At 70.8% G+C, this 230,686-nt stretch carries 202 protein-coding genes, 2 tRNA genes, 1 pseudogene and 2 riboswitches (1 of these 207 cut by a window edge); of the genes and pseudogenes, 127 read left to right on the top strand and 78 right to left on the bottom strand.

All coding sequences use genetic code 11. The features are described 5' to 3' along the window. From HNR73_RS18145 to gcvP, 17 genes are all read left to right on the top strand, one after another. Positions 1-666, top strand: the 3' portion of a protein-coding gene (locus HNR73_RS18145; protein WP_239122436.1) for an NAD(P)/FAD-dependent oxidoreductase. 492 nt of this gene lie to the left of the window's left edge; 666 of the gene's 1,158 nt are visible here — the last part of the coding sequence; the start codon falls outside the window, past its left edge; the stop codon is at positions 664-666. After that, entirely contained in the window at positions 663-908 is a 246-nt protein-coding gene (locus tag HNR73_RS18140) for a (2Fe-2S)-binding protein (RefSeq protein WP_184788794.1), read from the top strand. The genes HNR73_RS18145 and HNR73_RS18140 overlap by 4 nt, the downstream gene beginning before the upstream one ends. Further along, positions 905-2,260, top strand: coding sequence for an FAD/NAD(P)-dependent oxidoreductase (locus tag HNR73_RS40760; RefSeq protein WP_203687048.1), 1,356 nt, complete (start codon positions 905-907; stop codon positions 2,258-2,260). The genes HNR73_RS18140 and HNR73_RS40760 overlap by 4 nt, the downstream gene beginning before the upstream one ends. Beyond that, positions 2,257-3,147 (top strand): dihydrodipicolinate synthase family protein, encoded by an 891-nt coding sequence (locus tag HNR73_RS18130; protein WP_184788675.1) that lies wholly within the window; start codon positions 2,257-2,259, stop codon positions 3,145-3,147. Before HNR73_RS40760 ends, HNR73_RS18130 begins: the two co-directional genes overlap by 4 nt. Continuing rightward, complete coding sequence (locus tag HNR73_RS18125) at positions 3,147-4,148, top strand: proline racemase family protein (RefSeq protein ID WP_184788674.1); 1,002 nt, start codon at positions 3,147-3,149, stop codon at positions 4,146-4,148. The genes HNR73_RS18130 and HNR73_RS18125 overlap by 1 nt, the downstream gene beginning before the upstream one ends. 71 nt (positions 4,149-4,219) lie before the next feature. Next, a complete protein-coding gene (locus HNR73_RS18120) occupies positions 4,220-4,891 on the top strand; it encodes a GntR family transcriptional regulator (protein ID WP_184788673.1) in 672 nt (223 codons plus the stop codon). Positions 4,892-5,012: 121 nt separating this feature from the next. Beyond that, complete coding sequence (gene clsA, locus HNR73_RS18115; protein WP_184788672.1) at positions 5,013-5,645, top strand: cardiolipin synthase ClsA; 633 nt, start codon at positions 5,013-5,015, stop codon at positions 5,643-5,645. After that, positions 5,642-6,511: a DUF881 domain-containing protein gene (locus tag HNR73_RS18110; RefSeq protein ID WP_184788671.1), complete on the top strand. Its 870-nt coding sequence runs from the start codon at positions 5,642-5,644 to the stop codon at positions 6,509-6,511. Before clsA ends, HNR73_RS18110 begins: the two co-directional genes overlap by 4 nt. Beyond that, the gene (locus tag HNR73_RS18105; protein WP_184788670.1) at positions 6,508-6,840 is read left to right on the top strand and encodes a small basic family protein; all 333 of its coding nucleotides are present in this window, start codon (positions 6,508-6,510) and stop codon (positions 6,838-6,840) included. Before HNR73_RS18110 ends, HNR73_RS18105 begins: the two co-directional genes overlap by 4 nt. Before the next feature lie 58 nt (positions 6,841-6,898). After that, positions 6,899-7,678 carry a DUF881 domain-containing protein gene (locus HNR73_RS18100; protein ID WP_184788669.1) on the top strand — a complete coding sequence of 260 codons (780 nt, stop codon included), beginning with the start codon at positions 6,899-6,901 and terminating at the stop codon, positions 7,676-7,678. Between the two features lie 32 nt (positions 7,679-7,710). Next, a complete protein-coding gene (gene gcvH / locus HNR73_RS18095) occupies positions 7,711-8,091 on the top strand; it encodes a glycine cleavage system protein GcvH (RefSeq protein WP_184788668.1) in 381 nt (126 codons plus the stop codon). A 1,822-nt stretch (positions 8,092-9,913) separates the two neighbouring features. Then, on the top strand, positions 9,914-10,354 hold the full coding sequence (gene odhI, locus HNR73_RS18090; RefSeq protein ID WP_184788667.1) for an oxoglutarate dehydrogenase inhibitor Odhl: 441 nt from the start codon (positions 9,914-9,916) through the stop codon (positions 10,352-10,354). 54 nt (positions 10,355-10,408) lie between these two features. Further along, on the top strand, positions 10,409-11,041 hold the full coding sequence (ftsR, locus tag HNR73_RS18085; RefSeq protein ID WP_184788666.1) for a transcriptional regulator FtsR: 633 nt from the start codon (positions 10,409-10,411) through the stop codon (positions 11,039-11,041). 64 nt (positions 11,042-11,105) lie between these two features. After that, entirely contained in the window at positions 11,106-11,570 is a 465-nt protein-coding gene (locus tag HNR73_RS18080) for a bifunctional nuclease family protein (protein WP_184788665.1), read from the top strand. Between the two features lie 177 nt (positions 11,571-11,747). Continuing rightward, positions 11,748-12,302: a MerR family transcriptional regulator gene (locus HNR73_RS18075; RefSeq protein WP_184788664.1), complete on the top strand. Its 555-nt coding sequence runs from the start codon at positions 11,748-11,750 to the stop codon at positions 12,300-12,302. A 2-nt stretch (positions 12,303-12,304) separates the two neighbouring features. Continuing rightward, the gene (locus HNR73_RS18070; RefSeq protein WP_184788663.1) at positions 12,305-12,886 is read left to right on the top strand and encodes an HhH-GPD-type base excision DNA repair protein; all 582 of its coding nucleotides are present in this window, start codon (positions 12,305-12,307) and stop codon (positions 12,884-12,886) included. Positions 12,887-13,022: 136 nt separating this feature from the next. Continuing rightward, positions 13,023-13,120, top strand: a riboswitch (glycine riboswitch). Continuing rightward, a riboswitch (glycine riboswitch) is annotated at positions 13,121-13,210 on the top strand. 49 nt (positions 13,211-13,259) lie between these two features. After that, complete coding sequence (gene gcvP, locus HNR73_RS18065; protein WP_184788662.1) at positions 13,260-16,121, top strand: aminomethyl-transferring glycine dehydrogenase; 2,862 nt, start codon at positions 13,260-13,262, stop codon at positions 16,119-16,121. A gap of 93 nt (positions 16,122-16,214) precedes the next feature. Here the strand turns inward: gcvP and HNR73_RS18060 are convergent, their stop codons facing one another. After that, positions 16,215-17,399 carry a chorismate-binding protein gene (locus HNR73_RS18060; protein WP_184788661.1) on the bottom strand — a complete coding sequence of 395 codons (1,185 nt, stop codon included), beginning with the start codon at positions 17,397-17,399 and terminating at the stop codon, positions 16,215-16,217. A gap of 122 nt (positions 17,400-17,521) precedes the next feature. Between HNR73_RS18060 and HNR73_RS39080 the strand changes: the two genes are divergently transcribed. Further along, the gene (locus HNR73_RS39080) at positions 17,522-17,725 is read left to right on the top strand and encodes a DUF5999 family protein (protein WP_203687042.1); all 204 of its coding nucleotides are present in this window, start codon (positions 17,522-17,524) and stop codon (positions 17,723-17,725) included. 89 nt (positions 17,726-17,814) lie between these two features. On the opposite strand, the gene HNR73_RS18055 is transcribed toward HNR73_RS39080, so the two are convergent. The 10 genes from HNR73_RS18055 to HNR73_RS18010 form a co-directional block, all read right to left on the bottom strand. Then, positions 17,815-19,617, bottom strand: a complete 1,803-nt coding sequence (locus tag HNR73_RS18055; RefSeq protein WP_184788660.1) for a substrate-binding and VWA domain-containing protein — start codon at positions 19,615-19,617, stop codon at positions 17,815-17,817. Between the two features lie 140 nt (positions 19,618-19,757). Further along, positions 19,758-20,963, bottom strand: a complete 1,206-nt coding sequence (locus HNR73_RS18050) for an alanine racemase (RefSeq protein WP_184788659.1) — start codon at positions 20,961-20,963, stop codon at positions 19,758-19,760. Positions 20,964-21,053: 90 nt separating this feature from the next. Continuing rightward, positions 21,054-22,826: an IucA/IucC family protein gene (locus HNR73_RS18045; RefSeq protein ID WP_184788658.1), complete on the bottom strand. Its 1,773-nt coding sequence runs from the start codon at positions 22,824-22,826 to the stop codon at positions 21,054-21,056. Next, positions 22,823-24,271: an IucA/IucC family protein gene (locus tag HNR73_RS18040; protein WP_184788657.1), complete on the bottom strand. Its 1,449-nt coding sequence runs from the start codon at positions 24,269-24,271 to the stop codon at positions 22,823-22,825. Before HNR73_RS18040 ends, HNR73_RS18045 begins: the two co-directional genes overlap by 4 nt. Positions 24,272-24,325: 54 nt before the next feature. Next, positions 24,326-25,615, bottom strand: coding sequence for a J domain-containing protein (locus tag HNR73_RS18035; RefSeq protein ID WP_184788656.1), 1,290 nt, complete (start codon positions 25,613-25,615; stop codon positions 24,326-24,328). Positions 25,616-25,753: 138 nt separating this feature from the next. After that, a complete protein-coding gene (locus HNR73_RS18030; protein WP_184788655.1) occupies positions 25,754-26,167 on the bottom strand; it encodes an NTP pyrophosphohydrolase in 414 nt (137 codons plus the stop codon). Between the two features lie 21 nt (positions 26,168-26,188). Continuing rightward, positions 26,189-26,863 (bottom strand): hypothetical protein, encoded by a 675-nt coding sequence (locus tag HNR73_RS18025; RefSeq protein WP_184788654.1) that lies wholly within the window; start codon positions 26,861-26,863, stop codon positions 26,189-26,191. Positions 26,864-26,866: 3 nt separating this feature from the next. Beyond that, positions 26,867-28,774, bottom strand: coding sequence for a dynamin family protein (locus tag HNR73_RS18020; RefSeq protein ID WP_184788653.1), 1,908 nt, complete (start codon positions 28,772-28,774; stop codon positions 26,867-26,869). Between the two features lie 4 nt (positions 28,775-28,778). After that, positions 28,779-29,360, bottom strand: coding sequence for a nucleotide exchange factor GrpE (gene grpE, locus HNR73_RS18015; protein WP_184788652.1), 582 nt, complete (start codon positions 29,358-29,360; stop codon positions 28,779-28,781). 30 nt (positions 29,361-29,390) lie between these two features. Then, the gene (locus HNR73_RS18010) at positions 29,391-30,839 is read right to left on the bottom strand and encodes a dynamin family protein (protein WP_239122429.1); all 1,449 of its coding nucleotides are present in this window, start codon (positions 30,837-30,839) and stop codon (positions 29,391-29,393) included. Between the two features lie 436 nt (positions 30,840-31,275). Here HNR73_RS18010 and HNR73_RS18005 point away from each other — a divergent pair, with 436 nt between their 5' ends. Together HNR73_RS18005 and HNR73_RS18000 are read left to right on the top strand one after the other, a co-directional pair. Beyond that, complete coding sequence (locus HNR73_RS18005) at positions 31,276-33,726, top strand: LuxR C-terminal-related transcriptional regulator (protein WP_184788650.1); 2,451 nt, start codon at positions 31,276-31,278, stop codon at positions 33,724-33,726. After that, positions 33,723-34,253, top strand: coding sequence for a LuxR family transcriptional regulator (locus tag HNR73_RS18000; RefSeq protein ID WP_184788649.1), 531 nt, complete (start codon positions 33,723-33,725; stop codon positions 34,251-34,253). Before HNR73_RS18005 ends, HNR73_RS18000 begins: the two co-directional genes overlap by 4 nt. A 31-nt stretch (positions 34,254-34,284) precedes the next feature. On the opposite strand, the gene HNR73_RS17995 is transcribed toward HNR73_RS18000, so the two are convergent. Both HNR73_RS17995 and HNR73_RS17990 read right to left on the bottom strand, forming a co-directional pair. After that, positions 34,285-34,917: a hypothetical protein gene (locus tag HNR73_RS17995; protein ID WP_184788648.1), complete on the bottom strand. Its 633-nt coding sequence runs from the start codon at positions 34,915-34,917 to the stop codon at positions 34,285-34,287. A gap of 95 nt (positions 34,918-35,012) precedes the next feature. Continuing rightward, on the bottom strand, positions 35,013-35,855 hold the full coding sequence (locus tag HNR73_RS17990; RefSeq protein WP_184788647.1) for a lysophospholipid acyltransferase family protein: 843 nt from the start codon (positions 35,853-35,855) through the stop codon (positions 35,013-35,015). Here HNR73_RS17990 and HNR73_RS17985 point away from each other — a divergent pair. Beyond that, complete coding sequence (locus HNR73_RS17985; protein WP_184788646.1) at positions 35,854-37,278, top strand: cytochrome ubiquinol oxidase subunit I; 1,425 nt, start codon at positions 35,854-35,856, stop codon at positions 37,276-37,278. The genes HNR73_RS17990 and HNR73_RS17985 overlap by 2 nt on opposite strands. Before the next feature lie 9 nt (positions 37,279-37,287). Then, positions 37,288-38,286: a cytochrome d ubiquinol oxidase subunit II gene (gene cydB / locus HNR73_RS17980; RefSeq protein WP_184788645.1), complete on the top strand. Its 999-nt coding sequence runs from the start codon at positions 37,288-37,290 to the stop codon at positions 38,284-38,286. Between the two features lie 123 nt (positions 38,287-38,409). On the opposite strand, the gene HNR73_RS17975 is transcribed toward cydB, so the two are convergent. Then, positions 38,410-39,129 carry a hypothetical protein gene (locus tag HNR73_RS17975; protein ID WP_184788644.1) on the bottom strand — a complete coding sequence of 240 codons (720 nt, stop codon included), beginning with the start codon at positions 39,127-39,129 and terminating at the stop codon, positions 38,410-38,412. A gap of 121 nt (positions 39,130-39,250) precedes the next feature. On the opposite strand from HNR73_RS17975, the gene HNR73_RS17970 reads away from it, so the two are divergent. After that, positions 39,251-39,763, top strand: coding sequence for a GNAT family N-acetyltransferase (locus HNR73_RS17970; protein ID WP_184788643.1), 513 nt, complete (start codon positions 39,251-39,253; stop codon positions 39,761-39,763). Between the two features lie 9 nt (positions 39,764-39,772). Here HNR73_RS17970 and proC read toward each other — a convergent pair whose 3' ends face one another. The 3 genes from proC to HNR73_RS17955 form a co-directional block, all read right to left on the bottom strand. Further along, positions 39,773-40,579, bottom strand: coding sequence for a pyrroline-5-carboxylate reductase (proC, locus tag HNR73_RS17965; RefSeq protein ID WP_184788792.1), 807 nt, complete (start codon positions 40,577-40,579; stop codon positions 39,773-39,775). 1,450 nt (positions 40,580-42,029) lie between these two features. Beyond that, entirely contained in the window at positions 42,030-42,560 is a 531-nt protein-coding gene (def, locus tag HNR73_RS17960; RefSeq protein WP_184788642.1) for a peptide deformylase, read from the bottom strand. Between the two features lie 77 nt (positions 42,561-42,637). After that, the gene (locus HNR73_RS17955) at positions 42,638-43,267 is read right to left on the bottom strand and encodes a hypothetical protein (RefSeq protein WP_184788641.1); all 630 of its coding nucleotides are present in this window, start codon (positions 43,265-43,267) and stop codon (positions 42,638-42,640) included. Positions 43,268-43,416: 149 nt separating this feature from the next. On the opposite strand from HNR73_RS17955, the gene HNR73_RS17950 reads away from it, so the two are divergent. Further along, positions 43,417-44,355, top strand: coding sequence for an EamA family transporter (locus HNR73_RS17950; protein WP_184788640.1), 939 nt, complete (start codon positions 43,417-43,419; stop codon positions 44,353-44,355). Here HNR73_RS17950 and HNR73_RS17945 read toward each other — a convergent pair. Beyond that, a complete protein-coding gene (locus HNR73_RS17945; RefSeq protein ID WP_184788639.1) occupies positions 44,352-45,542 on the bottom strand; it encodes an MFS transporter in 1,191 nt (396 codons plus the stop codon). The two genes, HNR73_RS17950 and HNR73_RS17945, sit on opposite strands and share 4 nt — an antisense overlap. A gap of 119 nt (positions 45,543-45,661) precedes the next feature. On the opposite strand from HNR73_RS17945, the gene HNR73_RS17940 reads away from it, so the two are divergent. Together HNR73_RS17940 and HNR73_RS17935 are read left to right on the top strand one after the other, a co-directional pair. Next, positions 45,662-46,963, top strand: a complete 1,302-nt coding sequence (locus HNR73_RS17940; RefSeq protein ID WP_184788638.1) for an amidase — start codon at positions 45,662-45,664, stop codon at positions 46,961-46,963. A 72-nt stretch (positions 46,964-47,035) separates the two neighbouring features. Next, complete coding sequence (locus HNR73_RS17935; RefSeq protein ID WP_184788637.1) at positions 47,036-47,716, top strand: hypothetical protein; 681 nt, start codon at positions 47,036-47,038, stop codon at positions 47,714-47,716. Between the two features lie 36 nt (positions 47,717-47,752). Here the strand turns inward: HNR73_RS17935 and HNR73_RS17930 are convergent, their stop codons facing one another. Beyond that, a complete protein-coding gene (locus tag HNR73_RS17930; protein WP_221330971.1) occupies positions 47,753-48,757 on the bottom strand; it encodes an ROK family transcriptional regulator in 1,005 nt (334 codons plus the stop codon). A gap of 133 nt (positions 48,758-48,890) precedes the next feature. On the opposite strand from HNR73_RS17930, the gene HNR73_RS17925 reads away from it, so the two are divergent. The 3 genes from HNR73_RS17925 to HNR73_RS17915 all read left to right on the top strand — a co-directional run bounded on the left by HNR73_RS17925 (position 48,891) and on the right by HNR73_RS17915 (position 53,035). Then, positions 48,891-50,177, top strand: coding sequence for a Gfo/Idh/MocA family protein (locus HNR73_RS17925; protein WP_184788635.1), 1,287 nt, complete (start codon positions 48,891-48,893; stop codon positions 50,175-50,177). A gap of 194 nt (positions 50,178-50,371) precedes the next feature. Then, entirely contained in the window at positions 50,372-51,844 is a 1,473-nt protein-coding gene (locus HNR73_RS17920; RefSeq protein WP_203686736.1) for an MFS transporter, read from the top strand. 45 nt (positions 51,845-51,889) lie between these two features. Next, entirely contained in the window at positions 51,890-53,035 is a 1,146-nt protein-coding gene (locus tag HNR73_RS17915) for a winged helix DNA-binding domain-containing protein (protein ID WP_184788634.1), read from the top strand. 6 nt (positions 53,036-53,041) lie between these two features. On the opposite strand, the gene HNR73_RS17910 is transcribed toward HNR73_RS17915, so the two are convergent. Beyond that, positions 53,042-53,665, bottom strand: a complete 624-nt coding sequence (locus HNR73_RS17910; protein WP_184788633.1) for an FMN-binding negative transcriptional regulator — start codon at positions 53,663-53,665, stop codon at positions 53,042-53,044. 145 nt (positions 53,666-53,810) lie between these two features. Between HNR73_RS17910 and HNR73_RS17905 the strand changes: the two genes are divergently transcribed. The 6 genes from HNR73_RS17905 to HNR73_RS17880 all read left to right on the top strand — a co-directional run bounded on the left by HNR73_RS17905 (position 53,811) and on the right by HNR73_RS17880 (position 58,989). Next, positions 53,811-55,211, top strand: coding sequence for a DNA-3-methyladenine glycosylase 2 family protein (locus HNR73_RS17905; protein ID WP_184788632.1), 1,401 nt, complete (start codon positions 53,811-53,813; stop codon positions 55,209-55,211). 64 nt (positions 55,212-55,275) lie between these two features. Next, on the top strand, positions 55,276-55,788 hold the full coding sequence (locus HNR73_RS17900) for a methylated-DNA--[protein]-cysteine S-methyltransferase (protein ID WP_184788631.1): 513 nt from the start codon (positions 55,276-55,278) through the stop codon (positions 55,786-55,788). 12 nt (positions 55,789-55,800) lie between these two features. Continuing rightward, on the top strand, positions 55,801-56,532 hold the full coding sequence (locus HNR73_RS17895) for a 2OG-Fe(II) oxygenase (protein WP_184788630.1): 732 nt from the start codon (positions 55,801-55,803) through the stop codon (positions 56,530-56,532). Continuing rightward, complete coding sequence (locus HNR73_RS17890) at positions 56,522-56,794, top strand: Ada metal-binding domain-containing protein (RefSeq protein ID WP_184788629.1); 273 nt, start codon at positions 56,522-56,524, stop codon at positions 56,792-56,794. Before HNR73_RS17895 ends, HNR73_RS17890 begins: the two co-directional genes overlap by 11 nt. A 105-nt stretch (positions 56,795-56,899) precedes the next feature. After that, positions 56,900-58,039 (top strand): alkaline phosphatase PhoX, encoded by a 1,140-nt coding sequence (locus tag HNR73_RS17885; protein WP_184788628.1) that lies wholly within the window; start codon positions 56,900-56,902, stop codon positions 58,037-58,039. A gap of 89 nt (positions 58,040-58,128) precedes the next feature. Further along, on the top strand, positions 58,129-58,989 hold the full coding sequence (locus HNR73_RS17880) for an SGNH/GDSL hydrolase family protein (protein ID WP_184788627.1): 861 nt from the start codon (positions 58,129-58,131) through the stop codon (positions 58,987-58,989). Between the two features lie 13 nt (positions 58,990-59,002). On the opposite strand, the gene HNR73_RS17875 is transcribed toward HNR73_RS17880, so the two are convergent. Continuing rightward, positions 59,003-60,238 carry a PucR family transcriptional regulator gene (locus HNR73_RS17875; protein WP_184788626.1) on the bottom strand — a complete coding sequence of 412 codons (1,236 nt, stop codon included), beginning with the start codon at positions 60,236-60,238 and terminating at the stop codon, positions 59,003-59,005. 138 nt (positions 60,239-60,376) lie between these two features. Between HNR73_RS17875 and HNR73_RS17870 the strand changes: the two genes are divergently transcribed. Continuing rightward, positions 60,377-61,339 carry an acetylxylan esterase gene (locus HNR73_RS17870; protein ID WP_184788625.1) on the top strand — a complete coding sequence of 321 codons (963 nt, stop codon included), beginning with the start codon at positions 60,377-60,379 and terminating at the stop codon, positions 61,337-61,339. A 227-nt stretch (positions 61,340-61,566) separates the two neighbouring features. Continuing rightward, entirely contained in the window at positions 61,567-61,845 is a 279-nt protein-coding gene (locus HNR73_RS17865; protein WP_184788624.1) for a DUF2277 domain-containing protein, read from the top strand. Between the two features lie 21 nt (positions 61,846-61,866). Here the strand turns inward: HNR73_RS17865 and HNR73_RS17860 are convergent, their stop codons facing one another. Both HNR73_RS17860 and HNR73_RS17855 read right to left on the bottom strand, forming a co-directional pair. Further along, on the bottom strand, positions 61,867-62,583 hold the full coding sequence (locus HNR73_RS17860; protein ID WP_184788623.1) for a GNAT family N-acetyltransferase: 717 nt from the start codon (positions 62,581-62,583) through the stop codon (positions 61,867-61,869). A 115-nt stretch (positions 62,584-62,698) separates the two neighbouring features. Continuing rightward, positions 62,699-65,485: an AfsR/SARP family transcriptional regulator gene (locus tag HNR73_RS17855; protein WP_184788622.1), complete on the bottom strand. Its 2,787-nt coding sequence runs from the start codon at positions 65,483-65,485 to the stop codon at positions 62,699-62,701. A gap of 275 nt (positions 65,486-65,760) precedes the next feature. Here HNR73_RS17855 and HNR73_RS39865 point away from each other — a divergent pair, with 275 nt between their 5' ends. The 6 genes from HNR73_RS39865 (at position 65,761) to HNR73_RS17835 (ending at position 72,711) form a co-directional block, all read left to right on the top strand. Continuing rightward, positions 65,761-65,892: a hypothetical protein gene (locus HNR73_RS39865; protein ID WP_260337234.1), complete on the top strand. Its 132-nt coding sequence runs from the start codon at positions 65,761-65,763 to the stop codon at positions 65,890-65,892. Between the two features lie 573 nt (positions 65,893-66,465). After that, entirely contained in the window at positions 66,466-66,588 is a 123-nt protein-coding gene (locus HNR73_RS39860; protein WP_260337233.1) for a hypothetical protein, read from the top strand. 1,092 nt (positions 66,589-67,680) lie between these two features. Continuing rightward, on the top strand, positions 67,681-68,853 hold the full coding sequence (locus tag HNR73_RS17850) for a hypothetical protein (RefSeq protein ID WP_184788621.1): 1,173 nt from the start codon (positions 67,681-67,683) through the stop codon (positions 68,851-68,853). Then, positions 68,850-70,919 (top strand): tetratricopeptide repeat protein, encoded by a 2,070-nt coding sequence (locus HNR73_RS17845; protein ID WP_184788620.1) that lies wholly within the window; start codon positions 68,850-68,852, stop codon positions 70,917-70,919. The genes HNR73_RS17850 and HNR73_RS17845 overlap by 4 nt, the downstream gene beginning before the upstream one ends. Then, positions 70,916-71,419 carry a flavin reductase family protein gene (locus HNR73_RS17840; protein ID WP_203686738.1) on the top strand — a complete coding sequence of 168 codons (504 nt, stop codon included), beginning with the start codon at positions 70,916-70,918 and terminating at the stop codon, positions 71,417-71,419. The genes HNR73_RS17845 and HNR73_RS17840 overlap by 4 nt, the downstream gene beginning before the upstream one ends. A 44-nt stretch (positions 71,420-71,463) precedes the next feature. Next, positions 71,464-72,711: a HEAT repeat domain-containing protein gene (locus tag HNR73_RS17835; protein WP_184788619.1), complete on the top strand. Its 1,248-nt coding sequence runs from the start codon at positions 71,464-71,466 to the stop codon at positions 72,709-72,711. A 36-nt stretch (positions 72,712-72,747) separates the two neighbouring features. On the opposite strand, the gene HNR73_RS17830 is transcribed toward HNR73_RS17835, so the two are convergent. From HNR73_RS17830 to HNR73_RS17815, 4 genes are all read right to left on the bottom strand, one after another. Continuing rightward, complete coding sequence (locus HNR73_RS17830; RefSeq protein ID WP_184788618.1) at positions 72,748-73,149, bottom strand: VOC family protein; 402 nt, start codon at positions 73,147-73,149, stop codon at positions 72,748-72,750. 94 nt (positions 73,150-73,243) lie between these two features. Further along, positions 73,244-73,705 (bottom strand): NUDIX hydrolase, encoded by a 462-nt coding sequence (locus tag HNR73_RS17825; RefSeq protein WP_184788617.1) that lies wholly within the window; start codon positions 73,703-73,705, stop codon positions 73,244-73,246. Continuing rightward, positions 73,702-74,763: an ATP-dependent DNA ligase gene (locus HNR73_RS17820; RefSeq protein WP_184788616.1), complete on the bottom strand. Its 1,062-nt coding sequence runs from the start codon at positions 74,761-74,763 to the stop codon at positions 73,702-73,704. The genes HNR73_RS17825 and HNR73_RS17820 overlap by 4 nt, the downstream gene beginning before the upstream one ends. 39 nt (positions 74,764-74,802) lie before the next feature. Continuing rightward, positions 74,803-75,849 carry an AI-2E family transporter gene (locus HNR73_RS17815; protein WP_184788615.1) on the bottom strand — a complete coding sequence of 349 codons (1,047 nt, stop codon included), beginning with the start codon at positions 75,847-75,849 and terminating at the stop codon, positions 74,803-74,805. 128 nt (positions 75,850-75,977) lie between these two features. Here HNR73_RS17815 and HNR73_RS17810 point away from each other — a divergent pair, with 128 nt between their 5' ends. The 4 genes from HNR73_RS17810 to HNR73_RS17795 all read left to right on the top strand — a co-directional run bounded on the left by HNR73_RS17810 (position 75,978) and on the right by HNR73_RS17795 (position 82,732). Then, entirely contained in the window at positions 75,978-77,093 is a 1,116-nt protein-coding gene (locus HNR73_RS17810; RefSeq protein ID WP_184788614.1) for a calcium:cation antiporter, read from the top strand. Between the two features lie 95 nt (positions 77,094-77,188). Next, positions 77,189-79,567, top strand: coding sequence for a polysaccharide lyase 8 family protein (locus HNR73_RS17805; RefSeq protein ID WP_184788613.1), 2,379 nt, complete (start codon positions 77,189-77,191; stop codon positions 79,565-79,567). Between the two features lie 115 nt (positions 79,568-79,682). Then, positions 79,683-80,846 (top strand): ROK family transcriptional regulator, encoded by a 1,164-nt coding sequence (locus HNR73_RS17800; protein WP_184788612.1) that lies wholly within the window; start codon positions 79,683-79,685, stop codon positions 80,844-80,846. Positions 80,847-80,938: 92 nt separating this feature from the next. Next, positions 80,939-82,732, top strand: coding sequence for a bifunctional metallophosphatase/5'-nucleotidase (locus HNR73_RS17795; protein WP_184788611.1), 1,794 nt, complete (start codon positions 80,939-80,941; stop codon positions 82,730-82,732). Positions 82,733-82,754: 22 nt separating this feature from the next. Here the strand turns inward: HNR73_RS17795 and HNR73_RS17790 are convergent, their stop codons facing one another. Beyond that, positions 82,755-83,978 (bottom strand): erythromycin esterase family protein, encoded by a 1,224-nt coding sequence (locus HNR73_RS17790; protein WP_203686740.1) that lies wholly within the window; start codon positions 83,976-83,978, stop codon positions 82,755-82,757. A gap of 23 nt (positions 83,979-84,001) precedes the next feature. Next, positions 84,002-84,910 (bottom strand): NAD-dependent epimerase/dehydratase family protein, encoded by a 909-nt coding sequence (locus HNR73_RS17785; protein WP_184788610.1) that lies wholly within the window; start codon positions 84,908-84,910, stop codon positions 84,002-84,004. Positions 84,911-84,986: 76 nt separating this feature from the next. Between HNR73_RS17785 and HNR73_RS17780 the strand changes: the two genes are divergently transcribed. Next, the gene (locus tag HNR73_RS17780; RefSeq protein ID WP_184788609.1) at positions 84,987-85,592 is read left to right on the top strand and encodes a hypothetical protein; all 606 of its coding nucleotides are present in this window, start codon (positions 84,987-84,989) and stop codon (positions 85,590-85,592) included. Between the two features lie 55 nt (positions 85,593-85,647). On the opposite strand, the gene HNR73_RS17775 is transcribed toward HNR73_RS17780, so the two are convergent. The 4 genes from HNR73_RS17775 to aspT (HNR73_RS17760) all read right to left on the bottom strand — a co-directional run bounded on the left by HNR73_RS17775 (position 85,648) and on the right by aspT (HNR73_RS17760) (position 90,992). Then, a tRNA-Leu gene (locus HNR73_RS17775) sits at positions 85,648-85,732 on the bottom strand. A gap of 200 nt (positions 85,733-85,932) precedes the next feature. Continuing rightward, a complete protein-coding gene (aspT, locus tag HNR73_RS17770) occupies positions 85,933-87,627 on the bottom strand; it encodes an aspartate-alanine antiporter (protein ID WP_184788608.1) in 1,695 nt (564 codons plus the stop codon). A 1-nt stretch (position 87,628) separates the two neighbouring features. After that, the gene (locus tag HNR73_RS17765; RefSeq protein ID WP_184788607.1) at positions 87,629-89,278 is read right to left on the bottom strand and encodes a bifunctional aspartate transaminase/aspartate 4-decarboxylase; all 1,650 of its coding nucleotides are present in this window, start codon (positions 89,276-89,278) and stop codon (positions 87,629-87,631) included. Between the two features lie 19 nt (positions 89,279-89,297). Beyond that, a complete protein-coding gene (gene aspT / locus HNR73_RS17760) occupies positions 89,298-90,992 on the bottom strand; it encodes an aspartate-alanine antiporter (protein WP_184788606.1) in 1,695 nt (564 codons plus the stop codon). Positions 90,993-91,305: 313 nt separating this feature from the next. Between aspT (HNR73_RS17760) and HNR73_RS17755 the strand changes: the two genes are divergently transcribed. The 3 genes from HNR73_RS17755 to HNR73_RS17745 are packed head-to-tail and all read left to right on the top strand — an operon-like array spanning position 91,306 to position 94,608. Further along, positions 91,306-92,889: a serine/threonine protein kinase gene (locus HNR73_RS17755; RefSeq protein WP_184788605.1), complete on the top strand. Its 1,584-nt coding sequence runs from the start codon at positions 91,306-91,308 to the stop codon at positions 92,887-92,889. Then, positions 92,886-93,611, top strand: a complete 726-nt coding sequence (locus HNR73_RS17750) for a hypothetical protein (RefSeq protein WP_184788604.1) — start codon at positions 92,886-92,888, stop codon at positions 93,609-93,611. Before HNR73_RS17755 ends, HNR73_RS17750 begins: the two co-directional genes overlap by 4 nt. 25 nt (positions 93,612-93,636) lie before the next feature. Further along, positions 93,637-94,608, top strand: a complete 972-nt coding sequence (locus HNR73_RS17745) for a lactonase family protein (RefSeq protein ID WP_184788603.1) — start codon at positions 93,637-93,639, stop codon at positions 94,606-94,608. Between the two features lie 8 nt (positions 94,609-94,616). On the opposite strand, the gene HNR73_RS17740 is transcribed toward HNR73_RS17745, so the two are convergent. Genes HNR73_RS17740 through HNR73_RS17730 form a run of 3 tightly spaced genes read right to left on the bottom strand, consistent with a single transcriptional unit; the run spans position 94,617 to position 98,631 of the window. Continuing rightward, complete coding sequence (locus HNR73_RS17740; protein WP_203686742.1) at positions 94,617-96,104, bottom strand: FAD-dependent monooxygenase; 1,488 nt, start codon at positions 96,102-96,104, stop codon at positions 94,617-94,619. A gap of 2 nt (positions 96,105-96,106) precedes the next feature. Continuing rightward, positions 96,107-97,075 (bottom strand): MBL fold metallo-hydrolase, encoded by a 969-nt coding sequence (locus HNR73_RS17735; protein WP_184788602.1) that lies wholly within the window; start codon positions 97,073-97,075, stop codon positions 96,107-96,109. Positions 97,076-97,110: 35 nt separating this feature from the next. Then, the gene (locus HNR73_RS17730) at positions 97,111-98,631 is read right to left on the bottom strand and encodes a molybdopterin-dependent oxidoreductase (protein ID WP_184788601.1); all 1,521 of its coding nucleotides are present in this window, start codon (positions 98,629-98,631) and stop codon (positions 97,111-97,113) included. A 96-nt stretch (positions 98,632-98,727) separates the two neighbouring features. Between HNR73_RS17730 and HNR73_RS17725 the strand changes: the two genes are divergently transcribed. The 4 genes from HNR73_RS17725 to HNR73_RS17710 all read left to right on the top strand — a co-directional run bounded on the left by HNR73_RS17725 (position 98,728) and on the right by HNR73_RS17710 (position 102,962). Beyond that, positions 98,728-99,834 carry a Gfo/Idh/MocA family protein gene (locus HNR73_RS17725; protein ID WP_184788600.1) on the top strand — a complete coding sequence of 369 codons (1,107 nt, stop codon included), beginning with the start codon at positions 98,728-98,730 and terminating at the stop codon, positions 99,832-99,834. A gap of 138 nt (positions 99,835-99,972) precedes the next feature. Continuing rightward, positions 99,973-100,812 carry a GDSL-type esterase/lipase family protein gene (locus HNR73_RS17720; protein WP_184788599.1) on the top strand — a complete coding sequence of 280 codons (840 nt, stop codon included), beginning with the start codon at positions 99,973-99,975 and terminating at the stop codon, positions 100,810-100,812. A 60-nt stretch (positions 100,813-100,872) separates the two neighbouring features. Continuing rightward, positions 100,873-102,204: a M20/M25/M40 family metallo-hydrolase gene (locus tag HNR73_RS17715; RefSeq protein WP_184788598.1), complete on the top strand. Its 1,332-nt coding sequence runs from the start codon at positions 100,873-100,875 to the stop codon at positions 102,202-102,204. 80 nt (positions 102,205-102,284) lie between these two features. Continuing rightward, complete coding sequence (locus HNR73_RS17710; RefSeq protein ID WP_184788597.1) at positions 102,285-102,962, top strand: hypothetical protein; 678 nt, start codon at positions 102,285-102,287, stop codon at positions 102,960-102,962. A 9-nt stretch (positions 102,963-102,971) separates the two neighbouring features. On the opposite strand, the gene HNR73_RS17705 is transcribed toward HNR73_RS17710, so the two are convergent. Beyond that, a complete protein-coding gene (locus tag HNR73_RS17705; protein ID WP_184788596.1) occupies positions 102,972-103,211 on the bottom strand; it encodes a DUF5703 family protein in 240 nt (79 codons plus the stop codon). Between the two features lie 38 nt (positions 103,212-103,249). Further along, positions 103,250-104,221, bottom strand: coding sequence for an aldo/keto reductase (locus HNR73_RS17700; RefSeq protein WP_184788595.1), 972 nt, complete (start codon positions 104,219-104,221; stop codon positions 103,250-103,252). A gap of 132 nt (positions 104,222-104,353) precedes the next feature. On the opposite strand from HNR73_RS17700, the gene HNR73_RS17695 reads away from it, so the two are divergent. The 7 genes from HNR73_RS17695 (at position 104,354) to HNR73_RS17665 (ending at position 110,240) form a co-directional block, all read left to right on the top strand. Beyond that, entirely contained in the window at positions 104,354-105,406 is a 1,053-nt protein-coding gene (locus HNR73_RS17695) for an LLM class F420-dependent oxidoreductase (RefSeq protein WP_184788594.1), read from the top strand. A 3-nt stretch (positions 105,407-105,409) separates the two neighbouring features. Continuing rightward, positions 105,410-106,243, top strand: a complete 834-nt coding sequence (locus HNR73_RS17690; protein ID WP_308441957.1) for an undecaprenyl-diphosphate phosphatase — start codon at positions 105,410-105,412, stop codon at positions 106,241-106,243. Between the two features lie 10 nt (positions 106,244-106,253). Next, on the top strand, positions 106,254-106,958 hold the full coding sequence (locus HNR73_RS17685) for an Rv2135c family putative phosphatase (RefSeq protein ID WP_184788593.1): 705 nt from the start codon (positions 106,254-106,256) through the stop codon (positions 106,956-106,958). 79 nt (positions 106,959-107,037) lie between these two features. Next, a complete protein-coding gene (locus tag HNR73_RS17680) occupies positions 107,038-107,595 on the top strand; it encodes an Rv2134c family protein (RefSeq protein ID WP_184788592.1) in 558 nt (185 codons plus the stop codon). Continuing rightward, positions 107,579-108,355, top strand: coding sequence for an Rv2133c family protein (locus HNR73_RS17675; protein WP_184788591.1), 777 nt, complete (start codon positions 107,579-107,581; stop codon positions 108,353-108,355). The genes HNR73_RS17680 and HNR73_RS17675 overlap by 17 nt, the downstream gene beginning before the upstream one ends. Positions 108,356-108,591: 236 nt before the next feature. Continuing rightward, positions 108,592-109,821 (top strand): cysteine--1-D-myo-inosityl 2-amino-2-deoxy-alpha-D-glucopyranoside ligase, encoded by a 1,230-nt coding sequence (gene mshC / locus HNR73_RS17670; protein WP_184788590.1) that lies wholly within the window; start codon positions 108,592-108,594, stop codon positions 109,819-109,821. Further along, the gene (locus HNR73_RS17665; RefSeq protein WP_184788589.1) at positions 109,818-110,240 is read left to right on the top strand and encodes a hypothetical protein; all 423 of its coding nucleotides are present in this window, start codon (positions 109,818-109,820) and stop codon (positions 110,238-110,240) included. Before mshC ends, HNR73_RS17665 begins: the two co-directional genes overlap by 4 nt. A gap of 3 nt (positions 110,241-110,243) precedes the next feature. On the opposite strand, the gene HNR73_RS17660 is transcribed toward HNR73_RS17665, so the two are convergent. Next, positions 110,244-110,873 (bottom strand): maleylpyruvate isomerase family mycothiol-dependent enzyme, encoded by a 630-nt coding sequence (locus HNR73_RS17660; protein ID WP_184788588.1) that lies wholly within the window; start codon positions 110,871-110,873, stop codon positions 110,244-110,246. A 142-nt stretch (positions 110,874-111,015) separates the two neighbouring features. On the opposite strand from HNR73_RS17660, the gene HNR73_RS17655 reads away from it, so the two are divergent. Then, positions 111,016-111,927: a helix-turn-helix domain-containing protein gene (locus tag HNR73_RS17655; RefSeq protein WP_184788587.1), complete on the top strand. Its 912-nt coding sequence runs from the start codon at positions 111,016-111,018 to the stop codon at positions 111,925-111,927. Between the two features lie 55 nt (positions 111,928-111,982). Here the strand turns inward: HNR73_RS17655 and HNR73_RS17650 are convergent, their stop codons facing one another. After that, positions 111,983-113,647: an enoyl-CoA hydratase-related protein gene (locus HNR73_RS17650; RefSeq protein ID WP_184788586.1), complete on the bottom strand. Its 1,665-nt coding sequence runs from the start codon at positions 113,645-113,647 to the stop codon at positions 111,983-111,985. A 178-nt stretch (positions 113,648-113,825) separates the two neighbouring features. Next, complete coding sequence (locus tag HNR73_RS17645) at positions 113,826-114,692, bottom strand: PAC2 family protein (protein ID WP_184788585.1); 867 nt, start codon at positions 114,690-114,692, stop codon at positions 113,826-113,828. A gap of 102 nt (positions 114,693-114,794) precedes the next feature. Here HNR73_RS17645 and metH point away from each other — a divergent pair, with 102 nt between their 5' ends. The 3 genes from metH to HNR73_RS17630 all read left to right on the top strand — a co-directional run bounded on the left by metH (position 114,795) and on the right by HNR73_RS17630 (position 119,608). After that, complete coding sequence (gene metH, locus HNR73_RS17640) at positions 114,795-118,268, top strand: methionine synthase (protein WP_239122291.1); 3,474 nt, start codon at positions 114,795-114,797, stop codon at positions 118,266-118,268. 61 nt (positions 118,269-118,329) lie between these two features. Continuing rightward, positions 118,330-118,851 (top strand): GNAT family N-acetyltransferase, encoded by a 522-nt coding sequence (locus HNR73_RS17635; protein WP_184788584.1) that lies wholly within the window; start codon positions 118,330-118,332, stop codon positions 118,849-118,851. A gap of 100 nt (positions 118,852-118,951) precedes the next feature. Beyond that, positions 118,952-119,608 (top strand): HAD family hydrolase, encoded by a 657-nt coding sequence (locus tag HNR73_RS17630; RefSeq protein WP_275414580.1) that lies wholly within the window; start codon positions 118,952-118,954, stop codon positions 119,606-119,608. A gap of 198 nt (positions 119,609-119,806) precedes the next feature. On the opposite strand, the gene HNR73_RS17625 is transcribed toward HNR73_RS17630, so the two are convergent. From HNR73_RS17625 to HNR73_RS17605, 5 genes are all read right to left on the bottom strand, one after another. Further along, the gene (locus HNR73_RS17625) at positions 119,807-122,359 is read right to left on the bottom strand and encodes an ABC transporter permease (RefSeq protein ID WP_184788583.1); all 2,553 of its coding nucleotides are present in this window, start codon (positions 122,357-122,359) and stop codon (positions 119,807-119,809) included. A 3-nt stretch (positions 122,360-122,362) separates the two neighbouring features. Beyond that, complete coding sequence (locus HNR73_RS17620) at positions 122,363-123,133, bottom strand: ABC transporter ATP-binding protein (protein ID WP_184788784.1); 771 nt, start codon at positions 123,131-123,133, stop codon at positions 122,363-122,365. Positions 123,134-123,412: 279 nt separating this feature from the next. Continuing rightward, positions 123,413-124,108: a response regulator gene (locus HNR73_RS17615; RefSeq protein WP_275414581.1), complete on the bottom strand. Its 696-nt coding sequence runs from the start codon at positions 124,106-124,108 to the stop codon at positions 123,413-123,415. Then, a complete protein-coding gene (locus HNR73_RS17610) occupies positions 124,105-125,364 on the bottom strand; it encodes a sensor histidine kinase (protein ID WP_184788582.1) in 1,260 nt (419 codons plus the stop codon). The genes HNR73_RS17615 and HNR73_RS17610 overlap by 4 nt, the downstream gene beginning before the upstream one ends. A gap of 66 nt (positions 125,365-125,430) precedes the next feature. Continuing rightward, complete coding sequence (locus tag HNR73_RS17605) at positions 125,431-126,309, bottom strand: RecB family exonuclease (RefSeq protein WP_239122290.1); 879 nt, start codon at positions 126,307-126,309, stop codon at positions 125,431-125,433. Between the two features lie 78 nt (positions 126,310-126,387). Between HNR73_RS17605 and HNR73_RS17600 the strand changes: the two genes are divergently transcribed. Together HNR73_RS17600 and HNR73_RS17595 are read left to right on the top strand one after the other, a co-directional pair. Continuing rightward, positions 126,388-127,581 (top strand): site-2 protease family protein, encoded by a 1,194-nt coding sequence (locus HNR73_RS17600; protein ID WP_221330969.1) that lies wholly within the window; start codon positions 126,388-126,390, stop codon positions 127,579-127,581. After that, entirely contained in the window at positions 127,581-128,474 is an 894-nt protein-coding gene (locus HNR73_RS17595; RefSeq protein ID WP_184788580.1) for a tRNA (adenine-N1)-methyltransferase, read from the top strand. Before HNR73_RS17600 ends, HNR73_RS17595 begins: the two co-directional genes overlap by 1 nt. A gap of 199 nt (positions 128,475-128,673) precedes the next feature. Here HNR73_RS17595 and HNR73_RS17590 read toward each other — a convergent pair whose 3' ends face one another. Further along, entirely contained in the window at positions 128,674-128,961 is a 288-nt protein-coding gene (locus HNR73_RS17590; RefSeq protein ID WP_184788579.1) for a ferredoxin, read from the bottom strand. 161 nt (positions 128,962-129,122) lie between these two features. Here HNR73_RS17590 and arc point away from each other — a divergent pair, with 161 nt between their 5' ends. Both arc and HNR73_RS17580 read left to right on the top strand, forming a co-directional pair. Further along, the gene (gene arc, locus HNR73_RS17585; RefSeq protein WP_184788578.1) at positions 129,123-130,901 is read left to right on the top strand and encodes a proteasome ATPase; all 1,779 of its coding nucleotides are present in this window, start codon (positions 129,123-129,125) and stop codon (positions 130,899-130,901) included. Positions 130,902-130,976: 75 nt separating this feature from the next. Further along, positions 130,977-131,885, top strand: a complete 909-nt coding sequence (locus HNR73_RS17580) for an alpha/beta fold hydrolase (protein WP_184788577.1) — start codon at positions 130,977-130,979, stop codon at positions 131,883-131,885. Here HNR73_RS17580 and lhgD read toward each other — a convergent pair. Next, positions 131,875-133,056 (bottom strand): L-2-hydroxyglutarate dehydrogenase, encoded by a 1,182-nt coding sequence (gene lhgD / locus HNR73_RS17575; RefSeq protein ID WP_311677671.1) that lies wholly within the window; start codon positions 133,054-133,056, stop codon positions 131,875-131,877. The two genes, HNR73_RS17580 and lhgD, sit on opposite strands and share 11 nt — an antisense overlap. Positions 133,057-133,205: 149 nt before the next feature. Between lhgD and HNR73_RS17570 the strand changes: the two genes are divergently transcribed. From HNR73_RS17570 to HNR73_RS17555, 4 genes are read left to right on the top strand one after another with little or no spacing between them, the layout of a single operon-like run. After that, on the top strand, positions 133,206-134,345 hold the full coding sequence (locus tag HNR73_RS17570; RefSeq protein ID WP_184788575.1) for a DegT/DnrJ/EryC1/StrS family aminotransferase: 1,140 nt from the start codon (positions 133,206-133,208) through the stop codon (positions 134,343-134,345). A 15-nt stretch (positions 134,346-134,360) separates the two neighbouring features. Next, positions 134,361-135,317, top strand: a complete 957-nt coding sequence (locus tag HNR73_RS17565) for an NAD-dependent epimerase/dehydratase family protein (protein WP_184788574.1) — start codon at positions 134,361-134,363, stop codon at positions 135,315-135,317. Beyond that, positions 135,314-135,781 carry an acyltransferase gene (locus HNR73_RS41200; protein ID WP_203686744.1) on the top strand — a complete coding sequence of 156 codons (468 nt, stop codon included), beginning with the start codon at positions 135,314-135,316 and terminating at the stop codon, positions 135,779-135,781. The genes HNR73_RS17565 and HNR73_RS41200 overlap by 4 nt, the downstream gene beginning before the upstream one ends. A gap of 25 nt (positions 135,782-135,806) precedes the next feature. Then, positions 135,807-136,994: a glycosyltransferase family 4 protein gene (locus tag HNR73_RS17555; RefSeq protein ID WP_184788573.1), complete on the top strand. Its 1,188-nt coding sequence runs from the start codon at positions 135,807-135,809 to the stop codon at positions 136,992-136,994. 208 nt (positions 136,995-137,202) lie between these two features. On the opposite strand, the gene HNR73_RS17550 is transcribed toward HNR73_RS17555, so the two are convergent. Then, positions 137,203-138,168 (bottom strand): Gfo/Idh/MocA family protein, encoded by a 966-nt coding sequence (locus HNR73_RS17550; RefSeq protein WP_184788572.1) that lies wholly within the window; start codon positions 138,166-138,168, stop codon positions 137,203-137,205. Positions 138,169-138,173: 5 nt separating this feature from the next. Next, entirely contained in the window at positions 138,174-139,256 is a 1,083-nt protein-coding gene (locus HNR73_RS17545; RefSeq protein ID WP_239122293.1) for a DegT/DnrJ/EryC1/StrS family aminotransferase, read from the bottom strand. A gap of 243 nt (positions 139,257-139,499) precedes the next feature. Between HNR73_RS17545 and HNR73_RS17540 the strand changes: the two genes are divergently transcribed. The 9 genes from HNR73_RS17540 to HNR73_RS17500 all read left to right on the top strand — a co-directional run bounded on the left by HNR73_RS17540 (position 139,500) and on the right by HNR73_RS17500 (position 148,754). After that, the gene (locus HNR73_RS17540) at positions 139,500-140,513 is read left to right on the top strand and encodes a lysylphosphatidylglycerol synthase domain-containing protein (RefSeq protein ID WP_184788570.1); all 1,014 of its coding nucleotides are present in this window, start codon (positions 139,500-139,502) and stop codon (positions 140,511-140,513) included. Positions 140,514-140,515: 2 nt separating this feature from the next. Then, complete coding sequence (locus tag HNR73_RS17535; protein WP_184788569.1) at positions 140,516-142,567, top strand: hypothetical protein; 2,052 nt, start codon at positions 140,516-140,518, stop codon at positions 142,565-142,567. 34 nt (positions 142,568-142,601) lie between these two features. Beyond that, positions 142,602-144,122, top strand: coding sequence for a depupylase/deamidase Dop (gene dop, locus HNR73_RS17530; protein ID WP_373316637.1), 1,521 nt, complete (start codon positions 142,602-142,604; stop codon positions 144,120-144,122). 100 nt (positions 144,123-144,222) lie between these two features. Beyond that, positions 144,223-144,441: a ubiquitin-like protein Pup gene (locus tag HNR73_RS17525; protein WP_184788568.1), complete on the top strand. Its 219-nt coding sequence runs from the start codon at positions 144,223-144,225 to the stop codon at positions 144,439-144,441. Between the two features lie 302 nt (positions 144,442-144,743). After that, on the top strand, positions 144,744-145,124 hold the full coding sequence (locus HNR73_RS17520; RefSeq protein WP_184788567.1) for a hypothetical protein: 381 nt from the start codon (positions 144,744-144,746) through the stop codon (positions 145,122-145,124). Beyond that, positions 145,121-145,960, top strand: a complete 840-nt coding sequence (gene prcB, locus HNR73_RS17515) for a proteasome subunit beta (RefSeq protein WP_373316638.1) — start codon at positions 145,121-145,123, stop codon at positions 145,958-145,960. The genes HNR73_RS17520 and prcB overlap by 4 nt, the downstream gene beginning before the upstream one ends. A gap of 44 nt (positions 145,961-146,004) precedes the next feature. Next, positions 146,005-146,847 carry a proteasome subunit alpha gene (gene prcA, locus HNR73_RS17510; protein WP_184788566.1) on the top strand — a complete coding sequence of 281 codons (843 nt, stop codon included), beginning with the start codon at positions 146,005-146,007 and terminating at the stop codon, positions 146,845-146,847. 160 nt (positions 146,848-147,007) lie between these two features. Beyond that, positions 147,008-148,369: a Pup--protein ligase gene (gene pafA / locus HNR73_RS17505; RefSeq protein WP_184788565.1), complete on the top strand. Its 1,362-nt coding sequence runs from the start codon at positions 147,008-147,010 to the stop codon at positions 148,367-148,369. Positions 148,370-148,478: 109 nt separating this feature from the next. Then, the gene (locus tag HNR73_RS17500) at positions 148,479-148,754 is read left to right on the top strand and encodes a hypothetical protein (protein ID WP_221331013.1); all 276 of its coding nucleotides are present in this window, start codon (positions 148,479-148,481) and stop codon (positions 148,752-148,754) included. A 42-nt stretch (positions 148,755-148,796) separates the two neighbouring features. Here the strand turns inward: HNR73_RS17500 and HNR73_RS17495 are convergent, their stop codons facing one another. Then, a complete protein-coding gene (locus HNR73_RS17495; protein WP_184788564.1) occupies positions 148,797-149,882 on the bottom strand; it encodes a DUF3866 family protein in 1,086 nt (361 codons plus the stop codon). Between the two features lie 79 nt (positions 149,883-149,961). Here HNR73_RS17495 and HNR73_RS17490 point away from each other — a divergent pair, with 79 nt between their 5' ends. The 8 genes from HNR73_RS17490 (at position 149,962) to HNR73_RS17455 (ending at position 155,894) form a co-directional block, all read left to right on the top strand. Beyond that, entirely contained in the window at positions 149,962-150,957 is a 996-nt protein-coding gene (locus tag HNR73_RS17490; protein ID WP_184788563.1) for a helix-turn-helix transcriptional regulator, read from the top strand. Then, on the top strand, positions 150,954-151,916 hold the full coding sequence (locus HNR73_RS17485) for a helix-turn-helix transcriptional regulator (protein ID WP_203686751.1): 963 nt from the start codon (positions 150,954-150,956) through the stop codon (positions 151,914-151,916). The genes HNR73_RS17490 and HNR73_RS17485 overlap by 4 nt, the downstream gene beginning before the upstream one ends. A 10-nt stretch (positions 151,917-151,926) precedes the next feature. Next, complete coding sequence (locus HNR73_RS17480) at positions 151,927-152,151, top strand: hypothetical protein (protein ID WP_184788562.1); 225 nt, start codon at positions 151,927-151,929, stop codon at positions 152,149-152,151. A 177-nt stretch (positions 152,152-152,328) separates the two neighbouring features. After that, positions 152,329-152,601 (top strand): Sec-independent protein translocase subunit TatA, encoded by a 273-nt coding sequence (gene tatA / locus HNR73_RS17475; RefSeq protein ID WP_184788561.1) that lies wholly within the window; start codon positions 152,329-152,331, stop codon positions 152,599-152,601. Positions 152,602-152,624: 23 nt separating this feature from the next. Continuing rightward, positions 152,625-153,584: a twin-arginine translocase subunit TatC gene (gene tatC, locus HNR73_RS17470; protein ID WP_239122294.1), complete on the top strand. Its 960-nt coding sequence runs from the start codon at positions 152,625-152,627 to the stop codon at positions 153,582-153,584. 76 nt (positions 153,585-153,660) lie between these two features. Further along, positions 153,661-154,059 carry a hypothetical protein gene (locus tag HNR73_RS17465; protein WP_184788560.1) on the top strand — a complete coding sequence of 133 codons (399 nt, stop codon included), beginning with the start codon at positions 153,661-153,663 and terminating at the stop codon, positions 154,057-154,059. A gap of 42 nt (positions 154,060-154,101) precedes the next feature. Next, complete coding sequence (locus tag HNR73_RS17460) at positions 154,102-155,325, top strand: GNAT family N-acetyltransferase (protein ID WP_184788559.1); 1,224 nt, start codon at positions 154,102-154,104, stop codon at positions 155,323-155,325. Further along, positions 155,325-155,894: a GNAT family N-acetyltransferase gene (locus HNR73_RS17455; protein WP_184788558.1), complete on the top strand. Its 570-nt coding sequence runs from the start codon at positions 155,325-155,327 to the stop codon at positions 155,892-155,894. The genes HNR73_RS17460 and HNR73_RS17455 overlap by 1 nt, the downstream gene beginning before the upstream one ends. A gap of 56 nt (positions 155,895-155,950) precedes the next feature. On the opposite strand, the gene HNR73_RS17450 is transcribed toward HNR73_RS17455, so the two are convergent. Both HNR73_RS17450 and HNR73_RS17445 read right to left on the bottom strand, forming a co-directional pair. Next, positions 155,951-156,424 carry an Hsp20/alpha crystallin family protein gene (locus HNR73_RS17450; RefSeq protein ID WP_184788557.1) on the bottom strand — a complete coding sequence of 158 codons (474 nt, stop codon included), beginning with the start codon at positions 156,422-156,424 and terminating at the stop codon, positions 155,951-155,953. Positions 156,425-156,511: 87 nt separating this feature from the next. Continuing rightward, the gene (locus tag HNR73_RS17445; RefSeq protein ID WP_184788556.1) at positions 156,512-157,228 is read right to left on the bottom strand and encodes an HAD family hydrolase; all 717 of its coding nucleotides are present in this window, start codon (positions 157,226-157,228) and stop codon (positions 156,512-156,514) included. Positions 157,229-157,392: 164 nt separating this feature from the next. Here HNR73_RS17445 and HNR73_RS17440 point away from each other — a divergent pair, with 164 nt between their 5' ends. Beyond that, positions 157,393-160,095: a DEAD/DEAH box helicase gene (locus tag HNR73_RS17440; RefSeq protein WP_184788555.1), complete on the top strand. Its 2,703-nt coding sequence runs from the start codon at positions 157,393-157,395 to the stop codon at positions 160,093-160,095. 34 nt (positions 160,096-160,129) lie between these two features. On the opposite strand, the gene HNR73_RS17435 is transcribed toward HNR73_RS17440, so the two are convergent. Beyond that, a complete protein-coding gene (locus tag HNR73_RS17435; RefSeq protein WP_239122296.1) occupies positions 160,130-161,035 on the bottom strand; it encodes a 5'-3' exonuclease in 906 nt (301 codons plus the stop codon). 50 nt (positions 161,036-161,085) lie between these two features. Here HNR73_RS17435 and HNR73_RS17430 point away from each other — a divergent pair, with 50 nt between their 5' ends. The 6 genes from HNR73_RS17430 (at position 161,086) to HNR73_RS17405 (ending at position 167,070) form a co-directional block, all read left to right on the top strand. Next, complete coding sequence (locus HNR73_RS17430; RefSeq protein ID WP_275414582.1) at positions 161,086-162,213, top strand: M24 family metallopeptidase; 1,128 nt, start codon at positions 161,086-161,088, stop codon at positions 162,211-162,213. After that, on the top strand, positions 162,210-163,352 hold the full coding sequence (locus tag HNR73_RS17425; protein ID WP_184788554.1) for an acyl-CoA dehydrogenase family protein: 1,143 nt from the start codon (positions 162,210-162,212) through the stop codon (positions 163,350-163,352). Before HNR73_RS17430 ends, HNR73_RS17425 begins: the two co-directional genes overlap by 4 nt. Positions 163,353-163,671: 319 nt before the next feature. Then, positions 163,672-164,148: a lamin tail domain-containing protein gene (locus tag HNR73_RS17420; RefSeq protein ID WP_184788553.1), complete on the top strand. Its 477-nt coding sequence runs from the start codon at positions 163,672-163,674 to the stop codon at positions 164,146-164,148. Between the two features lie 93 nt (positions 164,149-164,241). Then, positions 164,242-165,669 (top strand): pyruvate kinase, encoded by a 1,428-nt coding sequence (pyk, locus tag HNR73_RS17415; protein ID WP_184788773.1) that lies wholly within the window; start codon positions 164,242-164,244, stop codon positions 165,667-165,669. 61 nt (positions 165,670-165,730) lie between these two features. Next, positions 165,731-166,621 (top strand): acyl-CoA thioesterase, encoded by an 891-nt coding sequence (locus HNR73_RS17410; RefSeq protein WP_184788552.1) that lies wholly within the window; start codon positions 165,731-165,733, stop codon positions 166,619-166,621. Next, on the top strand, positions 166,621-167,070 hold the full coding sequence (locus HNR73_RS17405) for an RrF2 family transcriptional regulator (protein WP_184788551.1): 450 nt from the start codon (positions 166,621-166,623) through the stop codon (positions 167,068-167,070). The genes HNR73_RS17410 and HNR73_RS17405 overlap by 1 nt, the downstream gene beginning before the upstream one ends. 46 nt (positions 167,071-167,116) lie before the next feature. Here the strand turns inward: HNR73_RS17405 and HNR73_RS17400 are convergent, their stop codons facing one another. The 6 genes from HNR73_RS17400 to HNR73_RS17375 form a co-directional block, all read right to left on the bottom strand. After that, a complete protein-coding gene (locus tag HNR73_RS17400) occupies positions 167,117-167,827 on the bottom strand; it encodes an ABC transporter ATP-binding protein (RefSeq protein ID WP_184788550.1) in 711 nt (236 codons plus the stop codon). Continuing rightward, a complete protein-coding gene (locus HNR73_RS17395) occupies positions 167,817-168,629 on the bottom strand; it encodes an ABC transporter ATP-binding protein (RefSeq protein WP_221330966.1) in 813 nt (270 codons plus the stop codon). Before HNR73_RS17395 ends, HNR73_RS17400 begins: the two co-directional genes overlap by 11 nt. Continuing rightward, positions 168,622-169,779, bottom strand: coding sequence for a branched-chain amino acid ABC transporter permease (locus HNR73_RS17390; RefSeq protein ID WP_184788549.1), 1,158 nt, complete (start codon positions 169,777-169,779; stop codon positions 168,622-168,624). The genes HNR73_RS17395 and HNR73_RS17390 overlap by 8 nt, the downstream gene beginning before the upstream one ends. Beyond that, positions 169,776-170,762: a branched-chain amino acid ABC transporter permease gene (locus tag HNR73_RS17385; protein ID WP_184788548.1), complete on the bottom strand. Its 987-nt coding sequence runs from the start codon at positions 170,760-170,762 to the stop codon at positions 169,776-169,778. Before HNR73_RS17385 ends, HNR73_RS17390 begins: the two co-directional genes overlap by 4 nt. 111 nt (positions 170,763-170,873) lie before the next feature. After that, entirely contained in the window at positions 170,874-172,019 is a 1,146-nt protein-coding gene (locus HNR73_RS17380; RefSeq protein ID WP_184788547.1) for a branched-chain amino acid ABC transporter substrate-binding protein, read from the bottom strand. A gap of 255 nt (positions 172,020-172,274) precedes the next feature. After that, positions 172,275-172,892, bottom strand: a complete 618-nt coding sequence (locus HNR73_RS17375; RefSeq protein WP_184788546.1) for an ANTAR domain-containing response regulator — start codon at positions 172,890-172,892, stop codon at positions 172,275-172,277. Positions 172,893-173,146: 254 nt separating this feature from the next. Here HNR73_RS17375 and HNR73_RS17370 point away from each other — a divergent pair. Continuing rightward, a tRNA-Leu gene (locus HNR73_RS17370) sits at positions 173,147-173,223 on the top strand. Between the two features lie 819 nt (positions 173,224-174,042). On the opposite strand, the gene HNR73_RS17365 is transcribed toward HNR73_RS17370, so the two are convergent. Further along, on the bottom strand, positions 174,043-175,470 hold the full coding sequence (locus tag HNR73_RS17365) for a polysialyltransferase family glycosyltransferase (protein ID WP_184788545.1): 1,428 nt from the start codon (positions 175,468-175,470) through the stop codon (positions 174,043-174,045). Positions 175,471-175,736: 266 nt separating this feature from the next. Between HNR73_RS17365 and HNR73_RS17360 the strand changes: the two genes are divergently transcribed. From HNR73_RS17360 to HNR73_RS17340, 5 genes are read left to right on the top strand one after another with little or no spacing between them, the layout of a single operon-like run. Beyond that, positions 175,737-177,050 carry a DUF6716 putative glycosyltransferase gene (locus HNR73_RS17360; RefSeq protein ID WP_203686753.1) on the top strand — a complete coding sequence of 438 codons (1,314 nt, stop codon included), beginning with the start codon at positions 175,737-175,739 and terminating at the stop codon, positions 177,048-177,050. A 23-nt stretch (positions 177,051-177,073) separates the two neighbouring features. Beyond that, on the top strand, positions 177,074-178,255 hold the full coding sequence (locus tag HNR73_RS17355) for an acylneuraminate cytidylyltransferase (RefSeq protein ID WP_203686755.1): 1,182 nt from the start codon (positions 177,074-177,076) through the stop codon (positions 178,253-178,255). A 7-nt stretch (positions 178,256-178,262) separates the two neighbouring features. Further along, positions 178,263-179,180 (top strand): N-acetylneuraminate synthase family protein, encoded by a 918-nt coding sequence (locus HNR73_RS17350; protein ID WP_184788544.1) that lies wholly within the window; start codon positions 178,263-178,265, stop codon positions 179,178-179,180. Beyond that, complete coding sequence (locus HNR73_RS17345; RefSeq protein ID WP_184788543.1) at positions 179,177-180,208, top strand: hypothetical protein; 1,032 nt, start codon at positions 179,177-179,179, stop codon at positions 180,206-180,208. The genes HNR73_RS17350 and HNR73_RS17345 overlap by 4 nt, the downstream gene beginning before the upstream one ends. Continuing rightward, on the top strand, positions 180,205-181,185 hold the full coding sequence (locus HNR73_RS17340) for a glycosyltransferase family 2 protein (RefSeq protein WP_184788542.1): 981 nt from the start codon (positions 180,205-180,207) through the stop codon (positions 181,183-181,185). Before HNR73_RS17345 ends, HNR73_RS17340 begins: the two co-directional genes overlap by 4 nt. Before the next feature lie 2 nt (positions 181,186-181,187). Here the strand turns inward: HNR73_RS17340 and HNR73_RS17335 are convergent, their stop codons facing one another. Continuing rightward, a complete protein-coding gene (locus HNR73_RS17335) occupies positions 181,188-182,294 on the bottom strand; it encodes an acyltransferase (RefSeq protein ID WP_203686757.1) in 1,107 nt (368 codons plus the stop codon). Positions 182,295-182,425: 131 nt separating this feature from the next. Between HNR73_RS17335 and HNR73_RS17330 the strand changes: the two genes are divergently transcribed. Continuing rightward, positions 182,426-183,241 carry a nucleotidyltransferase domain-containing protein gene (locus HNR73_RS17330; RefSeq protein ID WP_184788541.1) on the top strand — a complete coding sequence of 272 codons (816 nt, stop codon included), beginning with the start codon at positions 182,426-182,428 and terminating at the stop codon, positions 183,239-183,241. Between the two features lies 1 nt (position 183,242). On the opposite strand, the gene HNR73_RS17325 is transcribed toward HNR73_RS17330, so the two are convergent. From HNR73_RS17325 to HNR73_RS17310, 4 genes are read right to left on the bottom strand one after another with little or no spacing between them, the layout of a single operon-like run. After that, complete coding sequence (locus HNR73_RS17325; protein ID WP_184788540.1) at positions 183,243-183,848, bottom strand: response regulator transcription factor; 606 nt, start codon at positions 183,846-183,848, stop codon at positions 183,243-183,245. Beyond that, on the bottom strand, positions 183,845-184,975 hold the full coding sequence (locus HNR73_RS40755; protein ID WP_203686759.1) for a sensor histidine kinase: 1,131 nt from the start codon (positions 184,973-184,975) through the stop codon (positions 183,845-183,847). Before HNR73_RS40755 ends, HNR73_RS17325 begins: the two co-directional genes overlap by 4 nt. Positions 184,976-184,984: 9 nt before the next feature. After that, the gene (locus HNR73_RS17315; RefSeq protein ID WP_184788539.1) at positions 184,985-185,725 is read right to left on the bottom strand and encodes an ABC transporter permease; all 741 of its coding nucleotides are present in this window, start codon (positions 185,723-185,725) and stop codon (positions 184,985-184,987) included. Then, positions 185,722-186,630, bottom strand: a complete 909-nt coding sequence (locus HNR73_RS17310) for an ABC transporter ATP-binding protein (RefSeq protein WP_184788538.1) — start codon at positions 186,628-186,630, stop codon at positions 185,722-185,724. Before HNR73_RS17310 ends, HNR73_RS17315 begins: the two co-directional genes overlap by 4 nt. Before the next feature lie 174 nt (positions 186,631-186,804). On the opposite strand from HNR73_RS17310, the gene HNR73_RS17305 reads away from it, so the two are divergent. The 6 genes from HNR73_RS17305 (at position 186,805) to coaE (ending at position 194,833) form a co-directional block, all read left to right on the top strand. Continuing rightward, on the top strand, positions 186,805-187,281 hold the full coding sequence (locus HNR73_RS17305; RefSeq protein ID WP_184788537.1) for a Dps family protein: 477 nt from the start codon (positions 186,805-186,807) through the stop codon (positions 187,279-187,281). A gap of 821 nt (positions 187,282-188,102) precedes the next feature. Then, on the top strand, positions 188,103-188,969 hold the full coding sequence (locus tag HNR73_RS17300; protein WP_184788536.1) for a sulfite exporter TauE/SafE family protein: 867 nt from the start codon (positions 188,103-188,105) through the stop codon (positions 188,967-188,969). A gap of 99 nt (positions 188,970-189,068) precedes the next feature. After that, entirely contained in the window at positions 189,069-191,777 is a 2,709-nt protein-coding gene (gene polA, locus HNR73_RS17295) for a DNA polymerase I (protein WP_184788535.1), read from the top strand. Between the two features lie 33 nt (positions 191,778-191,810). Further along, on the top strand, positions 191,811-192,035 hold the full coding sequence (locus HNR73_RS17290; RefSeq protein WP_184788534.1) for a hypothetical protein: 225 nt from the start codon (positions 191,811-191,813) through the stop codon (positions 192,033-192,035). Then, positions 192,035-193,537 carry a 30S ribosomal protein S1 gene (rpsA, locus tag HNR73_RS17285; protein ID WP_184788533.1) on the top strand — a complete coding sequence of 501 codons (1,503 nt, stop codon included), beginning with the start codon at positions 192,035-192,037 and terminating at the stop codon, positions 193,535-193,537. The genes HNR73_RS17290 and rpsA overlap by 1 nt, the downstream gene beginning before the upstream one ends. A gap of 102 nt (positions 193,538-193,639) precedes the next feature. After that, entirely contained in the window at positions 193,640-194,833 is a 1,194-nt protein-coding gene (gene coaE / locus HNR73_RS17280) for a dephospho-CoA kinase (RefSeq protein WP_184788532.1), read from the top strand. Here coaE and HNR73_RS17275 read toward each other — a convergent pair. Both HNR73_RS17275 and HNR73_RS17270 read right to left on the bottom strand, forming a co-directional pair. After that, the gene (locus HNR73_RS17275; protein ID WP_184788531.1) at positions 194,766-195,158 is read right to left on the bottom strand and encodes an MFS transporter; all 393 of its coding nucleotides are present in this window, start codon (positions 195,156-195,158) and stop codon (positions 194,766-194,768) included. The two genes, coaE and HNR73_RS17275, sit on opposite strands and share 68 nt — an antisense overlap. Then, positions 195,119-196,150, bottom strand: a complete 1,032-nt coding sequence (locus tag HNR73_RS17270; RefSeq protein WP_184788530.1) for an MFS transporter — start codon at positions 196,148-196,150, stop codon at positions 195,119-195,121. The genes HNR73_RS17275 and HNR73_RS17270 overlap by 40 nt, the downstream gene beginning before the upstream one ends. 71 nt (positions 196,151-196,221) lie before the next feature. Here HNR73_RS17270 and HNR73_RS17265 point away from each other — a divergent pair, with 71 nt between their 5' ends. Further along, positions 196,222-196,824, top strand: a complete 603-nt coding sequence (locus tag HNR73_RS17265) for a TetR/AcrR family transcriptional regulator (RefSeq protein ID WP_184788529.1) — start codon at positions 196,222-196,224, stop codon at positions 196,822-196,824. On the opposite strand, the gene HNR73_RS17260 is transcribed toward HNR73_RS17265, so the two are convergent. Further along, entirely contained in the window at positions 196,817-198,355 is a 1,539-nt protein-coding gene (locus HNR73_RS17260; protein ID WP_184788528.1) for a hypothetical protein, read from the bottom strand. The genes HNR73_RS17265 and HNR73_RS17260 overlap by 8 nt on opposite strands. Positions 198,356-198,523: 168 nt before the next feature. On the opposite strand from HNR73_RS17260, the gene uvrB reads away from it, so the two are divergent. Beyond that, a complete protein-coding gene (gene uvrB / locus HNR73_RS17255; RefSeq protein ID WP_184788527.1) occupies positions 198,524-200,623 on the top strand; it encodes an excinuclease ABC subunit UvrB in 2,100 nt (699 codons plus the stop codon). Positions 200,624-200,671: 48 nt separating this feature from the next. Here the strand turns inward: uvrB and HNR73_RS17250 are convergent, their stop codons facing one another. Further along, positions 200,672-201,928 (bottom strand): MFS transporter, encoded by a 1,257-nt coding sequence (locus HNR73_RS17250; RefSeq protein WP_184788526.1) that lies wholly within the window; start codon positions 201,926-201,928, stop codon positions 200,672-200,674. Between the two features lie 97 nt (positions 201,929-202,025). Here HNR73_RS17250 and HNR73_RS17245 point away from each other — a divergent pair, with 97 nt between their 5' ends. Next, a complete protein-coding gene (locus HNR73_RS17245) occupies positions 202,026-202,373 on the top strand; it encodes an ArsR/SmtB family transcription factor (protein WP_184788525.1) in 348 nt (115 codons plus the stop codon). A 43-nt stretch (positions 202,374-202,416) separates the two neighbouring features. On the opposite strand, the gene HNR73_RS17240 is transcribed toward HNR73_RS17245, so the two are convergent. After that, on the bottom strand, positions 202,417-202,704 hold the full coding sequence (locus HNR73_RS17240) for an antibiotic biosynthesis monooxygenase family protein (RefSeq protein ID WP_184788524.1): 288 nt from the start codon (positions 202,702-202,704) through the stop codon (positions 202,417-202,419). A gap of 278 nt (positions 202,705-202,982) precedes the next feature. Between HNR73_RS17240 and HNR73_RS17235 the strand changes: the two are divergent. Next, positions 202,983-203,936, top strand: a pseudogene (locus HNR73_RS17235) (TerC family protein); the annotation flags it as partial. A 330-nt stretch (positions 203,937-204,266) separates the two neighbouring features. Here HNR73_RS17235 and HNR73_RS17230 read toward each other — a convergent pair. Both HNR73_RS17230 and HNR73_RS17225 read right to left on the bottom strand, forming a co-directional pair. Beyond that, positions 204,267-205,220, bottom strand: a complete 954-nt coding sequence (locus HNR73_RS17230; RefSeq protein ID WP_184788522.1) for a C40 family peptidase — start codon at positions 205,218-205,220, stop codon at positions 204,267-204,269. A gap of 116 nt (positions 205,221-205,336) precedes the next feature. Continuing rightward, entirely contained in the window at positions 205,337-206,413 is a 1,077-nt protein-coding gene (locus HNR73_RS17225; protein WP_184788521.1) for a mandelate racemase/muconate lactonizing enzyme family protein, read from the bottom strand. A gap of 118 nt (positions 206,414-206,531) precedes the next feature. Between HNR73_RS17225 and bioB the strand changes: the two genes are divergently transcribed. After that, complete coding sequence (gene bioB / locus HNR73_RS17220; RefSeq protein ID WP_184788520.1) at positions 206,532-207,608, top strand: biotin synthase BioB; 1,077 nt, start codon at positions 206,532-206,534, stop codon at positions 207,606-207,608. A 1,442-nt stretch (positions 207,609-209,050) separates the two neighbouring features. Here the strand turns inward: bioB and HNR73_RS17215 are convergent. Both HNR73_RS17215 and HNR73_RS17210 read right to left on the bottom strand, forming a co-directional pair. Then, positions 209,051-209,923: a serine hydrolase gene (locus HNR73_RS17215; RefSeq protein ID WP_184788519.1), complete on the bottom strand. Its 873-nt coding sequence runs from the start codon at positions 209,921-209,923 to the stop codon at positions 209,051-209,053. Positions 209,924-209,957: 34 nt separating this feature from the next. Next, positions 209,958-210,518 carry a TetR/AcrR family transcriptional regulator gene (locus tag HNR73_RS17210; protein WP_184788518.1) on the bottom strand — a complete coding sequence of 187 codons (561 nt, stop codon included), beginning with the start codon at positions 210,516-210,518 and terminating at the stop codon, positions 209,958-209,960. A gap of 178 nt (positions 210,519-210,696) precedes the next feature. On the opposite strand from HNR73_RS17210, the gene HNR73_RS17205 reads away from it, so the two are divergent. Beyond that, the gene (locus HNR73_RS17205; protein WP_184788517.1) at positions 210,697-212,886 is read left to right on the top strand and encodes an MMPL family transporter; all 2,190 of its coding nucleotides are present in this window, start codon (positions 210,697-210,699) and stop codon (positions 212,884-212,886) included. Between the two features lie 17 nt (positions 212,887-212,903). Beyond that, positions 212,904-213,824, top strand: a complete 921-nt coding sequence (locus HNR73_RS17200; RefSeq protein WP_184788516.1) for an aminoglycoside phosphotransferase family protein — start codon at positions 212,904-212,906, stop codon at positions 213,822-213,824. 54 nt (positions 213,825-213,878) lie between these two features. Here HNR73_RS17200 and typA read toward each other — a convergent pair whose 3' ends face one another. Then, a complete protein-coding gene (gene typA / locus HNR73_RS17195) occupies positions 213,879-215,738 on the bottom strand; it encodes a translational GTPase TypA (protein ID WP_184788515.1) in 1,860 nt (619 codons plus the stop codon). Between the two features lie 198 nt (positions 215,739-215,936). Beyond that, entirely contained in the window at positions 215,937-216,587 is a 651-nt protein-coding gene (locus HNR73_RS17190) for an MBL fold metallo-hydrolase (protein WP_184788514.1), read from the bottom strand. A 222-nt stretch (positions 216,588-216,809) separates the two neighbouring features. Between HNR73_RS17190 and rsgA the strand changes: the two genes are divergently transcribed. The 3 genes from rsgA to HNR73_RS17175 all read left to right on the top strand — a co-directional run bounded on the left by rsgA (position 216,810) and on the right by HNR73_RS17175 (position 221,855). After that, positions 216,810-217,895: a ribosome small subunit-dependent GTPase A gene (gene rsgA / locus HNR73_RS17185; RefSeq protein WP_184788513.1), complete on the top strand. Its 1,086-nt coding sequence runs from the start codon at positions 216,810-216,812 to the stop codon at positions 217,893-217,895. 449 nt (positions 217,896-218,344) lie between these two features. Next, positions 218,345-221,290 (top strand): excinuclease ABC subunit UvrA, encoded by a 2,946-nt coding sequence (gene uvrA / locus HNR73_RS17180; RefSeq protein ID WP_184788767.1) that lies wholly within the window; start codon positions 218,345-218,347, stop codon positions 221,288-221,290. Positions 221,291-221,357: 67 nt separating this feature from the next. Further along, positions 221,358-221,855: a Rieske (2Fe-2S) protein gene (locus HNR73_RS17175; RefSeq protein ID WP_184788512.1), complete on the top strand. Its 498-nt coding sequence runs from the start codon at positions 221,358-221,360 to the stop codon at positions 221,853-221,855. A 36-nt stretch (positions 221,856-221,891) separates the two neighbouring features. Here the strand turns inward: HNR73_RS17175 and HNR73_RS17170 are convergent, their stop codons facing one another. Then, positions 221,892-222,554 carry a trimeric intracellular cation channel family protein gene (locus HNR73_RS17170; protein WP_184788511.1) on the bottom strand — a complete coding sequence of 221 codons (663 nt, stop codon included), beginning with the start codon at positions 222,552-222,554 and terminating at the stop codon, positions 221,892-221,894. A gap of 174 nt (positions 222,555-222,728) precedes the next feature. On the opposite strand from HNR73_RS17170, the gene uvrC reads away from it, so the two are divergent. The 6 genes from uvrC (at position 222,729) to HNR73_RS17140 (ending at position 230,607) form a co-directional block, all read left to right on the top strand. Beyond that, complete coding sequence (gene uvrC, locus HNR73_RS17165; RefSeq protein WP_239122317.1) at positions 222,729-224,717, top strand: excinuclease ABC subunit UvrC; 1,989 nt, start codon at positions 222,729-222,731, stop codon at positions 224,715-224,717. 260 nt (positions 224,718-224,977) lie between these two features. Beyond that, positions 224,978-225,901 carry an RNase adapter RapZ gene (gene rapZ, locus HNR73_RS17160; RefSeq protein ID WP_184788509.1) on the top strand — a complete coding sequence of 308 codons (924 nt, stop codon included), beginning with the start codon at positions 224,978-224,980 and terminating at the stop codon, positions 225,899-225,901. Then, on the top strand, positions 225,898-226,878 hold the full coding sequence (locus HNR73_RS17155; protein WP_184788508.1) for a gluconeogenesis factor YvcK family protein: 981 nt from the start codon (positions 225,898-225,900) through the stop codon (positions 226,876-226,878). The genes rapZ and HNR73_RS17155 overlap by 4 nt, the downstream gene beginning before the upstream one ends. Continuing rightward, complete coding sequence (whiA, locus tag HNR73_RS17150) at positions 226,878-227,858, top strand: DNA-binding protein WhiA (RefSeq protein WP_184788507.1); 981 nt, start codon at positions 226,878-226,880, stop codon at positions 227,856-227,858. Before HNR73_RS17155 ends, whiA begins: the two co-directional genes overlap by 1 nt. Before the next feature lie 511 nt (positions 227,859-228,369). Then, positions 228,370-229,392: a type I glyceraldehyde-3-phosphate dehydrogenase gene (gene gap / locus HNR73_RS17145; protein ID WP_184788506.1), complete on the top strand. Its 1,023-nt coding sequence runs from the start codon at positions 228,370-228,372 to the stop codon at positions 229,390-229,392. A 12-nt stretch (positions 229,393-229,404) separates the two neighbouring features. Then, positions 229,405-230,607, top strand: a complete 1,203-nt coding sequence (locus HNR73_RS17140) for a phosphoglycerate kinase (protein WP_184788505.1) — start codon at positions 229,405-229,407, stop codon at positions 230,605-230,607. The last annotated feature ends 79 nt before the right edge of the window (positions 230,608-230,686 follow it).

The following is a 230,686-nucleotide window of genomic DNA, read 5'->3' as shown; positions in this document are numbered from 1 at the left end:
GTCCACACCGGACTCACCCTCACCGGCCTGACTCTGACCGGCGGGAAGATCACCGCGGCCGTCACCGACGCCGGAACCATCCCCACCGGCGCCGTCGTCAACGCGGCGGGCACCTGGGCCGCCGAGGTCGCCGCCCGCTGCGGAAGCGAACTGCCCGTGGCGCCCCGCCGCGGTTTCGTGCTGGTCACCGAACCGCTCCCGCGCATGATCCGGCACAAGGTCTACTCCGCCGACTACGTCGCCAACGTCGCCGCCGGGACCGCGGGCCTGGAGACCTCGCCCGTCGTCGAGGGCACCGCCGCCGGTCCCGTCCTCATCGGCGCCAGCCGCGAACGCGTCGGCTTCGACAAGACCGTCTCCGTGCCCGTGCTGCGACGGCTCGCCGCCCAGGCCGTCGAGCTGTTCCCCTTCCTCACCGACGTCCAGGTCATGCGCGCCTACCGCGGTTTCCGCCCCTACACACCCGACCATCTGCCGATAATCGGTGCCGACGAGACGGTCGGCGGCCTCTGGCACGCCTGCGGCCACGAAGGCGCCGGCGTCGGGCTCGCCGCCGCCACCGGACTCCTCGTCGCGCAAGGGCTCACCGGCGGGAAACCCGCCCTCGACACCGCGGCCTTCCGGCCCGGGCGTTTCGGCCGTCCCGTTGAGGAGGCGCACGCGTGAACATCACCGTCGACGGCCGGACCGTCCCCGCCGAAGAGGGTCAGACGATCGCCGCCGCCCTCCACGCCGACGGCCTGCGCGCCTGGCGCACGACCCGCGTCGGCGCGCGCCCACGCGGCCTGTTCTGCGGCATCGGTGTCTGCTTCGACTGCCTCGTGACCATCAACGGCCGCGCCTCGATCCGCGCCTGCCTCGCACCCGCCCGCGACGGCGACGTGGTCACCACCGGAGGGGAGCGGTGACCGTGTACGACATCGCCGTCATCGGCGCCGGGCCCGCCGGGCTTGCCGCCGCCGAGACCGCAGCCGCGCGAGGCGCGCGCGTCGCCGTCGTCGACGCCGCCGAACACCCCGGCGGGCAGTTCTACCGGCACCGGCCCGGCGACGACGGCTCCCGGCACCACCACTGGCGCGCCTTCACCCGCCTCCGCGACGCCCTCAAGAACGTCGACCACCTCGCCGGGCACCGCGTCTGGCACGCCGAACCCGGCGAGCCCCACACGCTGCACTGCCTCGTCGGGCACGCCGACGAACGCCCCACGACGGTCCGCGCCCAGCACCTCATCCTCGCCACCGGCGCCCACGACCGCTCCCTGCCCTTCCCCGGCTGGGACCTGCCCGGCGTCCTCACCGCGGGCGGCGCCCAAGCCCTGTGGAAGGGCCACGGACTCACCGCCGGCGCCCGGGCCGTCGTGGCCGGCACCGGCCCGTTCCTGCTCCCCGTCGCCACCGGACTCGCCGCCTCCGGCGCCACCGTCCACGGCGTGTTCGACGCCAACCGGCCCGACCGGCGCGTCCTCCCGCTCGCCACCGACCCCGCACGCGCGATCGAGGCCGCCGGATACGCCGCCGCCCTCCTCCGCCACCGCATCCCCTACCGCACCGGCCACGCCGTCATCGCCGCCCACGGCGACGGCCGACTCGAAGAAGTCACCGTCGCCCGCCTCGACCGCGACTGGCGGCCACTGCCCGGAACCGGCCGCACCATCACCTGCGACACCCTCGCCACCGGCTACGGCTTCACGCCCCAGCTCGAACTCGCCGTGCACCTCGGCTGCGCCCTCACCGAAGGCTTCGACGGCACCCCCGTCGCCGCCGTCGACGCCGCCCAGGCCACCACCGCCCCACGCGTATGGGCCGCGGGGGAGACCTGCGGAGTCGGCGGCGCCACCCTCGCCATCGTCACCGGCGCGCTCGCCGGGTACGCCGCCACCGGCGCCCGGCCGCCCGCGTCCCTCCTGCGCCGCCGTGCCCGGCAGCGACGCCTCGCCGCCGCGCTGGCCGCCGCCTGGCCGGTCCGCGACGGCTGGAAAAGCTGGCTCACCGACGACACCCTCATCTGCCGCTGCGAAGAGGTCCCGCACTCGCGGGTCGAACAGGCGATCGCGGCCGGCGCCCGCGACACCCGGGGCCTCAAACTCCTCAGCCGCACCGGCATGGGCCGCTGCCAGGGACGCGTCTGCGGTTACGCCGCCGCGTGCCTCGTCGGCGCCCCCGAACGCCCCGACCGGCCCATCGCCCAGCCCGTCCGCCTCGGCGACCTCGCCGCGGGCGACACCGCACCCATCCATCCACGAGCAGGAGCCGACACATGACCGCCACCAAGCCCTGGCACGGCGTCCAGGTCGCCACAGCGCTGCCGTTCCACGACGACCTTCACGTCGACTACGACTCCTATGCCACGCACGTCGCCTGGCTCAAGGAGAAGGGCTGCGACGGGGTGGTGCCCAACGGCTCCCTCGGCGAGTACCAGACCCTCACCGAGAAGGAACGCCACAAGGTGATGACCACCGCCGTCGAGGCCATCGGCGGCGAGCACGTCATCCCCGGCGTCGCCGCCTACGGCTCCGGCGAGGCCCGCTACTGGGCCGAAGAGGCCGCCGAGGCCGGCTGCGCGGCCGTGATGCTCCTGCCGCCCAACGCCTATCGCGCCGACACACGCGCCGTCGTCGCCCACTACGCCGAGGTCGCCAAGGCCGGACTGCCGATCATCGCCTACAACAACCCGATCGACACCAAGTTCGACCTGACCCCGGGCCTCCTCGCCAAGCTCCACGACGAGGGCCTGATCGTCGCCGTCAAGGAGTTCTCCGGCGACGTCCGCCGCGCCTACGAGATCGCCGAACTCGCGCCCGGACTCGACCTGCTCATCGGGTCCGACGACGTGCTCCTCGAACTCGCCGTCGCCGGTGCCGTCGGCTGGGTGGCCGGGTACCCCAACGCGCTGCCCGAGTCGAGCGTCGCGCTCTACAAGGCCGCGATCGCCAAGGACCTCGACACCGCGCTGCCGCTCTACCGCGCCCTGCACCCCCTGCTGCGCTGGGACTCCAAGACCGAGTTCGTGCAGGCCATCAAGCTGTCCATGGACATCGCCGGGCGCAAGGGCGGCGAGTGCCGTCCGCCGCGCGGTGAACTGACCGTCAAGCAGGAGCGGGTGATCCGCTCGGCGACGGAGAAGGCCATCGCCGAGGGCCTGCGCTGATGCGCAGCCGCCACGTCTACCACGCCGTCGACTCCCACACCGAGGGCATGCCGACGCGCGTCATCACCGGCGGCGTCGGCGTCCTGCCGGGTGCGACCATGGCCGAACGCCGCACGATCCTCATGGCCGAACGCGACGACCTGCGCACCTTCTTCGTGCACGAGCCGCGCGGCCACTCCGCCATGAGCGGCGCGATCCTGCAGCCGCCGACGCGTCCCGACGCCGACGTCGGGGTCCTCTTCATCGAGGTCTCCGGCTGGCTGCCGATGTGCGGTCACGGCACGATCGGCGTGGCCACGGTCCTCGTCGAGACCGGCATGGTCGAGGTGACCGAACCCGTCACCACCATCCGCCTCGACGCGCCCGCCGGGCTGGTCACCGCCAAGGTCGCCGTCCGCGACGGGCACGCCGAGTCGGTGACCCTGGAGAACGTCCCGTCCTTCGCCGTGGACCTCGACGCCTCCGTCGAGGTCCCGGGGTACGGAACGGTCGCCTACGACCTCGCCTTCGGCGGCAACTTCTACGCCTTCGTGCGAGCCGAGGACCTCGGCGTCACCTTCGACCGCGCGCACAAGGACGACGTCATGCGCGCGGGACTCGCCGTCATGGCCGCGATCGACGAGCACGCGCGGCCGAGCCATCCCACCGACCCGGCCATCGCGGGCCTCAAGCACGTCGCCGTGCTCGCCCCGGGCAGCACGGCCGTGCACACCCGCCACGCCATGGTCATCCACCCGGGCTGGTTCGACCGCTCACCGTGCGGGACGGGGACGTCGGCGCGCCTGGCGCAGCTGCACGCGCGCGGTGAGCTGGCCGTCGGTGAGGAGATGACCAACGAGTCCTTCATCGGCAGCCGCTTCACCGGACGCGTGTCCGCCGTGACCGAGGTGGCCGGGCGGCCCGCCGTCGTCCCGTCCATCACCGGCCGCGCCTGGATCACCGGCACGGCCCAGTACCTGCTCGATCCCGGCGACCCGTTCCCGCGCGGTTTCGAGCTGTGACACCGACCCGCGTGGCGCCGGTCACTCCATGGGAGTATCAGCGCCAACCCGTTTGACGAACCGGAGCAATCGTGGACGCCGCATTCGACCTCCCCGCCCTCCCGCCGCGCCAGAATCTGCGCGAGAAGGTCGGCACCGAACTGCGCGCCGCGCTGATCACCGGACGCCTCCGCCCCGGGGTGATCTACTCCGCGCCGAAGCTCGCCCAGACCTTCGGCGTGTCGCCCACCCCGGTGCGCGAGGCGATGCTCGACCTGGCCAAGGAGGGCCTCGTCGAAGCCGTCCGGAACAAGGGTTTCCGGGTCGTCGACATCGACGAGCGCGAACTCGACGAGTGCACGGCCCTACGCCGCCTCATCGAGCCGCCGACCGTCGCGGCCATCACCGGCACCGCCGCCGGGGCCGAACTGGAGGCGCTGCGGCCCCTCGCCGAGCTCATCGTCACCGCGGCCGTCGAACGCGACCTCACCGGCTACATCGACGCCGACCACCGTTTCCACTCCGCCCTGCTGGCGCTGTCGGGCAACCGCCGACTGGTCAGCGTCGTCGCCGACCTGCGCTATCGGTCCCGGTTGTACGGCGTGCCGGCGCTGGCCGCGGCCGACCGGCTGCTCCCGTCGGCCCACGAGCACGTCGAGCTGCTGGACCTCATGCTCGCCGGCGACGCCGAGGGCGCCGAGGCGCTCATGCACCGCCACCTCGACCACGTACGCACCATCTGGGCCGCCGCGCCCGCGGACTAGGGTCGGTCCCGGCCGAAAGCGATTTCCCGCGCGACTCCAGCACGGCCGCGCGGAACGGTCCGGACACGCTGGGTAGAATCACCGCCGCGATGCACGCGCATATAACCGAGGGAGGGGCGACGTGACGAGCACGGAGCAGCACGTCCAGGCCGACCCCGCACCCTGGCGAGTCTGGACGATCCCGAACCTCATCAGCTTCATCCGCTTCCTGGGCATCGGCGTCTTCCTCTACCTCCTGCTCGGCAGCCACGACGACGTCGCCGGTCTCGTCGTCCTCGCCGTCGGCGGCGGCACCGACTGGGTCGACGGGTTCCTCGCCCGCCGCCTCGGCCAGGTCAGCCGTTTCGGGCAGCTCTTCGACCCCCTCGTCGACCGCCTCTACATCCTCGCGGCCGTCGTGGCCCTCACCGTCCGCGAGTTCGTGCCCTGGCAGTTCACCGCCGCGCTCCTGGCTCGCGAACTGGTACTCCTCGCCGGTCTGGTCATGCTGCGCCGTCACGGTTACGGCCCCCTCGAAGTCCACTACCTCGGCAAGGCCGCCACCTTCATCGTGTTCGCGGCCTTCCCCGTCCTCGTCCTGGCCGGACAGGGTGGCGGCGTCGAGGCGTGGGCACGGCCCACCGGATGGGCGCTGGCGTGGTGGGGCATCGTGCTGTACTGGATCTCGGCGCTGCTGTACGTCGTCCAGGTCGCCGGGCTCATCCGCGCCAGCCGCGCCGACACCCCGGATGTGGTGAGGCAACAGTCCACATGAGGCGTCGTTACGAGGACGAACCCGACAAGCAACGCGGTTTCGGGCCGGTCGCGGTAGACCTGCTCGCCAGTTTCTGGCACGACCCCCTCGACTACGACACCGACGCGGCCAAACGTCCCATCCGCCGCACCCGCTTCACGCGCGCCCTGACGGCCGTCACCGCCGCCGTGATCGGTTTCCTGCTCGTCGTCGCCTATCAGCACACCATCGCGGCCGCGCCCGCCAACGCCGAGATCCGCGACCAGCTGATCGCCGACATCAACTCCCGGCAGGCCGAGACCGACCGCATGCAGGACGACGCCGAACAGCTCGGTGAGGACGTCGAGAGCCTCCGCGACGAGCTTCTCGGCAATGACGCCGAAGCCGAGGCCCTCGACAACCAGGCCGCCCTGGCCGGCCTCGCCGCCGTCGAGGGAGACGGCGTCACGGTCACCGTCAGCGACGGCCCCAAGCCCGAAGACCCTTCCGCCCAAGACCTCGGCCGCGTCATCGACCGCGACATCCAGACCATCGTGAACACCCTGTGGTCCCTGGGAGCCGAGGCCATCGCCATCGACGAGCAGCGCCTGACCGCGACATCGGCCATCCGTGCCGCCGGCGCCGCCATCCTCGTCGACTTCCGGCCCGTCACCGACCCCTACACCATCACCGCGATCGGCCCGCCCGACCTGGCCCGCGAGTTCAACGCCACCCCCACCGCGCACACCTTCGACAACTACAGCAACGACTACGGAATGGGATTCACGGTGAAAGCCACCGACGACCTGACCCTTCCGGCGGCACCGGCGCCGCCGCTGGACAACGCGGCACCGCTGCTCCCACCGGGCACCGTGCCCGACCCCAGCGGCTCGGCGAGCGGCCGATGATCGCCGCCCTCGCGCTGGCCGTCGGCATCGCCCTGGGTGTGTTCCTCGACCCGGACGTTCCGTTGTGGCTTCAGCCGTATCTGCCGATCGCGGTGATCGCCGCGCTCGACTCGGTGTTCGGGGGCGTGCGCGCCCGGCTGGACAAGAAGTTCGACGACAAGCAGTTCGTCGTCTCCTTCATCTCCAACGTGCTCATCGCCGCGCTGATCGTCTATCTCGGCGACCAGCTCGGCGTCGGAAGCCAGCTGTCCACGGGCGTGGTCGTGGTCCTCGGCATCCGGATCTTCTCCAACGCCGCGGCGATCCGGCGACATCTCTTCTCGGCCTAGGCAGGAAGGGGCGACCATGATCAATCCCACACCCGAACCAGGGCAAGACGGCGATTCCGTGAACGACGACAGTGACGCCGGTCTCAGCGACGAGACGCCGGAGAAGGACCCCGCGCCCGAAGTCGAGGACAAGCCGGGCGAGGTTCGGCGGAAGCGCCGGACGGGTGTCGCGATCGGCGTGCTCGTGGCACTGCTCGGTTTCGCCGCCGCCGTTCAGCTGCGCAGTCATCACGAGGATCCGGAACTGGCCGGTGCGCGCCAGGAGGACCTGGTCCGCATCCTCGCCGACCTCGACGCGCGGCAGACGCGCCTGGCCGACGAGATCGCCGGGCTGGAGGAGAGCAAGCGGCAGTTGACGTCGGGTGCCGAGGGTGGCGCCGCCGCCCTTGAGGAGGCCCGCGGTCTGGCCGATGAGCTGGGGATTCTCGCCGGTACCCTCGCGGCGAAGGGGACGGGCCTGATCCTGGAGTTCCAGTCGGGCGCGACGCCGATCCGGGCCGCGACGATCCTCGACGCGGTGGAGGAGCTGCGGGGTGCGGGGATGGAGGCGGCGCAGATCGACGGCGCGAACGGGGCGTCGGTGCGGATCGTCGCCTCGACCTTCTTCCTGGACGGTCCGGACGGCTTGATCGTCGATGATGTGGCGATCACGGGTACGTACCGGATCACGGTGATCGGGGACCCGGCGACGATGGACACGGCGCTGCGGATCCCCGGTGGGGTGGTCGACAACGTCGGTAAAGACGGCGGTACCGTCGTCGTCAATGAGCCCGGGGAGGTGCAGGTGACCACGATCGTGGAGCCTTCCGAACCGAAGTACGCCAAGCCAGTCGAGTGACCTTCCGGTCCCCGTCCAGAAAGGCTGCGAGGGTGATCCCAGCAGAGCTGCGTTACACCGTCGAACACGAGTGGATCGCGTCCACCGAGTCCGCGGCGGTCCGGATCGGCATCACACACTTCGCGCAGGAGTCTCTCGGCGACATCGTCTACGTGCAGCTGCCCGAGGCGGGCGCGAAGGTCACGGCCGGCGACGCGGTCGGCGAGGTCGAGTCGACGAAGAGCGTGTCGGACATCTACGCGCCCCTGTCGGGGACGGTCACGGCCCGCAACGACGCGCTCGGCGACACGCCGGAGCAGATCAACGACGACCCGTACGGCGCGGGCTGGCTGTTCGAGCTGGAGCCCGACGACGTCGCCGACGTCGCGGCCCTCCTCGACGCCGACGCGTACACGAAGCTGACGCAGGGTTAGACACGCACGTAGCCCGACGACACCGGGGCGGGGGACCGCCCTGGTGGCGGGGGTGGTCGCTGCGCGGCTTCCACAGGTGGGGGACAGGGCGCGCCGGTGACGGTTGGGGCCGAGCGGATGCTCGGCGGGCGGCTCCGCGCTTTCGCGCGAGGGGGCGGCTGGCCAGAGCGGCCCGCCCAGCGTGGGTCTCGCTTCGCGGCTCGCTCCCGCCGTGAACCGCCGCCGCCGGCTCGCCAAGGGCGAGTCCGCTTCGCGGCTCTCCGCACGCGGGGGACCCCGCCGTAGCGTGCCCGCTGAGGGCGAGTCCCGCTTCGCTCGCCCGCCACGCCGGGTACCCGGATGCGTTCCTGCACCCACGCCGGGGACCTGGCACCGGCGGCGGGCCGCAGCCCGATCCCATGCCTTTCAGGCGGTTTCGTTCGCGCCGCCCAAACAAGCACAGGCCCTTAAAAGCCCACCCACCCAACACCGGGAACCTAAGACGCCGGTCCCGCGAGCGTGAGCCTCCCTTCGCTCGCCCACGCGGGCCAGGGAACCCCGCCGCGGCGTCCGCCCGGGGAGAGTCTGCGCTTCGCGGCCCGCTCTGGTGGAGACCCGGCCGCAGCGCGCTCGCCAAGGGCAAGCTTCGCTTCGCGGTTTTCCGCAGGCCGGGAACCGAACCGCAGCGGTCTCGCTTGGGGCGAGTCCCGCTTCGCGGCTTACCCACGCCGGGACCCCGGCCGCAGCAGTGTCACCAAGGCCGAGTCGCGCTTCGCGGCTCACCACGCCGGGGACCCGGCACCGGCGGCGGGCCGCAGCCCGATCCCATACCCGCAAGGCGGTCTCGTTCGCGCCGCCCAAACAAGCACAGGCCCTTAAAACCTCACCCACCAACACCGGGAACCCAAGACGCCGGCCCCCCGAGCGTGAGTCTCGCTTCGCGGCCCACTCGGGCCCGGGAACCTAAGACGCGGCCCGGCGAGCGTGAGTCTCGCTTCGCTCGCCCACGCGGGCCGGGAACCCGGCCACGTTTCCGCACCCGGCCGGGGACCCGGCACCGGCGGCGGGCCGCAGCCCGATCCCATACCCCTCAGGCGGTTTCGTTCGCGCCGCCCAAACAAGCACAGGCCCTTAAAACCTCACCCACCAACACCGGGAACCCAAGACGCCGATCCCGCGAGCGTGAGCCTCGCTTCGCTCACCCACGCAGGCCAGGGAACCCGCCCGCAGCAGTGTCACCAAGGCCGAGCCCTGCTTCGCTCACCCACCCACGCCGGGGACCTGGCACCGGCGGCGGGCCGAGCCCGATCCCATGCCTTTCAGGCGGTTTCGTTCGCGCCGCCCAAACAAGCACAGGCCCTTAAAAGCACACCCGCAAACGCCGGGAACCCAAGACGCCGATCCCGCGAGCGTGAGCCTCCCTTCGCTCGCCCACGCAGGCCGGTCTCCCGCCCGCAGCGCCCCCCGCCAAAGGCCGGGGCGCTGCGGCGCCCCTCTCACGCTGGGGTTCGGCCCCGCAGCCTCAAGCACTGCTGCTCTCGGGCCGGGGACCCGGGACCGGGCCTACCCGCCGTTCGTGCGTGAGTCTGTGCGCGGCGGTTCGGTGCGGGGGCGCGGCGTCCGTGTCTCCGCCTTCGCGCACGCACCACCCGCCTCGCCCCCTGCTCACGTCCAGGTGGCGAACAACCCCTCCTCGCTTCTGCGCGTTGCTGTTGACCGGCTGCTGAGCGGGTGGCTAGGCTCGCTCAGTTACCGACGTGGTTAAGTTGTGTCAGTCAAGTCCCGTGAGTAAACCGTCGATCGTGTCGCTGTCGGACCGGTCGACCAGACGTGAGGTGGTCTGATGACGCGCCCCCGCCCTGACGACGAGTACCCTCCGCTCGACGTCACATCGACGATGAATCTCGGCGCTCTCGATGAGGTGCTTGAGGGTTCTGACACCGATGTCAATGCCGGTCGGCTGGCCGAGTCCTTGCCGCCGGGGACCGCTTTGCTCGTGGTGCGCCGGGGGCCGAACGCCGGGGCTCGTTTCCTGCTGGATCTGGAGGTGACGACGAGTGGTCGGCACCCGGACAGCGACATCTTCCTCGACGATGTGACGGTGTCGCGTCGTCATGCGGAGTTCCACCGTGACGGGGTGACTTTCACGGTTCGTGACGTGGGGAGCCTGAACGGCACTTACGTGAACCGTGAGCGGGTGGAGAACGCGACGCTCGGGAACGGTGACGAGGTGCAGATCGGGAAGTTCCGCCTGGTGTTCATCGCCGGGCCGCGCCCGCAGTAGTCTCTCGGTTTTCGGCCGGTGTCCTCGCCTGTGCCAGGGTCCGACCCTCCGTCGATGTCGATCGGGGAGGTGGTGGCGCATCTGCGGGTGGAGTTCACCGGCCTGTCGGTGTCGAAGGTCCGTTTCCTGGAGGCCGAGGGCCTGGTGTGCCCGTCGCGGCGTCCTTCGGGTTACCGGCGTTTCTCGTGGGGTGATGTGGCGAGGCTGCGTGCGGTCTTGTCGCTGCAGCGTGACGAGTTCTTGCCGTTGAGCGTGATCCGTGAGCGGCTGGACGGGCCTGTCGAGACGGTTCCCGACCTGCCGGCGGTCGCGGAGCCGCCTTCGGCGCGTTATTCGCGTGGTGAGGTCTTGGCGCGGAGCGGTCTCGACGAGCGGTGGCTGGAGGAGTTGCGGTTGCTGGGGCTCGTCGGCGAGGGCGGGCGTGAAGGCGAGTTCGATCACCATGATCTGGTGGTGGCGACCGTCGCGGCGGGTCTGGCGCGCTTCGGGATCGAGCCGCGGCACTTGCGCGGCCATCGTCAGGCCGCCGATCGCGACCTGGCGCTCATCGGGCAGATCACGGCGCCGCTGCGGCATCGCCGGGACGGCGAGGCCGACGTGGTGGCCGCTGATCTGGCGGCTTTGTCGGCGAGCTTGCACGCCGCGCTGGTCGCGAAGGGACTCAGCCGCGACGCTGCCCGTCGCTGAACGGTGCGTGTACCGTGCAAAGAGCAGAGCAAGGGCCGTACCTTAGGGCGCGACGGAGGATCTGGTGCGCGAACTGACCGTGGTGGGTGTCCGGGTCGAACTGCCGAGCAACAACCCGATCGTGTTGCTCAAGGAGACCGACGGCGAGCGCTACCTGCCCATCTGGATCGGCGCCGTCGAGGCCACCGCCATCGCATACCAGCAGCAGGGGATGACCCCTCCGCGTCCGTTGACCCACGACCTGATGCGCGATGTGCTGGCCGCGCTGGAGGTGAATCTGGAGGCGGTGGAGATCGTGGAGATAAAGGACAACATCTTCTACGCCGAGCTCGTCTTCGAGAACGGTGTGCGCGTCTCGGCGCGTTCGTCGGACGGGATCGCGCTGGCCTTGCGGACGGGTTCGCCGGTGCGGTGCGCCGATGAGGTCATCGAGGAGTCCGGCATCGTCATTCCCGACGAGCAGGAGGACGAGGTCGAGAAGTTCCGGGAGTTCCTGGACACGGTGAGCCCGGAGGACTTCGCGGGTTAGCGCTGCTGTCTACCCCACCCCCCGTCGCGGCGTGTCGTACCCCGCGAATTCGGGCCGGACGGTGCCCGGGGGTATAGGGTCTTGGCGTGGGGTGCGGCCGGGCGCCGACCGCTCCACGACAGCGGACAGGTCGCGCGGCCGTGGCCGGCGAAATCCTGCGGACATGGGGAGGACGTTGTGACCGAGAGGAGCAACCAGACCGGTACCGCATCCGCGGCCGTGCACGGCGACGCTGAGGAACTGACCGGTTACCGCGGGCCGACCGCCTGTGCCGCCGCCGGTATCAGCTACCGCCAGCTCGACTACTGGGCCCGCACCGACCTGGTCGTTCCCAGTGTCCGCAGTGCGACCGGTTCCGGTAGCCAGCGGCTCTACTCCTTCCGCGACATCGTGGTCCTCAAGGTCGTCAAGCGCCTCCTCGACGCAGGTGTCTCGCTGCAGAACATCCGCAAGGCCATCGACGCGCTGCGCGCCCGCGGTGTCGAGGACCTCGCCGAGATCACGCTCATCTCCGACGGCACGACCGTCTACGAGTGTCGTTCGCCCGAGGAGGTCGTCGACCTGCTCCAGGGTGGTCAGGGCGTCTTCGGTATCGCGATCTCCGGGGCCTTCAAGGAGATCCAGGGCTCGCTCGCCTCGCTGCCCGCCGTGCGCGCCAGCCTCGGTGAGGACGCCACGGCCTCGATGATGGACGAGTTGTCGCTGCGCCGCGCGCGCCGTCAGGCGGGGTGACCGTGCCGGAGTTGTGGCTGGCCCAGGAGAAGGCCGCCGACGAGCTGCTCGCCGCCGACCCTTTCGCGCTGCTGACGGGCATGCTCCTCGACCAGCAGATCCCCTTGGAGAAGGCCTTCGTCGGCCCGTACCGGCTCGCCGAGCGTCTCGGTGTCGACCGTCTCGACCCGGTCGCGATCGCCGATCACGATCCCGAGGACTTCGCGAAGATCTTCGCGACGGTCCCGGCCATCCACCGTTTCCCCGGTTCGATGGCCGAGCGCACGCAGAAGCTCGCCCGGGCCGTCGCCGACGAGTACGACGGTGACGCCTCGCTCGTCTGGACGGGGGCGAAGAACGCCGCCGACCTCGCCGGGCGCCTCGGCGCACTGCCGGGGTTCGGGAAACAGAAGGCGCAGATCTTCATCGCGCTCCTCGGTAAACAGTTCGAGGTCCGCCCGGCGGGCTGGCGCAAGGCCGCCGGCGACTACGGCGCCCAGCGCTCGTTCCGGTCGGTCGCCGACATCACCGACGCCGGGAGCCTCGCGAAGGTCCGGGCGTTCAAGAAGGAGATGAAGGCGGCGGCGAAGGCCGCGAAGGCCTAGCGGCGACGCGATCTTCGTCACCCGGTGGCGTTCGCGCCGGTCACGGGGGTGGCCACGGCCGTTCACGGACCGGATTCCGCGCGCCTTGGCGGTTCGGCCATGATCTCGCGCTGGTAGCGTGTGAACCGAATGCCGGTAAACCCGAGCGGGAGAGTCCACCAGGGCACGATGCGGTGGCGCCGAAGGAGCAAATCCTCCCCGGAACCTCTCAGGCAGAAGGACCGCTCGGACTGGCACCTCTGGAGAGCAGACGGCCGATCCGTCTCACCGAAGGGGCAAGCCCGCGAGGGTGAAGCTCTCAGGTTCCACGACAGAGGGGGAGGACCGTCGCGGGTGACGTGCCCGCGCCGTACCTCCCAGCGGAGTACCTGGCATGACCCACCGGTCCAGCGACGACCGAGCGCCCGAGGCCACGCCGTTCGTACGGCGCCATGTCGGGCCTTCCCCCGACGACCAGCGGCGGATGCTCGACGCCGTCGGCTACACCTCCACCGATGAGCTGCTGCGCGCGGCGATCCCCGAGACCATCGGCGCCCACGATGGCCTGAACCTGCGCCCGGCCGCGACCGAGACCGAGGTCATCGCCGAGCTGCGTTCGCTGGCGGCCCAGAACCGCCGCATGCGCCAGATGATCGGCCTCGGCTACCACGGCACCGACACGCCCGCCGTGATCCGCCGCAACGTCCTCGAAAGCCCCGCCTGGTACACCGCTTACACCCCGTACCAGCCCGAGATCAGCCAGGGCCGTCTCGAAGCGCTGCTCAACTTCCAGACCGTCGTCGCCGACCTCACCGGTCTCGACGTGGCCGGCGCGTCCCTCCTCGACGAGGCCACCGCGGCCGCCGAGGCGATGACCCTGGCCCGCCGCGCCACGAAGATCACCTCACCGGTCTTCGCCGTCGACGCCGACGTCCTCCCGCAGACCCTCGCGGTCCTGCGCACGCGCGCCGTCCCGCTCGGCATCGAACTCCACGTCGCCGACCTCGCCGACCCCGCGAACCTTCCCGCCGAGTACTACGGGGTCCTGCTCCAGTACCCGGGCACCTCCGGCCGCGTCACCGACCACACCGCCGTCATCGAGGCCGCCCACGCCCACGGCGCCCAGGTCGCCGTCGCCGCCGACCTCCTCGCCCTGGCCGTCCTGCGCTCGCCCGGCGAGATGGGCGCCGACATCGCCGTCGGCTCGGCCCAGCGCTTCGGCGTGCCGATGGGCTTCGGCGGCCCGCACGCCGGTTACATGTCGGTCCGCAAGGGCCTGGAGCGCATGCTCCCCGGCCGTCTCGTCGGCGTCTCCAAGGACGTCGACGGCAACCCGGCCTACCGTCTCGCCCTGCAGACCCGCGAGCAGCACATCCGGCGGGAGAAGGCGACCAGCAACATCTGCACCGCGCAGGTCCTGCTCGCCGTCATCGCCGCCTGCTACGCCGTCTACCACGGTCCCGACGGCCTGCGCGCCATCGCCCACCGGGTCCACCGCCGGGCGGTGCTGCTCGCCGAAGGGCTTCGCCAGCGCGGCATCGAGGTGGACGGTGAGGCGTTCTTCGACACGGTCCTCGCCCGCGTCCCGGGCCAGGCCGCCGATGTCGTGGCCGCCGCCGCCGAGCTCGGGGTGAACCTTCGCCTCGTCGACGCCGACCACGTCGGCGTGACCTGCGACGAGACCACGACCGTCGGCGACGTGCTGTCGGTGTGGCGCGCGTTCGGTGCCGAGCAGAGCGGTTTCAGCGAGCTGGAGGACGCGCCCGACGCACTCCCGGCCGCGCTCGTCCGCACCAGCGAGTACCTGACCCACCCGGTCTTCCACGAGCACCGCTCCGAGACGGCGATGCTGCGTTACCTGCGCCGCCTGTCCGACATGGACTACGCGCTCGACCGGGGCATGATCCCGCTCGGGTCCTGCACGATGAAGCTCAACGCCACCACCGAGATGGAACCCATCTCCTGGCCGGACTTCGCCGACATCCACCCCTACGCGCCCGAGGACCAGACCCGCGGTTACCGCCAGCTCGTCGGCGACCTGGAGACCTGGCTCAGCGAGGTCACCGGCTACGACGCGGTCAGTCTCCAGCCGAACGCCGGTTCGCAGGGCGAGTTCGCCGGGCTCCTGGCGATCCACGCCTACCACGCCGACCGCGGCGAGTCGCACCGTGACGTGTGCCTGATCCCGTCGAGCGCGCACGGGACGAACGCCGCCAGCGCGGTCATGGCAGGGATGCGCGTGGTCGTCGTCGGCTGCGACGACGACGGCAACATCGACCTGGCCGACCTCGACCGCAAGATCGAGGCCAACGCCGACCGGCTCGCCGCGATCATGGTGACCTACCCGTCGACGCACGGCGTCTACGAGACGGGAATCTCCGAGGTCTGTGCGAAGGTCCACGACGCCGGCGGGCAGGTCTACGTCGACGGCGCCAACCTCAACGCGCTGCTCGGTTTCGCCAAGCCCGGCAAGTTCGGCGCCGACGTGTCGCACCTGAACCTGCACAAGACCTTCTGCATCCCGCACGGCGGCGGCGGTCCGGGCATCGGCCCGGTGGCCGTTCGCGCGCACCTCGCCGACTACCTGCCCGGTCACCCCCTCGCGGCCGACGCGAAGGTCGGGCCGGTCGCGGCGGCGCCCTACGGGTCGGCCGGGATCCTGCCGATCCCGTGGGTCTACCTGCGGCTTATGGGCGGCCCCGGGCTGACCGAGGCGACCGCCGTGGCGGTCCTGGCCGCGAACTATGTCGCCGCGCGCCTGTCGCCGCACTTCCCGGTGCTGTACACGGGGAACAAGGGCCTCGTCGCGCACGAGTGCATTCTCGACCTGCGCGGGATCACCAAGGACACCGGCGTGACCGTCGACGATGTGGCCAAGCGCCTCATCGACTACGGGTTCCACGCGCCGACGATGTCCTTCCCGGTCGCCGGGACGCTCATGGTCGAGCCGACCGAGTCGGAGGATCTGGGCGAGCTGGACCGCTTCTGCGACGCCATGATCAGCATCCGCGCCGAGATCACGCGCGTCGGCGAGGGCGAGTGGCCGGTTGCCGACAGCCCGCTGAGCAACGCGCCGCACACCGCGGCGATGGTGACCGGCGACGAGTGGACGCACCCCTACCCGCGAAGCCTGGCGGCCTACCCGGCGGGTCGGCACGCCGGGAAGTACTGGGCTCCGGTGCGGCGGATCGACGGCGCCTTCGGTGACCGCAACCTGACCTGCTCGTGCCCGCCGCCGGAGGCGTTCGGGTCGTAGCGCCGACGGGCCGGACGGCCCGCGTGGGGGATCCCAGACCTTGTTCGACGGTCAGAAGCGGCCCCGCCACCTCACAAAGGTGGCGGGGCCGCTTCATGTCCGGGGAGCGTCTCCGGCCAGCAGCGCCCGCAGCGGCGCCGCCTTCGCGGCTGCCTCGGCCACCTCGGCGTCGGGATCCGAACGCCAGGTGATGCCGCCACCGGCCCAGATGTGCAGGTGCTCGGCGTCGGCGGCGACGGTCCGGATGGTCAGCCCGAGGTCGATGCGCTCGCGCGTCACGTACCCGAAGGCGCCCATCGCCGGTCCGCGGCCGACGGGTTCCAGGCCCGCGATCGTGTCCAGGGCGGCGAGTTTCGGGGTCCCCGTCACCGACCCGCCCGGGCAGACGGCCCGCAGCAGGCCGGCGAGGGTGACCCCGTCGTCGAGCCTCGCGCGGATCGTCGACTCGGCGTGCCAGGTGTTCCGCCATCGCTTGACGGCGAACAGTTCGCTCACCTCGATGCTCCCGGGACGGGCGATGTGGGCGAGGTCGTTGCGTTCCAGGTCGACGATCATGACGTGCTCGGCCCGCTCCTTCACCGAGGCCAGCAGTTCGGCGCGGCCCTCCGGTGTCGAGGGGCGTGTGCCCTTGATCGGCCCGGTCTCCAGTACGTCGCCCTCGACGGTGATGAGTTGCTCGGGCGACGCGCACGCCAGTGCCCAGCCGTCACCGGCGATCGCGCCGGCGTAGCGGGCCTCGGGCACCGAGGCGACGCGCGCGAGTGCGGGTCCCGAATTTCCGGTGTACGCGGCGCGGGCATGGCCGACGAGGTTCACCTGGTACACGTCCCCGGCCCCTATGGCCTCCCGTACGGCCCGTACGGCCTCGGCGTGCTCCCACGGTTCCCAGGACTCCCGCCACGGCCCCAGCGCGAACTCAGCCCCCTTTACGAGGGCCTCCGGGACCGGCTCGACGTGCTCGTACACCACCACCGCGATGTCGGGGACGGCCGGTGCCGGCGAGGGCTTCCCGCTCGCTCCACCCACCATCGCCGCGCCCGCTGTGGCGGAAATCACCACGGCCGCACCGCACAGAGTCCCCGCGCGTGGATCGTGCACAGAGCGTCCCGTAGGCAAGGGCAGGGCACCGAGACCGTGTTCGTCCAGTAGCTGTGCGACCAGCTCGGCCGGGTCGCCGCCCTCGGCGAGCCGCCAGGTGCGGGTGGCGCGGACGCGCAACCGCCCCCGGCAGCCCGAAGGGACCGCCGGGGCGTGGACGGAGGTGGGCAATGTGATCATCTGTTCGGCTGATACTCCCGGAAACGTGCCGCTATTGATGCGGAGAACTGTCGAGGTTGCGGCTAGTGTGGCTCACTGTTGATAGTGATCCACCCCACACGGTCAAGGAACCGGAGCCGACGATGTGTCAACACGAACCACCCTGTCCCACGGCGGAGGCGATCGACCGGGAGGCCGCGCGCGTCCTGGTCAGCCACCCCGAACAGGGCTGGAGCCTGCTTTGCAACGGAGTGATCCTCTTTGAGGACACCGGGGAGCTGTTGCCGGATGGATCCTTGGTGAGTCCGCACCGAGGCCCGGTCCCGCACGCGAACGCCGCGGCCTAGCCGCGAGATCCTGCCGGCCGTGGAACGCCACGGCCGGTTCGCATGCCCGGCGCGGGTGGGAGCGCCGGGGTGCGCCGGGCGGTCCGCCCTCACTGCGCGTTGAACAGCGCGTTCAGCAGCGTCTTGCTGATCTCTCCCGGCCACGTCGAGGGGAAGTACTGGCCCTTCGTCGCCGCCGAGATCTGCTGCATCGCCGTCTCGTCGGCGCCTTCGCCGTAACCGATCGTCATCAGCGACACCGGCTTGTTCGGGTCGCGCTTGGACGTCAGCTGGTTGGTCAGGTCCTCCAGGGACAGACCACCGTAGGGGTTGTCGTTGGCGCCCGCGGTCAAGACGACCACCATGTTCGTCGCCTCGGCGAGGTAGTTCTCCGTGACGTGGGTGTAGGCGGCCAGGGCGGTGTCGTAGAGCCCGCTCGCCCCGCCGGCCTGCATGAACCCGATCTGTTCGGAGATGGCGCCACGGTTGCCCTTGTCGAGCGGATCGAGGTTCACCAGCGTCTGATAGGGGATCCCCGAGCCGGAGCCCTGATCGTCGGAGAACTGCCACAATCCGACCTGCGACTGGTCGCCGATCATGTTCAGCGCGATCCCGACGGCCTCCTTGGCGACCTCCATCAGCGTGGTGTTCTCACCGTCGACGGTGGTGGCCGCGTTCATCGACTCCGAGGTGTCCATCACGAACAGCAGGTTCGTGGTCCGGTTCAGCGCCGTCCACGTCGCCAGGGTGTTGGTCACGGCGGCGGGCTGGACCGCCTCGCGCGGCAGGACCGTCTGCGGTGACAGGCCGTTGGCCTCGCTGAGATCGGGACCGCCGACGCGGTTGCCGTCGCGGAAACCGCTGCCGATGATCTGCTCGCGGCCCTCTTCACCGCGCACGTACTCCAGGAACTGGCTCGCCGCGTCCTGCTTGAAGGCCGACGCCCACGGCGCGTTCTGGATGATCAGATACGGGTTGTCGGCCTCGGGAGCGCCGTCCGACGGGTAGACCGCGGCCAAGGGCACCTGCGGGTTGTACGAGTTGTACATCAGCACGTCGCGTTCGAGAGCGGGGAACGCCGACAGGTGGGCGAGGGCGCCGCCGGCGCCGTCGGCCTCGCGCATCTTGTTCATCAGCGCGTTCGGGTCGGCGTCCTCGTACTCGGCCATCATGTTCTTCAGCGACACGACCGCTTCGAGCTCCCGCTCGGTGATGTCGGTGTCCCCGTCGGTGTCGACCATCGCCAGCAGCGCCAGCAGGCTCGCCGTCGAGGTCAGCGGGTTGCTCATGCCGATGCGGACCTTGCCCCACTCCGGGTGCTCGTCGCCCCAGCCCTTGGGGTCCTTGGCCTTCTCGACCAGGGTCTGCCAGTTCAGCTTCGCGTCGGGCCAGCCGAGGGCCTCGGCCATGACCTTCGGCATGGCGATGACCGCGCTCGACGTGGCGATGCTCGGCTGCAGGTCCGGGATGAGCCGCGCGGTCGCCTCACGGTCGGCGGCCATCCGCGCCCACGCCGTCGACTCCGGGATCCACACGTCCGGCGCGGCGCCGTTGCGCTTGACGTCCCAGTCGGGGGAGAGTGCCTGCTGCACCTCGGCAGACTCCTTCTCCTGCACCTCGATGGCCACACACTTGCCGTCCACGGACGGTTCGGTGTCGGCCCAGGAGCGGGCGAGGGTCTTCAACGGCCCGGCCATGCTCGTCGAGGCCGCGATGTTGACCTGCTCGGGCGACCCGGAGCAGGAGCCGGTGATCAGGTAGACGAACCCGGCGGTCAGCAGGGACAGGACGAGCACCGAGACGGCCGTGACGATGATCCAGGGCGCGAGGATCTTGCGGCGCCGCGTTCTACGGGTCCCCTTGCCGCCACGTCGATGCGTGCGAACACCTGGGCCGCTGGCGCTGAAGGTCATCTGTGCTGTCTCCTGCCACGGGGACGGGATCGGCCCGCACCGCTAAGCGTGTGAATCCTCAAGACCGCGCGGCCTCCGGTGATGTGCCGTTCACCTGCGGTGACTTCTCCGGCGCGCACGGACCGGCCTAGTGTAGGGCCTCATCCGGATGAGGTCCCATCCCCCGACTGGTCAACGACGACCCGCATTTCGGGATGTGGGTGGCTCAGGAAGTCATGGTGCGAAATGGACCAGCCATAGGCTCCGACCCGCCCGAACACCAGTACGTCGCCGACCCGCAACCGCCCCACGGGGAGGCCTCTGGCGAGCACATCACGTGGTGTGCAGAGCTCGCCCGTGACGTCCACTACCGTGTCGGTCACCTCAGGTCTCGGCCACGGGTAGTCCCACTCCTCGACGGGCAGCACCTCGGCGGGATGGCTGTAACCCCAGGCCGCCGGGAGTCGCAAATGGTGGGTCCCGCCGCGCAGCACGGCGAAGGTGCGGCCGTGGTTCCGCTTGAGGTCGAGGACCTCGGCGGCGTACCACCCGGCCTCCCCGATCAGGTAGCGCCCGGGTTCGGCGACCAGTTCGGGTCCGCCGCGGCCGAGCCGCCGGGCGCGGGCGGCGAAGCGGGCGAGGTCGAAGTCGCGGCCCCCGGCCGGATCGACGCCGATCCCGCCGCCGATGTTGAGGACGCGGGCCGAGACGCCAAGGCGCCGCTCGGCCGAGCGCGCGAAACGCAGCGAACCGGCGATGAAGTCGGCGTGGGCGTCGGCGTCGAGGTTGTTCGACATCGCGTGCAGGTGCCAGCCCCGGAAGTCGAGTCCGGGCTGGCCCCGGACCAGCTCGACGGCGGCGGGCAGTTCGGCGACGTCGATGCCGAAAGGCGTCGGCGTTCCCGTCATCTGGTGACTGCCCTCGGGGACGGCCGCGCGCCGGTTGACGCGCAGCGCGACCGGGACGACCCGGCCCGTCGCGCTCGCCAGCCGGTCGAGACGGCGGGCCTCGTGGACGCTCTCGACGTTGACGGTGAGGTCCACGCGCACGGAGGCGTCGATGGCGGCGGCGAGTTCCTCGTCGGTTTTGGCCGGCCCGCCGAAGACGATCGAGCGGGCACCCATCGTGAGCGCGAGGGTCAGTTCGCCGCCGGAGGCTACCTCGATCCCGTCGCACTCGTGGGCGGCCCGGGCGACGACGGCGGGGAAGGGGTTGGCCTTCATCGCGTACATCAGCCGCGTGCCCGGCGGCAGGGCCGCGCGGGTGGCGGCGATGCGTTCGGTGAAGGCGTCGAGGTCGTAGACGTAGACGCACACCGGGCGGGCGGACTCGCCGATGGCGGCGAGCACGCCGGCGGGGATCGTCATGCCCGCTCCCTTCGGTCTGGGATCGAGCACACTACCGTTTCCCGCCCGGCGCGCGGGGGCGAACCGGTCATCGGTGTCCACACGGGATGTTCAGTCCCGTCCGTGCAACGGGCTCGCGACGGGGATGTAGCGGTCGCCGTCGCCGCCGGCCCGCATGGTCAGCAGGGCCTTGTGGGGCTGTGTCGGCGCGGTGAAGAACTCGCGGTCGGCCGCCGGGGCGGGGGAGCCGGCGACGATCCGGCGCACGAGCCGCCAGGCCGCGTCCTCCGGCAGGCCGCATTCGGCGGCGAGCAGGCGGATGAGTTCGGCGAGGTGGTTCTGGAAGGTCGTGTAGGCGACCTTGGCGCGCATGGTGCCGAGATCCTCGGTGGCCACGACGGAGCCGGGGAACAGGTCGAGTTCGTGCCCGGCGGCGCGCATGCGGGGGAGATGCAGCCGTGCGCCTCCCCAGTCGCGGAACAGCATCCGGACGGGCGTTCCGCCGACGAAGACGGGGATGGTGTTCTGGAGATGAGCCTCCAGCCCGACGCCGAGCGCCGCCAGCCGCAGCACGGGCGGCACGAGGAGCCGGGCGTAGCGCTCCAGGAAGTCGGCGGCGGCCTCACCGGAGGCGAGTCCGTGCCCGGAGGCGTGTTCGGCGACGAGTTCGGCGAGGACGCTTCCCCCGCTGACCGGCGAGCGCGCCGGGAGCGCGCATCCCGGCACCGGGAGCTCGCCGGGCCCGGTGACCTCACCGATCCCGGCGCGCAGGACGGAGGTGAAGTCGCGGCCGATCCTTCCTTCGCCGATCATGCTGACCCCGGCCAGTTCGGGGAGCACGCCGACCTTGCCGGCCAGCAGGGGGTCGGCGTCGACGATGCGGCTGAGCTCGGCCGACACCGAGGGTCCGTTGTGGGCGGTGGCCGCCGAGATGGTGCGGCGGGTGGAGGTGATCTGCACGTCGAGGGCGCATTTGACCTGCCAGCGGCGTCCGGCGGCGCCCGGCCCAGTCACGAGCGTGCGCAGTGAGATGGTCGGCGCGGCTTGCAGGGATACCCCGGGCAGCTCGCGGAGGCTTCCGGCGGTGAACATCCAGGCGTAGCGGCGGCGGACGACCGATTCGTACTGCCACGGGTGGACGGGGATGACGATCTCGCCGGGGCGCGGTCCGGCCGCCGACAGCGCCTTGTCGAGGCCCGGGTGGGTTTCCCGCAGGCGGGAAACGGGGTCGGCGCCGCCGCTGACGCGGATTCGTTCGGCCGGTACGGCGAGGAAGCGCAGGGGTGCTCCGGGGCCTTCCAGGTCGTGGGCGAGGAGGTCGGCGGTGTCCATGCCCAGGCGGGTGCGGGCACACGGGTGGAGGTGGTGCCCGAAGGTCGCCAGGCGCTCGAAGAAGAGGCAGGGTTCGAAGTCCGCCGACGACGCGCGCAAGGCGGCCGCCAGCTCCACCGAGGACGAGACGCCGAGCCGTTCGGCGGTCCGCCGCAGGTCCACATCGGCCTGTTCGCGGCGGGCGAGGGCCAGCGCGAGGTTCCCGGTGGCGTCGGCGACCTCGGCGTCGACCGGTTCGGTCAGCCCGAGCAGCGCGAGGAGCGCGGCGGGGTCGGTGATCTCGGCGGTCTCACCGGCCTTGGTGAGCCTCAGCGGCCCGTGCGGGGTGATCTGGTCGAAGGCGTGGGCGTCGGCGAGGAACTCCAGCCGACCGGCCGGAAGCGCGGCCGTGACGCGTTCGCCGTCGACGTCGGCGGTGGTGCGGATGCCGCCGATGTCCTCCCGCCAGGCGGCGGCGAGGACGCTGCCGCGAACGTGCGCGGCCGACGCGGGCAGGTGCGCGTGGAAGGCCGCCCGCAGCTCGGGGGCCAACGCCTGGGGGTCGACGGTCATGTGCCTGCCGCCAGCGGGTTGGGGACGGGTGCCCAGATGGGATCGAGCTGGTCGTCGGCGAGGCGCATCGCGGTGAGCGCCTTGACGGGGAGGGTCTCGGCGCGGAGTGCGGTCAGCAATGGCGCGGGGAGGTCGAGGCGATCGATGACGGCGGCGACCGCGCCCCAGAGTTTCCCGCCCGGGATCTCGTAGCTCGCGGTGAAGGACTCGGCCAGGTCGGTGAGGACGACCGAGAACAGCGAACCCAGGAGGGTCCGGTGGACTTCGGCGGGGTCGCCGGTCGGGATGTCCCCGGCGAGTTGGTGACCGATCGCTCCATGGAGGACGCGGACGCCGCCGAAGTCGCGATAGAGCAGCCCGACCGGGACGCCCCATTCCAGGACCAGCAGAAGGTTCTGGCCGTGGGCCTCCAGTCCGACGCCTCGGCCGGCGAGCTTGAGTGGCTCGGGAACGAGGGTCTCGGCGAGTCGCGTCCACCACTCGCCCGGGCGCAGCCCGGACATGGCGACGGCCTCGGCCAGGAACAGCCGGGAATGCGGTGTCCGCGCGGTCAGGGCCGCGACGGGCAGGGCCATCTGACCGGCGGGCAGCCCGGGCATCTGCCGTATGACGGCGGCGAGGCTGGGCGACGGGGAGCCGTCAGGCCCGAGGGCCGCGAGTGACGCGCGTTCCCGAAGCACCGCGAAACCCCGGCCGCCGTAGCGGTTCGGCAGGACCCGGGACAGGACCGGCCCGTTGTGCCTGGCCGCGTGGGAAACCCGGCGGACGGCGCTGGTCATCTGCACGTCGATGGAGGTCTTGAGGTGGACACCCGGCCGTCCGGGGAGCGCGAAGGTCCGCAGCGACATCAGCGGCAGGGCCGTCTCGCGTTCGGGCGGCGCGGGCGGCAGATCGAAGGCGGCGGCGAGGTGCTCGTGCTGCCACGGATGCATCGGGAGCCCCCTGTACGGCCAGGAGAAGCCGTCGTGGCCGTGGGGGAGGGGCTGCCAGACGATCCCGACCTTCGGCCGGTGCTCGGGGGCGTAGGCCAGTTGCTCCTCGACGCTCATGCCGCGCCTGGTCCGCTTGAGCGGGTGCTTCGGGTGCCCGTCCACGATGGACTGTTCGAAGAAGACGAGTGGATCGGGCAGCCCGGCGGCCCACGCGAAGACGTTCCCGGTCACCTCCGGCCACGCCGCCGCCGCGCCGGCGCGGGACAGCGCGAGGTTGCGGACCGACTCGGCGACGTCGGCGGTGAACTCCCCGGCGTGCGGCGAACCCTTCGCGAGGGCGGCGGCGAGGTCGCCGGGATCGGTGACGGTCGCTCCGACGAAGGGGAGCGGCTCGAAGGCCGACGCCCTGCGCAGGGCCTCGGCGACGGCCGTCGCGGCGCCGGGGAGGGCGGACTCGTACGCGCCGCGCAGGTGCGCGGGCACGGCTGCCGGAGGTGTCAGTGGAACCCCCACTATGGAGATCGAAGTTAGGGAAGGCTCACCTTAACAATCGCTCCGGTGACGGATTCAGTGGACGCCCACGGCGTCCTTGGCGCCATCGTGGACGTTCGGGTCGGACGGCGGTTCGGCGGGCGGACCCGAGGCGAGCCGGTCGCGCAGCCGCCGGATCGTCGGCAGATGCAGCGTGTAGGGCTCGGCGGCCAGCCAGCGGCCGATCTCGGCGGTCGCGTCGGGCGCGGTGATGTGCCGGACGGCCTCGTCACCCCCGGGATGGTCGGGAGGCAGGTGCGACCAGACCACGAAACCACGCACGGTCGCCCCGCCCAGCAGCTCCGCGACGTCGCCGACGACATCCGACAGGGTCTCGGCGCCGGTGTCGCGCGGGCTGCGCGGCTGCGGATGGCTGATGAGGGCCACCCGGTTCCCACAGGTGACGGTGTACTCGACCCGCAGCGAGCCCACCGGGACCCGCACGAACAGGCGAGCGGCGGGCAGCTGCGCGAGCAGTTCGCGCAGAACCGCGCCGGTGTGCCGGTCGGCCCGCGGTTTCGCGCCCGCCGGGCCGAAGGCGTTGAACTCCTTGATCGCGGCGAGGGTCACCGCGCGCAGGCGCAGCGCCGCCCGCAGCCTGCCCACCGACCACGGCACCAGCGCCAGCCCCAGCAACTGCAGGGCGAGCAGGACACCGCCGGTGCTGAAACTCGACGCCCACGCGATCACGACCGCGCCCACCGCGCAGCAGGCGAAGGCCATGTGGACCGTCCGCGAGGAGCCGGGCGTCTGCCGCACGCTCCACACCGTCGCCACGACCATGCTCAGCAACACCCACGGGATGACTCCCGTGTAGACGATCATGTCGCCGAAGCCCGGGTCGGAACGCAGCGCGGACAACGCCCGCAGCCCCGCCAGGATCCCTACCAGGACCCACCCCGTCACCAGCAGGCCGGTGACGATCGCGTGCCGCCCCGCCGAAGGACTCGTCCGCACCCGCCGTGTCGCCTTGATGTCGGCGTGCCACGGACGCGGCAGGACGTCACCGGAGGACTCCTGCGCGGGAGTCGCGGGCGTCCGGCGGTCCACCCGCCAGCCGCGGACCCGGCGCCCCTTGGCGTGCCGTCCCGAACGCGTCGACTGGAGCCACGCCGGACGCCGCCCGGTCCGCGCCGTGTCGTACTCCAGGCGCAGCTGCGGGTCGGTCAAGGTCGCCAGGGCCTGTTGCAGCAGATGGAACTCGCCCGGGTCGCCGCCGGCGTCGGGATGGGCATCGCGCACACGGCGTCGCCAGGCGCGCCGGATCTCACTGGTCCCGGCCGCCGGGGCAACACCCATGATCTGGTAGTAGTCGGGTTCGGACACCCGAACCTCCACTGAGGAGACGGTGAGAGACGTGCGCCCCACTCTTTCTGCTGATCGTCCATGTTGATCGACGGTCTGTCAGATCGACGTCAGATACCACAATGCCGTGCGGTCGGCACGATAGGCAAGCCGAACCGCCTAGTTATTACCGATACGGTTGATGCTCCGCGGTCCGGTTATCACCGCACCCAAGGCCATGACACGATCACGCAGCGCGCGGTCGGCGGTCACCACGAGCGTCGGCCGAGGCGCCGCCCCGGCGACCAGATCGACGATCGCGTCGTCCCCACTGCCCGGAGCCGAGACCACCGAGACAGTCTCGGTCGCCGTGACACCGCGGGCCTTGCCCTCGACGACCATGACCACCTCGACGGGCCCCTGAGCGGCCCACTCCGGCACCGACGCGTCGCGTACGCCGTCACCGGCGAGACCGGCGATGCGGTCCCGCAGGCGCGTCGTGGCGCCCACCCGGTCCTTCCACCATCCGTCCGGCACGGAACCGACCACATTGGCCGCGTCCACGATGACGAGCGGATTCGACGAATCTCCCACACAGCCCCCCTGGGTGGATTTCTAGTGGCTCGGCGCCCACCAGCGCGCGAGCCCGGACGTGGCCGGGTCGGAACTCCCGAGCAGCTCGGCCCAGACGTCCCCGCCGCCCGCGGGTGCCTCGGCACCCGAGTAGTCAAGCAGATCCCCGACATCCGGCGTGACGTACTCGGTCTGATCGGTGTCGATCACGCCGTCGTTGATGTCGCCCAGCATCGCCGGGTCACTCCACGGTAGACCATCGACCGGCTCGGGCGGGTCGGCGAAGTCCAGTTCGGGCGGGAACGCGTCGGCGCCCCACCCGTCGGAGTCGACGAGGTCGTCGTGGTCGGGGTCGGCGCCCAGACCCGGCTCATCGGCCAGATCCGGGGCGAACCACGTGGTCTCCTCGGCGGAGGGACCGTCGTCGAGCGACGGGTCCTCGCCCACGGGGTCGTCGGCCGGGTCGTCGGGGGCGAGGTCGGCGTCGATCGGGTCGAGGCCTTCGTCGAGACCGGCGTCGAGATCCTCACCGCCCCCGTCGCCTTCCGCGGCGCCACCCGGCTCGTCGTCCTCGCCGAGCTGCAGGTCGACGGTGTCGATCTCGGACGGCTCCGACGAGAACTCGGGTTCCTCGCCGGAGTCGAGCCACGCCGCACCGTCGTCGCCGCCCTCGGCGTCGAACGACGGCTCCCCGTCGGGCCAGGTGTCGTCGCTCATGATCTATCCCTTCGCCGCCGGAGCCGCGGGCAGCACGGCCCGGGCCTTGAGCAGGACTTCTTCGAGCTGCTTCACCTTAAGGCCGAGGGCCTCGCTCTTCTTGGTGAGCGCGGCCTTCTTCTTGCCCCGGGTCTCCTTGTCCTGGAGCAGAGCCTTCTCGGTGTCGGCGATCTGCTTGTCGAGCTGGTTGCCGCGCTTCTCAAGGGCCTCGTCGAGGGCGATGTTGAAGACGTAGTCCAGTTCGGCGAAACGGTGCTGGAGCTCGTCCATCAGCGACGCCCGGGTCTCCCCGAGCACCTCTTTGACCCACACGCGCGCGGCCTGCCGGTCGCCCTGCACCTTGCGCTTGTAGAGCATGAACGCACCGGCCGCCAGGCCGAGGCCGATGCCGATGACCGGGATCGCGATCGCCGCGGCGCCGCCGATGCCGATCGCGGCCGCGCCGGCGCTCGCGCCGCCGATGACCGCGCGGCCGGCCATCATGCCCGTACCGGCCACACCGGTGACGAGCATGAGGTTGTCGGCGTTGCCCTCCCGGCGCGGCTTGGCGCCGACGCCCATGCGCAGCTGCGCGTTGATCCGGCCGACGACCTGCTGGAGCTCGGTCGGCTCGAAGATCTGGGAGAGGACCCGCTCGGCGAGGACCTTGAAGCGGTACTCCAGCTCCTGGCTCAGCCGCACCGACAGCGCGTGCAGCGCCCGGTCGACCTCCTCGGGCATCTTCTTGATGTCGCCGCGGTCGGCCTTGTCGACCTTGTTCAGCAGCTCCTCCTGGAGCTTCTGGACGTAGGAGCGCAGGCGGCTGTTCGCCTCGACACGGGCCCGCTGGATCTCGGTGCGCAGCGCGAGGTTGGTGTGCTTGGTCTCGCTGCGCTTCATGCCCATGACGCGCTTGCGGTCTTCCTTGAGCTTCTCGGTGAGCTTCGGGTCGGGGTCGGCCGACTTCATCTCCTCCATCACGTTGATGCGGAGGCGGATGTACTCACTGCGCAGGGCCCGCAGCACGTTCGTCTGCTGGAGGACCGTGCCCTTGCTCGCGAGCTTGATCAGCGCGTGCTGGAGCTCGCTGATGCGCGACTCGGTGACCAGCGCCTGCCGGGCGTCGGGCGGCATCGAGATGGCCATCTCGGCCAGCCGCGCCGACACCGGGTACCAGGGTGCCTTCGCGAACCGGGGCGCGTGCGTGGCCAGCAGCGACATGTCGTCTTCGAGGATCGTCTTCCAGCCCGGGTAGGCGTCGATCTTCGTCATCGCGAAGAGCACGAAGTTGACGCGCTTGCTGGCCTCGATGAGGAACTCCAGCTCGGGCTTCGAGAACGGCGCCGAGGCGTCCACGACGTACAGCAGCGCGGTGGCGCGCTCGACGGCGTCGAGGGCGACCTCGGCGTGCGCCGGGTCGAGACCGCCGACGCCGGGCGTGTCGACCAGCGACAGGTACTGGAGCAGCGGGGCCGGGTGGGAGATCTCCAGCCGCCGCGGCGGGCGTGTTCCGGGCGGAAGCTGCCCGAGCACGGTGCCCCAGTTGCGGATGTCGTGGAACTGGATCGGCGTGGGGATCTCCTGGCCGGGGATGAAGGCCCGCACGCCGGGCTGCGCGGCGTGGATGAACTCCATGTACGCGCTCGTCGCGACCGCGGCGTCCACGGGGGACAGACCGGGCACGCCGACCAGGGCGTTGGTCAGGGAGCTCTTGCCGCGTTTGGTCTCGCCGACCACGACGATGGCCGGGTGGCCCGCGTCCTTGCGGCGCAGCACGTCGATGTCGGTGGCGGCGTCCGCGTCGAGCTTGCGGAGCGTGGCCAGCGCGTTGGTGACCGCCGTGCGGCACATCTTGTCGACGGCCGCGGTGGGATCCGCCTTCGGGGCCGCCGCGGCCGCTGGCGCGGCCTGTTTGGCTGCCGGGGCTGTCATCGGGCTACGCCTCCTTCTGGCGGTACACGGTCACGACGGGCGCGCGCAGGAGCGTTCCCCGGTCGACATAGCCGGGCACCTCGACCGCGGCGATGACGCCGACGTGGGCCGGGTCCGGGGTGGGGGCGTTACCGCCGGCCTCGTGGTGCGCGGGATCGAAGGGGATGCCGGTCGGGGCGAGGGTGACCACGCCGACGTCGTGCAGGGCGGCGCCGATGCGGTCGGCGATGGCCTTGCTGGTGGCCCGGTCGCGGACGTACACGCTCGTGTTGACCAGGGCCGCGCGCTCGGCGGCGAGCTGGTCGACGTGGACGGTGAGGTTCGCGATGGCGGCCTGCGCCTCGGCGTCGTCGGCGGCGACGAGCGTGGGCTCGGCGGCACCGGCGGCGGCCTTCTTCGTCGCGGCGATGAGCAGGATCAGCAGCAGGACACCGGTGACGGCGGCGCCGCCGAATCCGGCGAGGGCGGCGTTGACCCCGAAGCTCCCATCCTCATTGGGGGCCACGAGGCCGGTGGCGACACCGGTGATTGCGGCGGCGATCGCGGTCACGGCTATCGCGATGAGCCGCAGATGCGCAGTCGACATGAAATTGCTCCTGTACAGGTCGGGGGGACGTCAGTAGGCGGTCTGGCCGCTGAGGCGCTGGGCGAGCAGGTGGAATCCCTTGTGGACGACGTGGGCCACGCGGGACTGCGCGGGGCTCGCGCCGCCCACCGCGTAGGCACGCCACCGGGTGGCGGCCTCGATGGCGGCCTTGCGCTGCATCTCGGGCGCGGCGTCGGCCATCCCGAGGATCCAGGCGGAGTTCTCCGACAGGGCCAGCCTCGTCATCTCGGCCTCCATCTGCTCGGGGAGCTCGACCGCGCCGGTGGTGACCTGCTGGGCGACTTCGAGGAGACGCAGGCGGTGGTAGGCGGGCTGCTGGACGACGCGCTCGATGGCGTCGCGGAGCATCTCGCGGTCCTGCATGCGCTCGGCCGCTCCGGCGATCTGCTCGATCCGGGCGAGCGCGCCACCGGCCTTGATGGCGTCGGTGCGCAGTGCGAACGCCTGGTCGAGGGTCTGGCGCAGGCGCGGGAAGCCCGAGGCGGCGAAGAGCATCCGGACCAGGTCGCCGGTGGCCATCGTCGGGTTGGACGCCAGGTGCGCCACGGCGAAGTTGATGCCGTAGAGGTCAAGCAGGCGCAGGAGCCGCTCACGCTGCTCCTTGGAGACCTGGCAGTCGCGGCTCACGAACAGGCCCGCGGCGGCCAGCAGGACCTGGCGCTCGGTGAGCGGGAGGCTGGCGAGCTGACGCAGCGCCTCGCAGTCCTGGGCGGTGAGGCGGCCGGCCTCGGTGGTCTCGGCGAGCAGGCCCACGACGGGAACGACGTCGGAGACGACACGGCGCATGACCTTGGCCTGGCTGCGCGACAGCGGCTCGGCGACCGGCCAGGGATCGCCGTTGGGGGTCGGCGCCAGTTTGTCGATCTTGTTGAACAGTCCGAGGGAGTTGATCGGGTTGCTCGACAGGCGCGAGGACATCGTCCGGAAGGACTCCAGGACCTTCACGTCGTCCTCGCGGACCGACTGGGTGAAGACGTAGACGATGGCGTCGGCGCCCGACAGCGCGCCCTGCGAGTCGTCGTCGATGTCGTCGGCGACGGGCGCCTCGAAGAGGAACTTGCGGGTCTCGTCGGAGATGGACTCGTTCGTCGACGACAGACCCGGTGTGTCGACGACCGTCAGATCGCGCAGTCGATCCGATGTCAGAGTGACGTCAACATAGGAGATCTGGTCGCGCGGAACCTGGAGCCGCTGCGGGATCATGCCCGCCTCGTCGAGCGGCAGGCTGTGCCGCGAGCCGTCGCGTCTTACCACGTCAACACGATCGGAGGTACCGTACCGGAATTGGGTGACGAGTCGCGTGCACTCACCGACCTCGGTGGGCGCGACCCGGCGGCCGATGAGGGAGTTGACCAGCGTCGACTTGCCGGCCTTGAGCCGGCCCGCGATCGCCACCCGCAGGGGCTGGCTGATTCGCGAGCTGATGTCGGCGAGCTGGGCCTGTGCGGACCCCGCCACCCGGGGACCGACTTCGGCGCACAACTCGGCGACGCGACTTGAGAGAGGACCAGAATTCATCGAATGCCAACTCACCGGGTAGGACGCGACAGGGGGCGTGCGCACACCACTGCTGCCGACGACCAGGCAGCCACCGGTGTCGCACATCTGATCGTAACGGCGGTCCACAAGTTGCCGTCACACCCGCCGTCGACAATCATGTTTTCCAGCCCTTCCGCCGTTTTCAACCCTGTAACCGACCAGACTTCGACCGCACACCCCATGGCCCAGGGCCTCACAGTACGAATATCCTGCCCGCGCAGGATCCCTGAATCGTGCCACCTTGCGGGGGAGGAGCCACGTGCCGCACGTACCAGGAGCCGAGCAGCCGGTCTTGGACCAGCCGATGGACCGGCCGCCAGCGACAACACCGGCCATCGAGGACGGCTCCGCGCGTATGTCCACAACTGAGGACGCGAGTCTGCTCGCGTCCGTCGCCGCCACGCTCGCCAAGCCCGGCCTGGTGATCCTCACCGGCGCCCCGGGCGCCGGGCGCACGACCATGCTCCGGCGTGTCGCGGCCGGATTCAGAGGGCCGGTGCACCTCGGGGGAGGGCTCGCGATCCTGCACACCAGCCCGGGGCTCGCGCTCGCCCGCGCGGTCCGGGCGAAACTGCCGGTCGACGACGTCGCCCTGTGCACCGAGGCGGTCCGCTCGCGCATCCGCGGCGGTCTGCTCGTGATCGACGACCTCCAGTGGGCCGACCCGGTCACCCTCGCCGTCCTGCCCCTGCTGGCCCAGCACTGCCGCGTCGTCGCCGCCCTGCGGACCCCGCACCGGCTGCCCGAGGAGGCCGTCGCGCGCCTGGCCGGCGCCTCGTTCCTGGCCGTACCCGCGCTGCCCGCCGAACAGGCCGAGGCCCTCGCCACGACCACCGCCCCCGGCATCAACCGCGTCACCGTCCGAGCCATCGTCGAACGGGCGGGCGGCAACCCCCTCGCCGTCATCGCGCTCGCGCGCCACGCCCAGACCAGCCCCGGGGCCGAGGCGACCGCCGAGACCGGACCCGACGCGCAGACCGTCGCCCACCACATCGCCACCGCGCTCGCCGACCTGCCCCGCCCGGCCCGGACCGCCATGGCGGCCCTGGGGCTGCTCGGCCGCCCGGCGCCCACGAGACTGCTCGGACCCGGCGCACCCACGCTCGTCGAGGCCGGCCTGGTCACCGAGACCGACGACCTCCTCACGCCCGTGTCGCCCTACGTCGCCGAGGTCGCCGCCGGGATGCTGTCCGGCGAGGAACGCGCCGGGCTCCACCGGCGCCTCGCCGAACTCTCCAGCGACGACGCCGCCGCGGCCCGCCACCTCGCCGCCGCCGGCGACGACGTGTCGGCCCACCAGCGCGCGCTCGTCGCCGCCAAGGCCGCCACCACCGCCGGTGAGCGCGCCGACCTGCTGCTCCTCGCCTGCGGCCTGCCCGGCGTCCAACCGGCCCCACAGGTCCGCCAGGCCGCCGCCCGCATCGCGCTCACCGTCGGCCGCCCCCGCGCGGCCCTGCGCGCCCTCGGCGACTGGCGCGACGGCGACGAGGCCCTCCTCCTGCGCGCCGAAGCCCACGTCCACCTCGGCGACGTCACCGCCGCCGAGGCCGAGATCGCCGGCCTCGCCGAGCCGCACAGCGCCGGAGCCGACCGCATCTCCCTCCTCGCCGCCCTCGCGCCCCGGGGAGCCGACGCCGAGGCCGTCGCCACCCTCGTCGCCGACATCACCGCGCGGCACGGCGCCGACCCCGAACACCCCGGCCTGCGCGCGGCCGTCGCCGCCGCCCACGCGGGTGCCCGCCGCCAAGGCTGGGAGAGCGCCCTGGCCACCGCGGCGGCCACCGCCGGACGTGCCGGAGACGACCTCTCCGCCCGCTGGAGCGGCTGGCTGCTCGTCGAGACCCTCGTCGCCGACGGCCGCCTCGCCGAGGCCGCCGTCGTCGCCGAACGCGCCGCCGCGGCCTGCGCCGGCGACCTCGCCTACAGCTGGCAGACCCGCTTCCTCGCCGCCGAACTGTGGTGCCGCGCCCTGCACGGCAGCGGCCTCGACGAGGTCACCCACCTCGCCGGCGACCTCATCGACCGCACCCTCCCCGCAGCCGCGCACGGCTACGCGGCCGCCGCCGCGGCACTCGCCGACGCCGACACCGGCGCCCTGCGCTCCGCCCGAGCACGCCTCGCGGGAGTCCCGGCCGTCCCGCCCTCGGCCGCCGCCGTCGTCGAATGGGTTGCCCGCGAAACCGCCTGGCTCGACAACCAGCCCGAACGCGCCGGATCGAACGGCCTGTCGGTCGACCCCGTCGCGGTCCCCATCGTCGACGGCCTCGCGCGCATCACCGCGCAATGGGCCGTCTTCGACGGCGCCACCGCACTCGAAGCCGACGGCGATCCGCCGTTCCCGCCCGCCGTGCGCGCCACCCTCTCGGCCTGGCGCAGCGCGTCGGCCGAGGACTTCACCGCCGCCGCGGGCGCCTGGCAGGACCTGTCGCTGCGCGAACGCGTCCGCTGCCTCCTCGCGGCCGGGCTGCACGCCGCGACCGCGGAGGACGCCACACCGCCGTTGCTGGCCGCCGAGGAGCTCGCCGACGCCTCCGGCCTCGTCGTCCTCGCGGGACGGGCGCGCCGGGCGCTGCGGCGACACCACGTACGCCGCGACCGCCGTGGAGCGCGCGCAGGGGACGAACTCACCGACCGGGAGAGCGAAGTCCTGCGCCTCGTCGCCGAGGGGGAACCGACGCGGCGGATCGCCGGACAGCTGGGCATTTCCGCCGAGACGGTGGAGACCCATATCCGCGCCGGTATGCGCAAACTGGGGGCCCGTACCCGCACCGAAGCGGCCGCACGGGCGTTGAGGGTGATCGAATGACGACGGTACTGCCGCTGCACGTGGTGGCGAACTCCACCGACGCCACCGGGGTGCTCCGCAAGCTGGCCAGGGGCGGCTGGCGTACGAGGGAGGGCTTCGCCCTCCCGGAACCGGCGTGGGACGTCAGTTCCAGACAGCTCGTGCTGTTCGGGCGGGTCGCCGACCTGGAGACGGCGAAGCTCGCGGTCTACGCGGCCGCGCGCGGCGCCGGAGTCGTGGCGATCTGCGACCCGAGGGGCGACGTGGGCAGGGCCCTGCGCGACGACCTCGCCCGCATCGGCCCCCTGGGCGCCGAGGACGGGGAGACGGCCGAGGAGAAGTCCGACTCGCCGATCACGACCGAGCAGGCGGCGCTGCTGGCGCGGCTCGCCGACGGCGAGACGATCGCGGCCGCGGCCTCGGCGGAGTACCTGTCGCTGCGGACGGCGAACCGCAGGATCGCCTCGGCGCGGAAGGCGCTGGGGGTGGCGACGACGCGTGAGGCGGTGCTCGCGTACATCCGGCTGCGGAAGGACGGGGAGGCTTGAGGGCACCGGCCGCTGCGGAGGCCCGAAGCCCTCAGCGCCCCGGGCAGTCCAGCGTCCGGCTGCCGCTGCGGCCGCTGCCGCTCGCGGTCGCCACGGCGTTCTCGGCGTCCCCGCCGCACGCCCAGCTCGTCGAGTAGCTCCCCTGCCCGCCGGGCACCGTCACCGTGTAGCTCTTGCTGCCGCTCAGCGAGTACGTGTACGTCCTGCTCCCGTCCCCGTTGTCGCCGGCGATGGTGACGCTCACCGTGACCTTCCGCTTGTCGTACGCGGTGACCTTCACCGTCGCGGTGAGGACGCACGGGCTGCAGCTCTGGCCGAGTCCGGTCACCGCGACACTCGTGACGTGCGCGGGCGGAGGCGGTGGTGGTGGCGGCGGGTCGTCATCGTCGTCCCCGCCGTTGCCGGGTTCGGAGCCGTCTCCGCCGTTGCCGTCGCGGTCTTCGGGGTCGTCTCCGTCCTTGTCCTTCGTCGGGTCGGTCGACTCCGGGTCGGCCGACGTCCCCGGCTGTTCGGCGCCCACGCCGTCGGTTCCGGGCAGGACCGACTCGTCGGCGGAGGTCCCCACGGGCGGCGACGCCATCCCCTGTGGACTGTCCGGGGGAGCCGTGACGAGGGCGGCGATGACCACGGTGAGGGCCGCGGCCGCCGCGGCGGTGGCCAGCACACGCCGGCGCCATGGCCACGGGTCGAACGGGGTGTTCAGAGAAACCACGCGGTCACCGTTGCAGTCATTGGCGAGAAGGGTGTGACCGAGGTCTCCTACCGGCCACTGTGGGCATCATACGTCGTTTCGCGTTCCGCCGCCCGGAAGGAGCGTGCCGTCGACAGTGGACGGACCGGGTCCAGGTAGCGGGGGAGTCCGGGCTCGTCGGCGCGCAGCGCGCGCAGTTCGGCGAAGGTGGCCGCGGTGATCCGGTCGGCGGCCTCCCGTACGTGACCGGGACCTTCCATGGTGAGTCCAGACAGGTCCACGGTCGCTCCGAAGTGGACGCGCGCGATGGGCCGCCGCCACAGCGCCGAGATCAGCCGCGCGACCATCGTTCCGGGCTGGTCCCATGTCGTCACCTCGTGCGCGCCCCACTGCGCGACGATCACGACCGGCGCGCCGGTCAGCAGCGCGAGCCGCGCCACGCCCGTCTTCCCCCGCTCGGGCCACATCAGCGGATCCATCGTGATCCGCCCCTCGGGGTAGGCGGCGATCGTCGAACCCTCTTCGAGGGCCTCGGTGGCGAAATGAAGGGCCTCGGTGACGGTGTGGGCGCCCCGGTCGACCCTGATGTGCCCGCTGCGGCGCATGAGGGTCCCGAAGACCGGTGTCGTGAACAGTCCGCGCGACGCCATGATCCTCGGCGCGAGTCCCGTGCGCGCGCAGGCGGCGATGAGGACGAAGGGGTCGAAGGTGCCGATGTGGTTTCCGGCCAGCAACAGCGGACCTTGGCGTAGTTTGTCCGGTATGTCGCCGCTGATGCGAACGCGGCAGAAACCGGCCACGAGGACACGTGACAGGCGCAACAGGGCCCGCCAGAGCCGTGGCGGCCGCCAAGTTCTACGATTCGTAGAGGCTTCTACATCAGGTAGAAGGTTCTGAGGAGGCCCATCCATGGAAGTACTCGACGCCTCGCGATGGCAGTTCGCAGTCACCACCGTCTACCACTTCCTGTTCGTGCCGTTGACCATCGGCCTGTCCTTCCTCGTGGCCGGGTTCCAGACCGCGTGGGTGCGCACCGGTAACGAGCGCTGGCTCAAGCTGACGAAGTTCTACGGCAAGCTGTTCCTGATCAACTTCGCCATGGGCGTGGTCACCGGCATCGTGCAGGAGTTCCAGTTCGGCATGAACTGGTCGGCCTATTCGCGCTATGTCGGCGACATCTTCGGGGCGCCACTGGCGATCGAGGGGCTGCTGGCGTTCTTCCTGGAGTCCACCTTCCTGGGCCTGTGGATCTTCGGCTGGGACAAACTGCCCAAGAAGATCCACCTGGCCTGCATCTGGATCGCCGCGGCGGGCACCGCGCTGTCGGCCTACTTCATCCTGGCCGCCAACTCCTTCATGCAATGGCCGGTAGGCTACCGCGTCAACGCCACCACCGGCCGCGCCGAACTCACCGACTTCTGGGCGACGATGACCAACAAGGTCGCCCTGATCACCTTCCCGCACACGCTCTTCGGCTGCTTCCTCACCGCCGGCGCCCTGGTCATGGCCGTCGCGCTGTGGCACCTGTACCGGTCGAAGACCCCGAGCGAGGACCGGCCCGCCTTCCGCTCCGCGGTGAAGATGGGCGCCATCACCACGCTCGTCGCGATGGCCGGGATGTTCGTCACCGGCGACATCCAGGGCAAGATCATGACCGAGACGCAGCCGATGAAGATGGCCGCCGCCGAGGCCCTGTACGAGACCGAACAGCCCGCGGCCTTCTCCCTGTTCACCATCGGCACGCTCGACGGGACCGAAGAGGTCTACGCGCTCAAACTGCCCAACCTGCTGTCGTTCCTGTCGACGGGCACCTTCGACGGCGAAGTCCTCGGCATCAACGACGTCCAGGCACAGTACGAGGAGCTCTACGGGCCCGGCGACTACCGGCCCAACATCCCGCTCGCCTACTGGAGCTTCCGCGGCATGATCGGCTTCGGCGCGCTCGCGGCCCTGATCGCGCTGTGGGCGCTGTGGACGATCCGCAAGGGCCGCGAACCCACCAACCGGTGGCTGAAGTGGCTCGTCCCCTTCGTCCCGCTGTTCCCGCTCATCGGCAACAGCCTCGGCTGGATCTTCACCGAGACCGGGCGTCAGCCCTGGATCGTGTTCAGCCTGCTCAAGACCGCCGACGGCGTCTCGCCGAGCGTGAGCCTCGCCGAGGTGCTGACCTCCTTCGCGGCCTTCACGATCCTCTACGGGATCCTCGCCGTCGTCGAGGTCGGGCTTCTGCTCAAGTACGCCCGCGCGGGCCTGCCCGACCTGACCCCCGCCGACACCGACTCCGACTCCGACTCCGACGCAGGCGGCGAGAAGCCGCTCGCCTTCGCGTACTGAGGGACAGCCATGGAACTCGTCAACATCTGGTTCATCCTGATCGCGATCCTGTGGACCGGGTACTTCATCCTGGAGGGCTTCGACTTCGGCGTCGGGGTGCTCCTGCCCGTCCTCGGGCGCGACGACACCCGCCGCCGCGTCATGATCAACACCATCGGCCCCGTGTGGGACGGCAACGAGGTCTGGGTGATCGTCGCGGGCGGCGCCACCTTCGCCGCCTTCCCCGAGTGGTACGCCACGCTCTTCTCGGGCTTCTACCTCCCGCTCCTGCTGATCCTGCTCGCGCTGATCGTGCGCGGGGTCGCCTTCGAATACCGCGGCAAGCGGCCCGAGGCCTCCTGGAAGCGCCGCTGGGACGCCTGCATCATCGTCGGCTCGCTCGTCCCGGCGTTCCTGTGGGGCGTGGCCTTCGCCAACATCACCAAGGGCGTCCCCATCGACGCCGCCGGCGAGTACACCGGCGGGCTGTTCAACCTGCTCAACCCCTACGCCATCCTCGGCGGACTCACCACGCTGGCGCTGTTCACCCTGCACGGCGCGGTCTTCATCGGCCTCAAGACCGCCGGTGACATCCGCGACGCGGCACGCGGTTTCGCGCTGAAATTCGGCGTGATCGCGACCGTCCTGGCCGCCGGATTCCTCGTGTGGACCGGGCTGCTGCACAAGAGCGGATGGTCGATCGCCATCTCGGCGATCGCGGCCGTCGCACTGATCGGCGGACTGCTCGCCACGCGGATCGGCCGCGACGGATGGGCCTTCACCGGGACCGCCGCCGCCATCGGCCTGGCCGTCATCGCGCTGTTCGTCGCGCTGTTCCCCGACGTCATGCCCTCCAGCACCAACCCGGCCTACAGCCTCACGGTGCACAACGCCGCCTCGACGCCGTACACCCTGAAGATCATGACCATCGTCGCGGCCGTGTTCACCCCACTCGTCCTGCTCTACCAGGGCTGGACCTACTGGGTCTTCCGCAAGCGCATCACCACCGCGCAGATCCCCAAGGGCTAGACGCACAGGGACCCGGCCGCCGAAGCGACCGGGTCCCAACGCGCGGTGGTCGTCACTGTCGCGGGTCCGGCCCGCGAGCCGGCCCGGATCCGCACCCGCGAACGCGAGCCCGGATCCGCACGCCTAACTCAGCTCGGCGAGCCGGGCCTCGACGTCGGCGAGCTGCTGCCGGAGCCGGTCGGCCTCCTCGGAGGCGGCGACCCTGGACTGCTCCACGATCTCCTCCACCACGGCCGCGACGGCGGGCGACTCCAGGGAGTTCACCAGCTCCACGGCCTTCGACGCCTTCACCGGGACGGGACGGGCGATCATCTTGGTGCCCTTGCTCGCCGACACCGACCACTCGTCGTCCTTGAACGTCAGCGACACCGTCAGTTCGGGCCCGGCCTTCGGCTTGGCCGCCGCCTTGCGTCGCGGCGCCGGCCTGTTCGCGTCGACCGGGTCGGCCTGACGCGGTACCGCCGCACCGGACTCCTGATCGCTCATCGCACCCCTTTTCGTCGTTCCATTCGAACCGTTATCGACGTCATTGTGACGCTCGGCCAGGAGGGGAGCACCCTGAGGTGGGGTGATCGCCGGTTCCTCCGGCTCGGCCGCCGGCTTGCGCGTCGCCCGGCTCAGTTCACCGCGCGCGGGGATGCGCACGTCGGCCGCGGAGAACGGCAGTTCGTCATTGCCGAACCGCACCGTCACGAACTCGCCCTCGGCGGGCTCCTCCAGCCGCATCACCTTCCCGACCCGACCGGCGATCTGGCCAGCCGAGTCGGTGAACACCACCTTCGGATGTTTCCCGGACGCGAGGGTCTCCTCGATGACCTGAACATCCGCAGTGGACAAACCCATCTCCGGACACCACCTTTCACTGCGCTTCGCACAGTTGTACCAAGAACCTCTGACAACCCGACCCCGCGCCCCACCGGCAAAAGCGCTACCGCGAACCCGGGGGCCCGGCGAGAATGGACGGATGATCATCCGTCGCGAGACGCCCGAGGACCACCGCACGGTACACGCCGTCCACGTCGAGGCTTTCGGCCGTGACCTCGAAGCGGATCTGCTGGATCGCCTGCGTGGCGACGAGAGCTGGATTCCGGAACTGTCCCTAGTGGCCGCTGACGGCGACCACGTGGTCGGTCACGTCGTGTGCACGAAGGCCACCGTCGGAGGCGCGCACACCGTACTCGGCCTCGGCCCGATCGCGGTGGACCCCTCCCGTCAGGGCGCGCGCGTCGGGTCGCTGCTGGTGCACACGGCCGTCGCGACGGCCGACGTGCTCGGCTACCCGCTGATCGTGCTGCTCGGCGACCCGGCGTTCTACCGCCGTTTCGGGTTCGTCCTCGCCCACACGCTCGACGTGCACCCGGCGTTCGACGAATGGCGCCACGCCTTCCAGGCGCGCACCCTGAGCGCCTACACGCCCGAGGTGCGCGGTCCCTTCGCCTACGCCACGCCCTTCAACGACCTGCCCACCGAAGGCTGAACCGAAACCTCAGTCCTGCTCCGCCGCGATCTCCCGCGCCCGATCCCGGGCCGCCTCGACCGCGTCGGCGACCGCCGCGCGCACCCGGTGCCGTTCCAACTCGCGGACCGCGTTGATGGTCGTGCCCGCCGGCGACGTCACCGCCTCGCGCAGCTTCACCGGGTGCTCGCCCGTGTCACGCAGCATCGCCGCCGCGCCCACCGCGGTCTGCACGATCAGGTCATGCGCGACCGCGCGCGGCAACCCCAGCAGGATCGCCGCGTCCGTCATCGCCTCGACCAGGTAGTACATGTACGCGGGACCCGAACCCGACAAGGCCGTCACCGCGTCCTGATGCGCCTCCGGCATCCGCAACGTACGCCCCAGCGGCCGGAACAACTCCTCGGCGACCGCGAGATGCTCATCCGTCGCGTGCTCCCCCGCCGACACGACCGTCATCGCCTCATCGACCAGCGCCGGCGTGTTCGTCATCGCCCGCACCACCGGAGTCCCATCCGGAAGACGCTTCCCGAAAAAAGACGTCGGCAGACCGGCGCACAACGACACCACCACATGGTCCGACGTGAAACACCCCGCCAACTCGGCGAGCAGCGCCGCCGCATCCTGCGGCTTCACCGCGACCACGACGACCCCCGCACGCGCCACCGCCTCGGCATTCCCGACGACCTCGACCCCGAGCGCCGCCGACAACTCCACCGCCCGCTCCGGACGCCGAACCGTCGCCAGCAAAGTCCCCGCAGGCCGCCCCGCCCTACGCAAACCCGACAGGACCGTATGCCCGATCTTCCCCGCCCCGAGAACCGCCACCGTCACCATGGAAAACTCCTCACCCGCCGCGTCACCGACCGTCGACACTGACGGCAAGGCCATGACGGGAGCTTATTTGGTGAGGTGGGGGAGGAACGGGAGGGTGGGGGAAGCGACACTCGCCCAGCGGGAGGCAGGTGCGGCCTGGGTGCCGGTGTGCGGGGAGCTGCGAAGCGGGGGTTCGCGGGGCCGTGTCTTCGGTTCCCGGTGTGGGCGGGCGAGTGAAGCGGGGGCTCGCGCTCGCTGGCCGTGTCACCGGCGGGGCGGGGGCGGGGCGGCAGGCGAAGCGCCGCTCGCGCTTAGCGGGGGCGTGTCTTGGGTTCCCGGTGTTGGTGGGTGAGGTTTTAAGGGCCTGTGCTTGTTTGGGCGGCGCGAACGAGACCGCCTTGCGGGTATGGGATCGGGCTGCGGCCCGCCGCCGGTGCCGGGTTCCCGGCGTGGCGGGCGAGCGAAGCGAGACTCGCCGTGGGCGGGACAGCACTGCGGCCGGGTCCCCGGCGTGAGTGAGCCGCGAAGCGAGGCTCACGCTCGCGGGATCGGCGTCTTGGGTTCCCGGTGTTGGTGGGTGAGGTTGTAAGGGCCTGTGTTTGTTTGGGCGGCGCGAACGAAACCGCCTGGCAGGCATGGGATCGGGCTGCGGCCCGCCGCCGGTGCCGGGTCCCCGGCCTGGCTGGGGAAACGCGGCCGGGTACCCGGCGTGGGCGGGCGAGCGGGCGAGACTCGCCCATCGAGGGAGAGCTGCGGCCCGGTCCCCGGCGTGCGGGGAGCCGTGAAGCGATACCCGCCGTTGGCGGGACAGCACTGCGGCCGGAGTTCCCGGCCTGAGATGAGCCGCGAAGCGGGACTCGCGTGCGCTGGCCGCGCCTCTGGCTCCAGGCCCGGGCGAGCTGTGAAGCGGGGGCTCACGCTCGCGAAGCCGCGTCACCGGCGGAGGCGGGGGCGGGGCGGCAGGCGAAGCGCCGCTCACGCTCGCGGGACCGGCGTCTTGGGTTCCCGGTGTTGGGTGGGTGAGGTTGTAAGGGCCTGTGTTTGTTTGGGCGGCGCGAACGAAGCCGCCTGAGGGGTATGGGATCGGGCTGCGGCCCGCCGCCGGTGCCAGGTCCCCGGCCTGGGTGCGGAAGCGCGGCCGGGTTCCCGGCGTGGGCGGGCGAGCGGAGCGAGACTCGCCCATGGAGCAGCAACTGCGGCCGGGTCCCCAGCCCGAGTGAGCGGCGAAGCGGCGCTCACCCCTGGCTGGATGGCTGCGGCCCGGGGCCCGGGGCCCGGGGCCCGGGCCCAGGCGCGCGCGAGCCGCGAAGCGGAACTCGCCCGAACGCGCGGGTTCACCCGCGGCCCGTCACCGCCGAGTCCCCGCCCACGCGCGAACCGCGACTCCCGGTCACCGCTCGGATCGGACCCCGCTCAGTCCAACCCCGCTCAGTCCAACCCCGAACCCCGTCCAACCCCGAACCCCGCCCCGTCACCCACGCTCCGAGAGTCCCGCCTCCGTGAGCAGGGCGACACGAACCTTCCGCGGCAGCCGATCCACGTACAGCGTCCCGTCCAAGTGATCCGTCTCGTGCTGGAAGCAACGGGCCAGAGTCCCATCACCCGTGTAGACGACCGGCTCACCACGCACGTCGAAACCCCGGACCGTCGCCGTCTCCGTGCGCGCCAGTTCGTGATACTGCCCCGGCACCGACAGGCAGCCCTCCAGGTCCGTCACCAGCTCGCGTGGGACGGGCGCGGGGTCGAGCACCGGGTTGACCACATGCGCGACGAGATGCTCGCCGGAGGCGTCGGGGCAGTCGACCACGAAGACGCGCGCGTCGACACCGATCTGGTTCGCCGCCAGCCCCACGCCGTCGGCGGCGTACATGCTCGCGAACATGTCGGCGACCAGCGCCTCCAGATCGGCGTCGAACCTCTCCACGGGCGCACACGCCTGGTGCAGCGGCGCCGTCCCGTAATAGACGATCGGCCGCGCGGTGCCGGACGGTACGTCGCTCATCGGAGGCTTCCCCGTTCCCCCCGGAACCCCGGGGACTTGTTGCAAACTATTGGCAACAAGCATACGGAGTCTCCCGGCTACGCCACCGCGACCGCCTGCCGCACCGGCGCCTCCTCGCGCGCGACGGGAAGTGCCCAGGCGAGCAGCCCGAAACCGGCCGCCAGACCCAGCTGCGAGATCACCCCGAGCGGCCAGTAGATGTGCTTCTGCGAGAACAGGGCGCTCGCGGCGACGAGCACGACACCGCCCGGGATCGCGCGCGCGCCGACCCCGCGGTACAGCACGACGGCCGTGAGCACGCCCGCCGCCACGAAGCAGTAGGCGCCGAAGTAACCCAGGTCGTTGCCGACCACGAACAGCGACGTGATCGCGGGATCCCGCCCGTCCGGCGCGTGATGCCCTCCACCGGCCGACAGACCGTCCTGCACGAGCGTTCCCGTCCCGACCCCGGCGAGCGCGTCGAGGGCGCCGTAGTACCCGATGTACAGGAAGGCCGCGATCCGCGAGGCCCACGCCAGGGGCCCACCGATCCCGCGCAGCAGCACCCAATGGCCGACCGCGAGCAGCGGGAAGACCGCCGCCAGGATGATGTGCATGTTCGTCCACCAGGGCGCCGACGCCGCGCTCAGCTCGTGCGGGTGCGAGACGCCGATGCCGGCGAGGACGAGGGGCGGCGCGACGACCGCCGCGAGTGTGAGCCAGCGCATAGTCGCCGATCCTACGGCCGTGAGACCGTTCCGCAGGCCACCGAAACGCCCGGCCGGCCGGTCCGTCCGGCGCCGGTCACGGCCTGGACGCTCGCCGGACTCCGGTGTGGCGTCCGCCCCTCATCGACGATCTTCCCGGGAGCTGCCACGTGTCCGTCCACTCGCGCGCCTCCACGACCGGTCTGCTGCTCATCCTGTGGGCCTCGTTGTGCTTCGGGTTCTCCGGTCCGCTGGCCAAGACGATCATCAACGCCGGCGTCGGCCCGGTACCGGTGACCTGGCTGCGCGTGGTCGGCTCCGGGATCGCGCTCGCGCTGGTCGCGCTGCCGGTGCTGCTGCGCCGGCCGAAACTGCCCTGGGCCGGGCTGGTGGCCTTCGGGCTGGCCGCCGTCGCGGGCGTGCAGGTCTTCTACTTCCTCGCCGTGTCACGGCTTCCGGTCGGCATCGCGCTCCTGCTGGAGTTCACCGGGCCGATCCTGGTGGTCGCCTGGATCCGTTTCGTGCGACGGACGAGGCTCCCGCGTTCGGCCGTCATCGGGACGCTGGTGAGTCTCGCCGGCCTCGCCGTCGTCGTCGAGGTCTGGTCGGGTCTGCGTCTCGACGCCCTCGGCCTGCTCGCCGGTGCCGCCGCCGCCCTGTGCCAGGCGGTGTACTTCCTCGGCGGCGAGAAACTTACCGAGAGCGTCGACACCCGTGTGCTCCTGGCCAGCGGCTTCCTCATCGGCGGTGCCGGGCTGACGCCGTTCGCGCGGCCCTGGGACGTCGACTGGTCGCTGCTCGGCACGCAGGTCTCGCTCGGCGGGGTGCACGTCTCGGCGGCCCTGGTCGCGGTCGCGCTGGTCGGCAGCACGGTCCTGGCCTACCTCGCCGGGATCGCCGGGCTGAAGTTGCTCTCGGCCGCCGTCGCCGGTGGCATGGCCTACCTGGAGGTCGTCGTGGCGACCCTGGCCGCGTGGCTGCTGCTGGGGGAGAGCCTCACGACCGCGCAGATCATCGGTGGTCTCGTCGTGCTCGGCGGCGTGTTCATCGCGCAGCGCGCGGTCGGCGCGCGCCAGGAGGTCGACCTCGCCGTGCTGGAGAAGGCCTAGGAACGACGCGGGATCCACTTCGCCAGCGCGCCCGCGCCGGCCATGCCCACCACGCCCATCGCCAGGATCGCCGGGCCGAGCGTCGCCACGGCCGCGATGCCGCTGACCAGCAGCGGCCCGCCCGCGTTGCCGAGGTCGGAGCACAGGCGCCAGCCGCCGAGGAAGTTCGCGCGGCCGACATCGGGGGAGGCGTCGGCGCCCAGGGTCATGATGATCCCGCTGCCGATGCCGTTCCCGAAGCCCATCAGCATCGCGACGGCCAGCAGCGTCCCCGCGTTGTGGGTCAACGGGAGCAGGAACAGCGACACCGCCATCACGAGCATGCAGGGAACGGCCACCCACACCCGCCCGTAGCGGTCCATGATCTTGCCCGCCGGATAGAACATCGCCATGTCGATCGCGCTCGCGAGCCCGAAGACGATGCTCGTGGCGGCCGGATCGAGACCGAGGTACTCCGCCCACAGCGGGATGACGACCGGCCGGACCGAACGCAGCGCGCCGACGAGCATGGCCCCGACACCGAGCGTCCGGAAGGTCGGGAAGTGCTCGCGCAGGACCTTAAGCGTCCCGCCGTGCTCGGCCTTCGACTTCGGCCGGTCGGCCTCGTCGGCGCCCGGCGGACTCGGCACGGCCAGCAGTACCCCGACGGCCGCCACGGCCGTCACGAGGTGAACCCAGTAGGCGCCCTCGGTCCCGGCCCAGGTCATCGCCGCCGCTCCGACGAACGGACCGATGAACATGCCGATGCGCTGGGTGCCGCCGAGTGTCGACAGCGCCCGCGCGCGCAGCTCGTAGGGCACGGCCTCGGTGACGTAGGTGTGGCGCGCCAGCCCCCAGGCGGCCCGCGCGAAACCGGTCAGCGTGATGCCGACACCCAGCAGCCACAGCGATGGTGCCAGCGCGCACATGACCAGGGCCCCGGCCAGCGCGACCGTCGCCGCGATCATCGTCCGCCGCTCCCCGAGACGCGCGGCGAGGGCGCCGGCCGGGACGTCGGCGATGATGTTGCCGAAACCCGCGAGGGCCGCGATCAGGCCCGCCACGGCGATCGAGGCGCCGAGGTCGCGCGCGGACACCACGACCACGGGCGCGATGGCGCCCTGCCCGATGCCGAACAACAACGAGGGAAGGAAGACCGGCGCGGCGAGGGCGCGCAGGGTCACGGGGGCTGGGGCGGTGTCCGTCATCAGCCGACATCCTGTCGCAACGCGATCTTCGGCACGAGCCAATGTGGCGCTGTTCACGAGTCTGCCTCGCTATTTTCCCGCCTGGCGGGACACGATCTCCGGTACGTACCCTGACGCGCATGGAGAATCTCGTGCGGCCACGCCCGCTGGCCGTGGAAACGTCCGCCGACGACACCGGCGTGCGCGACCGCATCGCGCGCACCTGCGACCGCATCGAAGCCGTCGACGGTGCCGTCGCCGCCTTCGTGGGCGAACCGAACCGCCGCGGGCGCATGCTCGCCGACGCCGCGGCGATCTCCGCGCGCTGGCCGGACCCCGCCGCGCGGCCCCCGCTGTACGGGATCCCGGTCGGGATCAAGGACATCGTCCACGTCGACGGCCTCCCGACGAAGGCCGGTTCCGACGTTCCGCCCGAGGTGCTCGCCGGTCCACAGGCGACGGTCGTCGACCGCCTCCGCGACGCCGGCGCCCTCATCGCGGGCAAGACCGTCACCGCCGAGTTCGCCGTCCTCGCGCCCGGCCCGACCCGCAACCCGCACGACCTCGGGCACACCCCCGGCGGCTCCAGCAGCGGATCGGCGGCGGCCGTCGCCGCGGGCATGGTCCCGCTGGCGATCGGCACCCAGACCGTCGGCTCGATGATCCGGCCCGGCGCCTTCTGCGGCGTCACCGCCTTCAAACCCACCTACGGGCGCATCCCCACCGACGGGGTCATCCCCAACGCCACCAGCTTCGACACCCTCGGCGTCTACGCCGCCGACCTCGCCGGGATCGCCGTGGCCGCGCCGATCCTGTGCGACGGCTGGCGCGAGGTCGCCGACGGCCTCGGCGCCGTCTTCGGCGTCCCCGAAGGCCCCTACCTCGACCAAGCCGACGACATCGCCACCCGGGCCTTCGCCACGCACGTCGCGCTCCTGGAGAAGGCGGGCCTCGACGTCCGCCGCGTCGCGATGTTCGACGACTTCGAGCACATCCGGGCCACCCAGTTCACCATCAACCGCCACGAGCTCGCCCTCGCGCACGCCGCCTGGTACGCCGCCCATCCCGAGGGCTACCGCGAGCAGACCGTGAAGGCCGTCGGCGAAGGCCGCGCGATCAGCCCGGCCCAGTACGCCCGGGCCCGCGCCGAGCGGGAGGCGATCCGCGCGCGCTTCACCGAGCGCTTCACCGCGTCCGGTGTCGACGTGTGGATCGCCCCGGCCGCCCCCGGCACCGCGCCGGAAGGCATCGCCACCACGGGAAGCGCGATCATGTGCCTGCCCTGGAGCTTCCTCGGCCTTCCGTCGCTGACCCTGCCGACGCCGAGACCGGCGGGCGCGCTGCCGATCGGGCTGCAGCTCGTCGGCGCGTTCGGGGCCGACGAGGAACTCCTGTCGCGGGCCGCCGCGGTCGAGTCCACATTGGAGCCCGCCCGGCACTGACCGTCACCCTGCCTGGTCCGGCCTTGCTACCTTGAGGCGGCCCGTGCCACGCCCCTCGCCGAATGAGGTCACATGGTCAACCAGCCGCCCCCGTACGACCCGAACTACGGACAGCAGCCGCCCCAGCAACCCGCTCCCGACTACGGCCAAGCCCAGCAGGTCCCGGACTACGGCCAGCAGCAGCCCCCACCGCAGGCGCCCGCGTACGGCCCTCCGCCGGGCGGGCAGCTCCCGCCCCCGGCCTACCCCGCGCCCCAGGCGGGCTTCACATCGCCGCCGAACCTCGGCGGGCCAAGGCGGCCCGGTGGTGTCGCCGGGGTGATGGCGCTGTTCTTCATCATGGCCGGCGTCACGGTCGCCACCCTGATCCTCGCGATCGTCGAATACCTCGACTTCCAGCAGTACACCTACCCCGATGACTCGCTGTGGAGCCTGACCTGGTTCTTCGCCATGGCCCTCGACGCGGCCAAGATCCTCGGTCTGATCCTGGCCGGTGTCATGGTCGCCGGCGGCAAGGACGGCGCGCGGATCCTCGGTGCCTTCGTCGCGGGCGCGGTGTTCCAGAACGCGATCTCGACCGTGTTCAACGGGGGGATCATGTTCTTCGACTACGGGCACGTGAACGCCACGAGTGTCCTCTCCTTCATCTTCCACCTGATCCTCAGCGCGGCCGCGATCGTCACGGTCGTGCTCTGCGTCGGCAGGCCGCTGTCACGCTGGTTCGCCACGAAGGTCCTCGGCCGCACGGTCTGAGCCGTTCCCCGGCTGACGGCCCCCGCGCGGGGGCCGTCAGCCGAGGTCGAACAACTCCCGCTCCACCTCGTCCAGCGCGAGCCGGATCGCGCCGAGGGCGACCGAGCGGTCGGCGAGCGTCGAGGCCTCGACCTTCACCGGGTAGAGGCACAGGTCGGCGAGCTTGATCCGCAACGGCTCGATGAGGGCGTCGCCCGCCTGGGAGAGCCCGCCGCCGATGATCACCACCTCGGGGTCGATGGTCAGCACGGTCGCCGCGACGCCGGCCGCGAGCCGGTTGACCAGCTCCTCGCTGGAGGCGTGACCGTCGCGCAGGAGACGGGCGGTGTCGTACCAGCCCATGCTCCGCATGATGCCGATCTCCCCGGCGGCGCCGTGCCGTCCGGTGTGGACGCGCCCGCCGAGCAGGATCCCCGCCGAGATCCGCCGTCCGGCGAGGACGTAGACGACGTCGTCGACACCGCGCGCCACACCCCGCCAGTGCTCGCCGAGGGCGGCGAGGTTGGAGTCGTTGGCGACGACGACCCGCCCGGGAACGATCCCGGACAGCTCGGTCGGCAGATGCGTGCCGGTCCACCCGGGCAGGTGGCCGGAGAGGGTGACCTTGCCGGTCGGGTCGACGATTCCGCTCGTGCCGACGCCGAGCGCGCGCACGTCGGACAGGTTCACGCCCGCCTCGGCGGCCACCGCCCGCAGGGCCGCGCGCATCGCGGCGAGCCGGTCGGGCGCGGCCAGTTCCGGATCGACGTCGGTGCGGAAGGTCGCGCGGACGTCGCCGCCGAGGTCGGACACGACGGCGAGGATCTTGTGCGCGCCGACGTCGATGCCGAGGGCGTAACCGGCGTCGGCGTTGAACTCGTAACGCCTCGCCGGGCGGCCGACGACCCGCGGACCCTCGTAGGGCGCGCTCTCGCGCACGAGACCGCGGTTGAGCAGGTCGGCGACGGCGTCCTCGGCGGTGGGTCGCGAGACGGTCGCCCGAGCGGCGACCTCGGTGAGGGTGAGTGGCCCGGCGACGTGCAGGACACGCAGTACCGCCACGGTGTTGAGTCGACGGAGCAGGCTCGCGTCGCCCCCGCTGTTTCTTCTCATTCGGTCCCTTGACAGTCAGGCCCACCCGGTGGAGAGTCTGGCACAGCAATTATGAAAACAGGTTAAGTAATGGATGGTGCCGATGAACACCCACCACAACCTCAGGCCCGGTCTCGCCCTCGACCGGCCGCTCCGGATCGCCCTGGTCGGCGCGGGCGCGAGAGGCGCGGCCTATGCCGGCCTCGTCGCCCAGGCCCCCTCGGGCGCGGTCATCGTCGCCGTCGCCGAACCCCGTGAACGGCAGCGCGAGCAGATCGCCGCCGAACACGGCCTGCCGCCCGAAGCCCTCTTCGAGGACTGGCACGAACTCGCCACGGCGGGCCGCGTCGCCGACGCCGTCATCATCGCCACCCAGGACGCCGACCACGTCGAACCCGCCCTCGTCTTCGCCGGGCTCGGCTACGACATCCTGCTGGAAAAGCCCCTGGCGCTCTCCGCCGCCGACTGCGTGCGGATCGGCGAGGCCGTCCGCGCCGCCGAGGTGACCCTCGCCGTCTGCCACGTCATGCGCTACACCCGCTACACCAAGAAGCTCGTGGAGCTCATCGACCAGGGCGCCGTCGGCGACGTGATCGGCGTGCAGCACCTCGAACCGATCGGCTGGTGGCACTTCGCGCACTCCTACGTGCGCGGGAACTGGAACTCCATCCGGCAGGGCTCCCCGATGCTGCTGGCGAAGTCCTCCCACGACATCGACTGGCTGGCCCACGTCATCGGCCGCAGGGCCCTGCGGGTGTCGTCGTTCGGGGCGCTGACCCACTTCCGCCACGACCGCCGCCCCGAGGGCGCCGCCGCGCGCTGTGTGGACTGCAAGCTCTCCGACTCCTGCGCCTACGCCGCCCAGAAGCTCTACGTCGAAGGCCGCTACGGCGAACCGGCCCGCGACTACTTCACGCTCGTCGCCGCCGACGGGCTCGACGAGGAGTCGGTCGCGCGGGCCTTGCGCGAAGGCCCCTACGGCCGCTGCGTCTACGACCACGACAACGACGTGTGCGACAACCAGGTCGTCAACATCGAGTACGAGGGCGGCGTGACCGCGTCCTTCACCGTCACCGCCTTTACCCCCCAGGAGAACCGCCACACAAGGGTCTTCGGCAGCGGCGGGCAGCTGACCGGCGACGGGCGGCACATCGAGGTCCTCGACTTCGCCACCAACGAGACCACCCGTCACGACACCGACGCCGAGGGCGCCTCGGCGGCCGACGGTCACGGCGGCGGGGACCGCGGCCTCATCGAGGACTTCTGCCGCGGCCTGAGCGAAGGCCGTCCCGAACTGATCACCTCCGACGCCGAGGCCAGCGTCGCCAGCCACCGCGTCGTGTTCGCCGCGGAGGAGGCCAGACTCGGCGGGAAGATCGTCAAGCTGTGAGCCCCGGGCCGCCCCGGCGGCCCGGACTACGCCGATTACGGCCCTGACGTGCCCGAACGTCCCCTCGCCCGTCGGCCGTTTCGGTCATCCGCGCCCCCTCGCGGCCTTATTGTCGACCTGTCCGCAAGATCCGGTCCATGCCGCGTCCCGAGCGCCTCCGCCGACCGGCAAGGCCGATGTGGGGGGTCACGGTCATGGCGACAGCGCAGCACGCGAAACAGGCCGGCGAGCGGCATCCGCACCGGTGGCTGATCCTGTCGGTGATCGGTCTCGCGCAGCTCATGATCGTGCTCGACGCGACCGTCATGAACATCGCGCTGCCCTCCGCGCAGACCGAACTGGGCTTCTCCAACGACTCCCGGCAGTGGATCGTCACCGCCTACTCGCTCGCCTTCGGCAGCCTCCTGCTGCTCGGCGGGCGCCTTTCGGACCTCTTCGGCCGCAAACTCACCTTCATCGTCGGGCTCGTCGGCTTCGCGCTCGCCTCGGCGCTGGGCGGCGCGGCCAACGGCTTCGAACTGCTCGTCCTCGCCCGCGCCCTCCAGGGCCTGTTCGGCGCGCTTCTCGCGCCCGCCGCGCTGTCACTGCTGACGACGACCTTCAACGACCCCAAGGAACGCGGCAAGGCCTTCGGCATCTTCGGTGCCATCGCCGGTGCCGGTGGTGCCATCGGTCTCCTGCTCGGCGGAGTGCTCACCGAGTACCTCGACTGGCGCTGGTGCCTGTACGTCAACCTCGTCTTCGCCGTGATCGCGCTGATCGGCGCCATGATGTTCCTCGTCCCCGGGCTGCACGCGGCGAAGCCGAGCCTGGACATCCCCGGCACCATCGTGGTGACGGCCGGTCTGTTCTGCGTCGTGTTCGGTCTCTCGCGAGCCGAGACGCGCTCGTGGGGCTCGCCCGCGGTGTGGGGCTTCCTCACCGCCGGTGCGGTGCTGCTGATCCTGTTCGTGTTCATCGAACGCAAGGTCGCCCATCCGCTGCTGCCCATGCGCGTCGTGCGCGACCGCGACCGCGGCGGCGCCTACATCGCCGTCTTCATCTCCGGTGCCGGGATGTTCGGCATCTTCCTGTTCCTGACCTACTACATGCAGACCACGCTCGACTTCTCACCGGTCATGACCGGCGTCGCCTTCCTGCCGATGGTCGCCGGAATCATGATCACCGCGCAGGTCTCGACGATCGTGCTGCTCCCGCGCATCGGCGCCAAGATCCCGGTCACGCTGGGCATGGTGCTGGCGGCGGCCGGTCTCTTCTGGCTCACCACGATCCACGTCGACAGCGACTACGTCAGCCAGGTCATGCCGCAGCTGATCCTGTGCGGTCTGGGCATGGGGCTGATCATCGCCCCGGCGATGAACGTCGCCACGGCCGGCGTCGCCGAACTCGACGCGGGTGTCGCCTCGGCGATGGTGAACACCTCGCAGCAGGTCGGCGGCTCCATCGGCACGGCGCTGCTCAGCACCCTGGCCAACAACGCCGCCACCGACTTCGTCGCGGGCAAGCAGCCCACGCCGCAGCTGCTGGCCGATGCCGCGCTGAAGAGTTACACGACGGCGTTCATGTGGTCGGCGGTGATCTTCGTGATCGGCGCCGTCGTCTGCTTCCTCATGCTCCGCTCGGGCAAGCACGAGCCGGGCATCGACAGTCCCGCCATGGTCCACTGACCATCTAGGACTGAAACAGACCTAGATGGTCCGTACGGTGGGTGCATGAGCCTCTCCTGGACCGCTGTCAGCGCCCGCCGACTCGACCGCAACCACCTCGCCGCGACACCCGGCACCGACCCGGCGTCCATCGCCACGGCCATGTCCGGTGTGCACGCCCAGATCCTCACGGCGGGCGAGTTGTCGATCGGCCTGCGGCTGCCCGGCAGCACGAACGCGTCGGTCCGCTCGGCGATCTGGGACGACCGCACCCTCGTCAAGAGCCACGGCCCGCGCGGCACGGTCCACCTCCTGCCGACCGCCGACATCCCACTGTGGACGGGCGCGCTGTCGGCGGTTCCCACCGGGCGTCAACTCCAGGGCCCCGACTCCCGGCTGACGCCCGGACAGACCGACGAGGTGGTCGCCGCCGTCGGACGCGTCCTCGCCGACGACGCGCTCACCATCGACGAACTCGACACGGCCGTCGTCGCCGAGACCGGTCCCTGGGCCGGCGACCTGGTCATGCCCGCCTTCCAGACCATGTGGCCGCGCTGGCGGCAGGCCCTGTCGACGGCCGGTCACCGGGGCGCGCTCTGCTTCGGTCCCAACCGCGGCCGCAAGGTCACCTACACCAACCCGCACCGCTGGCTGCCCGGCTTCACGCCGATGAACGGCGACGACGCCCTCGCCGAACTGGTGTTCCGGTACCTCCACGCTTACGGGCCCGCCACGCCCCAGCACTTCGCGCGCTGGATGGCGGGACCCGTGGGATGGGCGAACACGCTGTTCGCGAGGCTCACCGAGCGCCTCGAAGCCGTCGAACTCGACGGCGAGAAGATGTGGGTCAACGCCGGGGACACCGACTTCCCCGACACCGCGCCCGAGGGCGTGCGCCTGCTGCCCTACTTCGACGGCTACGGCATCGCCTGTCAGCCGCGCGAACGGCTCTTCGCGGGCAAGGCCTTCGAGCGCGCCCTGGCTCGCGGCCAGGCCGGGAACTACCCCCTCCTCCTCGTCGACGGGACCGTCACCGGCGTGTGGCACCAGCGCCGCTCGGGACGCAAGACGGCCATCACCGTCGAGACCCTGACGCCCTTGAGTAACCGGCAGCGCGGGGAGCTCGAAGCGCGGGCGGAACGGATCGGCGAGTTCCACGGCGGACCGGCGACCCTCGAACTCGGCCCCGTCACCGTCGGCGCGCACGCCTGACCCGCGTCAGCGGCCGTTCGCCGCCCGCATCGCCGCGGCACCGGCCTCGTCGCCGTCGCCGGCCACCCCGGCGATCACCCCGTCCACATCGGCGGCCGAACGGTTCTGGTTCATCTTGAACTTCGCCTCGACCCGGTCGATGACCACCTCGACGCCCACGATCGCCCGCAGCTGACCCGCGACGAACCTCGCGGGCGCGTCGTCGACCGTCCAGGGCTCGGCCCGGCCGCGCTCGTGCTTCTCGGTCAGCCGCCGCACCAGCGCCTCCAGCCAGGCGGTGTCGTCATGGACCACGAGGCGGCCGTAGACGTGCGCGGTCAGGTAGTTCCACGTCGGCACCGCGCGACCGTGCTCGCGCTTCGAGGCGTACCACGTCGGCGACACGTAGAAGTCGGGTCCGCGCACGATCACCAGCGCGTCCCCGAGCGCCGGTTCGCTCCACTGCTCGTTGTTGCGCGCGACGTGACCGAGCAGTGAACCGCGCTCGCCGGCCTCGGGGTCGTAGACGAAGGGCAGCAGTGTGGCGAGCATCCCGCGCGCCGTCGAGGTCACCAGATCGGCGGCGCCGTGGGCCGTCAGCAGCTCGCCGACGGCGTCCTCGTGCGGCGCGAAATGGGCTGGGACGTACATCGCGGCTCCTACTCGTCGGCTGCCGCGGAAGTCTGCACCATCGCCACGCCACCGGCAACGCGCTGTGGCCCGCGCCACGTCCACGATCGCGACGTCCGATTTCCGCTGGCGGCCGGGCCCCGGACACGTCACAGTTGAGCGTGTGATGACCGGTGACAGCAGGTACGAGGCCGTCCGCAGCCGTGACGCGCGCTTCGACGGCGAGTTCTTCTTCGCCGTCTCGACCACCGGCATCTACTGCCGCCCCAGCTGCCCCGCGACCACCCCGAAACGCCAGAACGTGCGCTTCTTCCCCAGCGCCGCCGCGGCCCAGTCCGACGGCTTCCGCGCCTGCCGCCGCTGCCGGCCCGACGCCGCGCCCGGCTCGGCGGCGTGGAACAACCGTGCCGACGTCGTCGGCCGCGCCGTCCGGCTCATCGGCGACGGCGTCGTCGACCGCGAAGGCGTCGCGGGGCTCGCCTCCCGGCTCGGCTACAGCGCCCGCCAGGTCCAGCGGCAGCTCAACGCCGAACTCGGCGCCGGGCCGGTCGCGCTGGCCCGCGCGCAACGCGCCCACACCGCTCGCGTGCTCCTCCAGACCACGGGCCTCCAGACCGGCCGGGTCGCCTTCGCCGCCGGATTCAGCAGCATCCGCCAGTTCAACGACACCATCCGCGAGATCTACGCCTCGACCCCGAGCGAGCTGCGCGCGTCGCACTCCGCTGCCGGACAGCCCTCATCGGGCGTCCCCGGCGGGGGAGTGCCGCTGCGCCTGGCCTTCCGCGGCGAATACGCGACCGCCGAGATGTTCGACTTCCTCGCCGCGCACGCCGTGCCCGGAGTCGAGGAGGTCACCGGCCCCCGCGGCCGCCGCGTCTACCGCCGGACCCTGCGGCTGCCGCTCGGCGCCGGCGTCGTCGAGGTCGCCGAGAAGGCCGGGCGCTCCTGGCTCGACTCCCGCTTCCACCTCGACGAACTCCGCGACCTCACCACCGCCGCCCACCGTCTGCGCCGCCTCCTCGACCTCGACGCCGACCCCTACGCCATCGCCGAACGACTCGCCGCCGACCCCGTCCTCGCGCCCGTCGCGGTGGCACGCCCGGGCCTGCGGGCCCCCGGCGCCGCCGACCCCGCCGAGCTCGCCGTCAGGGCCGTCCTCGGCGAAGCCGACGGGGCCGCACGCGACACCGCCGCGGCTCTCGCCGCCGTCTACGGCGACGCCCTGGCCGTGCCCAAGGGCGGTCTCACCCACCTCTTTCCCGAACCGGCGGTGCTCGCCACCGCGCCGCTGACCGAGGTGGACGCCGAGCACCGCCCGGTCGTCGTGGCCCTCGCCGCCGCCTTGGCCTCGGGCGAGGTCCGGCTCGACGCCGGGGCCGACCGCGACCAGGCCGAAGCCGAACTGCTGGCGATCCCCGGGATCGACGCACGCACGGCCGCCTACATCCGGATGCGCGCTCTCGGCGACCCCGACATCTGGCCGGAGGGGCCCGCCGAACTGAGCCCGTGGCGCACCTACGCGGCCCTTCACACCGGCCTCATCGCGAGGTCCGAATCCCGCCGGTAATAGGGGTCGCAGCGCAGCAGAATTGCACTCGTCCACCTGTTGGCAATGGGAAGGAACGAATGCGATGAACGTCCACACCACAATTACCGCTCCACTCGGCGAACTGCTGCTGACCGGCACGGTTTCGCCCGAGGCGAAATACGGGATCAGGCTCACCTCACTGTCGATGCCCGGACAACGCGGCGCCGTTGTTCCCGGCCCGGACAGCGTCGCCGATCCGGCCGCCTTCGCGCCCGTCATCGAGAAGATCGAGGCCTACTTCGCCGGTGAGCCGGTCGGGTTCGACGTCGACCACACCGTGAGCGGGACCGTCTTCCAGGAGCGGGTCTGGGCGGCCCTCGACGACATCCCCTACGGCACCACGACCACCTACGGGGCCCTCGCCGAGACCCTCGGCGTTCCGCGCGCCGAGGTCCGGGCGCTCGGTGCCGCGATCGGCGCGAACCCGCTGTTGCTGGTCCGTCCGTGCCACCGGGTGATCGGTGCCGACGGCGCGATGCGCGGCTACGCCGCCGGAGTCGACCGCAAGGTCGCGCTGCTGACCCTCGAAGGCGCCCTCGCGCCGACCCTCATCTGAACGGGAGGACCCATGACCACCGCCATCGAGATTCCGCCCGCCCACGCCGACCGCGTCGCGGCCACCGACTGGACCGCCGTCAAGGCCGAGATCGACGCCCACGGCTGCGCCCCGACGGGCCCCCTCCTCACGTTGGAGGAGTGCCGGGAGATCGCGGCCATGTACGAAGACGACGGGCGTTTCCGCTCCACCGTGGACATGGCCCGGCACCGGTTCGGGTCGGGGGAGTACCGGTACTTCCGCTACCCCTTCCCCGACCCGCTGCGGGAACTGCGGGAGTCGCTGTACGAGCGCCTGCTGCCCATCGCCCGCGACTGGTGGGCCCGCCTCGGGCGGCCCGCACCCTGGCCCGACACGCTCGCCGAGTGGCTCGACCTGTGCCACGAGGCCGGTCAGACGCGCCCGACGGCGATCCTGTTGCGCTACCGCCAGGACGACTGGAACGCCCTCCACCGCGACCTCTACGGCGATCTCGTGTTCCCGCTCCAGGTCGTCATCGGCATCGACGAGCCCGGCGCCGACTACGAGGGCGGCGAGTTCCTGCTCGTCGAGCAGCGCCCGCGCGCCCAGTCCCGTGGCACTTCGCGGACCCTCGCACAGGGGCGCGGACTGGTCTTCACCACTCGCGACCGGCCGGTGCGGTCGGCGCGCGGCTGGTCGGCGGCACCCGTCCGGCACGGCGTGAGCGCGGTCCGGTCGGGCCTGCGCCACACGCTCGGCCTGGTGTTCCACGATGCGGCCTGAGGGGTCGCGGACCTACACCCTGCTCGGCGTCGACGGCAGGCCGTTCGAGAGTCCCCGCCCGGGGACTCTCGGCGGCCACCGCCGGGGCCGTCTCTACGGCCGCCTCGACTGCCCTTCGGCGGCCCGGGCCATCGCGCGCGGAGGATACGTGCGCCACCGCGTGTTCTTCGCCGACGAGGCGACGGCCGTCGCCGCCGGATTCCGGCCGTGCGCGGTGTGCCTTCCCGAAAAGTACGCGCGCTGGCGCGCGGCGAATTTGTGACCGGTCACCAAAACGTCGCCATGATTTGCGAATCCGTCCCATTTACTTCCCGGTAGCGAGCCCACCATCATTGTCCTGCCACCGTCGCATCGGCAGGAGAGATCAATGCATCGTCGCGTGTTCCTTCGTACGGTCACCGCCGGAGTCGGCGCCGTCGCCTTCGCCGGTTCCCTCTGGCAGGACGCGGCCGGGGCGTCCCCCGGAACCTTCGCCGCGAGCCCTTATGGACCCCTCGGGGCACCCGACGCCAACGGGATCGCGCTCCCGTCCGGCTTCTCCAGCCGGGTCATCGCCCGCTCGACGCACGCGGTGGGCGGAACCATCTGGCATCCCGCGCCCGACGGCGGCGCCTGCTTCGCCGACGGGGCCGGGTGGATCTACGTGTCCAACTCCGAGGTTCCCCTCGTCGGCGGGGCATCGGCGGTGAGGTTCCGCGCCGACGGCTCCATCGAGCGGGCCTACCGGATCCTCAGCGGCACCAACCTGAACTGCGCCGGCGGGGCCACGCCGTGGAACACCTGGCTGTCCTGCGAGGAGATCTTCCGCGGCAAGGTCTACGAGACCGACCCCTACGGCAACCGTGGTGCCGTCGAGCGCAAGAAGATGGGCCGTTTCAAGCACGAGGCCGCCGCCTGCGACCCCGACCGTCGCGTGGTCTACCTGACCGAGGACGAGGAGGACGGCTGCTTCTACCGCTTCGTCCCCGTCGTCTGGGGCGACCTGTCCAACGGCCGCCTCGAAGTACTCTGCGCCGCCGGGGCCAACGTGGAGTGGAAGGCGGTGCCCGACCCCGAGCCCGCCGTCTTCGAGGAGCAGACGCGCCATCAGGTCGACGAGGCCCTCCACTTCGACGGCGGCGAAGGCTGCCACTACGCCAACGGCACCTGTTACTTCACCGCCAAGGGCGACGGCAGTGTGTGGGCCTACGACCCGGGCACTCGAACGGTCCGCGCGATCTACTCGGGCGGAGGCACGCTCGACGGGATCGACAACATCACCGGTACCGCCGGCGGCGACCTCTACGTCGCCGAGGACGGCGGCAACATGGAGATCAACATCATCACCCCCGACGGCGTCGTCGCGCCCGTCATCCGCATCGACGGGCAGGCGAAGTCGGAGATCACCGGACCGGCCTTCTCACCCGACAAGACCCGCTTCTACTTCTCATCCCAGCGCGGCACCAGCGGCGAGAAGGCCGGTACGGGCGGGATCACCTACGAGGTCACCGGACCGTTCCGGCATTAGTCCGGCGACCCTCTCGCGGCGGCCCCCGCCGTGCCCTCCCGACCCCGGCGGGGCCCGCCGCACACCCACCTCCAACGAAGGAGCCGACCATGCAGTCCCGCCTCGCCTTACTCGCCCGCGCCGCCGCCGTCGTCCTGCTCGCCGCCGCGGGCGTGACCCTCACGGCCTCCGGCGCGACCGCCGCCTCCGCCGAGCGCTACGTCGCCCTCGGCGACTCCGCCGCCTCCGGCCCCCTCGTCCTGCCCCAGACACACCTCGGCTGTGCCCGCTCGGGGAACAACTACGCCGGTTACGTCGCCCGATCCCTCGGCGTCGCGTCCTTCACCGACGTGACCTGCTCCGGCGCCGACACCGCCGACTTCTACGGCTCGCAGGGCACCGACTTCGGCGACGTACCTCCGCAGCTCGACGCGCTCCGCGCCGACACCACGCTGGTGACCGTCCACATCGGAGCCAACGACATCGACCTGCTCGACCTCGCCACCGACTGCTTCAACTGGCTCCCCGCGCCCTTCGGCGACCCCTGCGCCGACGATTACGACGAGGGCGGGCAGGACTCCTGGAAGACCGCGACCGATGGACTGAAGGCGACCATCCGCCAGACCGTCGCCGACGTGCGCGCACGGTCCCCCCAGGCGCGGATCTTCGTCGTCGGATACGCCACCTACATGCCGAGGAACGGCTGCTACCCCACCGTTCCCGTGCAGGGCGGCGACGCCAACTACATCCGCGCGACCCTGACCTACTTCAACAACATGCTGCGCTCGGCGGCCGGCGAGTCCGGCGCCGGATACGTCGACCTCCAGACGCCCAGCGAAGGCCACGACGCGTGCAAGGCCCCGGGCACCCGCTGGGTCGAGCCGTACATCCCCGGCTCGATCGCGGCGCCGTTCCACCCCAACCGCGTCGGCATGGAGAACTACGCCCGCGCGGTCCTGGCGACGATCTAGCGCCCCCCGCCTCTCACCGCCCGCCGGCCAAGGCCCGGCGGGCGGCGAGCGCCGCCCCGATCCGTTGCACGTGACCGGGATCGGCCGCGTCGAGACCCGTCAGGCAGGCCACCCGGCGCAGCCGGTAGTCGACCGTGTTGGGGTGCACGTGCAGCACCGCCGCCGTGCGCCGCCGGTCGAGGCCGTTCCCGAGGTGCACCTCGACGGTCCGCAGCAGCCCGGGACTGCCGGAGAGCGGATCGAGCAGCCCGGCGAGCTCGCCCGTCGCCACGCTCGGGCGCGTGAGCTGGTACTCCAGGAGCACGTCGGACAGGCGATGGAGACCGGGCGGCCGCGCGAAAGACCGCGCCACGTCGAGGATCTCCTGCGTCAGCGTCACCGCGGCCGGGATCTCCTCGGGTGCCGCGGTGTCGGCGGCGGCGCGGACGTCGACACCGGCCGCCCGCGACATGTCGCCGACCAGTTCACCGGCCGCCGCCCAGTCCACCGTGGACTCGCCGACCGGGAGCAGCGCCAGCCCGCCGCCCGCGTCGAGGGCGGTCAGCGGCTCCTCGGCGGTGAAGGCGTCGAGGACCGCCGTCGCGCGATGCACCTTGCGCCGCCCCGCGATCGCCGAGGCGGTGCCGGGCCGGTCCTCGTCGGGATGGCGCGCGATGTCGAGGGCCAGCACCAGGTACCGCGACGAGATGCCCACCCCGGCGGGCGATCCGGCGGGCGGCTCGCCGTTGAGGAGCGCGCTGAGCACGGCGTGCCGGGCGTGCTGTTCCTGGCTGAGCATGCGTTCGCGTTCTTCGAGGTAGGCGTCGCAGACGGCGGAGGTGACCGCCTGGGTGTAGACGAGGATGAGGCTGCTGGCGGCGGTCACGTCGTCGAGGTCGCCGGGGGCGGCGTCGCCGAAGATGTGGTCCCAGACGCGACGGGCGCCGACGTGGTAGGCGGTCAGTAAGGCGTTGAGGGGGACGCCCTCCTGCGCTCGCCTGGCCGCCGAGCTGCGCAGCGGCGCGAGTTCGGCCTCGGTCGGGGCGCGCCGGTCGCGGAAGACCCCGGCGATCATGGACAGGTTGTGCGCGGTGATGCGGGTGATGTCGCCGGTGATCTCCTCGTGCGGGAGCTGCCGGTACATCGGGATCTCCTCGACGAAACCGGCGACGAGGCTGCGTGCCAGGGGCAGCCGTTGCCGTTCGACGAGGACGTGGAGGGGGCGGTTTCCGAGCGTGAGCGGACGCGCGGACGTGGCGCTTGCGGCCATGAGGTGCTCCGTTCCCGGGCACGAGCTACCCTCGTCGATCATCCCTGACCCGCCCGGCGTCGACCTGCCCGTATTCTGCCCGCAGCCGTTCCCCGGCCGCAAGGACGCGGCCGTCCGTCACCGCGTCAAGGAGCCGAGATGGTCTTCGCGCACGACTACCCCTTCGACCCGGCCTACGGGTACGACCTCGACGAGCTGCTCAAGGTCGGCGCGCCGGAAGGGCCGGCCGACTTCGACGACTTCTGGCGCGGCCTCTTCGCCGCCGCGAGCGCCGTCGACGTGACGCCCGAGCTGGGACCGGTCGAGGAGGAACGCGACGGCGTGCGCGTCCACCCGGTGAGCTTCGCGAGCGTCGGGGGAGTGCGGATCGGCGGCTGGCTCACGCTCCCGGCCGACGGGAAGGTCGAGCGCGGCGCCGTCGCCGGGCACGGTTACGGCGGCAGGGGCGACGCCGACACGCTGCTGCCGCTGCCCCGGACGGCGGCGATTTTTCCGTGCCTGCGGGGGATGGGCGAGCGCGGGCGGGTCCCGGGGATTCCCGACGTCGCCGCGGGACACGTGCTGCACGGGATCGAGTCGCGGGAGTCCTATGTGCACGGTGGATGCGCGGCGGACGTGTGGTGTGCGGCGACGGCGCTGAACTCGCTGATCCCGGAGACGGCGGGGCCGCTGGCGTACCTGGGGTCCAGCTTCGGTGGGGGGATCGGGGCGCTCGCGCTGCCGTGGGACGAGCGCTTCGCGGCGGCGCACCTGGAGGTGCCGAGTTTCGGGAACCACCCGCTGCGGGTGACGCTGCCGTGCGTGGGGAGCGGGGACGCGATTTCGGGACGGTACCGGGAGCGGCCGGAGGTGCTGGACGTGCTCGCGTACTTCGACGCGGCGACGGCCGCGCGCCGGATCGAGATCCCGGTGCAGGTCGGGGCCGCGCTGTTCGACCCGGCCGTGCCGCCGCCGGGACAGTTCGCGGTGTACAACGCCCTGGGCGGGGACAAGCGGTTGCACGTGCTGCGGGCCGGGCACTTCGCGTACCGCGGTGACGCGGCGGCGGGGCGGGAGCTGGTGGAGGCGCAGCGGGGGTTCTTCGGGGAGGTGTGGGGATAATCGAGGGGGCGGCCATGCCCTCGCCCAGGGAGTCGCCGTGCCCGCGGAAGATCCCGCCGACCCGCGTCCGCTCGAAGTCCGAGCCGCCGAGGCCCACGGCGTGCGCGTCGTGTCATCTGGTTCGGCCGCGGAACCGCCTTCCTGACCGTTTCCGGCCGGTGGCTCGCCGGTCGACGGCGTTTCCGCGTGCGGCCCACCCTGTCGTACCCCCGTCGTACGGTGGGGGCATGTGCCGCAACATCCACCGCCTGTACAACATCGAGCCGCCCGTCACCGACGAGGAGGTCCGCGACGCCGCGCTCCAATACGTGCGCAAGGTGAGCGGGTCGACGAAACCCTCGGCGGCCAACCAGGACGCCTTCGAGGCCGCCGTCACCGCCGTCGCCGAGGCGACGGCGGAGCTGCTCGCCGCCCTCGTCACTCCGGCGCCGCCGATGTCCCGCGAGGACATGGCCGCCAAGGCGAAGGCGAGAGCCGAGAAGCGTTACGGGACCTCCGCGGCTTAGCGGTCTCCCGCGTTCGGCCGCCTAGCCCGGCCGCGAGATCGGGAACCGTTCCGGTTCCGACAGCGGTAGCGCGGCGACGCCCCCCGGCCGGTCGATCGCGGCGAACAGCGCCGTCGTCGCCGGGTCGGGCCCGCGATGGGCGCCCTCGGTCTCGGCGATGTACTCCAGCATGAACGTGCGCAGCGGGTGCGACGCCAGCGTTCCCTGACGCTCCCCGGCGAGTTCGGGGTCGAGGTGCAGGATCAGCAGCACCATCCCGTACATGCGCGGCGACTCCGGCGACAGTGCGGGCTGGAAGTACGGCAGCGCGAGCGCCATCGCGCCGAAACGTTCGTAGAAGCGCAGCCGCGCGGTGGGGTCGCCGTGTTCGGGGCTGCCCGCGTGCACCGCCGGGTGTTCGACCTCGGCGAGGATCGCGCACGGCCGGTGCCGCATGCGCCACTCCTCCAGGACGTGGCGCAGCAGCTGCCGCCCGACGCCCGTCCCACGCTGCGAGGGCAGCACCGCCAGGTGGGTCAGCAACTGCACGCGCGCTCGCGCCGACCAGCGTCCGACCGCCGCCGCGACCGGCCGCTTGTCCGCGTCGAGTACGGCCGAGACGACCGTGGCGCCGTCGGTCACCTCCGCGCGCAACTCGGCGAGCGACCCCAGCTCGGCCGGCGGGAAGCTCGGGACCAGCACGTCGCGGTGGACGGCGTCGAGCAGCGGTCCGGGACCGTCGAGGTCGACCATTCTCATGAAACGGACACTAGACGCGAACGGGTCGCCTCGAAGTCCGCTCCCGTGATCACGGCCCGCCGGTGGGTGTTTTGCGGTTCTTCGCGAAGTTCCGGCGGGCCGTCGGCCGAAGCCGTCACCCCGCCCCGAGCGACTCCAGCAGGCGCTGGGCCTCGGCGGTCTGCGTGTCGTCGAGCAGGCGGGACTTCTCCGCCGCGATGAGCAGGTGCTCGCGCGCCTCCTCGGTGGGCCCGTGGGCCGCGAGGAAGGCGCCCATCCGGAGCCTGGCCGTGGCGATGAGGCGGTTGTCGTTGCGCGTGTGCACCAGGCGCAGGGCCTGCAGGTAGTGCCTGCGGGCCAGATCGAGTTCCTGCCGGGCCTCGTGGACCTGACCGAGGGCGATCTCCACGTAGGACCGGCAGAGGTCGGCGCCGATGCCGGTCAGGAGCGTGCGCGCCTCGTGGAGGGGCGCGACGGCGGCGTCGAGGCGGCCGGTGTGCAGGAACAGGTTGCCCTGGTGCCGCAGGAGGGTCGCCTCCAGCTGGGGGAGCCTGCCGTTCGGGGGGAGGTTGCGCAGGGCGTCGGCGACGGTCTCGGCGGCGTCGTCGTAGCGGCCGTGCTCCAGTTCGAGGCCGGTGAGGATCGCGTACGACCACAGGGCGTCCTGTGTCTGGCCGGTGGCGCTCGCGATCGAGATGGCGATGCGGAAGCAGGTCCGGGCCTTCGCGAACTGGTCGAGCGAGGAGTAGGCGACGGCGAGGCCGTGCTGGATGAGCCGCTGCCCGCGCAGGTCGCCGGCGCGTCTGGCGGCGTCGAGCGCGACCCGGTACAACGCGATCCAGTCGCGGCGGTTCCCGCGCACGGCCAGCCAGCCGTGCATGCCCGCGGCCAGCTGCCAGCAGCGCCGGGGGCGCAGTTCTGCGGCGTGCCGGGAACATCGGGTGATGTTGACCGCTTCGGCGTCGATCCACTCCAGCGCGGTGCGGGCGTCGGCGAAACGCTCGAACCTCGTCAGGTCGGGGTCGATGACCGGGTGCTCGGGACGCAGTTTCCGGTGGGCGCCGTCGACCTTGGCGGTCAGCCAGTCGAGGAGCCGGTCGACGGTCAGTTGCTCGACCTCGGCACCGTCCTCCTCGGCGTGCCGTTCGGCCGCGTAGATCCGCAGCAGTTCGTGGAAGCGGTAGCGGCCGCTTTCGAGGGACTCCAGCAGGTGTGAGGCGGCCAGCTGCTCCAGTCCGGACCTGGCTTCGGCGGCTTCGACGTCGGCGAGCGCCGCCGCGCTGTTGACGGTGAAGGTGTCGAGCGGTGAGATCGCGAGGCTGCGCCACAGCCCGCGCAGCCACACCGGCTGGGCGCGGTAGGAGGCGTCGAAGGTGGCGCGCACACCCGGGTCGCCGGGCAGGCGCATGTGGTCGAGCCGGTCGGGTCCGGTGAGTTCGTCGATGGCGAGGTCGAGCGACAGTTTCGGCCGCCGGCGGAGGCGTTCCCCGGTGAGCCGCAGCGCCACGGGCAGTCCGCCGCAGAGTTCCGAGAGGCGCCGGAGCCGGTCCTCGTCGGCGCCTCGCTCGTCGGGCACGAGGAGTTTGAGCAGCGACACCGACTCGTCGCCGTCGAAGGGGCCGAGGGTGATGGGCGTGCTGTCGGTGCGGGCGGTCAGGCCGGGCAGTTCACCGCGGCTGGTGATGATCACCGCGCAGCCGGGGGAGTTGGGCAGCAGTGGGAGCACCTGGGCGTCGTCGGCGGCGTCGTCGAGAAGGATGAGCAACCGCTTCGAGGCGGTGACGGTGCGGAAGCGCCCGGCGAGTTCGTCGGGGTGCCCGGGCAGGGCCGAGGGCGGGACGCCGAGGCTGCGCAGGATCTGCGCGAGGGCCGCGGTCGGGTCGAGGGCGGGCCCGGGGTCGTGGCCGCGCAGGTTGACGTAGAGGAGCCCGTCGGGGAAGCGCCCGGCGATCTGGTGGGCCCAGTGCACGGCGAGGGTGGTCTTGCCCGAACCGGCGATGCCGTTGATGTTCACGACCGGCCCGTGCGGGCTGTTGAGCAGCCGGTCGAGGGCGGCGAGGGGTTCGGCGCGGCCGGTGAAGGTCGCGATTCCGGCGGGCAGCTCGGCCGGTGCCTGGGGCTGGCCGGGCGCGGTCGCCGGGACCGTGCCGATCACCGCCGGTGGGCGGGCCGGTTCGGCGCGGCCGAGGCGGTCGTCGCCGCGCAGGAGCGCCTGGTGCAGCGCCTGGAGGCGGGCGCCCGGGTCGATGCCCATCTCGTCGACGAGGTGGGAGCGGAAGCCCTGGTAGAAGGCGAGCGCCTCGGCCCGCCGCCCGCAGCGGCCGAGCGCGGTCATGGCCAGTTCGGCCGGGCGCTCACGCATGGGGTGGGCGGCCGACAGGGCGATGACCTCGCTGACGACCGTCTCGTGCCGTCCCAGGTTGAGTTCGAGCGCGAGGCATTCCTCCCACACGACCAGCCGCTGCTCGTCGAAGTAGGTCGCGCGGTGAGCCAGGCGCGAGCTCGACACGTCGGCCAGCGCGGGCCCTCGCCACAGCTCCAAGGCCCGCCGCATCAGCTCGACCGCACCGGCGGGATCCCCCTCGGTGAGACCACGGGCCTGCGCGGCCAGCCGCACGAACTCGCGAGAGTCCAGAGTGGACCCTTCGAGGCTGAGTCGGTAACCGGTGCCCTCGGTGACGATCTTCGGCTGGTCGCGGCGGCCCTGGAACGCCTGCCGCAGCAGGGAGATGCAGTGCTGCACCTGCCGCGTGCTGGTCGGTGGCGGGCTGTCGTCCCAGAGGGCGTCGACGAGCTGGCTGATCGGCACGACCCGGTCGGCGTCGAGCAGGAAGGCGGCGAGCGCGGTCCTGGTCCGCCTCCCGCGCAAGGGAATTCGTTCGTCGGCGAGTGCCTCGACGGAACCGAGTATGCGAAATTCCATTATCTCCCCAGGTGCATCGCGAAATTCTTCGCGGCGGCTCGGCCCCGTCTTTCGAACTCCGCGTTGTGTTGACTCCTGTGTACGCGGAGTGGTCTCGGCACCGCTTCGGGTCTTCGGTCGATTTCCTTCCGTGCGGTGGTCGGCGTCCTCGCCGCCGGAGGACGAAAGGACGTGGCGAGGACAGGGTGAGGACGCGGCGGTTCTGAATGAATGCCGGCGTCGCCGACAGTGATTTCGGTCGGCGACGCCGGACTGCCAACCCAGGAAGGTGAGCGATGAAGAGGATCACGGTCCGCAGGTTGCGTCCGGTGCGACTGCCCGCTACCGCAGGGGCGATCTACGACGGCGACTCGCTCGGCTGGCCGGGATGTGACCCGGTCTTCCACGAGCCGCCGGCGGCGAGTTAGCGCAAACGGTAGGGGGTCCGACCGGAGACGGAGGTGACATTCGATGAAGAAGATCTCCATCCGCAAGACCGACCCCGTTCGTCTGACCAGCGTCGCACAGCCGATCTACTCGTCCGGCTGCGACGTGTAGTCCACGTCCGATCGCACGAGTGAGCCGGAAAGAAAGTTCCGATCCGCTGGACCGGGACCGTTCGTTTCACGAGTGCCGCGCGGCCGCTGCACGGCCCGCCCGCCGCATGGCGGGGGGCCGGCAGCGGTAAGCGCGGCACCGAACCTCACCGAAAGGGAGACCGATGAAGAAGATCGCGATCCGCAAGACCGACACGGTGCGCCTGACGAGCGCCGCTCAGCCCCTGTACTCGGGCGGCTGCGGCGGCGGCGTCCTCGCCTAGTTCACAGCCTTCTCGACCAAGCCCACCGAGTCGGCGGTGATTCCGCCCGACTTCATCGAAAGGACAGCCCCATGAAGAAGATCGCCATCCGCAAGACCGAGACGGTCCGTCTGACGAGCGCCGCTCAGCCGCTGTACAGCGGCTGCTGCGACGTCGCCGCCTGATCTCCGAGGGATCCGACGTGAAGAAGATCGCCATCCGCAAGACGGAGACGGTCCGTCTGACGAGCGCCGCTCAGCCGCTGTACGCCGGCGGTTGCGGCGGTGGGGGACCGGTCGTTCCGACCGAGCCCGTCCTCGCCTGATAGAGGAGCGACATGAAGAAGATCGCCATCCGCAAGACGGAGACGGTCCGTCTGACCAGCGCCGCCCAGCCGCTCTACGCGAGTGGTTGCGTGGTCGTCCGCCCCGCCTAGAGAGGACATCCCCATGAAGAAGATCGCCATCCGCAGGACCGAGACGGTCCGTCTGACCAGCGCGGCCCAGCCGCTCTACGGCGGCGGCTGCTCCGGTGGCCCGGCCCAGCCCGTGCTGGCCTAGGCGGCGGACATGAAGAAGATCGCCATCCGCTCGACCGAGCCCGTCCGCTTGACGAGCGCCGCTCAGCCGCTGTACGCCGGCGACTGCGGCGGAGGCGTCCTGCCGAATACTCCCGTGCTCGCCTGAGGCACGGGGACGGCCTGAGAAGGCCGTGATTCGCCGCACGGAGTCGGTCCGACCGGACCGTACTGCGCGATCGCCGACGGCGATCACGGGGGCGTGCGGTATCCGTGAAAGGGACGAAAGTGAAGAAGATCGCCATCCGCGCGACCGAGACGGTGCGTCTGACGAGCGCCGCTCAGCCGCTGTACGCCTTCGATTGCGGTGGGCTCTCGCCAAGGACTCCCGTGCTCCCATGAGGCACGGGGCGGCCCTAACGGGCTGAAGTTCGCCGCACGCGGAACCGGTCCGCGAGGACCGGGGCTGCGCGATCGCCCGACCGGGCGATCACGGGGGCGTGCGGCTTTCCGTGAAAGAGGACAGAAATGAAGAAGATCGCCATCCGTTCGACCGAGGCCGTCCGTCTGACGAGCGCCGCGCTGACGCTCTACGCGGAGGGCTGCGTGATCATCACGCCGCTCTAGGGAGGACAGGGCAATGAAGAAGATCTCCATGCGCAAGACGGAGACGGTGCGCCTCACCAGCGCAGCGCAGACGCTGTACAGCGGCGACTGCGGCCCCGTCATCGCCTAGAGACGGACACGCGGAACCACGCGATCCGTAAAGACGTGAGCCCTCGCGGCTCACGAGGCCACCGCGCCCCTCATCGGGCGCCGGGGGCTGTTCGACCCCGTTGGTGAAACACCGTGGGCGGGCCTCACCGCCCGCCCACGGTCACGAGAGACCTGTGAGTCGCCATGGCCGCCACCGGCACCCTCCACCGTCCACTTCGGATGCACCGCCTGACCTTCCTCGACGAGGGGGAAGAGGTCACCGTCGGGCGGCCAGACGCCGACACCTACGTCCACCTGCCCGCCGACGGCGCGGCGCTGCTCCGCCGCCTGTCCGAAGGGGACACCCCGGCCGCCGCCGCGGAGTGGTACGCCGCCGAGTACGGCGAGACCGTCGACATGACCGACTTCATCGAGGCCATCACCGAGCTCGGCTTCGTCGCCGGCGAGGAGGAGACGGTCGCCGAGGCCGAACCGGTCCGGCTGCGCACCCTGGCGCGCGTGCTGTTCTCCCCGCCCGCCCTCGTCCTCTACGGCCTGCTCATCGTCGCCGCGGCGGTCGCGGTCGTGCTCCGCCCGGAACTGACGCCCGACTACCGGCACAGCTTCTTCACCGAGTCGCTGCTGGTCGTGTCGCTGTCACTGTTCATCGGGCAGTTCCCGTTCCTGCTGCTGCACGAGGGCGCCCACGCGCTCGCCGGCCGGCGGCTCGGCCTCAACTCCCGGCTGCGGATCAGCCGCCGCCTCTACTTCATCGTGCTGGAGACCGCGATGGACGGCCTGGTGACCGTTCCACGCCGCAAGCGGATCCTGCCGATCCTGGCCGGCGCGATGACCGACCTCGTCGTCACCGCCGTGCTCGTCCTGACCGCGGCGTTCACCTCCGGCCTGATCGCCCGCGTCTGCCTGGCCTTCGCGCTGACCACCCTGCTGCGCCTGCTCTGGCAGTGCTACTTCTTCCTCCGCACCGACCTGTACTACCTCGTGGTGACCGTGCTCGGCTGCACGAACCTCCACGCGGTGGCCAGGAACCTGCTGCGTCAGCGGTTCGCGCGCCTCCTGCGCCTGCGCGTCCCGCCGACCGCGCCCGGCTCGGCGGCCGACCATCGCGCCGCCCGCTGGTACTCCTGGCTGCTCCTGGTCGGTTACGCGGCCATGATCTTCAGCGTCGTGACGGTCGTGATCCCCAGCGTCGTCTACGTCATCGTCGAGGTCTTCGACCGGATCGCCGCCGAGGCCCCGGCCGGAATGATCGCCGACAGCGTCGTCGTCGCGGTGTTGATCCTTTCCCAGTTCGTCGTCGCGGGATTCCTCTCCCTGCGGGAACGTCGTCTATCTAAATTGGAGAGTGCGTCATGAGCGGACACCTTTGGCTGCGCACGGCCGACCGCGAGCACGTCCCGGACACGACCGGCGCACCGCCGTTGACACCGCGTCCGCTGAGTGCCCACCGGCGGCTGCGCGGCCCCTACACCTTCGGCGGCGGCCTGGCCCGCGCGATCGTCCCCTCGGCCCTGGAGGCCGTGCCGGACCTGGTGCGCCTGCACGAGGTCGCCGTGCTGTCGATGGCCCCGGAGCTGCGCGAGCACGTCGGCGCCACGAAGGAGACCCTGACCTCGCTTGCCGTGCCCAAGGAGCGCACGCGCTTCTACTCGCGCCTGCGGACCCTGCGGCTGGCGCACGCGATGACCGAACTGGTCCGCGACACCGTCGCCGCCGGCGGCGAGCGCCGGACCCTCGTGGTGCGCGACGTCGAGTCGGCCGACCCGACCGACGCCGAACTGCTGTCGGTCCTGCTGCGCCGCGTCGACCCCGAGCTGGTCACCATCCTGGTCTGCTCCAGCGGGCCGATGCCCGCCGACGGCCCGCTCGCCGAGGCGATCGGCGAGTTCGCCGCCCCGGTGGACGTCCCGGCCGCCGAGCCCGGCCCGATGCCCCACGACACCGCCGAGGCGCGGGCGCGCGCCTACGTCGAGGCCGAGTGCCTGCACGGCGACGCACGCCTGCGCGAGGCCTACGACGCACTGTCGGCCGCCGAACGCGCCGAACTGCACGCCGCCCGCCTCGCCGCGCTGGAGGCCGCCGGGGAGTCGACCCTGCGGTTGGGGGCCATCCCCTTCCACGCCGAACGCGTCGGCCACGACGAGGGCGTCAAGGCCCTCCGCATCGCCCTCGACCACTGCATCGACATGGGCTTCTACGACGCCACCGTCGACTACGGCGAGCGCGGGCGCGTCTTCGTCAACGCCGACAACGACCCCGAGAACTGGTGGGCGTTCACCACCAAGATGACGACCTCGCTGGCCGCCCTGGCCCGCCCGAAGGAGGCCGAGGCGCTCTACGACGACGCCCGCGCCACCTCCCACCGCGTCGCCGTCCACCAGCAGGCCGCCTACGCCACCGCCATGCTCTTCACCCGCCACCACGAACCCGAGGACCGCGACCACCGGCGCGCCAAGGGCTGGATCAACCAGGCCATCGCCTTCGCGTCGCTGCTCCCGAACGACGCCGACCGGGCCTTCAACTCGGCCTTCTACCGCAACGGCCTCGCCCTCATCGAACTGCACCTGGGCGAACCCGCCAAGGCGCTCGAACTCGTCGACGAGGGCCTGCGGCTCCTCGACGCGACCCTGTCGGAGGACGAGCACAAGCTCCACCGCTCGGTGCTCCGCTACAACCGCGCCCAGGTCCTCGCCGGCCTCGGCCAGGTCGCCGAGGCCCTCGCCGACTACGACGCCGTCATCGACGTCGACCCGAACTACCCCGAGTACCACTTCGACCGGGCCGCGCTCCTGCGCCGCCTCGGCCGCGACGAGGAGGCGCTCGCCGACTACGACGACGCGATCCGCCTCAGCCCGCCCTTCCCCGAGGCCTACTTCAACCGCTCGGTCGTCCGCGCGGCCCTCGGCGACGTCGACGGTTCGCTGGCCGACCTCACCGAGACCCTCGCCCTCGAACCCCACAACGTCGACGCCTGCGTCAACCGCGCCGAACTGCTCATGGAGGCCGGCCGCTTCGTTGAGGCCGCCGTCGACGTCGACACCGGACTCGAAGCCGACGAGACCCGCGCCGAACTGCACGTCCTGCGCGGCCACCTCAACGCCGAAGAGGACACCGCGACCGCCCGCGCCGCCTACGACCGGGCCCTCGAACTCGCCCCCGACCTCCTCGGCGCACTCACCGCGCGCGCCGAACTCGCCTACGGCGAAGGCGACCTCACCGCCGCCCTCGCCGACCTCGACAAGGCCGCCGAAGCCCACCCCGACGACCCCGCCGTCCTGTTCAACCGGGCCGTGGTCCTGCTCGACCTCGGCTTCGGTGAACGAGCGCTCGCCGACCTGGAGACCGCGGCCCGTGAGGCGCCCGACGACCCGGACGTGCGGGAGAAGCTCGACGAACTCCTCGGGGCGGGGGTGACCAGGTGACCCTCGTGGAGGCCGCGCCTACCGCGGAGGCCTTGCTGCGGCGGACGTTCGGCCACTTCGCCACCGGCGTCGCGGTCGTGACCACCACCGGCCCGGAGGGACCGGTCGGCCTGACGGTCAACTCGGTCGCGTCGGTGTCCCTGCGTCCGCCGCTGATGCTGTGGTGCCTGCGCAAGGAGTCGGCCTCCCTCGACGTCTTCGCCTCCTGCTCGCATTTCGCGGTGAACGTCCTGTCGGCCGGCCAGTCCGAGGTCGCCCGGACCTTCGCCTCGCGGCACCCCGACCGCTTCGGCACCGTCGGCTGGAGTCCGGGCCGCGGCGGCGTGCCGGTCCTCGACGGGGTGTCGGCCTGGCTGCTGTGCCGCCGGACCGGGGCGCCCCAGTCGGCCGGAGACCACGTCGTCGTCCTCGGCGAGGTCGTCGGGCATCACGGTGAGGGGACCGAGCCGCTCATCTTCGCGCAGAGCCGGTTCCGGAGGCTGTGCGGCGAGGACGCCTGAAGAGCCGAGGGACTTGTCGGGGCGTTCGGGTAGCCTGCGCGGGTATGGAGCCCGAACCGCTCGCCGACGAGATCGCCTCCACGGACCCGGGGGTTCGTGAGGCGGCCTGGGAGCGACTGTCCTCGGCGGGTGCCGGGGCGGTCGCTCCTCTCATCGCCGTCCTCTGCGACGAGGACTCGCCGGTGGAGTGGAGCCGTCCCGCGGTGCTGCTCCGCAAGATCGGCGACGCCGCCTTCGACCCGCTCGTGGAGGCCATCGCCACCGCGCCCACCCCCGAGGTCGCCCGCCGTGCGGGCTGGGCCTTCTCCGGCCTGGAGGTGTCCCATGTGGAGCGATTCGCGGCCGCCCTGCGTCACCCGTCGCCGAAGGTCCGAGGCAACGCCGCCTACGTCCTCCAGTTCAAGGGCGCTAAGGCCCGGCCCTACGTCCCCGAGCTGCTCCCGCTGCTCGCCGACCGCGACCCGGATGTCCGCCGTCGCGCCTTGTGGGCGCTGACCGAGATCGGTCCCGGGGGAGTGGTGCCCCGCCTGCGGAAACTCCGGCGCGAGGGAGCGACGCCCGCGCTGCGGCGGCACGCGCTGACCGCCCTCGCCGAGGTCGGCGGGCCGGCGAGGCTCGATCCGGCCGACCTCGCCCTGGTGCGCCGGCTGATCGCGGTGAAACGCGCGGCCGAGCGCCCGGAGCCGATGCACCTGTGCGGGCACTGGTGGGCGCTGCCGACCACCGACCAGGCCGCCGTACTCGACGCCTTCGGCCTGTCGGCGCCCGAACCGGTGACGATGCGGCTGGGCGGTTCGATCTGGAACCTGGACCACCACGCGGGCGGCGCCGGAGTTCACGGTGCCTGCGCCCGCGTCTACGTCAGCCCGGCATTCGACGGGTGGACCCTGGTCTTCGGCGACTCCTCGGCAGACGGGCATCGCCAGGCGCCCGTCGCCGAACGCTGCGCCGAGCTGAGCCGGCGCTTCGGCGGCGCGCACTGGTACGGCCAGAGCTGCGGCGACGACTGGAACGCCTGGTGCATCGCCGAACGCGGGAAGGTCGTGCGCTTCTTCGACAACGAGGAGCCCGAAGCCGCCGTCGGCGGGCCGCACCCGGCCGAGGAGGGCTGGGCGCTGACCTTCGAGGAGGACGACGAGCGCGACCTCTGCTTCGCCGCCGACATCGCGGCCACCGCCTCGGTCGATCCGGGCGTCCTCGGCGCGGACACCGCCGTCACCGGTCACGGAGTCGTGGCGCTCACGGAGTGCGGTCTCAAGCGCGGGCACCCGAAAGGTTCGCTCGAAATCTGAGCGCGGCGGCCCGATGGAGGGCCGCCGCCGTTCGTTTCAGTTCCCCGCGTCGCCGGCTTCGGGCGTGATCCACTGGACGAACTCGTAGTGGACGCCGTTGGGGTCGGCGACGACGAACAGCCGCTCGCCCCACTCCTCGGTCCTGAGCGGGACGACGACGGGCACTCCCTCGGCGCTGAGCCGGTCGTACTCGGTCGCGATGTCGTCGACGACGAGGGCCACGATCAGCCCGGCGGTGTGCTGCTCGCGCAGCCCTTCGGGCAGGACCTCGATGCCGCGGCGCAGGAAGATCAGGTCCACCGCGGCGTCCCCGCGCTTCAGCGAGACGAACCCGTCGGCGGCCATGGCCCGCTCGTACCCGAGGTGGTCCCGCGCGAAGTCGGCGGAGGCGGTGACGTCGTCGACGTTGAGGGAGATGGCGGTGGAGGTGACCTTCACGTGTGCTCCTGAGGGGTCGGGTTCGCGCTGACCTCAGGATCGTACACCGTACGGCGTACGATGTACCAGGTTCTGTGGCGAGCGACACCCGCGCTCAGTCGAGGTAGGGCTCCCGACGGTGCAGACCATGGTCTATACGGCGCCGCATCGCCGGGTCGACGTCGAGGGCCGCGACGCGCAGCGCCGGACACCAGCGGGCCTCGACCGCGTCGTCGCCCGCCCGCAGGACACCACCGGTCACCCGCGCCCGGACCACCACCGAGAACTCCTGCCGGCATTCGCCGTCGGGGTACTCGATCACGCGGTGGGGATCGGAGTAGACCCCGACGATCCCGGTGATCTCGACGCTCAGCCCGGTCTCCTCGGCGACCTCCCGGCGCACCGCCGCCGTCACCGACTCGCCGACCTCCTGGGCACCGCCGGGCAGCGCCCACCTCCCACCGTCACGTCTCTTCACCAGCAGCAGCGCGCCCGCCTCGTCGAGCACGAACGCGCCGACCGCCGGTACCAGCGAATTCGCCTTCGGCCCGGCGTGGTGGCCGCGTTGCCCGTTCATCCCGACAGCACATCCCCGAGGTCGTACTTCACCGGAACCTCCAGCTGCTCGTAGGTGCACGAGGCCGGTTCCCGGTCGGGCCGCCAGCGCTTGAACTGGGCGGTGTGCCGGAAACGCTGCCCTTCCAGGTGGTCGTACTTGACCTCGACGACGCGCTCGGGCCGCAACGGCACGAAGGAGTAGTCCTTCTTCCCGCTCCAGCGGCTGCCTTCGGCGTTGCGCGGCGTCCGGGTCCCCGACTCCTGCTTCTCGGGCGCCCACGGATGCCCTTCGATGTCGGTCACCAGCGACTCCAGCTCGGTGACCAGCTCCGCCCGGCGGGCCATCGTGAACGCGCTGGCCGCCCCCACGTTGAGCAACTCGCCGGACTCGTCGTAGAGACCCAGCAGAAGCGAACCCACGAGGTGCGCGCCCTCCTTGTGCACGCGGTACCCGGCGAGGACGCAGTCGGCGGTGCGCTCGTGCTTGATCTTCAGCATCGTCCGAGCGTTCGGCGTGTACGGCCCATCGAGGGGTTTGGCGACCACACCGTCGAGCCCGGCGCCCTCGAACTGGTCGAACCAGGCCCCGGCGAGGGCGGGATCGGTCGAGATCGAGGTCAGATGGACGGGCGCCGCGGCGGAGGCCAGTGCCCGCTCCAGCGCCTCCCTGCGTTCGCCGAAGGGCCGGCCGGTCAGGTCCTCGTCGCCGAGCGCGAGCAGGTCGAAGGCCACGAAGGCCGCCGGGGTCTCCTCGGCGAGCAGCCGGATGCGGCTCTCGGCGGGGTGGATGCGCTGCTGGAGCGCCTCGAAGTCGAGCCGGTCGCCGGTGATGATCACCAGCTCACCGTCGACGACGCAGCGCTCGGGGAGCTGCGCCTTGATCGCCGTGACCATCTCGGGGAAGTAGCGGGTCATCGGCCGCTCGTTGCGGCTGCCGATCTCGACCTCGTCGCCGTCGCGGAACACGATGGCCCGGAACCCGTCCCACTTGGGCTCGAAGGCGTGACCCTCTGCGGGGATGCGCGCGGCCGCCTTCGCCAGCATCGGTTTGACGGGCGGCATGACCGGTAGCTGCATGCGCCCATTGTCCCGCCGCACAGTGCGAAAGTCAGTACTTCACTTCTTCTCGAAGCGCGACGCGAACACGTACCGCACGACGACCTGACCCGCGGCGGCGACCGGCAGCGCGGCGATCGCTCCGACGAGCCCGGCGGCGGCCCCGCCGACGAGCGCCGCCGCGAAGGCCGACAGCGGTGTCAGCGAGGTCGCCTTGGCGAACACGCGCGGCGCCAGCAGGTAGTTCTCGAAGAGCTGGTAGGCCGCGAAGAAGGCGATCGTCGCCAGCGCCGTCGACAGCCCCACCGTCAGCGCCATTCCGACACCGAGGATCGCGCCGAGGGTGGCGCCGACCTGAGGTACCAGGTCCAGGGCCGCCACGCCGAGCGCGAGGAGTGCCGGATAGGGCACCCCGGCGATGAGGAAGAAGACGTAGGCGAAGCCGCCGGCGGCCGCGCACACCACGATCTGGCCCGAGACGTAGCCGCCGATCTTGCCCAGCGCCTCGCGCATGACGCTCGCCCGCTCCCGGTCGCCCAGCAGCGCGGCCGCGCCGTCGACGATGCGGGGGAGGGCGAGCATGAAGTAGACGGTCAGGGCGGCCACGGTCAGCACGCTGAACAGACCCGTGCCGATCTTGCCGAGCACACCGAAGAGGACCCCGAAAGAGGTGCCGAGCACCGACGGCAGGTTCGACAGGCCCTTCTTCAGGCCCTCCTGCACCTGGTCCTCGCGCAGGTACCTCCCCACCGGCGAGTTCTCGTCGGACAGCTCGTCACCGAGCCTGGCCAGCACCTCCGGCACGGCGTCGATGAGCTCGCCGAACTGCCGGACGGCCGGGAGCAGGCCGACGACGGTCAGTCCCGCGACGGCCACGACGAGGCTCACGCACACGATCGCCACGGCGAGGCCGCGCCTGACACGCCGCCGGGTCAGCCACGCGACGAGCGGTTCGAGCCCGGCGGCGAGCAGGAAACTCAGGAAGATCAGGACGAGCACCCCGATCGCCTGCACCGCGAGGTAGGCGACGCCGGCGGTGAGCAGCACGACGCCGGTGATGAGCGCGAACCTCCACAGTGGCGTCTGGGTGGGCTTCGTCGTGGTCATGCGGGCTCCTGGCTCCATACGTCGTGATCGCCGCCCACATTAGACCGATTCGAGCGCATTCTCGATGGTGGCGGGGCACATACCGTCAAGATGGGCGCACGCACCGTCCAGCCTGTAGCCTGTCGATCATGACGGGATCCTTCCGCCGCACCGCCTTCCACTGGACCACCGTGCTGCCCGTCTTGGCCTTCCTGGCCTTTCTGGTGACCTTCGGGCGAGAACTTCCCGGCTTCGGCGTGACGATCGTGGCGCTGCTGCTCGGTGGCGCGGTCCTGGCCTCCGTGCACCACGCCGAGGTCATCGCCCATCGCGTCGGCGAGCCTTTCGGTTCGCTCGTGCTGGCGGTCGCGGTGACGATCATCGAGGTCGCGCTGATCGTGTCGGTGATGGCCGGCGGCGACGAGAAGTCGGCGACCCTGGCCCGTGACACGGTCTTCGCCGCCGTCATGATCACCTGCAACGGCATCGTAGGGCTGTGCCTGCTCTCGGCGGCGCTGCGGCGCCGCGTGGCGATCTTCAACCCCGAGGGGACCGGTGCGGCGCTGGCCACCGTGGCGACACTGGCCACGCTCAGCCTGGTGCTGCCGACCTTCACCACCAGCGAGCCCGGGCCGCAGTTCTCCACGGCTCAGCTGACATTCGCCGCGCTGGCCTCACTGGCCCTGTACGGCCTGTTCGTGGCGGTGCAGACGGTCCGGCACCGCGACTACTTCCTGCCGATCACGACCGCCGACGAAGGCGCCGGCAAGGTCGTCGAGTCCGAGGAGCACCACGCCGACCCGCCCAGCAACAAGCAGGTCGTGCTCAGCCTGGCGCTGCTGCTGGTGGCGCTGATCGCCGTCGTCGGTGATGCCAAGGCGGTCTCGCCGACCATCGAGCGGGCCGTGCAGGACGCGGGTCTGCCACACTCGGTCGTCGGTGTCGTCATCGCCCTGCTCGTGCTGCTGCCGGAGACCCTCGCCGCGGTCCGCGCGGCCCGGCGCGACCGCACTCAGACGAGCCTCAACCTCGCCTACGGTTCGGCCATGGCCAGCATCGGCCTGACCATCCCGGCCATCGCGATCGCGTCGATCTGGCTCACCGGCCCGCTGGTCCTCGGGCTCGGCGCCACCCAGATGGTGCTGCTCGGGCTCACGGTCGTCACGGGCATCATCACGATCGTCCCGGGACGCGCGACCCTGCTGCACGCGGGCGTGCACCTGTCGATCTTCGCGTCGTTCATCTTCCTCGCGATGAGTCCCTAGAACCCACATATTCCAAAGGAAACCTTGACCTCCCGCACGGGTTCCGCCACACTCCAGGGTCACTGGAAAGCGCTTACCAAGACCTTGGAGAGCCCATGCGCCGACGCACCCTCCTCGCCGCCGGCGGAGCAGCGCTGCTGCCCGTGTCGGCCGCCGCCTTCCCCACCCCGGCCCACGCCGCCGACCTTCCCGCCGCCGATTTCACCGCCCTCCGCGCCCGTGCCGCCGAACTCCTCACCGGCGGCGCCTTCGACCCCGCCGACCCCGCCTACACCGCACCCCTCGCCGTCCTGGAGACCGGCGCCGCGACCGTCTCGGCGAGCCTCGTCCGCGACCCAGCCCGCGAACTCCTCTTCGCCGACCTCCCGAACCTCACCACCACCATCGCCAACGTCTCACTGAGCTACCGGCGCCTGCGCACCCTCGCCGTCGCCTGGGCCACCCCCGGCACCCGCTTCACCGGCGACACCGCCACCCTCGACGACGTCCTCGGCGGCCTCGACCTCCTCTACACCAAGGGCTACAACGAGACCAAGCCCGAGACCGGCAACTGGTGGTTCTGGGAGATCGGCAACCCCCGCGCCCTCATGGACATCTGCGTCCTCGTGCACGACCACCTCGGCGCCGAACGCCTCGCCGCCGCCACCCGCGTCGTCGACCGCTTCGTCCCCGACGCCGACCGCCGCACCAACGCGCCCACCCTCTCCGAGACCGGCGCCAACCGCGCCGACAAGGCCGTGATCGTCGCCCTCCGCGGCATCGTCGGCGCCGGCGCCGAGAAGCTCGCGCTCGCCCGCGACGGCGTGTCCGACGTCCGCGACGGCGGCCGCAACACCCTCCTCGACTACGAGACCGCCGGGGACGGCTTCTACTCGGACGGCTCCTTCATCCAGCACACCTCGATCGCCTACACCGGGACCTACGGCAACGTCCTCCTGTCCAGCCTGTCCTTCATCCTGCGGCTGCTGACGGCGTCGTCGTGGGAGGTCACCGACCCCAAGCGGACGGTCATCTTCGACGCGATCGAGCGCAGCTTCGCGCCGCTCATGCACGACGGCCTCATGCTCGACTGCGTCGCCGGCCGCGCCGTCTCCCGCCAGACCGCCGGGAACCACGCCTGGGGCAACGACACCATCACCGGCTCCCTCCTCCTCGCCGAGAGCGCGCCGGAGCCCTACGCGTCCCGCTTCCGGGCCCTCGCCAAGAGCTGGATCGAGCAGCGGACCGCCGTCCCCTACCTCGGCGCGGCGTCGCTGGCCGTGCTCCCGCGCGCCCTGGCGGTCGTCGGCGACGACACGATCAGGCCCGCCGAACGACTGCTCGGGCACACCGTCTTCGCCGACATGGACCGCGTCCTGCACCGCCGTCCACGGTGGACCTTCGCACTGAGCCTGTCCTCGAAGCGGATCGCGACCTACGAGTCGGGCAACGGCGAACACCCGCGCGGATGGTTCACCGGTGACGGGATGACCTACGTCTACGACCGCGACCAGACCCACTACAGCGACGCCTACTGGCCAACGGTCGACGCGCAGCGCCTGCCGGGGACCACCGTCGACACGCTGCCACGCGCACACTTCTCCGGCTCCGTCAGCCGCCCGGCGACCTCCTGGGCGGGCGGCGTCGAACTCGGCGGCGCCGGCGCGGCGGGCATGGACCTCGCCGCGTGGGGCTGCACCCTGCGCGCGAAGAAGTCCTGGTTCGGCCTCGGCGACGCCGTCGTGGCCCTCGGCGCGGGCATCACCAGCACCGACGGCCGCGCGATCGAGACGATCGTGGACAACCGCAACCTGCACGCGGCCGGAACCAACCGCCTCACCATCGACGGCCGCCGGCAGCCCGGCGACCAAGGCTGGACGGAGACCTTCGACGAGGTCTCCCACGCCCACCTCGCGGGCGTCGGCGGCTACGTGTTCCCCGGCGGCGCCTCCCTGCACGCCCTGCGCGAGGAGCGCACCGGCAGCTGGCGGGACATCAACGACGGCGCCGACACCGGCGGCAGCCCCGACCCGGTCACCCGCCGCTACGTCACCCTCTGGTTCGATCACGGCGCCGACCCGGCCGGAGCGGACTACGCCTACATCCTCCTGCCCGGCGCCGACTCCGACGAGACCCGCCGCCACGCGCTGACCCGCCCGATCCGCGTCCTGGCCAACACCGCCGCGGTCCAGGCGGTGTCCACTCGCGACGGACTGCTCGCCGCGAACTTCTGGCAGGGCGCCACCGTCGGCGACCTGGCCAGTGACGGTCCCGCGTCGCTGATGATCCGGCGCTCGCGAGGCCGCATCGAGATCGCCGTGTCGGACCCGAGCCGCACGGCCACAACGGTGACCATCGACCTTCCCCACGCCGTGGCCTCCGTGCTCAGCGCCGACGAGACGGTGACCGTGACCCCCGGGACGCGGGGCCGGATCGCCGTGGCGGTCGGAGGCTCGCGCGGACACGCGCACCGGGCGGTGCTGCGGGCCGGGTGACCCCGGAGCCGGACCGAAGGCGGGAGGGGCTCGAACCCTCCCGCCTTCGGCCCCGTGCCCGCCTGTCCGAGCGGCTCCTCCCTCACCGCGCGCCACCGTGCTCTACCGTGGAGCGATGCCTGGACCCGGCGGGGGAGATCTGGCACGGCTGCGCCAGCTCAACGAGCGCACCGTGCTGCGCGTGGTGCGCGAGGCGGGACGCCCGCGCGTCGCCGAGATCGTCGCCGCGAGCGGCCTCGGCCGGACCGTCGTCGAAGAGGTGCTCCAGAGCCTCGCGGGACGGGGATGGCTCGTCGAGGAGCCCGCCGCCGTCACCGGGCGCGGCAGGCCGGCACGGGCCTGGCGCTTCCGGGCCGAGGCCGGGCACGTCGCCGGACTCGACATAGGCGCCCACGGGGTCCGGGCCGTCGTCGCCGACCTGTCCGGACATGTCCTCGCGACAGTCCACGAGCGCACGACACCCGCGCTCACACGGCAGAAACGGCTGCGGACGGCCGGTGCCGCGCTCGACACGTGCCTTTCCGAGGCCGGTGCCCCCGCGCCCTGGGCGCTCGGCGTCGGAACCACCGGCCAGGTCGACGCCACCGGCCGCGTCACCCACTGCAACGCCATCCCCGGCTGGACCGGCCTCGACCTCGCCGCGCACTTCCGCGCGGCCACCGCGCCCGCGCTCGTCGTCGTCGACAACGACAGCCAGCTCGCCGCACTCGCCGAGCACCGCCGGGGCGCCGCCGTCGGCGTCGGCGACCTCGTCCTCATGCAGGCGGGCCTGCGCACCGGGATGGCCATGATCCTCGATGGCCGTCTCCGTCGCGGCAGTCACGGCGCCGCCGGGGATCTGTCGCTCCTGCGGGGCGTCGCGTGGGAGGCCGCCATCGAGCACCTCCACCGCTGCCCCGACGTGCCCGCGGACGTGCCCGGCGTCGACCGCGCCGAACGCGCCTTCGCCGAGGCCCGCGCGGGCCGCCCGCGCGCACGCACGGCCGTGCGGCGCTACGTCCGCGCGATGGCGGTCGCCGCCGCCACGGCGGTCTCGGTGGTCGATCCGGCGCTGCTCGTCGTCGGCGGCGCCTTCTCCCGCTCGGCCGACCTGATCTGCGAGCCGCTGGCCGAGGAGCTGTCGCGGCTGTGCTCCTCGGTGCCCGAGATCCGCGCGTCCACCTTGGGCGCGGAGTGCGCGGCTCTGGGCGGGGTCGCACTCGCGCTCGACGGCATCGACCGCCGTCTGCTGGCGGATTCGCGCGGTCGGCTACCTGATCTTGGCGTGAACAGCCTCTGAACCCTGGCGCGAGGCATTGACGGGTGATCATCGCTCCAATAACGTCGGAGTCCGACGAAAATCGCCCCGCCCCTCCCGGAGGTACGCCCACCATGGACACCCGGTTCCGCCGCCGCACATTCCTCACCGCGGCCGGCGCGGTCGCCACCGCCACCGCCGTCGGCGACCTCGCCGTCGCCACACCCGCCGCGGCGGAGAGCGCGCCGGAGTACGTCGACGTGCAGCTGCTCAACATCACCGACTTCCACGGCTACATGCAGCCGACGACGCCCGGCCAGGGCGGCGTCATCACCGGCGCCGACGGAGCCAAACTCACCGTCGGGGGCGCGGGTTACATCGCCACGCACCTGGCGCGACTGCGGGAAGGCAAGAAGAACTCGATCTTCTTCTCCTCCGGCGACAACTTCGCCGGCTGGCCCTTCGAGGTCGACGCCCACGACAACGAGCCGACCATCGAGATGCTCAACCACCTGGGCCTCGACTTCACCACCGTGGGAAACCACGAGCTCGACAAGTCGCGCGGCTTCCTCATCGACCACATCGACAAGGGCAAGCCCTACGGCGTGGTCGGCCGCGACACCAGCTTCATCGATTCGAGCGGACAGCGCTTCCGGGGCGCGAACTTCCGCTTCTACAACGGCAACATCGTCTGGGCCGAGGACGAGCGCCCGATCGTGCCGCCGTACAACATCGAGTGGGTCGACGCGGGCCGCGGCCGCCGCCTTCCGATCGGCTTCATCAACCTCGCCGTCGAGGACACGCCGGTCGGCTCGACCTCGTACCAGCCGGCCATGAAGAGCCTCGGGATCGTCGCGACCGCCAACCGTTACGCCGCCGAACTCAAGCGCAAGGGCGTCCACGCGATCATCGTCAACATCCACGAGGGCGGTTACGCCGGTGACGACTACAACGCGGGAAACAACCCCACCGGCCCGATCTTCGACCTCGCCGCCAACGCCTCGGCAGACATCGCCGCCATCGTCGCCGGGCACTGGCACTGCCGCTTCAACATGATGCTTCCCGACCCCAACGGCGTGCTCCGCCCGGTCGTCGAGGCGGGAAACCACGGCCAGGTCATCAGCGAGATCAACCTCAAACTGGACCGCTCCGGGCGCGTCGTGCGCGAGCTGACCCGGTCGACGAACCACGCCATGACCCGTGACGTGCCGGTCGACGCCGAGGCCCAGTACATCGCCGACTACTGGAGCGCCCAGGGCAAGCGCCGCTACGCCACGCCGCTGGCACGCGTGACCGCCGACTTCACCCGTGTCCAGGACGCCGCGGGGGAGAGCACCATGGGCAACCTCGCCGCCGACTACCTGCTGTGGAGCGCCAACCGCAAGCGCGACGGCCGCGCCGACCTCGCGCTGATCGCCACCAAGCCCACCAAGGGCTCGGTCGCCATCGCCGCCGACCTGCTGTTCGCCAAGGGCACCAACCCGTCGGACACCGATGGGCAGATCCTCTTCGGCGAGGCCTGGAACGCCGTCGGTTACGGCAACCCCGTCCTCACCGTCACCTTGAGCGGCGAGGCGCTGCGCCAGGCCCTCGAACAGCAGTGGCAGACCCAGGCCGACGGCACGGTGAAGTTCGCGCCCTTCGCGGTGTCGGCGAACGTCCGCTACGGCTTCGACACGTCCAAGCCGGTCGGCTCGCGCGTCGACCCGGCGGGCGTGACGATCTCCGGCGAGACGCTGGACCTGTCGGCCGACTACCGGCTGGCGGCTCTGGCGTACACGCTCATCGGTGCCGACGGGTACAGCGCCCTCACCGGCTTCACCGAGCCCTTCCGGGGCGAGCGCGACCGCGAGGGCTTCATCGCCTACCTGCGCGAGCACCCCGTCCTGACGCCCGCGCCGCTCGGGCGGGCGACGCCGGTCGCCTGACGTGTCACCGTCGCCCGCGCGTTCATTCGCGCGCGGGCAACGGGACCGAAGGCGTCGAGACGGGGACGTAGGCGAGCCCGTCGAACTCCTCGGCCGGCTTGACCGGGGCCATGCTCAGCCGGTAGAGCCGGCGCCGGACGACGGCTCCGTGCGTCCGCGTCATGTGCGGCGCGGCCAGCCAGTCGCGCACGGCGGGGACTGCGGCCGCCGCGCGCAGGTCGACGAGGTGCGGGCCCGGCACGGCCTTGCCGAGGGTGGCCTCGACGGTGCCGCCGGGCGCCGGGCCGAGACCGTTCGTCGCGACCGCTCCGGGCCAGGAAGGCCACGGCCACATCCGCCGCGCCCGGAACCTCCCGGAACCGAAAAGGAGCCCGAGGGCGTAGTAGTCGTCGCCGTGGCGTTCGGCCAGATGCGAGCCCAGGGCGGCGATGCCGCCGCCGTAGCGGGTCCGGGCCAGGTGGCCGTTGTGCGCCCAGAGCGCGATCGTGGCGGCCGGGTCGGCGTCGAGGATCTCGGCGACGGCGTCGGCCATGTACCGGTCGCGCGCGGCGAAGACCGTGTCGGCCGGGTCGGGGGCGACGCGTGGGCGCGTCACCAGATCCGCGGCCCGGACGAGGATACGCGCGTGCCGGAGGGCCTCCGGGCCGCCGTCGGCGCGGGTCACCCGGTCCAGCAGTTCCCCGGCCTGGTGGAACAGGCGGCGCTCGGGGTCCGGCCGTGAGCCGGGATCGGCCGTGCCGAGGACGCGCAACGGGTCGCCGGGTCCGCTCAGGAAGCCTTCCAGCGCCGCGATCGAGCGGTCGCAGCGCTGCGGGTCGATGCCGGCGAAGCGGACCCGCCGATGTTCCGGCAGGTCCCGGTTGTGCGCGCGCAGCCACTCGAACAGGGCCAAGACCTCCGCCGTCCGCCACGTCCAGAACCCCAGTCCCGCCAGTACCTCGGCGGCATCGCCGGTCCCGTAACGGATGTAGGCGTCGACGTCGGCCGCCGCCGACGCGCTGGCCTCCATCGCGAAGACCGTGCAGCCGTGCTCGGTGACGAGGTATTCGACGAGCCGGTGCTTGAGCCGGAAGAACTCGGCCGTGCCGTGCGTCGACTCGCCGAGCCCCACGATCCGGGCGCCGCCGAGCACGTCGGTGAGGCCCTTCAGGTCGGTGAGGTCCGTTCCCGGTTCGAGACCGGTGAGGCGGACGGCGTTGCGGCTGAGCCAGCCGGTCACTTCGGTGGAGGGGGAAGTGGTCGGCACGGCCCGACGCTACCGGGGTGCGATCACTCCGAAGCGTTGAGGCCGTCGCGGATCCACTCGGTGACCGAGGCGTGCCGGGGACGCCAGCCGAGGGCGTCGCGGGCCGTACCGCGCACGCGGCTGTTGGAGCCGAGCGCGAACACGGCCGGTTCGTAGCCCCACTCGGCGATGGCGGAGTCGATGTCCCACGCCTCGGGCGGACCGAGTTCGAGCGCGTCGGCGATGGCCGTGGTGACGTCGAGGAACGAGGCCTCGCCGTTCTCGACGAAGAGAAAGGAACCGGCCGCGACGGTGTCGAGGGCCTTGAGATAGGCGTCGGCGACATCATCGACGTGCGCGTTCGACCAGATGTTGTGGCCGGGTCCGACGTGCCGGACGACGCCGCTCTCGCGGGCCTGGTCGACGAGGCGGGGGATCTGGACGCTGTCGCGGGAGAGGCCGCGGCCGTGCCCGTAGATGAGGGTGTTGCAGAGCACCGCCGAGCGGACACCGCGGTCGGCGGCGGCCAGTACGGCCCGGTCGAGGGCGACCCGCGCGGCCTTGTCGGGCTCGGGTTGCCAGCCGTCGAGGACGTCGGCCTCGGTGTAGACGCGGTCGGAGGCCTCGCCCCGGGAGTCGTCGCCGACGATGCTGGAGCCGCTGGTGTGGATGAGGACCTTGCCGGTGCCGGCGAGGGCGTCGATGAGCGTGTCGGCGGCCGCGCGGTGGTCGCTGCTCGCCGCGTTGATCACCGCGTCGGCCGCGCGGGCCGCCGCGGTGAGCGTCTCCACGTCGTCGAGGGTGCCGACGACGGGCTCGACGCCGAGCCCGGCGAGGGCGTCGGCCTTGCCTGTCGTCCGCGCCAGGCCGGTGACCCGGTGACCGGCCGCGATGAGGCGGACGGCGATGGAGCCGCCGATGTAGCCGGTCGCGCCGGTGATGAAGACCCGCATGAGACCTCCCGGTAGTTGCATACGCAGTCTATCGGCGAGCGCGCCCTTCCGTGGGCGAGCCCGGTACCTTGGCCCCGTGGTGACTCTGCTGACTTATGCGGGTGACGTGCCCGCCGACGCCCCCGTGCTCCGCACCGGCGGTCTGCCCCTCGTCCCGGGCGGCTTCGCGTGGCCGGACTGCTCGGAGTGCGACGGGCCGATGATGTTCCACGCGCACCTGCCCGTCGACGAGGGCGTCGTGTCGGTCTTCATGTGCCAGAACGAGCCGGGCCTGTGCGAGGAGTGGGACCCGGCGGCCGGCGGCAACCGCGCCTACCTGTTCCCGCGCGACGCGCCCCTCCGGGCCGCGAACCCGCCGGAGGAGGGCGAGACCCTCTTGACGGTCGTCAACGGCCTCCGTCCCACGGAGGTCCCGCAGCCGGAGTACCCCGACGCCCTCGAAGCCTGGACGGAAGGCGGAAACGACCGGCGCGACGCCCTCGGTCAACTCGCCGGAACCCCGTTCTGGCTCCAAGGCGACGAACACCCCGACTGCCCCGGCTGCGCCCGCCCGATGGACTTCGCCGCCATGCTCGAACCCGGCCGCGACTACCAATCGGGCATGAACTTCGGCGGCGACGGCTGGGGGTACGTGTTCACCTGCGCGGCCTGCGTGCGCGCGTCATTCCTGTGGCAGTGCTGACGCCCCCGGCAACGGTAAAGGCCCCCACCGGGGTGGGGGCCTTGGTCTTGCTCGGTGTCGAAGGGGGGACTTGAACCCCCACGTCCGATAAAGGACACTAGCACCTCAAGCTAGCGCGTCTGCCATTCCGCCACTTCGACCTGTGCGACCCACTTTACCTGGTGACCCGGGCGCTTTCGCGACCCGTTTTCCGGGTGACTCGCACGAGGCATGACAGTACACGATGGCCCTTCGGTGTTCATTCGGGAGGGGTCGGTGTCGCGTGCCCGGAAGCTCGCGTGGGGGTCATGCCCCGGGGTGGCCGGCCCCGCCCGAGCCGGCCACCCCTTGTCCCGTCGCTTCAGCCGCCCAGAGCCCGCGCCATCGCCACGACGACGGGTCCCATGAGGGGGAGCGCGACGTTCGACAGCGCGTAGACGATCGTGTAGGTCATCAGCGGCGTCGCGTTGCCCGCCGCCTGCTGGACGGCGGTGACACCCGGCGTACTGCACTGCTGGCCCGTCACGGCGCCCAGGGCGAGCGGCGCGGGCAGCTTCATGAGCTTCCACGCCACGAACAGCGACAGCGAGGCCGGCAGCAGCGTCATCAGGATCCCGGCGATCGGCAGACCGAAGCCGAACTGCTTGACCAGCTCGACCGCCTGCGGTCCCGACGTCAGCCCGACCGCGCAGATGAACGTCGCCAGCCCCAGCGTCTTGATGACCTCGGCCGCGGCCGGGTGGTACTGCCCGATCTGCGGTCTGCGGGCCCGGAACCACCCGAACGCCAGTCCCGACAGCAGGCAGCCGCCACCGGTCCCGAGCGACAGCGGCACATCGCCGAGCTGCAGCACGAGCTTGCCGATCATGAAGCCGAGGACCACGCCGATGGCGATGAACACGAAGTCGAACTTCACCGCCGGGTCGATGCGGAACCCGACCTTCGGCGTGAACGCCGCCAGGTCGGACTTCGTCCCCGTGAAGCGGACGGTGTCGCCCTTGTGGATCTCCGTCCCGTTCTTCACCGGCAGTTCGTGGTCCATGCGCGTGATCGTCGACATGAACACGCCGTGCCGTGCCTGCGGTGGGATCTGCTCGCGCAGCTCGCCGAGGGTGGCGGTGCTGAAGCCCTTGGCGTTGACGACGACGTCGGCGACGTCCAGTTCGAGGTCGGTGCCCCTTCTCGGCGCGACCTCCGGCCCGATGAGCTTGTCGCCGGCGAGGACGGCCTCGCGGGGACCGACGAGCATCACGATGTCGCCGAGCACCAGCCGGGTGTTCCCGTCGGCGGTCAGGGTGTCGCCGCCGCGCAGGACGCGTTCGACGGCGGCGCCCTTGCCGAGCGCGGTCTCCAGCTGGTCGACGGTCCGGCCGTCGGCGGCGACGACCTGGTGGGCGCGGCCGACCAGCCCGGGCAGCGCCGGGCTGGCGTTCTCGTCGGTGCTGCCGCCGCCGAGCTTGCGCCACAGCTTCTCGGCCTCGGCGCGCAGGTCGATCCGCATGATCAGCGGGAAGACCTGGCTCGACATGATCACGATCGTGATCAGCCCGCAGATGTAGGAGATCGAGTACGCGGTGCCGACGTTGGCCTGGAGCGTGGCGATCTCCGCGGCGGGCAGCGGGAGTTTCGCGATCGAGTCGGTGGCCGTACCGACCACGGCCGACTCGGTCGCGCCGCCCGCCATCAGCCCGGCGGCGGTGCCGACGTCGAGGCCCATGATGAGCACGGCTATCGCGGTGATGCCGAGGACCGTGACGACCTCGATGCACGTGAACACGCCGTACTTGAGGCTGGTCCGGTTGAGGCTGGCGAAGAACGACGGCCCCGACAGGTATCCCAGGGTGAAGATGAACATCGCGAAGGCGATGTTCTTCACCTCGTCGTTGAGCTTGACGTCGGCGATCATCCCGACCACGATCGCCACGATCAGTGTCCCGGCGACACCGCCCAGGGACAGCTTCCACACCTTGACCGCGCCGAGCGCGAAACCCAGCGCCAGGCAGAGGAACAGCGCGATCTCGGGTGTGGACTGGATGATGTTCTTGACCCAGTCCATCTCAGCCGCCGTTGGCCTTGTCGAACTCGGCCTTGTACTCCTGGCCGATCTCCCACAGCCAGGTGCCGATCTTCTCGTAGGCGTCCATCGGGAGGTTCGCCAGCGAGATGCGCACCGACCAGTCGGGCCCGTCGAATCCGCCGCCGTTGAGCAGCACGATGGAGCCCTTCTCGGCGAGCCGGAAGATCGGGTCGACGGGTTCGAAGCTCGCCCGCATCCAGTCGGCGAAGGGTTTGCCCCAGTTGCGTTCGGCCCACGACAGCAGGTCCAGTTCGGCGTAGTAGTGCGCCGACAGCGGATCCTTGGGCAGTTTGATGCCCATGCCCTTGGTGAGCGCGTTGAGGCGGCGGGCGATGATCGACTGGCAGATGTGCTTGTACTGGTCGCCGTCGTCAAGCAGGGCGGCGAGGCTGAACAGCGCCATCTGCGCCTGCTGCGGCAGGGACAGGCCGGCGGTGTGGTTGAGCGCGACCTGGCGCGAGTCGGCGACGAGCCGGTCGATGAACTTGAGCTTCTCGGGTTCCAGCGTGATCGTCGAGTAGCGCTTGTTCAGCAGCTCCTTGGTCTCGGCGTTCTGCGCGGCGAGGGCCTCGTCGAAGACGTTGTCCTCGTTGACGGCGATGACGCCTAGGCGCCAGCCGGTGCACCCGAAGTACTTTGAGAAGGAGTACACGCCGATGGTGTTGCGCGGGACGGCCGACATCAGCGAGCGGAAGCCGTTGACGAAGGTGCCGTAGACGTCGTCGGTGATGACGGTGAGCTTCTTGTTCTTCTCCTTGACGATCGTCGCGATCCGGTCGAGGGTCTCCGGCGCGAGCATCACCGAGGGCGGGTTGCTGGGGTTGACGCAGAAGAGCGCCTTGACCTTCGGGTCGGCCAGCTTGTCGATCTCGGCGTCGGGGTACTGCCAGGTGTGGAAGCCGTCCTGGTTCACCTTCGAGGCCTTGAGTTCGACCACGTTGAACTGGTAGCGCTCCAGGTTCGGGATCTCCAGGTAGGGCGTGAAGATCGGCGTCATGATCGCGATCGTGTCGCCGGGCATGAGCAGGCGGTTGATGATCGCCGAGTCGAAGATGTAGCACATCGCGGCCGTGCCGCCCTCGGTGGCGAAGAGGTCGTACTTGCCCTCGGAGGGCTCGACGCCTGCGCACATCTCCTTGATCAGGTACTTGTGCACGACCTGCTCGATGTGGGTGAGCATGCGGTCGGGGACGGGGTAGTTGTCGCCGATGACGGCGTCGGTCAGTTCGTGCACCCAGGTGTCGGCGTCGAAGCCCATCTCGCCGGTGCCGAACGCGACGCTCGACGTCAGCAGGTCGGCGCCCATCTCCTGCCGGTTCTTGGTCAGGAAGGCCGTGAAGCGCTCGGCGATGCCCTGCTTGGCGGGCATTCCGCCGAGGACGTCCCACTCGCTCCAGGCGCGGTTCGACTCCTCCAGCCCGAAGCGCAGCAGCAGCGCGAAGGCCGCGCGGGGGACCGTGGCGATCCAGTTCGGGTTGCCGCGCCCGGCGTTGAGCATCTGCTCGGCGCCCGCCTGGGTGTTCTCGTCGGCGAGGTCGATCAGCTTGTTCTTGATCTCGAACGGGCTGAGCTGGAGGAGGCGATGCTCCTCGTCGCGGGACGTGTGCGGCCGCGGTTCGGTCGTGGTCATGATCAGTTCCCCCGTGAGGTCACGCGAGCAGCGCGACGATGATCGTTCCCCAGATGGTGAGCAAGGTATTGCCGATCGCGTACGGCACCGTGTAGCCGATCACGGGGACCTGGCTCTTGGCCTGGTCGGTGATCGCGCCGATGGAAGCCGTGGTGGTGTTCGCGCCCGCGACGACGCCCAGCAGGATGGGCGTGCGGAACTTGAACCAGTACTTGCCGAGGTAGAGGCACAGGATCATGGGCAGCAGGGTGACGATGAGTCCCGCGCCGATGAGGCCGAGGCCCTCCTGTTTGACGCCGCTGATGAACTGGGGGCCGGCGGTGATCCCGACGATGCCGACGAACAGGCACAGCCCGCCCTGGCTCATCAGCCAGTTCGCGGCGGGCGGGAAGCGGCCGAAGGTCGGCGACTTCGAGCGCAGCCACCCGAAGACCAGGCCCATGATGAGCGCGCCGCCCGAGGTGGTCAGGCCGATCTCGGCGCCGGCGATGGCGAGGGTGGGGACGCCGATGAGGCCGCCGACGACGATGCCGAGCCCGATGTAGGAGAAGTCGGTCTCGTCGGAGCCGCGGTTGGGGTAGCCGATGGTGCGGGTGGCCGCCTCGACGAACTCCTTGCCGCCCTGGACGGTCAGCTCGTCGCCGCGATGGATCACCGTGGAGTCGCTCCACGGGACGGTGATCCCGCCGCGGACGAGGTTGTTGACGAACAGGCGGGGGGCGTGCGCGGCGAAGGCGTCGCCGATGGTGCTGCCGACGAGTTCCTTGTTGGTGACGACCAGCGGGAGCTTCTCGACCTCGTAGTCGAGGAGTTCCTGGTCGTCGACCTCGTCGCCCCACTTGTCGTCGACGTCGAGCGCGACGAGGTCGTGGCGGCGGGCGGTGACGGTGACGACGTCGTCGGCCCGCAGGACCGTGTCGGCGTCGAGGGCGTGGATCCCGCCGTCGCGGCGGAGTTTGTGGAGGATGACCCGGTTGCCCCAGGCGAGCGCCTCGGCCTCGACGTCGCCGACCCGGCGGCCGACGAGGGTCGGGCGGGTCAGTTTGTAGGTCCGGCGCACGACGGAGTAGTAGGCCGGGGCGGAGTCGCGTTCGGTGGCGGTGCCGAGTTCGCGCTCCATGGCGTGGGCGTCGGCGGCGAGGTCCTTGGTGCCCATCATGCGCGGGGCGATGGAGGACAGGAAGTAGGCCGCGGCGGCGGTGCCGAACAGGTAGCAGACGGAGTAGCCCACGGCGATCTGTCCTTCGAGGACCTGCGCCTGTTCGGAGGTCATGCCCGGCAGTGCCTCGATGGCCTGCCCGGCGACGCCGATCACCGACGACTGCGTCAGGCCTCCCGCGAGGAGGCCGGCGCCCCAGCCGGGCCCGTAGCCGAGGAGCTTGGCCAGGACGTAGACGACGGCCAGCCCGAACACGCAGTTGATGACGGCGAGGATGACCTGCTTGATGCCGTCCCCGCGCAGGCCGGCGAAGAACTGCGGGCCGACGTTGTAGCCCAGCGCGAACAGGAACGCGATGAACGCGACCGTCTTGACCAGGTCGGGGACCTGCGCGTGGGTGAGGGCTCCGATGAGGACGCCCGACAGCAGCGTCCCGGTGACCGCCCCAAGGGTCAGGGTCTTGTACTTGAGTTTCCCGACGAAGAAGCCCATCGCGAGGGCCAAGAAGATCGCCAGTTCGGCGTGCTGCACAAGGGTGTCTTTGAGCCAGCCCATCCATCCCCCCGGTTTCCGGCGCTGCAAGCGTCAACCTATACCGGCCTAAAACGGATGTACCGGTGCTTTACGGAAATGCTTCAGGTCGGGCCGGAAGCGGTGTCGGCTGGCCTGTCCACCGGGGACGGGGCCCGGTCGGCGCCGTCCGCCTCGACCCGCGCGAACAGGGCCGTCGGCTCGGCCGGTGCGCCCGTCGCGCCCGCGTAGGCGTGACGGGCGCGAATCCAGGGGAGACCTCCCCATGGACGGCCCGGCCGGTTCGCCCCATTCTGGTGATGGAAGATTATGTGCCCAGAGGAAACGTGGGGGAGAGATGAGCGCCGAAGGCCGTCCGTACGTCGTCGGGCCGGACGACGCCCCGGACAAGTACCGGCTGCGCCGCCAGGTCGGCGGCGGCGGGGAAGCCGAGCTGTGGGAGGCCGAGCTCACCGTGGCCGGTGAGGCCGAGCGCGTCGCCGTCAAGATCCTCCGTGACCAGCACGCGGTCAACATCGAGACCTGGCGCGAGCGCTGGGCCGAACAGGCCGAGCTGCTGCGGCTCATGCGCCACCCCGGTGTCGTCGGTGTGCACACCTATTTCGAGGGCGCCCGGATGCACCTCGCGGGGGAGACCCCGCACGAGGCCGAGGGCCGCACCCACTACCTGGTCATGAACTGGGTTGAAGGCCTCGACCTGCGCCAGTGGGTCGCCGAGGGCGACGACGACCGCCAGGCAGCCCTGCGCCACCTCATCCAGGTCGCCGACGTCCTCGACTGGCTCCACGAGGGGCGCGCCACTCCGTCGGGCCGGCCGGTCGTGCACGGCGACATCAGCCCCGGCAACGTGATCATCAACGTCGACGGCCAGGCCGTCCTCGTCGACTTCGGCCTGTTCCGCATGGCCACCGCGCAGAGCCACCCCTCCGCGGGCACCACCGGCTACAGCGCCCCCGAGGTCCTCACCTCCGGTGAGTACAGCCCGGCCTCCGACCGCTACGCCTTCGGCGCCCTCGCCTACTTCGTCCTCACCGGCCAGTCGCCGCCGGCCGACGCCGAGACGCTGCGGCTGGAGATCGCCGACGCCGTCGACCCCGGAGGTGTCGCCGACGCCGACCGCCTCGCCCTGATCTTCGCCGAGCAGCCCGCGCTGCGCCCCACCGCCGGGGAGTGGATCCGCCTGCTGCGGCAGCATTCCTCGACCGTGGCACCGCACGCCGCCCAGTCGGCGGGCCGGTCGTCCCTGCCACCGCCGAAGCCGCCGCGCCTCGGCCCCATCCCACCTGTTCAGCGCCCGACGATGTGGCGCAACCCGGTGACCGCGCGGCCAGCCGTCGGTCCCGCCCCCGTTCGGGTCGGTCCCCCCGGACCGCCGGTCAAGCGACGCAAGCGCATCGACGGGTGGCAGTGGGGCGTCGGGATCGCCGCCCTGATCCTGATCTGCGGCTTCATCGGCCTGCTCGTCGTGTCCCTGAACAACGGCGACGGCGACTCCTACGACGGCAGCGGCTATTTCCCACAGGACGAGCAGGCGGGCCCGAACGACCCGCCGCCGCCGACCGGCCTCGTCCCCGACCCCTCGCAGTCGGGTCCGACCGAGCCCGGCCCGATCATCATCGGCGGCGAGTCCCACCGGGCGCTCATCTCGGCGCCCTGCACGTCGCTGCCCAAACGCGACTTCACGCTCGTCGGCGACTACCAGTGGGTCGACCTGACCATCGGCATGAGCGACGACTCGCCGAGCGGCGCCACCGCCCTCTACACCGTCTACCTCGACGGCGAAGAGGTCGCCAGCACCACCGTGGGCGCCGGCGAGCGCTTCGACTGGCACCTGCGCCTGCGCCAGGCCAACACCCTCCGCGTCGAGGTCACCAAGGCCACCGGCGGCAACTGCGGCATCGTGGACGGCTACCTGTCATGAGCTCGCTGCCCGACCTCATCGTCGAATACGACGGCGAGCAGCGCGTCCTGATCGCCACCGACGCCCTCACCTTCGGCCGCGACGCCTCCTGTGACCTCGTCCTCGACGGCGCCGACCTCGGTGTCAGCCGCATCGCCGGGCGCCTCTCGGCGACCGGCAGCGGCTGGGCGGTCACCAACCTCAGCCGCAAGCGCCCCCTGCACATCGTCGACCCGGCGGGATTCGGCGTGCCCCTGCCCGTCGCGCCGCAGCACGGCTCGCCGAGCCGCCGCTCGGTCGACGCCTCGCCGCTGACCGTGCTCGTCGTCGGGGAGGCCTGGACCTACGCGCTGATCCTGCGCCTCGACCCGGGCGACCCGACCGGCGACATCTTCTCGCCCATCGACGAGAACCGCACGCGCACACAGCTTCCGCAGCTCACCGACCGCCGCCGCGAGGTCCTCGTCGCGATGACCGCCGGATACCTGCGGCCCTACCCCTACTACGACCCCAGGCCCAGGACCTACCAGGAGATCGCCGACGAGCTCAAGCTCGCCAAGTCCACCGTGGTCAAGCGCATCGAGCAGGTCCGCCTCGACCTCGTCGAGGCCGGGGTCCTCGGTCTGGAGAAGGAACTCGACGCCCGCCGCGCCCTGTGCGAATGGCTTCTCGCCACCCGCGTCCTCACCCCGGCCGACCTCGAATGGCTCAAGGTCCGCCGGGCCGCGCAAGATCGGTCCTGACCCGGCCGTCCCGTACGATCTGCGCATGCTCGTACTCGGTGGTTACGGCGAAGGCATCGGCCTCGCCGCAGACGACGGCACCATTGGCGTCATCCCGGTCGACCGTCCGTCCTATGTGGTCGCGGGCCGCGACGGCAAGGTCCTCTACGCCGCTCTGGAGCGTGACAACGCGCCCGGCGGCGTGCTGGCCTTCCACCCCGACGGCTCGCCGCTCGCCGAGGAGTCCAGCGGGGGAGAGGCGCCGTGCCACCTCGCGCTCCACCCGGGCGGGCACTGGCTCTTCACGGCCAACTACGGCAGTGGCACCGTCGGCGTTCTCCCGGTCTACGAGGACGGCGGTCTCGGCGCCCTGCACGAGGCGATCGCGCACATCGGGTCCGGTCCGAACCCCGACCGGCAGGAGGGCCCGCACGTCCACCAGATCGTCGTCGACCCTTCGGGCCGCTGGGTTCTGGCCGTCGACCTGGGCATCGACCAGGTCGTCGTCTACGACTTCGCCGACGGCGAGCTCAGCCGTCACGGCGCCTTCGAGTGCGTGCCGGGCACGGGCCCCCGCCACCTCGCCTTCTCCCCGGACGGGAACTCCGCCTACATCGTCGGCGAGCTCGACGACTCGCTGACCCGCTGCGCCTGGGACGCCCAGACGGGGACGCTGACCGCGGAGGGCCGCCTGCGGGTGCTCCCGGAGAACGTCGAGGTCGAGAACTTCCCGGCGGCCGTGCTCGTGTCGCCCGACGGACGCTTCGTGTACACGACCAACCGGGGCCACGACTCGATCGCGGTGGTCGAGACCGCGCCCTTCGAGCTGCGCACGACGGTGGGCTGCGGCGGCCGCTGGCCGCGCGACGCCGCGCTGTCGCCCGACGGGAAGCGCCTGTACGTGGCCAACCAGTTCAGCGGTGACGTCGCCGTCTTCGGCTTCGACAACGGTATTCCGGTGGCCGAGGGCGAGCCCTTGGCGTTCGCGTCGGCGACGAGCGTGCTGCCGCTGCGGTAGGGCCCGGTTCAGGCGGGAAACCCCAGCGCCCGGCGCGTCGCGGCGGTGACGGCGGCCGTGTCGGCGTCGTCCAGGATCGCGGCGAGGTGCCCGTCGGGCCGCACGAGCCACACTCTGCCGGGGCGTGGGTCGAGGGCCGGGGTGTGGAGTCGCAGGCGGGAAACCGGTGCGCCGGTGTCGGCGGCCGGTGGCTCGCGGTCGGCGGCGATCACGGTGAAGCCCGCGCCGAAGCGTTCCCTCAGCCGCCGTTGACCCGAGGGGGCGTCCGGGCACAGCGCGCCCGGCATCGTCCCCGGTGCGGGACCTTCCCCGTCCCACGTGGTCGTCAGGGGCGAGTCGAGGTAGGGAAAGGGCTCGTAGAGCTTCCCGGAGTCGACTTCCGCACGGGCGGCCGGGTCGCTCAGCGCCCGCTCCAGGACGTCGTGCCGGTGGGCCTTCTCCGCCTCGGTGCCCGGGACGAGGAAACGCATGGTGCGGCCGGTGACCCGCAGGTTCTCGGCGGCGGCGGCGTGCCGCTCGGCGTGGTAGCTGTCGAGCAGGCCCGGCCCGGCGAGCCCGTGCCTGGCCATCGCGATCTTCCAGGCGGCGTTCTCGGCGTCGGCGATTCCGGAGTTGAGGCCGCGGGCGCCGAACGGCGTCATGACGTGCGCGGCGTCCCCGGCGAGCAGCACCCGCCCCTCCACATAGGACGATGCGGTCCGTTGCGCGAAGCGGTACGCCGACAGCCACACGATCTCGTAGGGAGCGTCCCCGGCGATCCGGCGGACGCGCGCGTCGACCTCGCCCTTCGCGAGGGCCGCGGTGAGATCGAAGCCGGCCGGGACCTGCCAGTCGATCCGCCACACCGAGTCCGGCTGGGGATGCAGGAGCACCTGGCGGCCCGGATTCCACTCCGGGTCGAAGTGGAAGCGGCGCTGCGGCCCGAACGGCAGCTCGGCGCGGATGTCGGCGATGAGGAAGCGATCGGCGAAGGACTCGCCCTCGAAGCCGAGCCCGAGCGCGTCCCGGACGGTGCTGTGGTGGCCGTCGGCGCCGATCACGTGGGTGGCGCGGAGCTCGCCGCGTCCGGTGTGGACGGTGACGCCTTCGGCGTCCTGCGACAGGCCGCGCACGGCGGTCCCGTAGCGCAGCTCGGCGAGCGGTTCGGCCGCCACCGCCGCCTCCAGGACGGCCTCCACGCGCCACTGGGGGATGTTCACGAAAGGCGGGAAACCCGTGCCGCCGGTGGCGGGGAAGGTGATCCGGAACAGCTCGTGGTGCCGGTAGTAGGTCCGGCCGTGCGTCCACGTGACGCCTTCGGCGGCCAGGATCTCACCGCAGCCGACGCGGTGGAGGATGTCGAGGACGTCGCGCTGGGTGCAGATCGAGCGGGAGCCCACGGCGTTGCGTTTCTCCGCCGCCTCGCAGACGACCGTCGGGACGCCCCAGCGCGCCAGCAGGAGCGCGGCGGCGAGGCCGACCGGCCCGCCGCCGGCGATCACGACCGGCGCGGCCACGCTCAGCCCTTCAGCTCGTCCCAGACCTCGCGGTCGCGTTCGGCGGTCCACACGCGCGGCCAGTCGACCCCGGTGCGCTCGTCCCAGTAGCGGGAGACGTTGAAGGGCAGGCAGTGCTCGAAGATCGGCCAGTCCCCGTAGCGGGGTTCGAGGGCGGCGTGCGCGGCCTCGTAGGCGTCTTTCAGGCCGCCGCCGTGCGTGGCGGCCTCATCGACCTCGCGCATCAGGACGTGCAGGAAGTTGCGGGTCTGGTCGACGGCGGCGCCGACCGCGTCGCGCCCGTGGGCGACGTCCCCGCGCCCGCCGACGAGGATCTCGGCGTCGAGGGCCTCGACGGCCGTCAGCGTCGGGCCCGCCCAGTGCTGGTGGAAGGCGTCGCCGGTGTAGAGCGCCGCCCGCGCCTCGACGAGGTCCCCGGCGAACAGGATCCGCTGCTCGGGCAGCCAGGCCACGATGTCGCCGGCGGTGTGCCCGCGTCCGCAGTGGCGCAGGACGAGCCGTCCGCGCGTCCCGCCGAGTTCGATGACGAGCTCGTCGGTGAAGGTGAGCGTCGGCCAGGTCAGGCCCGGAATCGTCTCGGCGCCGGTGAACAGGCGCGGCATGCGACCGGCCTCCGAGGCCCAGTCGGCCTCGCCGCGCTCGGCGATCAGGCGCCGGGTCTGTTCGTGGGCGATGATGTTCTCGGCGCCGAACGCCGAGGCCCCGAGCGTGCGGACCGCGTGGTAGTGCGACAGCACCAGGAACCGCACGGGCTTGTCGGTGTGCTCGCGCAGCCGTTCCAGCCACTTCTCCGCCATCAGGGGCGTGGCGCGGGCCTCGAAGCAGACGACGAAGTCCTCGCCCTCGATGGCGCCGACGTTGGGGTCCCCCTCGGCGGTCAGCGCGTACACGCCGTCGGCGAGTACGTCGAAGGTCTCGTCCTTCTCGGCGAGATCCGCCGAGGACGCGAAGGGTACGGCCGCCTCGCCCATGTGGCCTCCAGGGCGCGGTGGCACCCGCGCCGGTCTCAGTCCACGGTGACCTTCACCGTGTGCCAGCCGCTGGCTCCGTCGGGCGCGACCGGCGTCCGCTGTTCAGTCTGCACGACTCCGGCGCCGTCGGTGGCGCGCACCGTGAGGCTGTGCTCGCCCGGGGCCGCGTCCCATTCATAGACCCATTGCCGCCACGTGTCGCCGGAGACCACATCGGACAGTCGCGCCGGCTGCCAGGCGCCGTCGTCGACGCGGACCTCGACGGCGTTGACGCCACGGTGCTGGGCCCAGGCGACGCCGGCGACGGCGACCTTGCCCGCCGCGGCCTTCCTGCGCGGGGTGTCGATCCGCGACTCGGTCTTGATCGGCGTCGGCGTCGACCACCCGCGCGGGATCCAGTAGGCGTCGAAGTCGGCGAAGGAGGTCAGTTCCAGCTCGGTCAGCCACTTCGTGGCCGACACGTACCCGTAGAGCCCGGGGACGATCATGCGCACCGGGAAACCGTGCTCGACCGGCAGCGGCTCGCCGTTCATGCCCACGGCGATCATCGCGTCCCGGCCGTCGGCGCACAGCTGGGTCGGTGCCCCGGCGGTGAAGCCGTCGGCGGACCGGCCGACGAGCTGGTCGGCCGACGCGTCCGGCCGGACCTCGGCGAGCAGGTCGGCCAGCGGTACCCCGAGCCAGCGCGCGTTGCCGACGAGCCCGCCGCCGACCTCGTTGGACACGCAGGACAGGGTGATGTCGCGTTCGATCATCGGCCGCGCGAGCAGCTCCTCGAAGGTCAGCTCGATGGGGTTGGCGCAGCGCCCGTGGATCCGCAGCGTGTAGTCGCCGGGGAGCACGTTGGGCGTCACCAGCGCGGTGTCGATGCGGTAGAAGTCGTCGTTCGGCGTGATGTAGGAGCTCAGGCCCTCCACGTCAAGGGAGACGTTCGCCGGCCGTGGCGGAGCCGGGCTCGCCGGAGCCGGCAGGACGACCTTGTCGCGGGCCTCGTTGACCGCGCTGCCCAGGCCGACGTTGCGCCCGACGGCCACCGCGACGCCCGCTCCGCCGACCGCCGCGATCGAGGTCACCAGGAACCGCCGCCGTCCGTAGACGCGCATGTCCTGGGCTTCCTCGCCTTCGGTGACGGGCGCCCTGCGCAGCAGGAACCAGCCCACCGCGAGCGCCACCACCCCCGCGACCAGCGACGGAACCGCCGCCAGCGGCCCGGCGGCCGGGCGCGTTACCGCGGCGGCCACCCCGAGCCCGGTGAACACGACCACCGCGGCGATCGCATAGACCAGGCGCCGGGTGGCCGCCATCCCCACACCCGCCGCGACGACCGCCAGGATGACGGCGGTGCCGATCTGCAGAGCGAGTTTGTCGCCGGTCCCGAACACCGAGATCGCCCACTGCTTCACCGGCTCCGGCGTGGCCTTGACGACCTGGTCGCCGACCGCCACCAGGGGCGCGTCGGCCGCCCCGGTCAGCGCGGCGACCAGCTCACCGACGCCGAGCGCGACGGCGGCGGACACGACTCCGGCGAGGGCTCCGGCCCACGTTCTCACTCGCATGCCTCCATCATCTGCCCTCGCGCGCGTCGAGAGCCCGCGCGTTAGGGGTCCGTAAGCATTTGCACGGCCACGTGGTGAAGGTCATCATTGCCACTCATGACCGAGCTGAACCCATTTCGCGTAGGACTCATCGGCTGCGGCAACATCAGCGGCCAGTACCTGTCCACATTGGCCCGCCTGCCCGGTGTCTCCGTCACCGCGTGCGCCGACATCGACCCCGAACGGGCCGCCGCCGTCGCCCGGGAACACGGCATTCCCCGCGCGACCGGCGTCGACGCGCTCCTCGCCGACCCCGACATCGACGCCGTGCTCAACCTGACCATCCCGGCCGTGCACGCCACCGTCACACGCGAGGCGATCGCGGCGGGCAAGCACGTCTGGTCGGAGAAGCCCCTCGCCCTCGACCGCGCCGACGTCGACCGCATCCGCGAAGAGGCCGCCCGCGCCGGCGTGCGGGTCGGCTGCGCCCCCGACACCTTCCTCGGCGCCGGACTCCAGAGCTCCATCGGCGCCATCGTCGACGGCGCCATCGGCCGGCCCGTCGCCGCCACCGCCTTCTTCACGACCCCCGGACCCGAAGCCTGGCACCCGGATCCGGAGTTCTTCTACGCCCCCGGCGGCGGCCCGCTCCTCGACATCGGCGTCTACCCGATCACCGCGCTCGTCGCCGTCTTCGGCGCCGTCGAAGCCGTCAGCGCCCAGTCCCAGCGCAGCGTCCCCACCCGCACCATCGGCTCGGGCGCCAAGGCCGGCCAGGAGATCCCCGTCGAGGTCGCCACGCATTACAGCGTGTCCCTCCGCTTCGCCGGGGGAGGCCTTGCCACCCTCGTGACCTCCTTCGACGTCCCCGCCCACGAACTACCGCACATCGAGGTCTACGGCGTCGAGGGCACCATGACCCTCCCCGACCCCAACCGCTTCGACGGCGGCCCGCGCGTCCGCCGCCGCGGTGAGAACGCGTGGACCACGCTCCCGCACACCAACGGCTACCTCGGGCTCCAGCGCGGCATCGGCCTCGCCGAACTCGCCGGCTCGATCGAGGCGGGCGTACCGCACCGGGCCTCCCTCGACCTGGCCGCCCACGTCCTCGACACGATGCTCGCGATCGACGAGTCGGCGGCGTCCGGCGCCGAGGTCGTGCTGCGGACGACCTGCGAGGCTCCGCCGCCGGTCGCGAAACTCATCGAGGCCCCGGCGGGCTGAACCGTTCCACGGTGGTCCTCCGATCGGGGGACCACCGCGCGCCGCCGACGCGGAAAAACACGAAGCCGCCGCCGATATGCCCGAAATATGACTAATCTCCTGTCAGGTTCACTTGCTCGGGACGCCCGGGAGGTCATCATGGGTCGACGTCGTGGTCTGCTCGCCGCTCTCACCGTCCTCACCGGCGGTGTTCTGCTTCTCGGCGCCGCACCGGCCGCCGCGGAGGACCCGGAGCCCTTCCCTGCCTCGATCGCCGGTCTCGGCGACTCCATCACGCGCGGCTTCAACGCCTGCGGCTGGTACTTCGACTGCACGGCGAGGTCGTGGAGCACCGGCGACAGCGACCGCGTCGACGGCCACTACCGCCGCCTCACCGCCTACAACCCGGCCATCGAGGACAACCGGCACAACAACGCCGAGACGGGCGCGACCTCAGCCGACCTCGTCGCCCAGGCCGCCGCCACCGTCGAGCAGCGCGTCGACTACCTGACCGTCCTGATCGGCGCCAACGACGCCTGCGCCGACACCGAGGCGGGCATGACGACCCCCGAGCAGTACCGCACCAACATCGCGGCGGCCTTCGCCGCCCTCAAGGAAGGCCTCCCCGAGGCCAAGATCTTCGTCGCCAGCATCCCCGACCTCTACCGCCTGTGGACGGTCAACAAGGACAGCGCGACCGCCCGGGAGACCTGGGAGACCGCCGGGATCTGCCAGTCGATGCTCGCCGACCCGGCCTCCACCGACCCGGCCGCCGAACAGCGCCGGATGAACGTCCGCCAGCGCGTCCTCGACTACAACACCGCGCTGAGCGAGATCTGCGCCGGCTACGGCGAGAACTGCCGCTACGACGGCAACGTCGTGTTCAACACCGAGTTCGGGGCCGACGAGGTCTCCCGCTGGGACTTCTTTCACCCGAACGCCGAGGGCCAGCGCAGGCTCGCGGAGGTCACCTTCGCCTCCGCCTTCGATCCGCGCTGATCACCCCGACCGCCCCCACCGGCTCCCCGTCGCGCGACCAGGCCCTGGTATGAAAGGGGCATGACCGCAGCCGAAAGCCACCCCCCGCACCCCCTCGCCGTCGACGAGGTCGTCGACATCTGCCGGGACCTGCTGCGGATCGACACGACCAACACCGGTGACAACGACACCTCCGCCGGTGAGCGCGCCGCCGCCGAGTACGTCGCCGAGAAGCTCGCCGAGGTCGGCCTCGAACCCTTCATCACCGAGTCCGCGCCCGGCCGCGCCAGCGTCATCGCCCGCTACGAGGGCGCCGACCCGAGCCGCAACGCGCTGCTCGTCCACGGCCACCTCGACGTCGTGCCCGCCGACCCGAGCGAATGGTCGGTGCACCCCTTCTCCGGCGAGGAGAAGGACGGCTACCTGTGGGGCCGGGGCGCGATCGACATGAAGGACTTCGACGCCATGGTCCTGGCCCTCGTGCGGCAGTGGAAGCGCGAAGGCCGCGTCCCGCCGCGCGACCTGGTCCTGGCCTTCCTCGCCGACGAGGAGGCCGGCAGCACCTACGGCGCCCACCACATCGTCGACAACCACGCCGACCTGCTCGACGGCGTCACCGAGGCCGTCGGCGAGGTCGGCGGCTTCTCGGTGTCGATGAACAACGACCTGCGCCTGTACCTCATCGAGACCGCCGAGAAGGGACTCGACTGGCTCCGCCTCAGCGTCAGCGGCCGCCCCGGCCACGGCTCGATGATCCACGACGACAACGCCGTCACCCGCCTCGCCGAGGCCGTCGCCCGCGTCGGCCGGCACAAGTTCCCGGTCGTGATCACCCCGACCGTCCGGGCGTTCCTCGAAGAGGTCTCCGACATCCTCCAGGTCGAACTCGACCTGGAGAACCCCGAGGAGATCATCGCCAAGCTCGGCCCGATCGCGCGCATCATCGGCGCCACGATCCGCGACACGGCCAACCCGACGCGCCTCGACGCGGGGTACAAGGACAACGTCATCCCCGGCCGCGCGCAGGCCACCATCGACTGCCGCACCCTCCCGGGCCGCTCCAAGGAGTTCGAGCGGCAGCTGCGCGAACTCGTCGGCCCCGGCGTCGAGGTCGACTACATCCACCGCCAGCCCGCGCTGGAGACCTCCTTCGACGGCCCCCTCGTCGACGCGATGTCCGACGCGCTGCGCGCCGAGGACCCGGGCGCGCGCCCGGTCCCGTACATGCTGTCCGGCGGCACCGACGCCAAGGCCTTCAACCGCCTCGGGATCCGCGGTTTCGGTTTCGCGCCGCTCAAGCTCCCCGCCGACCTCGACTTCGCGTCGCTGTTCCACGGCATCGACGAGCGCGTGCCCGTCGACGGCCTGAAGTTCGGCGTGCGGGTCCTCGACCGCTTCCTCTCCAACAGCTAGACCGCACCCACCTCTCCGCCTGAGCCCCTCGCCACGCACCCGTACGTCACACCGTCCACGGACAAAGAAAGAGCGTGCTCATGCCTGAAGACGCCGCCTCCCGCGCACAGGAGGCGACCGCCGCACTCGAAGCAGTCATCGCGGCGGCACGGGCCCATCTGGCGGAGATCACCGCGGCCGAGGGCCGCGTCGGCGACGCCGCCGTCTGGCGCGCCTACGTGGCCCTCAACAACGCCAGCCTCGACTACGACAAGATCATCGACGAGGCCTACGGCGAGGCGACGCCCTGGGATCCGCGACCGCTGCCGGCCACCGACGGGGAGGGCGGCTGGCCGGGCTATGTCGGCGACGACGACCTCGTCGAGGCCGACAGCAACCCCACCGTCATCTCGGTGCGGCACCGCCGCGACTACTTCGTGCCCAGCCAGACCGCGCTGCTGCGCATCGCCGAGGCCGCCCGCGAGGCGGTTCCCGACCCCGACGACGACGGCTCGCCGCTCACCGGCGTCGGCGACGCCGTCCTCGAACTGCTCCACGCGGGTGGCGGCACCCTGGCCTCACTGGAGATCGACGAGCTCACCCCGCTCGACGGGATCGTCGTCGTCAACGAGATCACCGGGCCCGTCGACCTCGACGCCGTGCACGCCGGAGCCGAGGACTCCGCCTTCCTCATGGGCACCGAACAGCCCGTCATCGGCCGCCTCGACGAGCGCTCGGTGCACGGCGAGGCGCGGACCGACGACGAGGAAGAGGACTGACGCCGTCGGTCAATAGGACAGGCCGGGCAGGATCGTCCCGCCCGTACGGGGCCGGCGTCTGCGCAAGGTGACCTTCCGCTCCCCGCCGGGATAGCGGCGCACGGTGGCCAGTTCCCAGCCGCCGTATTCGGCGGCCACCGAGAGGCGGGCCTGTGCGGTCAACTGATCGACTTCTCCGCCGATGCGCAGGGGCGCGTACTCGTACGGGTCAATGGAAGACTCGTCGGCGCTCGCTTGATTGTCGTCCATCTGGACATAATGCACCCGGGGCGCGGTGAACGCCAGGTTCACGCCTGGCGTTCGGGATAGCCGATCGCGGGCGCGGAGACGTCGTCGAGAGCGAAGCGGATCTCGGCCGGGAGGGTCACCTTCTCGGCCGCCATCGCGCCCATGAGCTGCCCGACCGTCCGTGCCCCGAGGATCGCCGAGGTCACGCCCGGGCGGTCGCGCACCCACGCGAGCGCCACTTCGAGCGGTGAGACGCCGAGCCCGTCGGCGGCCGTGGCGACCGCCTCCACGATGCCCGCGCAGCGGTCGTCGAGATAGGCGCCCACGAAACGCGCGAAGTGCACCGACGCCGCCCGCGAGTCGGAGGGCCGCCCGAAGCGGTACTTCCCGGTGAGCACCCCGCGCCCCAACGGCGACCAGGTCAGCATCCCCATGCCCAGGGTCGAGCACGCGGGGATCACCTCGCGCTCCACACCCCGCTGCACCAGCGAATACTCCACCTGGGTCGCCGTGATCGGCGCACGCCCGGGCCACGCCTGCTGCCACACCGCCGCGCGCGCGGTCTGCCAGCCGGAGAAGTTCGAGACGCCCACATAGCGGGCGCGACCGCTCGACACCGCGTAGTCCAGCGCCGAGAGCGTCTCCTCCAGCGGCGTGTCCGGGTCGTAGAGATGCAGCTGCCACAGATCCACGTGCTCGGTGCCCAGACGCGCCAGCGACTCGTCGAGGGCGCGCAGCAGATGCGCCCGCGAGGTGTCCCGCCGCCGGTCGGTCCCCGTCCGCACACCCGCCTTCGTGGCGATCATCACGTCACCGCGCGGCAGCACCGTCCCCAGCAGCCCCCCGAGGATCTGCTCGGCCTCGCCGTCGGCGTACACGTCGGCGGTGTCCACGAGGGTGCCCCCGGCGTCGACGAAGGCCTTCAACTGGGCGGCGGCGTCGTCGGCGTCGGTGTCCACACCCCACGCCATCGTGCCGAGCGCCAGTCGGGACACCTCCATCCCGCTGCGCCCTAGCGGTCTGTGCTCCATGACCAGCGACGGTACCGGGACATGTCGAGCCGTGCCGCACGCCCCGCCGCATCCGAAAACCCGGCGGCTAGGCTGATGCGACCGCGACCGGCGAGGATATCCGCTGAAAAAGTCGATCAGGAGGGGTTTGACGTGCGACTCGGTCTCAGCCTCGGCTACTGGGGGAGCGCCGCCGAACCGGCCGCCCACCTCGCATTGACCAAAGAGGCCGAAAGTCTCGGCTATTCGGTGGTCTGGGCCGCGGAGGCCTACGGCTCCGACACGGTCACGATGCTCACCTGGCTCGCCGCGCACACCTCCACCATCGACGTCGGTGCCGGAGTCATGCAGATCCCCGCCCGCGCCGCCACCATGACCGCCATGACGGCCGCGTCCCTCGACGCCCTCAGCGGCGGCCGCTTCCGCCTCGGCCTCGGCGTCTCCGGACCCCAGGTCTCCGAAGGCTGGTACGGCGTCCCCTTCGCCAAGCCCCTCGGCCGCACCCGTGAATACGTCCAGGTCGTCCGCGCCGCCCTCGCACGGGAGAAGGTCGCCATCGACGGCGAGCACATCACCCTCCCACTGCCCGGCGGCCCCGGCAAGGCCCTCCAGCTCGCCATGCGGCCCGAGCGCCCGGACCTCCCGATCTACCTCGCCGTCATCGGCCCCAAGAACCTCGCGCTCGCCGGGGAGATCGCCGACGGCTGGCTCGCGGTGTTCTTCGCGCCCGAGCACGCCGCCGAGCAGCTCGCCCACGTGCGGGCCGGTGCCGCCGGGACCGGACGCGACCTGAGCGCCTTCGACGTCGTCCCGACCGTGCCGGTCGTCGTCGGTGACGACGTGGTCGCGGCGGCCGACCCGGTGCGCGCCTACACCGCCCTCTACCTGGGCGGCATGGGCAGCCGGAAGCAGAACTTCTACAACAACCTCGCCCACCGCATGGGCTTCGGCGAGGCGGCGGACAAAGTCCAGGACCTCTACCTGGAACGCAGGCACCGGGAGGCGATGGCCGCCGTCCCGCACGAGTTCATCGACCGCGTGTCGCTGATCGGCGGTCCCGCACGGATCGCCGACCGCCTCGTCGCCTACGCCGAGGCGGGCGTGACGACCCTGTCGATCACGCCTTTCGCCGCCACACACGAAGAACGCGTCAACACCCTGCGGGTCGTCGCCGAGGCCGCCGCCACAGCCGGATTGGGAGAGTAACGGGTGGAGATCTCTATCTGGCAGGCCGTGATCCTGGGCATCCTGGAGGGCCTGACGGAGTTCCTGCCCGTGTCCTCGACCGGTCACCTGACCATCGCCGAAGGCCTCATGGGCATCCCCATCGACGACAAGGGCGTCACGGCCTACACCGCCGTCGTCCAGATGGGCGCGATCGCCGCGGTGTACGTCTACTTCTGGAAGGACCTGGTGCGGATGGTCACCGCCTGGTTCCGCGGGCTGTTCAACCCGGCCCGCCGCCAGGACTTCGACTACCGCTTCACCTGGTACGTCATCGCCGGCTCGATCCCGATCGGCATCGTCGGCTTCTTCGGCGAGAAGATCATCACCGGTCCGTTCCGCAGCCTGTGGGTCGTCGCCTTCTCCCTGATCCTGTGGAGCGGCGTGATGGCCTTCGCCGACCACGCCGCCACGCACCAGCGCAAGGAGCGGGACCTCACCCTCAAGGACACCCTCTGGATCGGTTTCGCGCAGTGCCTGGCGCTCATCCCGGGCATCTCCCGCTCCGGGGCGACGATCTCGGTCGGCCTGCTCCGCGACCTCGACCGCACCACCGCCGCGAACCTGTCCTTCTACCTGTCGCTGCCCGCGGTCACCGCGGCCGGCTTCTACCAGCTTCCCGAGGCCCTCGACGGCGGCGTCGGCGCCGCGCCGATCATCATCGGCCTCATCGTGTGCTTCGTCGTCGCCTACTTCGCGATCAAGTGGCTGCTGGCCTACATCAAGAAGCACAGCATCATGGTCTTCGTCTGGTACCGCGTCGGCCTGGGCCTGTTGCTCATCACACTGCTCGTCACCGGAGTGCTCCAGCCGACGTAGGGTTGCCCCCATGCCGACAGTGCTGTTGCTGCGACACGGGCGGACCACCGCCAACACCGCCGGGATCCTCGCCGGGCACATGCCCGGCGTCGCCCTCGACGAGACCGGACTCGCCCAGGCCGCCGAGGCCGCCAAACGCCTCGCCGGACTGCCGCTGGTCGCCGCCGTAAGCAGTCCGCTGCCGCGCTGCCTGGAGACCATCCACACCGCCCTCGGCGACCGCGGCCTCACCGTCGAGACCGACGAGGACATCGCCGAGTACCGCTACGGCGACTGGGAGGGCCGCAAACTCAGCGACCTCGTCCACGAGCCGCTCTGGAAGACCGTCCAGGAGCACCCCTCCGCCGCGGTCTTCCCCAACGGCGACGCCGCCGCGCACACCGCGGCCCGCGCCGTCGCCGCCGTCCGCGGCCACGACGCCCGCATCGCCGCCGAATACGGCCGCGACGCGCTCTGGCTCGCCTGCACCCACGGCGACATCGTCAAGGCCGTCGTCGCCGACGCCCTCGGTGTCCACTTCGACATGTTCCAGCGGATCTCGGCCGGCACGGCCTCCATCACCGCCATCCGCTACACCCCCGAGCGCCCCTACGTGCTGCGCCTCAACGACACCGGCAGCGACCTCGGCGACCTCGTCGCCGCCGAGCGCAACACCGACGATCCCGAGCCCGACAACGGCGAACCCACCGCCGGAGCCGTCGGCGGCGGCCGGTAGAGCCGATATCAGACCACTGAGATCACCGTCATCACCGCCCTTCGAGACGCCCGCCGCGACGCTGGATAGGCTCTAAGCCATGACGGGCCAGCTGTTCGAATTCGTGCCCCCCGAACGTTTCGTCGTCGGCACGGTGGGGGAGCCCGGGGAACGCACCTTCTTCCTCCAGGCACGCGGCAACGGCAGAGTCACCAGCGTCGTGCTGGAGAAGGGGCAGGTACGCCTGCTCGCCGAACGCATCGACGAACTCCTCTCCGAGGCCTCCCGCCGCTTCGGCGCCGACGTCTCCGGCAGCGCGCCGGTCGACCACGGACCCCTCGAAACACCCATCGAGGAGGAGTTCCGCGTCGGCGCCATCGGTCTCGGCTGGGACTCCGACACCGAACTGGTCGTCGTCGAGATGATCGAACTCTCCGACGACGAGGAGATCGAGCCCGACAGCGAGGACCTCGACCGCCTGCGTGTCCAGATCGCCCCGGCCGTCGCGAAGGCCTTCGCCACGCGCGCCCGCAGCGTCGTCGCCGCCGGACGCCCGCCGTGCCCGTGGTGCGGCGGACCGCTCGACGCGGGCGGTCACCTCTGCCCCCGTAGCAACGGGTACCGCCGTCGGCAGGACGAGGATGAAGACATCGTCTGAGGACCTCGAACTCCTCGCGCACGGCGCCCTCGACCTCGAAGGGCTGCTCGTCGAGGCGTCGAACGCGACGCTGCGGGCCGTGATCGAGCACGACGGGCGCACCGCGCGCTGCGTGTACAAGCCGATCCGGGGCGAGAAGCCCCTGTGGGACTTCCCGAACGGCACGCTCGCCGGGCGGGAGGCCGCCGCCTACGGGGTCAGCCGCGCGTTCGGAGTGCCGCTCGTGCCGCCCACGATCCTCCGTGAGGGCCCGATGGGGCAGGGGGCGTGCCAGTTGTGGATCGAGGAGGACGGGGAGCCCCTCGTCGGTTTCGTGCCCGCCGCCGAGGTCCCGGAGGGCTGGCACCCCATCGCCGCCGCCCGTGGGCCCGACGGTGAGGCCTACCACCTCGCGCACGCCGACGACCCGGCCCTGGCGATGATGACGGCGCTCGACGTCGTCATGAACAACGCCGACCGCAAAGGCGCGCACGTCCTGCACGACGCCTCCGGCGGCGTGTTCGGCGTCGACCACGGACTCTGCTTCCACACCGAGCCGAAACTCCGCACGGTGCTGTGGGGCTGGGCGGGCGAGCCGCTGCCGGCGGAGGTCGGCGACGCCGTCGAACGCTTCCTGTCGGCCGACCCGGAGGGCTTCGCGCCCTACCTGACCGGCGAGGAGCTCGCCGCGACCTACGCGCGGGCGGCGAAGCTGCTCGCCGACGGGCGCTTCCCGGAGCCGCCGGAGGACCGGGCGGCGCTGCCCTGGCCGCCGATCTAGGGCTGGTCGCCGAGGCGCATGGGTGTTCTCGGGGCGGCGGTGTGAAACGTCGCCGCCGGAGCGAGAAATACCCCCGAATAACACGATATGCAGTGCGTGCGACATATCCGCCGGGCCGGTCGCCGGATCGCCGCCGTGCCCGTTTCGTCCGCCGCGCCCTTTCCCGCGCGTTCTCCCCATCACGATCGTCCGTACGCGCAAGATCCGGGTGCCCCGGCGCGGTTAGTCTCTGGGACATGGATTCCTGGCAGGCTCCTCTCCTCCCGCCGGTGCCCGGTGAACCGGTCGCGCTGGCGCTGTACGACACCGCCTCGGCGCGGGTCCGGCCGAGTGAGCCGGGCGACGTCGCCCGCATGTACGTCTGCGGCATCACCCCGTACGACGCCACGCACCTCGGCCACGCCGCGACCATGCTCGTCTTCGACCTGGTCAACCGCGTCTGGCGGGACAACGGCCGTACCGTCCGCTACGCCCAGAACGTCACCGACGTCGACGAGCCGCTCCTGGAGCGCGCCGAGCGCGACGGCGAGGACTGGGTCGTCCTGGCGATGCGCGAGACGGCGCTGTTCCGCGAGGACATGGAGGCGCTGCGGATCCTGCCGCCCGACCACTACATCGGCGCCGTCGAGTCGATGCCGGAGATCACCAAGCTCATCGCGGGTCTCGTCGAGGCCGGCGACGGCTACAACATCGGTGACGGCACCGGCGACCACTACTTCCCGGTCACCGCCTCGCCGACCTTCGGCTACGAGTCGAACTACGACCGCGAGACGATGCTCGCCTTCTTCGCCGAGCGTGGCGGCGACCCCCAGCGCGAAGGCAAGCGCGACCCCCTCGACGCTCTCCTGTGGCGCGGCAAGCGCGAAGGCGAACCGTCGTGGCCGTCGACGCTCGGCGACGGGCGCCCGGGCTGGCACATCGAGTGCGCCGCCATCGCCCTCAACTACCTCGGCGAACAGATCGACGTCCAGGGCGGCGGCACCGACCTGATCTTCCCGCACCACGAGTTCTCCGCCGCCCACGCCGAGGCCGCCACCGGCGTCCGGCCGTTCTCCTCGCACTACGTGCACGGCGGCATGATCGGCTGGAACGGCGAGAAGATGTCGAAGAGCAAGGGCAACCTCGTCTTCGTCTCGCGCCTGCGCGCCGACGGCGTCGACTCCTCCGCGATCCGCCTGGGACTGCTGTCGGGGCACTACCGCACCGACCGCGAGTGGACCGGTGCCGTGCTGACCGAGGGCGAGCGCCGCGTGCACGCCTGGCGCGCCGGTGTCCGCCGCGAGTCGGGCCCCGACGGCGCCGCCCTCGTCCGTGAACTACGCGAGCGCCTCGCCGACGACCTCGACACCCCGGGCGCCCTGGCGGCCGTGGACCGCTGGGCCGCCGCCGACGGCGACGACACCGGTGCGCCCGACCTGGTCACGACGGCCGTGGACGGGTTGCTGGGGGTCCCGCTGCGGGAATGAGGCGCTTCGCGTCTCGGGTCGGTGTCGTCGAGGTCTACGACACCGAGCCGACGCCGTCAGCGCTCGCCGAGATGGTCCGGGAGACCGGCCATCTCGGGCGACGGTTCCGGCCGGCGTTCCTGTGGGCGTTCGGCCGGGCACTTCCCTACGTGGCCGTGTGGGCCTCCGACGGGGAGGTCCCCGATCTGACGCCGCGCCGGCCGGGCACCGAGGACGACCTCGCCGGGTTGTGGCTCGCCGAGATTCGCACGCACGCCTGCGGCGCGTGCGGGGCGCGGTTCCGTGGCGTGAACCCCGACGGTGCGCTCGCGTTCCGCTCGCGGCGCGGATCGCCGGCGCATCGACGGGTCGACGCGTGCCCCGCGTGCGAGTCGAGATCGGCGCGCCTGGGCTTCCTGGTCCTGCTGGGACCAGCCTGACCGTCAGCGTTCCCGGAGTACCGCCACTCCCGAGCCCGTCAGGTCCTCGCAGAAGGCCTTCCGCCCGGTCATCGCCATGATCAGCGCGATCGTCGTACCCGTCACCGGTGCGCCGTCCTCAGGTCCCGTCTCGAACGGCCCGTCGGTCGCCGTCAGGCGCAGACCGCGGATGCGGCCCTTGGCGAGCACCACCTGGTCGGTGCCCCGGCAGAACTCGGCGACCGCCGTCACCGTCTCGACCGGGTGCTCGCGGACGAGGCCGAGCGGCCGCCGGATGTCCTCGCCGTGCACGACCGCCTCGCCCAGCATCGCCATCACCGGCAGGGGAGGTTTCGTGCGGCTGCCGACCACGTCACGAAACCGCGCGAGGGTCTCACCGGGTGTGTCCCCGAGCTGCTCGGCCAGGCGCATCGCGACCTGCCTGTCGAAGTCGAAGCGGCACTTCACCACGCCCGCCAGCCAGCGCAACGGCGTCAGGCTCGCCCCCGCGGTCACGTGCGCCAGCACCTCGCGGACGCTCAACCCCTCGCACAGCGACGGTGTCGCCCAGGCCTCGTCGTCCAGTTCCGCCAAGTCGGCCGCGAGGGCCGCCCGCTCGGTGTGCACCAGCGGCCATACGCCGTGTTTCGCCATACCGTCCTCCAAAAGCGTCGGCGCCACCCAGTGGAGACCGGTGCCGAACCCTCGAATAATCGCCCAGGGCATGTGCCATGGGTCACAGGAGCCGGATAATCGCTTTGACCTTCCACCCGCTGGAACCCCGAGGCTTCTCCTCATGAGCGACACCGACCGGAATCCGCTGTACACGATCGGCGAGTTGGCCCGCCGGGCCGGCGTTCCCGTTCGCACCGTCCGGTTCTGGTCCGACGAGGGCGTCCTTCCGCCGACCACCCGGTCGCGCGGCGGGTACCGCCTCTACGACGCCGCCGCCGTGGCCAGGCTCGAACTCGTGCGCACCCTGCGCGAACTCGGTCTCGACCTGCCCGTGGTCCGTGAGGTCGTGGCGGGACGGACGACCCTGGCCCAGGTGGCCGCGGCCCACGTCAACGCCCTCGACACCGAGATCCGCGTCCTCAAGACGCGCCGAGCGGTGCTGTCCACCGTCGCTCACCGGGACACCACCATCGAGGAGATGAGACTCATGCACAAGCTCGCCCGTCTGTCCGCCGCCGAACGTCAGCGCCTCATCGACGACTTCGTCGCCGAGACCTTCGCCGGCGTCGACGACGACGCGCCGGGCGCCCGCATCGCCACGTCCATGCGCGCGCTCCCGACCGACCTGCCGGACGAACCGACCCCCGCCCAGGTCGACGCCTGGGTCGAACTCGCCGAACTCATCGGCGACGAGGACTTCCGCATGCGCACCCGCCAGATGGCGGTCACGGGCGCCATGGGCGGGCCCGCCGAGCCCGTGCCGTTCGAACCCGCCCAGGTCGTCGAGAAGGCCGGTGCGGCGATCGCGGCCGGGATCGAACCGGGATCACCCGAAGGCGCCGCGCTCCTCGACGAGCTGCTCGACGGAGACCTTGACGCCGACTCCCGCGTCCGCCTGGCCGACTCGCTCGCGACGTTCACCAGCCACAAGGTCGAGAGGTACTGGGAACTGCTCGGCAGGCTCAACGGATGGCCGCCGTTCAAGCCGACCGTGCCGGCGTTCGAGTGGGTCATCGCCGCACTCAGGGGGTAGCGACGGCGAACGGCCGGTCCCGGTTGGGACCGGCCGTTCGCCGTCATCTCCGCGTCTACACCCTCGCCGCGTGTGCGGCCTGGAGCGGCTGCTTGCTGACGAACGCGTGCCGGGCGGCCCGGAAGCCTGAGCGGTCGTCGAAAATGTCCTGCGCCATCTCCGCCAGCTCGCGGGCGGCGTAGTAGGCCGGGGGACGCGAGTTGGTCAGGAACCGCAGCTTCGCCTCATAGGTCTGCCGCCAGTTCTCCGGCGACGCGTACAGTTCCGCCTGCTCGATCAGCCACTCGTCGAAGGCCGCCGGATCGCGCGGCCCCACCCCGTCGACCAGACCCAGGTGCAGGGCCGCGTTGGCGTCGACCGGTTGCTTGTCGTCCAGTAGCTGACCGGCCAGCTCCACGCCCACCCTGCGGGGCAGCGTGTAGGTGTGCAACTCCGACCCGAACAGACCGATGTCGTAGTACGGGTTCAGCACGACCCCGTCGCGGGCGAGCGCCACATCCGCCGCCAGGCCCAGCATCGCGCCACCCGCGCCCGCGCTCGCGGTGTAGGCCGCGATGGTGAGCTGGCCGGTGTCGGTGACCAGCGCGGTGCAGACGTCGTTGATGGCGTTGATGTTCTCCCACGCCTCCTTGGCCGGGTCCTCGGCCGCCTCGATCGCGTTGAGGTCGATGCCGTTGGAGAAGAACTCCGGCGTCCCTTTGAAGACCAGGACGGAGGTGTCCTGGTCGAGGGCGTAGTCGAGGGCGTCGAGGATACGGCGGCACTGGATGGTGCCCATCGCGCCGTTGTGGCTGCGCACCGTCAGCAGCCCGACGGGCCCGATGCGCTCGTACTCGACCTCGCGGAGGGACAGCGGCGCCTCGACGTGGGGAGCCGAGACGTGACCGAGGACGGCCGCGGCGGACAGTTTGACGCCGTTGCCGCCTTCCTTACGGGGGTGCTTGAGCCGGCCGATCCACACCGCGCGGTCGTCACCGGCGGCGACGGCCACCGCGTCCTCGTACTTTCCGACGATCGTGCCGGGAGGCGCGGCGGACTCGACCTTGCCGCCCAGGTGCGCGTCATAGGCGTGCACGATGAGCCCGCCGAGCTCCGTGCGGACCCCGGGGGTGGAGTCGGAGGCGGCGATGCGCCGGACGATCTCCGAGGCGGGCTGCGACCAGTCGAACAGCCGCTCGTCGCGCTTGAGGAGCGGCCGGGTCGTGGCGTGTGGGACGGCCCGGGGCGCCTCTTCCTGCGGGACGGGCGTGAAGTCCGGATCGAGGGCCTTCTCGACGACCTCGGCGATGCACTCCATGGCCGCGTCGGCGACCGGCCCGTTGTACAGCGCCGACTTCGGTACCGGGATCGGTGGCATGCCGAAGGTCCGGGTCGCCCAGATCGGTCCGGCGTCCATCTCCTCGACGGCCTGCAGCGCCGTCACGCCCCACCGCGGCTCGGCGTCGGTGATCGCGTAGTCCAGCGAGGACGGTCCGCGGTCCCCGACGGGCCCGGGGTGAATGATCACCGTCGGCCAGGCCCGCCACACCTTCTCCGGCACACGGTGCTTCAGGAAGGGGCAGATGATCAGGTCGGGCGCGAGGTCGGTGACGGTGTCGGCGATCGCCTCGGCGTCGATGTCGGCGAGCGCGATGTCGACCTCGTGGCCTTCGGCGCACAGCGCGGTCCAGGCTCTTTGGCTCAGGCCGTTGAACGCGGAAACAAGCAGCAGGATGTGCAAGATCGCCTCCGGGAGGGGGTAGACCCGGGCGAGCCTAGCGAGTGACCATGAAACGTGCGAGAGCGGGTCGGTTCAGGAATTGTCGGTTCGACCGCGCGTCATGAGACGGACCCGTTGTGCGACTGTGCACTGTGGACGGCCGAAATTGGCACACGCCGGCCCGAAGGGCGGGGGCCGGTCACTCCGTACCGGGTTCGCCGCCGCTCTGTCCGCCACGCCTGCGGAGGTAGCGCTCGAAGTCGCGGGCGATCTCGTCGCCGTTCGGCTGCGGCGAGGGCTGGTCGTCCTGCTGTTCGAGGGACTCGATGTACTCGGCGATCTCGGCGTCGGAACCGGCGAGTTCGGCGATCGAGTTCTCCCAGTCGGCGGTGTCCTCGACGAGGCCGCCCGTCGGGACGGGAATGTCGAGGATCTCTTCGAGCCGGCTGGCCAGCGCGAGGGTCGCCTTCGGGCACGGCGAGGCCGCCGCGTAGTGCGGGATGTGCACCCAGAACGACACCACCGGAAGGCCCGCGACCGCGATCGCCTCCTGCAGGACACCGACGATGCCCGTCGGACCCTCGTACGCCGAGGGCGTGAGCTTCAAACGCTCCGCCATCGCCGTGTCGGCGGCTGTACCCGACACCGGCAGCGGGCGCGTGTACGCCACGTCCGACAGCAGAGCCCCGAGCAGGATCACCTGATCGACCTCAAGACTGTGACAAAGCTCAAGAATGTCCTCGCAGAACGAACCCCAGCGCATGTTCGGTTCGATCCCGTGGAGGAGCACGACGTCGCGTTCGCTGCCGTCGGGGGAGCACGCCGTGAAGTGACTCGTGGGCCACTCGATCTGGCGCTTGTCGTCGCCGTCGCGGGTCAGCGTGGGGCGATTGACCTGGAAGTCGTAGTACGGATCGGGGTCGAGATGCCCGATCCGTTTCGCGCCCCACTGCTCCGCGAGGTGCTCGATGGTCTCCACCGAAGCGCCCGTCGCGTCGTTCCACCCCTCGAAGGCGGCGATGAGCACCGGAGACCGCAATGTGGGAAGACCGTCGAACTCTGTCACCCGGCCAGGGTACGCGGCCGTTTCGATCGCTAACCTTGTCGGGTGTCGAACATTCCGCTGCTCACCGCCATTAAAGAACGTGTCCTGATCGCCGACGGCGCGATGGGCACGATGCTTCACGCGGTCGACCTCAGCGTCGATGAGGACTACCAGGGCCACGAGGGGCTCTCCGACATCCTCAACTTCTCCCGCCCCGATGTCGTTCGCGGCGTCCACGACGCCTATTTCGCCGCCGGCTCGGACCTCGTCGAGACGAACACGTTCAACTCGAACTTCAGCGGCCTGTCGGACTACGACCTCGCCCACCGCGCCTTCGACTTCGGCCGCGCGGGCGCGAGCATCGCCAAGGAGGTCGCCCACGGGCACTCCACCCCCGACAAGCCGCGCTACGTCCTCGGCTCCCTCGGCCCCGGCTCGAAACTCCCCACCCTCGGGCACATCTCCTACCAGCTGCTGCGCGACACCTACCAGCAGACCGCCGAGGGCCTCATCGCCGGCGGAGCCGACGCGATCCTCGTCGAGACCTGCTACGACCTCCTCCAGGCCAAGGCCGCACTCGTCGGCGCCAAACGCGCCATGGCCAAGAGCGGCCGCAAGATCCCGCTCATCTGCCACGTGACCGTCGAGACGACCGGCACGATGCTCGTCGGCAGCGAGATCGGCGCCGCCCTCACCGCCATCGAGCCCCTCGGCATCGACCTCATCGGCCTCAACTGCGCCACCGGCCCCGCCGAGATGAGCGAACACCTCCGCTACCTCTCGCAACACGCCCGCGTCGGCCTGTCGGTCATGCCCAACGCCGGGCTCCCCGAACTCACCCCGCAGGGCGCGCACTTCCCCCTGACGCCCCTGGAGCTCGCCGACGCCCTCGAAGGCTTCGTCGGCGACTACGGTGTCGGCCTCGTCGGCGGCTGCTGCGGTACGACGCCCGAGCACATCCGCACGGTCGTCGAGCGCCTCTCCGGCTCCGTCGCACCCGCGCGGACCCCGGTCATCGAACCGGGCACGTCCTCGTCGTACCACCACGTCCCGTTCCAGCAGGACGCCAGCATCCTCATGGTCGGCGAGCGCACCAACGCCAACGGCTCGAAGGCCTTCCGTGAGGCCATGCTCGCCGCCGACTGGCAGAAGTGCATCGAGATCGCCCGTGAGCAGGCCCGTTCCGGCGCGCACCTGCTCGACCTGTGCGTCGACTACGTGGGCCGCGACGGCAGCGCCGACATGCGCGACCTCGCCTCCCGCTTCGCGACCGCCAGCACCCTGCCGATCATGATCGACTCCACCGAGGTCCCGGTCATCGAGGCCGGCCTGGAATCCCTCGGCGGCCGCTGCGTGGTCAACTCCGTCAACTTCGAGGACGGCGACGGCCCCGAGTCGCGCTACGCGCGGGTCATGCCGATCATCGCCGAGCACGGCGCCTCGGTCGTCGCGCTCCTCATCGACGAGGAGGGCCAGGCCCGCACGAAGGACTGGAAGGTCCGCATCGCGCGCCGCCTCATCGACGACCTCACCGGCACCTGGGGCCTGAACGTCGCCGACATCTTCATCGACGCGCTCACCTTCCCCATCGCCACCGGCCAGGAGGAGACCCGCCGCGACGGCATCGAGACCATCGAGGCCATCCGGGAGATCGCCGCCCTCTACCCGGGCGTCAACTTCACCCTCGGCATCTCCAACGTCTCCTTCGGCCTCAACCCGGCCGCCCGCCAGGTCCTCAACTCGGTGTTCCTGCACGAATGCGTGCAGGCCGGGCTGACCAGCGCGATCGTGCACTCCTCGAAGATCCTGCCCATCGCGCGGATCCCCGAGGCACAGCGCGAGGCCGCCCTCGACCTGATCTACGACCGCCGCCGCGAAGGCTACGACCCGGTCCAGAACTACCTCACCATCTTCGAGGGCGCCTCCGTCGCCGCCGCCCGCGCCACCCGCGCCGAGGAACTCGCCGGGCTCCCGCTCGACGAGCGCCTCGAACGCCGCATCATCGACGGCGAGCGCACCGGCCTCGAAGCCGACCTCGACGAGGCCCTGGGCAGCCGCGACGCGATCGCGATCATCAACGACACCCTGCTGTCGGGCATGAAGACCGTCGGCGACCTCTTCGGCTCCGGCCAGATGCAGCTGCCCTTCGTGCTGCAGTCGGCCGAGGTCATGAAGGCCGCCGTCGCCCACCTCGAACCGCATATGGAGAAGTCCGACGGCGCGGGCAAGGGCACGATCGTGCTGGCCACCGTCAAGGGCGACGTCCACGACATCGGCAAGAACCTGGTCGACATCATCCTGTCCAACAACGGCTACACGGTCGTGAACCTGGGCATCAAGCAGCCGATCAACGCCATCCTCGACGCCGCCGAGCAACACAACGCCGACGCCATCGGGATGTCCGGGCTGCTGGTGAAGTCGACGGTGATCATGAAGGACAACCTCGCCGAGATGCTGCAGCGGGGGATGGCGACGCGGTTCCCCGTCCTGCTCGGCGGGGCGGCCCTGACCCGCTCCTACGTCGAGGACGACCTGCGCGATCTCTACGAGGGCGGCGAGGTGCACTACGCCCGTGACGCCTTCGAGGGACTGTCCCTCATGGACCGGGTCATGACCGCCCGCCGTGGCGGCGCTCCCGTCATCGACGCCGAACGTCAGGCCGTCCTCGAACAGCGCCGGGCCCGGCGCGCGCGGCACAAGGACATCGTCGTCGCCGACGCCCCCGACCTCGACGACACCTCGGTGCGCGCCGACATCCGCTACGGCGTGGACGTGCCCACGCCGCCGTTCTTCGGGACGCGCGTGGTGAAGGGAATCCCCCTCGCCGACTACTCCGCCCTGCTCGACGAGCGCGCGACCTTCCTCGGGCAGTGGGGCCTCAAGCCCGGCCGCGCTAAGGAGGGACCGTCCTACGAGGAGCTCGTCGAGACCGAAGGACGGCCGCGTCTGCGCTACTGGCTCGACCGGCTCGCCAGCGACAAGGTCCTCGAAGCGGCCGTGACCTACGGGTACTTCCCCTGCTACAGCGAGGGGAACACGCTCGTCGTGCTCGACGAGAACGCCGCCGCCGAGCGGGCACGGTTCACCTTCCCGAGGCAGCGGCACGGCAAGCGCCTGTGCATCGCCGACTTCTTCCGCTCGGGGGAGGAGGCGCGCGACAAGGGCTTCGACGTGCTCGGCATGCAGCTGGTCACGATCGGCCAGCCCGCCAGCGAGTACACCTCGAAACTGTTCGCGCAGAACGCCTACCGGGACTACCTGGAGGTCCACGGGGTCTCGGTGCAGCTGACCGAGGCGCTGGCGGAGTACTGGCACAAGCGGATGCGCTCGGAACTGATCCTCCCCGACGGCCGCTCGCTGGTCGACGACGACCCGGCCGACGTCGACGGCCTGTTCCGCACCGACTACCGGGGCTGCCGCTACTCCTTCGGCTACCCGGCCTGCCCGGAGCTGGAGGACCGCGCGGTGACGGTGGCCCTGCTGGGCGCCGACCGCATCGGCGTGGAGATCAGCGAGGAGTTCCAGCTGGTGCCCGAGCAGGCGACCGACGCCCTCGTCGTGCACCACCCGGACGCCAGTTACTTCAACGCAAAGTAGGACGATCGGACGGCCCGGGACCGAAGGTCCCGGGCCTGCGCGCGGATGGCAGTCTGTCGCCATGCCTGACCCCGCGATCACCGTCGAACGCATCCCCGAGCTCGGCCCCGAACGTTTCGCCGAGATCACCGGCGGACTCGACGACCCCTTCGAGACCGACGGCCTCGGACTCCAGTGGGCCGAAAAGCCCGTCCACTACGTCGCCCGCGCCGAGGGCCGCCTCGTCGCCCACGCCGGCCTTGTCGACGTCCCCCTCACCGTCGGTGGCGAGGACCACGTCGCCGGGGGACTCGGCACCGTCATCGTCGCTGCGGGCATGCGCGGCCGGGGCCTCGCCCGGCTCGTCGTCGGCGCCGCCATGGACCACGCCCGCGTCGAGGGCAAGGACTTCGGCATCCTGTTCTGCCTCGAATCCAGGGTCGGTCTCTACGCCCGCCTCGGCTGGACCCTCGTCGACGGCGAGGTCACCGCCCGGCAGTCCGACGGCGACGTCGTCATGCCGATCCGGACCATGTGGATCGGCCTCCGCGACGGCGCCTCCTGGCCCGCCGGGCCGGTGCGCCTGCGGTCCCTGCCGATGTAGGCGCCTGTGCCCAACCCCACGCCCGGCCCCCGGGCCGGGACGAAGCCGATCACATACGGTTGAACCGCCAGCCCCACCACGACTCCCCAGGAGCCACAGCGTGACCTTCCCCGCCGCAGTCCTGTTCGACATGGACGGCACCCTCACCGACAGCGAGAAGGTCTGGTCGATCGCCCTCGACCAGCTCGCCGCCCACCACGGCAAGACCCTGTCCACGCCCACGCGGGAGGCGATGGTCGGCACCAACATGTCGGTGTCCATGGAGATGTTCCACGACGACCTGGGCCTGCCGCACGACGGCATGCGCGCCAGCGTCGTCTGGCTGGAGACCCGCATGGCCGAACTCCTCAAGGCCGGGGCCCCCTGGCAGCCCGGCGCGCAGGAACTCCTCCGCGAGGTCCGTGCCGCCGGATACCGCACCGCACTGGTCACGGCCACCGCCCGCGAGCTCACCGAGGTGCTGCTCGACAACACCCTCGGCCGCGAGAACTTCGACGTCAGCGTGTGCGGCGACGAGGTCGTCAACTCCAAGCCCGACCCGGAGCCCTACGCCAAGGCCGCCGCGCTGCTCGGCGTCGACCCGGCCGACTGCGTCGCCATCGAGGACTCGCCGACCGGCATGGCCTCGGCCTACGCCGCCGGCTGCCGCGTCCTCGCCGTCCCGAGCGAGGTGGCCCTCGACGCGCCCGCGGGTGTCGTCGTCATCGGCTCGCTCATGGACGCCGATCTCGAACTTCTCCGGGGTCTCGGCGCCTGAGGCAACCGCCCGCGCACCCGCGCACGTCTTAGTGAACGGGATAGGAACGATCCACCTCGGACAGCGCGGACACATGGACAAAGGACGGTTGTTGAAGACCGTCCTTTGTGGACTTAAGGTTACCCTCCGCGCTCGCCGGACGCAAACGGCCCGCCTCCACTACACAGCGTGGAGGCGGGCCGTTTCGGCTTGCCGGGGCTACTCGTAGGAGATGGCCCGCAGCACGTTGAGCTTGTTGGCCCGGTAGGCCGGGATCAGCGCCGCGAGGACACCGATCACGACACCGGCGACCAGGTAGAACGCCATGGTGTTCCACGGCATCGCCAGCGTGTCCAGGAACTGGTCCTTCAGTGCCTGCTGGGCGGCGATGCCCAGACCCGCGCCGACGGCCAGGCCGAGGATCGCGCCGAACACCGAGATCACCACCGACTCGACGGTCACCATCCCGGTCACCTGCGACTTGGTCATGCCGACCGCCCGCAGCAGACCCAGCTCGCGGGTCCGTTCCAGCACCGACAGGGTCAGGGTGTTGACCACGCCGATGACGGCGATGCCCATCGCGACGATCAGGAGGACCTGAACGATCGTGAGGATGATGTCGAAGATCTGCTTGATCTGGTCCGACAGCGCCGAGACGTCGTTGACGGTGATCAGCGGGTTGTCGGCCAGGAGCGTGTTGATCTGGTCGGTGACCTGCTGGGTGTCGGCGCCGTCGTCGAGCTCCACGAAGGCCTGGATCGGGTTCTTCGTGGTGAACTGCTCGGCGTTGACCGAGGAGATCGTGTAACCGCCGCCGCCTTCGCCGCCGCTCTCGGTGATACCGGAGACGGTGAACGACTTCGGCGTCGGCGAGCCGGTGAGCTTGATCTCCACCTTGTCGCCCAGCTTCAGGTTCTCGGCCTTGGCGGTGTCGGTGTTGATGACGACGTCGTTCGGGCCGAGCGTGTCGGTGTTGCCCTGGTCGGTCTTGGTGGCGAACATGTGGTTCTGGCCGGCCAGGTCGTCGACGGCGATGACCGAGACGATCTCCCCGTTGATGGTCGCGCCGAGGTCGGCCCACGCGCCGACGACGAGCTTGACGCCCGGGACGGCCTTCATCTCGCCGAGGATCTCGGTCTTGAAGCTCGGAATGGTCGTCGAGGGCGCCGCGGAGCCGATCACCAGGTCGGCCTTGACCGAGTTCTCGAAGTACTTGTCGATGCTGGCCTGCGCCGAGGAACCGAGGACGCCGATCGCGGTCACCAGGGTCACGCCGATCATCAGCGCCGTGGCGGTGATGGCGGTGCGCCTGGGGTTGCGGCCGGAGTTGCGGCGGCCGAGCTTGCCCGGCATCGACCAGGACATGATCCGCCCGATCACCGACACCAGCGGTCTGGCGATCACCGGTGTGAAGATGACCGCGCCGATGAACAGCGACAGGATCCCGCCGCCCATGACCATCAGGCGGTTGTCACCGGCGTTGCCGGTCAGCGCCCAGGTCAGCAGACCACCGCCGAGGAGCAGGAACACACCGCCGATGATCCCGAAGGGCAGCACCGAGCGCTCGGCGTTGGCCGCGTCGCGCAGGGCCGCGATCGGGGGGATCCGCGACGCGCGGATCGCGGGGAACACCGCGGCCAGCATGGTCACGACGATCCCGATCGCCAGCGCCGACACGATCGCCGAGGTCGGGACCGACAGGGTGGCGTCCATGCCGCCGAACAGGCCGCCGAGCGCGGCGGTGCCGCCCCAGCCGACCAGTACGCCGAGCCCGAGGCCGACGACACCGGCGAGGACGCCGATGATGGCCGCTTCGAGGAGCACCGAGTTGATGACCTGCCCGCGCCCGGCTCCCATCGCCCGGAAGAGGGCGAGTTCGCGGGTGCGCTGGGCCACGATGATCGAGAAGGTGTTGATGATCAGGAAGATCGACACGAACACCGCGACGGCGCCGAAGGCGATGAGGATGTTGTTGAAGGCGCCCAGGATCTCGTCGAACTGGCCCGAGATCTCCTTGGCGAGGTCCTCACCGGTCTGGACCTTGAACGACGAGCCGAGTTCGGCGCCGATCCGGTCGCGCAGCGTGTTGTCGTCGACACCGGAGGCGGCCTTGACGTCGATGTTGGTGAACGCCCCGGTCGTGCCCATCACCAGCGTCTGAGCGGCCGGTGTGGTGAACCACATCGTCTTCTCGCCGCCGAGGGTGTCGCGGCCGCCGGTGTAACCGACGATCCCGGTGATCTTGAAGGACTGCTGTTCCGAGGTGATCGAGGAGATCACCGGGAACTGCTCGCCCAGCTTGTATCCGGTGGAGTCGGCGAGGCTCGCACTGATCGCGATCTCGTCGTCGGCGGCCGGGCCCGCGCCCTCCCGCAGCTCCATCGGGTCCTCGACGCCCGTCCAGTTCGACGCGATGGTCGGCGCACCGAAGGCCGGGATGGCCTTGCCGTTCTTGTCGATGACCACGACCGTGTTGGCCGCGTCGCTGACCAGACCGGTCGCGCTCTCCACTCCGTCGACGGTCGCGACCTGCGCGACCACGGACTCCGGGATCGGGTTGGGCTGACCGGTGGCGGCGTTGGTCCCCTCGGAGGAGATCTGCACGTCGACGCTCTCGAAGGCGGTGGTGAACATGCCCTCGATGGACGTGCTGAACGAAGCCCGCATCACCAGCGAACCGGTGATGAAGGTGACGCCGAGGATGATCGCGATCCCCGACAGGAGCAGCCGTGCCTTACGCGACAGGAGGCTCTTGAAAGTGGCCCGCAGCATGGCTCAGTGCCCCTCCGCCTGCGTCTGCCGCGAACCGACGATCTCCTCAAGGCGCTTGAGCTCGTCGAGGACCTGCTCGGCGGTCGGGTCGATGAGCTCGTCGACGACCTGGCCGTCGGCGAGGAACAGGACCCGGTCGGCGTAGGAGGCCGCGTTGGCGTCGTGGGTGACCATGACGATGGTCTGGCCGAAACGGTCCACGGAGTCGCGGAGGAAGTTCAACACCTCGGCGCCCGACTTGGAGTCGAGGTTTCCGGTCGGCTCGTCGGCGAAGATCACCTCGGGGCGCGACACGAGAGCGCGAGCGCAGGCGACGCGCTGCTGCTGGCCGCCGGACAGTTCCGTCGGCTTGTGCGACAGGCGGTCGCGCAGCCCGACGGTGTCGATGACCTGATCGAACCAGGCCTTGTCGGGCTTTTTACCCGCGATCGACAGCGGCAGGGTGATGTTCTCCTCCGCCGTGAGCGTCGGCAGCAGGTTGAACTGCTGGAAGATGAAGCCGACGTTGTCGCGGCGCATCTGGGTGAGCTGGCGGTCGGACATGCCCGTCACGCGCAGGTCTCCGATGAAGACCTCACCGCGGTTGACGGTGTCGAGCCCGGCCAGGCAGTGCATGAGGGTCGACTTGCCCGAACCGGACGGACCCATGATGGCGGTGAAGCGGCCGCGGGCCAGGTCGACGCTAACGTCCCGCAGCGCGATGACCTGCGCCTCACCGGTTCCGTACACCTTCCACACGCCTGCGGCGCGTGCCGCGATGCCAGCGTCGGCCATGGTCGTAGATGCCACGTTCCCATCCCTCCCCGAGAGGTTTGTCCGCGCCCCCTGCGGGCGCGTTCCGTTGATGCATTCGGTGTGTCGTCAACGACGTTATGGGTATCGGCGGCGTGTTCCGTCGTGCGCGGGAACGGTCTTTCGCTCCGCCCGGCGGCGTACGAAACCCCTACGTCCGACCCAGGGTCACCCTGAGAACCCACCCCCGGGACGAGCCCGGGATCCTCCCCGGGGAGGAGACGTTCTCGGCCCGCTCTTTTGTTGTCGCAGGTCGCGGCTTCAACGCTGCGGTTTGACCAACCCCGACTCGTAGGCGAGGACGACGGCCTGCACGCGGTCGCGGAGCCCGAGCTTGGTCAGCACGTGCCCCACATGAGTTTTAACCGTGGTCTCACTGACCGTCAGCTCTTTGGCGATTTCGGAATTCGACAGGCCGCGCGCCACGTGCACCAGGACCTCCCGCTCCCGCTCGGTCAGGGAGTCCAGCGCCAGCGGCGGGCGTTCGCTGGGGTCGGGCAGGCGGTCGGCGAAGCGCTCCAGGAGGCGGCGCAGGATCCGCGGCGCCACGACGGCCTCGCCCCGCGCCACGGTCCGGATCGCGGTGATCAGCTCATCGGCGGGGACGTCCTTCGACAGGAAGCCTCCGGCACCGGCCCTCAGCGCGCCCACGACGTACTCGTCGAGGTCGAAGGTGGTCAGGATCAGGATGTGCACCGGAAGCTGCGCGTCGACGATCGTCTTGGTCGCCGCCACGCCGTCCATGCGGGGCATCCGGATGTCCATGAGGACCACGTCGGGCAGCAGCCGCCGCGACAACTCGACCGCCTCGGCGCCGTCCCCGGCCTCGCCCACGATGTCGATGTCGGCCTCGGCGCCGAGCACCATCCGGAACCCGGTCCGCAACAAGGGCTGGTCATCGGCGAGTAGAACCCGGATCGGCCGCCCTCCGGCGGTGGTGCCTGCGCTGTCGGTCACGTGCTGCTCCCGTCTGGTGGGGTGTCGATCGGGATTTTCGCGTACACCCGGAAGCCGCCGCCCGGCCGGGGCCCGGTGCGCAGCGTCCCGCCGTACAGGGCGATCCGCTCGCGCATCCCGACCAGACCGTGCCCGACACGGTCGCCGGGCGCGCGCGGCGTGAGCTTCGGCCCGCGCCCGTCGTCGAAGATCTCGACCTGGAGCTGCTCGTCGGTGTACTTGATGCGGACCTCGGCGCGCGCCCGGCCGCCGTGCTTGAGCGTGTTCGTCAGCGCCTCCTGCACGATCCGGTACACCGACAGCGCCACGCCCGGATCGAGCGGCGCCTCGGGGCCCTCGACCAGCAGCCGCACCGGCAGGCCGGCGTCGCGGACCTGATCGACGAGGGTCTGCACCGCCGCCAGACCGGGCTGCGGGGTCAGCTCGGCGTCGTCCTGGTCGCTGGTGCGCAGCACGTCCAGAAGCCGCCGCATCTCACGCAAGGCCGTGCGGCCGGTGTCCTCGATCGTCGCGAGGGCCTCCTCGGCCCGGCGCGGGTCGTTGGCCAGCACCCGGCGGGCACCCGTGGCCATCACCCCCATCACCGACACGTGGTGGGCGACGACGTCGTGCAACTCGCGCGCGATGCGCTGGCGCTCGTCGGAGACGGCCTGCGCGGCGAGCGCCTGCTGGTTCTCCTCGGCGACCTGCGCGCGCGTCCGCAGCGCCTCCACCAGCGCCCGGCGGTTGTGCACCAGCCGCCCACTGAAGAACGCCACCAGCGAGAAGATGAACGTGATCACATAGATCGCGGTCCGAGAGCCGTTCGCGCCCGCGATGTCATCGGGATAGAAGTAGATGACCAGCGCCGTCGCGCCCCACATCAGCCCGATCGCCGACAGCGCCACCCGCCACCCGCGGTCGGCCGCCGCCGTGTAGGTCAGGACGTAAAGGCTCCACGCCGACTGCCCCCACCACGCGTCATGCACCAGGAAGGGGGCCAGCAGCAGCGCCAGCTCCACCCCGACGGCGACCGGAAACGCCCGCCGCCGCAGCGCGATCGCCACGCTGCCCGCCACTATCCAGGGCAGCGCCTTCCACAGCACATCCTGGAAGAGGGGGTCGTTCTGCGCGGCCAGCCAGTACGCGAACAGCGGCGGCAGCACCCAGAAGACGGCGGCCAGCACGTCGAAGGCGAGGGGACGCTCACGGAACCACAGGTGGACGCGGCCTTCCCGGCCCCACCACCGTCCCTGGGGGCGTCCCTGTTCAGTCACATGGCAGACGCTAACGCGTCATACGGCCCGCGGAGTCCTGACCCAGACCGATCTTCGGGTCCTCCGTCAGGATGAGTAGTCGAGGGTTTGCTCCGGGTGGTCCGCCCCGCCCGCCTGGTCCGGGATCACCCCGGCCACCTCGACCGGGAACGGCGGCGGCGTCCCTCCGAAGGCCGGGCACTTGTCCTGGTGGGCGCACCACGAGCACAGCCGGCTCGGCTTGGGCGCGAACTCACCGGTCGCCATCGCCTGCCCGATCGCCGACCACAGCGCCTTCACCGAGGCCTCGAAACGGACCAGCTCGGCCTCGTCGGGGGAGTGGTCGAGCACCAGCCGGTCCTTGAGGTACACCAGCCGCAGCATCCGCGGCACCACTCCGCGCGTGCGCCACAGCACCAGGGCGTAGAAGCGCAGCTGGAACAGCGCCTTCGCCTCGAAACTCTCCGTCGGCGCCTTGCCCGTCTTGTAGTCGACGACGCGAATGTCCCCGGCCGGCGACACGTCGAGGCGGTCGACGTACCCGCGCAGCACCAGGCCGTCGTCGAGGGTCGTCTCCACCAGGCACTCCCGTTCGGCGGGCTCCAGGCGCGTCGGGTCCTCCACCGAGAAATAGCCCTCGACCAGGTTCCGCACCGACTCCAGCCACACCTCCACCGCCGGGTCGTCCGGCGTGAAGATCCCCGCGATCCGCTCGTCCTCCCCGCGCAGCCGCTCCCACTCCGGGCCGACCATCGCCACCGCGGCGGCGGGCGTACGGTCCACCGCCGCCACGTCGTAGATCCTCTCCAGGACCGCGTGCACGAGCGTCCCGCGCGCCATCTCCGGCGTCGGGTCCTCCGGCAGCCGGTCGACGCTGCGGAAGCGGTACAGCAGGGGGCAGGACTTGAAATCCGCCGCCCGCGACGGCGACAGCGACATCGGCAGCATCGGCAAGGGGGAAGGCATGGACATCATCGTAGGTTTCACCACCGACAAAGCACCGCAGCCCTCTCCGGGCCCGCCGAGCCCCGTAGCATCGTCGTGATGGACGACAGCGCACCCAGCAACGGCCGCCGCGGGTTCCGCAGACGAGGCCTGCGCCTCGGCCGGGTGTTCGGCATCCCGGTCCACCTGAGCCCCTCATGGCTCATCCTCGCGGTCCTCGTCACCGTCATCTACGCCGACATCGTCCGCAACGAGCTTCCCGAACTCGGCGGCCCCCTCGTCTACGTGGTCTCCTTCACCTTCGTCATCAGCCTGTGCCTGTCGGTGTTCCTCCACGAACTCGGCCACGCCCTGACCAGCCTCAAATACGGCATCGGCGTCAAGGGCATCACCCTCGAAATGCTCGGCGGATACACCGAGATGGAGGAGGAGGCGCCCCGCCCGGGCGTCGAGGCCGTCGTCGCGCTCGCCGGTCCGGCCGTCTCGCTCGTCCTCGGCGGCGTCGGCGTCGTGCTCCTGTCCGTCCTCGACGGCCCGAGCATCGGCTACGAGCTGGCCTTCCAGTTCGCGGTGAGCAACATCATCGTCGCGCTCTTCAACGTTCTGCCCGGCCTGCCCCTCGACGGGGGCCGCGCGCTGCGGGCCGTGGTGTGGGCCATCGCCAAGGACCGGCACGTCGCCACGCGTGTGTCGGGCTGGACCGGCCGCGCCGTGGCCGTCCTCACCATCGCCGGGGGCATCGCGCTCTTCCTCGGCTCCGGCGGCGCCAACATCGTCAGCCTGCTGTTCACGGGCATGGTCGGCATGGTCCTGTGGGCCGGGGCGACCCAGGCGATCCGGGTCGGGAAACTCGGCGGGCGCATCCCGCTGCTCGCCGTGCGCAAGCTCATCCGGCCGCTGACCTCCGTGCCGACGGGCACGCCCCTGTCGGAGGCACTGCGGCGAGCCGAGGAGAACGCCGCGCTGGGCGTGCTCGTCGTCGACACCGCCGAACGGCCGCTGGCCCTTCTGCACGCCCATGCCGCGATGAGCGTCCCGGCGCAGCGGCGTCCCTGGATCAGCGTCGACAGTGTCTCCCGCGACATCGACCCGGGCGCGGCCCTTGACCCGGAGATGCACGGGCAGGAGATCATCGACGCCGTCCGCGCGCACCCGTCCACCGAGTATCTGGTGATGGCCGACGGGATCGTCTACGGCGTGGTCGTGGCCGCGGATATAGCCGAGGTCCTGGAGCCGCGTACGATACGCAGCCGTCCCAGTCGACCGCATACCCGCAACGGAGTCAACACCTGATGGAACAGCGCCGTGGACCTTTCCGCGAGGGAGACCGCGTCCAGCTCACCGACAACAAGGGCCGCATGCACACGGTGGTCCTGGAGAGCGGGAAGTCCTTCCACACCCACCGCGGAGGCATTGCCCACGACGACCTCATCGGCCTTCCCGAGGGCAGCGTGGTCACCTCGGTGGGCATGACCCAGTACCTCGCGCTGCGGCCGCTGCTGTCCGACTTCGTGCTGTCCATGCCGCGCGGCGCCCAGGTGATCTACCCCAAGGACGCCGCCCAGATCATCGGCATCGGCGACGTCTTCCCCGGCGCGCGCGTCCTTGAGGCGGGTGCCGGTTCGGGCGCGCTGAGCTGCTCGCTCCTGCGCGCCATCGGCGACGAGGGCCACCTGTACTCCTACGAGCTGCGTCCCGACTTCGCCGACATCGCCCGCTCCAACGTCGAGGCCTTCCTGGGCGGACCGCCCAAGAACTGGACGCTGACGACCGGGGACGTCGCCGACGCCGAGGTCGGCGACATCGACCGCATCATCCTCGACATGCTCGCGCCCTGGGAGCACCTCGACCTCATCGAGCGCGCGCTGATCCCCGGGGGAGTGTTCATCGGCTACGTCGCGACGACCACGCAGATGTCGGACCTCGTGGAGGGTCTGCGCGCCCGCGGTTCGTTCACCGAGCCGCGCGCGTTCGAGACGCTCGTCCGCGACTGGCACCTGGAGGGCCTCGCGGTCCGGCCGGACCACCGCATGATCGCCCACACGGCGTTCCTGGTGACCGCGCGGCGCCTGGCGCCCGGCACCACCGCTCCGCTTCGCAAGCGCAAGCCGAGCAAGGGCCAGGAGGCCTATCAGCAGCGCCGTGGAGAGGCTCCGGGCGCGCGTACGGCGGCGCCGGCGGAGTAGGCGACGGCCGTTTCGTACCGTCCGGCGGGCCGCGGTTACGCCCGCGCCCGTCGGACGCCCAAGGTTTTTCATGTTCGATGGGGGCCGGGTCGCGCGTCCTGAGTGGACCGGAGAGGTCAGGAGTCGCCCATCCGACGGCTCCCGGCTGTCATATTGGCGACTCTGCGTCGCCTCGACGTCACTCCGTTTGGGGCCGTTCTCAGTCCGCTTCGGGGCCGGCGACGACCGTGTCGTCGGCGACACGCCGGACGTGGATGCAATCCCCGGGGCACTCCTTGGCGGCGTCGATGACGTCCAGCCGGTACTTGTCCGGGACATCCACGCGGGCCCCCGGAGCGGTCAGCAACTCACCGTCAGGGCCCTTCACGTAGGCAAGACCGTCGATGTCGAACTCGAAGACGTCGGGCGCGTACTGCGCGCAAAGACCGTCCCCGGTGCACAGGTCCTGGTCGATGAAAACGTTCAGAGCTTCGGTCTCGGTAGCCACGCGCCAAGACTAACTCCGCCCCGGCGGACCGCGCGCGGGCCGTGGGCGGCGCCCGATTCGGCAATCGAACCGTAACCGTCGCCGTGTGTCGCGATCTATGCTCGGAGCCTTGTAACGGTTAGGGTTGAACGTACGACCTTCAGCCCCCGGGAGGTGGGGACGTGGCACGTAGCGATGACGCAGAGGCCCGCGCCGCGCGATGGGAACGAGAGACCAGAGATCTCTCCAGCCAGGTGGCATACCTGCAGGAGGAGCTTGCTCTCGCCCGGCGCAAGATGACCGAAACGCCGCGACACGTGCGGCTGCTTGAGGATCGTCTTGCCGCGGCACAGGCACAGATTCAACGGATGTCGGAGCAGAACGAAAGGCTCGTGTCCACCCTCAAGGAGGCACGCGACCAGATCGTCACGCTCAAAGAGGAGATCGACCGTCTCGCCCAGCCCCCCAGCGGTTACGGGGTGTTCCTGGGCGCACAGGAGGACGGCTCGGTCGACGTGTTCACCGGCGGGCGCAAGATGCGCGTCGCGGTGTCCCCGTCGGTCGACCCCGAGGAAATGCGCCTCGGGCAGGAAGTCCTCCTCAACGACGCGTTCAACGTGGTCGCGGCCCTCGGTTTCGAGAAGGCCGGCGACGTGGTGACCCTCAAGGAGGTGCTGAACGACGCCGAGGGCAACCCGAGCCGCGCCCTCGTCGTCTCGCACGCCGACGAGGAACGCATCGTGCACCTGGCCGACACCCTCATCGGCGAACCGATCCGGGCCGGCGACTCGCTCATGGTGGAGGCCCGTTCGGCCTACGCCTACGAGCGGATCCCGAAGAGCGAGGTCGAAGAACTCGTCCTCGAAGAGGTCCCCGACGTCAACTACGACGACATCGGCGGCCTGGCCCGGCAGATCGAGCAGATCCGCGACGCCGTGGAGATGCCGTTCCTGCACGCCGAGCTGTTCCTGGAGCACCAGCTGCGCCCACCCAAGGGCGTGCTGCTCTACGGACCTCCCGGCTGCGGGAAGACGCTGATCGCCAAGGCGGTCGCCAACTCCCTGGCCAAGCAGATCGCCGGTGAGCAGAAGGGCGGCGAGCGCGCCAAGAGCTACTTCCTCAACATCAAGGGTCCCGAGCTGCTCAACAAGTACGTCGGTGAGACCGAGCGGCACATCCGCCTGATCTTCCAGCGTGCCCGTGAGAAGGCCAGCGAGGGCCAGCCGGTCATCGTGTTCTTCGACGAGATGGACTCGGTGTTCCGGACACGCGGCTCCGGCGTGTCGTCCGATGTGGAGAACACCATCGTGCCCCAGCTGCTGTCGGAGATCGACGGCGTCGAAGGGCTTGAGAACGTCATCGTCATCGGCGCCTCGAACCGCGAGGACATGATCGACCCGGCCATCCTGCGTCCTGGCCGGCTCGACGTGAAGATCAAGATCGAGCGCCCCGACGCCGAATCGGCGCGCGACATCTTCTCCAAGTACATCCTCACCGACCTGCCGCTCCACCCCGACGACCTGGCCGAGCACGGGAACTCCCGCGAAGCCTGCGTCGACGCGATGATCCAGGCGGCCGTGGAACGGATGTACACCGAGACCGAGGAGAACCGCTTCCTGGAGGTCACCTACGCCGACGGCGACAAGGAAGTCCTGTACTTCAAGGACTTCAACTCCGGGGCGATGATCCAGAACATCGTCGACCGCGCCAAGAAGATGGCCATCAAGGAGTTCCTCACCACCGAGCGGAAGGGCCTGCGCCTGCACCACCTCCTCGACGCCTGCGTCGACGAGTTCCGCGAGAACGAGGACCTCCCGAACACCACCAACCCCGACGACTGGGCCCGCATCTCCGGCAAGAAGGGCGAGCGGATCGTCTACATCCGCACGCTCGTGTCGGGCAAGGGGAGCGAGGCCGGCAGGTCGATCGAGACGGCCAGCAACACGGGGCAGTACCTCTAACGCCCGCACCAGCGCGACGGGGAGTCCCTGCCGAGGGGCTCCCCGTTTCCGCGTCCGCGCGGCTAGTCTTCGGCCATGCCCGCTCACCTGACGCCGGTCAACGGCACGCGCCTGTTCGTCGACGACCGCGGTCCCGCAGACGCCCCGCCGGTGCTGTTCATCCACGGTGGACCCGGCCAGTCGGCCTTCGACTTCGGCCACTTCCAGGCCGACCATCTGGCGCGGCACGTCCGCATCATCGCCGTCGACCAGCGCGGCCTGCTGCGCTCCGACCCACTGCCCGAGGGCGCCGAGATCAGCACCGACGCGATCATCGCCGACTACGAGGCCCTCCGTCAGACCCTCGGCATCAGCGCGTGGACGATCATCGGCCACTCCTCCGGTGGGCACACCGCCATCCGCTACGCCCGCGAACACCCCACGGCGGTCACCGCCGCCGTGTTCGACTGCCCGGCCTTCGACTGCGACCTCACCGACCGCCACCGCCTCCCGATCGCCGCCGCGATCCTCGACGAAATCGGCGACCACGAATCGGCCGCGGCCTGCCGCGCCTTCGCCGAGCGCCCCGAACGCCTCACCGCCGCCGACGAGACCTACAAGGTCATGCAGCGCATCGGGGCCCGCTACAACGAACTGTTCTTCCGGACCCCCGCGGCGATCGAGGCCTTCGAAAAGGGCCAGGCCGAGTCCGGTTTCACCCGCGAACAGTGGGCGCGCGGCCTGTCCCACCTACCGCTCGTCGCCGACATGTACATCCCCACCCTCGACCTGCTGCCCGGCCTGACGCCACCGTCCATGCTCGTCCACGGCCGCCACGACCTCGTCGCCGCGCCCGCCGTCATCGACGCCTACCGCGAACTCGCCCCCGGCGCCCGCGTCCACACCTTCGAAGACTCCGCCCACTTCCCCTACATCGAGGAACCCGAGGCCTACGCCGACGTCGTCTCCGGCTTCGTCCTGAGCGCCACGAACCTCACGCGCTGACCGGGATCCGCCCGACGATCTCCCGCGCGATCTCCAGCGAACTGGTCGCGGCGGGGGAGGGGGCGTTGAGGACGTGCACCTGCCCCGGGGCCTCGACGATGAGGAAGTCGTCGACGAGGCCCCCGTCGGGCGCGATCGCCTGCGCGCGCACACCCGCCCCCGCCCGCACCAGATCCTCGGGCCCGATCGCGGGCACCAACCGCGCCAGACTCGCCGCGAACAGCCGCTTCGACAACGACCGCCGCACCTCGCCCATCCCGTACTTCCAGTGCTTGCGCGCCAACCGCCACAAACCGCCGTAACCCGCCGCCGAGGCCACGTCCACGGGCCGGATCCGCCCCCACGAATACCCCTCGCGCGCCAGCGCGAGCACGGCGTTCGGCCCGGCGTGGACACTCCCGTCGATCATCTTGGTCAGGTGCACGCCCAGGAACGGGAACTGCGGATCCGGCACCGGATAGATCAGCCCCTTCACCAGCCCCCGGCGGCTCTCCACCAGCTCGTAGTACTCGCCCCGGAACGGAACGATCCGCGCCGGCGGCCGCACCCCGGCCATCCGCGCCACCCGGTCGGACTGCAGGCCGGCGCAGTTCACCAGCACATCGGCGGCGACCTCACCCCGATCGGTCCCCACGACCACCCCGGCACCCGCCGCGGGCGTCACCGAGACCACCTTCGACCCGAGACGCACCTCACCGCCCAGCTCCCCGATGAGCTCGGCGAGAACCTCGCAGACCCTCCCGAAGTCGGTGATACCGGTGCTCGCCACGCGCATCGCCCGCACGCACTCCACGTGCGGCTCGAACTCCGCCGCCCCCGCCGGGTCGAGCAGTTCCACCGGCAGCCCGTTGGCCAGCGACCGTTCGTGCAGCGCGCCCAGGCGCCCCAGCTCCTCCTCGGAGGTCGCCACGATCAGCTTCCCGCACACCTCGACGGGGATTCCGTGTTCGCGGCAGAACGCCACCATCGACGCGCTCCCGGCGGCGCACATCCGCGCCTTGAGGCTCCCCGGTTTGTAGTAGACGCCGGCGTGGATGACCCCGGAGTTGTGACCGGTCTGGTGTGCCCCGACCCGGTCCTCCTTCTCCAGGACCGTCACGCTCGAACCGGGCCGCTCGGACAGCAACCGCCACGCCGTGGCCAAGCCCACGATCCCCCCGCCAACGACCACGTACCGCGCCACAACGGCTCCTCTCCACGTCGCCACGACCGTACCGGCCGAAACCTTCCCGGCACGTCGCGGCCTGAACCCGTCCATTCCGCCGACGGCCAAGGGGTCTAGACTTCCCGGCGGTCACATCCACGCGGGCAGGGGAGTCCATGGCAGAGGTCATCGCGCTCGGGCAGCCGACAGTAGGGGAAGAGGAACTCGCCGCGGTCCGGGAGGTGTTCGCCTCGGGCTGGCTCGCGGGCAACGGCCCCACGTGCCGCAAGTTCGAGGAGCGCTTCGCCGCGGTCGTGGGCACGTCCCACGCGCTGGCCCTCAACAGCTGCGGTGGGGGCCTGCACCTGGCGATGGACGCCTTCGACGTCAAGCCCGGTGACGAGGTCATCGTCGCCGACTACACCTTCCCCGCCACGGGCCACTCGGTGATGTGGGCCGGAGCGACGCCGGTGTTCGCCGACGTGCGCGCCGACACCGCCACCATCGACCCCGCCGCGGTCGCCGCGGCGGTGACTGACAAGACCGTCGGCGTCATCGCCGTCGACCCCTTCGGTCTGCCCGCCGACTACGCCGAACTGCGCGAGATCACCGGCCGGCACGGCCTGTTCCTGGTCCAGGACGCCGCCTGCGCGGCCGGCGCCACCTACCAGGGCGCCCCCGCCGGTGGCCAGGGCGACGTGGCGGTGTTCAGCTTCCACGGCCGCAAGGGCATCACCGCCGGTGAGGGTGGTGCCTTCGTCACCGACCGGCCCGAGCTCGACGCCCAGGCCCGCAAGATGCACTCCTACGGCATCGAGGGCGCGGTGACGCGCGCGGCGCTGTCGAAGCTGCCGATGCCGGAGTTCGACGAGGCCGGCTACAACTACCGCATGTCGGACGTGGCCGCGGCGATGATGATCGTGCAGCTCGACCGGCTCCCGTCGATCCTCGCGGCCCGTACGAAGGTCGCCGACTCCTACGCCGAACTGCTCGGCGACTGTGAGCTGCTGACGCTCCCGTCGGTGCCCGCCGACCGCACGCACCCGTGGCAGTCCTACGTGGTGACCCTCGCCCGGGGCATCGACCGCGGTGAGGTCGCGATGCGCCTGCGTGACCGCGGTGTCCAGTGCACCTTCGGCACCTACGCCTCCCACCTCCAGCCCGTCTACGGCGCGACGGCGCCGTGCCCGGTCTCGGCCGACCTGTTCGCCCGTCACCTGGCGATCCCCATGCACGCCAACCTGACAGAATCACAGGTGGAGACCGTCGCTGCTACGCTGCGTGAGGTCCTGTCCGCCGTCGCCACCAACCCCTAGGACGAGAAGCTCCCCATGACGACCAGCACTCCAGCAACCAGCTCCAAGAAGGTCTTCTTCACCGGTGGTGCCGGATTCATCGGTATGCATGTGGTGCCGCTGCTCCTTGAGCGTGGCTACGACGTCAAGATCTTCGACAACATGAGCCGCGGCGACCGTCTCGCCGTCAACGAGTACATGTCGAGCGGCAAGGTCGAGCTCGTCGAAGGCGACGTCCGTTACGGCGGCGCGGTGGCCTCGGCCATGCGTGGCTGCTCGCACGTGATCCACTTCGCGACGGTGTCGATCAACAAGTCGGTCGCCGACCCGTACGAGTCGATCGACATCAACATGACGGGTAACAACAACGTCTTCGCCGCCGCCGCCGACCAGGGCGTCGAACGCCTGGTGTTCGCCTCGACCGCCTCGGTCTACGGCGACCCCGAGCGCCTGCCGATGCACGAGGACGACACGCTGCGCCCGCTCACGCCCTACTGCATCACCAAACGCGCCGGCGAGGACCTGCTCGGGTTCTACCAGCGCACCAAGGGCCTGTCGTGGGTCGCGAACCGCTTCTTCAACGTCTACGGACCGGGACAGAAGCTCGACGCCTACTACACCTCTGTGATCAACACCTTCATCCAGCGGATCCGCTCGGGCCAGCCGCCGACGATCGACGGCAAGGGCGAGCAGTCGATGGACTTCGTGCACGTCCACGACCTCGCCAAGGGCGTCGTGGCGTCCCTGGAGTGCGAGGCGGAGAACTTCCCGGTCAACATCGGCACCGGCGTCGACACCTCCGTCGCGCAGCTGGCGAAGATCCTCATCCAGGCCCTCGGGTCCGACGTCGAACCGATCTTCCGCCCGCGCGACGTGCTCGTCTCCCGCCGCGCCGCCGACATCACCCGCGCCAAGGAACTCCTCGGCTGGGAACCCACGATCACCGTCGAGGAAGGCATGTCCGAACTCGTCAAGGCGGCCATCGAATCGTGAGCGGGTTCCCCGCCAACCCCTACAACGAGCACGCCTGGATCATCGGTGACCCCGTCATCGGCGAGGGCACCTGGATCGGGGCGTTCACCGTCATCGACGGCTCCGGTGGCCTGACCATCGGAGCCGGCTGCGACATCTCCTGCGGCGTGCACGTCTACACCCACTCCACGGTGCGGCGCTGCGTGTCCGGGCGCGCGCACGCCGACGTCGACCGCGCGCCCGTCAGCATCGGCGACCGCGTCTTCGTCGGCGCCAACGCCGTCATCATGATGGGCGTCACCATCGGCGACGAAGCGGTCATCGCGGCCGGAGCGGTGGTGACCCGGGACGTTCCACCACGTACGGTTGTGGCAGGCGTTCCGGCACGCCCCACCGCCACCGTCGACATCGTCACCGATGCCGGCGGAGCCCACGTCACGTTCCCGGCAACTGGCGCGAAGGCCGCCCCCGGCGACGCCGGATAACCCAAGCATCGAGCGAGGAAAACCCGTGCGCATCGCCGTCGTCAACAACTTCTTCCCGCCCCGGACCGGTGGCAGCGCCCACCTGTCCGAAGCGCTCGCGAAGGGCTACGCGGCACGCGGACACGACGTCCTCGTCATCGCCGCCGCCTACGGCGGTGCCCCGGCGGAGGAGGAGCGCGACGGGATGCGCATCGTCCGGCTCCCGTCCTGGCAGCTACCGCAGACGCGCCTGGCGGTGTCCTTCGACATCCTCTTCGCGAGCCGGCCGAGCCTGTGGCGGCGGCTGAAGAACGTCCTCGACGACTTCCGCCCCGACGTGATCCACCAGCACGGGCAGTTCTTCGACCTGACCTGGGCGACGGGACTGTACGCGCGCAAACGAAAGATCCCGACCCTGCTGTCGGTCCACACGCGCCTGGAGAACCCGCAGGCGTCCTACCACGGCATCTTCCGCTTCCTCGACGCCACGATGGTCCGCCCGCCCATGAAGCTCCACCGGCCGCGCCTGGTCGTCATGGACGTCCTCATGGACGAGTACATCAAGGCCCGCTACAAAGGCGCCCACACGGGCCTGGAGTACATCCCGGTCGGGGTGGAACCGGACTTCACCGCCCACGCCGACGCCGGGATCGTGCGGGCCCGCCACCAGCTCGGCGACGCGCCGGTCATCCTGTCGATCGGGCACGTCATCCCACTGCGGGACCGCGTGACCCTCACCGAGGCGATGCCGAAGGTCCTCAGCGAGTTCCCCGAGGCGAAACTCCTCGTCGTCGGCCGCACCTACTTCGACGCCTACCAGCGCCGCGCCGAAGAGCTCGGTGTCGCCCACGCCGTCATCGACGCCGGTGTCGTCCCGAAGACCGACATCCCGCACTACCTGGCCGCGGCCTCCGTCGAATCCCACGAACAGGGCATCGGCCTTGGCACCGCCAGCCTGGAGGCGATGGCCGCCGCCGTCCCCGTCGTCGCACCAGTCCGGCCCGACAACTTCCCCGGCATCGACCTCGTCGACGGTGAGAACATCCACCTCACCGCCCCCGGCGACGCCGAAGGCCTGGCCGACAAGCTCATCACGGTCCTCGCCGACCCCGAGAAGGCCAGGCACGTCGCCGAGGCGGGGCGCGAACTGGTCCGCGAGCACTTCACCATGGACCGCGTGCTCGACAAGCACCTCGCGGTCCTCGAAGAGCAGGCGGCCCGAGTCCGCCGCTGAGCAGCGGGAGGGCGCGGCGGGCCGGGCGCGCGGGTGCCGGGAACCCGGCCGCGAGCCGCGCCACGACCGTTGGCCCGCGTCGCGACCCGCCTACGCCGGGTACTCGGCTTCGCCGAGGCACCGGGCCGGGAACCCCGCACCGGCGGCGGGCCGAGCCCGATCCCATGCCGCAAAGGCGGTTTCGTTCGCGCCGCCCACACAAGCAGAGTTACACCGTCAGCGGTTCGCCGGACAGCATCGACGCGACGAGACGGTGCGGCGACAGGATCGAGTCGCGCTCCTCGTCAATGTCGGCCTTCCCGTCGAGCAGGTCCAGGAAACGGTTCAGTTGCGCTACGAGCGGCTCGACGTTGCTGACCAGTTCCGGGATCTCGATGATCGTCTGCTGCCGGTAACCCAGGCCCGCCTCGGCGGGCTGTTCGTTCGACACGTGCCGGTAGATCGTCACGTCCCGGCGCAGGAGGTCGATCTCGATGACCCGCTGCCGTTCGGTGATCGACAGGGTCCGCACCTTACGGTGGCCCAGCCGGCTCGCCGAGCAGGTCGCCACGGCACCGTTGTCGAAGGTGACGACGGCGTCGGCGACGTCTTCGGCGCCCGGCACCGACGACGGGTGGAAACGCCCGACGCTGCCGGCCACGCTCGCGGGCGTCGCCCCGGCCATGCGCAGGCACGCGTCGAGGTCGTGGATGAGGAGGTCCCAGGCCACACCGGTACGGATCCGCGGCGCGTACGGCCCGTGCCGGACCGCCGCGAGGTGCACCGGCTCCTCCAGCATCGCCGCGACCGTCACGATCGCCGGGTTGAAGCGCTCCACGAAACCGCACATCAGCGGGATCCGGTTCTTCTCGGCGAGCGCGACCAGTTCGGCCGACTCGTCGAACGTCGACGTCACCGGCTTCTCGACCAGCAGCGGCTTACCGGCCTCCAGGACCGGCAGCGCCAGCTGGTGGTGCAGGTGCGTCGGCGCGGCGATCACGACGGCGTCGACACCGTCGATCGCGTCGAGACCCGGAGCCCACACCCCACCGAAACGCTCGGTGATCTTCTCCCCGGTCTGTTTCACCGGATCGACGACCACGGCCAGTTCGGCGCGCTCCGACTGGGAGATCACCCGCGCGTGCAGGGACCCCATCGAACCGGCGCCGACCAGGGCGATGCGAACAGCAGGCACGGACTTCACGCTCCAAGGACAGTACGGACCGATTCGATGACCACATCGAGGTCGGCATCGGACAGGTACGGGTGCACCGGCAGCGACAGGCACTCACTCGCCGCCCGCCGCGCGACCGGGAACTCCCCGGTGACCACGCGCGGGTGACCGCGGTAGCAGTCGTAGTCGAAGACCACCCGGGGGTAGTACACCCCACTGCCGACACCGCGCTCGGCGAGCGCGGCCGACAGCTCATCACGCGTCACCCTAGCCTCGGAGCCGACCAGGACCGTGTACTGGTGCCACACGTGTGACCGGCCCGGCAGCTCCACCGGCAGGGTGAGTCCCTCGATGCCCGAAAGGCCCTCTGTCAGGCGTGCGGCGTTGGCCTTGCGGCGCTTGACCTGCTCGTCGTACACGGCGAGCTGCGGTAGCGCCAGCGCCGCCTGAAGGTCGGTAAGTCGGTAGTTGTGCCCGGCCATCTCGTACTGGTAGCGCGCCCGCATGCCCTGGTTGCGCAGCACGCGCAGACGGTCGGCGAGCTCGTCATCGTCGGTGGTGATGATCCCGCCCTCGCCGGTGGTGATGTTCTTCGTCCCGTAGAGGGAGAAGCATCCCAGCCCGAACGAACCCGCGCCGCGCCCTTCGAAGGTCGCGCCCACGGCCTGCGCGGCGTCCTCGATCACGGCGAGCCCATGCCGCCCGGCCAGCGGCGACAGCGCCGACATGTCGGCGACCTGCCCGTACAGGTGGACCGGCATGACCACACGCGTCCGCTCGGTCACCGCGGCGTCCACGGCGGCCGGATCGACACAGAAGTCGGCGGCGGCGATGTCGGCGAAACGAACCGTCGCGCCCGCCTCCAGAATCGCGTTCAGCGTCGCCACGAAGGTGAAGGGAGAGGTCACCACCTCGTCACCGGGCTGAAGATCCAGCACCTCCACCGCGGCCACGAGCGCCGTCGTGCCGTTGTTCACGGCCACCGCGTGGCTGACGCCCGCGAGACCCGCGAAGGCCTCCTCCAGAGCCGCGACCCTCGGGCCCTGAGCCAGCATCCCCGAGCGCAGAACCTCCAAGACACCCGCCTCGACGCCCTCGGGCAACCGCACCGCAGAAACAGGAATCACACGCCACACTCCAGAGGGAAAAGCAACCAGCCGACACGAAGCGGAGCCGACGGTACCAAACCCCCACGCCAGTACAACCCGTGACCAGCTTGTGCACGCATGCTAGGGTCTCCTGTCCCCACGGACACCGGTCGACCTCTCGGCCCGACACGAACACAAACGTGCCACGATAGGCCTGAAAGGAGAGCGTCGGTGTCCGACACCACCGCCGTGACCCCCCCAGACATGGCAACGACGGACCCACGCGAAAGCGAACCCGCCGCACCCAAGTCCATCCTGGCCCGGGCCCGCACCGTCATCGCCAGACCGTGGATCGTCAACACCCTCCGGATCCTGTTCATCGCCGCCGTCCTCGCCGCCGTCGCCTACACGGTCGTCAGCAGCTGGAAGGACATCCGCGACTATCTCTTCGACCTGGCCTGGCAGTCGGTCCTGCTCGCCTTCGTCGCGGCCTTCGCCGGCATGGCGGCCAACATCATGGCCTGGCGCTCGATCGTCACCCAACTCGACAGTCCGGTCACGATCACCACCGCCGCCCGCATCACGCTCCTGGGCAACCTCGCCAAATACCTCCCCGGCAGCGTCTGGTCCTACGTCGCCCAGATGGAACTCGGCAAACGCGCCGGCATCCCGCGCGCCCGCGCCTTCATCGCCAGCCTCATCGCCGTCGGCCTCTCCACCACCGCCAGCCTCCTCCTCGGCGCCCTCGCCATCCCCGCCCTCGCGGCCTCAGACGAAGGCAAACCCTTCGTCCCGATCATCATCGCGCTCATTCCCATCGCACTCACCTGCGCCCACCCGAAGATCCTCACCCGCCTGGTCGAGCTCTTCCTCAAGATCGTCCGCAAACCCCCACTCGGACACGCCATCACCTGGCGCACCGTCAACACCGCCACCGCCTGGAGCGCGATCGCCTACGTCTGCTTCGGCGTGCACCTCTGGCTCCTGGCCAACGCCGCCGCGACCCCCGGCGTCGAAGGCCTCTTCCGCAGCATCGGCGCCTTCGCACTCGCCATGACCTGCGGCATGCTCGTCATCGTCGTCCCCTCCGGCATCGGCGTCCGCGACGCGGTCATCGCCACCGCGCTCACCCCCTACGTCGGCTTCGGGACCGCCGCCGGCATCGCCGTCGTCTCCCGCCTCGTCTTCACCCTCGCCGACCTCATCGCCGCCGGAGCCGCGGGCGCCTCCGCCTTCACCGAGATGCGCCACCACCGGCCAGCCACGAAGGACGCCTGAGGATGCTGACCGAGACCCGGTCGCCCGCGAGGACCACGACGGCGGCCAAAGGCACCGCCACACCACCGCACCGCCATCCCGCCGTCCGCGTCGCCGTCTGGCTCGCCGCCGCCTGGGCGATCCCCGCGCTCGCGCACCTCCTCGGCGCCGATGTCGTCATGCTTCCCGTCATCTGGGTCGCCACCGCGACGCTCATGCGCACCGGGACGCGTCTCCTCGACCGCCTCATCCCCGCGCTCGGGCTCACCTGCGGCGCCGTGATGCTCCTCGGCTTCCTGACGACGTACTGGCCGTGGGGGCTGCATCCGATTCCCATGAGCGGGACGGCCTTCACGATCCTCGTCGCCGTGGCCGTGTTCACCGGCCGCCGGCCACGCCTGCCGCTGCGCCCGCACGGGACCGACCTCGTCCTCGCCGTCGGCGCCGTCCTCACCACTTACCTTGCGGCGGCCCCGACCCTGGCCACCACCCGCCTGGGCTGGACCGCCTACGCGGCCATCAGCGGCGACCGGCTGCGCCAGTTCAACCTCTTCGACACGATTCGCGCCATCGGCGGCTACCCCGCGCTCAACCCGGAGGCAGCCGGGCCGATCCTCGAATCGAGCATGCTGCCGGCGTACCCGCCGGGCATGCACTACGTGCTCGCGACCATCGACGCCTACATCACCGGCGGCAACAACCCCGGCAGCGCCCTGGACGCCCTGCAGCGCTACCACTGGTACGTCACCATCGGGTTCGGCCTGATGGTCCTCACGACGGCCTGGGCGGCTCGCTGGATCGCCGGGCCGCAGGCGGCGGGCTGGAAGCGCGCGCTGATCACCAGCACCGTCGTCCTGTTCGTCTCCACCGGCATCTTCAGCACCATGGTCTGGGAGGGCTTCGACGCGCAGATCGTCGGCCTGGCCTTCCTCGCCATCCTCCTCGCCGTGCTGGCGCGGCCGCCGAAGCACCTCGGCGAGCACATCGTTCTCGCGGGCACCCTCACGGTCGCGGTCACCTACAGCTACACGCTCTACGCCGCCTTCGCCGGCATCGCGATCCTGGCGACCGTCGTGACGCAATGGCGGCGCCTGAAGGCGCGGCCGGTGCTCACCATCGCGCTGGGCGCCTTCTTCGGCCTCGCCGCGTCCATGCAGGTGCTGATCCCCTACATCCGCGGCTTCGACGGCGCGCACCACGTCAACGCGACCGGCTTCATCGTCCCGATGCCGAAGGTCATCCTCTACGCGTGCCTGGCGCTGGCGGCCGTCGCGGTGTTCACGCCGAACCTCCGCCGCAGTCCCCGGCTGCAGATCCTCGCCGCGACCAGCGTCGGCGGCCTGCTCTTCGCGATCGGCCTGCGCGCCTACAACGTCGCCTACATCGGCACCGGCTCGTACTACTACGAGAAGGTCCTCCAGGCGCTCGTGCTGATCCTCGTCATCACCGCCGGGGCCGCCCTCGTCCACGTCCGGCCGCCCACGTGGTGGCGTTACGCGACGAGCGGGCGCACCCGTGGCCTGATCGCGTCGACGGCGGCGGTCGCCTTCGCGCTGTTCATCACCGGGGCCCTGCCCACCGGCACGCCCCCGGCCTACAACGGCGCCGCCCACCAGCCCGGTCCGGACACCACCTGGATCAGCGTCTGGGGCAGCGGCCAGATCCACTCCTCGGTGAGCAACACCCTCGAATACCTCGACGAGCACGGCCTCACCGCCGACGGCGTGCCCACCCAGGTCGTGTTCACGCCCAACGGCGGCAACAACCAGCACCTGACGCTCATCCTCGCCATGCTCAACCGCAACCTCGGCGGGCTCTACCGGCAGGTCTACGGCGTCGAGCTCGACGGCCTCAACGGGCACGACCCGGCCCTGCCGCTGAGCGCCGAGAGCCAGGCGAGCCTCGACCTGTACGAACTCGTCGTCAGCGAGAGCACCGTGCCGCTGCGGGTCCTCACCAACGACGCCAACACCGCCGCCGTGCTCGGGGAGTTCGCCGCCACGAACCCGGGCGCGGGACTCACCGTCCACTACCTCCCCGACATGCCCGGGGAAGGACCACCCGCGCACGCCTGACACCACGGGGCCTCAAGGCGTCTAGGCTCGGTGCATGACCGTACGCCGCATCATGGGCACCGAGGTCGAATACGGCATCTCGGTACCGGGACAGCCCGGCGCCAACCCGATGGTGACCTCGTCCCAAATCGTCAACGCCTACGGAGCCCGGCCGGAGCTGGCCAAGGGGGGCCGGGCCAGATGGGACTACGAGGAGGAATCCCCGTTGCGCGACGCACGGGGCTTCACCTACACCGGTGCCATGTACGACCCCGCCGAAACCCTCGCCGACGAAGATCTCGGACTCGCCAACGTCATCCTGACCAACGGGGCCCGCCTCTACGTGGACCACGCCCACCCCGAGTACTCGACGCCCGAGGTCACCAACCCCCGTGACCTCGTCTTGTGGGACAAGGCCGGCGAGCGCGTGATGGCCGAGGCGTCCCGGCGGGCGGCGACCGTGCCGGGGAACCCGCAGATCAACCTCTACAAGAACAACACCGACAACAAGGGCGCCAGCTACGGCGCTCACGAGAACTACCTGATGAGCCGCGCGACCCCGTTCGCCGACATCGTCGCCTATCTGACGCCGTTCTTCGTGACCCGCAACGTCGTCACCGGGGCCGGCCGGGTCGGCATCGGCGCCGACGGCAGCCGGGCGGGGTTCCAGATCTCCCAGCGCGCCGACTTCTTCGAAGTCGAGGTCGGTCTGGAGACCACCCTCAAGCGCCCGATCATCAACACCCGCGACGAGCCGCACGCCGACGCCGACAAGTACCGCCGCCTGCACGTCATCATCGGCGACGCGAACATGTCGGAGATCTCGACCTATCTCAAGATGGGCACCACCGCGCTCATCCTGGCGATGATCGAGGACAAGGCCCTCACCGGGGAGCTGTCCATCGTCGACCCGGTCGGCGAGCTCAAGGCCATCAGCCACGACCCGAGCCTGCAGCACAAGGTCCGTCTGCGCGACGGGCGCCGGATGACGGCCGTGCAGGTGCAGTGGGAGTTCTTCGAGCGCGCGAAGGCCTATGTGGCCGACCGTCTCGGTGCCGACGCCGACGAGGTGACCCTCGACATCCTCGCCCGCTGGGAGAGCGTCCTGGACCGCCTTGAGCGCGATCCGATGCTCTGCGCCAACGAGCTGGACTGGGTCGCGAAACTGCGGATCCTCAACGGTTACCGCGATCGCGAGCAGCTGTCGTGGGAGAACCCGAAGCTTCAGCTGGTCGATCTCCAGTACTCCGACGTCCGCGCGGGCAAGGGGCTGTACAACCGGCTCGTCGCCCGTGGTGCGATGAAGACCCTGTTCACCGAGGACGAGATCCGCGACGCCATGGGGCTGCCCCCGACCGACACGCGCGCCTACTTCCGCGGCCGTTGCCTGGCCAAGTACGGCACCGAGGTCGTCGCGGCCAGCTGGGACTCGGTCATCTTCGACGTGGGAGCCGAGTCGCTGGTGCGCGTGCCGATGATGGAGCCCGAGCGTGGGACCGAGGCCCACGTCGGCGCCCTGTTCGACCGCTGCGCCTCGGCGAAGGACCTGCTGGACATCATCACCGGAGGTCGGTGACCGGACACATTGGACCGGCGCTCGGGACGCGCGATCGTCGGATCTTCGCGGTACGGTCGACACACCACACGGTTAGCACACCAGTACAGGAGGAGCCGACATGGCAACGAAGGACACGGGCGGGCAGTCCCAGTCATCGCGGTCCCGTCAGAGCGAGGAAGTCGACGAGACGGCGGCACCGGAGGTCAATCCGGAAATTGCCGAAAGGCACGAGGAACTGACTGAAGACGTCGATGATCTGCTCGATGAAATTGATGAGGTCCTCGAAGTCAACAGTGCTGAGTTTGTCCGCTCTTTCGTACAAAAGGGCGGCCAGTAACATCCCGGTATGTCCGATTTGAAGCTGTGCGAATCGGACATACCGGGCTAGATTCGGGGGTTGCAACGGGAAATGCGGCGACGATTGAAAAGAAATGTCGACGCGGTGGGGAACAGCTCCCGGTCAACGTGTTTGTTTCGGCCAGACGAGGTGAATGCGGCGAGGGAGTCATGGTAGGCCGTGCGGTTCGGCGAATGTGCGAGCGTGTTACGCCAGGCTGCGCGCGGAGCAGGGCTTGGGGGGCAAGGCCGTCCGGGGGAAGGGGCCGGCCGATCGCGACGGGCCGCGAATGTGCCGCGGGTGTGAGCGGTGGACGCCACTGGAGGAGTACCCGCGTTCTCCGCGGGATCTGTCGGCGGCGTCGGCCGCCGTACCACGTCGACCACGAGTCGGGGAAGATCCGTGGTCTGCCGTGCTTCGGCCGCGACAACGGGCTGGGGCACTTCAAGGACGACGTCGAGGTGACGCGCGCGGCGGTCGAGTACGTGATCGACCACTACGGTTACCGCGAGGACGCGCGCCACGTTCCTGACGACATGGTCGATCCAAAGGGGACCTGGGTGTCGCCCGACGAGGAGATGTCGGCAGAGGCCCTTCGTGCGATTCTCGGTAACCTTGAGCGGCCCGGCCCGGCCGGGGAAAGTTTGGAACGTGACTCGAGCACAGGAAGAGGGAGCCCGTGACCACTGGAGCAGACTTCCCAGGGCGGATGCCGGCGGCGTTCAGCGCGACCGGTTCGTCGTCGTTCGCCGAGTTCCTGCAGGCGGCGGCGCCGGAGTATCTTCCGGGGCGGCGCGCCCTGCCGCCGGGGGATCTGTCGCACGCCTCGGCGCACGCGACGACGATCGTGGCGATGACCTACGCCGACGGTGTGGTGATGGCCGGTGACCGGCGGGCGACGCAGGGGAACCTGATCGCCAGCCGCGACATCGAGAAGGTCTTCGCCTCCGACATGTACTCCCTGGTGGGATTCGCCGGTTCGGCGGGCATCGGGATCGAGCTGGTGCGCCTGTTCCAGGTGGAGCTGGAGCACTTCGAGAAGATCGAGGGGACCCCGTTGTCCCTGCACGGCAAGGCCAACCGGCTCGCGACGATGGTGCGCGGCAACCTGTCGGCGGCCATGCAGGGCCTGGCGGCGGTGCCGCTGTTCGCCGGTTATGACCTGGACTCGCGGGAGCCGGGCAAGGCGGGCCGGATCTTCAGCTACGACGTGATCGGCGGCCTCTACGAGGAGCGCGACTACGACGGCATCGGTTCGGGTTCGCTGTTCGCGCGTTCGGCGCTCAAGAAGCGCTTCCGGCCCGGCGCGGACGCCGACACGGCCGTGAAGTGGGCGGTGGAGTCGCTCTACGACGCCGCCGACGAGGACAGCGCGACCGGTGGCCCGGACCTGACCCGGGGCCTGTTCCCGGTGGTGATGCTGGCGTCGGCCGACGGCACGGTGCGGATCTCGGACGCGGAGGTCGAGCGTCTCGCGCGGGATGTGATCGGGGAGAGGTCGGATTATCCCGGGCGTTAGGTCCGGCAGTCGTTCACCGTTGTCTTCGAAGGGAGTTAGTCGTCGTGGCCATGCAGTTCTACACCTCGCCCGAGCAGATCATGCGGGACCGTTCGGAGTACGCCCGTAAGGGCATCGCCCGCGGTCGCAGTGTGGTGGTGTTGAGTTTCGCCGGTGGTGTTCTATTCGTCGCGGAGAATCTGTCGACCGCGCTGCACAAGATCAGTGAGATCTATGACCGGATCGGTTTCGCGGCCGTGGGCCGCTATAACGAGTTCGAGAATCTGCGGGCCGCCGGTGTGCGCATGGCGGACCTGCGGGGTTACGCCTATGACCGCCGTGACGTGACCGCGTGGCCTTTGGCGAATGTGTTCGCGCAGAACCTGGGCGCCATCTTCACCGAGTCGACGAAGCCCTTCGAGGTGGAGGTCTGTGTCGCCGGTGTGGGCGCCTCGCCCGAGGACGATGAGCTCTACCGGCTGACCTACGACGGCTCGATCAACGATGAGCCCGGTTTCGTGGCGATGGGCGGCCAGTCGGAGCAGATCGGCGCCGTGGTGCGTGAGCACCACCGGGTCGAGGCGGACCTGGAGGAGGCGCTGCGGTTGGCGGTGCGCGCTCTGGGCAGCGTCGGTGGCGAGGGTGGCGCGCAGCGCGAGCTGAAGGCCGACCAGCTGGAGGTGGCGATCCTGGAGCGCGAGCGTCCCGGCCGTACCTTCCGGCGCATCCGCGGGGCCGCCCTGTCGGCCCTCGTGGCACCGGCCGAGCCCGAGGTGGAGGTCGTGATCCCCGACGACGCGCCCGAGGCGGAGTCGACGCCGGCCGAGCCCGTCCCGGCCGAGCCGGCGGAGGACATTGTGGACGTCGAGGAGGCGTCCGAAAAGGACGGTGGGGACGAGAAGTCCTAGCCCTTTTCGTGTGCTGTGACGTTTTGGCTGCCCGGCGCCCGCGATGAGCGCCGGGCACGCTGTGTTCGCGTTCGGTGGCATGGTGACGGTGTGTCGCGCCGCCGAAAACAGTCTGGCTCGACACTGTGGACTTGTCGGCTTCGACCGGTAGTGTCGTCGCATGGACAGGCGGATTTTCGGTCTGGAGACCGAGTACGGTGTGACCTGTACGTTCCGTGGACAGCGTCGGCTCTCGCCGGATGAGGTGGCGCGGTACCTGTTCCGGCGTGTGGTGAGCTGGGGCCGGTCGAGCAATGTGTTCCTGCGGAACGGGGCGCGCTTGTACCTGGATGTGGGTTCGCATCCGGAGTACGCGACGCCGGAATGCGACTCGGTGGTCGAGTTGGTGAAGCACGACCGGGCGGGTGAGCGGATCCTGGAGGGTCTGCTGATCGACGCCGAGCGTCGTCTTCATGACGAGGGCATCGCCGGGGACATCTATCTGTTCAAGAACAACACCGACTCGGCGGGCAATTCCTATGGGTGCCACGAGAATTTCCTCGTCTCGCGACACGGGGAATTCGGTCGCCTCGCCGACATTCTCATTCCCTTCCTGGTCACCCGTCAGCTGATCTGTGGTGCCGGGAAGGTCTTGCAGACACCGCGTGGCGCGGTCTACTGCCTTTCACAGCGCGCCGAGCACATTTGGGAAGGTGTGTCGTCGGCGACGACGCGTTCGCGTCCGATCATCAACACCCGCGACGAACCGCACGCCGACGCCGAGCGTTACCGCCGGCTGCACGTGATCGTCGGCGACTCGAACATGAACGAGGTGACGACGCTGCTGAAGGTGGGCAGCGCCGATCTCGTGCTGCGGATGATCGAGTCGGGCGTGGCGATGCGGGACCTGACGCTGGAGAACCCGATCCGCGCCATTCGCGAGGTCTCCCACGACGTCACCGGCCGCCGCAAGGTCCGGCTGGCCAACGGGCGTGAGGCGAGTGCTCTGCAGATCCAGCAGGAGTATCTGATGAAGGCCGCCGACTTCGTGGAGCGCCGGGGTGGCGATGAGACCGCCAAGCGGGTCGTGGAGTTGTGGGGGAGGGTTCTGGCGGCGGTCGAGTCGGAGAACCTGTCGGCGGTCGAGCGTGAGATCGACTGGGTGGCGAAGTTGAAGTTGATCGAGCGGTACCGGGCGAAGAACGGTGACATGCCGATGTCTTCGCCGCGGGTCGCGCAGCTGGACCTGGCCTATCACGATGTTCGGCGTGGTCGCGGGTTGTACTACCTGCTGGAGCGCCGCGGGATGGTGGACCGGATCGCCAACGATGTGGAGATCTTCGAGGCGAAGGAGCGTCCGCCGCAGACGACTCGCGCGCGGTTGCGCGGCGAGTTCATCCGCAAGGCGCAGGAGCGTCGGCGTGATTTCACCGTCGACTGGGTGCACCTGAAGCTCAATGACCAGGCGCAGCGGACCGTGCTGTGCAAGGATCCGTTCCGTTCGCGTGACGAGAGGGTGGATAAGCTGATCGCTGGCATGTGACCGGCGTCGATGGTGGTGGTGTGTGATGGGTGCTTCTGATCCGAAGCGTGCGGGGTCCCCGGACGGTGGGGATGTCGCGGAGGGCGCTGAGGTGCCGTCGGCGGCGGACGTGGATCGGGACGCCGGTGTCGAGACCGCCGCCGGTGAGCGCACCGACCGCACCGACCGCACCGAGGAGTCTCTCGGGCCGCGTTTGGAGCGTGGGGTGTTGGGGGCGACGGTCTCCGGTGAGCGGAAGGTCTCGCGGCTGGAGAAGCGCCGTGCGAGGATCCGTGAGGAGATCGAGCGGAACCGGCGTGGCGATCACAAGATCCCGACCTGGGTTCTGGCGGTGGCGCTGGTCGTGTTCATCGCGGGCTGGGTCGCGCTGATCGTCTTCGCCTGATCGTTTTTTCGAGGCGGCGGACCTTCGGGTCCGCCGCCTTCGTCATGCCCTGGGGAGGAGTCGCGCGGCGTGGCGTCCGGCGGCGGCGCTGGTCAGGAAGTAGGCGTGGTCGGCGTCGAGGCCGCGGCCCATGGTGGAGAGCTTGACGGGCAGGGCCCGGAGGGCCTCGTCGAGGCCGGTGACGTCGACGGTGACGACGCGGTGCCGGGTCAGGGCGGGTAGCTGGCCGTCGATCACCTCGCGTAGCGCGGGGTCGAGTTCGGCGGGCAGCACGAGGTCGGCCGGGACGAGCGCGACTCTGCCGTAGGCGGTGAGGTTGTGGTGTGAGATGCCCTGGTGACGGTCGCGTTTGTCGGCGTCGGTGACGCGCAGCGCGCCGACCGGCCGTCCGCCGAGCACGGTGGTGGCGTTGACGGCCTCGCCGGTGCTGGTCCCGGAGAAGCCCCAGGTGGTTCCGGTGCCGAGGTTGCCGGGTCCCTGGGTGGTGATGGTGATGTCGGCGCCGAGGGCGTGGCGGGCGGCGAGGAGCCCGGTGTGGATGTTGGTGGACTCCAGGTCGCCGCCGAAGGCCTGGCCGGTGGTCACGGTTCCGGCGAGGTGGGGGCGCAGCGCGTCGAGGGTGCGGGAGAACGCTGCCGGGAGCGCTCCGCCGTCGGTCATGACGTAGGCGACGCGGGCGTCGGGCCGGGTGGCGTGTACTCCGGCGAGGATGGCCGGCAGTGCGCTGTGCAGGTCGGCGGCGACGACCGGCATGCCGCCGATGTCGTCGGCGGTGGCGAGGGTGTCGCGGTGGGGTGAGGCCTCCTCGTCGGCGGCGAGGAGCATCGTCTGCAGCGGTGTGTAGCGGGCTTTGACGATGTGCCCGACGGGGTCGGTGTCTTCCGGGAGCCGGTCGGGGATGGCGATGACGTGCGCGTATCCGCCGGTGCCGAGGCCGGCTTTGAGGGCGTTGGTGTTGAGGACGACGCGATCGCCGGGCAGTGGCGTTCCGACGAGTTCGGTGTAGGCCAGGGCTTTGACGTGTTCGGGATCGTCGGGGGCGCGCCGGTCGAGTTCGATGTCGAGCTCGACGGCTCCCGTCCATGTGTTCCGGTGTCGGGTCACGGTTCCGGTTCGCCATCGCACCACGGCCTGGAGGTTAGCAGGGTCGGGTGAGTTGGCTGGCCGGCGGAGGTGGCGCCGGCGTGGCGGCTGCTAGTTTCGGTGTGTGTCGCGTACTCGTACTGAGCGCCTGGTCAATTTGGTGATCTGCCTGTTGTCGACGCGGCGGTTCCTCACCGCCGCCGAGATCGCCCGTACTGTGCCCGGATATGAGCACGATGCGCGTGATTCGCGTGCGCATGAGGCTTTTCAGCGGAAGTTCGAGAGAGACAAGGCCGAGTTGCGCGACCTGGGCATCCCGGTCGAGACGGGTACGACGAGCGTCTTCGACACCGAGGCCGGGTACCGGATCGCACGCCGGGACTACGAGCTCCCCGAATTGTCCTTTGTGGCCGATGAGGCCGCCGCGCTCGGTGTGGCGGCGAGGCTCTGGCTGCACGCGGGTCTGGCCTCGACGGCCTCGGCCGCTCTGGCGAAGCTGCGCGCGGGCGGCGCCGAGGTCGACGTGTCGGGTGTTCCCTATGACGACATCGCGCCGGTGAGCACGGTCGATGAGGCACTGGCTCCGATGCTCGCGGCTGTCAACGTTCGCCGTGTCGTGGAGTTCGCCTACCGGGCCCCCAGTGCCGATGTGCCCGCCAAGCGCCGCCTCCAGCCGTGGGGCGTGGTGTGCTGGCGCGGCCGCTGGTACGTCGTCGGGCACGACGTGGACCGTGCGGCCGAACGCTGCTTCCGTCTGTCGCGGATCGTCGGCGTGGTCAACGCGGTGGGAGAGAAGGCCGCCTATGAGATCCCCGCCGACTGTGACCTCATCGCCCACGTCGCCGATTCGCCCCAGGGCCGGGCGGTCACCTCGCGCCGGGCCACCCTGCGGGTGCGCCCCGGACGTGCCGCCGGAGTCCGTCGCCGCGCGGTGCAGATCCTGCCCCGCGCCGGCGCGGTCGACCGGATCGTCGTTCCGTACACCGACGCGCGTTCCCTGGCCACGCGCCTGCTCCGTTACGGGCCCGACGTCGTCGTGGAGGATCCGCCGGAGGTCCGCAAGGAGATCGTGTCGTTGCTGACCGAGATGGCCGAGTCGGTTCCGGCGGTGGCGCGGTGAGCGTGTCGGCGCCGAGCAGGCTGGCACGTCTGCTGAACCTCGTCCCCTATCTCCAGACGCGTCCGGGCATCCGGGTGGTGGAGGCCGCCGCCGAGCTCGGGGTCACCGAGGCCCAGCTTCGCGACGACCTGACCCTGCTGTGGATGTGCGGGCTGCCCGGCTACGGGCCCGGTGACCTCATCGACATGTCCCTCGACGAGGAGACGGTCACCATCACCTTCGGGGCCGAGCTGAACCGGCCCTTGCGCCTCAACTCCGACGAGGCCCTCGCCCTGATCGTCGCGCTGCGGCTGCTCGCCGAGACCCCCGGGCTCCGTGACGTCGACGCCGTCCGCCGGGCCCTCGCCAAGCTCGAATCGGCCTGTGGGGACGCCGCCGACGCCGCCACGCGCGTCGAGGTGAGCCTGCGGGCCGCCGACGGGTGGGTCCCGCAGATCAGGAACGCGCTGCGCCGTCAGAAGGCCCTGCGCATCACCTACTACACCGCCGGCCGGGACGCCTCCAGTGAGCGCGTCGTGGACCCGATGCGGCTGCTGGTCGTCGACGACTTCACCTACCTGGAGGCCTGGTGCCGCCGGGCCGAGGGCATGCGCCGCTTCCGGCTCGACCGGATCGACGCCCTCGCCGAGCTGGAGGAGGCCTCCGCGCCGCCGCCGCAGGCGCGGACCTCCGACGTGCGGCTCGGCCTGTTCCAGCCCTCCGACGAGCAACCGGTGGTGACCGTGCGGATCGGGCGCGACTCGCGCTGGATCACCGAGTACTACCGCTGCGAGGACGTGCGGGCCGAAAGCGACGGGCGTTGGCTGGTGTCGCTGCGGGCGGCGAACCTCGACTGGGCGGCGCGTTTCGTGCTCGGTCTCGGCGCCGACGCGCAGGTCGTCGCGCCGGCCGCGCTCGCCGAGCGGGTCGCGGGCGATGTGCGGGCGGCACTCGCCGCCTATGACGAGGCCGACGGGTAGGGTCGGCCACGTGTTCTGGTGGATTATGGGCGGCGCCGTCGCCGCGTCGCTGGTGGTGCTGGTGTTGTTCGCGTTGCCGCTGGTGAAGCGGTTGACGCGGTTGCGCGCCGAGATGGGCGAGCTGCAGGCGAAGGCCGCGCAGGGTGACGCGCTGCGGGTGCGGCTGGAAGCGGTATCGGCCGAGGCGGAGACGGTACGCCAACGACTGGAAAATATCCGTACTGAAGCGCCGTGACATAGGCCACCCAACCGAATGTTTCACGTGAAACGGACATTCGGCCGCTTGACGATCTTTGATTGTCCAGTCAGGATGGCAGCCGGTGCCGCCCCCGGCCGACGGGTGATCCGGCCCGGCGGGGACGATTCAGGACCCGTAGGATTGTGGTCGTCCCCTTATCAGGAGGTGCTGTAAATGGGCGCGCTCAAACCGTGGCACATCATCGTTCTCGTCGTTGTGCTGATCCTGCTGTTCGGTGCCAAGAAGCTGCCCGACGCGGCCCGCGGCCTCGGCCGGTCTCTGCGGATCCTCAAGGCGGAGACGAAGAACCTCCGCGACGAGGCGAAGGCCGACGACGAGATGGACTCGAAGGCCGACGCTCAGCACGCGCGCAAGCCGGCCGCCACCATCGAAGGTGAGGCCGTCTCGCAGCCCGCGCGGGATAAGACCCACGAGGACGGTCGCTGACCGCAGACGCTTAAGACGCTCTCATGGCCCTGAGACTCCGTCGAGGCGACAAGAAGAAGAGCCAGTTCGAGCGGGCCTCCGATGGATCCATGACCCTCATGGACCACCTTCGGGAACTGCGCTCAAGGCTCTTCAAGGCCAGCCTCGGCCTCGTCGTCGGTCTGGCGATCGGCGTTTACTTCGCCACGCCGATCCTCGACTTCATCAACGCCCCCTACTGCGACTTCCAAGAGGCGCAGTGGCTCAAGGACGGCAACGTCGGCGTTTTCAAGTGTGGTTTCAACGCCGTGTCCCCCATCGACACGCTTCTGCTGAACCTGCGCGTCGGACTGTTCGTCGGGTTCATCATCTCGGCGCCGGTGTGGCTCTACCAGTTGTGGGCCTTCGTCGCACCGGGCCTGCACCGGCACGAGCGGAAGTACACCTACCGCTTCGCCGCCGTGGCCGGTCCGCTGTTCATCGCCGGCGCGACCCTCGGCTACTTCGTCATCTCGAAGAGCCTCCAGTTCTTCCTGGGCCTGTCCAGCCAGTACAGCCTGACCGTCGACATCAACGGTTACTACGACTTCGTCACCAACGTCATGCTGCTCTTCGGTGCCGGTTTCGAGTTCCCGCTGCTGGTCGTCGCGCTGAACCTGGTCGGCATCGCCAGCGCGAAACGCCTGCTCGGCTGGTGGCGCATCGCCACCGTCCTGGTGTTCGTGTTCTGCGCCGTGGTCACCCCCACCCCGGACCCCTTCGGGATGACGGCCCTGGCCATTCCCATGGTCGGCATGTACTTCGCCGCCGTCGGTTTCGCGTTCATGCACGACAAGCGCAAGGCCAAGCGCCAGGCCGCGACATGGGGCGAGGTCGACGACGACGAGGCCTCCACGATCGACGACCTCGGCGAGGGTTCCGACGAGCACGCGAGCACCGTCGACGACCCGACACCCGTCAGTCCCGCCGAGCCGCCGAAACGCTACGACGGCGACGCGACCTGACCGGTCCGGTAATACACGTGACACGGGCGCCCGGCGGACTCTTCCGCCGGGCGCCTCGCGCTGCTACGGTGCCCGCATGCCGCGACCCTTACACCTCGTCAACCGCATCCTGCGGGCCGTGCTCATCGTCGTCTCGGCCGGCTCGATCGCGTACTACGTCCTCGGCAACGGTGAGGACTGGGTTCCCGTCGTCTCCGTCGTGACCGTCCTGGTCGCGATCGGTCTGTCCCCGGCGTTGTGGCCGGCGCTGCCCGCGCCCGCCGAGAAACCCGCACCGCCGGTGAGCGCGCCACCGCAGCCCGCCTACCAGGCACCGGCCCAGCACCAGCCCCAGCAACAACAGCAGTACCAGCCGCCGCAGCAGCAGACCTACCCGCAGCAGCAGGCCACCACCTACGGCGGCCACGCCCAGGTTCCGCAGCAGCAGCAGCAACAACAGCAGCAGCAGCAGTGGCCCGGCCAGCACCATCAGTGAAAGCGTTAGACGCCGACACACCCGTGAGGTAGACACACGGGCATGACCGATGATCCGTTCACCCTGCGACCGGGCACCGACAGCGACCTCGAAGCCATCACCGAGACCTTCACGTCGAGCTTCCTGATGGACGACAGTCCCGACTTCGCCGCCGGGATGCGCCACATCTACGAACCGGAGCGATGGCTCATCGCCGAGGACGGTGACCGGGTCATCGGTACCGCGGCGGTCTTCACCCGCGACATGTCGGTCCCGGGCGCGGTCGTCCCCACCGCCCATGTCAGCGGGGTCTCGGTGCGCCCCACCGACCGGCGCCGCGGCGTCCTGTCGGCCATGATGCGCCGCCAGCTCGCCGAGGTCACCGAACCCATCGCCGCCCTGTGGGCCTCTCAGACGGCCCTCTACCGCCGTTACGGCTACCGTGACGCCACCGACCAGGTCACCTACAGCGGCGACCTGCGCCTTCTCGGCGTACCGGAGCCGACCGCGCCGGGACGCGTCCGCGAGATCACCGCCGAGGAGGCGGTGACCGCCCTGGCCCCCGTCTACGCCGAGGCCGTCGGACGGCGGCCCGGCCTGTCGACGCGGCCCGGCGGCTGGTGGGTCAAACGGCTCCACGACCCCGAGAGCGACCGCCACGGCGCCACGGCGCGCCGCGTCGTCGTGCACGAGACGCCCGACGGCGTCATCGACGGGTACGTCCTCTGGCGCGCGGTGATGAACTGGGACCAGACCGGCCCGGTGTACAAGCTGTCCGTCGAGGAGCTCATCGCCCCCGAGACCGACGTCTACCTCGCGCTGTGGGCCTTCCTGGCGAGCCTCGACTTCGCCGCCAGCTTCACCTGGACCCGCGGCGCCTCCCACGACGAGCGCCTCCGGCACCTCGTCGGCGCGCCCCGTCAGCTCCAGCCGCGCTACTCCGAGGGGCTGTGGATCCGGCTGGTCGACGTGCCCGGCGCGCTCACCGCGCGTTCGTACACCACCGACCTCGACGTGGTCCTCGACGTCACCGACCCGATCATCGGTGCCAACGGCGGCCGCTGGCACCTGCTCGTCAAGGGCGACTCCGTCACCTGCGAGCGCACCGAGCGCGAGCCCGACGTGAGCCTCGGCGTCGACGTCCTGGGCGCGGTGTACCTGGGAGGGCGCTCGCTGCGGTTGTACGCCGACCTCGGTGAAGTGGACGAGCATTCGCCGGGAGCGGTCGCCGCCGCCGGGACGGCGTTCTCGTGGCCGGTCGCGCCGTCGGGGATCGAGGTCTTCTGATGACTCTGGAACTCCCGCTGGCCACCGAGCGTCTCGACCTTCGCGCGTTCACCACCGCCGACCTCGACGACGTCCACGCCTACCGCTCGCTGCCGGAGGTGGTGGCGTACTTGTACTGGGGCGCCCAGACCCGCGAGCAGGTCGAGGCGAAACTCGCCGAGGACGCCACGCTGACCGACCTTCGCGGCGACAAGGGCGCCAAGCTGGCCGTCGTCGAGCGGGAGTCGGGCACGGTCATCGGTGAGGTGAGCGTCTTCGGGTTCAGCCCCGAGCTGCGCAGCGCCGAGATCGGCTACGTCTTCCATCCCGCGCACGGCGGGAAGGGCTACGCGAGCGAGGCCGTCCGTGCACTGCTGCGCGCCGCCTTCGAGGATCACGGCCTGCACCGGGTTTTCGCGCGCTGCGACTTCGACAACGCCGCCTCGTGGCGGCTGATGGAGCGGATCGGGATGCGGCGGGAGGCGAAGTTCCTGCGCAACGAGATCATGCCGTACTCGAAGGACCGTCCCGACCCGTGGACGACCGAGCTGGTCTACGCGCTCCTCGACGAGGAGTGGACCGGGTCCTGACGTGCTTGTGGGCGGCGGGAGACCCGCCGCCCACATGGGATCTTCGATCGTCGTGCCTACTCGGCGTCGACCGCCGCGATCGGCGCGGGGTGCCCGTCCTCGACGGCGATCTTCACCGGCTCGGGGCTGGGCTTGGTGACCTCGTGGACCCGCACGGTCAGCACACCGTGCTCGTAGCCGGCCTTGATGTTCTCGGCCGTGACGCCGGCGGGGAGCCGGAAGTCGCTCCGGAAGCGGCCGTGACGACGTCCGCGGGCAAGGACACGCTGTCCGTCGGCGACCTCGGCGGCGTTGCGCTCACCGGAGATCGTCAGGCGGCGAGGCGCGACCTCGATGTCGATGTCGGCGGGGGACAGGCCGGGGAGCTCGACGCTGATGACCACGTCGTTGCCGTCGGCGATGACGTCGGCGGCCGGCGCGATCCCGGCGGCGGCGCGCGGCGCCGTGCCGAAGAACCGCGTCACGATCCGGTCGAACTCGGTGTCGGCACGGTCGAGACGAGCCGTCGGTTCCCAGTAACGCAACACCATCGTGGTGCCTCCTCGTGTCTCACGTATTCGGCTGGCACTCTCATGGGTTGAGTGCCAACGTGTGTAGAGACGCCGCAGGTGGGGGCGTTAATTCCGGTCGGTGAGCCGGATCACCGCGTCGAGGCCGTGGACGCTTCCGGCGGGGGAGGCGGGCAGCAGCAGCGTCGCGCAGCCCAGCGTCGAGGCGGCGGCGTCGGCGAGGGTGTCGCCGACCATCAGGCACTCCTCCGGCTCGACGTCGAGGAGCATGCTCGCCCGGTGGAAGATCGCCGGATCGGGTTTGCAGACCCCGAGCTCATAGGACAGCAGCCAGGTGTCGACCAGGACGTCGAGTCCGAGATCCTTGGCCACCGGACGCAGATCGAAGCCGATGTTGCTGATCACCGCCGTCGGGATCCCGCGCTCCTTGAGCGCCGTCAGCGTCGGCACGGTGTCGGCGTAGGCCAGCCAGCCGTCCGGGGCCACCAGACGCGCGTACAGGGCGTCGGCGAGGCCCTCGAAGCCAAGCCTCGGGTTGTCCGCCCAGATCTGCGCGGCCAGCCCCGTGAAGGCCTCCTCGTGGTCGGCCTCCGACAGGTCCCGGTTCGCCCACGCCGCGGCCAGGTGCGGCCGGACGCGCGCGGGACCCGGCCCGCTCGGCCAGCCGGCGAGGTTGAGGGCGTCGGCGATGGCCGTGATCCGGATGGGGTCCAGCTCGACCTCACAGGAGGCCGCCGCCCGCGCGACGGCGACGGGCGCTGGCTCGACCTGGGCGAGGGTGCCGTGGAAGTCGAGCAACACGGCTTTGGGTGTGTTTCCGGCCACGAACCCGACCTTATCGAGGAGGTGACCGGCCCCTTCTGTCCGGTGTCGGCGGCCGGGCCCCGAAGGCGGGGATCTAGGCTGAACGGTCAGGCATGATCCAATTACGCTTTCGCGCGGGCGCGCTGGTCTTAGGAGTTGACGCACCCGACCGTTAGGGTTGGTCCATGAGTAGTCCCGCCGAGCGGTATTCCGCGGCCCGCAGGCGGGCGGCGTACCCCGCGCTCGTCGAGTTCACCGCCTCGCTGGAGTTCGGTCTCGACGACTTCCAGGTGCGGGCCTGCGAGGCCCTGGAGAGCGGCTCGGGCGTCCTCGTGTGCGCCCCGACCGGCGCCGGCAAGACCGTCGTCGGTGAGTTCGCGGTCCATCTGGCCCGCGGTACCGGCCGCAAGTGCTTCTACACCACCCCGATCAAGGCGCTGTCCAATCAGAAGTTCGCCGACCTGGTGAAGGTCTATGGCCCGGGCGAGGTCGGGTTGCTGACGGGTGACACCGTCATCAACGGCGACGCCCCGGTGCTGGTGATGACCACCGAGGTTCTGCGGAACATGCTCTACGCGGGGTCGAGCACGCTCGACAGTCTCGGTTACGTGGTGATGGACGAGGTTCACTACCTCGCCGACCGTTTCCGGGGCGCGGTGTGGGAAGAGGTCATCATCCATCTGCCGGCGTCGGTGACGTTGGTGTCGTTGTCGGCGACGGTGTCGAACGCCGAGGAGTTCGCCGACTGGCTGGTGAGCGTTCGCGGGCGCACCGAGGTCGTGGTGTCGGAGCATCGCCCGGTTCCCCTGTGGCAGCACATGCTGGTCGGGCGGCGGATGTTCGATCTCTTCGGTGACGCCGACGCCGCCGAGCATCGTGAGGTGAATCCGCAGTTGCTGCGGCACACCCGTGAGCAGCAGCGCAGGCTCGGTTTCGACCATCGTGGACGGCCCCGGCGGGGCCGTCCGGTGCAGCGTCCGGACGTGATCGCGCGTCTCGACGATGAGGGGCTGCTGCCGGCGATCGTGTTCATCTTCAGTCGTGCCGGTTGTGACGCGGCCGTGCAGCAGTGTCTGCGGGCCGGGATGCACCTGACGAACGCCGTCGAGCGTGCCGAGATCACCCGCATCGTGGAGGAGCGGACCAGGGGCATCGCCGCCGACGATCTCCAGGCTCTCGGCTACTGGGACTGGTTCGACGGTTTGCGCCGTGGTCTCGCGGCCCATCACGCGGGTCTGCTGCCGGTCTTCAAGGAGGTCGTCGAGGAGTTGTTCTCGGCAGGTCTGGTCAAGGCCGTCTTCGCCACCGAGACGCTCGCCCTCGGTATCAACATGCCGGCGCGCTGCGTGGTGCTGGAGCGTCTCGTGAAGTTCAACGGTGACGCGCACGTCGACATCACGCCGGGGGAGTACACCCAGCTGACGGGTCGTGCGGGCCGCCGTGGCATCGACATCGAGGGTCACGCCGTGGTGGCGTGGTCGCCGGAGCTGGATCCGCGGCACGTGGCGGGTCTGGCGTCGACGCGGACCTTCCCGCTGCGGTCGAGTTTCCGGCCGTCCTACAACATGGCCGTCAACCTCGTGGCGAGTCTCGGCGCCGAACGGGCGCGCGGGCTGCTGTCGTCGAGTTTCGCGCAGTTCCAGACCGACCGGGCCGTCGTCGGCCTCGCCGAGCAGGTCCGTGCCGCCGAACAGGCCGCGGCCACCCACGACAAGGACATCGCCTGCCACCTCGGCGACTTCGGCGAGTACTACCGGCTCATGCTCGACATCTCCGGCCGTGAGAAGACCCTCGCGCGTTCGGGCAAGGCCGCCCGGCGTGACGCGGTGACGGACTCCCTGACGCACCTGAAGGTCGGCGACGTCATCCACATCCCCGGGGGGAAGCGCGCCGGGCTCGCCGTCGTCCTCGATCCGGGCGTGCCGCGTGGCGGGGAGCACCGGATCATGGTGCTGACCGAGAATCGCTGGGCCGGCCGGGTCGGTGACAGTGTCTTCGCCGAACCGGTCGACGCCCTGGCCCACATCAAGGTCCCGCGGCACTTCAACCACAAGGCGCCCGCCGCCCGCCGCGACATGGCCGCCAGCGTCCGCAACACCGGCGTCACCGCCGATGGTCCCCGCCGTTCCCGCAGGCAGGTCCCGGCGGGCGAGGACCGTGAGCTGGGCGTGCTGCGCCAGCGGCTGCGTGAGCATCCCTGCCACACCTGCCCCGACCGCACCGAGCACGCCGGCTGGGCCAGGCGAAGGCAGCGGCTCCTCGACGACAACGAGCACCTGCGCCGCAAGGTCGACCAGCGTTCGGGCTCCCTGGCGCGGGTCTTCGACGCCGTCTGCGCCGTTTTGACCTCGCGCGGCTACCTCGCCGACGGCCAGGTCACCCCGCACGGGCGGACCCTGTCGCGGCTGTGGACCGAGACCGACCTGCTCGTCGCCGAATGCCTCCGCGCCGGTGTCTGGGACGACCTCGGCGCGCCCGAGCTCGCCGCGGTGGTCTCCACCGTGCTCTACGAGTCCCGCCGTGACGGGGACCTGCCCACGACCCTGCCGCACGGGCCGGTGTCGCAGGCGGTCACCTCGACGCTCGGGATCTGGGAGGGGCTCGTCGCCGAGGAGCGCGGCAAGCGCCTCGACGCCACCCGCGAGCCCGACCTCGGCTTCGTGTGGCCCATGTACCGCTGGGCGCGCGGCGAGCCGCTCGCCAAGGTCTTGGCGGCCGTCGCCGGGCCCGACGCGGAGATGCCCGCCGGGGACTTCGTGCGCTGGACCCGCCAGACCGTCGACCTGCTCGGCCAGATCTCGGGGGCCGTCGGCCCGAAGCACCGCCTGCACGAGGTCGCCAAGGACGCGGCGTCCCTGCTCAAGCGCGGGGTCGTCGCCTACGTGTGAAGCCGCGGCCCCGCCCGGGGCCGCGGCCGGTGCGTCAGGACGTGGCCTCGGCGATCGCCTCGGCGAGCCGTCCGAGCGGGCTGGCCAGGCCCCAGCGCGCCGACAGGGCGTCGAGGGCGGCCTGGTCGGCGGGCGTGTCCGGGAGAGCGCCGTCGACGTCGTCGACGGGCACGTCGGGCACGGTCCGCACGACCGTCGGTGCCGCCTGGAGGTACGCGGCGGCCTCGGTGAGGGAGCCGCGGATGCGCGGGGTGATGCCCGGCGCGTCGCCGGAGGCGGCGGTGACGAGGGTGTCGATGCCGCCGTACTCGGAGATGAGCTTCGCCGCGGTCTTCTCGCCGATCCCCTTGACGCCGGGCAGGCCGTCGGACGGGTCGCCGCGCAGGACCGCGTAGTCGACGTAACGGGACGGTTCCACGCCGAAGCGCTCGCGGACGGCGGCGGCGTCGAAGGCCTCGGCCTTGGCGATGCCGCGTCCCATGTAGACGACCTTGACACCGCGTTCGTCGTCGACGAGCTGGAACAGGTCCCGGTCACCGGTGACGACGTCGACGGGTTCCTTGGCGGTCGCCGCGAGGGTGCACAGCACGTCGTCGGCCTCGTAACCGGCCGAACCGACCATGGGGATCCCGTAGGCGGCGAGGACTTCGCGGATCACGTCGACCTGCGGGCCGAGTTCGTCGGGGGCCTCCTCCTCGCCGTCGGGGGCGACGCGGTGGGTCTTGTAGGAGGGGAGGAGATCGACACGCCACTGTGGACGCCAGTCGAGGTCCTCGGCGCAGACCAGCCGTGACGGCCTGCGCGATCGCACGAGGGTGGCCAGCCCGTCGATGAAGCCGCGTACGGCGTTGACGGGGGTGCCGTCGGGTGCGCGCACCGAGGAGGGCACGCCGTAGAAGGACCGGAACCACAGTCCGGGAGCGTCCACGATCATCAGCATGCCGCCAGCCTGCCAGACATCGCGCCTGAACTACCGTTAAGCTCCCGAGCGTGGATGCCGCAAAGACGCTGTACACCGCCGAACGCCTCGCCGCCGTTCGGGACGCGACCGCCGCCGCCGGGATGGACGCCCTCGTCATCACCCCCGGCGCCGAGCTGCGCTACCTGACCGGCTACGACGCGCACGCCTCCGAGCGCCTCACCGCGCTCCTCGTGCCCGCCAACGGGCCCGCCACCCTCATCGTCCCGCGCCTGGAACGCCCCCTCGCGGCCTCCTCGCCCCTCCCGGGCACCGGAGCCTCCATGGTGGACTTCGGGGACGGCACGGACCCCTACGCGCTGCTGGCGAGCCTCCTCGACGAGCACGCCGACGGGCCCCGACGCGTCATCGGCGCCGCCGAACGCATGTGGGCCGCGCACTGGCACGGCATCGAAGGCGCGATCCCCGGCGCCAGCCTGGCCATGGCCGGCGACGTCCTCTCGCCGCTGCGGATGATCAAGTCCGCCGCCGAGATCGCCGAACTCGCCCGCGCCGCCGAGGCCATCGACCGCGTCCACGCCCGCATGGGCGAATGGCTGCGTCCCGGCCGCACCGAACGCGAGGTCGCCGCCGACATCTCCGCGGCCATCATCGCCGAAGGCCACACCGCGGTGTCCTTCGCGATCGTGGCCGCCGGACCCAACGGCGCCAGCCCGCACCACCACGTCTCCGACCACGTCATCGAACGCGGCCAGCCCGTCGTCGTCGACATCGGCGGCACCGTCGACACCGGCTACGGCTCCGACTGCACCCGCACCTACTGCGTCGGACAGCCCCCCGCCGACTTCACCGAGTACTACGGCGCCCTCCACGCCGCCCACCGCGCCGGAGTCGACGCCGTCCGCCCCGGCGTCACCGCCGCCTCCGTCGACGCCGCCACCCGCGCCGTCCTCACCGACGCCGGGTACGGCGAGTACTTCACTCACCGCACCGGGCACGGCATCGGCCTCGACGGCCACGAGGCGCCCTACATCGTCGACGGCGACGACACCGTCCTGGTCCCCGGCATGGCCTTCTCCATCGAACCCGGCGTGTACATCCCCGGCCGCCACGGCGCCCGCATCGAGGACATCGTGGTGTGCACCGACACCGGGGTGACCCGGCTCGACACGCTCCCCACCGAGGTGACGATCCTGTGAACCGGTACCGCCTGCTCCCCTCCGACGAGGCCGCCGCGATCCTCGAACTCGCCGGTGACATCGCCGACCGCGAACTCGCCCCCCTCGCCGACGACTTCGAAGAGCGCGGAGAGTTCCCGCGCGAGGCCGTGCGCGTCCTCGGCCGCGCCGGACTGCTCGGCCTGCCCTACGACGAGGCCGACGGTGGCGGCGGCCAGCCCTACGAGGTCTACCTCCAGGTCCTCGAAGTGCTCGCCTACCGGTGGCTCACCGTCGCCGAGGCCGTCAGCGTCCACACCCTCGCCTGCTACCCCCTGGCGGCCTTCGGATCGTCCGCGCAGCGCGCGGAGTACCTGCCCGGCCTGCTCGGCGGGGAACTCCTCGGCGGCTACTGCCTGACCGAACCCGCCGGCGGCTCCGACGCCGCGGCGCTGACCACCCGCGCGGTCCGCGACGGCGAGGACTACGTCGTCAACGGCACCAAGGCCTGGATCACCCACGCCGGCGTCGCCGACTTCTACCAGGTCTTCTGCCGCACCGGCGGCCCCGGCCCGGCGGGCGTGTCCTGCGTGTTCGCCGACGCCTCCACACCCGGCATCGTCCCCGCGCGGCCCGAACGCAAGATGGGCCTCAACGCCTCCCCGACCGCCCAGATCGCCTTCGACGACGCCCGCGTCCCCGCCGGGCGACTCGTGGGGGAGGAGGGCGAGGGCTTCCGCATCGCCATGTCCGCGCTCGACGCCGGCCGCCTCGGCATCGCCGCCTGCGCCATCGGCCTCGCCCAGGCCGCCTGCGACTACGCCACCGGCTACGCCAAGGAGCGGCAGCAGTTCGGCACGCGCATCATCGACTTCCAGGGCGTCGGCTTCATGCTCGCCGACATGGCCACCCAGATCGAGGCCGCCCGCCAGCTCACCCTGCACGCCGCCCGCCTCAAAGACGCCGGGCGGCCGTACGGCATCGTGGCCGCGCAGGCGAAACTCTTCGCCACCGACATGGCCATGAAGGTCACCACCGACGCCGTGCAGGTACTCGGCGGCTACGGCTACGTCCGCGACCACCCCGTCGAGCGCTACATGCGCGAGGCGAAGGTCCTGCAAATCGTCGAGGGCACCAACCAGATCCAGCGCATGGTCATCTCCCGGACCATGAGCCGCTAGCCGCACCCGCCGGCAGGTCGCACATTCCAGTGCGTCCCGCCGCCCCTTCCCGAGACCGCGCCCGATCCGCCCGTTGCGTCCGGGACCGTGCCCGAACGCCCGCGTCTCGTATCGCCCGAGCGGGTGACGCGGCCCGCCCCGGCACCCGCTAGCCCTGCACAGTGCACCGCGTTTCCGCAGGTCAAGATCGATACAACGGCCCGATCGGCCGAGCTCGGCCCGCCGCTTCCGATGAGCGCCGGCGACCACTCCGACACGTAGTGTTCCGATTCCGGCCCCAGCCCAGGGCCCGGAATCAGCCCACGCAAGGAGAATCCCCATGCGCACACGCCGTCTGCTGTCGGCCGCCTTCATCCTGGTCGCCGCCCTCGCGGCGAACCTGGGCCTGTCGAGCGCCGCCCACGCCGCCAGCGACCCGAAGACGCTGCACATCGGTTACATCCGCTACGACTCGGCGGGGAAGGACACGGGCTCCAACGCCTCCCGCAACGACGAGTGGATCACCGTCCACAACAACTACAGCACCGCGCTCACCCTCACCGGATACAAGATCAAGGACAAGGCGGGGCACACCTTCACCTTCCCCACCTACCGCCTCCCCGCCAAGAAGACCGTCACGATCCACACCGGCAAGGGCACCGCCAGCACCTACCACCTGTACTGGAACAGCGGTTCCTACATCTGGAACAACACCAGCGACACCGCCTACCTGGTCAAGCCGACCGGCGGGAACAAGGACACCTGCTCCTACCCGACCTCCGACGACGGGCCCGGTATCGGCTGCCACAGCCGCTGACCGGCCATAACGGACAGGATGCCCACCCCGCCGAGGCGGGGTGGGCGCCTTCCCTCCCCAGCCGATTCCGGCGGGTCATCCACGGCTACCCTGATCGACGTGACACGTCGCGCGAAGATCGTATGTACCATCGGCCCCGCCACCGCCACTCCCGACCGGATCCGGGGCCTTGTAGAAGCCGGGATGGACATCGCCCGACTCAACTTCTCCCATGGCAAGCACGCCGACCACGAGCAGGTCTACCAGCTCGTGCGGGAGGCCGCCGCAGCGACGGGGCGGCCCATCGGCATCCTGGCCGACCTGCAGGGCCCGAAGATCAGGCTCGGCACCTTCACCGACGGTCCCGTTCAATGGAGCACGGGCGACCACGTGACCATCACCAGCGACGACTGCCCCGGCACCGCCGAGCGCGTCTCGGTCACGTACAAGAAACTCCCCGCCGAGGTCCACGCCGGCGACCGGCTCCTCGTCGACGACGGCAAGCTGGCGCTCGAAGTCCTCGACGTCGACGGCGACGACATCCGCTGCCTCGTCGTCGAAGGCGGGCAGGTCTCCAACAACAAGGGCCTGTCGCTGCCGAACGTGGCGATCAGCGTCCCCGCCCTGTCCGAGAAGGACACCGCGGACCTCAGGTTCGCCCTCGGCCTCGGCGTCGACATGATCGCGCTGTCCTTCGTGCGCTCGCCCGAGGACATCAAGCCGGTCCACGCGATCATGGACGAGCTGGGCTCGCGTCTCCCGGTGCTCGCCAAGATCGAGAAGCCGGAGGCGGTCACCCGCCTGGAGTCGATCGTGATGGCCTTCGACGGCATCATGGTCGCCCGCGGCGACCTGGGCGTCGAGCTCCCCCTCGAACAGGTCCCGCTGGTGCAGAAGCACGCCGTGCAGCTGTGCCGCGAGAACGCCAAGCCGGTCATCGTGGCCACCCAGATGCTCGACTCGATGATCGAGAACTCGCGCCCGACCCGCGCCGAGGCCTCCGACGTCGCCAACGCCGTCCTCGACGGCGCCGACGCGGTGATGCTCTCCGGCGAGACCAGTGTCGGCCGCTACCCGATCGTCACCGTGCGGACCATGGCGCGGATCATCGCCACGACCGAGGCGGGCAACATCGACGCGCCCCACCTCGGGCACGCCCCCCGCACCCAGGGCGGCGCGATCACCGCGGCGGCCATCAACATCGCCGAGGCCATCGACGCCAAGGCCCTGGTCGCCTTCAGCCAGACCGGCGACACCGTGCGGCGCCTCGCGCGCCTGCACAGCGACCTGCCCCTCCTGGCCTTCACACCGGAACCGTCGGTGCGCAGCCAGCTGGCGCTGTCGTGGGGCACCGAGTCCTTCCTGGTCCCGTTCGTGCACCACACCGACGAGATGTTCGAGCAGGTCGACCACGCGCTCATCAGCGTTGGCCGCGCCCAGCCCGGCGACCTCGTCGTGATCGTGGCCGGCAGCCCGCCCGGGACGCCCGGCTCGACCAACACCATCCGCGTGCACCGCATCGGTTCGCTGGACAAGGAATGAGCCGAGCCCGCCACGAGGACCCGCGGCCGATGACCGCAGCCGAGAACAGCGAGGGGACGACATGAACATCCTCGTCGGACAGGACGCGGTCGACGACCTCCTCCGCGTCCTCGATCTCGAGCACATCGACGGCGACATCTACCGCGGCGCCGGTCCCCAGGTCGCGCCACAGCGCGTCTTCGGGGGACAGGTCGCCGGGCAGGCCCTCGTGGCGGCCGGCCGCACCATCAGCGCCGACCGGCACGTCCACTCGCTGCACGGGTACTTCGTGCGGCCGGGCGACTCGACCCTGCCGATCGTCTACGAGGTCGAACGCATCCGCGACGGTCGCTCCTTCTCGGTGCGCCGCGTCGTCGCCCTCCAGCAGGGCAAGACGATCTTCTTCATGTCGGCGTCCTTCCACATCGGCGAGCAGGGCCTCGAACACGCCGACGAGATGCCCGACGTCCCGCCGCCCGGCGAGGTGCCGACGCTGGCCAAGCGCCTCGCCGACACCCCCGACCGGCTCGGGATCTGGGCGCGCACGCCGCGCCCCATCGACGTGCGCTACATCGGCGAGTCGGGCTTCGCGCGCTCCGGTGCCCGTCCCGGCGGGCCCGAGCAGCGCGTCTGGATGAAGGTCGACGGGAAACTCCCCGACGATCCGCTCATCCACGTCTGCGTCCTCACCTACGCCAGTGACCTGACCCTCCTCGACACCGTCCTCAACCAGCACGGCGAGGTCTGGGGTCCGGGCGGGTACCTGGGCACGAGCCTGGACCACGCGATGTGGTTCCACCGCCAGTTCCGTGCCGACGAGTGGTTCCTCTACGACTCGCTCAGCCCCTCCGCCTCGGCCGGCCGGGGCCTGGCCACGGGCCAGTTCTTCGCCGCCGACGGCCGCCACATCGCCAGCGCCGTTCAGGAGGGCCTGCTGCGGGCCATGCCCTCGATCCCCGCCGGGGTGCCCTAGTGCGCCTCTCCGCGCGGGTCGACTACGCGCTTCGCGCGACCGTGCAGCTCGCCGTGTCGGGTGAGGACCCGGTCAGCGCCGAACGGCTCGCCACCGCCCAGGAGATCCCGGCGAAGTTCCTGGAGAGCATCCTCCTCCAGCTGCGCCGGGGCGGGCTCGTGACGAGCCGGCGCGGCCCCGACGGTGGCCATCGCCTGGCGCTTCCGGCCGCCGAGATCAGCCTCGCCGACGTGATCCGCGTCGTCGACGGCCCGCTTCTCGGCGTGCGCGGCCACCGGCCCGAACACCTCGGCTACCCGGGTGCCGCGGCGGCTCTCCAGGACGTCTGGATCGCCCTGCGCGCCAGCGAACGCGAGATCCTCGAATCGGTCACCGTCGCCGACGTCGCCGCCGGTGAGCTCCCCGACAAGGTCCGCCGCTTCACAGAGGACCCGAAAGCCTGGGAATAGCGAACGCCCCGGGTGAATCCACCCGGGGCGCCCGCGTCGTCGGCGATCAGGCCACGCCGAGGTAGGCGTCGCGCACCGCCGGGTCGACCAGCAGGTCCGAACCCGAACCGGAGCGGGTGATCGCCCCGGTCTCCAGCACGTACGCGCGGTCGGCGCGTGACAGCGCCTGCTGCGCGTTCTGCTCGACGAGCAGGATCGTGGTGCCCTGTTCGCGGATCTCCAGGATGATGTCGAAGATCTGCCGGATGAGCATCGGCGCCAGCCCCATCGAGGGCTCGTCGAGCAGCATCAGCTTCGGCCGCGACATCAGCGCACGGCCGATCGCGAGCATCTGCTGCTCACCGCCCGACAGGGTCCCGCCGGGCTGCTTGCGCCGCTCGGCGAGGCGTGGGAACAGCTCGAACACCCGCTGCTGGTCGGCGGCCACGGCCGCCTTGTCCTTGCGGGTGTAGGCGCCCATCGTCAGGTTCTCCAGGACCGTCATGCCGGGGAAGATCCCGCGGCCTTCCGGTGCCTGGGAGATCCCGGCGACGACCCGGCGGTCGGCCCGCATGCGGGTGATGTCGTCCCCGCCGAACAGGATCCGTCCCGCCGAGGCCCGCCGGAGTCCGGAGATGGCCCGCATGGTGGTGGACTTGCCCGCGCCGTTGGCGCCGATGAGGGCCACGATCTCGCCCTCGTCGACGGTCAGGCTGATCCCGTGCAGCGCCTGGATGCGCCCGTAGTGGACGTTCAGGTCCTCGATCTCAAGCAGCATCCTCGGGCACCCCCAGGTAGGCGGCGATGACCCGAGGATCCTCGCGGATCTCGGCGGGCGCGCCGTCGGCGATCTTCTGACCGAACTCCAGCACCACGATCCGGTCGGCGACACCCATCACCAGGCGCATGTCGTGCTCGATGAGCAGGACGGTGTGCCCGCGTTCGCGGATGTCGCGGATCAGCTGCTGGAGCCGCTCCTTCTCGGCCGGGTTGAAGCCGGCGGCCGGCTCGTCGAGGCACAGCAGTTTCGGCCGGGTGGCCAGTGCCCGCGCGATCTCCAGCCGGCGCTGGTCGCCGTAGGGGAGGTTGCGGGCGAGTTCGCCGCCGCGTCCCTCAAGGCCCACGAACTCCAGGAGTTCGGCGGCCAGGCGCCGTCCGTCCTTCTCCTCCCGGACGTGCCGCGGCAGGTGCAGCAGCGCGCCGACGACGCTGGTCTTGTGATGCGCGTCGGCGCCGACCTGGATGTTCTCCATGGCCGTCATCTCGGGGAACAGGCGGATGTTCTGGAAGGTGCGTGCGATGCCCATTCGGGTGATGAGGTGGGGCTTGCGGCCCGTGAGGACCTTGCCGTCGAAGCGGACCTTGCCCTCGGTCGGCTTGTAGAGCCCGGTCATCACGTTGAAGCACGTGGTCTTCCCGGCGCCGTTGGGGCCGATGAGCGCGAGGATCTCGCCTTGGCGCACCTCGAACTCGACCTGGTCCAGGGCGACGACGCCACCGAATCTCAGCGTCACGTTGTCCACCGACAGCAGGGTCGACGGGTCCGCGACGGTCTCTTCGTCCGCGATCGACTCAGCCAACGATCGTCGCCTCCTTCGCTTCCTGTCTGCGGTCGGCCAGCTCCCGGGCCCGGCGTCTGCTGGGCAGGAGGCCCTGCGGGCGCAGCACCATGATGAGGATCAGCGCGAGGCCGAAGATCAGGTCGCGCTTGTCGGCGAAGGACCGGAAGCGTTCGGGCAGATAGAACGCCAGGACCGTGCCGACGGTGACGCCGAGGATGTTGCCCTGGCCGCCGAGCACGACCGCCGCGACGAACATGATCGACAGCAGCAGCGTGATGCTGTTGGAGCCGAAGTGGCCGTTGCGGCTGGCGAACATGGCGCCGGAGAGGCCGCCGATGCCGGCGCCGATGGCGAAGGCCCAGAGCTTGAACTGGAAGGTCGCCACGCCCATGAGGGAGGCGGCGTCCTCGTCTTCGCGCAGGGCAAGCCAGGAGCGTCCGACCCGGCTGCGTTCGAGCTGCTTGACCCCGAAGATGACCGCGAAGATCAGCACCAGCGTGAGCCAGTAGAACGGCCGGGAGTCGTTGACGCTGAACAGTTTCGTACCTTCGAGTTCGGTGCCGGCCGGCCAGGTGCCGGGCGGGGTGGGCATCCCGCCGAGTCCGGAGGTGCCGTTGGTGAACTCGGCGTTGACCGCGATCAGGCGCACGATCTCACCGAAGCCGAGGGTGACGATGGCGAGGTAGTCGCCGCGCAACCGCAGGGTCGGTGTCCCGAGGATGACCCCGGAGACCATGGCCAGGGCGATCGCGATCGGCACGCAGATCAGCCAGGGGAACTTCGTGGCGACGATCGACTGCGGTGACCCGAACAGGGCCACCGAGTAGGCGCCGACGGCGTAGAACCCGATGTAGCCGAGGTCGAGCAGGCCGGCCATGCCGATCACGACGTTGAGGCCGATGGCCACGAGGACGTAGATGGCGATGGTGGACAGCACGAACCCGAAGGAGTTCCCGCCGTCGACCTCGTCGGTGCGGAACGGGATTCCGGGGATGTAGAGGTTCGGCAGCGCGAAGAGCACGACGACGCCGGCGAGGGCGGCGGCGATGCGCCACGCCTTCGGCAGGTCGTGCCAGCGTCCGCGGGCGCCCTGGATGAAGGAGGCCCGTTTCTCGTCGGCCGTGCGGATCTTCTGCCCGGCCGTGCGCAGCTTGTCGGTCAGCGTCATGCTCTCGCCTTCCCGAGGGAGTCACCGAGGATTCCGGTGGGACGGAACATCAGCACGACGACGAGGACGACGAACGCGGTGACGTTCATCCAGTCGTTGCCGAAGAAGCCCGCGCCCCAGTTCTCGACGAGGCCGAGCACGAGACCGCCGACGAGGGCGCCACGCAGGTTCCCGATGCCGCCGAGCACGGCGGCGGTGAACGCCTTGATGCCCAGCAGGAAGCCCATGTCGAAGGTGATCTGGGGGAACTTCAGGTTGTACAGGACCGCCGCCACGCCCGCGGCGAGACCGCCGAGGAGGAAGGTGAGCATGATGACGCGGTCCTTGTTGACGCCCATCAGCGCCGCGGTGTCCTCGTCCTGGGCCACCGAGCGGATCCCCAGGCCGAACTTGGTGCGGTTGAGGAACAGGTCGAGCGCCAGCCACATCCCGATCGCGCAGAGCACGATCCCGATCTGGAGGTTGGTGATGCCGAAGGAGTTGATGTTGAGGCCGATGTCGCTCGGGTCGAACCACACCTGAAACTTCTGGTGCACCAGGGCCGGGGTCGAGACGACCTTGCGGTCGACGAGCAGGCCGACGATCTCCGAGATGGCCACCGAGGCGCCGATCGCGGTGATCAGGAAGATCAGCCTCGGCGCGTTCTTTCGCCGTAGCGGCCGGTAGGCGACGCGCTCGATGATGAGGGCCGTCCCGCCGGAGAATATCGACGCGGTCACGGCTCCCAGCAGGAGCATCCCGATCACGACGAGCAGGGGCGGTACGGCCGCGGCGCCGGAACTGTATCCGAGCCAGCCCCACACCATCACGCTGCCGAAGGCTCCGACGAGGAAGACCTCCGAGTGCGCGAAGTTGATCAGCTGGAGCACGCCGTAGACGAGGGTGTAACCCAGGGCGATGAGCGCGTAGATCGCCCCTTGGGTCAGGCCGGTGACGGTGAGGTCGCCGATGATCGTCCAAAGGTTGGAGAAATTGTCGGCCATACCTTGGAAGAAGTCCACAAATCACGTCCTTAATGGACCGTCAGGTCCCGGGGAGCGCCGTGGGCACGGCCGAAGCGGAGCAGGCCGTGCCCACGGAAACTCGGGTCGGGGTTACTGAATCGGCTCGCGGGCGACGATCTTGCCGTCCACGACGTCGTAGGTCCAGATGACGATGACGGACTTGTCGATCTCGCCCTTGTCGTCGAACTTGATGTGCTTGGAGACGCCGGGGGCGTCGTAGGCGTTGACGTGTTCGAGCATCTTCGCGCGGCTGTCCACACCGGCCGAGATGCCGGTCAGGAAGACCGTCGCGGCGTCGTAGGCCTCGGCGCCGTAGGTGCCGGCGTCGGCACCGAACATCGCCTTGTAGTCGGCGGCGAAGGTTCCGGTCGCCTTCTCGGCGGGAACACACGGGCAGGTGATGATCGAGCCGTCGGCGGCGTCGGCGGCACCGTCGATGAAGCCCTGGTCCTTGATGCCGTCGGGGCCGACGAAGGTCGCGGTCACACCGGCGGTCTTCAGCGCCTTGGCGAGCGGGCCGCCCTCGGCGTAGTAACCGGCGAAGAAGACCACGTCGGGCTTGGCGGCGTTGACGGCCGAGGCGATCGCGGAGAAGTCGGTCTGCTTGGGCTGGATCGACTGGCGGTCGACGACGGCCGAGCCGAGCGCGGTCGCGGCCTGGTCGGCCAGGCCCGTGCCGTACTCGCTCTTGTCGTCGATGAGGAAGACCTTGGCGGCCTTCAGGGTGTCCTTGATGAACTTGCCGACGGCCGGGCCCTGGCTGGCGTCGTTACCGAGCGAACGGTGGAAGGTCTTCCAGCCGTTGTCGGCGAGGTCGGGACGGGTCGCCGAGGCCGAGATGATCGGCAGGGCGCCGTCTTCGAAGATCTGCCCGGAGGCCTTCGTCGGGCCGGAGAACGCCGGGCCGACGACGCCGAGGACCTTCTGGTCCTGGACGAGCTGCTGGGCGAGACCGGGGGCCACGGCCTCGTCGCCCTTGTCGTCGGACTCGACGAGGGTGACGCAGTGCGCGGCGTCCTTCTTGTTGTGCTGATCGACCGCCAGCTTCACCGATTCGAGGATCGGCTTGCCCAGACCCGCGTTCGGACCGGTGATCGGGCCCATCATCGCGATCTTGTAGGTGCAGCCACCGCTGCCGGTGTCGTCCGACTTGTCCGCCGGGGCGCAGGCCGCCGTCCCGATCAGAGCCGCAGCGACCGCCACACCGGTCAGCGTGCGTACGAGTGTTCGCCTCACGAGTCTTGCCCTCCTGGAGATCCCGGGTGGTCCTGAGGGCAGGGCGAATCGGACCATTGTCCGAAGCAACCCTTGCTCAGGACTGCACAGGCCGGAAACTGGCCCGCTGGCGACGGACGTTATCGCGCAAGAGGGTTCTTGTGAAGGGGCTCACGTTAGGTGAAGGCAAACCGTTATCGTACTGTGTCCGCCAAGGTCATCTAACGTGACGAAAAACCGCGCGGAGGAGCTAAGAGCAGCCAAACGGTTAATCGATCAGACCGACTCGGGTGGCCCCTCGGCGGCCTTCTCCTCGGTCGTTTCGGCGATGATCCGCGCGGCAACCTCGCCCATGGACAGACGGTGGTCCATGGCGGTCCGCTGGACCCAGCGGAAGGCGTCGGGCTCGGCCATCCCGTAGCGCGTCATCAACAGGCCTTTGGCGCGGTCGATGAGCTTGCGGGTCTCCAGGCGCTCGGAGAGGTCGGCGACCTCCCGTTCGAGGGCGACCATCTCGGCGAAACGGGCGATCGCGACCTCGATGGCGGGCACCAGGTCGCTCTTCTGGAAGGGCTTGACGAGGTAGGCCATCGCGCCGGCGCTGTTGGCGCGCGCGATGAGGTCGCGCTGGCTGAACGCGGTCAGGATGACCACGGGCGCGATGCGCCCGGAGACGATCTTCTCGGCCGCGGCCAGGCCGTCCATGATGGGCATCTTGATATCGCAGATCACCAGGTCAGGACGGTGCTGCTCGGCGAGCTTGACGGCCGTCTCGCCATCGCCGGCCTCGGCGACGACGTCGTAGCCCTCCTCGGTGAGCATCTCGGCCAGATCGAGCCGGATCAACGCCTCATCCTCGGCGATGAGTACGCGTCGGCGCGGTTCTTCGGCCATGACTGCCTGCCCTCTCGATGTCCGTCTGGAAGGTCGTGCGCGCGTGCGTTCGTGCCGGTCACGTGCGCGAGGTAGTAGCCTATCCGGTCGGCGCCGGAGGCCGCCGCTGACCGCTCGCGGTGTGGGACGCACCGGCCGCCCGGATACGGGCGTGCGGTCGGCGCGGCGGGGTCTGTAGGATGGCGTCTGGTGTTGGCGAGGACTGTCCGGTTTTGGTTTGAGTCCTCGCCGAGGGCATCGAAAGAATTGAATAAGCCCTGGTATTCCAACTGGCAGAGAAAATGGCTTCAAACTCCATTCAGTGTGGGTTCGAATCCCACCCAGGGCACCAATCATGCTTTCGAAGCGGCGTCTTAAGAATTGTCGTACCTGTCGGCGATGGTCGTTCCATGTATTCGCTGGAGCTTCGCCGCAAGGCCCGTGAAATGTACGCGGGCGGGGCGACCATAGCCGAAACTGCTCGCGCCCACGGACTTCCGTGCCCCACCGTCCGGGACTGGTGCCGCAAGGTCTTCGCCACGGACGATCCTACTCACCCCTGGGGCGCATCCTGCTTTCGGTGCGATGATCCGGCCGGGTTCCCGGCCGATCCGGTGAGCTACGCCTATCTCCTCGGCCTGTACCTCGGCGACGGCGACATCTCCGCGGTCCGTGACACGCCACGGCTGCGGATCTCCTGCACGGCCGCCTATACCGACCTGCTCGTTGAGTGCGCGCAAGCCATGCGGGCCGTGTTGCCGAACCGGACGGGCCGCGTGACGCGAGGCGGGTGCACGGTCGTGCAGTCGCACTCGCGGCACTGGCCCTGCCTCTTCCCTCAGCACGGGCGGGGACGCAAGCACGAGCGCCCCATCGTCCTCGCACACTGGCAGCGCGACATCCTTACCGCACACCCCAAGCCCTTCCTGCGCGGCCTCATCCACTCCGACGGCTGGCGCGGCGTCAACCACACCACGGTGAAAGGCAAACGCTACGAGTACGTCCGCTACCAGTTCGCCAACGAGTCCGCCGACATCCTCGCCCTCTGCGGCTGGGCCCTCGACCTCGTCGGCGCGGAGTGGCGCTACAGCCGGTACAACGTCGTCTCCGTCGCGAAGAAGCACTCGGTCGCGCTCCTGGAGACCTTCATCGGCCCGAAGACCTTAGGTCCTCAGTCCCGCCCCTCTAACCCCTCACCCGACTCCGCGCCCTTCAGCGCCTTCCCCTTGCGCACCAGTGCCTTCGCCGTCCGCATCGCGCCGCGCGTCAGCCGGTTGCGTGGGATGACCGCGCGCCCCTGCACGCCCCCGGGCAGGCCGAGCACCGTCAGCCGGCGCCGACGGAAGTAACGCGGGATGCGCGCGTTCGGCAGCGCGGTCAGGAATGCGGCCGCGGCTTCGCGCAGGTCGGGCCGGTTCTGCGACTGCATGCAGTAGCCCACGGCCGTCACCAGCGCCTGCGTCTCGGCGATCCGCGCGGGCGACACGTCCAGCGGTGCCGCCGCGAAGCCCTTCGCCTCCAGATCCGGCAGCAGCGCGTCCACGATGGTCACCGGGACGCGGTTGCTGTTCTGGTACGGCGTCAGCTTCTGCAGCAGCAGTTCCGTCCCCACCCGCGCCACCGGCAGCCCGTGGAAGGTCGCGGCCGTGAACAGCGCCGTGGAGAAGCAGCCGACCACAAGGGACGGCCGCAGTCGCGCGAAGAGCGTCTCGGCGAGCACCGGCGTGTCGACGATCGTCAGCTCGGCGCCCTTGTCGGCCGCGGCCTTGGCGAGGGTCTCGGCGGTGCCGCCGGGCGCGCTCGGGTGCGGCTTGAAGATGATCGACCGGTACCCGGCCGCCAGCAGACCGGCGAGCATCCGGTGATGCAGTGCCTCCTCCTCGGCGGCCGTGAGGATCCCCAGCGCGGCGAGGTACTGCCCCAGCATCAGCGCGGGGCCGGTCTGGGCGGGCAGGTCGACGGGGGAGTCCTCGCCGACCTCGGCGAGGACGGCGTTGAACGCCTCCACCGGGACCTGCTCGGCCACGACACCGTGCTCGGCCAGCAGCAGCGGCGTCAGACCCGGCACCAGGTCCAGGTGCAGCAACCGGACGGCCCGGCCGCCGACACCGCCGGGGATCTTCACCCTCGTCGGCCCGTAGCTCATCAGCCCGTCTGCGTACAGGTCCACCGCGCTGTCGGCGAAGATGTCGACCACCGCCCTCGCCGGATTGCCCTGAATGGACTCGACGACCAGCCGCACCGGCGCTTCCCCGAGACCCCAGCGGTCGCGCAGGAGCCGCTCCCAGATCGGCGTGTCCTCCGGCTGCGGAGCCCACGCCGCCGGGTGCTGCGGATGGATCGTGGCGTTCCAGTCGAGGACCTCGTCGAAGCGGCGCGCGATCGGCGCGAAACCGGGCGCGGCGTCCAGCGCCGTGCTCGTCTCCGGGATCGGCGTGTTCGTGCTCACCAGCAGGATCCGCCGCGCCGCGCGCTCACCGAAGGCCCCGGCGTCGATCGCCGCCGCGAGCGTCGCCGCCCCGTAGAGAGTGGACGCGAGGAACAGCTGGACGGTGGCGTCCTCGCCGCCGTCGGTCGCGGCCGCGGCCGTGTCGTTCACGAGTGCTCCTGGCGTTCGGGGCGCGCGTCGAGGAGCGGCGCCGGTCGGTCCGCGGTCTGCTGTTCTGCGGGAGTCGCGTGCAGAGTACATCGGCTTTATTGCGCGTGAGAGGGCCGATAAGGCGATTCGGCGGCCGGGAACTTATGTACGCGAGTTGTTTACCTCGCGTTGGATTTGCCTTAGGCGAACTCACCTGAAGCCGCCCTAGTGTCCGTTCGGTGCCGACCGGACCAACGACAGCCGGATCGCAGGCATCATCCCCGGCGGTGCGACCGTTGCGGATCGATGTCCTCGCCGATTCCGATACCCGATGGAAGTGGGGCGCGCTGCTGGCGCGCCGCGTCGACCCGGGGTGTCACCTGACGGCGCGGTTCCTGCACGCCAGGGCCACTCCGACCGCCCGCCAGCTTGATGAGGTGGGCGTTCGCCCCGACGAGCTCGCCGAGGCGCCGCTCGCCGACTTCCTCACCGACCCGGCGCTCGCCGAGGCCGACGTGGTGATCCTGGCCGCCCCCGGCGGGGTGGCGCAGAGCGCGATGCACGGCTTCGCCAAGGCCTGGGAAGGCCGCCGGAAGCGCCCGGTCGTCGTGACGGGATATGTCGGCGTCGTTTACGAGAAGATGACCGACGGGCTTCTGTTGCGCGCCGGCGCCGACGTCGTATTGGCCAACAGCGTCTTCGACGCCGACCGTTTCCGTGAGGTCTTCACCGCCGTCGGCGTCCCCGCCGAGTCGGTCGTCGAGACGGGCCTCCCCTTCCTTTCCGGTGCCCCCTACGACCCGGACGCGGTCACGCGCGGCGAGCGCCGGTACACGGTCTGCTTCGCCGCCCAGCCGTCCTCTCCGGCGTTGCGCGGTGAGCGGCTCTACATCCTGGAGCGGGCGGCGCGGCACGCGCGGCTGCATCCTGAGCGTGACGTGCTGGTGAAGCTGCGCAGCCGTCCCGGGGAGCACACCACGCACCTGGAGGATTTCCCCTACCAGCGTCTCCTCGCGCGGTTGGAGAACGCTCCGGGCAACCTCTCGCTGGTCTACGGGAACATGGGCGAGGTCCTCGACCGCACCGACCTGTCGGTGACGGTCAGTTCGACCGCGGCGCTGGAGTCGCTGCATCGGGGCATCCCGACGGTCATCCTCACCGATCTGGGTGTGCGGGAGTCCCTCGGCAACCACCACTTCGTGTCCTCGGGCTGCCTGGCGTCCTGGGATGAGCTGGACGAGGGGGACAACCCCGTCGCCGACCCGGATTGGCTGCGGCGCAACGGGGTCCTGGCCGCCGGCGTCGATCCTTTCGCGCCGGTCCGTGCGCGCGTAGGCGAGCTGATCGCCCGCCGTGACGGCGAGGGCCTGCCGGGTCTCGATCCCTATTACACGATGTCCCGCGCGGGGGGTTACCTGCGCGGTCTGCTCTCCCGGCAGGGACTGGAGCCCGACGGCTCGCCCCGGCCGGGTGTCGCGGCCGAGGCCGCGGGTGCCGGGCGCCTCGCGGTGCGCCGGCTGACGAGGCGGTCGCTGCGGTCGGTGTACCGGGTCGCCGCGCACCGGCTGGCGCCGGTGATCCGCCGGTGGGGTCAGTTGTGAGTTCCTCTACGGAAAGTGATGCGTTGAGCGTTTTGGTGGTGATCCCCGCGCGAGGTGGCTCGAAGGGGGTACCGGGCAAGAACCTGACGCCGGTGGCGGGTGTGCCCTTGGTGGCGCGCGCGGTGGCGGCGTGTCTGGCGGCGAGCCGTGTGACGCGGGTGGCGGTGTCGACCGACGACGGCGGGATCGCCGCGGCGGCGAGGCACGCCGGTGCCGAGGTGGTGATGCGCCCGGCCGCGATCTCCGGTGACCTGGCCTCCAGTGAGGCGGCGGTGCTGCACGCGATGGACGCCCTTGACGGGGGAGCCGGCACCGAGGTGGTCGTGCTGGTCCAGTGCACGAGCCCGTTCCTGACGGCGTCGGATGTGGACGGTGTGGTCGCGGCGATCCTCGACGACGGCGCCGACACCTCCTTCACCGCCGCGCCCTTCCACGGCTTCGTCTGGCGGCAGGGCGACACCGACGGCGGCCCCATCAAGGGGGTGCACGGCGTCAACCACGACGCCGCGCACCGCGCGATGCGCCAGCAGCGGCCCGCGGAGTTCCTGGAGACCGGCGCGGCCTACGCGATGCGCGCCGATGGGCTGCGCGAACACGGCCACCGTTTCTTCGGCCGTGTCGCCCTGGTCCCCACCGACCCGGCCCGCGCCCTGGAGATCGACGACCCCTCGGACCTCCTGCGCGCCCGCGCGCTCGCGCCGCTCCTCGAACGGGGCAGGACCCCGTCCCAGGACGACGTCGACGCCGTCGTCCTCGACTTCGACGGCACCCAGACAGACGACCGGGTCCTCATCGACGCCGACGGCCGCGAGATCGTCGCCGTCCACCGCGGTGACGGGCTGGCCGTCGCGGCCATGCGCCGTGCGGGACTGCCGGTGCTGATCCTGTCCACCGAGACCAACCCGGTGGTGGCCGCCCGCGCCCGCAAGCTCAAGGTCCCCGTCCTGCACGGCATCGACCGCAAGGACATCGCCCTCAAACGCTGGTGCGAGGAAGAGGGGATCGCGCCCGAACGGGTGCTCTACGTCGGCAACGACGTCAACGACCTGCCCTGCTTCGACCTTGTCGGATGGCCCGTAGCGGTCGCCGACGCCCATGAGGTCGTACGGGCGGCCGCGCGTGCCGTGACCGGCACGCGCGGTGGACATGGCGCGATCCGCGAGATCGCGGCGTGGCTGCTTGGCTCGACATTGGAAGGGAACTGAACGCGAGATGACCACCGTTCGAATGCGTCAGCTCGGTGACCGCGAGGTCGGCCCCGGCCGCCCCGTCTACGTCACCGGCGAGATCGGCATCAACCACAACGGCGACCTGCACAACGCGTTCGCCCTCATCGACGCGGCCGCGGCCGCCGGCTGCGACGCCGTCAAATTCCAGAAGCGCACCCCCGAGATCTGCGTTCCCCGCGACCAGTGGGGGATCGAGCGTGACACCCCTTGGGGCCGGATGACCTACCTCGACTACCGGCACAAGGTCGAGTTCGACGCCGACGACTACCACGCGATCGACCAGCACTGCCGCAAGCGCGGCATCGACTGGTTCGCCTCGCCGTGGGACGTCCCGAGTGTCGACTTCCTGGAGCCGTACGACGTCCCGGCGCACAAGGTCGCCTCGGCGTGCCTGACCGATGACGACCTGCTGCGCCGTCTGCGCGAGACCGGTAAGACGATCGTCGCCTCGACCGGCATGTCGACGCCCCAGCAGATCCGGCACGCCGTCGAGGTCCTCGGCAGCGACCGCGTCCTGCTCTGCCACACCACCAGCACCTACCCGGCACCGACGAACGAGCTGAACCTGCGCATGCTCGGCACGCTGGAGCGCGAGTACCCGAACGTGCCGATCGGCTACTCCGGCCACGAGACCGGCCTCCAGACGACCGTTGCCGCCGTCGCGCTCGGCGCGGTGTTCATCGAGCGTCACATCACCCTCGACCGCGCGATGTGGGGCTCCGACCAGGCCGCCTCCGTCGAGCCGCAGGGCTTGCAGCGCCTCGTGCGTGACATCCGCACCGTCGAGGCGTCTCTCGGCGACGGTGTCAAGCAGGTCTACGAAGGTGAGAAGGCCGCGATGAAGAAGCTGCGCCGCGTTCCCGGCCAGGTCGCCGAGTCCATGGAGCAGCAACCGGCATGACCCGTACGCTCGCGCTGCTCGAAAGCCCGGCACAGATCCTGAACCTGCTGGAGTGGACCCACGGTGACGGAACGGCCGACCCGCGCGAGGTGACGGCCGCGGTGATCCTCCCGCGGGCCGCCGCCGCGCGCGAGCAGCTGCGGGCGATGGCGGCACTGGCCCGGGCCGAAGGCCTGACGGTGTCGTTGTACTCGCCACGGGACGGGATGCGGGAACTGGCCCGCTGCGGAGCGGTGCTGTCGGCGCGGGTGTGTCGCGCCGCCACGCTGGTCCTCGGCGATCCCTTCTCGCAGCTCGCGCAGTCGCTTCTGCCGCTGTCGCGGGCACGGCGGGTCGTCGTCGTCGACGACGGGACCGCCACCATCGAGTTCGTCGCCCGGCTCGCCGGGCGACGGCCCCTCGTCCGCTGGCACAGCACGCATCGGCCACCGGGTCGCGCCCTGCGCGCGACCCGGTGGCTCGCCGCGCGCGAACCGGAGGTCTTCACCTCGCTGGAGGTGACGGCGCCCGAAGGCGTGCGGCTGACGGTCAACACCTACGCGTGGGCGAAGGCGCGCTTCGGGCCGCCCGAGGTCATCGACACCGTCGACCTCCTGGGCACCTCCCTCGTCGAGACGGGCGTCGTCTCGCGGGAGGCCTACTTCGAGGGCGTCAAGCGTCTCGTCACCGGGCACGGCGTGACCCGGTACCTCGCCCACCGCAGAGAGAGCCCCGACAAGCTGGCCGCGCTCGTGGCGAGCACCGGCGTCGAGGTGGTCCACCCCGAGCTTCCCCTCGAACTGCACGCCCGCACCGGGCCGACGGCGCGCACCGTCATCAGTTTTCCGTCGACGATGGTCCACACCCTGCCGCTGATGCTCGCCGGGACCGGCGTCGACGTGGTCATCCAGGAGATCGGGCCGGAATGGCTCACGGCGGACGCGAGCGAGCACGCGGCCGGCTTCCTCGCCGAGGTGACCGGGTCGGCCAGGGTCCGGCATGGCCTGGCGACCGTACCGCCGACACCCGCGACTGGAGAACCGAAGTGACCAAGCTGTCCGTGATCGTCCCGTTCTACAACGTGGTGGATCTCGCCCGCGACACCTTGCGCGGGCTGGCCACCAACGCGTCGGAGGGCACCGAGTTCCTCCTCGTCGACGACTGCTCCACCGACGGGACGAGCCGGATCCTGGACGCCTGGGCGCGGGGACGCCACGACACCACGGTGATCAGGCACCCGGAGAACAGGGGCATCGCCAGGGCCCGCAACAGCGGCATCGACGCCGCCAAGGGCGAGTACCTGACCTTCCTCGACGGCGACGACTGGTACCGGCCCGGGTATCTCGCGGAACTGGTCGGTGCGATCGAGCGGCTCGGCTGCGATTTCGTGCGGACCGACCACGTCCGCGTCGAAGGGCTGGAACGCACGGCCGTGCGTGCTCCCGGCGCCCCGCGCGGGTGGGTCCTGAACCCGCGCGACGTGATCACCCCGGCCGACTCCGAGACGATGGTGGACTACCCCTTCGTGTGGGCCGCGATCTACCGTCGCGGGCTGTTCGCCGACGGCGGGATGCGCTTCGACGAGAACCTGCGGACCGCCGAGGACCGGCTGTTCACCTGGCGGCTGCACCTGACGGCGAAGACCTTCGCGGTCGCCGGGCTGCTCGGGGTCTTCTACCGCCGCGGTGTCACGACCTCGCTGACCCAGATCGGCGACGTCCGGCAGCTCGACTTCCTGCCCGCGCACGACGCGCTTCTGGAGATGGTCGGCGACGACGCCGAGGCCGAACGCTTCCTGCCCAAGGCCGTCCGCACGTACTGCGCGATGATCGCCTTCCACGTGATGACCGCAGGCCGCTACGAGGCGCACGCCGGGCGCCGCCTCAAGCGCATGGCCGCCGACGCGCTGGGCCGCATGCCGCAGGACATCCTGGAACGGACCCTCCTCGACATGAACCACGAGCGCAGCCGGGTCCTGCGCAAGCTGCGGCGCCGTGCCGGCACGGCCGCCCGTACCGGCGGGTAGCCCTACCCCAGCAGCCGGCGCAGTTTCAGCCTTCCCCACAGCAGGCTCGCGCCGAAGGCGATCACGAGCGTCGCCGCGGTGAGTCCCACCGCGACGGCGATCGCCGGGAACCAGCCGTGGCCGGGGTGGGCGATCCAGTCGCTGAGGGTGCGCAGCACGAGCACGTGGACCATGTAGGCGCCGAGGGCGGCGCCGCCCAGCTTGCCCACGAGCGGGCGGATGCGCTCGGGCACCCGCATCCGGCTGATCGTCAGGGCCACGCCGAGCATCAGCGCGGCGGTGATCAGGTTCGAGTTCGGGATCACGTAATGGACCGCGTGCTGGTACCAGATCACGCCGCCCATGGCCGCGGTCGCGACCAGCGGCCAGACCCAGCGTGGGAGCCTGCGGTTGTGCAACGCCAGCACCATCGCACCGGCGGCGGCGTACACGACCTGGTAGACGCCGAAGCCCCAGGCGAAGGTGGGCAGCTCCCAGCCGGTGAACTGCGCGAGGTCGCCGGTGTGCTTGCCCGCGACGGCGAAACCGAGCAGGGCCAGGGCGATGCCCCAGGGCCGCTTCCCGGCCTTCAGCAGGACGATGAAGCCGAGGAAGAGCACGACGGGGACGTAGGTGTAGAGATACCAGAGGTGGTAGGCGGGCCGGATCGTCCCGAGCAGCGACTGCCAGGCGAACTCGGCCGACGAGCCGCCGTTCGTGCCGTTCAGACGGCCCCAGGCGAGATAGATCGCGGTCCACACGAACAGCGGGATCACGACGCGCACCAGGCGCTGCGCCAGGCGCCTGCCGTCCTTCGGCGGCGCGCCGACCAGTACCGCCCAGCCGGCGATCGCGAAGTACATCGGGACCGCGAAATGGCTGAAGGAGTCGAAGACCATGCCGGTCCAGTACGTGGCGGAACCCTTTGCGGGATCGACGTCGACGGACATGAGGTAGTCCCCGCCGACGTGCCCCATGACGACCCCGACGGCGCAGATGAGCCGCAGGACGTCGATGTCGTGCCGGTGCTCGCGAGGGGGCCGGTCGGCCGGCGCGGCCTCCGGACTGTCGCGTGGAGCGGGGACGACGGGCGCGGAGGCGTGCGGGGCGGCGATGGGCTCGGCAGACACGGTCCAGTCCTGTGGGGGCGGGGTGGGAAGCCCCAGCTTGCCCGGGGGAGGGCCGGGAACGGTATTGACACCGGCTGAAGAGAAGGTGAAATCCTTGCCGCAAGATCACCCCGTGGGGCACACTGCCCATCGTGGAGGACACCGAACTCAAGGCCGTCGCCGATCGGCTCGTATCGGTACCCGGCGTCGTCGCCGTCACCCTCGGCGGCAGTCGTGCTCGCGGGACCCACCGCCCCGACTCCGACATCGACCTCGGTCTCTACTACCGCGGCCGCCCCGACGTCGACGTCCTCCGCGCGCTCGCCGCCGACGTCTCCGGCCGGTCCACCGAGGTCACCGAACCCGGCGGCTGGGGCCCCTGGGTCGACGGCGGCGGCTGGCTCACCGTCGGCGCGTGGCGTGTCGACTGGATCTACCGCGACCTCGACCGCGTGGACCGCGTCTGGAACGACTGCCGCGACGGCCGTTTCGAGCTCGCCGTCCAGCCCGGCCACCCGCTCGGCTTCTACTCCCACACCTACGCGGGCGAAGTCGCCTTCGCCAGGATCCTCGCCGACCCCACCGGCGAACTTCGCGAACTCCAGGCCGCGACCGCCGCATACCCGCGGGCGCTCCGTGACGCACTTCTCGACGCGCTCTGGGAGGCCGACTTCCTCACCGCCTCCGCCCGCTACGGGGCCAAGGGCACCGACCCCGCCTACACCGCGGGCTGCCTCTTCCGCGTCGTCGGCGTCCTGTGCCATGCCCTGCACGCACACGCCGAACGCTGGCTCATCAACGAGAAGGGCATGGTCGCCGCGACCGACGCACTCGGCGCCGTCGACGGCTTCGGTGGGCGCGTCACGGCCCTGCTCGGTGCCGTCGGCGCCACCCCGGGGGACATCTCGGCGACAGTCGACGCGGCCGAGACACTGGTCGCCGACGTCCGCGCGGCCCTCGGCCGCTAGCTCACAGCCATCCCTTGTCCTCGGCGATGCGGGCGGCCTCGGCGCGCGTCCGCGCGCCGGTCTTCCCGATCGCCGACGACAGGTGGTTGCGGACCGTTCCGTCGGTGAGGTGCAGCGAACGGGCGATGTCGCGGATCGTGCCGCCCTCCACGGCGGCGCGCAGCACGTCGCGCTCGCGGTCGGTCAGCGGGCACGCGCCGTGCGACAGGGACTCCGCCGCGAGCGCGGGATCGAGCACGCGCAGGCCCGCCGCGACGCGCCGGACGGCGTCGGCGAGCTGCTCGGGCGGGGCGTCCTTGACGATGAAGCCGTGCGCCCCGGCCGCCATCGCGCGGGCCAGATAGCCGGGCCGCCCGAAGGTCGTGCAGATGATGACCCGGCACGAGGGATGCTCGCGGCCGATGCGCGCCGCGGCGGTCAGGCCGTCGGTGCCGGGCATCTGGACGTCGATGAGCGCGACGTCGGGGGAGTGCGCGGCGACGGCGGCGACCGCGGCGTCGCCGTCGCCGGCCTGGGCGACGATCTCGATGTCGTGCTCCAGGCCGAGCATGCTGGCCAGGGCACCGCGCACGAGCGCCTGGTCGTCGGCGATGAGGACCCTGATCATTTCTCCAGCCTCACGGTGAGTGTGTAGCCGCCGTCGGGTGCGGGACCGGCCGTCAGGAGTGCCCCGATCGCCGAGAGGCGCTCGCGCAGTCCGTTGAGGCCGTTGCCGGCCGGGGCGTGCCCGCCGCGGCCGTCGTCGTGGATCTCCAGCCGCGAGGGTCCGATCCGGACGGTGCAGCGGTCGGCGTGGGAATGCCGGATGACGTTGGTGACGCCTTCGCGCAGGGCGTAGGCGAAGGCGGTGCGCTGTGGTTCGTCGATCTCGTCGATCGCGCTGGGCAGGTCGGCGGCGATGTCGGCGGCGGCGAGGGCCGCGCGGATCGCGGCGAGTTCACCGGCGAGGCTGGTCTCGCGGTAGCCGGAGACGGTCGCGCGGACCTCCCCGAGGGTCTGGCGGGCGAGCTGCTCGACGTCGGCGATCTCGGTTTCGGCGCGTTCCCCGGCGTGGTCGGCGCCCGATTCCAGGAGCCTGCGGGCGAGCGCGGCCTTGACGGTGATGGTGGTCAGGGTGTGGCCGAGGATGTCGTGCAGGTCGCGGGCGATGCGGTTGCGTTCCTCCCGCGTGGCGAGTCCGGCGATCTCGTCGTGGGCCTTGATGAGCGCGCGGTTGGTGTGGATCAGGCGGCCCATGAGGAGGGTGACGATGGCCAGCGAACCGAAGAGCAGGAGTTGGCCCATGGCGGTGTCGCGGTCTTCGAGGACGAGGGTGGCGACGGCGAGGGCGCCGAGGACGACGACGTCGACGGTGAGCGCGACCCGCAGTGGCGCGGCGAACGCGAGCATGTTGATCGGGTAGATGAACACGAAGACGGTGCCGATGCCGCCGAGCCACACCAGGACGGTGGCGGTCGCGAACAGGAACACGAAGACGCCGACGCGGAAGCGCGCGTTGGTGCGGACGCTGAGGAACGGGACCGACACGAACACGACGCCGTAGACGGCGTAGAGCCCGATGATGAGCCAGGTGGGGACGTGGTGCGGGTTGCTCTCCAGGGCCTCGGCGGCCAGCGAGGTCAGGTAGAGGGTGAAGAAGGCGCTGATGCCGACTCCGGCGAGCCGGAAACCCTTGGCGCGACGGAGCCACCCGTCCTTGTCGGGACGGGTGGCTGCGGTGGTTTCGCCGGTCACGGTTGACAACTATGCCCGCTGGGCGCTGGTGACGAAGCGCCGCGCGCTGAGGAGTCCGGCGACGATCGTGTAGGCGGCCAGGACGGCGATGGCGGTGAGGAGGTTCTTGTTGTCGTAGAGGGCCGACTGGCCGAGTTGCGTGAACCAGTAGCTCGGGGTGGCCTTCATGATCGCCGAGAGCCAGTCGGGGGCGATCTGGGCGGGGATCCACATGCCGCCGAGCATGCCAAGGACCATCGAGGACAGGCCCATGACCGACGGGAGGCTGTCGGCGGGGATGCTCAGGCCGATGAGGAGGCCCAGGGCGGCGAAGGGGATGGCTCCGAGCCACAGTCCGGCGGTCGCCATGACCCAGCCGCCGGCGCTGAGGCTGACGCCTTCGACGGTGGCGCCGAGGACGCTGACGAGCGCGATCGAGGGGACGGCGACGAGCATCGCGACGATGAGTTTGGTGTAGAGGTAGCTCGCCGGGCTCATCGGTGTCAGGCGGAGCTGGCGCTGCCAGCCGTTGCCGCGTTCGACGGCGACGCGGGCACCGGTGGACAGGGCGGCCGACATCGCGCCGAAGGCGCCCATGCTGACCATCATGGCGGCGGCGACGGAGCTGCCGTCCTCGTAGGTGGAGCCGTTCCCGCCGTACATGCCGACGAGGAGGACGAAGAGCACCGCGGGCATGACCATGCTGAAGATCAGGAAGCGGCCCGAGCGCATGATCCGGCGGCATTCGAGCAGGAGGTACTGCGCGTTCATCGGGTGGCTCCTTCGGTGGTGAGGGCCAGGAAGGCGTCCTCAAGGCTCATGGCGGTGATCTCGATGTCGCGGGCGGTGGGGTCGGCGAGGAGGGCGCGGACGGCGAGGTCGCTGTCGGCGCAGCCGAGGGTGATCGTGTTGCCGCGCACGTCGACGTCGGTGACGCCGGGCAGGGCGGCCAGCCGGGCGGCGTCGGGGGCGTCGACCACGGCGGTGAGGCGGCGGCCGGTGACGTGGGCGCGGATGTCGGCGACGGAGCCGTCGGCGATGACGCGGCCCTCGCGCATGAGCACGACACGGTCGGCGAACTGCTCGGCCTCGTCGAGGTAGTGGGTGGCGAACAGGACCGTGCGGCGGGTCTTGTGCATGGTCTGCCAGAAGTCGCGGCGGGTCTCGACGTCCATGGCGACCGTCGGCTCGTCGAGGACGAGGAGGTCGGGGTCGGCGACCAGGGCCATGGCGAAGCGGACGCGCTGCTTCTGGCCGCCCGACAGCTTCGAGCAGCGGCGCGCGGCGAGGTCGGCGACCCCGGCGGCGGCGAGCGCGTCGGCGACCGGCATCGGTTTGCGGTGGAGGGCCGCGACGAGCGCGACCGACTCGGCGACGGTCGCGTCGTCGAGGAGGGCGGCGTCCTGGAGCATCGCGCCGACGAGGCCGTCGCCGATGGCCTTGCGCGGTGCCCGGCCGAAGATCCGCACCTCGCCGGCGTCGGGGGTGCTCAGGCCCAGGAGCATGTCGACGGTCGTGGACTTGCCCGCTCCGTTGGGGCCGAGCAGTGCGACGACCTCGCCCGCGGCGATGTGCAGGTCGACGCCGGCGACGGCCTGGACGTCGCCGAAGGACTTGCGCAGACCGGTCAGCCGGACGGCCGCGCCGTCGGTGCCGGTGGGAGCTGTCTGTGTCATGGCTCCACGATCCGTCCGCGCGGGGCCGGGCGTGAATGCCGCGCGTCATGGCCCGGGCATGACAAATGTCAGTGGCGGGTAACACCGTGGCGGATCTCTCGAACAGTGCCGGGCACAAGATCGGGAGTGACTAGCGTTGCGGGTGGGGAACACAAACGAAGGGCGGAAACACACATGTCGACTATCAAGTCTCCGTTGTCCGATGAGGCCCGCAAGGTCACCGGCGAGGCGCTGCAGGGCGCCCTGGTGGACCTGGTCGACCTGTCGCTGGTGGGGAAGCAGGCGCACTGGAACGTGTACGGGCGCAACTTCCGCTCGCTGCACCTCCAGCTCGACGAGATCGTCGACGCCGCGCGGCTCGCCTCCGACACCGTCGCCGAGCGCGCCGTCGCGATAGGCGTCGCACCCGACGCCCGCGCCGCGACCGTCGCGTCGGGCACCGGACTGCCGGGGGTCGACTCGGGACAGCTGACCGACCAGAAGGTGATCGAGCTGTTCATCGACGCCTACGCGAAGATCATCGAGCGCATGCGCCAGCGGATCGACGTCACGGCGGACCCGGACCCGGTGAGCCAGGACATCCTGATCGGGATCACCCAGGAACTGGAGAAGCAGTACTGGATGTGGCAGGCCGAACTCTCGGCCGGCTGACCCGACCCGCACCGGCGCACGACCCGACGACGGCCGCCCCGAGGGGCGGCCGTTGGTTTGGGTGGGGGAGGGTCGGGTGCGTTCCTGTGCCTTGGGGCTTGTGGCCGATGTCCGCCGAACCGCGTTACCGGCGGCTCGCCGAGCCGTCGTCTCGCAGGTGCGTTCCGATGCGCCACGGCTGAGTCGTCACCCGGATCCCCTCCGCAGCCGGAGCCGAGCTGGCCCGCCGCTTGCCTCCGCGTCCCAGAGACCTCACCGTTCCCGACGGGCGGGCGAACCACGCTTCACCCGCCACATCGCCGCGCCCAGGACTCGCCACCCGCCGCTCAAGCGAACCGCGTGCACGCCGCACGACGCGTCTGCGCACAGGCGAGTGCGCGCCTCCGACTGCACGTCGCGTCGCGCTCGCGCGGGTGAGGCGGCGCCCCCGTCACCGCTGAGGCGCCGGCTTGCCCGCCTCCGCGACGTGCGGCTGGCCGTGACTCTCGCGAGCCTCACACGCAGTGCTCGCCCCCGTAGATCGGGCAGACGAGGACACCGCCCGCACTCGCCTTCCCGGGCCGGAGGTGGGCAGGCCGTGCTCCCCGCCCACATCGCACGCCGGGGCCCGCGGCTGCCGCCGGTCGAAGCCCTCACGCCTGCCAGCCCTGCGAACTCACCCGTGACCGCGAGCCGCACCCATACGCCCTCACGCGGCCCGCCACCCGCAAACCGCACTCACCCACCCCCAAGACACATCCCCGACACGCCCTTCCCCTCACCACCCCCACCGGTTAGTCTGTATTTCCTATTGGATAACTAGGGAACCTCCAGGAGTCCCCGTGCCCAGCCTGATCATCCTCGCCGTCATCGGCGTGGCCGCGCAGCTCGTCGACGGTGGCCTCGGCATGGGCTACGGCGTCTTCAGCTCCACGATGCTGGTCATCGCCGGGCTGTCGCCGGCCGTCGCGTCGGCCAGCGTCCATCTCGCCGAGATCGGCACGAGCCTGGCCTCGGGGGTCGCGCACTGGCGGTTCCGCAACGTCGACTGGCGCATCGCCGTCCGCATCGGCCTGCCGGGCGCGGTGGGCGCCTTCCTCGGCGCGACGCTCCTGTCGAACCTGCCCGGCGACGTCGCCAAGCCGTGGATGTCGGGGATCCTCCTGGTCCTCGGCGTGGCGATCCTGGTGCGGTTCGCGGGCGGGCGGCGACGTGAGCAGACGTCGCCGCACCCGTTGCGGACACGGTTCCTGGCGCCTCTCGGCCTGTTCGCGGGGGCCGTCGACGCGACCGGTGGCGGCGGCTGGGGCCCCGTCGCCACCCCCGCCCTCATCGCCACCGACCGGCTCGCGCCCGCCAAGGCCGTCGGCACCGTCAACACCGCCGAGTTCGCCGTCGCGGTCGCCGCGAGCCTCGGTTTCCTCCTCCACCTCGGCGGCGGCATCGACTGGAAGATCGTCGGCGCGCTCCTCGTCGGGGGCGCCGTCGCCGCGCCGGTCGCGGCCTGGCTCGTCCGGCTCATGCCCTCGCACTACCTCGGCCTCGCCGTCGGCGGGCTCATCATCGCCACGAACGCCCGCACGATCCTCGTGGCCGCCGGGGCCCCGGACCCGCTGCGTTACAGCGCCTACGCCCTCATCCTCGCCGTCTGGGCCGCCGCGCTCTCTCACGCCGTCCGCAGCCGCCGCCTCGCACGCGTCGCCGCCTGACCCGGGGCCCGGTCCGCGACGCCTGTCTCCCGTCGCGGCCCGGGCCCCGACACCCGCCCACCCGAAAAGCGTCACACCCGCCCACTAGGCTCTTCAGCTGTGACGAACTCGAAACCTCGGCTGCTCCTGCTCGACGGACACTCCCTGGCATACCGCGCCTTCCACGCGCTGCCCGAGGAGAACTTCGCCACCTCGACGGGGCAGACCACCAACGCGGTCTACGGCTTCACCTCGATGCTGATCAACCTGCTCCGCGACGAGAAGCCCAGCCACGTCGCCGTCGCCTTCGACGTCTCCCGCGTGTCCTTCCGCACCGCGATGTACGCCGAGTACAAAGACGGCCGATCGGCGACCCCGGCCAGCTTCAAGGGCCAGGTCGAGCTCATCGGCGACGTCCTGGAGTCCATGGGCATCACCGCCCTGCGCAAAGAGGGCTTCGAGGCCGACGACATCATCGCCACCCTCTCCACCCAGGCGACCGCCGCCGGTTTCACGACGCTCATCTGCTCCGGCGACCGCGACGCCCTCCAACTCGTCGACGCCGACGTCACCCTGCTCTACCCCAAGAAGGGCGTGTCCGACCTCGCCCGCATGACCCCGCCCGCCGTGGAGGAGAAGTACGGCGTCACCCCCGAGCGCTACCGCGACCTCGCCGCCCTCGTCGGCGAGAAGAGCGACAACCTCCCCGGTGTCCCCGGCGTCGGTCCCAAGACCGCCGCGAAGTGGATCACCACCTACGGCTCCCTCGACGGCATCGTCGCCGAGGTCGACGCCATCAAGGGCAAGGCGGGGGAGAACCTCCGCGCCCACCTCGGCGACGTCCTCCGCAACTCCCAGGTCAACCGCCTCCTCACCGACGTCGAGCTCGAAGCCGGCCCGGCCGAGCTGGAGTGGCGCGGCTGGGACCGCTCCGAGGTCTCCGAACTCTTCGACTCCCTGGAGTTCCGCGTCCTCGGCGACCGGATCGCCCAGACCCTCGGCGACAAGGCCGTCGGTGAGATGGCCGAGCGCGCCGCCGCCGAGCCCGTCGAGCAGATCACCGGCACCGTCCTCGCCTCCGGCGAGGTCGCCGCCTGGCTCGACGCGAACACCGCCCCCGGGCAGCGCGCCGCCCTCGCCGTCACCGGCACCTTCGGCCGCGGCACCGGCGACCTGACCGCCATGGCCGTCGCCTCCGGCGAAGAGGCCGCCTGGTGGGACCCGGCCGCCCTCGAACCGAAGGACGAGCAGGCCGTCGCCGCCTGGCTCGCCGACCCCGAGCGCCCCAAGATCGTGCACGACGCCAAGCCCGTCCTCCTCGCCTCCGCGGCCCGCGGCTGGCCCTTCGGCGGACTCGCCGCCGACACCGCCCTCGCCGCCTACCTGGTCCGCCCCGACCGCCGCAACTACGGCCTCGACGAGCTCTCCCAGCGCTACCTCCGCCGCGAACTCGACGCCGCCACCGAGGAAAGCGCACAGCCGACCCTGGACGCCATGCTCGACGAGGGCCCGGCCGACGCCGCCGAACAGGCCCTCATCCGCCGCGCCCGCGCCGTCCTCGACCTCGCCGAGGTCCTCGACACCGAGCTCGAACGCACCAACGGCACCCGCCTCCTCGCCGAGATCGAGCTGCCGCTGGTCACCGTCCTCGCCGAGATGGAACGCGCCGGCATCGCCGCCGACACCGCCTACCTCGACGAGCTCGACTCGCGCTTCGCCGCCGACGCCCGCAACTCCGAGCAGGCCGCCATCGACGTCATCGGCGAGCAGTTCAGCCTGCGCTCGCCCAAGCAGCTCCAGGCGATCCTCTTCGACAAGCTGGGCCTGCCCAAGACCAAGCGCACCAAGACCGGCTACACCACCGACGCCGAGGCCCTGCGCCAGCTGCACATCAAGACCGAGCACCCGGTCCTGCTGCACCTGCTGCGCTACCGCGAGGTCGACAAGCTCAAGACGACCGTCGCCGGGCTGCTGGCCGCCGTCGCCGACGACGGCCGGATCCACACGACCTTCCAGCAGACCGTCGCGGCCACCGGCCGTCTGTCGTCGACCGACCCGAACCTGCAGAACATCCCGATCCGCACCGACGAGGGCCGCCTCATCCGCCGCGCCTTCGTCGTCGGCGCGGGCCACCAGGAGCTCATGACGGCCGACTACAGCCAGATCGAGATGCGGATCATGGCGCACCTGTCGGCCGACGAGGGCCTCATCGGCGCCTTCGCCTCCGGCGAGGACCTGCACACCACCGTCGCCTCCCGCGTCTTCGAGGTCGCCCCGGCCGACGTCGACGCCGAGATGCGCCGCAAGATCAAGGCCATGTCCTACGGCCTCGCCTACGGACTGTCGTCTTACGGACTCTCCCAGCAGCTGGGCATCTCCGCCGAAGAGGCCCGCGGCCTCATGGAGGAGTACTTCGAGCGCTTCGGCGGCGTGCGGGACTACCTCCGCTCGGTCGTCGAGGTCGCCCGCCGCGAGGGCTACACCGAGACGATCTTCGGTCGTCGCCGCTACCTCCCCGAGCTGACCAGCGACAACCGTCAGCTGCGGGAGATGGCCGAGCGCGCCGCCCTCAACGCGCCCATCCAGGGCTCGGCGGCCGACGTCATGAAGATCGCCATGCTCGCCGTGGACCGCGCGATCGGCGAGGCGGGCCTGCGTTCGCGGGTTCTTCTTCAGGTTCACGACGAACTTGTGCTCGAAGTCGCACCGGGTGAGCGAGATCGACTTGAGGCGCTCGTCCGCGCCGAAATGGCCGCTGCCTGCGAACTCTCCGTGCCCCTCGACGTATCGGTCGGTGTCGGCGCCGACTGGGACTCGGCCGCCCACTGACCGCCTGACGGGGTGCGGTTGGACCATATGGTAATGGGCACGGTAGGCTGGTCGACGCGTCGACTAACCCGCTACCTCGGCATGGAGCAGGTCAGCGTCGCCGGACACCCGCACCGACATCTTCATCACCGAAAAAACTTCGCCGACGAGTCCACCGACACCGAGGCGACGTCTTCGGCGGAGGTCTGCGGCCACGGCGAAGGGTTCTCGCGCACGAGCACGACTTGTTTTCACCAGTATCCGGAGCACCTGCCCTAATGACGAGCAGCATCGAGGCCACCTCGAGCACCGCCGCTGAGAGCGGCAAGGTCGACGACATCACCACCGAGGAAGAATTCCTCGCGGCGATCGACGAGACCATCAAGTACTTCAACGACGGCGACATTGTCGAAGGCACCGTCGTCAAGGTCGATCGGGACGAGGTCCTGCTCGACATCGGCTACAAGACCGAGGGCGTCATCCCCTCGCGCGAGTTGTCGATCAAGCACGACGTGGATCCGGCTGAGGTCGTCGCCGTCGGTGATCACATCGAGGCCCTGGTGCTCCAGAAGGAGGACAAGGAAGGCCGGCTGATCCTCTCGAAGAAGCGCGCTCAGTACGAGCGTGCATGGGGAACCATCGAGAAGATCAAGGAAGAGGACGGCGTCGTGCGCGGCTCCGTCATCGAGGTGGTCAAGGGCGGCCTCATCCTCGACATCGGGCTCCGTGGCTTCCTGCCCGCCTCCCTGGTGGAAATGCGTCGCGTGCGCGACCTCCAGCCGTACGTCGGGCGCGAGCTCGAAGCCAAGATCATCGAGCTGGACAAGAACCGCAACAACGTGGTCCTGTCCCGCCGTGCCTGGCTTGAGCAGACCCAGTCCGAGGTTCGCACCGAGTTCCTCAACAAGCTCGCCAAGGGACAGGTCCGCAAGGGCGTCGTGTCCTCGATCGTCAACTTCGGCGCCTTCGTCGACCTTGGCGGCGTGGACGGCCTGGTGCACGTCTCCGAGCTGTCGTGGAAGCACATCGACCACCCCAGCGAGGTCGTCGAGGTCGGCAAGGAGGTCGAGGTCGAGGTCCTGGACGTCGACCTGGAGCGCGAGCGCGTGTCGCTGTCGCTCAAGGCCACGCAGGAAGACCCGTGGCGCCAGTTCGCCCGCACCCACGCGATCGGTCAGATCGTCCCGGGTCGCGTGACGAAGCTGGTTCCGTTCGGTGCCTTCGTCCGCGTCGAGGACGGCATCGAGGGTCTGGTCCACATCTCCGAGCTCGCCGAGCGCCACGTCGAGGTGCCCGAGCAGGTCGTGAACGTGGGCTCCGAGGTCATGGTCAAGGTCATCGACATCGACCTTGAGCGTCGCCGCATCTCGCTCTCGCTGAAGCAGGCCAACGAGGCCTTCGTCGAGAACGAGGAGCAGTTCGACCCGACCCTGTACGGCATGGCCGCGCAGTACGACGACCAGGGCAACTACATCTACCCGGAGGGCTTCGACTCCGACACGGGTGAGTGGCTCGACGGCTTCGACAGCGCCCGCGAGGAGTGGGAGCGGCAGTACGCCGAGGCCCGCACCCGCTGGGAGGCCCACGCCAAGCAGATCGCCGAGACGGTCATCAAGGACGCCCCGGCTCCGGTCGAGGGTGCCGAAGGTACCGCCGCGCCGAAGAAGGCGTCGACCGGTGGCGGCGGCAAGGCTCCGTCCGCGGCCGAGGAGCCCTCGGGCACCCTGGCCACCGACGAGGCTCTCGCGGCTCTCCGCGAGAAGCTCGCCGGCGGAAACTAGCCGAAGACCGCGCCACGGCGTGAGTTAGCCACAAAAGGCCCACCCGGGCGACCGGGTGGGCCTTTTGCCTTCATGATCGAACCCGCGAGTAGTCTCGGGCGAATGTTGAGAATCGGCCTCACCGGCGGTATCGGCTCCGGCAAGAGCGCGGTCGCCGCACGCCTGGTATCGCTCGGAGCGGTCCTCATCGACTCCGACGTCCTCGCCCGCGAAGTCGTCGCGCCCGGCACGCCCGGCCTCGCCGCGATCACCGAGGCCTTCGGGAGCGACGTCATCGACACCGACGGGACCCTGGACCGGGCCACGCTGGCCGCGCGCGTCTTCGGCGACCCCGAAGCCCGCCGTGTCCTGGAGTCGATCACCCACCCGCGGGTCCGCGCCCGCGCGGCCGAGTTGTTCGCCGCCGCGCCCGCCGACGCGATCGTCGTCAACGACGTCCCGCTGCTCGCCGAAGTCGGCCTGGCGCCCACCTACCACCTCGTCATCGTCGTCGAGACGCCCCTGGAGACCCGTATCGCGCGCCTCGCGAGCCGGGGCATGCCCGAGGCGGAGGCCCGCGGACGCATCGCCGCGCAGCTCGACGACGAGGGCCGTCGCCGTGTCGCCGACGCCGTCCTCGACAACGGCGGCGACCTCACCGCCCTGCACACCGCCATCGACGAGTTGTGGCGCGAACGGCTCGTCCCCTACGAGCGCAACGTTCGCGAAGGCATCCGGGCACAGCGGCCGGAGGCGCTGAGCATCGACGCCTACGACCCCGCCTGGCCCGCGCGTTTCGAACGGATCGCCGCGCGCCTGCGCCACGCCATGGGCGAGGCGGCCCTCGCGGTCGACCACATCGGCTCGACCTCCGTGCCGGGACTGCCCGCGAAGGACGTCATCGACATCCAGGTCACCGTCGCCGACCTCGCCGACGCCGAGCGGCTCATACCCGAACTCGCCGACGCCGGATTCGTCTCCGTGCCCGGCATCCGCCACGACGACCCGAAGCCTTTCGCCCCCGACGTCCGCGACTGGGCCAAACGTATGTTCGGCGGCACCGACCCCGCCGACATCACCCACGTCCACATACGCGCCGAAGGCACCCCCGGACAGCGGTACGCCCTGATGTTCCGCGACTGGCTGCGCGCGAACGACGACGAACGCGACGGCTACGCCGACCACAAGCACGAACTCGCCGCGACGGGCATGACGACCAGCGACTACGCCGAGGCGAAGGAGCCGTGGTTCACCGAGATCCTGCCGCGCCTCGACGACTGGGCGAAGCGGACGGCCTGGGCCCCCGCGCGGCGGTGACCCCGCCGATCGCGGCGGCGGCGAGAGCGAGGAGAAGCGCGACGCGCATTCCGGCGGGTTCGTAGCCGGAGCGGGCCCACACGATCGTGGCGAGCGCGGGCCCGGAGGCGATGCCGATCTGCCGGAACAGGCTCGTGGCCGCCGAGACGGTGCCGATGAGGTCGTCGGGCGCGGAGGCCATGGCGACCGTCTGGTTCGCGGCGGCGAAGAGGCCGTAGCCGAGTCCGATGACGGCGAGGCGCCAGGCGAGGTCGCCGACCTGCCACGACGTGTCGAGTCCGACGGTCAGGGCGATGCCGAGCGCGCTGACCAGGGCGCCCGACATGGCGGTGCCGCGGGCGTTCCACCGATCGGCGAGCCATCGCTCAAGGGGCCCCCGGCGATCATCCCGGCGGGGATCGCGAGCAGCGCGAGGCCGGTCTGGGCTGGGGTGAACGACAGCGACCGCTCGGCGAAGAAGGGCGCGAGGAACTGTGCGCCGACGAGCCCGCCGGTGGCGAGGGCGAGCGCGGTCAGCGGTGGGGCGACTCCGGGTGCGCGCCACATTCTCCGCACGTCCTGTCCTGCCGGTGATCGGTGCCAGAGCAGGGCGGGCACGGCCGCGACGGGGAGGAGGGCGATCCAGGCGAGGCCGTTCTCCGTGGCGAGGGTGAGTGCGAGGAGGGCTGTGACGGCGGCCGACCCGAGCAGTGCGGTCTCGGTGAACCACGCGCGGTCGGGTACGCGCAGACCGTTCCCACGGGGGAGCTGGGCGAGGGTGATCGCGATGACGGCGAGGCCGACCGGGACGTTGAGGAGGAACATCCACGGCCAGCCCGGGCCGTCGAGGAGGAGCCCGCCAAGGACGGGTCCGGCGGCGCCGCCGATCGGGCCGAGGGTGAACACGACGCCGAGGGCGCGTCCGCGCCGGGACGGGTCGACGGCCGAGGCGGCGATGACCGGGAGCAGGGCGAAGAGGGCGGCGCCGAAGGCGCCCTGGGCGATGCGGGCGGCGATGAGCGGGCCGATCGCGGGGGAGAGGCCGGCGAGGACGCTGGCGGCGACGAATCCGCCGACGGTGAGGACCAGCGCGGCGCGGGGGCCGACACGGTCGAGCCAGCGGCCGCTGGGCAGCGCCAGCGCGATGAGCGGGAGCGTGTAGCCGAGCATCACCCAGGAGACGACGCCCGTGGTGGTGCCGAGGCGTTGTTGCAGGGTCGGCAGGGCGGTGTTGACGATCGTTGCGTCGAGCTGGGCCATGAAAACACCGACGCCGGCGGCGATGACGAGCCACCAGCGGTTCCGGACGAGTGGGGGAGGGGCGTGGGTTCGGGACAAGGGATTCTCCAAGAAGTTCTCAGGGTGTGCATAAAGTAAACTACACACCCTGAGAACTTTGGAGGGATCTCGTGACCGGAGCCACACCGCGGAACGCGCGCGGCCGCCGCACCCGTGAACAGCTGCTCGCCGCGGCGGAGCGGATCCTCGACGAGCAGGGCTTCACCGCGCTCACCATGAGCGCCGTCGCCGAGGCCGCCGGGATCTCGCGCCGGGGGATCTACCTGCACTTCGCCTCCCGCTCCGAGCTGATCGGGGCGCTCTACGACCACGTCGCGGAGAAGGCCGGCCGCGCCGCCTCACTCGAACGGGTCTGGGCGCGCCCGGACGGCGCGTCGATGCTCGACGAATGGGCCGCCCACCTGGCGCGCTACCACACCAAGGTGACGGGCGTCGACCGCGCGATGCGGGCCGTCCGCGACCACGACGCCGACGCCGCCGACCACCGGCGCGCCATCGTCGCCAACCAGTCCGGCGGCACCCGCCGGATCATCACCGCGATCCACGGCGACGGCCGCCTCGCACCCGGCTGGACCGTCGACACCGCCGCCGACATGCTCGGCGCGCTCATCTCCACCGACCTCGTCGACGGCCTGCTCACCGACCGCGACTGGAGCGAGGACGAACTCGCCGAGCACCTCGCGCTGCTGTTCCGGCGGACCTTCCTCAGGTGAGCCCGACGAGCGCCGCCGCGGGCACGTCGATCCACGCGATCCGGGTCGGTTTCAGGTCGGCGCGGCCGAGCCCGAACTGGGCCGTGCGCATCTCGACCCGCCGCAGGTGCTCCTCGGCGTCGAGCCAGTAGCGGTACGGCGCCTGTCCGGACGGCGCGGACTGGTCGCCCGGCATCGGCAGCTCGAAGGTCGTCGCGTGCGTCTTGCCCAGCCGCGACTCGCGCAGCCAGCTCGCCGTGTCCTTGATCGCGGCCAGGTCGTCGGGACCGCCGGAGGCCATGGTGAGCAGCTTGAACAGCAGCAGGTCCAGGTCGCTCGCACCGGTCTCGCCGTCGATCCGGGCCGCCCACTGCTGCGTCTGCCAGCCGTCGGGCGCGGCCGGAAGCGAGGGTTTCTTCGCCTTCCCCTCGACCGGCATCGGCCGCCACGAGACCCCGCCGGGCAGCACGAACATCTCGCCGTCGTCCTCGGCGCCCGGGTTGTCGACGGTCAAATACGCCAGGGGCCGCCGCCAGTCGACCCAGCCGACGGCGCTGAGGAGCTCACCGTCGCCGACGGGCAGCGTCAGTTTCACCTCGGAGACGGTGTCGGCGTTGTTGGGACGCAGCCCCGCGAGGATCTGCGCCTCGGCGTCGGTCACCTTCCGCGGTGTCACGGGCGGGCCGCCGAGCAGGTCGATCGCGGGAATCCGCGCGTCCTCCGGGTCCGGGCGCTGTTCGACCAGCAGGTCGACGGTGGCGAGCCCGTGCCCGCCGGGGTTGATCTGCACCCGGCGGAGCTGGCCGGAGCGGTCGATGTGGAACATCGCCTCCGGTGCGGCCGCCGGCGGCGCCTGGGACGCGTCCGCCGAGGGGTCGGGCGCGGGGGCCGTGCCGACGACCAGCGGTGAACGGAACACGTCGACGGTCACCCCGTCGATGCTGCTCTCGTCGAGCCACACCGCCCGCTCCTGGAACGCCGAGGTGTCGTCCGGCCCGTCGGAGCCGAGAACCATCACCGCCGACAGGACGATGTCGAGCGCCTGCCCGAGCGGATCGGCCGCCTCGCCTTCCGGTACGCCCCCCGCGGTCCGCCGGACGGTCCAGCCGTCGGCGGGGAGTTTCTCCGGGTCGGCGGCCATGTCGCCGGCACGCGTCGCGACGAGCCCGGGGACCGCCTGGACGAGGCCGGTGTACGTCGGCTGCGCCGAGGGCTTGATGGCGGCGTAGACCAGCGGCTGGGTCCAGTCGACCCAGCCGGAGATCTCGGTCTCGCCGAGTTCCTCGGGCATCTTCGCCAGGATCGCGACGGTCCCGAGCGCCAGGTTGTGCGCCCGCATGTTCGCCAGGCGCCCGGCCTCCTCGGCCGAGACCGAACGCGAGACCTCGGAACTCTGGTTCATGCACCCGACGCCGGCCCAGCTCACGCCGCCGACGAGCAGCGCGGCCGCGCCGATCCAGACGGCGACCTTGCGGCCGAAGGGCTGCGACGAGGTGCTCTTCTTCGGCGCCGGCTTCTTCGGCGCGGGTTTCTTGGTCAACTGCCGTTTCATCCCCACCCCGTGCCCAACGAGCCGGGTCGCCGAAAGTGACTGCGCCGACACCGAACCCTTGACGCGCGGGGGATGTCCCGGGCCGCCGAATGTCGCCTCGGCCACGTCTCCGGCCCCCGCCCGCGCGGGCTCTCGGACACTGTCGGACCCCCGGCGTACTTTTAGCGAATGGCCACTGAGATCCCCCGTGCCTCCGGCACGTTCACCGTCGTCAGCGACTACAAACCCTCGGGTGACCAGCCGGCGGCGATCGAGGACCTCGCGTCCCGGGTGACCGCGGGGGAGCAGCACGTCGTGCTGCTCGGCGCCACCGGTACCGGAAAGAGCGCGACCACGGCGTGGCTGATCGAGCGCCTCCAGCGCCCGGCCCTGGTGATGGCCCCGAACAAGACCCTCGCGGCCCAGCTGGCCAAGGAGTTCCGCGAGCTGTTGCCGAACAACGCCGTCGAGTACTTCGTCTCGTACTACGACTACTACCAGCCCGAGGCCTACGTACCGCAGACCGACACCTTCATCGAGAAGGACTCCTCGCTCAACGAGGAGGTCGAGCGCCTGCGCCACTCGGCCACGCACTCCCTGCTGACCAGGCGCGACGTCATCGTCGTCGCGACGGTCTCGGCCATCTACGGCCTGGCGACGCCCGCCGAGTACCTGCTCGGCTCGCAGAGCATCGCCGTCGGCGAGGAGCACGACCGCAACACCCTCCTGCGCCGGCTGGTCGAGATGCAGTACAACCGCAACGACACCGCCTTCACCCGCGGGACCTTCCGCGTCCGCGGCGACACCATCGAGATCATCCCGGCCTACGAAGAGCTGGCGATCCGCATCGAGATGTTCGGCGACGAGGTCGACAAGCTCTACTACCTCCACCCGCTCACCGGCGAGGTCGTCCGCGAATCCGACCGGGTCGTCATCTTCCCCGGCAGCCACTACGTCACCAGCCCCGAGCGCATGGAACGCGCCATCGGCACCATCGAGTCCGAGCTCGGCGAGCGCCTCGCCGAGCTGGAGCGGCAGGGCAAGCTCCTGGAGGCGCAGCGCCTGCGCATGCGCACCACCTACGACGTCGAGATGATGCGCCAGATCGGGTCCTGCTCGGGCATCGAGAACTACTCCCGGCACATCGACGGCCGCGACTCCGGCACTCCGCCGCACTGCCTGATCGACTACTTCCCGGAAGACTTCATCACCGTCATCGACGAGTCCCACGTGTCGGTCCCGCAGATCGGCGGCATGTACGAGGGCGACGCGTCCCGCAAGCGCACCCTCGTCGAGCACGGCTTCCGCCTGCCGAGCGCGCTGGACAACCGTCCGCTGCGCTTCGACGAGTTCCGCGAGCGCGTCGGGCAGACCGTGTACCTCTCGGCGACCCCGGGCAACTGGGAGCTGGAGCACTCCGGCGGCGAGTTCGTCGAGCAGGTCATCCGGCCGACCGGCCTGGTCGACCCGGAGGTCGTCGTGCGGCCCACGAAGGGCCAGATCGACGACCTCATGGAGGAGATCCGCACCCGCACCGAACGCGACGAGCGCGTCCTGGTGACCACGTTGACGAAGAAGATGTCGGAGGACCTCACCGACTACTTCCTCGACCACGACATCCGCGTCCGCTACCTGCACTCCGAGGTCGACACGCTGCGCCGGGTCGAGCTGCTGCGCGAGCTGCGTGCCGGTGAGTACGACGTCCTCGTCGGCATCAACCTCCTCCGGGAGGGCCTTGACCTGCCCGAGGTGTCGCTCGTGGCGATCCTCGACGCCGACAAGGAGGGCTTCCTGCGCTCCGAGACCTCGCTGATCCAGACCATCGGGCGTGCCGCCCGAAACGTGTCCGGTCAGGTCATCATGTACGCCGAGACGATCACCAAGTCGATGAAGCACGCCATCGAGGAGACCGACCGGCGCAGGGCCAAGCAGGTCGCCTACAACACCGAACGCGGAGTCGACCCCCAGCCGCTCCGCAAGAAGATCGACGATCTCCTCACCGACATCTACGCCGAGGCCGAGGACTCCTCGACCCTGGTCGGCGGTTCCGGCCGCCAGCGCAGCCGCGGCAAGGCCCCCGAGAGCGGCACCCGCAGCCGCAAGACCAGTTCGGTCTCGGGCGCCAAGCCGGGCATGGCCCGTGCCGAGCTCGCGTCGCTGATCTCGGACATGAACGAGCAGATGCTCAACGCCGCGCGCGAGCTCCAGTTCGAACTCGCGGCCCGTATCCGCGACGAGGTGCACGAGCTCAAGCGCGAGTTGCGGCAGATGGAGGAGGCGGGGATCTAGGCCCGGTTCCGCCCTCGGCCCCGCGTGGGCCGAGGGCGTTCCGTCCTATCAGGTCCGCGCGCCCTCGCCCGCCGGCTCCGCGGCGCACATCACGGCCGGTCGCCGCGGTCTCGGCGTCGTGCCCGCCTTGAGTCCCCACCGCACCAGCCCGGTGCCGAGCAGCGCCAGGCCGCCCAGCACCACCGCGAACACGGTCGCGCCGGTGCGCAGTCCGGCGGCCCCGCTGAGGTAGCCGGCGGCCACGGGAAGGGTTCCGGCGAGGAGGTACCCGCCGCCGTTCAGGCTCGCGTTGGCCTCGGCTCGCCGTGCACCGGGCACGTGCGTCGCGAGGAGGGTGAGGCCGCCGAGCTGCCCGAGGCCCTGCCCGGCCCCAGCGAGGACGGCGGCGGCGATGAGCGCGACGGCCGAGGACGCCCGCACCGCGACGACCAGTGTCGCCATGGCCGTGGCGGTGACCGCCGCCGCGCCGAGCAGGATCGGCCCCACCGGCCGGCCGCGTACGGCGAACTGCACCCCCGTCGCGGCCGCGAACATCACGAAGGCCATGGCGCCGGCGGCCGTCCGGCCGGTCGCGCCGAGCAGGTCGCCGAGCAGCGCGGGCCCGAGCGAGAGCACGAAGGACGTCGCCGTGATCCCGGGAGCGAACACGGCGGTTCCGGCGGCGAGGTATCCGCGTGTGTCGCGCGGTACGAAGGGGATCCGGACGACCCGACGGCTCGCGGCCACCCGTACCGGGCGGGGGAGGGGCAGCCGGAGCGTGACGGCGATCGCGGCGGCCAGCAGCACCAGTTCGATGAGGAACACCGTCACCGTCGGACCCGGCAGCGTCTCGGAGACCACGCCGGCGAGCAGGGGACCGAGTCCGGCACCCAGCACCATGGCCGTGGACGCGAGCAGGGAGCCCTGTGAGCGGCGGCCGGGCCCGGCGACGTCGGAGACCGCGGCCATGCCCGCCGAGACGGTGGCGCCGACCGCCAGGCCGGTGAGGAGCCGTGCGAGGGCCAGCAGGGACACGGAGTCGGCGACGGCGAACAGCGCCGAAGCCGCGGCGGCCAGCCCCAGGGCGGGCAGCAGTACGGGCCGTCGGCCGATGCGGTCGGACAGCGCGCCCGCGAACAGCAGCGCGCCCAGGAGCCCGGCGATGTAGCAGGCGAAGACGACCGTCATCGTGCCCGTGCCGAAGCCGATCTCGCGCTGCCAGAGGCCGTAGAGGGGCGTGGCGGCGTTCGACAGGACGAAGACGGCCGTGATCGGCCAGGCGGCGGCCCAGACCGTCGCGCGGCCCGGATGTGGTGCGGGGTGCATCGGGACTCCTCAAGGCGGTAGTACGACTCAACTCGTACAAGTACGAGCGCAGTCGAACCTAGCACCTAGTACGATAGGAGTCGTACAAGGAGGTCCGATGTCCTGGAAAGTGATCGAGATCCCGGTCGACGCCCCCGCGCCGCTCCCGGAGCCCCGGGTGGACGAACTGCGCCTGGAGAACGTCTTCGGGGTGCTCGCCGACCCGCTCAGGCTGGGGATCGTGCGCAAGCTGCTCCTGGAGTCGGAGGCCTTCGACCACACCTGCGGATGGTTCGGGCTCGACCGGCCGAAGTCGACGCTCACGCACCACTTCCGCGCCCTGCGCGACGCCGGAGTGATCCGCCAGCGGCAGTACGGGCTCGAACGCCGCAGCCACGTGCGCGTCGAAGACCTGGAGGCGCGCTTCCCGGGTCTGCTGAGGCTCGTCGTCGACCGGGCGGCGTGAAAAGGGGACGGACCGGGACGATCGTCCCGGTCCGCGTTCGGCGCTACACGTCGGCGAAGTGCTCCACCACCGGCGGCGAGGCGAAGAACGGGCCGAGCGCGGCCCGCCACTCACCGAAGCGGTCGGAGGCCCGGAAGCCCTGCTCGTGCGCCTCGACCGAATCCCACTCGATGAGCAGGACGAAGCGGCTCGGGGACTCCACTCCACGTGTCATCCGGACGGTGCGGCAGCCCTCGGTGGCCTCGACGAGATGCCTGGCGCCCGCGTACGCCGTGCTGAACTCCTGCTCGCGGCCTGGGGTGATGTCGAACATCGCGACTTCAAGTACCATGGCGGGAGTTTGACAGTTGGCTTGCGCGCCGGAGCGAGTCCCCTCACAATTAATGAGCAAAGACGCATCCGGTGCTGACATCCGCACAGCCGTACGCCACAATAGTGCGAGCGGGAGGGGAGTATCCCCCGCGGCGACTGTCGTCAACACGGTGGTTCGACCCTGATGAGAAGGGCGGCCCCCGGCATCGCCGGTCCCTGCGCGACATGCCAGTCGCGATGAGATGGGAGAGACCTTCCGGGCACACCTTTTCGTGTTGAACCGGAAGGCTACTTAACGTGAACATCCCAGCCTGGGTCTGGGTGGCCACCCTGTGTGGTCTCGCCCTGCTGTTGATCTTCGATCTGGCGATCATCGGCAGACGTCCGCATGAACCCTCGATCCGCGAGTCGGGCCTGTGGGTCGGCTTCTACGTCGCCCTCGCGGGTGTCTTCGCCCTCGGCATCTACCTGACCTCGGGCGGGCAGTTCGCCACCGAGTTCGTCTCCGGCTGGGTCACCGAGTACAGCCTCTCCGTCGACAACCTCTTCGTCTTCGTGATCATCATGGGACGTTTCGCCGTACCGAGGATCTATCAGCAGAAAGTGCTGATGATCGGCATCATCCTCGCGTTGATCATGCGCGGTGCCTTCATCGCCGTCGGCGCGGCCGTGGTGAGCCGCTTCGTCTGGGTCTTCTACCTCTTCGGCCTGTTCCTGATCTACACGGCCATCCAGCTCGTCCGCAACAAGGACGAGGACGAAGACGTCAACGAGAACATCATGATCCGGTGGGCCCGCAAGGTCCTGCCGGTCTCGAAGGACTTCGACGGCTCGCGCATGACCACGCGCATCAACGGCCGCAAGTTCGTGACGCCGATGCTGATCGTGATGATCGCGATCGGAACCACCGACCTCATGTTCGCCGTGGACTCCATTCCGGCGATCTTCGGGCTGACGCAGGAGCCCTACCTGGTGTTCACGGCCAACGTGTTCGCCCTGATGGGCCTGCGGCAGCTGTACTTCCTGCTCGGCGGGCTGCTCGACAAGCTGGTCTACCTGTCGCTCGGCCTCGCGGCCGTCCTCGGGTTCATCGGCGTGAAACTGCTCTTCCACGCCCTGCACGAGAACAACCTGCCCTTCATCAACGGCGGGCAGCACATCGAATGGATCCCCGACATCTCGACGAACCTGTCGCTCGTCGTCATCGTCGGCGTCCTCGCGATCGCGACCGTGGCCAGCCTCATCAAGGCCCGCTCGATGACGCCCGAGCCCGCCGCGCCCGGCGCGGTGGCCTCCTCCGCCGGGGGCCCCGCCCCCGAACCCGGTGCCGAGAACCACGGCGCCGGTGAGGACGGCCCGGGAAAAGGCCAGGGCAAGGCCGCGTCGACGACAACGTCCCCGAAGCGGAACCGACCCGGGCAAGGCGGGGCGATTCCGGAGCCGAATAGGCCGAAGTAGGGGAACCGAGAACACGGCGGCCCGGAGCCATGAGCTCCGGGCCGCTTCTCGTCGGCCGGCGTACCGGGCACACGAGAAGCGGCCCGGGACACCGTCCCGGGCCGCGCCTCACGATCTACCGGCTCAGCCCGCGGCCGCACCGTCCGCCGCGTGCACCCGCACCGCACCGGCACCGACCAGCGTCGACCGCCGGTCACCGGTGAAGGTCTCGTGCACGACCTTCCCGTACACGCCCGACGCGTGCAGGATCGTCGGGTCGCCGTTGTCGTCGGGCACACCGACCAGACCCACGTGGTGGATGTGGCGCCCGTCCTTGGCGAAGAAGTACAGATCACCCGGCGACGCCTCGGCGGGCTCCAGCGCGTCCGACGCGGTCCGCTGGTCGTCGGCGTCACGCGGGACGGTGACCCCCAGGTACCGGTACACCAGGTGCACCAGACCCGAGCAGTCCACGCCGTAAGCCGACAGGCCGCCCCACACGTAGGGCACCTCCAGCAGACGCGCGGCGACCCTCAGCACGGCCTCACCGGTCAGATCCTCCGCGCGGTTGGCCGCGGACAGGTCATGCCCGCGCACCCACGCCGGGTCCTTCGCGCCGGGCACGGCCACCGGGATCCACCCGCGATAGGGCGTATCGACCTTCGTCAGCCGCGTCCCCAGGATGATGCCCGGGACGATCACGTCGCCGTCGGGCTCGTCGCGCAGCGCCGTCGCGGTGGCGTCGACGACGTACTCCTCGCCATCTCGCTCCGGAACGGGCGAGATCTGCGCCAACGGCACCCAGCCCGGGTAGCCGCGCTCGCCGAGCTTGGCGGCGGGCTGTCCCGGGACGACGACCTTGGCCCAGTCGCCCTCGATCGCCTCGACGACGACCTCGTCGTTGAACAGCATCTGCGTGAGGGTCTTCTCACCGAGACCGTTGACCCTCAGGTCCCGGCCCATGGACGCGACCCACTCCCGCACACCGGAAGGGGCGCGCAGCGCGGGCGCGGTGATCTCGTCGGGCTCCTGGGGTGAAGCCCACAGCGTTGCGGTGGCGACCGAGACGACAGCGGACTGTCCGATCTCGACGGTCACATTCCCTCCCCTTGGTTCAGCTGGCCGTACGGCCGGTTGCTCGCACGAACGATACGGAACCCGATCAGGTTTCGCACCACGCCGCGCCAGAATGAAAGCGACTCGTGACGTAACGGTTAGCCGGACCGGCTCTCGATGTCAACGGTGACACCGAGTCCCGGTCCGGACGGCAATACGATACGGCCCTCGGCGTAGGTCAACGGCGGCGCGGTGAGCCACCACGCGGCGTCGAGGTCGCTGACGGCGGTGGTGCCGAAGGCGGCGACGAGACTCGCCGCCGCGGCGACCCCGATGTGGCTCTCCATCATCGATCCGACGATGGTGCCCATGTCGTGGGCGCGGGCCAGGCCGAACAGGGTCCGGGCGGCGCGGATGCCGCCGCACTTGGCGAGCTTGACGTTGACCATGTCGGCCGCGCGCCGTTCGATGACCTCGACGAGATCGCGCACGCCGTGGACGGACTCGTCGGCCATGATCGGGGTGATGGTGCGGCTCGTGACGTAGGCGAGGGCGTCGAGGTCGTGGGCGGGCGTGGGCTGTTCGACGAACTCGATGCCGAGTCCGGCGTCCTCGAAGCGCCCGATGATGCGCACGGCCTCTTTGGCGTTCCAGCCCTGGTTGGCGTCGAGGCGCAGGCCGATCTCGTCGCCGACGGCGGCCCGCACGGCCTTGATGCGGGCGATGTCGCCCGCGGGGTCGGCGCCGACCTTGATCTTGAGGACCGTGAAGCCCTCGGCGACGCGCTGCGCGGCGGCGGCGACCAGGGCGTCGGTCCCGGCGGCGGAGAGGGTCACGTCGGTCGGCACGGTCGTCGCCGAGCCCCCGAGGTAGCGCGTGAGGGACACACCGAGCCGCTTGGCGGCAAGGTCGTGCAGGGCGACGTCGACGGCGGCCTTGGCGCCGTGGTTGCCGACGACGGCGGCGTGGAGCCGGTCGAGGAGCGCGTTGAGGTCGTCGGGGTCACCGCCGAGCAGCGCGTCCCGCAAGGGGCCGTCCACGCAGGATCGCGCGCCGGCGAGGGACTCTCCGGTCACGCGCCACACCTGCGGGGCCTCGCCGACACCGGTGTTGCCGTCGTCGTCGGTGACGGTGACGGCGACCGACTCGACGTGGCTCGCGGTCCGCAGGGCGGTCACGAAGGGGGTGTGCAGCGGGATCCTCGCGATGCGCGTGGAGATCTCGGCGATGGGCATGCCTGGGACCTTATCCCGAAGGTGGCCGCCAACGGAAGATCACCTGAATACATTCTCTGATTTCCTTTGGAGGGATCCTCCAAAAGCTCGGTGTGATCGTGCTGGCATTATCTGTCGCATGACTGCCACAGACACACGCGCCGTACTGGACTCGCTGGTCGACAGTGGACTGTCCGGACGGGAGCCGTCACGGGAGGACCTCCTCGCGGTCCTGGCCACGACCGACGCCGAACTGCTCGACGTGGTCGCCGCCGCCGGGAGGCTGCGCCGCCGGTACTTCGGCGACCGGGTCAAGCTCAACTACCTGGTCAACCTCAAGAGCGGCCTGTGCCCGGAGGACTGCGGGTACTGCTCGCAGCGGCTCGGGTCGAAGACCGAGATCCTCAAGTACACGTGGCTGTCGCCGGAGGACGCCGCCAAGGCCGCCACGGCGGGCGTGTCCGGTGGGGCCAAGCGCGTCTGCCTCGTCGCCAGCGGGCGGGGGCCGACCGACCGCGACCTCGACCGCGTCGGGAAGACGATCGAGGCGATCCGTGCGGAGAACCCGCGGGTCGAGGTGTGCGCCTGCCTGGGGCTGCTGTCGGACGGGCAGGCCGAGCGGCTGCGCGAGCATGGTGTGGACGCCTACAACCACAACCTCAACACCAGCGAGGACCAGTACGGGGAGATCTGCTCCACGCACGACTTCGCCGACCGCGTCGAGACCGTGGGGAAGGTCCGCACGGCTGGACTGTCGCCCTGTTCGGGGCTGATCGCGGGGATGGGGGAGACCGACGCCGATCTGGTCGATGTCGTGCTGCGGCTGCGCGAGATCGAGAGCGACTCGGTGCCGGTGAACTTCCTGATCCCCTTCGATGGGACGCCGCTGGAAGGGACGTGGGGGCTCACGCCGCAGCGTTGCCTGCGGATCCTGGCGATGGTGCGTCTCGCCTGCCCGGACAGGGAGGTGCGTCTGGCGGCGGGACGTGAGATCCACCTGCGCACGCTCCAGCCGCTGGCGCTGCACGTGGTCAACTCGATCTTCCTGGGGGACTACTTGACGAGCGAGGGCCAGGCGGGTGCCGACGACCTGAAGATGATCGCTGACGCGGGCTTCACGGTCGAGGGCGCGGAGGAGACGACGCTGCCCGAGCAGCGGGAGCGGATCCGGATCCGCCGCCGCGGCGCGGGGACGGAACTCGCGCCGAACGCTTGAGGGCTGGGGCTGGGGCTGGGGAGGGCCGGCGGCGCGTGCGTGAGTGGGGAGGGCGCGTCGTCGGGCTTCGCGGCTCCCACGCGGTGGGGACCGGGGCGCGGTGGTCTGGTTTGGGGCGGGTCTCGCTTCGCTCGGGCGCTCGCCCGCCTGCGCCGGGGACGCAAGACGCGGCCTCGTGAGCGTGAGTCTCGCTTCGCTCGCCCAAGCGGGCCAGGGAAACCCGGCCGTAGTCTCGTCCTAAGGGAGTCTCGCTTCGCTCGACCAAGCACGCCGGGACCCGCTCGCAGCTTCGCCACGCGGGCGAGTCTCGCTCGCTCGCCCGCCTACGCCGGGGACCCGGCACCGGCGGCGGGCCGCAGCCCGATCCCATGCCTGGCAGGCGGTTTCGTTCGCGCCGCCCAAATAGGCACAGCAGCGTTCATCCACCAACGCCGGGGACGCAAGACGCGGCCTCGTAAGCGTGAGTCTCGCTTCGCTCGCCCACGCAGGCCAGGGAACTCGGCCGCAGCGGCCCGCCAAGGCCGAGTCTCGCTTCGCGGCTCACCCACGCCGGGGACCCGGCGCCGGCGGCGGGCCGCAGCCCGATCCCATACCCGCAAGGCGGTTTCGTTCGCGCCGCCCAAACAAGCACAGCAGCGTTCACCCACCCAACGCCGGGAACCCAGGACACGGCTCGGTGAGGGCGAGGCGGCGCTTCGCTTGCCGCGCCCGCCGGTGGCGTGGCTTGGTGGGCGCAAGTGCCGCTTCGTGGATCGCCGAGCCTGGGGACGCAAGACGCGGCCTCGTGAGCGTGAGTCTCGCTCACACCGGGAACCCGGCCGCAGCGCTCTCGCCTGGGTGAGTCTTGCTCGCCCACGCCGGGAACCTGCCCGCATCCGTCCCGTCAAGGGTGAGTCTCGCTTCGCGGCTCACCCACGCCGGGGACCCGGCACCGGCGGCGGGCCGCAGCCCGATCCCATACCCGCAAGGCGGTTTCGTTCGCGCCGCCCAAACAAGCACAGGCCCTTAAAAGCTCATCCACCAACACCGGGAACCCAAGACGCGGTCCCGCGAGCGTGAGTCTCGCTTCGCTCGCCCACGCAGCCCAGGGAACCCCGGCCGCAGCGGCCCGCCAAGGCCGAGCCCCGCTTCGCTCGCACACCCCGGCCGGGAAGACGCCGCGTTTCCGCAACCCGGCGAGTCTCGCTTCGCTCACCCGCCACGCCGGGAACCCGGCGGCGTTTCCGCGCCCACGCCGGGGACCCGGCACCGGCGGCGGGCCGCAGCCCGATCCCATACCCGCAAGGCGGTCTCGTTCGCGCCGCCCAAACAAGCACAGGCCCTTAAACCTCACCCACCAACACCGGGAACCCAAGGCACGCCCCCACAAGCGCGAGTCTCGCTTCGCTCACCCACCCAGGGAACCCGCCCGCATCCCCCCACCCAGGCGAGTTGCCCCACCCTCAGGCGCTCTCGTCCTCCGCGTCTCCACCCAGTCCGTGTCGTGCTTCCCAGCTGGTGGCCGCGATTGTCGCGAGTAGTGCGCAGGCTTCGTCTTCGCCGCGTTGGGAGTGGGCGGCGGGGCTGGTGACGCAGACGGAGAGGATGTAGGCGGGCGCGTCGTCGGGGTAGATGATGGCGGTGGAGTGGCGGATGCCGTCGATCCAGCCGTTCTTGAGGGCGGTGGGGGTGCCTTCGGGGAGTCCGCGGGCGAGGTCGACGTGGAATTCCTGTGCGCGGAGGACGTCGATCATTTCGAGTGAGGCGCGCTGTGACGCGATGGTCCCGTTGGCGATGGCGCGGAACAGGGTGGCGAGGTCGGCGGCGGTGATGACGTTGTCGATGCCGGCGTCGCGGGCGCCGAAGTCCTCCATGCCGCGGCGGGTGCGGCTTCCGGTGGCGCCGACGGTTTCCCAGAGGGCGTCGGCGGCGTCGTAGCCGACGGCTTCGAGGGCGAGGTTCGTCGCGAGGTTGGACGAGCGCACGATCATGCGGCGGAGGAGCCAGCGGAGGGGGACGGTTGCTCCGCGCTTGTCCCAGACGGTCTGATCGGAGTCGTAGGACTCGGTCATCTCGAAGCGGCCGCCGGTGGGGCCTTGGCTTGCGAAGTCGTGGTGGACCGGGACGGGCGCGTCGAGGTCGAGTTCGCGGGCGTCGGCCATGCGGTAGGCCGCGGCCATCACGCCGACCTTCATGGTGCTCGCGGGGTAGTGCCCTTCCTCGGCGAGGCGGGTGTAGGCGGGTTCGCCTTCGAGGCGTCCACACCAGACGGACACCGTCCCGGGGAGCGCTGCGATTGCGGGTTCGAGCGCCTGGAATGCATCGTTCGCGGCCATGGCGCCGACCATACCGCTTCGGTGTGACGGTGGATCAATGCGCGGTTCGGCGGCGGAGTCCGAGGATGCGGCGGCCGGTGTCGGTGAGGGTTTCGCGCATGGTGGCGTCGTCGACGTCGGTGAGCATCGGTGAGGACGCGGTCGTCGCGATCGCCGACAGGGCCATGCTCGCCCGGATCCGTTCGGCGGGGTCTTCGGGGTCGCGGGTGAGGACGTACAGGGGCCTGGTGAGCAGGTCGGCGAAGGAGTCGCGTTCGCCGAGGGCGTGGAGCACTCCGGGGTCGGAGCTGAGCAGTGTGATGAGGTCGCGGTGCCGGACGGTGAGTTCGACGAAGCCGGCGATCATGTGCTCGGCGCGGGCGGCGTGGCCGCGTTGGGCTTCGGCGTCGTCGATGATGGCGCGCATCTCGGCGAGGGCCGGTTCGATGACGGCGTCGAGGATGTCGTCGCGGGTTTTGAAGTGGTGGTAGACGGCGGCTTTGGTGACGCCGAGCCGGTCGGCGATCATCTGCAGTGAGGTCCCGGCGAAGCTGTGCAGCGCGAAGAGCTGCCGCGCTGCGGCGAGTAGTCGCGTCCGGGTGTTCTCACTTGCCATGACGCCATTGTTCCTCATGGTCGACACCTTCCGTGACCTTGCCGATCGACTAGCCGCCTGCTAGCCGATTGTAAGGTTCTTCACTAGCCGATCGGCTTGGTACTGCCTTGCCGATCGGCTAGCTTTTGACCGTGGGCCGCCCGCCGGAGGCGCCCGTGTACAGGCTGGAGCCCTTCCTGTGGCAACGTTCCTCTACCGACTCGGCCGGTTCTCGTACCGCCGACGCGGCATCGTCCTGATCATCTGGCTGGCGGTCCTCGGCCTCGCCGGGATCGGCGCGGCGACGCTCGCCGGCAACACCTCCGGCGGGTTCAGCATGCCGGGCACCGAGTCGCAGGAAGCCCGCGACCACCTCGCCGAGGTCGACCCGGTGGCCAACCCGGGTGGCGCGATGGCGCGCGTCGTGTTCGTCGCGCCCGACGGCCAGACCCTCGCCACCGAGCAGAACGCGGCCCTCGTCGGCGCCGTCGTGCTCCAGCTCAACGACCTCGACAAGGTCGCCTACGCCACCGACCCCTTCAGCACCGGCGCGGTGTCCGGGGGCGGGAACTACGCCTATTCGCAGGTCGCCTACGAGGTCGAGGGCCTCGAACTCGGCGACGCCGACCACGACGCCCTCGAAGCCGCGCTCACGCCGGCCCGGGAGGCCGGGCTGACCGTCGAGGTCGGCGGGGACGCGCTCCAGGCGATCCCCGAGACCGGAGTCGCCGAGGTCCTCGGCGTCGGCATCGCCGCGATCGTCCTCATCATCACCTTCGGCTCGCTGGTCGCCGCCGGACTGCCCCTGCTGACCGCGCTGATCGGCATCGGCGTCGGCGTCGCGGGCATCACCACCGCCTCGGGCTTCATCGACCTCAACTCCAACACCACGATCCTGGCGTTGATGCTCGGCCTCGCCGTGTGCATCGACTACGCCCTGTTCATCGTGTCGCGCTACCGGCACGAACTGAAGGTCCGGGAGGACGGCGAGGAGGCCGCGGGCTACGCCGTCGGCACCGCCGGTTCGGCCGTGGTGTTCGCCGGCCTGACCGTCGTCATCGCCCTCGCGGGCCTGTCGATCATCCGCATCCCGCTGCTCGTCGCGATGGGCCTGGCCGCGGCCGCGACGGTCGCGATCTCGGTCCTGGTCGCCTTGACGCTCCTGCCGGCCCTGCTCGGTTTCGCCGGGCGCCGCATCCTCCCGCGTCGCGAGCGCAAGAACACCGAGCGGCCCGAGCGCACCCCGATGGGGGAGAAGTGGGCCCGCTTCGTGGTCCGCTTCCGCGTCCCGGTTCTGATCCTGTCCCTTCTCGGCCTCGGCGTGCTCGCCGTCCCCGCCGCCGACCTGCGCCTGGCCCTCCCCGACGACGGCATGGCCACCGCCGACACCACCCAGCGCAAGGCCTATGACCTGATCACCGAGGGCTTCGGCCCCGGCGTCAACGGCCCTCTCGTCGTCGTGGTCGACGGCGCCGACAGCACCGACCCGATGGCCGCGGCCACCGAGATCGGCGCCCGCATCGGCGGCCTCGGCGAAGGCGTGATCGTCACCCCGCCGCGGCCCGCGCCCGACGGCACCACGGTCCTCCTCACCGTCATCCCGTCCAGCGCGCCCACCGACGAGGCCACCACCGACCTCGTCCACGCCATCCGCGACGCCCGCGACGGGATCCGCGACGACACCGGCGCGGTGATCTCCGTGACCGGCCTGACCGCCATGAACATCGACATCAGCCAGAAGATGTACGACGCGCTGCTGCCCTACCTGGCCATCGTCGTCGGACTCGCCTTCCTGCTGCTCATGCTCGTGTTCCGCTCGATCCTGGTCCCCCTCAAGGCCGCCCTCGGCTTCCTGCTGAGCGTCGCCGCGACCTTCGGCGCCGTCGTCGCCGTCTACCAGTGGGGCTGGCTCGACACCGTCTTCAACGTCGACGAACCCGGCCCGATCATGAGCCTGCTGCCGATCCTGCTCGTCGGCATCCTCTTCGGACTCGCCATGGACTACCAGGTCTTCCTGGTCACCCGCATGCGTGAGGACTACGTGCACGGCGCCGGAGCCAGGGACGCGGTCGTGACCGGCTTCCGGCACGGCGCGAGAGTCGTCGTGGCCGCCGCGATCATCATGATCAGCGTCTTCGGCGGCTTCATCTTCGCCGACGAGTCCCTGATCCGCTCGATCGGTTTCGCGCTCGCCTTCGGCGTCCTCGTCGACGCCTTCGTCGTCCGCATGACGATCGTCCCGGCGGTCATGGCGCTGCTCGGGAGGTCGGCGTGGTGGCTGCCGCGCTGGCTCGCCCGGATCCTGCCCAATGTGGACGTCGAGGGCGAGAAGCTGTCCCGCACGCTGGCCGCCCCCGAGCGGGAAACGGTTGGCGCCGGAGCCCGCTAGCAGGCGATCATGGTCTGATGCCGGACCTGACGATCCCCAAGGCCCTCCTCGAATCACGCGGAAACACCGAGGAGGGCCTTGCCTGGTTCGCCTCCCTGCCCGACCGGATCGACCGTTACATCCGGGACTGGGATCTGCGGATCACCGGAAACGCCATGGCGGGCATGGGCTCGCTCGTCGTCCCCGTCGACGTGGCCGGCGGAACCCCGGCGATGCTCAAGCTCCAGCCCGTCGACGACGAGACCGTAGGCGAAGCCGTCGGCCTGCGGATCTGGGACGGCGACGGTTCGGTGCGACTGCTCGACGAGGACCCCGACACCGGGGTCCTCCTGCTCGAAGCGCTCGACCCTTCCCGTGACCTCATGGCCGTCGACGACGAGGAGGCCCTCGACGTCGTCATCGCGCTCCTCGCGCGACTGACCGCCGTCCCCGCGCCGCCCGGCCTGCGCACGCTCTCCGACATCGCCGCCCAGATGGTCGCCGACACCCCCGCCGCGCTCCCGAAGCTCGCGCTCCCCGAGGAGCGCAGGCTCGTCGAGTACGCCGCCGGCGCGGTCGCCGAGCTCGTGGGGGAGGCCGGCGACCGGCTCCTGCACTGGGACCTGCACTACGAGAACGTCCTGGCGCCCCTGCCCGGCAGCGGCCGCGAACCGTGGCTCGCGATCGACCCCAAGCCGCTCGCCGGCGACCCGGGCTTCGACCTGCTCCCGGCGATGTACAACCGCTTCGACGAGATGGTCGCCACCGGCGACGTCGTGAAGGCCGTCCTGCGCCGCTTCGACCGCATGGTCGACGGGCTGAGCCTCGACCGCGACCGCGCCGTCGTGTGGACGGTCGGCAGGGTCCTCCAGGACGCCCTGTGGAACGTGGAGGACGGCTTCGACCGCCTCGACCCCCACCGCAGCGCGATCGGCATGGCCCTGCTCGGCCGCTCCTGAAGGTATGCGAAAGGGGCCGCCACGGTTTCGTGGCGGCCCCTTTCCCAGCTGTCTTTAGCGCGAACCCAGGCGGCGCGCCCGGCCGCGCTGCGCGGCGTCCAGGATGACCTTGCGGATCCGGATCGCCTCCGGGGTCACCTCGACGCACTCGTCCTCGCGGCAGAACTCAAGAGCCTGCTCCAGCGAGAGCTTGCGCGGCGGGATCAGCCGCTCCAGGACCTCACTGGTCGCGGAGCGGACGTTGGTGAGCTTCTTCTCCTTGGTGATGTTGACGTCCATGTCGTCTTCACGGGAGTTCTCGCCCACCAGCATGCCCTCGTACACCTCGGTGCCCGGCTCGACGAACAGCGAGCCGCGCTCCTGGAGGTTGAACATCGCGTAGGTCGTCGCCACACCGGTGCGGTCCGACACCAGCGAACCGTTCTGGCGGGTGCGCAGCTCGCCGAACCACGGCTCGTACTTCTCGAACACGTGGTGGGCGATGCCCGTACCGCGCGTCTCGGTGAGGAACTCGGTGCGGAAACCGATCAGACCGCGTGCCGGGACCAGCCACTCCATGCGGATCCAGCCGGTGCCGTGGTTGACCAGCTGCTCCATGCGGCCCTTGCGGGTCGCCAGGAGCTGCGTGATCGCGCCCAGGTGCTCCTCGGGGGAGTCGATGGTCAGACGCTCGACGGGCTCGTGGCGCTTGCCGTTGATGTCCTTGGTGACCACCTGCGGCTTGCCGACGGTCAGCTCGAAGTTCTCCCGGCGCATCTGCTCGACCAGGATCGCCAGGGCGAGTTCGCCGCGGCCCTGGACCTCCCAGGCGTCGGGACGCTCGGTGTCGAGGATCTTCAGCGAGACGTTGCCGACGAGTTCCTTGTCGAGGCGGTCCTTGACCATGCGCGCGGTGACCTTGGAGCCCTTGACCCGGCCGGTGAGGGGCGAGGTGTTGGTGCCGAGGGTCATCGAGATCGCCGGCTCGTCGACGGTGATCAGCGGCAGCGCGACGGGGTTCTCCAGGTCGGCGAGGGTCTCGCCGATCATGATGTCGGGGAAGCCGGCGACGGCGATGATGTCGCCGGGACCGGCCTCGGCGGCCGGTTTGCGCTCAAGGCCGTCGGTGAGCAGCAGCTCGACGACGCGGGCCTTCTCGACGGTGCCGTCGACGCGGCACCAGGCCACGGTCTGGCCCTTCTTGATCGTGCCCTGGCGGACGCGGCACAGCGCGAGACGGCCGAGGAACGGCGAGGCGTCGAGGTTGGTCACGTGCGCCTGGAGGGGCGCCCCTTCCTCGTAGGAGGGGGCGGGGATGGTGTCCAGGAGCGTGCGGAACAGCGGTTCGAGGGTGCTGCTGTCGGTCGGGACGGTCCCGTCGGCGGGCATCTCCAGGGTGGCGATGCCGTCGCGGGCGCAGGCGTAGACGATCGGGAAGTCGATCTGCGACTCGTCGGCGTCGAGGTCGAGGAAGAGCTCGTAGGTCTCGTCGACGACCTCCTTGATGCGGGCGTCGGAGCGGTCGACCTTGTTGATGACCAGGACGATCGGGAGCTTCGCCGCGAGGGCCTTGCGGAGCACGAAGCGCGTCTGCGGCAGCGGGCCCTCGGAGGCGTCGACGAGGAGCACGACACCGTCGACCATGGTCAGGCCGCGTTCGACCTCACCACCGAAGTCGGCGTGGCCGGGGGTGTCGATGATGTTGATCGTGATCGACTCGCCGGCGGCGTTGGTGTAGTGCACGCCGGTGTTCTTGGCGAGGATGGTGATGCCCTTTTCACGTTCCAGGTCCATCGAGTCCATCACCCGGTCGTCGACGTTTGCGCCCTGCCTGAAGGCGCCGCCTTGCTTGAGCATGGCGTCGACGAGGGTGGTCTTGCCGTGGTCGACGTGCGCGATGATCGCGACATTACGTAGGTCGGAACGAAGGGCCATGTCTTCTATGGTTCCTTACCCTCGGTGGCTTGATCGCGGCGGGCCGGGTGATTTGGGGCTCCCGCCACGTCCCCGGCGCACGGCCGGGACGGTTTTGACCTGCTAAGACGTCTCCGGGGTACCCGTGAGGTGAAGCGCGGGGGAGTCCCGGGTGGACGATGTGGGGCCGTGGGCGTGGCGTGCGCCACACATGGGCCGTCACCAGCCGCGTTCGAACCACTCGGGCAGGGAGGGCCGTTCGGCGCCGAGGGTGGTGTCGCGGCCGTGCCCCGGGTAGATCCAGGTGTCGTCGGGGAGACGGTCGAAGAGCTTGGCGCGGACGTCGGCGAAGAGCAGGTCGAAGTCGGCGCGCCCGGCGGTCTTGCCGACGCCGCCGGGGAACAGCGAGTCGCCGGTGAAGACGTGCGGAGTGCCCGCCCGGTCCTCGTAGAGCAGCGCGATCGAGCCTGGGGTGTGCCCGCGGAGGTGCACGACCTCCAGCGCGACCCGGCCGCAGGAGATGGTGTCGCCGTCGGCGAGTTCCCGGTCGACCTCGGGGATCTGGGCGGCGTCGGCCTCGTGCGCGAAGGAGACCGCGCCGGTCGCGCGCAGTATCTCGGGGAGGGCCTGCCAGTGGTCGCCGTGCCGGTGGGTCGTCACCACCGTCGACAGGCCCGCCGCGCCGATCACCCCGAGAAGCCGGGGCGCGTCGCTCGCGGCGTCGACGAGCAGCTGGTCGCCGGTGCGATGGCAGCGCAGCACATAGGCGTTGTTGTCCATCGGCCCGACCGAGATCTTGGTGATGGAGAGGCCGTCGAGGTCGCGGGTCGCGGCCGGCCCGCCCGGGCGCACTGCTCCTGTGTATGTCACGCCTCAATCCTTCCGCAAACCGGCTTGCCAAGCGGCGCCCCATGGTCTTAACTTCGTCCGTACCGACGCGCGTGAGTGGTGAGGAGGTGACCCGATGCGTGTAAGCGGACGTCGATGTCCGGGCCCTGTGCGGGTGAGTACGCGCACGGAGCCCGAACCATCCCTGCATGTGTGCGCCATGCCCAGGACCTGAAGCATCGCGCGGACACAGCTGAGCTGAAGGTGCCTGAAATGAATCTGTCCATGCCGTCCCTCGGATGGGACGACCGGCTCCGCGCTGCCTACAAGCGCCATGACCGCCGGGGCCAGCGACCGGGACGGGTGGCCCGTGTCGACCGCGGGATCTGTACGGTCCTCACCGCCGAGGGAACGGTCCGGGCGAGCCTTTCCGGGCGCATGCTCGGTGACCTCGCCGCCGATCCGGCCAGCGGCCCGTGCGCCGGCGACTGGGTCGTCGTGCGGCAGTGGCCCGACGACCGGACCACCCTCGAAGCGGTTCTGCCGCGCAAGACCTCGATCGTCCGCGCCGGTGCCGGTAAGGCGGCGACCGGTCAGGTGATCGCCACGAACATCGACATCATCGCCGTCGTCGAGCCGCTCGACCCCGACCCCGACCCGGGCCGGATCGAGCGTCTGATGACCCTGGCGTGGGACTCGGGCGCGACCCCGATCCTGCTGCTGACCAAGGCCGACGCCGTCGGCGACCCGGCGGCGCTGGCGTTGTCGTTCGCCGACTCGGCGCCCGGTGTGCCGATCATCCCCGTGAGCACCGTCAACGGGGAGGGGCTCGACGTGGTCGCCGAGTACGTGCCCAGCGGCCGGACGATGGCCCTCGTCGGCCCCTCCGGTGCCGGGAAGTCCTCGCTGGTCAACGCGCTCGCCGGGGCCGAGGTGATGGTGACGCGCGCGTTGCGCGCCGACGGTCGCGGGCGTCACACGACGAGCTACCGGGCGCTGGTGCCGGTACCGGGCGGCGGGGTCATCCTCGACACGCCCGGGCTGCGAAGCGTCGGCCTGTTCGACCGTGACAACGGGGAGGGTGACGGTCTGGTCCGCGCCTTCGCCGATGTGGAGGAGCTGGTCGCGGCGTGTCGCTTCAGCGACTGTCGTCACGACACCGAGCCCGACTGCGCCGTCCGGGAGGCCCTGGAACTGGGGGCCCTGTCGGCGAGGCGCTACGAGAACTGGCGCAAGTTGCAGCGCGAGCTGGCCTTCGAACGCCGCCGTGTCGACGCGCGGGCGCGTGCGGTGCAGCGCGACAAGGACCGCAAGCGGCAACAGGCCGCCACCCGCCGCCGGGAGACCTGACCCGCCGCGGATCGCCGGACCGGACGCGGGAGTGGCGACTTTCACGTCCACTCCCGCGGGTTCGCCGGGCGGGCGGCGGATCGGCCGCGCCTGAACCCGGGCGGGGTGCCGTGCCCGGTTTTCCACTTCCTGCCCGCTTCTCAAGGTCATCGCTTATGCCTGGAACCGGTGCAACACCTGTTTTCTCCCTTTCGTCCTGGTCTTGCGACGCGGTCATGCCGGGAACCCGGCGCCGCGACGGGCTCACCGCCGGATCCCGCACCCCTCCTCCCCGCCTCGCCGGTGGGCTCGGGGCGCCGTACTGTCGAACGGGTGAGCTGCGCTTACTCATTTCTGTCAGACCCGATCGGTAGGGTGCGCGCGTGACCCAGACTCCAACCTCCACCAAGATCAACTCGACCCGGCCGGCCACGGCCGGGTCCGGTGGCGACCGGCCTTCCGGCGGGGCGATCACCGGTAGCAAGATCGCGATCCGCGGCGCCCGCGAGCACAACCTGCGCAACGTCAACCTGGACCTGCCGCGCGACGCGCTGATCGTCTTCACGGGCCTGTCCGGTTCGGGCAAGTCCAGTCTCGCGTTCGACACGATCTTCGCCGAGGGTCAGCGTCGTTACGTCGAGTCCCTGTCGGCCTACGCCCGCCAGTTCCTCGGTCAGATGGACAAGCCGGACGTGGACTTCATCGAGGGCCTGTCCCCGGCGGTGTCCATCGACCAGAAGTCGACCTCCCGCAACCCGCGGTCGACGGTCGGCACCATCACGGAGGTCTACGACTACCTCCGCCTGCTGTTCGCGCGCATCGGCCAGCCGCACTGCCCGGTGTGCGGCGAGGCGGTCACGAAGCAGACCCCGCAGCAGATCGTCGACCGTGTCCTCGCGATGGAGGAGGGGACACGGTTCCAGGTCCTCGCCCCCGTCGTGCGCGACCGCAAGGGCGAGTACGTCGACCTGTTCGCCGAGCTCCAGTCGAAGGGCTACGCCCGTGCGCGCGTCGACGGTGTGGTTCATCAGCTGACCGAGCCGCCGAAGCTCAAGAAGCAGGAGAAGCACTCGATCGAGGTCGTCGTCGACCGTCTGACGGTGAAGTCGACCGCGAAGCAGCGCCTGACCGACTCGGTCGAGTCGGCCCTGCGGCTGGCGGGCGGGATCGTGCTGCTGGAGTTCGTCGACCTCGCCGAGGACGACGCGCATCGCGAGCGCCGCTACTCGGAGCACCTCGCGTGCCCGAACGACCATCCGCTGGCGCTGGACGACCTGGAGCCGCGGTCCTTCTCCTTCAACACCCCCTACGGCGCCTGCCCGACCTGCATGGGTCTGGGCGTGCGCATGGAGGTCGACCCGGAGCTGGTCATCCCGGACCCGGAGCGGACCCTGCGCGACGGCGCGGTCTCGCCGTGGGCGAGCAACCACATGCTGGGCTACTTCATCCAGCTCCTGGGCGGCCTCGCCGACCAGCTCGGCTTCGACCTCGACACCGAGTGGCAGGCGCTGCCGTCGCGGGCGCAGAAGGCGATCCTGCACGGCGTCCAGGAGCAGGTGCACGTCTCCTACCGCAACCGCCACGGCCGCCAGCGTTCGTACTACGCGAACTTCGAGGGCGTCATCCCGTGGCTGGAGCGGCGCCACTCCGACACCGACTCCGAGGGCAGCCGGGAGCGCTACGAGGGCTACATGCGCGAGGTTCCCTGCGGGGACTGCGGCGGAACCCGGCTCAAGCCGGAGGTCCTCGCGGTGACCGTGGTCGGCCGCAACATCGCCGAGATCTGCGCGCTGTCGGTCGCCGAGTGCGCCGAACTGCTCGCCGGTCTGGAACTCTCCGAGCGGCAGGCGATGATCGCCGAGCGCGTGGTCAAGGAGATCAACGCGCGCCTCCAGTTCCTGCTCGACGTCGGCCTCGACTACCTGTCCCTGGACCGGACCGCGGCGACCCTGTCGGGCGGTGAGGCACAGCGCATCCGCCTGGCCACGCAGATCGGGGCGGGGCTCGTGGGCGTGCTCTACGTCCTCGACGAGCCGTCGATCGGTCTCCACCAGCGCGACAACCACCGCCTCATCGAGACGCTGGTGCGCCTGCGGGACCTCGGCAACACGCTCATCGTCGTCGAGCACGACGAGGACACCGTCCGCACCGCCGACTGGATCGTCGACATCGGCCCCGGCGCGGGCGAGCACGGCGGCAAGATCGTGCACTCCGGCACCCTCGAAGGGCTGCTGGAGAACGAGGAGTCCCTGACCGGCGCCTACCTGTCGGGCCGTTCGGTGATCCCCACCCCGATGGTCCGCCGCCAGCCGACGCCCGGCCGTGAGCTGGTCGTGCGGGGCGCTCGCGAGCACAACCTGAAGAACGTCGACGCCAGTTTCCCGCTGGGATGCATGGTGTCGGTGACGGGCGTGTCCGGTTCGGGCAAGTCGACCCTGGTCAACGACATCCTCTACGGCGTCCTGGCCAGCCGCATCAACGGCGCCAAGGTCGTCCCCGGCCGTCACCGCCGCGTCGACGGTCTCGGCGAGGTCGACAAGGTCGTCGGCGTCGACCAGTCGCCGATCGGCCGGACCCCGCGCTCGAACCCGGCGACCTACACCGGTGTCTTCGACCGGATCCGCAAGCTGTTCGCCGAGACGACCGAGGCGAAGGTCCGCGGCTACCAGCCCGGGCGCTTCTCCTTCAACGTCAAGGGCGGCCGCTGCGAGGCCTGCTCGGGCGACGGCACGCTGAAGATCGAGATGAACTTCCTGCCCGACGTCTACGTTCCCTGCGAGGTCTGCCACGGCGCCCGGTACAACCGGGAAACCCTGGAAGTCCACTACAAGGGCAAGACGATCGCCGAGGTCCTCGACATGCCGATCGAGGAGGCCGCCGACTTCTTCGAGCCGATCACCGCGATCCACCGGCACCTGAAGACCCTCAACGACGTCGGTCTCGGCTACGTCCGCCTCGGGCAGCCGGCACCGACCCTGTCGGGCGGTGAGGCGCAGCGCGTCAAGCTCGCCAGCGAGCTCCAGAAGCGCTCCACGGGCCGCACGGTCTACGTCCTCGACGAGCCGACCACCGGTCTGCACTTCGAGGACATCCGCAAGCTCCTCAAGGTCCTCGAAGGTCTCGTCGACAAGGGCAACACGATCATCGTGATCGAGCACAACCTCGACGTCATCAAGACCTCCGACTGGATCATCGACATGGGCCCCGAAGGCGGCAACGGCGGCGGCACCATCGTCGCCAAGGGCACCCCGGAGGAGGTCGCGCTGGTCGCCGAGAGCCACACCGGCGTGTTCCTGCGGAAGGTCCTGTCCGTCGACGGGGAGATCGTGGCCGCGAAGAAGGCCCCGGCCAAGCGGGCGAAGGCCAACGGCGCCAAACCCGCCGCGAAGAAGACCGCGGCGAAGGCGAAGGGCTGACATGCCGGCCGGGGACTCGTCGCGGCGGAGCGCCGCATCGGGTCCCCGGTTGTGGCAATCTGCCCGCATGACACAAGAGTTGAACGACGACCCGGGCGCCGAGCTCGCCGCCCGGGTCCTGCGTTCGTCACGGCGCGCGCTGCTCTGCGGCAGTGGCGCCGTGGCGGTCGCCGCCCTGCTGTCGGCGTGCGGAAGCGACGTCGACGCTCCGGCGGACGGCACCACCGACAACGGCCTGCCCTCGCCGAGCGGCCCGGGCGACGGCAGTTTCGTGCCCGGTGACGGCGACTCCCTGGCGAGTCTCGACGACATCCCGGTCGGCGGCGGCATCGTCACCGAGGACCTCGTCATCGTGCAGCCGACGGCCGGCACCGTGAAGGCCTACAACCGGTCCTGCCCCCACCAGCAGAACCCGGTCGACCCGCCCCGCGACGGCATCATCACCTGCCCGTTCCACGGCTCCCAGTTCAAGGCCGACGACGGTTCGCTCGTGCAGGGCCCGGCCACCAAGGGCCTGACCGCGGTCGAGGTGAAGATCGTCGACGGCAAGGTCGTCAAGGCATGAGACCTCCCGGGCCCGTACGGGCCCGGGACTCACACGTCACTTGAAGCCGAACGGCGGCAGGTCGACCGGCAGCGTCCGGGGCCGCGGCGAGTTCCAGCCGAACCACAGCGAGGCCAGCCGCAGCAGGAGCGTCGCGATCAGCGCGCACACCGAGGCCGTGCCGGTGTTGGCGAACATCTTCACGCCGAGGAACACCAGCGCCCCGCCGAGCGCGGCGGTGACGTAGAAGGTCCCGCCCTGGACGAGCGCGATCGGCTCCCCGCTGAGCAGGTCGCGGATGAGGCCGCCACCGGTCGAGGCGAGCACGCCCACGAAGATCATCGGGATGGTGCCCAGGCCCGCGCCCGAGGCGGTGGTCATGCCGACCACCAGGTACAGCCCGAGCGCGAAGGCGTCGATGATCACGATGACCGGGGCCAGCCGCCGCACGGGCCTGGCGAAGAGCATGCCGACCACGGCGGCGATCACCGCCGTGGCGAGGTAGGAGTTCGTGTTGAGCGCGGCGGGCACACGCGACAGGAGGATGTCGCGGATGAGGCCGCCACCGAGCCCGGCGGCGACGCCGATGAAGACCACCCCGATGAAGTCGAGGCGTTCGCGTCCCTGATCCTGCCCGGCGACCAGCGCGCCCTGCCCGGACGTGACGGCGACGGCGGTGAGGTCGACCCACAGCGGGACGGTGACGACGTCGTCGAGCATGGATCCTCCGCTCGGAGGCGGACAGGTGGACACGCGAGGGACTGACGTCACGCTAACGGACCCGAATGCCGGTACGGGGCCGAATAGACCGATATGAGTAGGTCGTCCAGCCGTTATGGGACCCCGAACCCCGCCCGGGCCGGAATGTCGGTGTCGGGAGTTAGGCTCACGCTCGTGGCATTGGACTACCGGCCGGCGACCGGCACTATTCCCACCGACCCCGGGGTCTACCGCTTCAAGGACCCCGACGGGCGGGTCATCTACGTGGGCAAGGCGAAGAGCCTCCGCTCGCGCCTGTCGTCCTACTTCGCCGACCCGGCCACCCTCCACCCGCGCACCTACCAGATGGTGCACACCGCGACCTCCGTCGACTGGGTCACCGTCAGCACCGAGGTCGAGGCCCTCCAGCTGGAGTACTCCTGGATCAAGGAGTTCGACCCGCGCTTCAACGTCAAGTACCGCGACGACAAGAGCTACCCCTACCTCGCCGTCACCGTCGGCGAGGAGTTCCCGCGCCTCCAGGTCATGCGCGGCGCCAAACGCAAGGGCGTGCGTTACTTCGGGCCCTACTCGCACGCCTGGGCCATCCGCGAGACCCTCGACCTGCTCCTGCGCGTCTTCCCGGCCCGCACCTGCAACACCACGACCTTCAACCGCGCCCGGCGCACCGGCCGGCCCTGCCTCCTCGGCGACATCGGCAAGTGCGCCGCCCCCTGCGTCGGCCGCGTCACACCCGAAGAGCACCGCGGCATCGTCGACGAGTTCTGCGACTTCATGGCGGGCCGCGGCGAACAGCTCATCAAGCGCCTTGAGAACGAGATGCTCGCCGCCTCCCAGGACCTCGACTTCGAACGCGCCGCCCGCCTCCGCGACGACCTCGTCGCGCTGCGGCGGGCACTGGAGAAGCAGGTCGTCGTCCTCCCCGACGGCACCGACGCCGACGTCGTCGCCTTCGCCGACGACCCCCTGGAGACCGCCGTGCAGGTCTTCCACGTGCGCGGCGGCCGCGTCCGCGGCCAGCGCGGGTACGTCGTCGAGAAGGCCGTCGAGATGTCCATCGGCGAACTCGTCCACGACTTCTGCTCCCAGGTCTACGGCGAGGCCCGCGAGTCCGCCGACGTGCCGCGTGAGCTTCTCGTCCCCGAACTCCCACCGGACGTCGAGGCCCTCACCGCCTGGCTCAGTCAGCTGCGCGGCGCCAAGGTCTCCATCCGCATCCCGCAGCGCGGGGACAAGCGCGCGCTCGCCGAGACCGTGCACCGCAACGCCGAGCAGGCCCTCGTCCAGCACAAGATGCGCAGGGTCGGCGACCTGACCGCCCGCAGCCGCTCCCTCGAAGACCTCGCCGAGGCCCTCGACCTGCCCACGGCGCCGTTGCGCATCGAGTGCTACGACATCTCCCACATCCAGGGCACCGACGTCGTCGGCAGCATGGTCGTGTTCGAGGACGGGCTGCCGCGCAAGTCGGAGTACCGCCGCTTCATCGTCAAGGGCGAGCAGGTCGACGACACCGCCGCCATGTCGGAGGTCCTGCGCCGGCGCTTCACGCACGGCAAGGCGCCCGAGCTTCCCGAACCGGCCGACCCGACGCAGCCCGTCGAAGGTGACGAGACGACCGGCCGCAGGCGACGCTTCGCCTACCCGCCGCAGCTCCTCGTCGTCGACGGCGGACTGCCGCAGGTCAACGCCGCCGCCGCGGCCCTGGCCGAAGCGGGCGCGGGCGACGTGCCGGTCATCGGTCTGGCGAAGCGCCTCGAAGAGGTGTGGCTGCCCGACGAGGAGTTCCCGATCATCCTGCCGCGCCGCAGCGAGGGGCTGTTCCTGTTGCAGCGCCTGCGCGACGAGGCCCACCGCTTCGCCATCAGTCATCACCGCAAGCGCCGGTCGACGCGCATGACGGCGTCCGCGCTCGACGAGATCCCCGGCCTCGGCGAGATCCGCCGCAAGGCGCTGCTCCGGCAGTTCGGGTCGCTGAAGCGCCTGCGGGCGGCAAGCCCCGAAGAGATCGCGAGCGTCCAGGGGATCGGCGCCTCGACGGCCGAGGCCGTGCACCGCGCGCTCAACCCGGAGGCGGGGCCCGCGTCGGCGACGGTGGCCGAGGAGCCGCAGGCGACAGGTGACGCGGGGGAGACGACCACGACGGGTACTGCGGCGGGGGCGTAGGGCTCCCGCCACCGCGCGCCCCGGATCTCCGGCGCTTCGCCTCGATCACCGGGGCGGCGCGGGAAGGTCCGTCGGCGGCGGACGCGGTGGGCGAAGCGGCCGTATGCCGTCGGCGGCGCCACCCCACCCATCCACACCGGCCGCCCCACGCCTGTCACCCCACCCGCGCCCCGCCCTTCCCCACCCCGCGTGTCCCACCCCACCCCACGCGAAAGGACCGCGCGGATGCCGCCGCGCGGGTCATGAGAGAGACTGACAGGATGCCGGACACGCCGACACCACACGATGACGCCGAGTCCCCGGCGTCCTCACCGAGCCGCGCCGACCTGGACCTCGTGATCATCACCGGGGTCTCCGGCGGGGGCCGCAGCACCGTGGCCCGGGCCCTGGAGAACGTCGGGTACTACGTCGTCGACAACCTCCCGCAGGCGCTCATGGTGACCATGGCCGAGCTCGCCTTCGAGTCCTCCGCCGAGGTCACCCGGCGCACCGCGATGGTCCTCGACGTGCGCAGCCACGCCTTCTCGGTCGACCTGACCGGCGCGGTGAAGGAACTGCGCGCCCGGGGCTTCCGCCCCCGCGTGGTGTTCCTCGACGCCCAGGACGACGTCCTCATCCGCCGCTTCGAGAGCGTCCGCCGCGCCCACCCGCTCCAGGGCTCCGGCCGCCTCCTCGACGGCATCGTCGCCGAACGCGAGCTGCTCACCGACGCCCGCGACGAGGCCGACGTCGTCATCGACACCAGCCACCTCAACGTCAACCAGCTGCGCTCGCGCGTCGAGGAGCTCTTCGCCGTCGCCAGCGCGCGGAGCCTGCGCGTGACGGTGCTGTCCTTCGGCTTCAAGTACGGCCTTCCGCAGGACGCCGACTTCGTCCTCGACGCCCGTTTCCTGCCCAACCCGTTCTGGGTGCCCGAACTGCGCGACCACACCGGCCGTGAGGCCGAGGTCAGCGAGTTCGTCCTCGGCCAGCCCGGCGCCAACAACTTCGTCGACGATTACGCCGACCTCATCCGCCGCGCCACGCCCGGCTTCGAACGCGAGGGCAAGCGCTACGTCACCGTCGCCATCGGCTGCACCGGCGGCAAGCACCGCAGCGTCGCCATCGCCGAGGCCCTCGCGCTGCGCCTGCGCGACGCGGGCCTGTCGGCCTACGCGCATCACCGCGACCTGGGGCGCGAGTGAGCGGCCCCCAGCGGACGCGCGTGGTCGCCTTCGGCGGCGGGAAGGGCCTGTCGGTGGCCCTCCGCGCTCTCCGGTGCCTCGACGTCGACATCACCGCCGTGGTCACCGTCGCCGACGACGGCGGCTCCAGCGGCCGGCTGCGCATCGACCGTGACGCGCTCCCGCCGGGCGACCTGCGCCAGGCGCTCGCCGCGCTGTCGGGCGACGAGGCCGCCGCGCGGCTGATCCAGCACCGCTACGACGGCGCGGACTCCCTGTCGGGCCACACGGTCGGCAACCTGATGCTCGTCGGGCTCCTGGAGATGCACGCCGACCCGGTCGCCGCGCTCGACGAGGCCGGGCGGCTGATGCGCGCCCACGGCCGGGTCCTGCCGATGGCGAGCGTCCCGCTGCGCATCGAGGCCGACGTCCTCGACGACCACGGCCGCCCCACGGTCGTGAGCGGACAGCACAACGTCGCCGTCTGCCGGGGCACCGTGACCGACGTGCGACTCGCGCCGGCAGACCCGCCGGTCGCGGTGGAGGTCCTGTCGGCGGTCGCCGAGGCCGACTGGCTCATCTTCGGGCCCGGTTCCTGGTACACCAGCGTGCTCCCGCACCTGCTGACCCCCCGTTTGCGTGAGGCGATCGGCAAGAGCGGGGCGCGCCGGCTGATCACCCTCAACCTCTCCGAGGACACCGAGACCGCAGGCCTGTCCCTGGCCGGGCACCTCGGCGCCTTCGCGAAATACGCCGACGGGGTGACAATAGACGCGGTAATCGCCGACGCACGCGCCGTGGGATACCCCGATCCGGTCGCGAGTGCGGCAGAATCCCTTGGAGCGAGGCTCGTCCTCGCCCGGGTCGCCCGCGAAGACGGGACCCCTCGACACGACCCGGACGCCCTCGCGGCGGCGCTGCGGCGGCTGCTCCTGGAAGCAGACGACCCCGACGACCCCGCGACCATGGAAACACCACGAAGGAGTGCTGGCGAGTAATGGCGATGACCGCGGCCGTCAAGGATGAGCTCAGTCGCGTCGAGGTGACCAAGCAGTGCTGCCGCCGGGCCGAGATGACCGCCGTGCTGCGGTTCGCGGGTGGTCTCCACCTCGTGGCGCAGCGCATCGTCGTCGAGGCCGAACTCGACACCGGGAGCGCCGCGCGCCGTCTCCGCCGAGACATCGCCGAGGTGTACGGCTACGCCAGCGACATCTACGTGCTCTCGGCCGGCGGACTGCGCCGCAGCACGCATTACGTCGTGCGCGTCGCGGAGAACGGCGAGACCCTCGCGCGTCAGACCGGACTGCTCGACGTGCGCGGGCGCCCCGTGCGGGGCCTGCCGTCGCATGTCGTCGGCGGTTCGGTGTGCTGCGCGGTGGCGGCGTGGCGGGGCGCGTTCCTCGCGCACGGCTCGCTGACCGAACCCGGGCGTTCCTGCGCGCTGGAGGTGACCTGCCCGGGGCCCGAGTCGGCGCTGGCGCTGGTCGGTGTGGCCAGGAGGATCGGCGTGATCGCCAAGGCCCGTGACGTGCGCGGCATCGACCGCGTCGTCATCAAGGACGGCGACGCGATCCGCGAGCTGCTCACGCGCCTGGGGGCGCACGCGTCGGTGCTGACGTGGGAGGAGCGCCGGGTGCGCCGCGAGGTGCGGGCCACGGCCAACCGCCTCGCGAACTTCGACGACGCGAACCTGCGACGCTCCGCGCGGGCGGCGGTCGCCGCAGCCGCGCGGGTCACGCGCGCACTGGAACTGCTGGGGGAGGAGGCGCCCGGCCACCTTGTCGAGGCGGGCAAGCTGCGCCTGGCCAACCGGCAGGCCTCCCTGGAGGAACTCGGCGCGATGGCCGACCCGCAACTCACGAAGGACGCGATCGCCGGGCGCATAAGGCGTCTGCTGTCCCTCGCCGACCGCCGCGCACGCGAACTGGGCGTGCCCGACACCGAGTCGGCGGTGACACCGGAGATGCTGGTCTCGTAGGGCCGGGCGGCGGTTCGCGGGAGGCGTCGGCGTGCCCGCCGTCGTGTCGGTGGTGACCGGCGAGTCCCGGCCGCCGATCCGGGCAGCGGTACGAATGCGCCCGCGCGGCGCGAATCGTGTTCCCGCACGTCCGGAATCGCGGAGCGGGAGTTCCAGCGTGCCCGCCGTCGTGTCCGTGGTGACCGGCGAGTCCCGGTCCGCCGGCCCACCCCGGCGGCACGATTCCACGCGCTCGGCGCGAAACGCACTCCCGCACGTCCGGAACCGCCGTCGTATTACCCTGGCCCCGAAGCGAACTTCCACGCCCCTGGCCTCCCACTCCGTGGGGCTTGGGTAGGGTCCTTGGTGATCGGCAGGCAATGTCGATGTAACGTTCGCAAAGCATGGCGGCGACGAGGCCGACAGCTTGACAGCTGGGCCCGCCGGACCGTTCTGGGGGCGGCGAGCCGAGATCACCTTCAGGCGACCAGTCGCTGCCGGCTGGCGCTTTTCTGGCGAGGAGATGGGTCGAGTGACCATCCGAGTAGGCATCAACGGCTTCGGTCGTATCGGACGTAACTTCCTTCGGGCCGCCCTCAAGGCCGGCGATGACATCCAGATCGTCGGGGTCAACGACCTCGCCGGTTCGGACGTGCTGACCCACATGCTCAAGTACGACTCGGTCATGGGCCGCCTCGACGCCGACGTCAGCTACGACGCCGACTCGATCACCGTGAACGGCAAGAGCTTCAAGGTGTCCGCCGAGACCGACCCGGCCGCGCTGCCGTGGGGCGAGCTGGGCGCCGACATCGTCATCGAGTCGACCGGCCGCTTCACCAACGCCGAGGACGCCGGCAAGCACCTCAAGGCGGGTGCCAAGAAGGTCATCATCTCCGCCCCGGCCAAGGGCGAGGACCTGACCGTGGTCATGGGCGTCAACGACAACACCTATGACCCCGCGAACCACAACATCATCTCGAACGCGTCCTGCACCACCAACTGTGTGGCGCCGATGGCCAAGGTCCTGACCGACACCTTCGGGTTCGAGAAGGGCTTCATGACCACGATCCACGCGTACACGACCGACCAGCAGCTCCTCGACCAGGTCGCGGTGTCCCGCAAGGGCACCCTCGACCTGCGCAAGGTCCGCGCGGCCGGTCTCAACGTGATCCCCTCGACGACCGGTGCGGCCAAGGCGACCAGCCTCGTCCTCCCCGAGCTCAAGGGCAAGATCGACGGCATGGCCTTCCGCGTCCCGGTCCCGACGGGCTCGGTCACCGACCTCGTCGTCGACCTGTCGCGCGAGACGACCGTCGAAGAGGTCAACGCGGCGTTCAAGGCCGCCGCCGAGGGCCCGCTGAAGGACCTCCTCTACTACACCGACGAGCCGATCGTCTCCTCCGACATCGTCGGCCACCCGGCCAGCTGCACCTTCGACTCGGGCTGCACGATGGTCCAGGGCAACCAGGTCAAGGTCGTCGGCTGGTACGACAACGAGGCCGGTTACTCCCACCGCCTGGTGGACCTGGCCAAGTTCGTCGGCGCGCGTCTGTAGAGGGCGAACATCTTGCGTACTCTCTCCGACCTGCTCAGTGAGGGTGTGCGGGGTCGGCGCGTGCTCGTGCGCGCCGACCTCAACGTCCCGTTGAGCACCGACGAAGACGGCACCCGTCACATCACCGACGACGGCCGCATCCGCGCCGTCCTGCCGACCCTGACCGTCCTGTGCGAAGCGGGCGCCAAGGTCATCGTCTGCTCACACCTCGGCCGTCCCAAGGGCGCGCCCGAGCCCAAGTTCACGCTCGCGCCCGTCGCGGCCCGCATGGCCGAACTCCTCGACGCCCCCGTCGCCTACGCCGCCGACACCGTCGGCGACTCGGCGGCCGAGGTCGTCGGCGGACTCGCCGCGGGCGAGGTCGCCCTGCTGGAGAACCTGCGCTTCAACGCCGGTGAGACCAGCAAGGACGACGCCGAGCGCCTCGCCTTCGCCGAGCAGCTCGCCGCGCACGCCGAGGCCTACGTCGACGACGCGTTCGGCGCGGTCCACCGCAAGCACGCCTCCGTCTACGACGTGCCGAAGCTGCTCCCGCACGTCGCCGGCGGGCTCATCGTCCGTGAGCTGGAGGTCCTCCGCGACCTCACCGACGACCCGAAGCGGCCCTACGTGGTCGTCCTCGGCGGCTCGAAGGTCTCCGACAAGCTCGGCGTGATCAACGCGCTCCTGCCGAAGGTCGACCGGCTGCTCATCGGCGGCGGGATGTTCTTCACCTTCCTCGCCGCGCTCGGCCACGAGGTCGGCGACTCGCTGCTGGAGACCGACCAGATCGAGACCTGCAAGCGACTGCTCGACGAGGCCGGCGACAAGATCGTCATCCCGACCGACGTCGTCGTCGGCACCGAGTTCAGCGACGACGCGGCCACCGAGATCGTCGACGCCGACGACATCCCGGCCGGCCAGAAGGGCCTCGACATCGGGCCCGAGACGACCGCGCGCTTCGCCGGGGAACTCGCCGGCGCGCGCACCGTCTTCTGGAACGGCCCGATGGGCGTCTTCGAGTACGCGCCCTACGCCGCCGGAACACGCGGTGTCGCCGAGGCCGTGGCCAAGGTCGACGGGCTCAGCGTCGTCGGCGGCGGCGACTCCGCCGCGGCCGTGCGCGCCCTCGGCCTCGACGAGACCTCCTTCGGGCACATCTCGACCGGCGGCGGCGCCTCCCTCGAATACCTCGAAGGCAAGACGCTGCCCGGCATCGTGGCACTGGACGACTGAACGGACGACGGCGGCCGGACCGGGGGAGGACCCCGACCCGGCCGCCGTCGTCCGTACTCCCCGCCGGTACCGGCCCCAC

Source organism: Phytomonospora endophytica (assembly GCF_014202425.1).
Classification (GTDB): domain Bacteria; phylum Actinomycetota; class Actinomycetes; order Mycobacteriales; family Micromonosporaceae; genus Phytomonospora; species Phytomonospora endophytica.
This window is presented reverse-complemented; position numbering and strand designations above follow the sequence as displayed.

Bases quoted from the DNA above. Each gene is read 5' to 3' on its own strand.
- HNR73_RS18130 (WP_184788675.1), top strand. From the start codon at position 2,257: ATGACCGCCACCAAGCCCTGGCACGGCGTCCAGGTCGCCACAGCGCTG.
- HNR73_RS18125 (WP_184788674.1), top strand. From the start codon at position 3,147: ATGCGCAGCCGCCACGTCTACCACGCCGTCGACTCCCACACCGAGGGC.
- HNR73_RS18110 (WP_184788671.1), top strand. From the start codon at position 5,642: ATGAGGCGTCGTTACGAGGACGAACCCGACAAGCAACGCGGTTTCGGG.
- HNR73_RS18105 (WP_184788670.1), top strand. From the start codon at position 6,508: ATGATCGCCGCCCTCGCGCTGGCCGTCGGCATCGCCCTGGGTGTGTTC.
- odhI (WP_184788667.1), top strand. From the start codon at position 9,914: ATGACGCGCCCCCGCCCTGACGACGAGTACCCTCCGCTCGACGTCACA.
- ftsR (WP_184788666.1), top strand. From the start codon at position 10,409: ATGTCGATCGGGGAGGTGGTGGCGCATCTGCGGGTGGAGTTCACCGGC.
- gcvP (WP_184788662.1), top strand. From the start codon at position 13,260: ATGACCCACCGGTCCAGCGACGACCGAGCGCCCGAGGCCACGCCGTTC.
- HNR73_RS18060 (WP_184788661.1), bottom strand. From the start codon at position 17,399: ATGATCACATTGCCCACCTCCGTCCACGCCCCGGCGGTCCCTTCGGGC.
- HNR73_RS39080 (WP_203687042.1), top strand. From the start codon at position 17,522: ATGTGTCAACACGAACCACCCTGTCCCACGGCGGAGGCGATCGACCGG.
- HNR73_RS18055 (WP_184788660.1), bottom strand. From the start codon at position 19,617: ATGACCTTCAGCGCCAGCGGCCCAGGTGTTCGCACGCATCGACGTGGC.
- HNR73_RS18050 (WP_184788659.1), bottom strand. From the start codon at position 20,963: ATGACGATCCCCGCCGGCGTGCTCGCCGCCATCGGCGAGTCCGCCCGC.
- HNR73_RS18045 (WP_184788658.1), bottom strand. From the start codon at position 22,826: ATGACCGTCGACCCCCAGGCGTTGGCCCCCGAGCTGCGGGCGGCCTTC.
- HNR73_RS18025 (WP_184788654.1), bottom strand. From the start codon at position 26,863: ATGAGCGACGACACCTGGCCCGACGGGGAGCCGTCGTTCGACGCCGAG.
- HNR73_RS18020 (WP_184788653.1), bottom strand. From the start codon at position 28,774: ATGACAGCCCCGGCAGCCAAACAGGCCGCGCCAGCGGCCGCGGCGGCC.
- grpE (WP_184788652.1), bottom strand. From the start codon at position 29,360: ATGTCGACTGCGCATCTGCGGCTCATCGCGATAGCCGTGACCGCGATC.
- HNR73_RS18005 (WP_184788650.1), top strand. From the start codon at position 31,276: ATGTCCACAACTGAGGACGCGAGTCTGCTCGCGTCCGTCGCCGCCACG.
- HNR73_RS18000 (WP_184788649.1), top strand. From the start codon at position 33,723: ATGACGACGGTACTGCCGCTGCACGTGGTGGCGAACTCCACCGACGCC.
- HNR73_RS17985 (WP_184788646.1), top strand. From the start codon at position 35,854: ATGGAAGTACTCGACGCCTCGCGATGGCAGTTCGCAGTCACCACCGTC.
- HNR73_RS17990 (WP_184788647.1), bottom strand. From the start codon at position 35,855: ATGGATGGGCCTCCTCAGAACCTTCTACCTGATGTAGAAGCCTCTACG.
- cydB (WP_184788645.1), top strand. From the start codon at position 37,288: ATGGAACTCGTCAACATCTGGTTCATCCTGATCGCGATCCTGTGGACC.
- HNR73_RS17975 (WP_184788644.1), bottom strand. From the start codon at position 39,129: ATGGGTTTGTCCACTGCGGATGTTCAGGTCATCGAGGAGACCCTCGCG.
- HNR73_RS17970 (WP_184788643.1), top strand. From the start codon at position 39,251: ATGATCATCCGTCGCGAGACGCCCGAGGACCACCGCACGGTACACGCC.
- proC (WP_184788792.1), bottom strand. From the start codon at position 40,579: ATGGTGACGGTGGCGGTTCTCGGGGCGGGGAAGATCGGGCATACGGTC.
- def (WP_184788642.1), bottom strand. From the start codon at position 42,560: ATGAGCGACGTACCGTCCGGCACCGCGCGGCCGATCGTCTATTACGGG.
- HNR73_RS17955 (WP_184788641.1), bottom strand. From the start codon at position 43,267: ATGCGCTGGCTCACACTCGCGGCGGTCGTCGCGCCGCCCCTCGTCCTC.
- HNR73_RS17945 (WP_184788639.1), bottom strand. From the start codon at position 45,542: ATGACGGACACCGCCCCAGCCCCCGTGACCCTGCGCGCCCTCGCCGCG.
- HNR73_RS17940 (WP_184788638.1), top strand. From the start codon at position 45,662: ATGGAGAATCTCGTGCGGCCACGCCCGCTGGCCGTGGAAACGTCCGCC.
- HNR73_RS17935 (WP_184788637.1), top strand. From the start codon at position 47,036: ATGGTCAACCAGCCGCCCCCGTACGACCCGAACTACGGACAGCAGCCG.
- HNR73_RS17925 (WP_184788635.1), top strand. From the start codon at position 48,891: ATGAACACCCACCACAACCTCAGGCCCGGTCTCGCCCTCGACCGGCCG.
- HNR73_RS17920 (WP_203686736.1), top strand. From the start codon at position 50,372: ATGGCGACAGCGCAGCACGCGAAACAGGCCGGCGAGCGGCATCCGCAC.
- HNR73_RS17915 (WP_184788634.1), top strand. From the start codon at position 51,890: ATGAGCCTCTCCTGGACCGCTGTCAGCGCCCGCCGACTCGACCGCAAC.
- HNR73_RS17910 (WP_184788633.1), bottom strand. From the start codon at position 53,665: ATGTACGTCCCAGCCCATTTCGCGCCGCACGAGGACGCCGTCGGCGAG.
- HNR73_RS17905 (WP_184788632.1), top strand. From the start codon at position 53,811: ATGACCGGTGACAGCAGGTACGAGGCCGTCCGCAGCCGTGACGCGCGC.
- HNR73_RS17900 (WP_184788631.1), top strand. From the start codon at position 55,276: ATGAACGTCCACACCACAATTACCGCTCCACTCGGCGAACTGCTGCTG.
- HNR73_RS17895 (WP_184788630.1), top strand. From the start codon at position 55,801: ATGACCACCGCCATCGAGATTCCGCCCGCCCACGCCGACCGCGTCGCG.
- HNR73_RS17890 (WP_184788629.1), top strand. From the start codon at position 56,522: ATGCGGCCTGAGGGGTCGCGGACCTACACCCTGCTCGGCGTCGACGGC.
- HNR73_RS17885 (WP_184788628.1), top strand. From the start codon at position 56,900: ATGCATCGTCGCGTGTTCCTTCGTACGGTCACCGCCGGAGTCGGCGCC.
- HNR73_RS17880 (WP_184788627.1), top strand. From the start codon at position 58,129: ATGCAGTCCCGCCTCGCCTTACTCGCCCGCGCCGCCGCCGTCGTCCTG.
- HNR73_RS17875 (WP_184788626.1), bottom strand. From the start codon at position 60,238: ATGGCCGCAAGCGCCACGTCCGCGCGTCCGCTCACGCTCGGAAACCGC.
- HNR73_RS17870 (WP_184788625.1), top strand. From the start codon at position 60,377: ATGGTCTTCGCGCACGACTACCCCTTCGACCCGGCCTACGGGTACGAC.
- HNR73_RS17865 (WP_184788624.1), top strand. From the start codon at position 61,567: ATGTGCCGCAACATCCACCGCCTGTACAACATCGAGCCGCCCGTCACC.
- HNR73_RS17860 (WP_184788623.1), bottom strand. From the start codon at position 62,583: ATGAGAATGGTCGACCTCGACGGTCCCGGACCGCTGCTCGACGCCGTC.
- HNR73_RS17855 (WP_184788622.1), bottom strand. From the start codon at position 65,485: ATGGAATTTCGCATACTCGGTTCCGTCGAGGCACTCGCCGACGAACGA.
- HNR73_RS39865 (WP_260337234.1), top strand. From the start codon at position 65,761: ATGAAGAGGATCACGGTCCGCAGGTTGCGTCCGGTGCGACTGCCCGCT.
- HNR73_RS17850 (WP_184788621.1), top strand. From the start codon at position 67,681: ATGGCCGCCACCGGCACCCTCCACCGTCCACTTCGGATGCACCGCCTG.
- HNR73_RS17845 (WP_184788620.1), top strand. From the start codon at position 68,850: ATGAGCGGACACCTTTGGCTGCGCACGGCCGACCGCGAGCACGTCCCG.
- HNR73_RS17835 (WP_184788619.1), top strand. From the start codon at position 71,464: ATGGAGCCCGAACCGCTCGCCGACGAGATCGCCTCCACGGACCCGGGG.
- HNR73_RS17825 (WP_184788617.1), bottom strand. From the start codon at position 73,705: ATGAACGGGCAACGCGGCCACCACGCCGGGCCGAAGGCGAATTCGCTG.
- HNR73_RS17820 (WP_184788616.1), bottom strand. From the start codon at position 74,763: ATGCAGCTACCGGTCATGCCGCCCGTCAAACCGATGCTGGCGAAGGCG.
- HNR73_RS17815 (WP_184788615.1), bottom strand. From the start codon at position 75,849: ATGACCACGACGAAGCCCACCCAGACGCCACTGTGGAGGTTCGCGCTC.
- HNR73_RS17810 (WP_184788614.1), top strand. From the start codon at position 75,978: ATGACGGGATCCTTCCGCCGCACCGCCTTCCACTGGACCACCGTGCTG.
- HNR73_RS17805 (WP_184788613.1), top strand. From the start codon at position 77,189: ATGCGCCGACGCACCCTCCTCGCCGCCGGCGGAGCAGCGCTGCTGCCC.
- HNR73_RS17800 (WP_184788612.1), top strand. From the start codon at position 79,683: ATGCCTGGACCCGGCGGGGGAGATCTGGCACGGCTGCGCCAGCTCAAC.
- HNR73_RS17795 (WP_184788611.1), top strand. From the start codon at position 80,939: ATGGACACCCGGTTCCGCCGCCGCACATTCCTCACCGCGGCCGGCGCG.
- HNR73_RS17785 (WP_184788610.1), bottom strand. From the start codon at position 84,910: ATGCGGGTCTTCATCACCGGCGCGACCGGCTACATCGGCGGCTCCATC.
- aspT (WP_184788608.1), bottom strand. From the start codon at position 87,627: ATGGACTGGGTCAAGAACATCATCCAGTCCACACCCGAGATCGCGCTG.
- HNR73_RS17765 (WP_184788607.1), bottom strand. From the start codon at position 89,278: ATGACCACGACCGAACCGCGGCCGCACACGTCCCGCGACGAGGAGCAT.
- aspT (WP_184788606.1), bottom strand. From the start codon at position 90,992: ATGGGCTGGCTCAAAGACACCCTTGTGCAGCACGCCGAACTGGCGATC.
- HNR73_RS17755 (WP_184788605.1), top strand. From the start codon at position 91,306: ATGAGCGCCGAAGGCCGTCCGTACGTCGTCGGGCCGGACGACGCCCCG.
- HNR73_RS17750 (WP_184788604.1), top strand. From the start codon at position 92,886: ATGAGCTCGCTGCCCGACCTCATCGTCGAATACGACGGCGAGCAGCGC.
- HNR73_RS17745 (WP_184788603.1), top strand. From the start codon at position 93,637: ATGCTCGTACTCGGTGGTTACGGCGAAGGCATCGGCCTCGCCGCAGAC.
- HNR73_RS17735 (WP_184788602.1), bottom strand. From the start codon at position 97,075: ATGGGCGAGGCGGCCGTACCCTTCGCGTCCTCGGCGGATCTCGCCGAG.
- HNR73_RS17730 (WP_184788601.1), bottom strand. From the start codon at position 98,631: ATGCGAGTGAGAACGTGGGCCGGAGCCCTCGCCGGAGTCGTGTCCGCC.
- HNR73_RS17725 (WP_184788600.1), top strand. From the start codon at position 98,728: ATGACCGAGCTGAACCCATTTCGCGTAGGACTCATCGGCTGCGGCAAC.
- HNR73_RS17720 (WP_184788599.1), top strand. From the start codon at position 99,973: ATGGGTCGACGTCGTGGTCTGCTCGCCGCTCTCACCGTCCTCACCGGC.
- HNR73_RS17715 (WP_184788598.1), top strand. From the start codon at position 100,873: ATGACCGCAGCCGAAAGCCACCCCCCGCACCCCCTCGCCGTCGACGAG.
- HNR73_RS17710 (WP_184788597.1), top strand. From the start codon at position 102,285: ATGCCTGAAGACGCCGCCTCCCGCGCACAGGAGGCGACCGCCGCACTC.
- HNR73_RS17705 (WP_184788596.1), bottom strand. From the start codon at position 103,211: ATGGACGACAATCAAGCGAGCGCCGACGAGTCTTCCATTGACCCGTAC.
- HNR73_RS17700 (WP_184788595.1), bottom strand. From the start codon at position 104,221: ATGGAGCACAGACCGCTAGGGCGCAGCGGGATGGAGGTGTCCCGACTG.
- HNR73_RS17685 (WP_184788593.1), top strand. From the start codon at position 106,254: ATGCCGACAGTGCTGTTGCTGCGACACGGGCGGACCACCGCCAACACC.
- HNR73_RS17680 (WP_184788592.1), top strand. From the start codon at position 107,038: ATGACGGGCCAGCTGTTCGAATTCGTGCCCCCCGAACGTTTCGTCGTC.
- HNR73_RS17675 (WP_184788591.1), top strand. From the start codon at position 107,579: ATGAAGACATCGTCTGAGGACCTCGAACTCCTCGCGCACGGCGCCCTC.
- mshC (WP_184788590.1), top strand. From the start codon at position 108,592: ATGGATTCCTGGCAGGCTCCTCTCCTCCCGCCGGTGCCCGGTGAACCG.
- HNR73_RS17665 (WP_184788589.1), top strand. From the start codon at position 109,818: ATGAGGCGCTTCGCGTCTCGGGTCGGTGTCGTCGAGGTCTACGACACC.
- HNR73_RS17660 (WP_184788588.1), bottom strand. From the start codon at position 110,873: ATGGCGAAACACGGCGTATGGCCGCTGGTGCACACCGAGCGGGCGGCC.
- HNR73_RS17655 (WP_184788587.1), top strand. From the start codon at position 111,016: ATGAGCGACACCGACCGGAATCCGCTGTACACGATCGGCGAGTTGGCC.
- metH (WP_239122291.1), top strand. From the start codon at position 114,795: ATGGGCACGATGCTTCACGCGGTCGACCTCAGCGTCGATGAGGACTAC.
- HNR73_RS17635 (WP_184788584.1), top strand. From the start codon at position 118,330: ATGCCTGACCCCGCGATCACCGTCGAACGCATCCCCGAGCTCGGCCCC.
- HNR73_RS17625 (WP_184788583.1), bottom strand. From the start codon at position 122,359: ATGCTGCGGGCCACTTTCAAGAGCCTCCTGTCGCGTAAGGCACGGCTG.
- HNR73_RS17620 (WP_184788784.1), bottom strand. From the start codon at position 123,133: ATGGCCGACGCTGGCATCGCGGCACGCGCCGCAGGCGTGTGGAAGGTG.
- HNR73_RS17605 (WP_239122290.1), bottom strand. From the start codon at position 126,309: ATGCCTTCCCCCTTGCCGATGCTGCCGATGTCGCTGTCGCCGTCGCGG.
- HNR73_RS17600 (WP_221330969.1), top strand. From the start codon at position 126,388: ATGGACGACAGCGCACCCAGCAACGGCCGCCGCGGGTTCCGCAGACGA.
- HNR73_RS17595 (WP_184788580.1), top strand. From the start codon at position 127,581: ATGGAACAGCGCCGTGGACCTTTCCGCGAGGGAGACCGCGTCCAGCTC.
- HNR73_RS17580 (WP_184788577.1), top strand. From the start codon at position 130,977: ATGCCCGCTCACCTGACGCCGGTCAACGGCACGCGCCTGTTCGTCGAC.
- HNR73_RS17570 (WP_184788575.1), top strand. From the start codon at position 133,206: ATGGCAGAGGTCATCGCGCTCGGGCAGCCGACAGTAGGGGAAGAGGAA.
- HNR73_RS17565 (WP_184788574.1), top strand. From the start codon at position 134,361: ATGACGACCAGCACTCCAGCAACCAGCTCCAAGAAGGTCTTCTTCACC.
- HNR73_RS17540 (WP_184788570.1), top strand. From the start codon at position 139,500: ATGGCAACGACGGACCCACGCGAAAGCGAACCCGCCGCACCCAAGTCC.
- HNR73_RS17535 (WP_184788569.1), top strand. From the start codon at position 140,516: ATGCTGACCGAGACCCGGTCGCCCGCGAGGACCACGACGGCGGCCAAA.
- dop (WP_373316637.1), top strand. From the start codon at position 142,602: ATGACCGTACGCCGCATCATGGGCACCGAGGTCGAATACGGCATCTCG.
- HNR73_RS17525 (WP_184788568.1), top strand. From the start codon at position 144,223: ATGGCAACGAAGGACACGGGCGGGCAGTCCCAGTCATCGCGGTCCCGT.
- pafA (WP_184788565.1), top strand. From the start codon at position 147,008: ATGGACAGGCGGATTTTCGGTCTGGAGACCGAGTACGGTGTGACCTGT.
- tatA (WP_184788561.1), top strand. From the start codon at position 152,329: ATGGGCGCGCTCAAACCGTGGCACATCATCGTTCTCGTCGTTGTGCTG.
- tatC (WP_239122294.1), top strand. From the start codon at position 152,625: ATGGCCCTGAGACTCCGTCGAGGCGACAAGAAGAAGAGCCAGTTCGAG.
- HNR73_RS17465 (WP_184788560.1), top strand. From the start codon at position 153,661: ATGCCGCGACCCTTACACCTCGTCAACCGCATCCTGCGGGCCGTGCTC.
- HNR73_RS17460 (WP_184788559.1), top strand. From the start codon at position 154,102: ATGACCGATGATCCGTTCACCCTGCGACCGGGCACCGACAGCGACCTC.
- HNR73_RS17455 (WP_184788558.1), top strand. From the start codon at position 155,325: ATGACTCTGGAACTCCCGCTGGCCACCGAGCGTCTCGACCTTCGCGCG.
- HNR73_RS17450 (WP_184788557.1), bottom strand. From the start codon at position 156,424: ATGGTGTTGCGTTACTGGGAACCGACGGCTCGTCTCGACCGTGCCGAC.
- HNR73_RS17440 (WP_184788555.1), top strand. From the start codon at position 157,393: ATGAGTAGTCCCGCCGAGCGGTATTCCGCGGCCCGCAGGCGGGCGGCG.
- HNR73_RS17435 (WP_239122296.1), bottom strand. From the start codon at position 161,035: ATGCTGATGATCGTGGACGCTCCCGGACTGTGGTTCCGGTCCTTCTAC.
- HNR73_RS17420 (WP_184788553.1), top strand. From the start codon at position 163,672: ATGCGCACACGCCGTCTGCTGTCGGCCGCCTTCATCCTGGTCGCCGCC.
- HNR73_RS17410 (WP_184788552.1), top strand. From the start codon at position 165,731: ATGAACATCCTCGTCGGACAGGACGCGGTCGACGACCTCCTCCGCGTC.
- HNR73_RS17400 (WP_184788550.1), bottom strand. From the start codon at position 167,827: ATGCTGCTTGAGATCGAGGACCTGAACGTCCACTACGGGCGCATCCAG.
- HNR73_RS17390 (WP_184788549.1), bottom strand. From the start codon at position 169,779: ATGACGCTGACCGACAAGCTGCGCACGGCCGGGCAGAAGATCCGCACG.
- HNR73_RS17385 (WP_184788548.1), bottom strand. From the start codon at position 170,762: ATGGCCGACAATTTCTCCAACCTTTGGACGATCATCGGCGACCTCACC.
- HNR73_RS17375 (WP_184788546.1), bottom strand. From the start codon at position 172,892: ATGGCCGAAGAACCGCGCCGACGCGTACTCATCGCCGAGGATGAGGCG.
- HNR73_RS17350 (WP_184788544.1), top strand. From the start codon at position 178,263: ATGACCACCGTTCGAATGCGTCAGCTCGGTGACCGCGAGGTCGGCCCC.
- HNR73_RS17345 (WP_184788543.1), top strand. From the start codon at position 179,177: ATGACCCGTACGCTCGCGCTGCTCGAAAGCCCGGCACAGATCCTGAAC.
- HNR73_RS17325 (WP_184788540.1), bottom strand. From the start codon at position 183,848: ATGATCAGGGTCCTCATCGCCGACGACCAGGCGCTCGTGCGCGGTGCC.
- HNR73_RS17315 (WP_184788539.1), bottom strand. From the start codon at position 185,725: ATGAACGCGCAGTACCTCCTGCTCGAATGCCGCCGGATCATGCGCTCG.
- HNR73_RS17310 (WP_184788538.1), bottom strand. From the start codon at position 186,630: ATGACACAGACAGCTCCCACCGGCACCGACGGCGCGGCCGTCCGGCTG.
- HNR73_RS17305 (WP_184788537.1), top strand. From the start codon at position 186,805: ATGTCGACTATCAAGTCTCCGTTGTCCGATGAGGCCCGCAAGGTCACC.
- HNR73_RS17290 (WP_184788534.1), top strand. From the start codon at position 191,811: ATGGGCACGGTAGGCTGGTCGACGCGTCGACTAACCCGCTACCTCGGC.
- rpsA (WP_184788533.1), top strand. From the start codon at position 192,035: ATGACGAGCAGCATCGAGGCCACCTCGAGCACCGCCGCTGAGAGCGGC.
- coaE (WP_184788532.1), top strand. From the start codon at position 193,640: ATGTTGAGAATCGGCCTCACCGGCGGTATCGGCTCCGGCAAGAGCGCG.
- HNR73_RS17275 (WP_184788531.1), bottom strand. From the start codon at position 195,158: ATGTCGGGCGCCCTGGTCAGCGCGCTCGGCATCGCCCTGACCGTCGGA.
- HNR73_RS17260 (WP_184788528.1), bottom strand. From the start codon at position 198,355: ATGAAACGGCAGTTGACCAAGAAACCCGCGCCGAAGAAGCCGGCGCCG.
- uvrB (WP_184788527.1), top strand. From the start codon at position 198,524: ATGGCCACTGAGATCCCCCGTGCCTCCGGCACGTTCACCGTCGTCAGC.
- HNR73_RS17250 (WP_184788526.1), bottom strand. From the start codon at position 201,928: ATGCACCCCGCACCACATCCGGGCCGCGCGACGGTCTGGGCCGCCGCC.
- HNR73_RS17245 (WP_184788525.1), top strand. From the start codon at position 202,026: ATGTCCTGGAAAGTGATCGAGATCCCGGTCGACGCCCCCGCGCCGCTC.
- HNR73_RS17240 (WP_184788524.1), bottom strand. From the start codon at position 202,704: ATGGTACTTGAAGTCGCGATGTTCGACATCACCCCAGGCCGCGAGCAG.
- HNR73_RS17225 (WP_184788521.1), bottom strand. From the start codon at position 206,413: ATGCCCATCGCCGAGATCTCCACGCGCATCGCGAGGATCCCGCTGCAC.
- bioB (WP_184788520.1), top strand. From the start codon at position 206,532: ATGACTGCCACAGACACACGCGCCGTACTGGACTCGCTGGTCGACAGT.
- HNR73_RS17215 (WP_184788519.1), bottom strand. From the start codon at position 209,923: ATGGCCGCGAACGATGCATTCCAGGCGCTCGAACCCGCAATCGCAGCG.
- HNR73_RS17210 (WP_184788518.1), bottom strand. From the start codon at position 210,518: ATGGCAAGTGAGAACACCCGGACGCGACTACTCGCCGCAGCGCGGCAG.
- HNR73_RS17200 (WP_184788516.1), top strand. From the start codon at position 212,904: ATGCCGGACCTGACGATCCCCAAGGCCCTCCTCGAATCACGCGGAAAC.
- typA (WP_184788515.1), bottom strand. From the start codon at position 215,738: ATGGCCCTTCGTTCCGACCTACGTAATGTCGCGATCATCGCGCACGTC.
- HNR73_RS17175 (WP_184788512.1), top strand. From the start codon at position 221,358: ATGACACAAGAGTTGAACGACGACCCGGGCGCCGAGCTCGCCGCCCGG.
- HNR73_RS17170 (WP_184788511.1), bottom strand. From the start codon at position 222,554: ATGCTCGACGACGTCGTCACCGTCCCGCTGTGGGTCGACCTCACCGCC.
- rapZ (WP_184788509.1), top strand. From the start codon at position 224,978: ATGCCGGACACGCCGACACCACACGATGACGCCGAGTCCCCGGCGTCC.
- whiA (WP_184788507.1), top strand. From the start codon at position 226,878: ATGGCGATGACCGCGGCCGTCAAGGATGAGCTCAGTCGCGTCGAGGTG.